Source organism: Branchiibius hedensis, assembly GCF_900108585.1.
Lineage (GTDB): Bacteria > Actinomycetota > Actinomycetes > Actinomycetales > Dermatophilaceae > Branchiibius > Branchiibius hedensis.
The window spans coordinates 2000409-2230334 of sequence record NZ_UESZ01000001.1 but is presented as its reverse complement, the minus strand read 5'-3'; the positions used below and the strand labels follow the sequence as shown (position 1 = coordinate 2230334).

The following is a 229926-nucleotide window of genomic DNA, read 5'->3' as shown; positions in this document are numbered from 1 at the left end:
GTACGCCCGCTCGACGCCGAACTCGCGCGCAAAACCGTCCGCCCGTTCCTGCGAACGGGAGGCGACCGCCACGACCCGTTGGCGGGAGTTCGCGTGCATGGTGGCGGCCATCGTGGCGGCGATGCCGCCGGGGGCACTGAAACCCCAACGCAGCGGCGGCGCGGTCGTCGGGTCCGGGGTGCGGCTGCGAGGCAACGTGATCACAATCCGATAGTTTCATCAACCGTGGCCACCCGCGTTCTTCTGCAGTCCCGACTGTCCTCGTCCCGCCTGCCCGGCAAGGCGTTACTCACGGTCGCCGGTCAGCCCGTCGTGGCGCTCGCGGCCCGACGGGCCGGCAACACCGGACTCGATGTCGTGGTGGCGACCAGCGATCAGCCCGAGGACGACGCCATCGCCGACGCCCTGGGTGAGATCGGGGTCGCGGTGTTCCGCGGTTCCCTGCACGACCCGCTCCGACGGTTCTACGACGCGACACGGGATCTGGCCGACGACGACCTGGTGGTCCGACTGACCGGCGACAACGTGGTCCCGGACGGGTCGTTCGTGCAACAGATGATCGACGACATGCACGCGGCGGGGGAGCGCTACATCCGCGTCGCGGTCACCGACATCACCGGCCTCGGCGCCGAGGTGTTCAGCGCCGGCCTCCTGCGCCAGGCCCACCGGATCGCCACCGATCCGTACGACCGAGAGCACGTCACGCCCTGGATCCGGCGGCACACCGCGGATCTGTCCGTGAACCCGCCCCTGACCGGACCGGTCAAGCGGCTGCGCTGCACCATCGACACGCTGCGCGACTTCACCGTCGCGGCCCGGGCCCTGCGCGGATTGCCCGATCCGCTCGCAGTTCCGTGGCGGGTCCTGCTGGATCGCTTCGTCGAGGCCGGTGGCGCGGTGCCCTCACCGCTGCCCGGCACCACGGCCAATCCGATCGGCCAAGGGCCGTGGGTGTTGGATGCAGCCGGGCTCGGCGGCGGGATCGACCTGGCCAAGGTCGCCCGGGTGTTGGATGCGGCCGCGATGGCGGGGGTCACGCACGTCTACACCGACGTGACGTACGGCGATGCCCCGGCCCGGATCGGCCAGAGCCTGGCGCACGGCCTGAGTGAGCGACTGTCGGTGGTGGCGCAGGTCGCCCCGCTGTCCGCGCTGCCGGACAGCGCGTCCGCCGGGTGGGCCGCCGCCGAGGTCGAAGCATCGGTCTACAACACGCTGCGTGAGTTGCAGAGCAAGTCGGTGGACGCGTTGCTGCTGCCGTGGACGGCGTGGACGTCGTGGTCCGGTGGTGGCGCCGCCGCACTGCTGGCGCTTCAAGAGCAGGGCCGTTGCCGGGTGGTCGGTGTCGCCCTCGACGACCCGTCGCAGCTGGCGGCGGCGTTCGCCGATCCGCGGATCGGGTACGTGCGGATCCCGGCGGCCTGGCGGAACTCGTTCTCCGACGCACCGGCAGAGCTGATCATCACCTGTGCGGACTCGGCGGCTCGGGGGTTCCCGCGCGTGACCTCGGTGTCCCTGCCTGCCGTCTCGGTGGAGCAGGTGGAGCAACAGGCGGCCTCGTTCGCCGTGAGCTGACTCAGATCAGGCTCAACAACGCGTCCGCGACCCGCTGGCGGCCGCGGCCGTCGACCAACTGCTGGCCGCGCGCGGCCAGCGCGGTCCGGCGGTCCGTCTGGTCCAGCAATGAGCGCAACGTCGTCGCTGCGGCCGCCCGGTCAAAGGAGTCCAGGTGGCCCAACCCGGCGACCACCTCCCGGCGCACCGCCTCGTCGTAGCCGGCTTGCTGGTTGTCCACGACGCAGACCAGCGCGGTCGGGATTCCGAGGCAGAGGAACTCCCAGACCGAGGAACCGGATGCGCTGACGACCAGGTCCGAGTCGGCTGCCAACGCCGCCAACTGGGGCGTTGACGGCACGACCCGCAGTTCCTGGCCGTCCCTGACCGGCAGCGATCGCAACGCACTGGCGATTTCTGCCCGGGCCGCGACAGCAGTGATCCGCAGCGGCAGGGCGGTGTCCATGAGCGCCGGAACGACGACGGGCGCTGCCGCATAGGGGTCGGTGCCGCCGAACACCGCCAGGACCCGGTGCGCAGCCGACGGCGCGGCGGGCGAGGCCGTGTTTCGGCGGAGGGCGAGGACGTCGTCGCGGAAGAGCGCGTACTGGATCCCGGCCAGGGCCCGGGGGGAGTGGGGTTGGGCGCCGAGGTTCTGATCGACGTACAGGTCGGCGTCCTGTTCGGTGCCGAAGGAGTAGTCGACCATGGCCAGCACCGGGAGGTCCGCGGCGCGCAGGGTGGCGCCCGTGGTGGGGTCCAGGTGATAGCCGTCGAGCACCAGCGCCGACGCGCCGGCGTCGAGCGCGGCGTCCCGCAGCGCCCGCGGGTCGGCGGGCACCGAACGCACGGCCAACTGCCGGTCAGCCAGCAGGTCCACCAGCCAGGGGGTGTCCGTGAGCGTGCCCCAGACCTGCACCGACACGCCACGGGCGCGCAGCTCGTCGGCGAGCGCCAGTTGCCGCATGACGTGACCCACGCCATACGTGCCGCCGCCGTCGCACCGCAACACGACAAGCGGGCGGTTCATGGGCGTCCTTCAGATGACGGGAACGGGGGCGGCCAAATGCTAGCCTCTACGGTGGTCTGGCTGCCGTGTCGGCCGCCTCTACCGAGCACCTCCAGCGAGTGAGAAGAGTACGTAAGCGTGAGCATCCTGCAGGGTTCGTCCATCCTGATCACCGGTGGTACCGGTTCCTTCGGCAAGGCCTTGATCACCCGGCTCCTCGACGATGTCGGGCCGAAGCGGATCGTCATCTACTCCCGCGACGAGCTCAAGCAGTGGGAGGTCCGTCAGCAGTTCGGCGACGACCCGCGTCTGCGGTGGTTCATCGGTGACGTGCGCGACCTGCCGCGGCTGGAGCGCGCCATGCACCAGGTCGACTACGTGGTGCACGCTGCGGCGTTGAAGCAGGTCGACACCGGCGAGTACAACCCGTTCGAGTTCGTCAAGACCAACGTGATGGGCAGCCAGAACGTCGTCGAGGCGTCCATCGACGCGGGCGTGAAGAAGGTCGTGGCGCTGTCCACCGACAAGGCGTCCAGCCCGATCAACCTGTACGGCGCGACCAAGCTGACCGCCGACAAGATCTTCATCCTGGGCAACCACTACGCCGCCGCGTACGAGACCCGGTTCGCCGTGGTCCGCTACGGCAACGTCACGGGCTCACGCGGATCGATCATCCCCAAGTTCCGGGCGCTGCACGCTGCGGGCGAGTCGCTGCCGATCACCGATCTGCGCTGCACCCGGTTCCTGATCACGCTGCCGCAGGCCGTCCAGATGGTGCTGGACACCTTCGAGATGATGCAGGGCGGCGAGCTGGTCGTGCCGCACATCCCCTCCCACAAGGTCACGGACCTGGCCCAAGCCATCGCACCGGGCGCCAAGATGCACGACATCGGCCTGCGCCCCGGGGAGAAGCTGCACGAGGAAATGATCTCCCCGGAGGAGGGCCGCCGGGCGGTCATCGTCCAGGACGGCAAGTACTACGTCCTCGAGCCGGAGCTGGCGACCTGGGGATACAAGCCCATCGAGAACGCCGTGCCGGTGCCCGAGGGATTCCACTGCTCCTCGGACAAGAACGACTTGTGGTACTCCGCTGAGGACATCCGCCGCGTCCTGGAGTCGGGAGTCTGATGCTCCCGTACGGGCGGCAATCGATCGACGAGAACGACATCGCCGCGGTCGCTGAAGTGCTGCGCGGAAACTGGTTGACCACCGGGCCGGCGGTCGCGCAGTTCGAGAAGGACGTCGCGGCCGTGGCCGGCGTGCCTGGCCCCGCGGTTGCGGTGACGTCCGGCACGGCAGCCCTGCACACGGCGTACGCCGCTTCAGGGGTCGGGCCCGGGGACGAAGTGATCACCACACCGTTGACCTTCTTCGCCACGGCGACCACCGCGATGTGGCAGGGCGCCCGGGTGGTCTTCGCGGACGTCAGCGAGGACACCGGCAACCTCGACCCCGACGCCGCCGCGGCCGCGGTCACCGATCGCACCAAGGTCATCGCCGGCGTCGATTACGGCGGCCACCCGATCGATGCGCCCGCGCTGGCCAAGGTGGCCCACGACGCAGGGGCGGTGCTGCTCGAGGACGCCGCGCACAGTGTTGGCGGATCGTTGGACGGTGTGCCGGTCGGAGCGCTGGCCGACCTGACCACCTTCTCGTTCTTCCCCACCAAGAACCTCACCACCGCCGAGGGCGGCGCGGTCGTCTCACCCAGTGACGAACTTCTCGCTGCGGCAAGGAATTTCAAAGGGATCGGGTACACCCGCGACGAGGCCAAGCTGCGGGTAACCGATGAAGGTCCGTGGTACTACGAGGTGCACAGTCTCGGCCTGAACTACCGGTTGCCGGATGTGCTGGCGGCCCTCGGGTCCTCGCAGCTAGGCCGGCTCGCCCAGTTCAAGGCGCGGCGGCAGGAGATCACCGACCGCTACAACGCCGCACTCGCAGACATCGACGTGCTGCGCACCCCCGCCCACCGGGCCGGGGCCGAGCCGGTGTGGCATCTGTATCCGCTGCGGATCCTCGATGGCCGTCGCCGGGAGCTGTTCGAGCATCTGCACGCGGACGGAATCGGGGTCCAGGTCAACTACATCCCGGTCCACACCCAACCGATCTTCGCCGACCTCGGCTGGCGCAAGGGTCAGTTCCCGATCGCCGAGGCGTACTCGGCCCAGGAGATCAGCCTGCCGATGTTCCCCGACCTCACCGACGCCGACGTGGACCGGGTGATCGACTCGGTGCGCACGTTCGTGGGGGCGTAATGCATCACGCGAACCACTTCTACGGGCATGCGCACATCATGGCCCGGTACGTCGGCCTGGAGGAACCGCCCCGGATGTGGGGTTACCTCCAGCACGGCTGGAACATGCACGACGGTTTCGCCGTCGGCACCGTGTTCGCGCCGCGCTACCCCAAGTTCGTGTGGTCGCAGGCGTGCGCCCGCCGCGGCTGGGCCGACGGGTTGCGTGACTACGTCACCGTCGGTGCGCCCTGGCTGTATCTGCTGGAGTTGGAGAAGCAGCAGGACTGGTTGGCCGGTCAGCCGGAGCGCGAGGGCACGATCGTCTATCCCTTCCACGGCTGGGAGGGGCAACAAGTCGTCGGCAGTCACACCGAATACGTCGAAGAGATCAAGGCGGCCGAGGGGGACGTGCCGATCACGGTCTGTTTGCACTGGAACGAGTACGACAACCCGGAAGTACGCCGCGAGTACGAAGAGGCCGGTGTGCGGGTGATCACGCACGGCCAGCGGGGCTATCTGTGGCAGGACACCGATGTTGCCTTCCTCTATCGGCAGCTACACGAGATGCGCCGACACAAGCGGGTGGTCTCCAATCGGATGAGTAGCGCGGTGCTCTACGGAGCGACCGCCGGCAACGAGGTCGGGGTCTACGGCGACCCGATGGAACTCGAGGCGGATCACGCGATCCTGGGTGGTGCGAGCAAGCCGCGTCGGATGTGGCCCCAGATGCACCAGTTCTCGATCCCCCGTGACTACGCATATGGCGTCGCCGCCGATGAGCTCGGACTGGACCACGTGCTGCCGGAGACCGAGATCATCGACGTCTTCGGCTGGGGCGATGTACTGACTCATCCGCTCCCGCCGCCGCCGGCGCCGCCGTTGGACGAGAAGCACATCAACCGCGCCAGTTCCCGCCGGGCCCGGGTCAATGCGCACCGCGCACCGGTCGACGCCGAGTCCTCCGACGGCCTCGTCAGTGACGTGGACGAGCCAGTGGTCGAGGTCGCGGCGGAGACGACCGAGCAACCGGAGCCGTCGACGGCCACGGAGCCGGTCCGCACCGATGCGGAACCGTCGACCCCGGGCGTCGTGTCCTGACCGGTCCTTAGTCGCCCAGCCGCTTGGCCAGGTTGCGTGCCTTGCTCATCGCGCCGGGCGGCAACACCTGGTCAGCGGTCGACTTGGCCATCGAAACGGCCCGGTTCGTGGCGATCCGCCGCGGCGCGCGCATCAGGTCGACGGCTCGATAGGTCAACGTCGTCTCGTAGTTCTCGATGGTCTTCTCCAGGCGCCGGATGTAGCGGTCGCGGTGTCGCAACGTGCCTTCGAGCCAGGCGATCTGGCCGTCCTTCTGCCGCATTTCGCTGGCCACGGCGCGCAGCCGGGTCAGCAATTCGCGATAACCGGCTTGGTCGGCAGCGGGTAGGTCGCGGGCGTGCCGACCGCTCTCCAGGTCCAGCTCCAACAGTTCGTCGGCCGCGTTGGGAGTGCCCATCAACGTGGCCCGGATGTGCGCCGAGGAGGCAGCGACCCGCCCGATGTCGGCGGGCGTCACCGAGAACCCGGCCATCGCGGCCAGCGTGACGGTCAACTCATCAGGGGTCACTCCCACGCGCCAGGGGTGCGCCCCTCCGGTGGCGAGCAAGCGGGTCGCGAAGGTGCGCAGACCCCGCACGAGGGTGTCTCCGGCGGACACCACCCCGGCCCGGCTCCAGGTCTGGTCCAGCAATCTCAGGCCGTCGTCGCTGACCAGGATGTTGTCCGGGGTGGCGAAGACTCGCTGCGCGGCGACATCGGTCGGCCAGGCCGACGCGTCCTCGAGCCACGCGGCGTACTGGCGGACCAGCGGCCGCACGGCGGACTGCTGGCGGGTGGCCGCCGCGGCCCGCAGGTGCGTCTCCAACGTGACGCCGACCGGGAACTCGGCCCGCAAGGTTCGCGTCAGGTCGACTTCACTGCGGTCGGCCTCATGATGACCATCGCTCCACGAGCGGGTGACCGAGTCGCCCTCCAGCACCAGGCGCTGGGTCCATCGCGCCGGCCCCGACTCGACGTACACGACGTCGGGCAGGGTGGCCTGGACCGGTGCGCCCTTGCCGGCGACCACCAGCCACGCGGGCGCCAGGTCATCCAGTTGGCCGGCCGCCGTGACCCGGTCGAGGGTGGCATGCACATCGCGCAGCACCGGCAGCTCGCTCAGTTCCTGGGTGGTGACCTGGGCGGCGACGGCCCGCACGGCCTCGACGCGATCGGGGTCAGTTGCAATGTCACGCGAGATCAACAGATTGTGCGCGTCCAGGTCCGGCAGGGCGGCGTACGTCGAGTGGCAGGTCAGCCCGGCGCCGGCCAGGAGCCCCTCCCGCTCGCGGGCATAGGTCGCCCGCTTGCTGAAGCCGTCCGCACCGATCCACCACGAGACGTTCTCCTGCGCCTGGGGGTCGGGTACGGCGCGGACCAGGTCGGTCAGGCCCAACTCGTTGGCGAGGTCGGTCACCAACCGGCCGTCCTCGCTCAACGCGTCGCCGAGCCGGTTGATCGTCTCGCCGATCGTCAGGCCGGTCCGATCCGGGCTGAGCAGACGCTGCGGACCACCCAACGCGACGATCAGGTCGTAGTGGCGGCTGGGCTGGAAGTCCAGCAGGCCGCCGCAGTAGTAGGACACCCGCGAGTGCATCCCGCCGAGGATCTCCAGGGCCCGAATGTCGTCCAGGGAGCGCGTCAGAACGTCGATCCGCGCTGTCGTGGGCAGGTGCGGCAGCAGCAACCCCGCACGCGGGCCGGCCAGCAACACCGTCTGCGGTGCGCTCGCGGCGACGAGTCGCTGGATGACCGTGGCGGTCGCGTCCGGTGCAATCATCTCCGCGAGGTCGGACCACGCGATCATGTCGCCGACGATCACGGTTGCGCCGGACACGGAGTCCTGTTGGATGCCGGTGTACTCAGCCTGTTCGGTCATGGGGGTCAGCTTAGTTGGGCCCCGATCAGATCAGATCCCAGGACAACGCCGTGCCGCGGCTGACGTCCGTGGCGAAGGTGCGACCCTCGACGACCCGGAACAGGTCGGGCGCCAGGCCGAGGGCGGGGCGGATGGAGCGCACGTTCTGCGCCGTGACGACATCGCCGGCCTTGACGTCCTCGACGACGTAGAGCGAGCGGCGGAACCGGAGTCCTTCGCGCTCACCGGCTTTCGCGCCGATGCGCGCCTGCCCGAGGCACTGCCAGGCCACCTCTGACTCGCGCACCAGGGCCCGCAACTCATCGGGCTCCAAGGAGAAGGAGGAGTCAACGCCGCCGCCTTCGCGCGCCAGCGTGACGTGCTTCTCGACGACGACGGCGCCGAGGGCGACGGCGGCCAGGGGAGCGCCGATGCCGGGGGTGTGATCCGACAGGCCGATGTGTGCGTCGAAGGCGTCCCGCAGGACGGGGATGCCGCGCAGGTTGGATTCTTCGGGGTTGGCCGGGTAGTCGGCGGTGCAGGACAGCACGATGATCTGCTCGTTACCGGTCTCGCGGGCCGCGGTGACGGCGGCATCAATCTCACTAATCGAGGCCATGCCGGTGGAGATGATGATCGGCTTGCCCTTGCCGGCCGCGAGGCGGATCAGCGGCAGGTCGACGATCTCGGAGCTGGCGATCTTGTAGGCCGGGGTGTCCAGCGACTCCAGCAGATCGATCGCCGTGGCGTCGAACGGGCTGGAGAAGCAGGTCAGACCCAGGTCGTTCGCGAGGGTGAAGATCGGCTCGTGCCACTCCCACGGCGTGTGCGCCTCGGTGTAGAGGTCCCACAGGGTGCGCCCGCCCCACAACTCGTGCCCGTCGGAGAGGCGGAAGTCGGGAGCGTCGGAGTCGATGGTGATCGTCTCCGGCTTGTAGGTCTGCAACTTGATCGCCTGCGCGCCGCTGTCGGCGACCATCCGCACGATGGCGAGCGCCTTGTCCAGCGAACCGTCGTGGTTACCGGAAACCTCGGCGATGATGTACGGCGCGTGGTCCGGGCCGATGGAGTGCTTGCCGATCGTGATGTCGGGGAGTTGCGTGCTCATGTACCTAGCCTTCGTCACGGGTGCGGCAGTGTCCAACTGTGGTTTTGGATCAGCCTATCCGCCGGGCCGATAGGCCCAGGTCAGCGCAGCGGCTTCCTGCCCACGGCGGCCAACCGCTCGGCATACTCCGGCGGGAAACCGGTCGGTTTCTCGGTGCCGTCATTCATCACGACCCGGACGACATCGGACCAGCGCGTCGGCGCCTGTACATGGGCGACGTCATTCCAGTACAAGTCGCGCATCGGTGTTGGCAGGTGGATGGCCCCGGTATCGGCTGTCAGTGCTGATCTCCGGCGGGTGGCAAAACGCGCGTACAACCAACAGGCGGTGGCGACGATGAGCACCACCAGTTGTCCCACGTCGAGACGGTGCTGACCTATCAGCCGACCCACGATGACCAGGATGCTGCCAAGAACTCCGATGGGCAGCACCCACAGGATCCATCGCTGAACCGCCGACCGCGCCAACTGATACTCGACAACGTCCTCGTCCCCCACGACGCAAGAGCATGGCGCTCCTGAGGGCCGGGTAGGCCACCCCGGCGGGTGGATGATGGCCGGGATGGACGTTGATTTCGATCTGCTCGCGGACTTCCTGGCGGTGGCCCAGGAGGGTACGACGATCGCGGCCGCCCGCGCCCGGCACGTCTCCCAGCCGGCCCTGTCCGCGCGGATCGTGCGTCTCGAAAAGGCCGTGGGCGCAGCGCTATTCGAGCGTGGTGCCAACGGTATGCGTCTCACCGCGGCCGGTCAGCGCTTCGAGCCGTTCGCCCGGCAGGCGCTCACTGCTCTCGAGCGGGGTGCGGCTGCCGCCCGCGACGGTGAGGTACTGCGCGTCGGTGTGGTCGACGACGAACTGGCCGTGGTGCAACACGTGTTGGCCCGGCTGCCGCCACCCGTGCAGGTGCAACGCGCCGGCGAACGCGAGCTGCGCGCAAAGCTGCAGTCCGGCGAGCTGGACGTCGTGGTCGCCGACCTCGGGCCCGGGCCGGGGCGGGTGGCGATGGAGCAGGAGGAGGTGGGGCTCGCCGTACCCGAAGGTCATCGGCTCGCCGATGGTGAATCGGTCGACCTGTCCGAGACGTCGCACGAGGTGCACTACCTACCACGACAGGACTTCGCGCCCTCCTGGGTTGCGCTGGTCCGCCGACTGTTCGACGAGGCGGGCATCGATCCGAAAACGTATGCCGTGCAGTCGGATTCGAGCCTCAACCCGCTGCGCTGGGTGGCGGCGGGGGAGTGCCTGGCGGTCAGCCTGATCAGCACACCGACCCCGCCGGGGGTCGTCATGGTCCCGATCCGGACAACGTTGCACTACGAGTGGTCGGCGTACGGCGAGCCGGACAATCCGCGCGCGACCGCGGCTCTGCAGCGGCTGGCGTAACCGATTCGTCGGCGCGAGACTGATCGGGTGGTGATCAGGGTGCGGTTCGCTCGCAGCGTCGCGTTGGCGGTCCTTGCGGCACTGGCCGCCGGTTGCTTCGCCCTCGTCGCGGCGTACGTCCTGAACCAGCGCATCCCGGTGCTCTGGGGCAGGTACACCGCATCGCAGACGGCGTGCTCGGGCACCGGCCGCTTCACCCAATGCATCCTGACCGGTGACTGGGTCAGCAATGACGGGTCGCGGGCCGTCACGAATCTCACCTTGGACCGGCGGTTCGTACCCTCGGGCACCGTTGCCGCGGGCTATCGGGACGGTGCCGTGCTCGACGGTGAAGGGCTGATCGTCACCCAGTCCGGGACGCAGATGACACCGGCGCCGTGGATCGTGCTCGCGGCCGGTGTCGGGTGCTCGGTGGCGTTCTACCGGACGCTGCGGCGGGACTGAATCAGCGGTCGCCGGGCTGCACGGTGCGCCGGATGCGGTGGACCACGGTGACCAGGCCGTCGATCTCGACGTCCTCGACCCCGACCTCTTCAAAGCCATTGCGCTTGTTCATCGAGCGAACCGCTTCGTTGGCCTCGAGGACCTCACCTTCGAGGACTTCCAACGCCAGGCCGCCCTGGTCGGTCGGGCCGAAGGCCAACTTCACAGCCTCCCGCTGGATCTTGATCCACGCCGGCAGGAGCTGCCCGCGGGCTTCCAGGCCGTCGTTGTCCAGGTAGTAGCCCCACATCGCGTAGCCGTCATCGATGTCGAAGAACGTGACGACGCCTGCCGGGGTGTCAGCCAACTCGTAGATGTAGACCTTGCGATGCCGGTTGTTCTTCAGCGAATCCCAGTACTGGGTGTGTTCGTCCTCGCTGATCGGCTGCTGCTGCAGCGAAACCGCCCGGACAACCGGGTGATTACGCCACTTCAGCGCCAGGTCTTTGTCATCGTCCGTAGCTGCTCGCAACACATCGCTAAACTACTCGGTGATTCCCGAATACAACCACGGAGGTTGAAGTGGCCACGCTCTCGCGCGACCAGGTACGCACCCTGATGGGGGAGGTGCTCTCGGCGCAGGGCAAACAGCTTCCCGCCGATGACTCGACCCGGCTGGACGAGATCGGCTTCCGCTCGCTGGACTTCTCCGAGCTGGCGCTGCGGGTCGAGGACGAGTTGGACGAGGAGCTCAACTTCGATGCCCCCGGCCTGCGCTCGATCGAGACGGTGTCCGACGTACTGGACTTCGTCGACCAGCTGCAAACCGCGTGACGCAACCGGCAGGAGCCGCCAACCGGGTCGTTGCCGGCGACACGGTCACCACCTGGGCCGATCTCGGGTCGGCGCCGGCGAGTTTCCCGCAAGCGGCTGCGTTCCTCACCGCCAACAACGAGCAGGCGGCGCACGCGGTCTGGGCGCACGTGCTCGACCCCGGTCGGGAGACGCTGATCGCGGCCCGCACCCGGATCGGCGCCGAGCAGGAGACCGAGCTGCGTGAGGCCGGTCTGAGCATCATCGAGGGGCACGACGTCACCCCCGCGCTCACCGAGCGCCCGGCTGAACCGGGCCGGATCTGGTTGCTCACCAGCGGTTCCACCGGTCGGCCCAAGCAGGTCGCGCACACGCTCGATTCACTGACGACCGTGAGCGGCCAGCAGCCGCCGCGCACCTGGCTGTGCCCCTACGCCACAGGTGCCTACGCCTGGTGGCAAGTGGTCACCCTCTCGCTGAGCCTGCCCGGGCAGGACATCGTCTTCGTCGAACCGTCCGAGTTGGACTCCTGGCCGGCGAAGGCCGAGATGTACGGCGTGAGCGCCGCTTCGGGGACCCCCACCTTCTGGCGGCAGGCGATCTTCCGCTCCGGCGAGACCATGGCCCGGCTGCCGCTGGAGCAGGTCACCCTGGGCGGCGAACCGGTCGACCAGGCGATCCTCGACCAGTTGCGTGAGCTGTACCCCGACGCCCGGATCTCCTGGATCTACGCCTCCTCCGAGGCCGGCGCCGCGATCGCGGTGCACGACGGGCAGGCCGGCTTCCCCCGCGCCTGGCTGGACCGCGACACCCCGGGCCGCCCACGCCTATCCGTGGACGGCGAGGAGTTGCTGATCGCCTCATCACACGCCGCCGACGGGATGGACGCCGTCATCCGCACCGGCGACCGCGTCGAACTCACCGACGACCGGGTGCTGATCACCGGGCGCCTGGCCTCCGATGAGATCAACGTCGGCGGTTCCAAAGCCTCGGCGGGCAAAGTACGCGACGTGTTGCTGAGCCACCCGGGCGTGGCGTGGGCCGCCGTCCGCGGACGCAAAGCGCCGCTGGTCGGCAATATGGTCGTTGCCGAGGTCGTGCTGGCCGACGGATCGCAGGTCAGCGACCAGGAGTTGGTCGCCTACTGTGCTGAGCGTCTACCTGACTATTCCGTGCCGCGGCGGATCCGCGTGCTGCCGCAGATCCCGATCAAGGAAAGCCTGAAGAGCGATGTCTGAATCCACTCCCATCCCGGCGGCGCGCGTCGTTCTGATCTCTGGCGGTTCGCGCGGACTGGGTCTTGACCTGGTGCGCGGCGCGCTGGACGGTGGCGCCAAGGTCGCGACCTTCGCCCGCACCATCACCCCCGAGCTGGAGCAACTGGCAGCGGAGCGTCCGGACGACGTACACATCGGCTCGGTCGACGCCACCGACGAGAAGGCGGTGCGCACCTTCATCAAGGAAGCCGCCGAGCATCTCGGTCCGATCGACTCGCTGATCAACAACGCTGCCATCGGGCAGGATTCGCTGCACGTGCACACCTCGCCGGAGCGGATCGCCGACATCATCGGCACCAACCTGACCGCGCCACTGCTGCTGACCCGCGCCTTCCTGCGGCACGCGATGGCCAAGGTCGGCCGGGGCCGGATCATCATGGTCACCTCGATCTGCGCGCAGCGCGGCTACTCCGGTCTGGTCGCCTACTCGGCCACCAAGGGTGGCCTCGATTCGGCGATGCGAGCCCTGGCCCGGGAGATGCACGGCCGCTTCCTGGTCAACTCGATCGCGCCGGGCTTCTTTGCCTCCGAGATGAGTTCGGTGTTGGGCACCGAGCAACTGTCGACCATCACCCGACGTACGCCGACCGGTCGCCTGGTCGAGCCGGCGAACGTCACGCCGTTGGTCAAGTCCCTGCTCTTCGACGACACCAACCTCAACGGTCAGGTCATCGTGGTCGACGGTGGCGGCGGCATCTGAGCCGCTGGTCGTCACGGCCCGCGAGGCGCGGACCCGGCGCGGTGGCGCAGCCAGCTACCTCGCCGACGGCCGCGCAGTCGTGTGGGACCTTCCTGCGCGAGACCATGCGGTCGACGCGGAGATCGCCGGTGCACCGGTCCCGCCCGCCCTGGCCCGGCGTACCGGCATCGACGACCCCGCGATCTTCTGGCCGGCCTGGACCCGAGCGGAGGTTGTCGCCAAGCTCACCGGTGAGCCGATCCTGCTGCTGGTCAAGCGCGCGGGGCTGCCGGTCGACGTACCCGATGGGATCGAGGTGCGCACGATCAAACGTGACGATCTGGTGATTAGCCTGGGCAGCATGACGAAGAAGCCCACGGTCGGTGTCGTCATGCTGCACATGGGCGACCGGCCGGTGGAGTTGGCCCGGGCACTGGAGACGTTGCAGGCGCAGGAAGGCGTCGATCTTGATGTCGTCCTGGTCGGAAACGGCTGGCAGCCAACGGGATTGCCCGACTGGGTGCGCACCGTCCACCTGTCGGAGAACGTCGGCATACCCGAGGGTCGCAACGTCGGCGCCGCTGAGGCACGCGGGGAGTTGATCTACTTCTACGACGACGACGCGAGCCTGCCCACGCCCGATGTTCTTGCCCGACTGGCCGCGGTGATCCTGGCCGAGCCCGACATCGCAGTTGCGCAGCCACGCGGCGAGGACCCGACCGGTAAACCCGCGCCCCGCCGCTGGGTGCCTCGCTTCGACGTGTCCGACGGGGGAGCAGCCGGCGAGGCGACGTGGTTCTGGGAGGCGGTCTTCATGATCCGTCGCAGCGCGTTCGAGCAGGTCGGCGGCTGGCCCGGGCAGTTCTTCTTCGCCCACGAGGGCATCGATCTGGCCTGGCGGCTGGTGGACGCCGGCTGGCGGATCATCTACGCGCCGGACATCGTCGTGAACCACCCGTCGACCGACGCCGCCCGGCACGCGGTCTACTACCGCACCAACGCCCGCAACCGGGTGTGGGTCGCGCGGCGCAACCTGCCGTGGCCGCTGGTGCCGATCTACCTGGGCAACTGGACGGCGATCACGTTGCTGCAGGTGCACGACAAGGAGTCGCTGAAGGTGTGGTTCCGCGGCTTCGCCGAAGGTGTGCGCACGCCGGCGGGGCAGCGCCGGCCGATGTCCTGGAAGACGGTGGCCCGGTTGACGCGCGCGGGCCGGCCGCCGGTCGTATGAGCGTCGTGGTGACCGGCGTCCGCAGCCGGACGCATCTGGTCTACGTTGCCTCCTATCTGCGCACCCTGCCGCCGGACACGCAGCTTCGTTACCTGGAGGGCGGCAGCTTCCTGTCCGCGACCGTCAGCCGGGACGATGTGACCAAGGCGCTGCCGTTGGATGTCGAATTCATCGACAGCACAACGGATTTGGCGCCCAAAGGACCCGTCACGTACGTCGCGGTCGGGGCTCCCGGGTTACGTCCCCTGGCCGCGTTGCGGCGATCCGACCCGCGGAGCCGGATCACCACCGTGGTCGTCGACGAGGGCCTCGGGACGTACGGCGACTGGCGGACCCGGCGCGCGGCGTACCTGCGTCAGGGTGGTTCACAGCTTCGCTCGACGCTGCGAGCGGCGGCGATCGCAACGGGCAACCGCACGCTGACGACCGTGCGATGGCCGCTCTACCGCAAGGCGGACGATTGGGCGGTCTTCGAACCGGTCGCGGCCGAGTTCCGGCGGGCTCTGGGGCCGATCGAGGTCGGCTCGTTCGCACCCGGACGCGCCATCCTGCTCACCCAACCCTGGGTCGACCTCGGGCTCGTGGACGCCGACAGCTACGCGGCGCACATTGCAGCGCTCGCCGCGCAGCAACAGGCGGCGGGTCGGCAGTTCCTGGTTCGCCCGCACCCGGCCGAGGCCCCGGACGCTACGCCGGCTACGCCACCTTGCCCATCGACGTACCGGCCGAATTGGACCCAGCGGTGGTCACCGCGGATCTGCTGATCGGCGCCTCCAGCACGGCACTGCTGAATCTGGCCGCTCTGCATCAGTGCCCGGTGCTGCGGGTGCTGCCGCCGGGGACCGAGGCTCTGGAACGCGCGCTGAGCGAGGATCAACGCAGTTTGCTGTCGCGTTATCTCCCGCCCCCTGTCAGTCCCGTCGTCTAGTGTCAGTTGCGTGAGGGCCAACCCCAAGACGGCCGCGCTGATCGCGTCCGCACCTGTCGTCCGCAACGCCTTCGATCGAGCCCGCACCGCCGCCCGGGATACGGCGGCCCGGCTACCGCGCAACAGCGGGCCGCTGGACAAATCCCATCTGGCCGGGGTGCGTCCCACCGCACTCCTGGTGGACGGGGGACAGGCCAAAGCCGCTCGCCGCGCCGGACGGCTGTTGCGGCTGCCGCGCACCATCGACGACACCGCCGCGTGGGCCGCCCTCGGGGCACTGGCGGCCCTGGTCCGCGTCGTCGACGACGGCCGACACCGCTCCGTCGTGGTCGACGCGGCCGGGCCCCGCTCGGTTTTCACCCGGTGGGCCTCGCGTGCGGGCTTCGCCCCGTTGTCGCTCAACGTGATGCGGCCGGACGTCGTGGGCACCGACCTCGACCCGGGCACGGTCGACATGGTGGTCCGCCTGCACCCACACTCCGCCACACCGGAGACGATTGACCTGGACCTGGCGCACGGCAGCGCGGCGCTGCGGCACGGCGGCGTCATCAGCCTCACCACCCGCCTGGGTCCCGCCGACGAGGGCTCGTTCTCCGTCGCCGATCTGCGCGGCGTGATAGCCCGGGCCGACGAGCAGGGGTTGGGTCTGATCGGTGACGTGGGTCTGGTGGAGGGCCAGTTGGCCCGTCGGGCAGCCGACTCCGGAGCGTCGTACGGGCTGGCGCTGCTCACCTTCCGGCGACGGTGACCGCACTCACCACCACCTTCCGGCCCGGGCGGCCGGTGCCGGTGCGCTCGATCCTGGGCAGCTTGCGTCGCGGTGCCGGTGACCCGACCTGGCGGGCCGATGCAACCGGGCTCTGGCGGGCTTCGCAGACTCCTGAAGGGCCGGTGACGACGCGCTTTCTGGTGCGGCCGGAGGGCGTTGAGGTCACCGCTTGGGGCCCGGGCGCCGGGTGGGCCATTGCCCAGTCGCCGCGACTGCTGGGCGAGGTGGACGATGTGTCCGGTTTCGAGATTCACCACGCAGTCCTGCGGGAGGCAGCCCGCCAGCACCGCGACTGGCGGATCGGACGCACCGATCGCGTCCTGGACGCGCTGATCCCGGCGATCATCGAGCAGCGGGTGACCGGCAAACAGGCCTTCGGTGCCTACCGGCGACTCGTCCAGCGGTACGGCGCTCGGGCACCCGGGCCGCGCACCGACCTCATGGTGCCGCCGCCGGTCAGCGGGTGGGCCCGGATCCCGTCGTGGGAGTGGTTGCGTGCCGGGGTGGATGCGGCCCGCTCGGACACGATCATGCGGGCGCTGCGGGTAGCAGAGCGGCTCGAGGAGGCCGTCTCGTTGCCGGTGCCCGACGCGTGGCGCCGGTTGCGCACGGTGCCGGGGATCGGCGTGTGGACGGCCGCGGAGACTCTGCAGCGCGCGATCGGGGACCCTGATGCCGTCAGTTTCGGCGACTATCACGTCGCCAAGGACGTCGGATTCGCGCTGACCGGCGCACCGGTCGACGACGCCGGGATGCAGGAGTTGCTGGCGCCGTACGCCGGGCATCGCTTCCGCGTGCAATATCTCGTGACCGCCGGCGGCCTGGGTGCTCCTCGTCGTGGCGCCCGGTTGACGTTGCCAACCCACCTACCCGCCTGGTGAGGTGACCGTAAGGCACCTCTCGACGCGTTGTGGTCCCAGTTAGGGTTGGGCGCATGTCCCAGGCGCACGACGTACTCGCAATGCTCGCCGACCGGACCGGGACGCGGGCCGCGGATTGGCACCTGGTCTTCAAAGCCCGGCACGGCATGCAGGTGGTCTTCGAGGAGATCGCGGTCGATGGTCCGGGCTCGGTGGCGACGCAGGTGCTGACCTGCGCGACGGCGGTCGACCCGATCCTGGTGGCCGGCCTGACCCCGGTGTACGGCGAGGTGCATCCCGACTCCCTGGCGCTCGACCCCGACACGTTGCCACCCGGCGCGCGTGCGGTCGTGCTGCAGCACACCTTCGGGATCATCGACGAGGAGCGGGCCCGGCAGGTGCGGCAGCGGGCCGAGGGGGTGCTGCTGGTCGAGGACTCCTGCCACTGCGTCACCCGGATGGCACGTGGCGAGGACGGGACGCCGCTGGCGGACATCTCGGTGCACTCCTTCGGGATCGAGAAGATGCTGCCGACCCGGTTCGGCGGGGCGATCTGGGTGAACCCCGCGCTGAGCGATCGCGACCTGCATGCCCGGATCAGCGGCCGCCTCGCGACGCTGCCGGTCGTTGATGGTCGCCTCGAGGTCGCCGTGCGTAGTTATCGGACCCAGAACGGTGTGCTCAACCGACTCCCTGCACCGCTGTCGGGCAGGGCGCGCAAGGCCTTGGTCGCCACCGGGATCCTCGAACCGGCGATCGCGCCCGTCGAGACGCGCGGCGGAGTCAGTCATCCGCCGATGGCTCCTAGCGCCTCGGTGATCGCCCAGATCGCGCAGGCGCTGCCCGGGCTGGACGCGACCGAGAAGCGCCGCGCAGCCGCGGTGGCGATCTACCGCGAGCAGTTGGCTGACCTCGTGCAGATCCCCGAATCAGCCACTGCGACAAGTCCGTTGGTGCGATTCCCGTTCTTCGTGGCGGATCCGACGGACGCCGAACCGACGGTGCGGAAGCTCACCGCGGCCGGGCACTACGCCGGTCGCTGGTACCGACCGGCACTCTTCCCAGGTGCTGCGAACCCCGCCGAATACCACTACACACCAGGGGATCCCGCGCTCGCGCGCACCGAGGATCTCATTGCACGGATCGTGAACCTGCCCACCGATGTCGCGCCCGACGCGGCGGTGGCCGCCGCAGGAGTGCTGCGCGAATCCCTTACTGCGAGCGCGTCTTCGCGTACTTGAAATAAGCCAACGTGTGCCGGGCGTCAATCCGCGCGATGTCGATGCGTCGCGCGGCGCTGAGGTCGGGTACGTAGTCCAACGTGTGGACCTTGCCGTTCTTGGCGGCCGACTTGTACTGCGCCCGAAGGGATTTCGGTGCGAACCGACGTACCACCGGGTAGGGCACGTTCAGCCAGAGCCGCTCCTGCGTCGCAACCGTGAACGGCACCGGCCGGTTGTAGACCAGGTCCTGGACGACCGGCCGGATCAGATTCCCCCCGCCGGCCATCGCGTAGTACGACGTGGCACCGGGCCGCAGGTTCACCTCGAGCAGTTTGCGCAACCCGGTCCGCCGGTCGTGCATGACGTCGAAGTTCGCCAGACCGACGTACCCGACGCCGTCCAGGAAGCGCTGCATCGACTCCACGAGCTCGTCGTCGCGCACCGAGATGATCGCGTTGTTGTTGCCCACCAGGGCCGGATCCCACTCGGTGAGCACGACCTGGCCGCAGGCCGCGAAGCGCATCGAACCGTGTTGGTCGGAGTAGGTGTTCGCCACGCGCATGACCGCTTCGTCCCCGGCCAGGTACTCCTGCACGACCAGGTCGTCGTCGTAGCCGGCCACGAAGATCCGGCCCGCAATGTCCCGCAGTTCCGTGGCGTTCTGCACCACGTAGACCTTCTGTTTGCCGGCAAAATCCAAGCGCGGGTAGATGTCGGTGTTCGACGGTTTGAGGATCACCGGATAGGGGAACGGCAGGTCCGTGCCGAACGTGTCGCCCAGCGGAGTGTCCGGTCCGACGATCACCGTCTCCGGGTGCGGCACACCCAACTCGGCGCAGGTGCGGTAGAAGTCGGTCTTGTTCATCAACCGGTCGGTGACCTCGCGACCAGGCAGTGGCACGACGTACCGCTCGTCCAGATCGCCACGGCGATCCAGCACGACGTTGGTGTAGAACTCGATCGTCGGGATCAGCAGCAGCTTCCGGCCGGGGAACTCGCGCGCGACGTCGTCCAGGACGGACACGATGACGTCGGCATCGGCGAAGTCGGCCCGGGCGCGCACCTCCACGATCGTGGAGTCCGCCGTCTCCCGCACTGCGAACCGGCCCAGGGCCAGCGAGCGCACGCCGTACGCCTCGTGGAGAGACCGGGAGATGTTGTACGCGTTGAGGTTGGTGCCCAGGATCACCGGGACGAAGTCGTCATTGCCGAGTTGCACGGGCCCGATTCTAGGTGCGGACGGTGATCCGCACCCGCTGCGGGCCGAGCTGCTGGGCGCTGCAGGTCAGGCGCTCACCGGCCAACGCCACCTCGATCCGGGCCCACACGCGGCCCAGTGCCACCGGGTCGTCCGCGGCGAGTTCGAGGCTCTGCTCATCGACCTGGACGGCGACCGGCGGCTGGCCGTGGGCTGCTGCCCGTACGGCGCGCTGCAGCCGCTCGGCGACCGGCTCCTCACCCACGGCGGGCAGGCCGACCGCCTCGGCGTCGGGGGAGCCAGGGGTGACCCCGAGCGCGGCGCGGACCGCCTCGTGCCGGCCCAGCGCGAACCAGTCCGTGGGTCCGGTGCGCACCAGCGACGGCTGGGGTTCATCGGTGAGCAACGAGGCGGATCCGCGTACGACGGCCACGGGCACCCGCTCGATCTTGCCCTTGACCAGGTCTGCGGCAGAGGCGATTTCGTCGGCCAGGTTGCGCACAGTGACGGCCAGATCGCGACCGTGGGTGTCGGCCAGTCCGCGCAGGTCGTCCAATCGCTGCAGGCCGCTGCTGCCGAGCGCGAAGTCCGACAGTCCGGCTCGCCACGGGCGCCCCGAGGTGTCCGACAGCACGACGGCCAGGTGGACCCCCGTCGCCGCCTGCAACGCCGTGCGCAGGTCGTCGGCGGCGGCATCCGGGTCGGGCGGCAGCACCAGCAACTCCTCGCTGTTGGACGCGTCGATGCCTGCGCCGGTCATCACCGGCCCCGACGATGACGCGACGATGCGGGTGACCCCGGTTGCCGTGGCTCGCTCGGCGACCACCGCGGTGGATTGCTCCAGCACCAGCGCCTGACGGTCGTGGGTGAGTACCCCCAGTCCGAGGGCTTTGGAGACCACCTTGCTGGTGATCACGACAATGTCGCCGTCCTGCAGGTGGATGGCCTGCGCGATCAGCGTGGCGAGGTCGTCACCCGCAGCGATCTCCGGCAGGCCGGTGACCGGCAGCAGGGTGATGGTCACGGCTGCGCGACAGGTGCGGCGTCGGCGAGATCGATCGCGGCCCGGGCGATATCCGCGGTCGCATCCAGATCACTCATCAACACCGGACGGGGCAGGACGCGCACACCCGGCAGATCGGCGTACGCCGAGAGGTCTTCAGCCTCATCGACCAGCCACCCGGACAGGAAGTCGGCGTACAGGCCCGCGACCGCGCGCGAGGTGGACTCGACGCCGATCGCGGACAGGCACGCATCGGCGTACCCGCGCACGGGTCGTCCGGAGATCAGCGGGCTCACGCCGACGACGGGTGCGCTGGTGCCGCGCAGAGCGTCGCGCACACCGGGCACCGACAGGACGATCCCGATCGACACCACGGGGTTACTCGGCGGCAGCAGGATCACGTCCGCCTGCCGGATCGCGTCCAGGACGCCGGGCGCCGGTGCCGCGCGATCCATCCCGGCCACCACGAAACGCTCGGCGGGCACTGCCGCGTGCTCCTTGACCCACCACTGCTGGAAGTGCACGGCCTGCGGGCCGGAGCCGTCGTCCCTGACGACGTGGGTTTCGACGGGGGTGTCCGTCATCGGCAGGAGGGTCACGCCGCGGGCGGGCAGGCCCCATCGATCGGCCAACCGGGCGGTGACCTGCGAGAGGCTCTGTCCCTGGCCCAGCCACTGGCTGCGCACGATGTGGGTCGCGAAGTCCTTGTCGCCCATCCCGAACCATTGGGGCGTGGCGCCGTACGCCGCCAGCTCACCTTGCACCGAGAAGGTCTCGTCCGCGCGGCCCCAGCCCTGTTCCTCGTGGATCCCGCCACCCAGCGTGTAGAGCACGGTGTCGAGGTCCGGGCACACCCGAAGGCCGAAGAGCGTGATGTCGTCACCGGTGTTGCCGATGATCGTCAGATCGACCGGCTCGGCAGAGCGCTCGAGAGCGCGCAGTACTCCGCGTAGGAAACGGGCGCCACCGACGCCACCGGACAGGGCCGTGATCCGCATGCCGACAGTGTTGCAAACGCCCTACACCATCGTGCGAGCGCGTATCTTCCGGCCTCCCGGGGTTGACCTTTGGGAATGACACGCGTGTAATTGCATTGCTGTCATTCGCTGAGGAGCCCGCCATGACCCAACAGGCAATGCACGAACAGACAATCACCGGATCTATTTCGACTGAGGCCACCGTCCTGACCCTGCCCGAACAGCACGCCATGTTGCGTGAGCTGACGATCGCTGCTTCGACCTCTGCCATCGAGGAGGACGAGCTGGCGTGGCAGCAGCGCGCCCTGTGTGCTCAGACCGACCCTGAAGCCTTCTTCCCCGAGAAGGGCGGCTCGACCCGCGACGCCAAGAAGGTGTGCGTGGGCTGCGAGGTGCGCTCGGAATGCCTGGAATACGCACTGTTGCATGACGAGCGCTTCGGCATCTGGGGTGGCCTGTCCGAACGCGAACGCCGCAAGTTGAAGAAGCGCGCGGTCTGACGCTCGCTCGCTGGCGGCCGCCGGCACTGCTCTGATGACCACCCTGACCACTGTGACCGACACCGACGACACCGACGACGCCGAGGCGACGGCCGTCCAGGTCACCGCAGTTCTCGTCGTCCACGACGACCGGCCCGAACTCCTCACGGGCACGTTCGCCGCATTGACAGCCCTCACCCGTCGGCCGGACCGCCTCGTCCTGGTGGACGCCACGCCCCACCGAAGCCTGCGGGCCGTGCTCGATGGTCCGATCGCCTCCGACGTGCGCGCGGTGTACGACGATCTGCCGGTCATCACCGCCGCGTCCGGTGCCGCGTTCGCCGACGTCATCGACGAGGCCGTCGAAGCCCTGCCCGACCCCGGCGAGGAGGTCGTCGTCGGCAAGCGGCGCCGCTCCCGGGCCCGGCGCCGGCCGGTGCGACCGCGGGACCGCCGTGAGTGGTTCTGGCTGTTGCACCAGGATGACTGCCCGGCACCGGACAGTCTGCAGATGCTGATGGCCGTGGTGTCCCGATCGACCCGGGTCGGTATCGCCGGCGGCAAGGTCGTGGCGGGCGATGACAGCCGCAGGCTGTTGCACGTCGGTCTGGACATCACCCGCAGTGGTCGGGTCGTTCCGGTGCTGGGTGCCGACGAGACCGATCAGGGCCAGCACGACACCCGCCGCGATGTGATCTCCGTGAGCACCTCAGGGATGCTGATCCGCCGCGACGTCTACACCAGCCTCGGGGGCTTCGATCCGGCCTTCGACGGTGACGGCGATGCGTTGGATCTGTGTTGGCGGGCGCATCTGACCGGTCATCAGGTGGTGATCGTGCCGCAGGCCACCGTCTTCACCGAGACCGCCGCCTCCGGCCGCGAAGACACCCGACCAGTGCGCATCCAGCGCCGGTTCCGCCAGATTGCGCTGGCCCGCTGCTCCTGGCTCGGTCTGCCGTTCCTGTGGCTGTGGGGGGTGTTGGGCGGGGTGCTGCTCGCCGCAGCACTGCTGATCGGCAAACGGCCCCGTGCAGCCGGTCACGAATTCGCCACGGCCACCGCCGGTTTCGGGCTGACCCGGATCCTGGGCGCCCGGCTGCGATTCCTTCGCCAGCGCAGCGTCAGCTACCGCTCCCTGCGGCAACTGTTCGTGCCCGCCGCCACCGCGATCGCCGCCGGCTGGGCCTCGATGGGTCAGCGCACCGGTGATGCCCTGTCGGTGACCGGTGGCCTGAACACGCAGGAGAGCGACGAGGCACAGGAACTCCCGCAGGACCTGAACCAGACGTCGTTCCTCGCCGGTCCCGCGCCGTGGGCCGGGCTGATCACCATCGCGGCCGCCCTCGCCTGGTGGCGGCACAGCCTGGGTGCCGGAGTGATCACCGGGACGGGGTGGGGGATGACCGGTGGCGAACTGCTGCCGTTCGCGACTGACGCCTCCGGTGTCTGGCACACGTACGTCGATGCCTGGCAGGGCGCGGGCCTTGGCCATGCCAATGTCCCGACCCCCGTGCTCGCGCTGCTGACCGTGCCGACCTGGTTGGTCCAGGCGCTGCCCTGGGTGACGACATCGGCTGCCTCGGCCGTCACGGTGTCCTGGCTGCTGATAGCGACCGTGCCGTTGTCCGGGCTGACCGCCTACCTGGCTGGTCGGGTCGCGACCCGCTCAGCCTGGGCGCGCAGCGCGGTGGCGCTGTTGTGGGCGTTCCTGCCGATCGCGACCGGGGCCTTGAGCGAGGGACGTCTCGGACCGGCGATCGCGCACATCCTGCTGCCGGTGACGCTCGCGGCCGTCCTGCGCATCGGATCGGCGCGGCGGCGAGTCGTCTGGACCGCCGCGGCGGTCCTGGCGCTGGCGGCACTGGGTGCGGTGTCACCGGTGTCGATGATCGCGCTGATGGTGTTGGCGCTCGGCATCGTGGTCATCGGGCCCGGCTCGGCCCGGGCGCATGCAGCGGCTGCGGTGATCGTTCCGTGGCTGTTGTTGGGTCGCTGGAGTTGGCAGGCCTGGACGACGGACTGGCGGATGCTGCTCGCCGGGCCGGGGCAACTGGCTGACCCGGCACAGGTCGCGCCGTGGCGGCTGGCCCTGCTGCAACCCGGCGGCGGTCTGCCCTGGCTGGGGGTGCCGGTCGTCGTACTCGGTGTGCTCGGTCTGCTGCGCGCCGGGTTCGCGCGCGGCCACGTTGCGCTCATCGTGCTCGGTCTCGGCGGCTTGGCGGCGGCGCTGTTCGCGCCGCACCTGTCGCTGGTCGACACCGCCGGTGGCGTGCGCACCCCGTGGGCGGGCACCCCGCTGGATCTCTACGCGGCAGCCCTGCTCGGGGCGGGTCTGCTCGGTGTCCGTGGTTGGTCTCGCGCCGACGGCCGGGTCGTGGCTCCCGCCTTACGTCGTTCGCTCGCCGTGGTCTGCGCGCTGGCGATCGTCGCCGGGTTGGGCGTCGCCGGCTACCAGATCTGGCGTACGCCGCAGCGCACCGTGGTGGCGGCCGCAGACACGGTGCCTGCCTATGTGCGTACGGCGATGGAGGGCCCCCGCGCGGAGCGCGCGCTCATCCTGCACGAGGGATCGTTCGAGCTGCTCGGGCGAGAAGTCGGCGGCCCGGCCACGGATCTGCACACCTCGCTGGCGGGTGGTGCACCGACAGCAGCGGTCGTCCGCTCGCTGCTCGCGGGCGGCACGCCGGGCGCCACGCTCACCCAGCAATTGCACGACCTCGGCGTCGGCTACGTCATGGTGGCTGATGACGGGTCCGCAGCAATCGCGTCGCTCAAGGTGTCAGGGGCGGTCACCCAGGCCGGTGACGGAGACAGCGTGTGGCGGGTGCTGCCCCTCGAGGATGGCTCGCGCAGTGTGGGGGTCAGCCGGGTGGTGTTGGCCTCCGGTGCCACGCCCGCCACGGCCGTGGACGTGGTGGACGTCACGGGCCTGCATTCGCGCACAACGGCTGAGGTGTCCAGCGAGTCAGGCGCGCGCACGGTGGTCCTCTCGGAGGGACGAGGCTGGTCAGACCAGGGCGCCGTGACCCTCGACGGTGTTCGACTGGCGCCGTTGTCCGGTGGTGAGTGGCCTGCCTACCGCTTGCCCGCGGATGCGACCGGCCGGTTGAGTATCGACCCGGGGCTGGCGGACGGTCGGTGGCTGGCCGGTCAAGGTCTGCTGTTGGCGCTCACGGTGTACTTCGCGATTCCCTTCGGCCGACGGCGGGATCGGTCATGAAGGTGACCGGTGTGGCGCGGGCGGTGGTTGCCGTCGCGGCGGCCAGCGGTCTGGTCCTGGCTGCCGGGGCGGCCAACGGCACGGTGCGGGCGACCCGGGCGAGCGACGTACCCACGCTTCCGGCGCCCTCTGCCGCACAGGTGCAGAGTCAGGTCATCTGCCCCGGGCCCGACCGGCCCGGTAGCGCAGCACCGGATCCGACGCAGCACGTGTCGGCTGCCGTTGCCGCGGCGCCCACGCAGCTGGTGCAGACCAGTACCTCTGGCGGCGCGGTCGTCGGCCAGCGGCTGCCCGCCTCCGCTGGTGCGGCGCCGGCGTCGCTGAGCTCGTCGGGAAAGATCGTGACCACGACCCTCAGCGGTGCCGGAGCGTTGCTCGAGACGGGTTCGGGCGCGCTGGCGGCGGGGCTCACCGGCACTCAGAGCAGTCTCGAGAAGACCGCGACGGTGCGTGGACTGACCACCTTGTCGTGTGCTTCTGCGCCGACGACCGAGGCGTGGTTGTTCGCGGGTGGATCCGACCCCGGGCGGGTCGTGCGGGTCGTCCTGACCAACCCCAACGACACGGCAGTGGTGGCCCGGCTGCAGGTGGTCGGCCGGTCGGGCGTCGACGCCACGGCGAGCGTGCCGGCGGTCTCGGTGCCCGCCAAGAGTCGCAGCGTGGTGACCCTTGGCGCGTTTCCCGCAGCTCTGGCGACTGCGGCGATCCGGGTGACGACGGCCGGTGGCCCACTTGCGGTTGCGGCCACCGACAGCTGGTCCAAAGGCGAGACGCCCGTCGGTCTTGAACTCACCGGCCCGGCTGCCGCACCCGCGACGGCGGTCGTGATCCCGGCTGTGGGGGTCGTGGGTTCGGCGCCGCAGGTGCGGGTGGCCGTGCCCGGCACGCAACCGGCGATCGTTCGGGTCCAGGCGATCGACGCGACCGGTGCCGTCGCCGCTGACCAAGTGGCGACGGTCGCAGCGCAGTCCAGTGACGAGATCAGCTTGAAGGGAGTGCCGGACGGGCTGTACGAACTGCGGGTCAGCGCAGATCAGCCGCTCACCGCGGCCGCCTTGACGGCGTCGAAGACCAGTGACTTCGCGTGGGCGCCAGCGACTTCCGCGATCGACGACAGCTCCGCGTTCGTGGTGCCCGCACTGTCCAACGGCTCGCAGGCCACCCTGGTGCTCGGCGGCAGCAAAGCCGCGAAGGTCGATCTGACCCTGGTGGATGCGGCCGGCGCAGTCACCACGCGCAGCGTGGCCGTCGCGGGTGATCGACCCACCTCGGTGCCGTTGCCACTCGGCGGCGGGGTGTGGTTGAAGGTGACGAACGGCGCAGTGAACGCCGGCGTCTTCCTGCGGTGTCCGGACAGTAGCGGTGATGTCATCGCGGCGACCGGGCTGGGACGCGTTGCTCTGCAGCCCACCGGTGTCGAGGTCACGGAGCAGCCCCGGTGACGTGACCGTCAGGCACTACTCAGCGGGCCTGCTTGGTGCCGCCTGATCGGGTCGCCAGCCACTCGGCGTACGTCGCGCCACCGCGTAGCGCGGTGGGCCCGGGCAGGTTGCTGCCGTCCCGGAACGCCCGCAGGGTGGCGCCGATCGCTGGCGCGGGCAGCCGGAACGGGGTACGGCGGCCCTCGACGTGCGCGGTCAGCGCCGCCAGTTCCTGGAAGGTGAATGTCTCCGGCCCGGCGTACTGGGACAACTCCGGCGGATCCTCGGCCAGGGCGAGATCGACCAGGCGGGCGGCGAACCAGGCCTGGTCGACGGGAGCGAAGCGCAGTCCGGACACACCCACGGTCACGCCGCCCCGTGGTCGCAGCAGGTCGTGGACGAACGAGTGGAACTGCGTCCCGCGAGCAACCACGTGCGGCACCCGTGCGTCGTAGACCAGGCGCTCGGCGTCCGCCTTGGCGCGATAGTAGGGGAACGGGTTGTCGAAGACACCGACGATGGATACGTAGACCAGGCGCGCGGCCGGATTGTGTTGCTCCAGGGCGGAGATGAGGTTCCGTGTGCCGTCAACATCGACCCGCTGTGCATCGGATGGGTCTGTCGCGCAATGGATTACCGCTGCAACATCTGCCAGCGCCTGCTCGAGGCCGGTCCCGGCAGCGAGGTCGGCCGCCAGCCAACCGTCGGCCTGCTGCTGGGCGTCCGGATGCCGGCTGATGGCGCGCACCGGGGTGTGGGAAGCGGCCAGTTCGGCGACCACCGCCCGCCCGAGCACACCCGATGCGCCGGTGACCAGGACCGGGCGACGACCGAGGCCGGGGACGTAGCTGACCAGCGACGGGGCTTGCGTGGGATCGGTCACTCGCGACCCAGATCCTCAGGAGGTACGCCGATCAGATCGGCGACCTGTTCGGTCACCACTTCATCGATCAGGTCCGCGAGTTCTTCCTCGCGGACCGCACGCGATTCGATCGGTCGGCGGTAGAGCACCACGCGCGCAGGATTGCCGTGTTCGGCCGGGAACGTGCGGGCCAGCGCGATCTGCGTCTCCCACGGCGCCGGGTCGCTCGGCGGGACGTCTTCGACGGCCAGTTCGATCAGACCCAGTGGTTTTCCCAAGCGCGCTTCAATGCGTTCGAGCGCGTCCAGCACGAGCTCGTCGAAGAGGGCCGCCCGCGGGCGCATCGCAGGCACCGGGGGCCAGGCAAGGGGGCCGCGGATACCCCGCCCGTGCCGGTTGTGCTGCATGAAACGACTCTAATGCAGTTGGGCGATCTGAATCGATGCGTGTGTGGTCGACGGCGCGGGTCAGGCGCGCCGCCACGGCCGGGTGCCATCCGTGACCTAGCATCGGGAAGCGCCCGGTCGCGGATCGGACTGTGGCGCGCAGGGACTCGGGTTCGGGAAAGGATGTGCGGTGCGGTTGAAGCGGCAGTGCGATCGGACGGCGTGCAACGCCGGGGCGGTCGCGACCCTGACCTTCGTGCAGTCCGAGGGAACCGCAGTCGTTGGCCCGCTCGCCACCCACGCCGAACCGCACACCTACGACCTGTGCGCTGTCCACGCAGCCCGGCTCACGGTGCCCCGCGGCTGGACGGTCGTGCGATTGGCCGTCGAGGAACAGCAGCCGCAGCCCAGCGACGACGATCTGTTGGCCCTGGCGGACGCCGTACGGGAAGCGGGCAGGGTCTCCTCACCGTCGGCCGTTGCCGACGTACGGCGAGTGGCGGGCGACGAGGGCCAGTCTGGTCCAGCACGGCCCGCGTTGCGCCTGGTTTAGGCGCTGCTACAGCGCAGGCCGAACTCGTGGTCTACCTCCCAGAACATGACGCGGCAGCCGATGCTGGCGCCGTTGTCGAGTTGCTACGAAACGCGCCGCTTGCTGCGCTCGTCACCAGCGATGGCCGGCAGTTGGCCGCCGATCACGTGCCCTTGTTGTTGGAGGGCGATGTGGAATCCGGTCGTCTCATCGGACACGTCGCACGGGCAAACCCGTTGTGGCACAACGGTCGCCATGAGGGGGAGTCCCTGGCGATCTTCAATGGGGCGCAGCACTACGTGTCACCTACCTGGTACCCGTCCAAGGAGCAGCACCATCGGGTCGTCCCTACCTGGAACTACCTGATCGCGCACGTCTACGGCGAGGTTGTCGTGCACGACGACGAACGCTGGGTGCGGGCCGCGGTCGCGAAGTTGACCAAGGCGATGGAGTCGCAGCGGCCGCAGCCGTGGCGCATGGCGGACGCCCCGGCGAACTATCTGACGGGACAACTCGGCAACGTGGTGGGTATCGAGATCGCCATCGCCCGGGTGGTCGCCAAATTCAAGGTGAGCGCCGCGCGGTCGGTGGACGACCGACTCGGCGCTGCCGAGGGCATCGCGGGTGAACCGGACGGGCTGGCCGCGACGGATTTGGTGACTGCAATGCGCGACGTGACTGGCGACGATTAGGCTCGCGCACTGTGGAACTCGCCTCCTTCGTCAAGGCCTACGACGTGCGCGGCGTCGTCCCCGAGCAACTCAACGAATCGGTCGCTGAGGCGTTCGGTGCCGCGTTCGCCATCGTTGTGGCCATCCCCGACGGCGCCGACGGCATCGTCGTCGGCCATGACATGCGACCGAGCTCGCCGGCGTTGAGTGCGGCGTTTGCGCGCGGGGCCGCCAGTCAGGGGGTCGACGTCACGGTGATCGGGCTGTGCTCCACCGATGGCCTGTACTACGCCAGCGGTGCCCTCGACCGGCCGGGGGCGATGTTCACCGCGAGCCACAATCCGGCGCAGTACAACGGCATCAAGATGTGCCGCGCCGGTGCGCGGCCGATCAGCCTGGAGACCGGACTGGCGCAGATCCGGGACCTGGCGCAGCAGCAGGTCGACGGCCAGCCATTGCCGGTGGTCGACACCGCGGGCACCGTGACGACCCAAGACCTCCTCGCCGACTACGCGGCCTACCTGCGCGGACTGGTCGACCTCAGCGGCATCCGTCCCCTCAAAGTCGTGGTCGACGCCGGCAACGGAATGGGCGGCTACACCGTGCCCGCCGTGCTCGGCACCGACGCAGGATTGCCACAGCTGCCGATCGAGATCGTGCCGCTCTACTTCGAACTCGACGGCACCTTCCCCAACCACGAGGCCAATCCGCTGGAGCCGGCGAATCTGGTCGACCTGCAAAAAGCGGTTGTCGAGCACGGAGCCGATGTGGGGCTGGCCTTCGATGGCGACGCGGATCGCTGTTTCGCCGTCGATGAGCGCGGTGAGCCGGTCAACCCGTCCGCCATCACGGCACTGGTCGCGACCCGGGAAATCGCCCGCGACGTCGCCGCCGGCGTCCCGGCTGACCAGATCAGCATCGTGCACAACCTGATCTCCTCGGCCGCCGTCCCGCAGATCGTCGCCGAAGCCGGCGCCACCCCGGTCCGCACCCGCGTCGGGCACTCCTTCATCAAGGCCGAGATGGCCAAGCACAACGCGATCTTCGGCGGTGAGCACTCGGCGCACTACTACTTCCGCGATTTCTGGTTCGCCGATACCGGCATGCTGGCCGCGATGCACCTGCTGGCTGCCCTCGGCGAGGCAGACCAGCCGCTGTCCGAGCTGGCCGGCCAGTTCCAGCGCTACGTCGCCTCCGGGGAGATCAATTCGACCGTCAGCGACGCGGCCACCGCCACCGAGCGGGTGCGACAGTGGGCCGTCGAGCAGACCGGGGGAGAGGTCGACGTCGACACGCTCGACGGCACGACCCTCACCTTCCACGGCGAACCCATGTGGTGGCTGAACCTGCGCGCGAGCAACACCGAGCCCTTGCTCCGGCTGAACGTCGAAGCGGCCGACGACGCGACGATGAGCGGCATCCGGGATGCCGTCCTGCCGCTGATCCGCGCCGCGGACTGATTAGGCTGGCTGGTTGTGAGCGACCTCATCGAACCCTGGCTGCGTGAGATCCTGCGCTGCCCCGTCGGCAAACACGAGTTGGCCGACGGCAGCGCACCCGACGGGAGCGCCGAACTGCAGTGCACCGAGGATTGCGAGGGTTCGGGCCAACGCCGCGGCTACCCGATCCAGGACGGCATCCCGGTGCTGCTGGCCGACCAAGCCCGCGTCTTCACCGTCTGAGGCGCGCTCGCTGATGCCCCGGTTGGAAGAGGCCTGGATCGACGATTCAGAACAGATCGCGGCCCGTGACTCCCGTGGCACCCTGCGGGCGCTGGCCACCGCCGGTGCCCAGGTCCGTGAGTCCATGGCGCTGGCGCACGAGGCCGGGATCGATCAGGTCGCGTACGGCGAGCGCCCGCGCAGTGTCCTGGTCAGCGCCCTCGGTGGCAGCGCGGTGGTGGCCGACATCCTTCAGGCGCTGGCCGAACAGGGCTCCCCGGTGCCCGTCACCGTCCGGCGCAACGTGCCGGTACCTGCCTGGGTCGGCCCGCTGGATCTGGTCGTGGCGGTGTCCCTGTCGGGAGCGGCCGACGGACCGGTTGCGGTGGCCGCCGAGGCCGCCCGGCGCGGCGCCTCCCTGCTCACCGTCGGCGCGCAGGATTCGGTGCTCGCCGACATCAGTCGTCAGGCCCGCGGCGTCCACGTGGACGTGGGCCGCGGCCGCACCTCGAGCCGTACCTCCCTGTGGTCGTTGCTGACGCCCGTTCTGATGGCCGGTGACCGGCTGGGCCTGGTCGACGTACCCGACGAAGCGCTCGCCGTCGCCGCCGACCGGCTCAACGAGTGGGCCGAGGCGTGCCGCCCGAGCTCCGAGTCGTTCGTGAACCCCGCGAAGTCCATGGCGTTGTCGGTCGCCGAAAGCGTGCCGGTCGTGCTCGGTGACGGACCGCTCACCGGGGTGGCGGCCCTGCGCGCGGTGTCCATGCTGGCCCGTACGGCGCGTATCCCGGCCACCTGGGGCGAGTTGCCGGACACTGCCTCACAGGTGGTCTCCCTGTTCGACGGTCCCTTCACGGCCGGTGGCGGCGCCGGAGTGACTCAGGCCAAGGACATCTTCGCCGACCCCTTCCTCGACGGCCCCGAGCAACCGGCGCTCGGTGTGGTCATGTTGCGCGACGCGCAGCCGGGTGAGGTCGCCGATGCGCTCACCGACTCGCTGCTGGAGACCGCGCGCGACGCGGGCGCCACCGTCATCGAGCACCGCAGCGCACCCGGACCGGCCATCGCCCGGCTGGCCGAGCACGTTGCCGTCACCGACTTCGCCGCGACGTACGTCGCCCTGGGCCTTGGCATCGACCCGGCCGTCTCCCCGCATCTGGCGGACTATCTCGAACGGGTGCGCGCGAAGGGGCTGTAGGCGCGCCTCTTACGCTGGCGGGGTGACTAGCGAGCACTTCGATCTGGCCGTTATCGGCTCCGGTTCCGGCAACTCGATCATCACCCCCGACTTCGACGGGAAACGGGTCGCGATCATCGAGCGCGGCGTCTTCGGCGGGACCTGCCTCAACGTGGGCTGCATCCCCACGAAGATGTTCGTCTACGCCGCGGAAGTGGCCGAGCAGATCAGGTCCGCCGCGACGTACGGGATCGATGCGCACATCGACGCGATCCGGTGGCGGGACATTCGCGACCGGGTCTTCGCCCGGATCGACCCGATCTCCGAGGGCGGCAAGGACTACCGCGTCAACGGGCCCAACACGACCGCCTACCTGGGTTCGGCCCGGTTCACCGGTTCGCGCGCGCTGACGGTCACCGTCGACGGGCAGGAGCAGCACCTGACCGCTGACCAGATCGTGATCGCGACGGGTTCGAGTCCGATCATCCCCGACCCGGTGCGGGATTCTGGTGTCACGTACTACACGAACGAAAACGTCATGCGGATCGACGAGTTGCCTTCTCGCATGGTGATTCTCGGCGGCGGCTACATTGCGGCGGAGTTCGCGCACGTGTTCTCAGCGCTCGGCGTCGATGTCAGCATCGTGACGCGCGGCCCGGCTCTGCTGCGCCAGACCGACGAGGAGGTTTCCACCGCGTTCACGGAACTGGCCGCGCAGCGATGGGATCTGCACCTGTCGGCCGAGGTCATTGCCGCCCGGCAGGACGCGGCCGGCGTCACCGCGGAACTCACCACGGGGGAGTCGGTGACCGGTGACATCCTGCTGGTCGCGACGGGGCGAGCCCCCAACACCCCGGATCTGGACCTGTCCGCAGCGGGTGTCGCTACCCACTCCGACGGTCGGGTCATTGTCGATGAATTTGGCCGGACCAGCGCGGAAGGGGTCTGGGCGCTGGGCGACGTCAGCTCGCCGTACCAGCTCAAACACGTCGCCAACCACGAGGCGCGAGTCGTCGCGCACAACCTGGCCCACCCGCGGGAACTGCGCAGCATCGACCACCGGTTCGTGCCGTCGGCCGTTTTCACCCACCCGCAGTTGGCAGGCGTGGGCCTCACCGAGCGCCAGGCCCGCGAGGCTGGTCATGACGTGGTCACCAAGAGCCAGAAGTACGGCGACGTTGCGTACGGCTGGGCGATGGAGGACACCACGGGCTTTGTGAAACTGGTTGCCGATCGGCGTACCGGCGAACTGCTCGGCGCCCACCTGATGGGCCCGGACGCCAGCAGCTTGATCCAGTTGCTGATCCAGGCCATGTCCTTCGGACTCGGGGTGCATCAGATGGCCCGTGGCCAGTACTGGATCCACCCGGCGCTGGCCGAGGTGATCGAGAACGCGCTCCTGGGTCTGGACTTCGGTAACTGACCGCCCGGCCACCGCTCTAGACTGCCGCTCATGTCCAGTAGCGGAGGCAACAAGGCCATCATCGCTGCGCTGTCGGCGAACCTGGGGATCGCGCTGACCAAACTGGTCGCCTACTTGCTGACCGGCATGTCCTCGATGCTGGCCGAGGCGGTGCACTCCTTCGCCGACTCGGGCAACCAGTTGCTGTTGCTGGTGGGCGGTAAGAAGGCCAAGCGCTCAGCCGACGTCGACCACCCGTTCGGCTACGGCCGTGAGCGGTACGTCTACGCCTTCATCGTCTCCATCGTGCTGTTCACCATCGGTGGTCTCTTTGCGCTCTACGAGGCGTATCACAAGTGGCACGAGGCGGTTTCGGGCCACGGTGAGCGACCCGGGACTGATCAGCGCTGGTGGTGGGTGCCGTTGTTGGTCCTGGTGGTGGCGATCTGTATGGAGGGTTTCTCCTTCCGTACGGCGATCGGCGAGGCCAACCACACCCGCGGCGCTGCGTCGTGGGTGCGTTATGTGCGCGGCGCCAAGGCGCCGGAGCTGCCGGTCGTGCTCCTGGAAGACTTCGCTGCGCTGATCGGTCTGCTGTTCGCGATGTTCGGTGTGGGCCTGGCCATCATCACCCAGGATGCGCGATGGGACGCTGCTGGCACGGCGATGATCGGCCTGCTGTTGGTGGCGGTGGCCGTGGTGCTGGCCGTCGAAATGAAGTCCCTGCTGATCGGGGAGGGAGCTGCCCCGGAGCGGGTGCGGTCTATCCGCGACGCCATCGAGTCGGTCGACGTGATCGATCGGGTGATCCACCTCAAGACGCTGCACCTGGGTCCAGATGAACTCCTGGTCGCCGCCAAGGTCGCGGTCGACACCGGCGACACCGGCGGGGAGATCTCCGCTGCGATCGATGCCGCAGAAACGGCGGCCAGATCAGCTCAGCCGGATATGGAGTTGCTGATCTACCTCGAACCCGCGCTCGACACGGGGGAGGCCGGCGCCGATTCGATCGGACACGTCAGGTCAGGAAGCGGAAGCTGACCGACCCCGGATCGAGTCGCTCGATCTCCAAGGGCGTACTCGCCATCCGGTCAAGAAGGTCGGAAATGTCTGCGGCACTGGCCAGTTCGATCCCGACCAGCGCCGGCCCGGTCTCGCGGTTGTTCCGCTTCACGTACTCGAACAGCACGATGTCCTCGTCCGGTCCGAGGACCTCGTCGAGGAAGCGGCGAAGGGCGCCCGGTTCCTGCGAGAAGTTGACCAGGAAGTAGTGCTTGAGGCCCTGATGGATCAGGGATCTCTCGACGACCTCGCCGTACCGCGACAGGTCGTTGTTGCCGCCGGAGACCACCACGACGACCGCATCGCCGGGGTGCACCGGCAGCGGCGACGCGTCCGGATCGGTCACCGCCGCCGCGGCCAGCGCTCCGGCCGGCTCGGTGATGATGCCTTCGTTCTGGTAGAGCTCGATCATCTCGGTGCAGATCTGCCCCTCGGCCACGGTGCGGACCTCGACACCGTGATCGCCCAGGATGGCGCTGGTGAGGCTGCCGACGGTGCGGACCGCGGCGCCGTCGACGAACGGGTCGATCCCGTCGATCGTGACCGGCTGGCCCGCGGCCAACGCCGCCGTCATGGAGGCAGCACCGGCGGGCTCGACACCGAGAACGCGGACGTCAGGCTGTCGTTCGGCCAGGTACTGGGTGACACCCGCGGCCAGGCCACCGCCACCGATCGGCACGACGACCAGTGCCGGTGGTTCGCCGAGTTGATCCAGGATTTCGCGGGCGATGGTGCCCTGACCGGCGATGACCAGGGGGTGGTCGAACGGCGGCACCAGGCTTCGGCCGCTGCTGGCAGCATCGGCGGCAGCGGCCTCGGCGGCTTCGTCGAAGGTACTTCCCACCAGGTGCAGTTCGATCCACGGACCGCCATGGTGCTCGATGCGGTTGCGTTTCTGGCGGGGAGTGTTGCGCGGCAGGTAGATCCGGCCGGGGATCTCCAAGGTGCGACACGCCAGCGCGACGCCCTGCGCGTGGTTGCCCGCACTCGCGCACACCACACCGGTACGCCGCGCCTCGTCATCGAGTCCGGTCATCAGGTTGAACGCACCGCGGACCTTGTAGGAGCGCACCGACTGCAGGTCCTCGCGTTTGAGATAGACCCGGGCACCGGTCAGCGCCGAAAGGCGGGGGCTGAACTCCAGGGCGGTCGGTCTGACCACCGAGTGCAGGCGGTCCGCGGCGGCGTCGATATCGGCGGCGGTGACCGGTGCGGTGGTATCGGGCGGGAACTGCATAGGCCCATTGTCGTGCCCCGCGAGGGTTGCGCTCTCGCCCGTTCAGATCGCGGGCGGCCTACGGGGTCTGGGTGACGGTGGACGGAGGCGGCGGGTACGTCGAGGCGTCGACGATCCGGGTGACCCCGAGCAGCATCAACAAGGCCAGGAGGTACACACCCAGGTGCAGTCCGGTGCGTTGTGCGACGGTCATGCGGAACAGGAGGCCGGCGCACCAGCGTAGATACCTCAGCGGCGTCGCTCCCGGGGGAACGACGCCGCTGAGGTGTGCGCGGTGGTGCTGGGGCCTACTTGACCGCGACCGTTGCGATCGTGACCGAACCGCCGACCGGGGTGCACTTGATCGACAGGGTGGTGCCCTTGTTGGTCTTGAACGTGCCGGCCACCGAGGTCACCGCGTAGGTGACGGTGCCAGCGGAGTTCGCTGCCGTGTCAGAGATCGGACCGCCGACCAGAGCGATGCCGAGCGCGTTGCCCGAGGGTGGGACGACTGCTAGCGGCGCGGCGACGTTCGTGCTGCGCGCCCCCGGGTTCTTGACGGCACCGGTAGCCGAGTACTTCACGGTGGTGGTGCCCTGCAGGACGCTGATGCCCTTGGCCTGCAACAGTGCCGTGGCCTGTGCCGGAGCGCTGATGACACCGGTGACCAGGGGAGTGGAGATGGTGGCGCCCTTGGCGACTGACGACGGGCTGAACGCGGCGACGGCTGCGGTCCAGGTGCCGACCGAGATGGTCGCGCCCTTCAGCGTCGAGGTGCAGTTGTACTGGCCGGTCCCAGTCCCGGCGGCGTGGGCCGCCGGCGTCACAAGCGCCGAGGCGGAAGCCACGAGGGCGCCCGCTCCAGCAAGAACGGCGGCGCGGCGTACGGCGGAATTCATGAAGCCTCCTGCGGTATCTGGACACCGTCCAGAACTGGTTACGGTTACGTAGGTGGATTAACCATGGCACGGTGTGTCGTAAATCACAAGAGGTGGTTTCCGGCCGGTTCGCACCCCGTCAGAAGGGCAGGAACCGGCCGGTGAGCGCGGCGGGATCTACTTGATCGCGACGTTGAGAACCACCAGCGATTGACCCGCGGACGGCGTGCAGACGATCGGCAGGCTCTTGCCGGTGTTGGTCTTCAGCGTGCTGACCAACGCACCGATGTTGAACGTGGCAGTGCCCGGCGAGGACGCCGCCGTTTCGCTGATCGGTCCGCCGCTCAGGCTGACCGGGAACGAGCCGGAGGAGGGGACCTTCACCGTCGGAACGGTGACCGTGGTGGTCCGGTTTCCGGGGCTCTTGACCGCACCCGTCGCCGAGTACCACACCGTTGCGCTTCCGGTCAGGGAACTGATCCCGAGCAGCCGGAGCGTTGACGTGGTGCCTGAGGGGACCGTGATCGCTGCGCCGACCGACGGTGCGGTCACGACGGAACCGACGGTGGCCGTCAGCGGTGCCGTCACGGTCACGGACGCGGGCCAGGTGCCCAGGCCGATCTTGATCCCGGCCTTGGTGGTGTAGCAGTCGTACTTCAGTGCTGTCGTCGTCGCGGCGACCGCAGTCGACGAGGCGGCAGTGGCCTCCGCGGCCAGCGGTTGGGCGGCGTGGGCAGCGTTTGGCGCCAAGGCGAAGGCCGAAACGGCCAGGGCCCCACCGCCCAGGCCGGTGGCGGTCCTTCGAAGAACGTGGTGCATGCGATCTCCCGGTGGTCACTCGTGCTTGTACCTACACCTACGTCATCGTAGGTTAGGCAGATAATGGCCCTTGTGTGACCCAGGTCACAAGAGTTTGTTGGAAAATATCTGCTCGGTTCGGCCGAGGGGTGGTCGTGCTGACGATGCCCGCCGGAGATCTCGCTAGAATCGGTGCGCCGGCGCGGGTGATGACCGCCGCAGTAGCGAAGCCCAGAAGGGCAGCGCCGGGTAGTCCACCGAACCATCACCAGGAGTTACCCATGCCTTCTTTCGACTTCAAAGTCGCTGACCTGTCCCTCGCCGAAGCCGGCCGACACCAGATCCGCCTCGCCGAGCACGAGATGCCCGGGCTGATGGCGCTGCGCGAGGAGTACGCCGCGGCGCAGCCGCTGCGGGGCGCCCGCATCGCCGGCTCGCTGCACATGACCGTGCAGACCGCCGTTCTGATCGAGACGCTCGTGGCGCTCGGCGCGCAGGTCCGCTGGGCCTCGTGCAACATCTTCTCCACTCAGGACGAGGCGGCGGCCGCCGTCGTCGTCGGCCCGAACGGGACTCCCGAGGACCCGCAGGGTGTCCCGGTCTTCGCCTGGAAGGGCGAGACCCTGCCGGAGTACTGGGACTGCACCGAGCAGATCCTGACCTGGCCCGGCGAGCAGGGCCCGAACATGATCCTGGACGACGGCGGTGACGCCACGATGCTGGTCCACAAGGGCCGCGACTGGGAGATCGCCGGAGCTGTGCCGGCCACCACCGAGGAGGACTCCGAGGAGTTCGGTGTCTTCAAGGAACTGGTCCGCCGCACGATCGCGCAGGACCCGAAGAAGTGGACCACGGTCGCCGAGGGCATCCGCGGTGTCACCGAGGAGACCACGACCGGCGTCCACCGGCTGTATGAACTGGCCAAGACCGGTGACCTGCTCTTCCCGGCGATCAACGTCAACGACTCGGTCACCAAGTCCAAGTTCGACAACAAGTACGGCTGCCGGCACAGCCTGATCGACGGTCTGAACCGGGCAACCGACGTGCTGATCGGCGGCAAGGTCGCCGTGGTGTGCGGCTACGGCGACGTCGGCAAGGGCTGCGCGCAGTCCCTCGCCGGTCAGGGCGCCCGCGTCATCGTCACCGAGGTCGACCCGATCTGCGCCCTGCAGGCCGCCATGGAAGGTTTCCAGGTCGCGCGCCTGGAGGACGTCCTGCCCATCGCCGACATCTACGTCACCACCACCGGGTGCTACGACGTGATCCGCGCCGAGCACATGACGCAGATGAAGAACAAGGCGATCGTTTCCAACATCGGCCATTTCGACAACGAGATCGACATGGCCGGTCTGGCGAAGGTTCCGGGTGTCACCAAGACCGAGATCAAGCCGCAGGTGCACGAGTGGACCTTCGAGAACGGCAACAGCATCATCGTGCTGTCCGAGGGCCGGCTGATGAACCTGGGCAACGCCACCGGTCACCCCAGCTTCGTGATGTCCAACAGCTTCTCCAACCAGACCATCGCGCAGATCGAGTTGTTCACCAAGAACGGTGACTACGACAAGCAGGTGTACGTGCTGCCCAAGCACCTGGACGAGAAGGTCGCCCGGCTGCACCTGGGTGCGCTCGGGGTCAACCTGACCGAACTGACCAAGGCCCAGGCCGAGTACCTGGGCGTGGACGTGGCGGGCCCGTACAAGCCGGAGCACTACCGGTACTGAGTCGACGACGAAGAGCGAGGCGGAGGTTGTCGGCGGAGCGCAGCGGAGCCGGCGGCCGGATGCCGAGGTTCGAGGAGTCGGCTCCAATGGGTATTCCTGAGTCGACGACGAAGAGCGAGGCGGAGGTTGTCGGCGGAGCGCAGCGGAGTCGGCGGCCGGATGCCGAGGTTCGAGGAGTCGGCTCCAATGGGTATTCCTGAGTCGACGACGAAGAGCGAGGCGGAGGTTGTCGGCGGAGCGCAGCGGAGTCGGCGGCCGGATGCCGAGGTTCGAGGAGTCGGCTCCAAAAGGGCGGTGACCCTGTTCAACACGTGGGGTACGCCGATCGCTGGCCGATCGGCGTACCCCACCTTCGTATGTGACACTTGAGCCGATATGAATGCACGGGTACTGGTGGTCGATGACGATCCGTCGCTGGCCGAGATGCTGGGCATCGTGCTGCGCGGTGAGGGCTGGGACGTGGGGCACTGCCCCGACGGCAGTGGTGCGCTCGAGGCGTTCCGGGCTTTCAAACCCGACGTCGTCCTTCTGGATGTGATGTTGCCCGGCCTGGACGGGGTGCAGGTCTGCCAGCAGTTGCGGGCCGAATCCGGGGTGCCGATCGTCATGCTGACCGCCCGCACGGACACCGTGGACGTGGTTGCCGGCCTCGACGCCGGAGCCGATGACTACATCACCAAACCGTTCAAACCGCAGGAACTCATTGCTCGCGTGCACGCCCGGTTGCGTCGCACGGACGAGCGTGAAGGGGTCGACGACACGTTGCGCATCGGCAACCTGGCGATCGACATCACCGGTCACTCGGTGCACCGCGGTGAGGAGGCGATCGCCCTGACGCCCCTGGAGTTCGACCTGGTCGTGACCCTCGCGCGCAAGCCGTGGAAGGTGTTCAGTCGCGAGGAGTTGTTGCAGAAGGTCTGGGGTTACCGCCATGCCGGGGACACCCGCTTGGTCAACGTGCACGTGCAACGGCTGCGGGCCAAGATCGAGCGCGATCCGGAGCATCCCGAGATCGTGCTGACCGTGCGGGGAGTCGGCTACAAGGCCGGCGCCCCCGCCTGAGCCTGCCGCTGGGCCCATGGGATCCCTCGGGCGGCTGATCAGCGCACCCATCGGCCGGTTGGCCAGATTCTGGCGCCGGTCGGTGCACTTCCGCGTCGTGGCCATCACCACCATCGTCGGCGCTTTGTTCACCGTCGCGATCGGCTCCTACATGTACCAACGCATCGCCGATGGTCTGGTCACCAACGCGATCAACTCCGCTCAGCAGGAAGCGCAATCGCAGCGGCAGATCGCCCAGAACACCTTCTCCAACGGTGACCGCACCGACCTCACCTCGTTGCGGGTCGCCGCCCGGCAGATCGCCCAGCAGGTCGCGTCGCCGGGCTCGGACACGTCACGACGGGTGGTCATCATCCAGGCGGAGGGCAACACGGCCGTGTCCCTGGGCGACGTCAGTACCCAGGGCGCCGACCCGGACATGATCCCCCCGGACATCCGCCTGGCGCTGAAGGAGGATCCCGACCACGAGCAGGTCAAGATCATCACCGTCCCGGACACCGACGCTCGCGGCTCGGTGCCGGCGGTCCTGATCGGAAGCCGGTTGGAGGTGCCGAATGCCGGCGCCTACGACCTGTACTTCATCTTCCCGATGGATGTCGAGGCGCAGACCCTGACCATCGTGCGCAACACCTTCGTCTTCGGTGGGATCGCGCTCGTGCTGGCGCTCGCCGCACTGGCGTATCTGGTCACCCGGATGGTTGTGGCGCCGGTGCGTTCGGCGGCCCACGTCGCCGAACGGCTCAGTGCCGGCGCCCTGAACGAACGGATGCCGGCCGGCGGTGAGGACGATCTGGCCCGGCTGGCCACCTCGTTCAACGCGATGGCGGACAGCCTGCAGCGGCAGATCCGACAGTTGGAGGACTTGTCGACCCTGCAGCAACGGTTCACCTCCGACGTCTCGCACGAGTTGCGCACCCCGTTGACGACGATCCGGATGGCCGTGGACATGATCCATGCCAGCCGTGACGACTTCACCGCTCCCGTCGCGCGCTCGGCGGAGTTGCTGAGCCGCGAGTTGGACCGGTTCGAGGGGTTGCTGACCGACCTGCTGGAGATTTCCCGGTTCGACGCCGGTGCAGCAGCGATGCAACTGGAACCGGCGGACCTGCGCGACATCGCGGCCAGTGCCGTGGACGCCTCCAGCGCGCTCGCAGCCAGAGCGCACACCAGTTTGCGGTTGCAGGCCCGCCGACCGGCAGTTGCACCGATGGACAAGCGCCGGATCGAACGCATCGTGCGCAACCTGGTCAGTAACGCCATCGAGCACGCTGAGGGACGCCCGATCGAGGTGGCGGTGGCCGCCAACGACACGGCGGTTGCGCTCACCGTCCGCGACCACGGCGTTGGCCTGGCGCCCGGGGATGCCGCCCGGGTGTTCAACCGGTTCTGGCGTGCCGATCCGGCGCGTGCCAGGACCACCGGTGGCACGGGGCTGGGGCTGGCGATCTCGTTGGAGGACGCCCGAATGCACGACGGTTGGTTGCAGGCGTGGGGCGAGTCCGGCAACGGCGCCTGCTTCCGGCTGACGCTGCCCACTCGCGCGGGTGTTCCGATCGCGCGGTCACCGCTCCCGCTGGCGCCGGATGACTCCGAGATCGGTCGCGTGATGCCGCCGGGCAACAGCCTCACCATCGGCAGCGCTGTCGTGAGCGCGCCTCGGGGTGGCCCGGACGGTCAGTCATGACCCGGCGTACCCGCGTCCTGCTCGCGTTCCTGACCATGCTGGTGGTCGGGGCTCTCAGCGCGTGCAGCGGCCTTCCGGCCAGCAGCCCGGTACAGGCTCGAGCGTCGATCGCGCCAGAGCCCGGTCCCGTGGTCAACGTCAAGCCGCCGGGTCCGGCGCCCGGCGCCTCCGCCCGTGACATCGTGCGCGGGTTCCTACGGGCCAACGCCTACGCGACGGATGACTACTCCGTGGCTCGGGAGTTCCTCACCGGCGGTGCCTCGGCCGTCTGGGACCCCAAGACGGAACTGTCCATCAACACCGGCGAGCGCGACTTCGTCGACTCCATGACCGACCCGCAGACCGTCTCGGTGACGGCCCGCCAGACGGCGCTGCTGGACAGTGACGGGCGGCTGCGTGACACCGCGGATCCCCAGACGCGGACCGGCTCCTTCACGATGCGCAAGATCGACGGGCAGTGGCGGATCAGTTCACTGCCCAAGGGATTCGGCGCGTGGGTCAGCGAGGACGACTTCGACGTCAGCTACACCGCGCAGCGGGTGTACTACGCGGTCCCGGCCACGAAGACGCTGGTCGCCGATGTGCGCTGGTTTCCCTTGGGCGGCCTGACCACCGCCCTCGCCCGCGCCGTTCTGCGCCCGCCGCCGGCGTATCTGGCCCCGATCGTGACCGCGCAGATGCCGCAGGGAACGCTGCTGCGGGTGGACGCGGTCCCGGTGGACACCTCGACCGGTGTTGCCACGGTCGACCTGACGTCCGCTGCGCTGGGCGCCACTCCGGCCCAGCGCACCGCGCTGTGGGCGCAGATGCTCGCGACGCTGTCGCTGACTCGGGGCGTGCGCTCGGTCGTCATCACGGTGGACGGGGCCGCGCGACTGGAGACCCCGGACCTGCCGCAGGATCCGACCACCCCGCAGGACATGGGGTACACCGTGGTTCAGGTGAACCGGCCCAACCTGATCGGCCGGTCCGGTGACCAGTTGCGCTGGTTCGACCCCGCGACATCCGGGACCCCCGCATCGGGAGCCGACATGGTCACCTTGCCGACCGTGCCGAAGACCTGGACCCAGGTGGCCGCGTCGGCCGACGGGCGGCAGATCGCCGCCGTCTCCGCCGACGGCACCACGATGTCGCGGTGGGTGGGCGCGCGGCAATTCACCCGGCCGGTCTTCGGCACCGAACTGACCAGACCCAGCTTCGCCAGTCACGGGCGGACCGAGATCTGGGTGGCCGGTACGCCGCTGACCCCCTCTGCGGGCCGGGCCGGGTCGACGGTGTGGTTCGTGTCTGCCTCCGACCCACCACAGTCGGCGGCGCCGCAGCCGGTCGACGTGCCCTGGCTCGGCTCTGCGACCATCACCGCGATCGCGGTCGCCGCAGACGGCAACCGGATCGCGATGGTCGTGCGCTCAGCATCCGGCGCCACCCATGTCGAGTTGTCCGCGATTGTGCGGGACCCCTCGGGGAACCCGAGCGCGTTGTCGACGCCGTTGGTCGTCGGTGACGGTTTGAGCGACGTCCGCGACGTCACCTGGTTGGACGACAGCACCGTCGGGGTGCTGGCCCGCAATGACGCCGGTGACGGCTCCGTGCACGCCATCCAGGTGCCGATCGGGGGCCTGCTGGCCGATCTTGGCCAGGATCCGAAACAGCCGCTGGCTGCCATCCGCGGAGTCGGCGACGGGCCGAGTGACGTCTACCTGGTCACGACCGGAGGGCGGGTGCTGATCCATGAAGGGGCGACCTGGTCCCCGGTGAACGGGTTGACCGGGCTCGTGGTTCCCGGCACCTGAGGTTTTCCACAACCGGCCCGGCCGATCCACGCTGCACGCGGCACGCTGGCCGGTGTGGGCTGGCTACTCGGTGTCCGGACCCTGGTCACCGAGGTGGCCGATCTGGCGATGCCCCGGCGGTGCGCAGGCTGCGGCGAGCCCGGCGTACTGCTGTGTGGGTTGTGTGCCCTGCAGGTGCGCGACGCAGCGGCGATCGCACCCTTCCGGTCCGTGCCCGATCCGTGTCCGGCGGGGTTCCCGCCCGCCTGGTCCGGGACGCCGTACCTCGGTGTTGTGCGCAACCTGTTGCCCGCGTACAAGGACCACGGCCGGACCGACCTGCGGGTGCTGCTGGGTGCATGGCTCGAGCGGGCTCTGGTGGCCGGCGTACGGGCGGATTCTCTTGTGGCTGAACGACTTTCAGGAGGACGACCGGTGTACGTCGTGCCCGCCCCGTCCAGTCCCGCCGCCCGGCGTGCGCGGGGCCGGGACCCGTTGCGTGACCTGGTGCTGACTGCGGTCGCGGGATACCCGGGCCTACCGGTGATCGACGCGCTCGGTTACGCGCGGCGGGTACGGGATCAGGCCGGTTTGTCCAGCACCGAGCGCGCCCGCAACCTGGGTGGTGCTCTGCGCGTCCGTCGTGGCGTCACGAACCTCCTGTCCGGCCAGGTGTGCGTGCTGGCCGATGACGTCGTGACCACGGGTGCCACGCTCGCGGAGTCGGCGCGGGCGCTGCGCGCGGCAGGGGTTGCGCGGGTGATCGCGGTGACCGTCGCGGCGACCCCACGCACCGGCAGCGACTCGCGCGCTCCGGCGCAGCGTGGTCCGCTGTCTGGGATGAACCCGTCCGAGGCCTGAGCAACCGGTGCGACGCGCCGCATAACGGTTCCGTCACGCGAGGATGCGAGATAACGTCAGGTCATGAAGAACCTCACCGTCGGCCGGGTGCCGACGGAGGGGTGCGACCGCTCCCGGACCGGGAGGTGATGAGGCGACCAGCGGCCCCGCCCGCCTGCGACGAATCACCGACACCACGGCCCTAGGAGGTCGCTATGGAGATCACCATCACCGGACGTCACGTCACGGTGCCCGAACGTTTCCGTCGCCACATCGCCGACAAGCTTGCGAAGGTTCCTCAACTCGACCCGCGCGTCACCCGCTGCGACGTCGTCGTCACTCATGAGGCCAATCCGCGACAGGCCAAGGAAGCCGAGCGCATCGAGATCACGTGCTACGCCAAGCGATCGGTCATCCGTGCCGAAGCGGCAGCCGGCGACGAATACGCCGCCCTGGATCTCGCGACGACCAAGCTCGGCGAGCGGTTGCGTCGGCGCCACGACAAGCGGGTCGTCCACCGCGGTCGCAAGAGCGGCGAGTCGCTGCGCGATGCGGCCGCTGTGTTGGACGAGATCGCTGCTGCGCCAGAACCCGTCGCAGACGAACTGCCCGAGCACATCCGCAAGGTCGGTGGCGACGAGGGTTGCCCGATCGAACTGCGCGAGAAGGTGCACGCTTCAGAGCCGATGACGGTGGATGCGGCACTTCGCGAGATGGAACTCGTCGGGCACGATTTCTACCTCTACCACGACGCCGACACGGACAAGCCGTCCGTGCTCTACCGGCGACGCGGTTGGTCCTACGGTGTCATCCACCTCGACATCGAGGGGGTCGCCGAGGCGCAGGACCAGGACGCCGACTCGCTGGTCGCCGGCTGACCTACCCGCGCACGCGCCCACCCCGGTTTGGGGGTGGGCGCGTGCACGTATGCGCGGTCATAGGGTGAGGAAGGTGACCACCAGCACCGAAACCCCCAAGGCAGCAGGTCAGGTTCGCGAACTTACCGTCCGCAGTGTGATTCTCGGCGGCATCATCACGCTGGTCTTCACCGCGGCCAACGTGTACCTGGGTCTGAAGGTCGGCCTGACCTTCGCCACCGCCATCCCCGCGGCCGTGATCTCCATGGCGGTCCTGCGCTATTTCGCCGATCACTCGATCGTCGAGAACAACATCGTGCAGACCATCGCCTCTGCAGCCGGAACCCTGTCAGCGATCATCTTCGTGCTACCCGGGCTGATCATGATCGGCTGGTGGACCGGCTTCCCGTACTGGATCACCGTGGCCGTCTGCGCGGTGGGCGGAACGCTCGGGGTGATGTACTCCATCCCGCTGCGGCGTGCGTTGGTGACCGGCTCCGACCTGCCCTACCCCGAGGGTGTCGCCGGCGCCGAAGTGCTCAAGGTCGGCGACAGCACCGGCGGCGCCGAGGAGAGCAGGGCCGGTCTACGGGTCATCGTTATGGGTGCGGTCTCCGCAGCGGCCTTCTCGCTGTTGGCATCGCTGAAGGTGGTGAGCAACTCGTTGGCCACGGCCTTCCGGGTCGGCTCGGGCGGCACGATGTTCGGCGCCATCCTCTCCCTGGCGCTGATCGGCGTCGGCCATCTGGTCGGCATCACCGTTGGGATCGCGATGCTCGTCGGCCTGATCATCTCCTTCTTCGTCCTGCTGCCGATCCGGACCAGCGGCAAGGTCCCCGCCACCGGCGACATCATGGACACCGTCAGCGGCGTCTTCTCCTCCGACGTGCGGTTCGTCGGTGCCGGTGCGATCGCCGTCGCTGCCGTGTGGACCTTGCTGAAACTGATCGGCCCGGTCGTGCGCGGGGTGGTGGAGGCGGTCGCCTCGTCCCGCGAGCGGCGTACGGGCCATGAGGTGGACATCACCGAACGGGACATCCCGATCCAGATCGTCGCCGCCGTCTCGGTGCTCTTCCTGATCCCGATCGGGCTGCTGCTGTGGGACTTCGTCAAGGACACCGCTCTCGCAGGCAGCGCGGGCGGCATCATCGCGGTGAGTGTCATCTTCGTTTTGGTGGCCGGGCTGCTGATCGCGGCGGTGTGTGGCTACATGGCCGGGTTGATCGGTTCGTCGAACAGCCCGATCTCCGGCGTCGGGATCCTGGTCGCGATCACCGCCGCGTTGCTGATCAAAGTGACCTACGGCGGAGCGAGCGGTAACGAGTTGGAGGCGCTGGTCGCCTACACCCTCTTCACGACCGCGGTGGTCTTCGGTGTGGCGACCATTTCGAACGACAACCTGCAGGACCTCAAGACCGGTCAGCTCGTCGGGGCTACGCCCTGGAAGCAGCAGGTGGCGTTGATCATCGGAGTGGCCTTCGGGTCGCTGATCATTCCGCCGGTGCTGGAGCTGATGCAGACCGCCTTCGGTTTCCAGGGCGCTCCCGGGGCCAAAGCAGATGCGCTGGCCGCGCCGCAGGCGGCGTTGATCTCCGCACTGGTCAAGGGCGTCTTCGGTGGGTCCCTGAACTGGTCGCTGATCGGGCTCGGCGTGCTGATCGGTGCGGCGGTGATCGTGGTCGATGAGGTGCTGGGTAAGACCACGAAGAACCTGCGCCTGCCACCGCTTGCCGTCGGGATGGGGATGTATCTGCCGATGGCGCTGACCCTGATCATCCCGATCGGTGCCTTCCTTGGCCGGATCTACGACAACTGGGCCGCGCGGGGACCGAACGCGGAGTTCCGCAAACGACTGGGCATCCTGATGGCGACCGGTCTGATCGTGGGGGAGAGCCTGTACGGCGTGGTCTTCGCCGGGATCGTGGCGGCCACCGGCAACGACGAACCGTTGGCGATCGTGGGCGATGGGTTCGCCACGGTCGCCAACTGGTTGGGGGTCATCGTCTTCGCCGGGTTGATCGCCTGGCTCTACGCCCGAACCCGCAAGACCGCAGCCGACGCGAGCTAGCCGACCGCGGGCTAATGCGGTCTGCCGAGGTGGCGAGACTCAGCTGTCGGCCGCACGGTCGAAGGCCAGCAGGTCCACCGTGCTGCCGTCGCCGAGCAGTTCGCGGCGGTGCCAGGCACCGACCGGTTGATAACCCGCGGCCCGGGCAACCCGGATCGACGCCTCGTTACCCTCCGCGATCTGCACCGCCAGGTGCCGGAAACCGCCCTCGGCGAATGCCCAGCGGGTGATCTCGCCCAACGCGGCGCTCATCAGGCCCTTGCCGCGCGCGTCGGGGTGCATCCAGTAACCGATCTCGGCCTCGTCGTTCTCGATGTTCTGGATCCCGATAGCGCCCTGGAGCAAGTCCTCCCCAGGCGCGCAGATCGCCCACCAGATACCCCAGCGAGCTCGATCGATCAGCGACCGACTGGCCATCCGCTCGCGGTATTCCTGCACGTCCGGCAAGGGCCCGGTCCGGTTGAACCAGAAGCGCGTCTGCGCGTCGTCGGCGGCCTCCCGGGCCCGCTGCGCGTCGCGGGCGGAGGTCGGCCGCAACAAGACCCGCTCGGTCCGCAAGGTTGGCGGCGGTACGGCGCGCTGGGCCTGCCGATCGTCGCTCGCCAGCAACTCGAAGAAGGTCCCGTCGGAGGCGGTGCCGTCCATCCGCGTCCAGTTCTGACGGTCGTTGCCCCACTGCACGAAGCCGGCGCGCCGCAGGACGTTCTGCGAAGCGATGTTGTCCGAATCGGTGCCGGCGTGCAGCCGGGTGAAGCCGCCCTCGGCGAACGCCCAGCGGACGACCTCTTCGACCGCTTCGTCGACGTAGCCGTGACCGCGGGCGTTCGTGTGCAGCCAGTAGCCCAGTTCGGCGTTGCCCTTGACGTTCTCGTCGAAGCCGAAGAGCAGGATGTCGCCGAGCGGTTCGTCGGTGCCGGCGTCGGCGATGCACCAGCAGACGATCTCGCCGCTGTCGGTGAAGCGCCGCCGCCGGGCGAACCACTGATCCCATGGCAGCGCCGGCCCGGGCTGGGCATTGGCGGGCATGAACCGCTCGCTGATCTCGTCCCGCTCCTGCCCCGGCCGCGGTGCGTCGTCGATCCGCCACGGCCGCAGCCGCAAGCGAGCCGTCTCCAACACCGGAGCGACCCGCGGCGAAACCCGTTGTGCCGCACGGTCGTCCGAAGCGGACAGCTCGAACTGGACGGCGCTGCTGACCCTCGTGCCGCCGTACGTCAGGGCGTCCTTCTCGGTGCCGATCTGCCGGAAACCGACGCGGCGCAGCACCCGCAACGAGGCGGCGTTGTCCTGGTCGGCACCCGCTTCGAGGCGCTGCAACCCCAGGTCGCCGAACGCGTGCGGGATGAGTAACTCCAGCGCCTTCCCGAGCACACCGCGACCGCGCGCCGAGGGATGCAGCCAGTAGGCGACGCGCGCGCCCCCGAGCCGGTCGCGGCGGGCGAGATTGAGCAGCCGGATGCCACCTAGGGGGCGATCATCGACGTCCGCGATACACCAGAAGATCGCGTCGCCGCCCGCCATCCGCTCCCGCTGGCTGGTCAGAAAGTCGTCGAACGAACCCGGGCCGGGCATCGGCTGGCCCATGAACCGCACCGTTTCTGCGTCGTCGGTCTGCACCGGAGCGTCCGACTCCCGCCAGGGCCGCAGCCGGATCCCGTCGCCCTCCAGCACCGCGGGCTCGTACCAGGGCAACCTCGGCTCGCCAGGATCCGTGGCGTGCCGGTGCCCGAGCCAGGTGCCCGCCACGTCCCCCTCGCCCACCGGGTGACTGGCCGGCCAGGTGCCGTCCACGGTGAACCCGTTGGCCCACGCGACCCGGCGCGAGGCCCAGTTGCCGACCGCGGCGCGCCACAGGACCGTGCCCAGCCCGAGGCCGTCGTACGCGTAATCGAGCACCGTGCGCACCGCCTGGGTCATCAGACCCTGCCCGCGGTACGCCGGGTGCAGGCTGAAGCCGATCTCTCGGGTCCCCGGGGCGACCAGTTTGAGATTCACCGACCCGGCGAACTGCCCGTCGACGTCGATCGCCCAGGCCAGGATCGAGTCGTCCCGCCAGCCCGCCGCCACGGAGTCCAGGAACGCGATGGCCTGCGGCTCGGCGTACGGGCTGGGTAACGGCACGAACCGGCGCATCCGCTCGTCGGTGCACATCGCCACGATTGCCGGTACGTCGCGCGAGGAGTGTGCGCGCAGCGTCACCCCCGCGCCGCGCAGGAGGGGGACGGTCGCGGCGAGATAGGCATCATCCACCCCTGAAGGCAACCACGCGACGTACCGCCAGCGCACCCGGTTATGTGCTGGGAACGGTGATCCGGCCCACGCCCGTTAGTCTTGGTAGGTCTGTCCACCCATTGCAGGAGAGCTTGTGCCCAAGGTTGTCGAGAAGGTGCTGCGTGCCGGCGAAGGCCGCACCCTCAAGAAGTTGCAGGCGATCGCGAACCAGGTGAACCTCCTCGAGGAGGACTTCGAGGCGCTGTCCGATGAGGAGTTGCGCGAGGAGACGGACAAGTTCAAGAAGCGGCTCGCCGACGGGGAGACCCTCGACGCGTTGCTGCCCGAGGCCTTCGCGGCGGTCCGCGAGGCCAGTAAGCGCACCATCGGCAAGCGGCACTTCGACGTGCAGATCATGGGTGGCGCGGCGCTGCACCTGGGCAACGTCGCTGAGATGCGCACCGGTGAGGGCAAGACCCTGGTGGCGACCCTGCCGAGCTACCTGAACGCCCTGGAAGGCAAGGGCGTGCACGTCGTCACCGTCAACGACTACCTGGCCGGGTACCAGTCGGAGTTGATGGGCCGCGTGCACCGCGCCCTCGGTCTGGAGACCGGCGTGATCCTGGCCAGCATGACCCCCGACCAGCGGCGGGTCGAATACGCCAAGGACATCACCTACGGCACCAACAACGAGTTCGGCTTCGACTACCTGCGCGACAACATGGCCTGGTCGACCGACGAGCTGGTCCAGCGTGGTCACCGTTACGCCATCGTGGATGAGGTCGACTCGATCCTGATCGACGAGGCGCGCACGCCGCTGATCATCAGCGGCCCGGCCGACGCGGCGACCAAGTGGTACGTCGAGTTCTCCAAGATCGTGCAGCGACTGGACCGTGCGGAGAAGGACAAGGACGGCAAGCCCGGTCGCGGCGACTACGAGGTCGATGAGAAGAAGAAGACCGTCGGCATCCTCGAACCCGGCATCGAAAAGGTTGAGGACCTGCTGGGCATCGACAACCTCTACGAGGCCGCGAACACCCAGTTGATCGGGTACCTCAACAACGCGATCAAGGCCAAGGAGCTGTTCAAGAAGGACAAGGACTACGTCGTCATGAACGGCGAGATCCTGATCGTCGATGAGCACACCGGCCGCATGCTCGCCGGTCGTCGCTACAACGAGGGCATGCACCAGGCGATCGAGGCCAAAGAGGGCGTCGAGATCAAGAACGAGAACCAGACGCTGGCGACCGTCACGCTGCAGAACTACTTCCGGATGTACGACAAGTTGTCCGGTATGACCGGTACCGCCCAGACCGAGGCGGCCGAGCTCTACCAGATCTACAAGTTGGGTGTCGTCACGATCCCGACCAACAAGCCGATGATCCGTAAGGACCAGGCGGACCTGATCTACCGCACCGAGGAAGCCAAGTTCGCGGCAGTCGTCGAGGACATCGTCGAACGGCACCACGAGGGCCAGCCGGTGCTGGTTGGTACGACCAGTGTCAACAAGAGCGAATACCTCTCAGAGCAGTTGCGCCGCAAGGGGATTCCGCACGAGGTGCTGAACGCCAAGCAGCACGAGCGGGAGGCGTCCATCGTCGCCGACGCCGGTCGCAAGGGTGCGGTGACCGTCGCCACCAACATGGCCGGTCGAGGCACCGACATCATGCTCGGCGGCAACCCGGAGTTCATCGCGGTCGCCGCGTTGAAGAAGCAGGGTCTGGACCCGGAAGACACCCCGGATGAGTACCAGGCGGCGTGGGACGAGGCGCTGAAGAAGGCCGAGAAGGCCGTGGAGAAAGCCAGCGAGGAAGTCACCGAGCTGGGCGGCCTGTACGTGCTGGGCACCGAGCGGCACGAGTCGCGCCGTATCGACAACCAGTTGCGCGGTCGCGCCGGCCGTCAGGGTGACCCGGGGGAGAGCCGGTTCTACCTGTCGCTGCAGGACGATCTGATGCGGCTGTTCAACGCCGGTCTGGTCGACCGGTTCATGGCCGGCGCCGGGATGGACGACGACGTCCCGCTGGAGTCCAAGATGGTGTCCCGCTCGATCCAGAGCGCACAGACCCAGGTCGAGAGCCAGAACTTCGAGATCCGCAAGAACGTCCTGAAGTACGACGACGTCCTGAACCGGCAGCGCGAGACGATCTACCGCGAGCGGCGTCAGGTGCTCGAGGGTGTCGAACTCGAGGAGTCCGTGCGCGGTTTCATCAACGACACCATCGACGCCTACGTGGAGGGCGCCACCGCCGAAGGCTTCTCCGACGACTGGGACCTGGACGCGTTGTGGAGTGCGTTGAAGGACCTCTACCCGGTCTCGATCACGCTGGCTGAGTTGGAAGAGGAAGTCGGTGGCCGCGCGGGGATCACCGCCGAGCATCTCGCCGAAGAACTGCGCTCCGACGCCCAGCACGCCTACGACGCGCGCGAGGCAGCGCTGGGGGAGAAGGTCACCCGGGAGGTCGAGCGTCGGGTCATCCTGACCGTCCTTGACCAGCAGTGGCGTGAGCATCTCTACGAGATGGACTACCTCAAGGAGGGCATCGGGCTGCGGCAGTTCGCCCAGCGCGACCCGCTGGTGGAGTACCAGCGTGAGGGCTTCCTGCTCTTCGATGCGATGAATGACGCCATCAAGGAAGAAACCGTCCGGCTGCTGTTCAACGCGCAGATCGACCCGGCTGAGGTCGAGGCCTCGTTGCCGGAGCCGAAGGAGGAGCACCTGACGATGGTGGCTCCGAACGAGGACGGCGAAGCGGAGTCGTACGCGATGGACGAGGAGGGCCGCGCGGTCGCGCAGGAGGGCAAGTTGTCCCGCCAGCAGCGCCGGGCCAAGGCTCGCTCGGACAAGAAGACGGACAAGAAAGCCCCCGCGAAGTCGAAGGCGTCGACCAAGTCCTGACGCGGCGTACGTCAGCCGATCTGCAGGGCGGTCACCAGCCAGCGCCCGTCCACCCCGGACAGGCGTGCGGCTACCGCACGTACCCGGCCCTCGTGCTGGACCACCAGGGAGACCTCGGCGACGCCGTCGGCCGGTTCGCACGCGCGGCTGCGCAGGACCGAGGACCGGCCCAGCGGCCGGGTGCCCCGGCGTTGGGCGAGGGTGTAGCGCCGCGCGACCATTTCCCGGGGCGCCGTGTCCAGCCACCGGGCGAGCTGGCTGACCGGGCGCAAGCCGGTGGTGCACTCCAGGACCGCGCCGATGATCTGCGTGGCCCAGACGCCCGGCTCGGGTAGCTCACTGCGGTGGGTTGCCTGCGGGCCGAAGAGTGGGTCCTCGCCGGACTCCCGGAAGTCGATCGCGAGCGACGATTGCACGTACGCCGATCCGCGGCGCCCGGTGCGCGCGGCCTGGTCGGCGAACAGCTGGGTGACCGTCGCCGTCTCCAACGGTTCTGGTTCGGCGCTGGGTGCCGGCACCACGCGCAGCGGCGGGAACTGGTCGTATGGCTGGGCGGCGTGCGGTGTCGTGCTCATCGTTCCCCCTGGGTGGTGTGCGCGGTCGGTGCGGTGTCTGGGATGTGCAGGCGTTGGCCGACCAGGAGCAGGTCGGGGTCGGGTCCGATGACGGCCCGGTTGGCGGCGTACCAGTGCGGCACGGCGGCTGCGATGACGGCTGGATCGTGGGTGTGCAGGTGCCGGGAGATCAGCGACCAAAGGCTGTCACCGCGGTGGACGACGACCTGATCTGAGTCCGTGCGGGTAGGGCAGCCGGCGATCAGCCGGGCGCCAGCGGCGCATCGTTGGCTGGCCGGTGACGGCGCCGGGGTGACCCACCCGGGCTGGGGGATGTCCGCAGCTGCTGGCGCGCTCGGTGGGCCGGCAGGAGCGGTCGCGACGGGCATCGGCACGTCCATCGCGCTGGGCTGCTCGGCGACGGCCAAGGGCGCGGACCGGGTGGTTCCGGGCGGTAGCGGGCTCGCCATGGCCGTCGTGGTCGGCACCGTGCCCAGCGCACCGGCTCCGGTCAACGCGAGCAGAACGGCGGCGACGTGGTGCCGACCCGCGCGCCGGCCGCCGGGGCGCGGGTCCGCAGCCGCCCGGCCGCCCCCACCGGCGCGGACGATCTCCCAGCTGGCCGCCGCGGACGCTGCCGCCAACCAGAGCAGGAGCGGCACCAGGCAGGTCAGCAGGACGTGCAGGAACAGCGTCATGGGAGCGGATACCTCGCGGACGTCGACTGCGAGTCCGCGCGCCGCAGCGGCACCCAACGGGAAGGCTCCGGCGATCGACGCGACGGCGATAACGCAGCCCAGGCCGCTGGCCAGCCAGGTGCGCTCTGCGTGCGGCCCTTCGTTCATAAAAGACATTCAAGCGCATTAAAAGGCATCAAACGACATTAAAAGTGACTGAATGTGGATAACCGCACTGCGGATCGTCGGGACCGTAGGTTGCTGGCATGCGGTGGGAGGACTTGTTCGACGACCTCGAGGCCCAGTGGCTGCGCGAGCAGCGGGCGGAGCAGGATGCGCTGCTTCCGCAGCTGGTGCGCGCCGAACGAGCCGCCGTCGCGTGGACCGACCGGGTCGCGACATCCATCGGCCGGTCGATGACCGTTGCCACCGCCGCTCAACGGGTCACCGGCGTCCTGCTGGACCTCGGCGCGGACTGGCTACTGATGGAGGAGCAGCGCCGCTCGGCGCTCATCCCGGCGGCCGCAGTGCTCGGGATCTCCGGCCTTGATTACCGCAACCGGTCGGAAGTCTCCCGCGGGCGACGGATCGGGATCGGGACCGCGCTGCGCGGAATCGCCCGTGATCGCAGCGCGGTGACCGTCCATGACACTGCAGGCGGTCTGACCACGGGGTCGATCGACTGGGTGGGCGCGGACCACTTCGACATCGCCGAACACCCCGCCGACGCGGTCCGACGACCGGATGCCATCACAGGTCGTCGGATGATCCCCGTCGCGGCGGTATCGGTCATCCGCCGCGCTGACTGACACCGCCGTTCGTGACCGGGAAGGGTCACACGGGTGTCGACGCGGTTCGCTGGGTCGGTCAGTTCTGCGACTCGTCGAACTCCGGGTCAGAGGCCAGGGTCCCGTCGGCGACCTGCTGGCGGGTCGCGGCGTACGCCCGTTTGATGTACGCCTCCAACTCCTCGGCCTCGATCCGCCAGGAGCGGCCCACTTTGATCGCTGGCAGCTCACCGGTCGTGACCAAGGAGTAGGCCTGGCGGACGGAGATGTTGAGGATCTCGGCAACATCGTTGATCTGGAGGAATCGGGCCGGCATGACCCCATTCTGGCCGAACCCCGTCTTTAACACTTCCTTACCTGTGGATAGCCCAGCGCGTCGGGCGCGGCGTGCCACGATCGGTCGCAAGCGGGCTGGGGAGGTCCGGCAGGTGCCCCCACACAAGAGGCCCTGCGGCTAATCGGCGAAGGGAGCGACCATGTCGCTGACACCAACACGGGCGCGCGCAGCGACGACCGAGGATCGGGACGCTGCTTTGCCGACGCCTCGCGCGGGACGGTTGCAACGGCCCTCGTGGCGGGACGGCCGGTTGATTGCGGGGATTCTGCTGGTTCTGCTGGCGATGATCACCGGTGCCCTGACGTTGCAGCACTTCAATCACTCCGTGACGGTGTTGCAGGCCAGCCACACGCTGGAGCCAGGTGATCAACTGGGCACGGGTGACGTGACCGCTGTCGACGTGCGATTGGACTCCCCGCAGACCTACCTCAGCGCCATCCCGACCGACGGAGCCGGCCGCGTGGTGCGGGAGGTGCGGGAGGGTGAGTTGATTCCCCGTACGGCGATCGGCGACGCTGCAGCACTGCAGGTGCGGGCCATCGCCGTGCCGGTCACCGGCGCCTCCGCGGCGACCCTGCAGCGCGGGTCGAGTGTTGATGTCTGGGTCTCCGAACGCCAGTCCGACGCGACCGGCACCACCTCGTACAAAGCACCACAGCGACTCTTGGAACGGGTCTCGGTGGCGTCGGTGCCCAGCAGCGGTGACGGTCTGAGCGGTGCCACCGGCGACCCTGCGGTCCAGGTGATGGTTCCGCAGGATCAAGTGGCGGCGCTGCTAGCGGCGATGAACAGCGGCGGCAAGGTCGACCTGGTCCCGGTGAGCGCCGGATCTGCGCCATGACCCACGACCTCACAGTCGTCACGGCGATCGGGCCGGCGCAGGAGGCCGCAGTCGCTGAGTACCTCTCGGCCGCGAGTGACATCACGCTGGTCCGACGCTGCGCCGACCTCGGCGACCTCCTGGCGGTGGCCGAGGCCGCGCGCGTGTCGGTGGCCGTGGTGTCGGCCGGGTTCCCGGGCCTTGATCGGTCCGCCATCGCCCGGCTACGCGAGTACGGCGTCATCGTGGTCGGGGTTGTCTCGCCCTGGGACGATCACGATGCGCTGGCAGCCTGGGCGGTGCCGAGCGCATCCTTGTCGGCCGGCCCGCAGGAGTTGCTGGCGCTGGTGCGGGCGGCCGAGGTGCCCGACGGCGCGCAGCCGGCGCTTGAGGCCGACGTGCCGGAAGACCCGCCGCCTGCCGGTTCCGGGGAGGACTGCGAGGACGGCATCGTCGTGGTCGTCTGGGGTCCGCCCGGCGCCCCCGGGCGAACGACGCTGGCGGTCAATCTGGCCGCCGAGCTGGCTGCGGGCGGGGTGTCCACCCTCTTGGTCGACGCCGACACCTATGCGGCCAGCGTCGCCCAGCACCTGGCCCTGCTCGACGAGGCGCCCGGGGTGGCAGCGGCGACCCGGCTGGCCGACGCGGGCCGGTTGGACGTGCGGTCGTTGGCCGCTGTCGCGCCCGTCGTCCTGCCCGATCTGCGCGTGCTCACCGGCTTGCCGCGGGCGGATCGCTGGCCAGAGGTACGCGACGAGAGCTTCACCCATGTCTTGCAGGTGGCTCGTGGCCTGGTCGCGGTCACCGTGGTCGATGTGGCCGCGCCGCTGGAAGAGGACGAGGACCTCAGCTACGACACCCGTGCGCCGCGACGCAACGCAGCGACCCTGGCCGCATTGCGAACCGCCGATCGGATCATCGCCGTCGGAGCCGGCGATCCGGTCGGTTTGCAACGGCTGGTCCGCGGCCTCGCCGACCTTGCTGCGATCGGTAAGAACGACGCCGAGGTGGTGGTCACCAAGGTGCGCACCAGCGCCGTCGGATCACACGCGGAGTCGGTGATCGCCGACTCCCTGGACCGGTTTGCAGCGGTCACGGCCACGGCGTTCGTGCCGGACGACCGGGCCGCTCTGGACGGTGGGTTGCTGGCCGGTCGGGTGCTTCGGGAGTGCGCCCCGACGTCACCGGCCCGACGTGCGATCGCCGATCTGGCAACCCGGTTCGGGGCCGTCGCGCCCCGCAGCCGACGCCGCCGGCTGGGTCGGCGCGGTTGACCGCCGTGGCACGATGACCGCGTGACCACGGGACGTGTCTATCTGCCGACGAGCCTCGACCGCCTGATCGCGTTGCGCGACGAGCGCCGCATCGAGGGACCGCTGATCGCGTACGCCCCTTCTCCCGCCCTCGCAGCGGCCGTCGGAGGCAACCCCGATGAGGAAGAGTTGGAGTACGCCGCGATCCAGGAAGCCGCGGTCGTCACCGCCGCGCTGGGGGACGATGTGGTTGCGGCAATAGACGTCCCCAGTGGCGAGCTCACGCAAGCGATCGAACAGAGCGGACCGGGGGATTCCCCGGCCGCAGTGCGCTTCACCGGCCCGATCCTGTTGCGGCAGGTCGCCAGCCTGCACCGCCTCGACCCGCCGGGCGAGCGCGACGCCGACACCGATCTTGATCTGTCCTGGTACGACGTGACGGAGCTGGCCGCGCTCGTGGCCGATCTGGCCGGCTAGCCAGCCAGGTAGGCGCGGCCCTGTTTCTCCTCGACCTTGAACCCGTGCAGCAGGGCGGGCGCGACGGCACCTTCGATGCGCCCGCCGACGAACGGCATCGAGCAGCGCACGTCGCCGGAGAGACTGAGCTCACTCCCGTCGCCGCCCGGCTTCAGAGAGCACGGCCCCTCGAAGCTGACCGGCTTGTCGCGGACCTCGATACGGGTGGTGCCGGTCCGTGAACCGTCGGCTGCGGCCGCACCCCACCGTTGCTGGATCACGACGTCCAACTGATCGCCGACCATTGCTTTGAACGCCGAGGGAGCACCGTCGGTCGACATGGTCCGCACGGTGTCGATCACCGTGTCGGATCCGTCCTGCGTGACGGCTGCCGTGACGGCCACAGCACCGGTCGCATCGCCGGTGGCGTGCTGGAACGACTCGTCGGTCAACATCGTGAAGACGGTCGCAGGGTCGGCCGGCAAGGTCCAGGAATGTTCGATGTGTTTGGCCACGGCACGCAGCCTACGCGGGGCGGGTGCGCCGCTGCGTGAGCTGGCGCCTATCGTTGATCGGGACCGACAACGAGGTCGGTCGCGATCGAGCGTGCGAAGGTGCGTGCTATGCCTGCGGTGAACTCCGCGACCGTGTCGGCTTCCGACCAGTCGGTTTCTGAACAACTGGTATCGAGCTACTTCGAGCACACCGCTGCCGAAGACTTCCAAACCCTCAGCCCACCGGACGTTTCCGGCATCGTGCGGTCACATCTGGCGCTCGCGCGCGAACGCCGACCCGGGACGACCAACGTCGAGGTCTTCACCCCGCACCCGGACTCCGACGGGTGGGGCCGGGGCCTGGTGGTCGCCCAGATCGTCACCGACGACATGCCGTTCATCGTCGACACGGTGCTCGCGGCGCTCAGCCGCGCCCAGCGCTCGGTGCGGTTGCTGGTCCACCCGCAGTTCGACGTACGTCGATCGGCCAGTGGCGAACTGGAATCGGTCACGGCCGCCGCCGACGACGGCGACGACGCGACGATCCGGGAGTCGTGGTTGCACGTCGAGTTCGCCCGGGGTCGCACGGTCGCCGACGACGAGGAACTCCAGCAGACGCTGGCCCAGGTCATGGCCGATCTGCACGCTGCCGTCGAGGACTGGCCGCAGATGCGAGAACGCTGCTGGGAGCTTGCCGGTTCCGTGGCCGAGGAGGTCGGAACACGGGTCGATGAGGACCAGATCCGGCAATGCGTGGAGATGCTGCGCTGGCTCGCCGACGACAACTTCACCTTCATCGGGTATCGCGATTACCGGTTGGCGCAGCGCGACGGCATGGATGGCCTGGCGCCGGTCGAGGGCAGTGGCCTCGGTGTCCTGCGGGATGACCACCCGGACAGCTTCCGACCGTTGACACCCGAGGCGGCGCGTACCGCGCACGACCCGCGGTTGCTGACGATCACCAAGGCGAACTCGCTGTCCACGGTGCACCGGTCGGCGCACCTCGACTACATCGGCGTGCGGGTCTTCGATGATGCAGGTGCAGTGATCGGCGAGCGACGATTCATCGGTTTGTTCGCGGCCCGCGCCTACAACGAGACCGTGCGTCGGGTGCCCGTCGCCCGCGACAAGGTCGAACAGGTCCTAGCGGCAACGGGTTACGCCGCGGACAGCCATGACGGACGAGACGTGCTGCAGACGCTGGAGACCTATCCGCGTGATGAGGTGCTGCAGGCAGACGTCCCGCACTTGGTGCACGTCGCGCAGGTCGTGTCCCGGTTGAAGGAGCGCCGCTGCGCCGGGGTCCTGCGCCGCGACGACGAGTTCGGTCGCTTCGTGTCGGTCGTGGTCTACGTGCCGCGTGACGCCTACGACACCACGTTGCGCTTGCGGATGACCAAGGTGCTGCAGGAAAGCTACCGTCCGCGGCACATCGAGCACGAGATTCGGCTCAACGACGCTGACCTTGCCTACGTGCACTTCGTGGTCTGGCTCGGGCAGGAGCGGCCCGCGCCGATCAGCGACCAGGACTTCGATGATCGGCTGCTGCGCAGCGTCCAGACTTGGGGCCAGCATTTCGCGGCCCTGGTGCGTGACCAGTACGGCGACGAGGCGGCGGCCCGGATCACCGCTGATTACGTGCACGCGTTCCCCGAGGCCTACAAGGAAGACTTCACAGCGGCGCAGGGGCTGGCTGACCTGCAACGGATCGAGGCGTTGGACGGGCCGGACCCCGCGCTCTTCGCGCTGTACCGCGAGAGCGGTAGCGATCCGCGCGAGCGCCGGTTCAAGATCTTTCGCCGGGACCGGCTGATCCTGACCGACGTCGTGGGTATGTTCACCGACTTCGGAGTCGAGGTCACTGACGAGCGGCCCTACTCGATGCGGCTGCCGGACGGTTCGGCGGTGTGGATCTACGACATCGGTCTGCGGTCACAGTCGCCGACGGCGTGGGGCGGCGAGGACGCCGACCAGGTCAAGGTCGTGCGGGGCCGGTTCGAGGATGCGTTTGCCGCGGTGTGGGACCGCCGCGCCGACAGCGACCGGCTCGGCGGACTGGTGCTATCCGCGGGCCTGACCTGGCGACAGGTCGCGGTGCTGCGCACGGTGGGCCGCTATCTGCGCCAGACGGCCTTCTCCCTCAGTTACGGCTACATCCAGGACGCGCTGCTGGCCAATCCCGACCTGGCGGTGCTGCTGAGCGAGCTGTTCGAGCAGCGGTTCGATCCGGCGCTGCGTCTGGAAGCCGATGAGCGGGCGAGCCACCAGCACCGCACCCTGCAGCGCATCGACGCCGCGTTGACCGATGTCGCCAGCCTCGACCATGACCGCATCGTGCGAGCGATCCGTGGCGTCGTGCGAGCGACCCTGCGCACCAACGCTTTCCGACCCGACTCGCGGGTGATCGCGCTGAAGCTGGATTGCCATGGGGTGCCGGATCTGCCTGAGCCGATCCCGATGTTCGAGATCTGGGTGCACGGTCCCGACGTGGAAGGTGTGCACCTGCGATTCGGCAAAGTGGCGCGGGGCGGGTTGCGCTGGAGCGACCGGCGCGACGACTTCCGCACCGAGATCCTGGGTCTGGTCAAGGCGCAGATGGTCAAGAACGCGCTGATCGTGCCCACGGGCGCCAAAGGCGGTTTCGTGGCGCGTCACCTGCCCGACCCCAGTGACCGTGACGCGTTCAACGCGGCGGGAGTGGCGGCGTACCAGCAGTTCATCGCCTCGCTCCTGGAGGTGACCGACAACCTGGTCAGCGGCGTCGTGGTCCCGCCTCGTGACGTCGTGCGCTACGACGACGACGATACCTACCTGGTGGTGGCGGCCGACAAGGGCACCGCGACCTTCTCGGACATCGCCAACGGCATCGCACGCGAGAACGGCTTCTGGCTCGATGACGCGTTCGCATCCGGTGGTTCGGCCGGCTACGACCACAAGGCGATGGGGATCACCGCGCGCGGCGCCTGGGAGTCGGTGAAGCGACACTTCCGTGAGATGGGAGTCGACACCCAGACCCAGGAGTTCACCGCCGCCGGTATCGGCGACATGAGCGGTGACGTCTTCGGCAACGGGATGCTGCTGTCGGAGCACCTGCGATTGGTCGCGGCCTTCGATCACCGCCATGTCTTCCTGGACCCCGACCCGGATGCCGCCTCCTCCTACGCCGAGCGTCGCCGGTTGTTCGAATTGCCCCGCTCCAGTTGGGATTCCTATGACCGGCAACTGATTTCAGCTGGTGGTGGGGTCTATCCGCGGACCGCCAAGTCGGTGCCGATCAGCGATCAGGTACGCCGCGCGCTCGGCCTGGGCGATGACATCACCGCCCTGACCCCGGCCGAGCTGATCCGGGCCATCCTGCGCGCACCGGTCGATCTGCTCTGGAACGGTGGGATCGGCACCTACGTCCGGTCCTCCCTAGAGACCGACGCGCAGATCGGCGACCGCACCAACGATGCTGTCCGGATCAGCGCAGATCAGTTGCGCTGCAAGGTGATCGGGGAGGGTGGCAACCTCGGGTTGAGCCAGCTCGCGCGGATCGAGGCGGCGCAGAACGGTGTCCGGGTGAACACCGACGCCATCGACAACTCCGCCGGTGTCGACACCTCCGACCACGAGGTCAACATCAAGATCGCGGCTGCCGGGCTGGTCCGCGACGGGTCGTTGGAACTGAGTCAGCGCGATGAGCTGCTCGCCTCGATGACCGACGAGATCGCCCACCAGGTACTGCGGGACAACTACGAGCAGAACGTCCTGCTGGGCAACGCCCGCGCGCAGGAGCACGCCATGCTGCCGGTGCACCGCCGGTTCATGGCCGCGGTACCGGGTTTGGACCGGGAGTTGGAGTTCCTACCCTCGGACGAGGCGCTGGACCAGCGGGACCGGGCCGGTCACGGCTTGTGTTCACCGGAGTTCTCGGTGCTGGTCGCCTACGCGAAGCTGGACGCGAAACGGCAACTGCTGCAAACGAATCTGCCGGACGACCCGTGGTTCGAAGCGACCTTGAGCGGCTACTTCCCAGCGGCGATGCGGCGCTACGACCAGGCCATCGCCGCTCACCCGCTGCGCCGGGAGATCGTGACGACCTGCGTGGTCAACGACTTGGTCAATCGCGGTGGCATCACGTTCGTCTTCCGCGCCCAGGAGGAAACGGGGGCGACGGCCGACCAGATCGCACGGGCTTTCGTGATTGTCCGCGAGGTCTTCGGGATGCGCGAACTGTTGGCCCGGATCGAGGCCACGGACAACGTGGTGTCGACGGACACACAAACGCGGATGTACCTGGAAGTGCGGCGCCTGCTGGATCGGGCCACTCGCTGGTTCATCCACAACCGCCCTGCTGATGGGTCCATCGCGCAGGAGATCGAACGATTCCGCCCGGTGGTGTCGGCGCTGCGGCCACGGGCGCAGGACTTCCTGCGCGGTAGCGAGCACGATCGCTGGGCGACCAACGCCGACCGGTTGCGCCAGGACGGAGTGCCGCAGGATCTGGCCGACGAGATCGCCGCCCTGCTGGACGCCTACTCGTTGCTCGACATCGCCCGGCGCTCGCAGATCACCGATACCGACCCGGCAGAGGTGGCCCGCACCTATTTCGCGTGTTCCGAGCGCCTGCAGATCGACCGGTTGCTGCACGCCGTATCGGCGTTGCCGCGTGACGATTTGTCCGATGCCTTGGCCCGTAGTGCGCTTCGCGAGGACCTCTACGGCGTCCTGGACTCGTTCGTCGACGTGGTGCTGCGATCGACCGACCAGACTCCGGATCGGGTCGACCAGTGGGCCACGACCCACCAGGCAGGAGTCGAGCGCGCGGCGCGGGCCGTGGCGGTGCTGCCGCCCCGCTCTGCGGAGCCGCCCACACTGGCACAGGTACTCGTCGCGCTGCGCGCGCTGCGTTCGGTGGCGACGGTAGGGGACTCGCACACCGGATAGGGCGCATAGGCTTTCGGTGTGCCGTCCCTGCATGAGGTCATCGACGAACAACAGACCGGGCTTGAACCCTCGCAGGCGGAGTGGCTGCACTCGTTGGTCGGCGACTGGCAGTTGCTGGCCGACCTGTCCTTCGCTGACTTGGTGCTGTGGTTACGCCGGGAGGACGGCATCTGGATCGCCGGAGCGCATGTGCGACCCACGACGGGCGTCGGCGTCTTCCTGGAAGACCTCGTGGGCGCGCAGCTGCCGGAGGTGCGGCGCGCGGCGGTCGATGAGGCGTTCGAGACCCGGACCATCATGCGTTCGCGCAGCACGACCTGGCGCGATGACGTCCCGGTCCGGGAGGAGATGATTCCGGTCGTCTGTCGGGGGAACCGATCGCCGTACTCTCCCGGCACACCAACATGGCCGCGATGCGCACCCCCAGCCGCCTCGAGGTCACCTATCTGGCGACGGCGGACGCTCTGGCTCGGATGGTCGCCGCCGGTGCGTTCCCGCACCCCCAGGACGCCCCGACCGCCTCCCGGGGCACGCCACGGGTCGGGGATGGCGTGCTGCGCCTGGACGCCGACGGCGTCGTGCGCTACGCCAGCCCGAACGCCGTGTCGGCGATGAACCGCTTGCGGTACGTCGGTCCGATCGTCGGCGTGCGCCTCACCGCCGCGCTGGGGGAGGTACTGCCCGACCGGGGTCCGGTGGACGAGGAACTCATGGTCACGTTGTCCGGGAAAGTCTTCTGGCAGACCGAGATCCAGTCCCGCTCGGCGTACGTCGCGGTGCGCTCGATCCCGTTGACCGAGAACGGCCGACGGATCGGTGCGGTCCTGTTGGTCCGCGACGTCAGCGAGTTGCGCCGGCGCGAGCGGGAGCTGCTCACCAAGGACGCAACCATCCGGGAGATCCATCACCGGGTGAAGAACAACCTGCAGACGGTCGCGGCCGTGCTGCGCCTGGAGGCCCGGCGCCTTCCGGATCCGAGTGCGCGCGCGGCGCTGGAGAACGCCGTACGCCGGGTGGGCACGATTGCGACGGTGCACGAGACGTTGAGCTTCGGGCTGCAGGAGACGGTGCCGTTCGATGATGTCGCCAGCCGCACGGTGCGTCAGGCGATCGACCTGGCCAACCGCACCGAGACCCGGGTGCGCGGGGAGGTCATCGGGCAGTTCGGCACGCTGACGCCCGAGGACGCGACGTCGCTGGCGATGGTGCTGGCCGAGTTGGTGCAGAACGCCGTCGAGCATGGGTTCAAGTACGACGGCGGCACCGTCACCGTACGGGTCGATCGTCGGCCCGGTCCGGACGAGGAGATCCTGACGATGGATGTGCAGGATGACGGCGCCGGGTTGCCCGACGGTTTCGAGCCCGGCCAGGGCGGCCTGGGCAACCAGATCGTGTTGTCGCTGGTGCAAGATCTGCGCGGCACGATCCGCTGGGAGCGGGTCGAGCCGCACGGCACGCGGGTGCGGCTCACCGCACGCCTACGGGCGATCCGGCGGTAGTGGCCGGTCAGCCGGCCCGGCGGGCCCGGGCGTTGCGCCGCTTGAGCGCGCGGCGCTCGTCCTCGGACATGCCACCCCACACGCCCGCATCCTGACCCGACTCCAGGGCCCACTTCAAACAGGTGTCGACGACAACGCATCGCCGACAGACTTTCTTCGCTTCTTCGATCTGGGCGATCGCTGGGCCGGTGTTCCCGATCGGGAAGAACAGCTCAGGATCCTCATCCAGACACGCAGCGCGGTCGCGCCAATCCATCAAGTAGCTCCTTGCACATAGTCGAACGTGCGCGAGCGCACGGAACGACGTCGGTCCGTTAGGTCTAGTGGTCCGTCGCGTGGACGATCCGGCGGGTGATGCTGCGCCGTGGATCGCTCTACGTTTCACAGCCGCGGGTGCGGCCTCCATCCGCAATAACGCGCGCTACGGCATACCTGTTCCAATCCTCACCGGTAGCCCCAGATGTCACAAGGGCTTTGGTGCAGAAATTCGTTATCGAACATGAGGTGTTGGTCACATGACCAAGTTCTGCGTACGCCGATCTCGCGGTTCTGGGGCGCGATGACCGGTGCATTAGGGTCAAGACATGTCCGAGCGCCAGCCGGTGAGTGCGACCCGGCCGGTCGCCGCCCTTCTGTTCTTCCAGGTCGCCTTGCTGGTGGCAGGTGCGGTCTGGGTGCTGATCGCCGACCTCGGCGATGGCCGTCAGCAAACGGGTCAGACGATCGGTGAGACCGTCATGATCCTCGTGCTCGCGGCGTGCGCCGCCGCGTTGGCTATCGCGGTGCGCCGCGGTTGGGATCTGGCCAAGACACCCGTCCTGTTGTGGGGCGGCATGGTCGCGTTGTGCGGCCTGACCCTCGCCACCGCTGGAGCGCCGGTGCTCGGAGTGGTGGTCGGCCTGCTGGGTCTGGCCACCATCGCCGCCGGGAGCCGGTTGCGACGGTACGTGGAGGAGCCCGCGGCCCCGGGTGAGCGGCGATGAGTGACGCCGTGCTCGCACTGCTGCTGGCGATCGGGCTGCCCGCGCTCAGCGCCGCGGCGATGTATCTGTATCTGCGTGCCGACGGCGGATCGCAGCAGTACGCAGGAGTCACTCCCGGGCTGATCCCGACCGATGTCGACACCGCGCAGATCACCCGCGCCGGTGGCACCCCGATCCCGGTGCAGTTCAACCCGCCGCCGGCGTCGGCTGGGCTGGTGGGCACGCTGCTCACTCAGCGGGCCCGACCGCGGGAAGTCAGTGCCACCGTCGTTGACCTGGCTGGACGTGGCTACCTGACGATGCGCCAGGTCCCGGCCGCGGATGGGGTGCCCGCCGACTGGTGGTTCACCCGCACCGAGCCGGCCGTCCCGTCTCCGCTGGCGGATTACGAGCAGACCATCCTTGACGGACTCTTCGAGCAGGGGTCGCCGGTGGCGATGTCGGCCCTGCGTACGACGTTCGGTCGCCTGTCCGCGAAGGCGATGGGTGAACTCGAGCGGGAGACACTGCACCGGGGCTGGTTCAGCCGGCCGCCGCAGGAGGCGCAGGCCGGAGTGCGCGGGTTGTCGACCATCCTGATCGTCCTTGGCTTTATCGCTCTCTTCCTGACTGGCAACCAGCACTTCGGCCCAGCCGGCATCGGTGCGGCCGTGGGGTTGCTGGGTTCGGGTGCCGTCATCGCGTACGGCGCTCGGCGGGTGGGTGCGCGCACGGCGCAGGGCACGGCGATCGCCGTACAGGCCCTGGGTTTCCGCCGGTACCTGGAAACAGCGGAGGCCAGTCAGATCCGGTTCGAGGAAGCCGCCGGCATCTTCAGCAAGTACCTGCCCTACGCGATCGTGTTCAACCTGGCCGATCACTGGGCCAAGGTCTTCGGCGATGTGGCGCGCGCTGCACAGGCGGAAGGTTTCGATGTTGCGACGCCGACCTGGTTCGTCGCGGACGATGTGTCGCTGTTGACCTTCAGCATGTTGGCGTTCTCGATGGACGACTTCATGGGCGACGCGATGTTCGGGGATGACGGTGGCGGCGACTTCGGCTCCGGCGACGGCGGTTGGGGTGATGGGGGTTCCGGCGACGGCGGGCCCGGTGGCGACGGTGGTTTCGGCGACAGTGGTTCGGGCGACGGTGGTGGCTGGTTCGGCGGCGATGGCGGCTCCGGCGACGGCGGTGGCTGGTTCGGCGGCGATGGTGGGGGCGGTTTCGGTGACTTCGGTGGTTTCGGCGACTGACGAAGTAGTCGATGAGGCGCTAGCCGAGTCGGCGATGAGGCGCGTCGGATTTGTTTCGCGAGTGAGTCTGGTTTGGGGATTGAACCGAGGTGACCGCGCACTAGGGTGAGGCCATGCGTGGGGTGCGAATACTGGCCGTCATCGGAATGCTTGCTGCGCTGGTGTTCGGACCAGCCTCGATGGCTTCCGCCGCGACGGGGGAGCGGATCATCAGTTGGGTCAGCACGTACGACGTGAAGGCCGACGGCACTGCGCGCGTCACCGAGCAACTGACCTGGCAGTTCGCGCCGGGCCAGGATGCCCACGGCATCAAACGCTGGATCATCACCCGGCAGGGTTACGACCCTCAGCCGGACAAGTACCGCACGTATGACCTGGACGACGTGTCGGTGAGTAGTTCCACCGGCGCTCCGACCGAGGTGCAGCGCACGGAGTCCGGGGCCAACACGGTGCTGCGGATCGGCGATCCGAACACCACGGTCTCCGGGACGCAGAAGTACACGATCTCCTACACGCTGCACGGTGTGGTGAACAGGCAGGACAACGGCACGACCGAGTTCTACTGGAACGTCACCGGAGCCCAGGTCGCGGTCCCGATCGATTCGGTGCGCGTGACGGTGGCCGGTCCGGCCGCCAGCACCAAGGCAGCCTGTTACTACGGCGCTTCGAAGAGCACCAATCAGTGCCAGGCCAGCGCCGGTGGTGACGCGACGTTCTCTGCATCGAACCTGTCTGCCTATCAAGAGGTTTCGGTGGTGAGCGCCATGCCGACCGCTGCCTTCACCAACACCAACCCGATCCTGCGGGACGGTTCGGCGGATCAGGATGACAGCAGCGGGCTGACCCCCGACCAGAAGGCTGCGCTGGCCAAAGTCGGCGTCGCTGGTGGTGTCGCGCTGCCGGTCCTGGCGGCGGGCGGCATGGGCGCGTTGTTCTGGAAGCGTGGTCGTGACGAGCGGTACGCCGGCCTGACCCCTGGTCTGACCCCGACCGACGGTGAGGGTGAAATCGTGCGCGGGGGCAAGCAGCCGATCGCCGTGCAGTTCAGCCCCCCGGCCGGCGTGCGGCCCGGTCTGATGGGCACGGTCATCGACGAATCCGCGGACACCGTCGATGTCAGCGCCACGGTTGTCGACCTGGCGGCCCGCGGCTACCTGCGGATGCGGGAGGTCGAGCAGAAGGGTCTGTTCTCAGCCGGCGACTGGGAGTTGACCGCAACCCAGACTCAGGAGACCGAGCCCCTGTTGCAGTACGAGCAGGTGGTCCTGCGTGGTCTATTCAGCCAGGGATCCCCGGTCAAACTCTCCGACTTGAAGAATCACTTCGCGAGCACCCTGTCCAGTGCCAAGAGCGAGATGTACGCCGAGACGATCCAGCGCGGCTGGTTCCGGCAGAACCCGGCGGCCGTGCGGGCACGTTGGCAGATGCTCGGCGCGCTGCTGATCGGAGCCGCGATCGCCTCCTTCGTCTTCCTTGCCAACCTCGCGCTGGCGGCCATCGGACTGCCGATCGGTTTGGTTCTTGCCGGATTGATCGTGATGTTCATGGGCCGACGGATGGCATCACGTACGGCGCTCGGCAGCGCGATCACTGCGCAGTCCATGGGCTTCAAGCAGTACCTGGAAACGGCCGAGGCCGGGCAGATCAAGTTCGAGGAAGCCTCCCAGATCTTCAGCAAGTACCTGCCGTACGCCGTGGTGTTCGGTATCGCGGAGCGGTGGGCGAAGGTCTTCGGCCAGGTGGCGGAAGCAGCTGCAGCGCAAGGGCGTCCGATCGTCATGCCGATGTGGTACATCCCGATCAACCCAGGCTTCAACGGGTTTGAGAGTATCGGTAGTGGCGTCGATGCCTTCGGCACCGTTTCGGCCGGGACCTTCGTCAGTACGCCCGGTTCGTCCGGAGGCAGCGGCTTTGGTGGCGGCGGCTTCTCCGGTGGCGGTATGGGTGGCGGCGGTGCCAGCAGCTGGTAGGTAGAGTAGCTATGCAATCGGCGTAGCGGTGGAGGAGATCGGTGTGATCGGACAACAGGCGCACCTGACGGCTGTGCAACGGGTACGCGATCAGTTGGCGGCGTTGCCCAAGGACCAGCCGGTCCGGCTGGCCAAGAAGACCTCGAACCTCTTTCGCAACCGGGAGCGCATCACCAGTCCGGGGCTGGATGTCACCGATCTCAACCACGTCATCTCCATCGACCCCCAGCAGCAGACCGCGGACGTCCAGGGGATGACCACCTACGAGGATCTCGTCGCCGAGACTCTCCCGTTCGGATTCATGCCGTACGTCGTCCCGCAGTTGCGCACGATCACTCTGGGCGGAGCGGTCACCGGACTGGGTATCGAGTCCTCTAGTTTCCGGATGGGCCTGCCCCACGAGTCCGTTGTCGAACTGGATGTCCTCACCGGTGCCGGTGAGATCCTGCACGTGACCCCCGATGGCGAGCACGCCGACCTCTTCCGTGCTTTTCCGAATTCCTACGGTTCGCTTGGCTATTCGGTCCGGCTGCGGATCAAGCTGATGCCGGTGAAGCCGTACGTGCGACTGCAGCACGTCCGCTTCGATGACCTGGAGTCGTGTGTCTCGACCATGGACCAGATCGTCCAGACCGGCGAACACGACGGCCGGGCCGTGGATTTTTTGGACGGAGTCGTCTTCTCTCAGCACGAGGCCTACCTGGTGGTCGCCAGCTTTGTCGACCACGCGCCGTACGTCAGCGATTACACCGGCCAGCAGATCTATTACCGCTCGATCCAGCAGCGCGCCGACGACTACCTCACCACCGAGGATTACATCTGGCGCTGGGACACCGACTGGTTCTGGTGCGACGGGGCGCTCGGCCTGGGGCGGCCCATGGTTCGTCGCCTCTGGCCGGACCGGTACAAACGCAGCGACGTCTACAGCAAGATCATCCGGTTCGAGACCACGCACGGGGTCAAGGCCCGGATTGACCAGTGGCGGGGCAAGCCGGCCCGAGAGCGCGTCATCCAGGACGTCGAGGTGCCGATCGCGCGTACCGCCGAGTTCCTGCGTTGGTTCACGCAGAACGTCCCGATCAGTCCGGTGTGGCTGTGCCCGATGCGTCTTGTAGATCACACCGTGGAAGGGCAGCCGTGGCCCCTCTACCCGATGCGTACGGGCGAGACCTATGTCAATGTTGGTTTTTGGGCGACGGTGCCCATTATTGACGGAGCGCAGGACGGCGATGTCAACCGGCGCATCGAGCAGGCAGTCGGACAGTTCGACGGGCACAAATCGCTGTACAGCGACGCGTACTACGACGAAGACACCTTCTGGCAACTCTACGGCGGCGAGACCTACCAAGCGATCAAGAAGCGTTACGACCCCTCCGGCCGACTGCCGGACCTCTACACGAAGGCGGTGTTGCGCAAGTGAGCATGACGCGAAGCAACGGAACGATGACGATCGGTGACGTCGTCACCAAGCTGATCGGTCAGGACGCACCGTTCAGAGTGACCGCGTATGACGGGTCCTCCGGTGGCAATCCGAATGCGCCGTACGCCGTGCACATCGAGAACGAGCGGGGCATCCGCTACTTGATCACTCACCCGGGCGAGCTGGGTCTTGCCCGGGCCTACGTGAGCGGCGACCTCACGTTGTCCGGGGTCGACCTTGGCGATCCGTACGACTTCCTGAACGTCTTCTGGAGCGGTTTCGAGCCGAAGACCCCGCCACTGCGGGAGATCCCGGCGATACTGTCGGCGGTCGGCCTGGGCGCGTTGAAGCCGCCGCCCCCGCCACCGCAGGAAGCGCCATCGCCATGGCGGCGGGCGGTCGAGGGGCTGCGGCACTCCCGCAAACGGGACTCCGAGGCGATCCACCACCACTACGACGTCAGCAACGAGTTCTACGAGATGGTGCTCGGGGACTCCATGACCTACACCTGCGCCTGCTATCCCGGCGAGGACTCGACGCTGGAGGAAGCGCAGTTCCACAAGTACGACCTGGTCTGCAAGAAGCTGGGTCTGGTTCCGGGGATGCGGCTGCTGGACATCGGCTGCGGCTGGGGCGGCATGGTGCGGCACGCCGTGGAGCATTACGGCGTGACCGCGCTGGGCGTGACGCTGTCGCGCGAACAGGCGACCTGGGGCCAGCAGAAGGTCAAGGAGCTCGGCCTCGATGACCGCGCTGAGATTCGCTACAGCGACTACCGAGATGTCGCCGAAACGGGTTTCGATGCGCTCAGCTCGATCGGGCTGACCGAGCACATCGGCGTGCGCAACTATCCGACGTACTTCCAGTTCGCGATGGAGCATCTGCGTGACGGGGGCCGAATGCTGAACCACAGCATCACCCGTCCTGACAACAAGGCGCCGTCCCTGACCAAGGGTGGATTCATCGATCGCTACGTGTTTCCCGATGGCGAGATCACCGGGGTCGGAACGATCATCACCGCCATGCAGGACCAGGGGTTGGAGATCAGGCACGTCGAGGACTTGCGCGAGCACTACGCCCGCACCTGCCGGGCCTGGTGCGTGAACCTCTCGGAGAACTGGGACGCGTGCGTCGCCGAGGCGGGTGAGCCCACGGCCAAGATCTGGGGGTTGTACCTGGCCGGCTCGTCGCTGTCCTTCGAGACCAACCGGATCCAGTTGCACCAGGTGCTGGGCGTGAAGGTGCCGCAGTCCGGGGATGCGTCGTATCCGCTGCGGCCGACGTTCGGCGTCTGAGGCGGCTGATCCCCGGGCGGGCGAAATATCCGGTTGCGGTCGGGCGTTAGGATCAACGAGCCAACTGAATAGTGTGACGCGCCTGCTTCATCATGGGGGTGATCGGTTTCGACGTTGATCGCCGTCGCAGGGGAAGCGGGTCGAGGATGCACGCTTATCTCGTTAACGATGCGTGCAAAACCAATAGGTGCCAACTCCAAGCGCACCGACTTCGCCCTCGCCGCCTGAGCGAGCCTCGAAGTCCGTCAGCCTGAGCTAGTTTCCGACTCAGTGCCTGGCGTCAGCTAGGAAACTTGCTGCATCGTCTCGTCGGGGGGCGGTGCGGGACTCTTACCCGACTGGGCCTGTCACAGAACGTGTGCGTGCGAGCTGCGGGGCCGAGAAAATCCATAGCGCACTGCACCCGGAGAAGTCCTGTCTCGCCGTTAGCGGACGCGGGTTCGATTCCCGCCACCTCCACTTCACGCAGGCGCGTCACACCAGTTGCTCAGCTCACAGGAGTTCGTAGACCACGACGATCGTCGCGGTCACCGTGAACTCCCCACCCTCAATCATCGGGCTGCCAGACTCTGCTGACATCATGCGCATCGCCTTGGGCTGCAACGGAATCGGGCCACTGGACGGTGAAGTGTCAATGGCCAGGACCGGACCCAGTTGACGCCCGGCCAGGCGTGCGAGTTCGGTTGCCTGGGTCCGCGCATCTTCGAACGCATCGCGCTGGGCGCGGGCGCGTAGGGGATCGGTGTCGCTGACGGCCAGGTTGACCGATTCAACCCGCAGGTCGTCGCCTGCCGCATCGGCGGCAGCGGCGATGATCGCAGCCGAGGCGTCCAGACCGGTGCGGACCGCGAAACGGTGCCGCGCGACGTACCCACTCGGGACGTTCTTGTTCGGATCCCAACCCCGGTCCAGGGACAGGCCAGCGGTCTGCAGGTCGTGGTCGGCGACGCCACGCTCCTTGATGGCGGCGACCAGGCGCTGCGCCGTGGCCGCCGCAGTGTTGAGCGCCTCCGGCGCGCTGGGCGCGGTGTGCTCCACCCCGAGCCGCAACTCGACCTGGTCGGGCGTGGCGCCACTGGTGGCGGTCCCGGTCACACGCAACGTTGCGGACACCTCAGTCGTCATGAGCGCAGCGTGGCACACGGATTCTGGTCTACGCATCAGTAGGGGTCACAATGAAGTACGTGACTGTGCAGCCGTCCGTGTCGAACTCGATCACCATTCGCCTCTCGTTGCCCGCGCGGCCGACCGCCGTCAGCGAACTGACCAGCACGGTGGATGAGGCGGGCGGACTGGTCACCGGTCTGGACGTCACCTCCTCCGAGACCAACCGCATGGCGGTGGACGTCACGATTGCGGCGCGGGATCCGCAGCACGCCGACCACGTTGTCGGGATGATCGCCGACATCGCCGGTGTCGAGATCGGCAAGGTCAGCGACCGCACGTTCCTGGCGCACCTGGGCGGAAAGCTCTCGATCGAGTCGAAGGTACCGATCCGCAATCGTGACGACTTGTCGTTGGTCTACACCCCGGGTGTCGCCCGGGTCTGCATGGACATTGCGGCTCACCCGGAGAACGCGCGCCGGCTGACCATCAAGCGCAACACCGTGGCCGTGGTGACTGACGGGACGGCGGTCCTGGGCCTGGGCGATATCGGCCCGTTGGCCGCGATGCCGGTCATGGAAGGAAAAGCCGCGCTGTTCAAGCGGTTCGCGGACATCGACGCGTTCCCGATCTGCCTGGACACCAAGGATCCCGATGAAATCGTGCGCACGGTGAAGGCGCTGGCGCCGGTGTTCGCGGGGATCAACCTCGAGGACATCTCGGCGCCGAGATGCTTCGAGATCGAGCACCGGCTGCGCAAGGAATTGGACATTCCGGTCTTCCACGACGATCAGCACGGCACAGCGGTCGTCGTCCTGGCCGCGCTGACCAATGCGCTGAAGGTCGTCGACAAGAAACTCGCCGACGTGCGCATCGTGCAATGCGGCGCTGGTGCCGCCGGAACGGCGATCACCCGGCTGCTCCTGCACGCCGGCGCGCGCGACGTGGTCGTCGCGGACATCCACGGTGTGGTGAGCAGGGACCGAGACGACATCGTCGCGGGGGAGAACCCGTCGCTGGCGGCTCTCGCGCGGGACACCAACCCCCGCGGAGTCAGCGGCACGCTGCAGGAGGCTCTGGTCGGAGCGGACGTCTTCGTCGGAGCCTCTGGGCCGAACATCCTTACCGGTCAAGACATTTCGACCATGGGTCATGACGCCATCGTCTTTGCGCTGGCCAATCCGGTCCCAGAAGTCGCTCCCGACGAGGCCGCGCAGTACGCCGCGGTGGTCGCGACCGGGCGCAGCGATTTCGCCAACCAGATCAACAATGTTCTGGTCTTCCCGGGCATCTTCCGGGGACTGCTCGATGCGGCAGCCAGCAAGGTCACCGAGAGCCTGCTCCAGGCCGCGGCGATCGCCCTCGCCGCGGTCGTTCCGGACGATCAGTTGAACCCGACGTACATCATTCCCAGCGTCTTCCACCCGGACCTGAGCAAGATCATCGCGGCGGCCGTGAGTCGCGCTGCACGGGAGTAGTGAGCGCGCTCACGTCGCTGGTGGTCATGAGCACCGCCGGTTACCCGCTACGATGGTGACATCCGATCTTGCGTTCTTGAGGTCAGTCTTCTTACGCCGGGCCACCTCCCGGTCGTTGTGTGAGCGCTGAGATCCGGCGGCCTGTCATCCGGACAGGACGAACCGCCCGCCAGTTGCCACCTGTGAAGGAACGCACCCATGTCACGTCATTCGACTACGCCTGCCGCCAAGACGGCTGGCAAGAAGCCGCGTTGGACCCGCGAGCAGAAGCTCGCTGCCCAGAAGGGCAAGAGCAGCAACGCATACGCCAAGGATTCCAAGAGCCGCCCGGAGCGCGAGAGCCGTCCGCGTCGCGAGGACAACCGTTCGTACGGTGACCGTCCGCAGCGCAGCGATGACCGTCGTTACGACAACCGCCGGGACGAGAACCGTTCGTACGGCGACCGTCGGGACAACCGCTCCTACGGTGACCGTCCGCAGCGCAGCGACGATCGTCGTTACGACAACCGCCGGGACGAGAACCGTTCGTACGGTGAGCGTCGCGACAACCGTTCGTACGGCGAGCGTCGGGACAACCGGTCCTACGGTGACCGTCCGCAGCGCAGCGATGACCGTCGTTACGACAACCGTCGGGACGAGAACCGTTCGTACGGTGAGCGTCGCGACAACCGTTCGTACGGTGAGCGTCGCGACAACCGGTCCTACGACAACCGTCGGGACAACCGCTCCTACGGTGACCGTCCGCAGCGCAGCGACGATCGTCGTTACGACAACCGCCGCGACGACACCCGCTCCTACGGCGAGCGTCCGGAGCGCCGTACCCACTCCCGCCCCCAGCAGACCACCACTACCCGCGCCGCCGCCGCAGCACGCATTCAGGAACCAATCGACATGTCAGACAACGGATTCGCCGCCCTCGGGCTACCCGAGGTGCTGGTTGAGCGCCTCGCTCGCGACGGCATCACCGAGCCCTTCCCGATCCAGCAGGCGGCCATCCCGGACGCACTCGCGGGCCGCGACGTCCTGGGCCGCGGTCGCACCGGTTCCGGTAAGACCCTGGCCTTCGGCCTGCCGACCCTGACCCGTCTGATGGGTTCCAAGGCGCGTCCGCACCAGCCGCGGGCGATCGTCCTGGTACCGACCCGCGAACTGGCCATGCAGGTCAGCGATGCGTTGCAGCCGCTGGTCCACGTGGCCGGCCTGCACCACAAGCTGGTAGCCGGCGGGATGCCCTACGAGCCGCAGCTGAGCGCGCTGGCCCGCGGTGTCGACCTGTTGATCGCCACGCCCGGCCGCCTGAGCGACCTGATCGCCCGCGGTGCCGCCGACCTGTCCGCGGTCCAGATCGCGATCCTGGACGAGGCCGACCACATGGCCGAGATGGGCTTCCTGGAGGCCATCACCGAGATCCTCGACCTGGTCCCCGAAGGCGGTCAGCGGTTGCTGTTCTCGGCGACTCTCGACCGCGGCATCGACACGGTCGTCGACCGCTACTTGACCGACCCGGTCACCCACTCCACCGACGACGGCACCGCATCGGTGACCACGATGGAGCACCACGCGTTGCTGATCGAGCCGCGCGACAAGAAGGTCGTCACCGCGGAGGTCGCCAACCGCACCGGTCGCACCGTCGTCTTCGTGCGCACCAAGCTCGGTGCCGACCGTGTCGCCACCGAACTGCGTGAGCAGGGCATCGTCGCCGCCGCCTTGCACGGCGGTCTGAACCAGGGTCAGCGCAACAAGGTGCTGGGTGCCTTCAAGGACGGCCGCATCCCGGTCCTGGTGGCCACGGACGTTGCCGCTCGCGGTATCCACGTGGACGACGTGAGCCTGGTCCTGCAGATCGACCCGCCGGCCGACCACAAGGACTACCTGCACCGCGCCGGTCGCACCGCTCGCGCCGGCGAGGCCGGCACCGTGGTCACCCTGGCCCTGCCGCACCAGCGCAAGGGCGTGCAGCGTCTGCTCGACGAAGCCGGGGTCGGCATCCAGCTGACCAAGGCTCGCCCCGGCGACGACATCATCGCTGCCGCCGGTGGCAGCCGCCCCTCGGGCGACTTCGTCAGCCAGTCCACCTTGGAAGACCTGTTGACCCCGCCCGGGCAGCGTGACCGCGGCCACCGGGGTGGTCCGCGCGGCTACCGTGGCGGCCCGCGCCGGCCCGGCCAGGGACGTGGCGAATACCGCGGCGATCGTCGCGGCGGGCGCTCCGAGCGCAGCTACAGCCGCGCCGGTCGCGACTGACCGAACGCAAAGCGTCGCAGAAGGGCGGCCGACCCGTAATCCGGGTCGGCCGCCCTTCTGCTGTTTCAGTTCAGGGCCGGATCGCCTGGGAAACTGGACACAAAGGCGACGGTGCTGCGCTGGCGCCGGGCCACACAGGCCCACAAGTCATGCGGACGAGTGGTGAAGGCGTCGTCGGTATGGGCGTCCACGACGTACCACGCACCGGCCTGGATCTCGTCCTCCAGTTGGTCAGGCTCCCACCCGGCGTACCCCGCAAAGATCCGCAACGCACCGACCTCCGGCATCACCACGGCGGGAGGGGCGTCCAGGTCAACCAGGGCAACATCGCCGAAAAGCCTCTTGATCCCGATGGATTCGTCGTCGCCGGGGATCGCCACCAAGCCCAGCGCAGTGTCCAGCGAGACCGGGCCACCCTGGAAGATCGTGTCCGGGGCCGTGACGTGGTCCTGCCAGCCGGGCAGCACCGCATCCACTTCGGCGGCCAGCGGGCGGTTCAGGATCAGCCCGTGGGCGCCCTCGTGGTCGTGGTGCAGGATCAGCACCACCGAGCGCTCGAAGACGTTGTCCTCGTCGACCTCGGTGATCTGGTCCACCTGCAGCAGCCCGTCGTCGCCCGCACCGACGGCTGGCAACTGCTCGTGCCGCACGCGCGGTACGGCGATCAACAGCCTGCCGGTCAACGGATCCACACCTCATTATGCGACGTCGCAGCCCTTACTCTTGAGCTATGAGCACTCCGCTTGACGAGCCCACCGCACCGGGCGCGCCGCAGCCCGCCCCGGACGGACCCCGCACCACCACCAGCGTGCTGGAGCGCGAGGAGGTCGAGGAGCAAACCTGGGAGCCCGGCGATCATGAGCGCTTCGCGCACTACGTGCGTAAAGAGAAGATCCTGGAGTCGGCGCTGTCGGGAGAAGCCGTGACGGCCCTGTGCGGCAAGAAGTGGATCCCGAACCGTGATCCGGAGAAGTTCCCGATCTGCCCGACCTGCAAAGAGATCTACGAAGGTCTGCGGGCGCCGCAGGACGGGGAAGACTAGCGCGCGGCGCGCTAAGGCGCTGACGGCTGGGGCGGCGCCACGAGTGCCGGACCGTCAGGAAGGCTGATCGAGCAGCGGGCACCGGGCGGGTACGACGAGGCGACCTCCGAGGGTACGTCCGCCGAGGCGGACTCCTCGCCGCGCCGAAGTTGCAGACGCGTCGTTGCGCCTCGGAACGTGGCCACGAAGACTTCCCACACACCCTCGACGTCCGGGCGGATCCGCAGTGCTTCCGGACGCACCAGCACTTCCACCGGCGTTCCTGCGCCGCCCGGCGAGGCTCCGCGGATGGGCAACGTCTGGTCACCGATCCGCACCGAAGACCCATCGACCATGATCGCCTCGAGACGGTTCATCGTGCCCACGAAGGTCGCCACAAAGGCCGTCGCCGGCTCGTCATAGAGCCGTTGCGGCGCGGCGATCTGCTCCAACCGGCCGGCGCGCATCACGCCCACCTGATCGGCCATCGACAACGCTTCCTCCTGGTCGTGCGTGACGAACAACGTCGTGACGCCCAACTCCACCTGCAACCGGCGGATCTCGTCCCGCAACTGCTCGCGGACCTTGGCATCCAGCGCCGATAGCGGCTCGTCCAGCAGCAGCACCCGCGGTCGGATGGCCAGGGCCCGCGCGAGGGCGACGCGTTGCTGCTGGCCGCCGGACAACTGATGCGGGTACTTGTCGACGTGATCGGAAAGCCCCACCAATTCGAGCAATTCGGTCGCTCGCGCCGAGCGTTTACCCGAGTCATGGCGGCGCATCCGTAGGCCGAAGCCGACGTTGTCGCGCGCTGTCATGGTCGGGAACAGGCTGTAGGCCTGGAAGACCATGCCCATATCGCGCTGGTTCGGGGGAAGACCCCGCACGTCGCGCCCCCCGACGGCGATCGTGCCGGCGTCAGGAGAGTCGAAGCCCGCCAACAGCCGCAGCGCAGTGGTCTTTCCACACCCGGACGGACCGAGGAGGGCCAGGAGCTGTCCACCGGGTATGTGCAGGTTCAGCCCGTCGAGAGCGACCGTGCCGGGGAACACCCGTCGTACGTCATGGAAGTCGACATCGACGCCGACCTGTTCATCCGCGATGGGCAGGGTACTCACGATGCGGCGCCTTTCTGCCGGCTGGACGTGACGACCGAGAAGCCGATCAGCAGGACCCACGTGAAGCCCAGACTGATCAGCGACAGAGCGGTCGTGAGCCGGCCGTCGGTGTTGTTGAACTGCAGCAACCAGACCGTGAACGGTTGGTACTGAAGGATGCTGGCGACGGTGAACTCGCCGAACGCCAAGGCGAAGACCAGGAGTGCCGCGGTCACGACGCTGCTGCGGAGCGTCGGCAGAGCGACCCGCCACAAGACCGCCCACCAACTCGCCCCCAGGCCTTGTGCGGCTTCGACGTACGTCGTGAGGGGGACCGCGCGGATCCCGGCGTCGAGAGCGCGAAAGGTGAAGGGCAGCGCGAGTACGACGTACAACAGCGGAAGGATCAACGGCGGGTGACTGTTGAGCAACTGGTTGGTCACCTGCCAGCGGGCGCTGCTGGTGTCGGTGGTGTTGCCCCAGGCGATGACTTTGCCGACGCCGACCACCAGGACGATCGGTGGCACGACCAGCGGCAGCAGACACAACACTTCGACGACAGGACGCAAACCGGGTAGTCGCAGGTGCAGGAGCAGCATCGTCGGGACCATGAGGATCAGCGTGACGAGGACCGCGACGGCCGAGATCTCCAACGAGAGGAGAACGGCGTCCAACAAGCCTGGGGCGGAGGGAATTTCGGTGTACGCCCCGAAGTCGACGCCGTGGGTGTTGCGGATGGAGAACCAGAAGGCCGCGGCGAGCGGCCCGATGAAGTAGACCGCCGCGACCAGCAGGACCAGCCAGCGACCCCAGGGCAGGGAGCGCGCGCGGCTCGCATCGACGGCGCTCATCGCAGCCACCGGGCGGTGCGCCGTTGCAGGAAGAGATACAGCGCGGTCAACGGAATGATCAACACCATCAGGTCCAGCGCCAGCGCCGCCCCGACGTTCGCCTGGTCGGCCAGCACGTTGCCGGACAGGACAGCGGCGATCTGCAGGGGCGTCAACGCGAGTGTGCCGTTCGTGAGTGCTGCTGCGGTCGCGTACGCAGAGATCGCACTGCAGAAGAGCAGCGCGAGCGCGCCGAGGAAGCTGGGCAGGAGGACCGGGGTGGCGACGTGCCGCCAGTACTGCCACCGGCTGGCCCCGAGATTCAGGGCTGCCTCACGCCACTGCGGACGCAGGCCTTCCAGGCTCGGGATGATCACCAGGACCATCAGCGGCACCAGGAAGTACAAATAGACCACGACGACACCGCTGATGCCGTAGAGGTCAAACCCCAGGTCGGACAGGGAAACTCCGAGGTGGTCGCTCAACAGTGTGGTGACGACGCCGGCGTTGCCGATGGCCGCGACGAACAGGAAGGCCAGGGGCAGCCCACCGAAGTTGGTGAGCACCGCTGCCGCAGTCGCCGTGAGTTCCTTCAGCAGGCGGCTGCGGCTGCTCACGATGGCCTGGGCCAGCAAGAGCCCCAGGACACCCGCGAGGACGGCATCGATCAGCGAGACCTTGACGGAGTTGATCAGGCCGGTGCGGTAGGCGCCCTGCAGCGAGGTGGACATGTTGTGCAGCGTGAAGCCGCTGCCGGACGCCGGCTGAAAGGCGGTGACGAGCAGGATCACGGTCGGCAGGATGAAGAAGACCGTGATCATCGCAAAGAACGGCAGCATGCCCCACAGCGCAGGCACCCGCATCCGGCGGCGCGAAGGTGGCGCGGCCGCGCCGGGCGCATCGGACGCCAGGTCCGGGACGCCCGGCGCGGCCACCGTCAGGTCGAAATCAGCCACGTCAGCTGACAGCCGCTGACCAGTTCTGGGTCAAGGTCGTCTTCGCCTTGGTGATCTGGTGCTGGCTCGGGAAGGTCGGCGTACCGTCGACGGCTGGCAGCTTGGCGGCCGCTGCCTTGTCGATCGACGCGTCCTGGGTCATCGCGGTCATCTCGGCCGGACGCGCGTACCCGGCCAGGAAGCCGTTCTGCCCCTCCGCGCTGTAGAGGTACTCCTCCCACAGACGCGCAGCCGCCGGGTGTGGTGCGTAGGCGCTGATCGCCTGCGCGTAGTAGCCCGGCAGCTTCGCATCGCTCGGGACAACCGTCTTGAACGTGCTGACCTTTTCTGCCTTGGCTGCGTTCAGGTAGTCCCAGTCCAGGACGATGGGTGTCTCACCGCTCTGGATCGTGGCTGCGGTTGCCTGGACCGGAACGTAGACGCCGTCCTTCTTGAGTTTGCCGAAGAAGTCGATGCCCGGCTGGATGTTGTCGAAGGAGCCACCGTTCGCCAGCGCCGCCGCCCACACCGCGTTGAAGGCGGCGTTGGCCTTGGTCGGGTCACCGTTGAGCGCGACCTTGTCCTTGTACTCCGGCTTGTCCAAGTCGGCCAGGCTGGTAGGACAGGACGTCACCCTCGCGGTGTCGCAGCCGATCGAGACGTAACCGCCGTAGTCGTTGAACCAGTTGCCATCGGCGTCCTTCAACGAGTCCGGGATCTTGTCCCACGTCGCCACCTTGTACGGCGCGTAGAGCTTCTCCTGGGTGCCGCTCAGGGCAAACGCCTGACCGACGTCGACAACATCGGGTGCGGTCGGTTGGCTCTTGAGGGTTTTGATCGCGGTGATCTCGTCCGCACTCGATCCGTCAGGGTTGGCGTCGGTGATCTTGATGCCGTACTTCTTGGCGAAGTCGTCCATCAGCGTGCCGTAGTTGGCCCAGTCGCGCGGCAGCGTGATCACGTTCAACTGACCTTCGGCCTTGGCCGCCTTCACGAGCGCGTCCATGCCGCCGAGGTCGGCAGCCGAGGTGGCCTTCGCGGCGGTGACGCCGGACGAGCCCGAGCCGGTGGCGGTGCCGCCGGAGCCGGACGCCGAGGTGCTGGCACAACCGCTGAGGGCCAGCGCGCACAAGCTGATGGTGGCCGGCGCGGCCACGATCCAAGAACGACGAGGGATGTTCATTGCGTACCTTCTGTAAGAGGGGTGCCGACAAGCGTCGGCGACAACTGGTCGACGACGTCCGCCGCCAGTCCGAACGAGGTGGTCATGCCGATGCCCGATGTGACACTCACAACGTGAACGCCCGGCGACGGTTCGGCGACCAGGAATGGATCTGTGGCTGACGCGTAGACGCCCTGCCAGCGATACCGCACATCAAAGTCGCCGATATCGAGCAGATCCCGAATCTTGTTTATTATCAGGGCATCCCACGATTCAACGGCGAACACGTCAGGCACCTGGTCGTAGGAGTGGGTGTCGCCGATGACCAGGTCGCCGTCCGGGCGTTGGGTGAACATCAGGTTCAGGCCCGCCGCCGCCGCTTCGGGTTCGTCGCGGCCGATGCGGGCGCGAACGTCGGCCAGGCGGGAGCTGACCGCGAAGCCCGCGTACCGCAGCATCGAGTGGCCGGTGAGTACGGCGGGGCGGATCGTGAGGTCGCGGTGCGGGCGGATCTGCAGCATGTGCAAGGAACACCGCTTGATCGGCGCCCCGAGGCCGGGGAAGAGCCGGTCGACGTCGTGGTTGACCGCTACCACGACATCGCGCGCCTCGAAGACTCCCCGGTTGGTGCGTAGGACGCCGTCGTCGACCCCGTGCACGGTGGTCGACCAGTGGAAGTCGACCCCCTGATCAGCCAAGTAACGGGCGATGGCAGGTACGGCGCCCCGAGGGTCCACGCGTAGGTCACCGGGCAACAGGGCGCCTCCGATGGATCCACGCACCGGCGCAAGTCGTTGCACGGCAGACGGATCCAGCAGTTGGACCAATTGCGCACCTCGTGCGGCCGCAAGATCGTGCAGCACCGCCCACTCGTCGTCATGGCGGGCCACCACCAAGGTGCTAGCCTCGCGCGCCCAGAAGCCAGCGGCGTCGGCTACGTCCAGCCAGTGCTGGCGGCCGCGGTGGGCATACCGCAGCGCATCGCCGTCCTGGACGGTGATGCAGCAGTGCCCGAAGTTGCGGATCGAGGCACCGACCGCGCGTGCGTCGCGGTCGACGACCACCACGCGTAAGCCCTTGCGGACCGCGTGGTAGGCGTGCGCCAGGCCGACGATGCCCGCGCCCACCACGACCAGATCGGCTGTCATCACGCTGCCAGTGCGCCACCTGCGCGGAGAGCCGTCAACCGGTTCAGAGATTTCCCAGCCAGCGTTCACTGGCTGGATGAATTGCGTTACGACAGTGCGCTATTCGTTCACTTGCCGGACATGTTGGGCTCGTGCGAAGCGGTGCGGGCACCGCAGTCCGGGCCGTAGGCTTGCCGACTGTGACTACCGCTCCCGCGATCGCTCTGGTCGCCTTCGACATCGCCGGCACCACCGTGCAGGAGGGCGGTCAGGTCTACGTCGCTCTGGAGGATGCCGTCCGGGCGCTGGGCGCTGATCCCACTGCCGAGCAGATCGAGAGTTGGATGGGCGCCGACAAGCGTGCGGCGATTCGTGGGCTCCTGACGGCCAGTGGTATCGAGGCCGACCCGGAGGTGATCGAGGCGGGGTTTGCCGATTTCCGCGCTCGGCTTGACTCGGCGTACGTCAAGCAGCCGCCCACCCCGATGCCGGGCGTCCTCGATCTCTTTGCTGCCCTCCGCGCGCGCGGCACCAAGGTCGCGCTGACCACGGGATTCGACCGGACCGTGGTCGAGCAGGTCCTCGCGGCCGTCGGCTGGGACGAGACCACGCTCGATGCGGTGGTCTGCGTCGACGATGTGGACGCAGGGCGGCCCTCGCCGGCGATGATCCAGCGGGCCATGCAGCTGACCGGTATCTCGGACCCGGCTGCGGTGGCGGCCGTCGGGGATACGGTGCGCGACATCGGCGCGGGACGGGCGGCGCAGGCCGGCCTGGTCGTGGGGGTGCGCAGCGGGGAAACCGATGGGCAGGCCCTGAGCGACGCCGGAGCGGACGTCGTGATCGACAGCGTTGCGGACCTGCTGGGCGTGCTCCCTTAAGCTGGACGGCCTATGAGCACCTGGGCCGCCTCGCATCTGCCGCCGGCCTTCCCGGACCGGGCGCCCTGGGGCACCGCCGCCAAACTGCGGGCCTGGCAGCACACCGCGCTGGAGGAGTACTTCGGCGAAAACCCGCGCGATTACCTGGCCGTGGCGACCCCGGGCGCGGGGAAGACGACCTTCGCGCTGACCCTGGCGGCACGCTTGCTGCGCGAGGGTGAGATCGAGCAGATCACGGTGGTGGCGCCCACCGAGCACCTCAAGACCCAGTGGGCCGATGCTGCCGCGCGCGCCGGGATTCACCTCGACCCGCGGTTCACCAACGCCCAGGAGGAGCACGCCAAGGGCTTCCACGGGGTGGCCGTGACCTACGCCGGAGTGTCGATGCGCCCGGCCCTGCACCGGATCCGCACCGCCCGCCGGCGCACCCTGGTCATCCTGGACGAGATCCATCACGGCGGGGAGAACAAGTCGTGGGGCGACGGTCTGCGCGAGGCGTTCGACCCGGCGTACCGGCGGATCGCCCTGACCGGCACCCCGTTTCGCTCCGACACCCACCCGATCCCGTTCGTGCGCTACGAGGAGGGCGCCGACGGCATCCGCCGCTCGGCCAGCGATTTCACCTATGGCTATGGCGATGCCCTGCGCGACGGCGTCGTGCGCCCCGTGCTGTTCATGGCGTACGGCGGGTCCATGCGCTGGCGGACCAAGGCCGGGGACGAGGTCAGCATCCGGCTCGGGGAGCCGGTCACCAAGGACGTGACCGCTGCCGCATGGCGGACCGCGCTGGACCCGACGGGGGAGTGGATCCCTGCCGTGCTGCGCGCGGCGGACAAGCGACTGACCGAGGTACGACGACACGTACCTGATGCAGGCGGGCTCGTCATTGCCTCGAATCAGACTGCGGCCCGGGCCTATTCGCGGATCTTGACCGACATCACCGGTGATCGGCCGACCGTGGTGCTCTCCGACGACGCGGGATCGTCGAGCCGCATCGAGCAGTTCGCGCAGTCCGAGGATCGCTGGATGGTCGCCGTACGCATGGTGTCGGAAGGGGTTGACGTCCCGCGTCTGTGCGTCGGGGTCTATGCCACCTCCGCGTCCACCCCGCTGTACTTCGCGCAGGCGGTCGGGCGCTTCGTGCGCGCCCGCCGCCGGGGTGAGGTCGCGTCGGTCTTCCTGCCCAGTGTCCCGCCCGTACTGCGGCTGGCGGCGTTGATGGAGGAGCAGCGTGACCACGCTCTGGACCGTCCGCGTGCGGCGGGGGAGGACGTGTGGGCGGAGTCCGAGGAGGAGATGGCCGAAGCCAATGTCGGCGAAAAGGCCTCGGACAGTGGAGAATTCGCCTTCGAGGCGTTGGAGTCTCAGGCGGAGTTCGATCACGTGCTCTTCGACGCCCAACAGTTCGGTCTCGCCGCTCACGCCGGAAGCGCTGAGGAGGAGGCCTACCTCGGCCTGCCCGGGCTGCTCGAACCGGACCAGGTGGCCCACCTGTTGCGCCAGCGCCAGTCCCGGCAGGAGGCAGCCAGCCGCAAACGTAACCACGACGGACCGGAGCCGCTGGCGGCGCACCGCGCCCTGGCCGCCAAACGCAAGGAACTGAACTCCCTGGTCGCGGCGTACGCCCGTAAGACCGGCACGGCACACGCGCTGATCCACGCCGAACTGCGGTCCACCGGTGGCGGACCCGCGTTGGATCGGGCTTCCACGCAGGACGTCGACAAGCGGATCGAGTTGATCCGACGCTGGTTCGTCGGACGCCGATGACCCGGCGGTAGAGTCGGGCCGTGGCCTCCCAACACGTCCTTGCTGAGCCCGCAACGGCCGCGATCTTCCTGGTCGCGACGGTCGACGACGGTGGGATCGACGGGATCCGAGACCTGCTGGCCGATCTGGCCGGGCTCACGCGCTCGGTGGCGTTCCGCTCCCCGGAGGACAAGCTGACCTGCGTTGCGGGCGTCGGTTCGCGCGTCTGGGATGGCCTGTACGGCGAGCCAAGACCTGCCGGGTTGCACCCGTTCCAGGAGGTGGCCGGGTCCAAACACACCGCGATCGCCACGCCCGGTGACCTGCTGTTCCACCTGCGGGCCCGGCGGATGGACCTGTGCTTCGAACTAGCCCGGCAGATCAGCCTGCGGTTGGCCGGTCTGGCGACGGTCGTCGATGAGGTGCACGGGTTCAAGTACTTCGACCAGCGCGACGTGCTCGGCTTCGTCGATGGGACCGAGAACCCGGATGACCAGGACGCCGTCGACGCGGTGACGGTCGGGGATGAGGATCCTGCCTTTGCTGGCAGCAGCTACGTGATCGTGCAGAAGTACGTCCACGACATGGCCGCCTGGCAGGCGATCAGTGTCGAGGAGCAGGAGCGGGTCATCGGCCGATCCAAGGTCGACGACATCGAAATGTCCGACGCCGTCAAGCCGAAGAACTCGCACATCGCGCTGAACGTCATCGAGGACGAGGACGGCAACGAACTCGACATCGTGCGCGACAACATGGTCTTCGGCAACATCGCCGACGGGTCGTTCGGCACCTACTTCATCGGGTACGCCAAGGATCCGGAGGTGATCGAGCGGATGTTGCAGAACATGTTCATCGGCGATCCGCCGGGCAACTACGACCGGATCCTGGACTTCTCCACGGTCCTCACCGGCAACCTGTATTTCGTGCCGACTGCGAATTTTCTCGAAGACCAGCCGTCGGCGCCGCCCGCCGCGGACAGTTCCCTGGGTATCGGCAGCCTCAAGTAACTTCGGCTTCAGTCACTACGGAAGGTCAGTCATGAACAACCTGCACCGCGAACTCGCCCCGATCTCCGCAGCTGCCTGGCAGGAGATCGATGACGAAGCCCGCCGCACGTTCACCGAACGCATCGCTGGGCGGCGCGTGGTCGACGTACCCGATGCTGCTGGTCTGGAGTACTCGGCGGCGGGCACCGGGCACATCCGCCCGGTCGAAGCTCCGGTGGCCGGCGTCAGCGCGCAGCAGCGGGTCGTGCTGCCGACCTTGGAGCTGCGGGTGCCGTTCTTCGTGGATCGCTCGGCGGTGGACGACGTGGATCGCGGCGCCCTGGACTCGGACTGGCAGCCGGTCAAGGACGCGGCGACGCTCATCGCCACGGCAGAGGATCACGCGATCTTCCACGGATCCGAAGCGGCGGGGATCGAGGGCATCGCCCCGGCGAGTTCGAACGCTGCGGTGGCGTTGCCGGCGAAGGTCGAGGACTTCCCGGCCGCGGTCGCCCACGCGCTCAACGCCCTGCGCCTGGCGGGTGTGGAGGGTGACTACTTCCTGGTCCTCAACGACGACCTCTACACCGAGGTCGCCGAAACAACCGACCACGGGTACCCGATCCGCGACCACATCGCCCGCATCCTCGGTGACGGCAAGATCATCTGGGCGCCGGGCGTCGAGGACGCGCTGCTGGTGACCGATCGTGGCGGCGACTTCACCTTGCAACTGGGTCAGGACCTGTCGATCGGCTACTTGTCGCACGACGCCGAGCGGATCCAGCTCTACCTGCAGGAGTCCTTCACCTTCCTGGTGCACACCTCGGAAGCCAGTGTCGTCCTGAAGCGCTGAGCGGCTCACATGTCGCTCCTGGAGATCCTGCTCATCGCGGTAGGGGTATCGGCTGACGCGTTCGCGGTGTCGCTGTCCCAGGGCGTGACCATGCGGCGCTTCCGGTGGCGCCACGCGCTGCTGATCGCCGGGCTGTTCGGCCTCTTCCAGGCGCTGATGCCGCTGCTCGGCTGGTTGCTGGGGAAGGGTTTCGCCGACGCGATCAGTGGAGTCGACCACTGGATCGCCTTCGGGTTGCTGGCGTTGATCGGCGGCAAGATGCTCTGGGAGGCCTTCCAGGACGACGAGGAAGAGGATGACGAGCCCTCGCTGGATCTGCGCGGCCTGCTGATCCTGGCCGTCGCCACCAGCATCGACGCGCTCGCGGTCGGCGTGAGTTTCGCGGTGCTGCCGGTGAACCTGCCGCTGGCGCTCACGGTGATCGGCGTGGTGACCTTCGTGATCTCGCTGATCGGGGTGCGTCTTGGTCGCTCGGTCGGCTCCTGGCTGGGCAAGCCTGCGGAGATCCTCGGCGGACTGATCCTGATCGGGATCGGTCTGCGGATCGTGCTCAGCCACACCGGCGTGATCTGAGTACGGCGGCCCGGGGTCGCTCAGGCAACCCCCTCTGGCTGTGCGTCCTCAGGCGGACCGTTCTTGATCCAACCGCTCCAGAATCCAGGAACGGACCAACGTCGAGGGCGGCAGGTGTTTGGCCGCCGCGACCCGCTGCACCTCGGCTTCCTCCTGTTCGCTCAACCGCACCGAGTACACCTTGTGGCGGTTCGGGCGAGTGCCTACGGCCCTTTCCGGGTAGGAGGCGTCCTTGGTCTCTTCCGACTCCTGTCGCAGGTCGGCTGCGAGATTGGGATCAATCGTCTGCGCCATCGTCATCTCCTTGCTCGTACAAGCGGCGGTCGGCACCGGTGGCCGGCCCATTCGGGCTCCACACCGGCCCCACCTGGATATCGCTGTGGTCGGGGCTGGATGTAGGCGGCTGACTCTGAATCCCACCGGAGCCGCTCCGTCACAGTCTCAAGACTAAGCCCGTCTTACGATGTAGTACAGGATGTTCTCTGATCGAGGTGGCAGCCTTAGCTGCGCGATAGTGAGCACCCGCCGGGTTGGATTCCGACGACGTATCGCCGCGCTTCGGCATTCACCAGGAGGTCCACGTTGTCCGACCGCTGTTCGGCGCTGCCAAGTCCGGGCGCAAGCCGTCGGACCGACGGGTCACGGACGGAACCCAGCAGATTGGGAACCATTGTCGGATTCACACAGACGAAGGGCCGATCCCAGAACGGAACACACGCCGGCGCAGCGGTTGGGAGGCCGCAGTCGTCCTGTTGATTGGCCAACACTTCAAGGGCGGCGGCGAAGTGCCGACCGCGGGACTGCCAGTCGCCGGCGGTCATCACAGCGTCCAGACTGGGACCGATCGTTGATGCGAATGGCAGTTCATCGAACAGGGTCCCTCGCCACTTTGAATACGGCGCCCATCTCCGGTTGAGTAGAAATCCCAAGTGCATTCCCACGTCGACCAAGCGGGCTGCGATCACCCGGGATCCGAGGTCATCACCGCGCTGGCCAGCACGTTGCATCAGCGGCAGCTCCTGGTCGATGCGCTGCCAGTCGCATGCGATGAGGTAGCGCCAGAGGTCGTCGGGGTACCACGTCAAGAAGTTCCGTAGTGAACTCAACTCACCGCTGGTGTCCTCGAAAACCTCGCCACCGGTGATTTCCAGCACGGCTTGGCCGCTCAGTGACAACCAGTCGGGCACAGTCGTTCCCTGCAGCGGGTTGAAGCCCAGCGTGCTCTGGGCAAATCGATGCACGCTCAACACGTCCAGCGCAAGAACAGGTTCGGACTGGCCGCTGAACGTCAGTCTCGTGGGGTGGTCGAGATAGTCGTCCGGGAGCTGCGCCAGCAGAACCTCGGCCACGCGTGTCCGCGATGGCTCCGGCACGAACAGCTGCAGCCGTAGGCCCCAGTCGTGGTCGCGGGACATCTCATCGTCCAACCCCAGCACGTCGGATCCCGACCCGACACGTGCAGCGGCCCGCGGCATTTCCGGCATGGCCCGATCAAGCAGTGGGCCCACAATGTCGAACCAATAGCTGCGTGCCAGGTCGATGCCGGAACCCCCGCTGTTCATGGTCGCGAGCCTAGGACAGCACTCGCGACGCGGCGGGTTGCAGACAGTGCCAGAGAATCACACGTTGCGGAAGATTGTGCGGTGCCAGTCGCGTTGGGCGGTGCCGGTGCGGTCGAACATCACGTGCTTGACGACCGTGTAGTCGTCGAAGGAGTACGTCGACATGTCTTTGCCGAAGCCGGATTGCTTCATCCCGCCGTGCGGCATCTCGCTGATGATCGAGATGTGGTCGTTGACCCACACACAGCCGGCCCGGATCTGCTCGGTGCCCCGCAGCGCCCGGTAGACGTCCTTGGTCCAGACCGACGCTGCCAGGCCGTAGACCGTGTCGTTGGCCAAGGCGATAGCTTCGTCGTCGGAGTCGAACGGCATTGCGGTCAGGACCGGTCCGAAGATCTCGTCCTTGACGATCTCGCTGGCCGGGTCGGCGTCGGCGATCAGCGTGGGGGAGTAGTAGTGCCCTGCTGAAAGTGCGCCGCCCGGGATCACGCCGCCGGTCACCACGCGGGCGTAACTGCGTGCGCGGTCGACCATGGCGGCGACCTTGTCCCGGTGCGCGGCCGAGATGAGCGGTCCCAGATCAGTCGCGTCGTCAGCGGTCGGCCCGAGTACGACCTTGCCCATCAGATCGGCGACGCCCGCGACGAAGTCGTCGTAGACGCTGCGGTGCACGATCGCCCGGGTGGCGGCCGTGCAGTCCTGGCCGCTGTTGATCAGCGAACCGGCGACCGCTCCGTGGATCGCTGCTTCCAGGTCGGCATCGTCGAGCACCACGAACGGTGCCTTGCCCCGAGCTCCAGATGCACCCGCTTGGCCGTGGTCGCGGCCGCCTCCAGGACGGTGCGACCCACCCGGGTCGAGCCGGTGAAGGACACCATATCGACGTCCGGGTGCCGCAACAGGGTCGCGCCGGCGTCCGGGCCGGTGCCGGTCACGACGTTGAAAACGCCTGCGGGTAGGCCGGATTCGTGGGCAACCTGAGCAAAGAGCACCGTGGTCAGCGGGGTGATCTCGGCCGGTTTGAGCACGATCGTGTTGCCCGCAGCCACCGCCGGCAGCATCTTCCAGGCCGCCATCTGCAGCGGGTAGTTCCACGGCGCGATGGAGCCGACCACACCGACGGCCTCACGGCGGATGGAGGAGGTGTGGGCACCGGAATACTCCCCGGTCGCCTTGCCCTCCAGGTTGCGTGCCGCACCGGCGAAGAAGGCCGTGTTGTCGATGGTTCCGGGGACGTCGAACTCCGTCGTCAGCCGGATCGGTTTACCGGCCTGCCGCGACTCCAGAGCCGCGAATTCACCGGACCGTTCCTCGAGAGCCCGGGCGAACGCCGCCAGCACACCCGATCGCTCGGCAGGGGTCGCGCGCGACCACTCGCCGAACGCCGTACGGGCCGCCTCGACGGCGCGCTCGACTTCAGGGGCGCCGGCGAGGGTGATGTCGGCGACCGGGGTGCCGTCCGAGGGGTCGAAGACGGTGGCCGGCGAGCCTGCGTTGACCAGCTGGCCGTCGATGAAGTGCGTCACGGGCGGTACGCGGCGAGGGTCTCGTCGATGATGTCCAGTCCGCGGTTCGCCTCGTCGGCGGTGATGATCGCCGGCGGGACCACGTGAATCCGGTTGTCGCTGATGAAGGGCAGCAGGCCGCGCTCCAGCAGGCCGGCCTTGATCTTGCCCATCTCCGGCGCTCCCAGCGGCTCCTTCGTCTCACGATCCGCCACCAACTCGATCGCCCAGAAGACGCCCTTGCCGCGGACTTCGCCCACGACCTCGCGCTGAGCGGCGATCTCCTGCAGCCGCGGGCCGATGACCTCGGCACCGATCTGGGCGGCGTTCTCGACGATCTTCTCCTCGCGCATCGCCTCGATCGTGGCGATCGCACTGGCGGTCGCCAGCGGGTGGCCGGAGTAGGTCAGGCCGCCGGGGAAGACCCGCTCGTCGAAGTGGTGCGCGATCGGGTCGGAGATGATCACGCCGCCCAGCGGCACGTAGCCGGAGTTGACGCCCTTGGCGAAGGTGATCAGATCCGGGCGTACGTCGTACGCGTCCAGCGCGAGCCACTCACCGGTGCGGCCGAACCCGGCCATCACCTCGTCCAGGATCAGCAGGATGCCGTAGCGGTCGGCGATCTGCCGGGCGCCGGACAGGTAACCCGGCGGCGGCGGCATGATGCCCGCAGTGCCGGGGATCGTCTCGAGCAGGATCGCAGCCACCGACTCCGGACCTTCGGCCTGGATGACCCGCTCGAGGTGGTGCAGCGCGCGCTCGCACTCCTCCTGCTCAGAGGTCGCCCAGAACTCCGAGCGGTACAGGTACGGGCCGAAGACGTGCACGTGACCGCGCGCGTATTCATTGGGGATGCGCCGCCAGTCCCCGGTGGCGACGATCGCCGCACCGGTGTTGCCGTGGTAGCTGCGATACCGCGAGATGATCTTGTCGCGGCCGGTGAACAGGCGCGCCATCCGGATGGCGTTCTCGATGGCATCGGCGCCGCCGTTGGTGAAGAACACCTTGTTGAAACCGTCGGGGGCGAGGTCGGTGATCAGCTCGGCCGCGTGCGCCCGGGTCTCATTGGCCTGCGCCGGCGCGATCGTCGTCAACTTGTCCGCCTGCCGCTGGATGGCGGCGACGACCTTGGGGTGCTGGTAGCCGATGGTGACGTTGACCAATTGGCTGGAGAAGTCGAGGTACTGCTTGCCGTCGAAATCCCAGAGCATGCAGCCGGAGCCGCCGGCGATCGGTAGCGGGTTCAACGCGCCCTGGGCGGACCAGGAGTGGAAGACGCGGCTGCGGTCGGCTTCGCTGACCTCGGCGTTGGTGGAACCGGCGATGAACTGATCGGCTGCGGCGGTGTAGGTCATGCTCCCCATTGTGCCGTGTCGGGCCGTCACCCCGTTCGACAGTTTGTCGAAGTGAGTGGCGAGCCCTGGACATATGCTCAATGGATGCCCACGACGTTGCGCGCTCTGGTGGCCACTCCCGACTTCGTCATGCGTGCCCGTACGCCGATCGAGGACTCCCAGTGGGACCAACCCCTGGCGTGGGCGCACAACTCCGACCTGCTCGATCCCACACCCTGGTTGGAGCCCGGTGGCCTGCTCCTGACCGACGGTGTTCAGTTCGGGGAGCGGGTCAGTGTGCGTCGGGCACAGGCCTACGTCACTCGGCTGGTCGATTGCGGAGTGGTCGCCCTGGGATTCGCGGTGCGCATCGTGCACGATCAGGTGCCGGCGGTGCTGGTCGCCGCATGTGAGCGAATCGGCCTGCCGTTGTTCGAGATTGGACCCCGCACGCCGTTCATGCAGATCATCCGGTCGGTGTCCGACGCGGTCGCTGCCGATCGGCAGGAGCGCCTGGAGAGATCCCTGGCCGCGCAGCGCGCGGTCGCCCGAGCAGCGCTGCGACCCGACGGGCTAGCGGCAGTGTTGCGCGAACTCGAACGCAACCTGGGGACCTGGGTGGCGCTGTTCGACGCCGGCGGCAGCCGCGTTCGGGTGCCCACACATCGCAGCGTGCCGGTGGAACTGGAACAGGTCGCGCTTCGAGCAGCTCGGGAATTGCTCGCCGGGGGACGGCCGGCGGGTGCGCGGCTGTCGGACGAAGGATCCGGGCCGATCACGCTGCAGACTCTCGGTCAACGGGGCCGGCCGCTCGGCGTACTTGCAGTCGGGGTCGGTGCGGGCCTTGATCGCGCGGGCACCGACCTGATCACCTCGGTTATCGCACTGGCCAGCATCGCCGTCGAACAGAGCCGGGCCCTGGACCGGTCGCGTCGCCAACTGCGTTCCGGGGCAATGGAATTGCTGCGCTCAGGGGCGATGGACGCCGCCCGCCGGACCGTAGCGCAGGTGTGGGGTGACCTCCCGGGGGAGCCGATCCGGGTAGCGACTGTCGTCGCGGCGGACGGCTCCACCGACGCGGTGTTGGCCGCCCTGGAACTCTTGGCCGACGAGCAGGAGGGCCAGGTGTTCTTCGCCGAAGCCGACGGTGCAATCACCGTGGTCATCGGCACCTCGGGCCAGCGTGATGTGCGTACGGCGCTGCGCACGTATGGTGCGCACGCCGGGTTCTCCGCACCCGCCCGATGGGCGGATTTCGAGGAAGCCGCCGCCCAAGCCCGCAGCGCACTGCGACGGTGTGATGCCAAGCACCCGTTCGTGGACTTCGAATCCGTCGCTGCGACAGGTCTGCTCGGCCACCTGGAAACCACCGGTGCCGATCAGGTGGCTCGCAGACTGCTGGAGCCGTTGGATGACGAGTTGCGCACGACGTTACGAATCTGGCTGGAACACAATGGATCCTGGGATCCGACGGCGAAGGCGCTCGGAGTCCACCGGCACACCGTGCGGTCGCGAGTTGACGCCGCCAGCACGCTCCTGGGGATGGACCTGAACACCTTCCCCGCGCGGGCCGAGATCTGGAACGCGCTGCAGCTGGTCGGCTGAGCGACCTCGGTAAGGCCTAGTGCGCCCGTGGGCAACGGTCACGGCCGTTGGGCTTGCCTGGCGTCAGACAGCCATGCGGTGACGTTCGCAGATGCTTCCTGCGCGGTCATCGTGGCGATGTCGAGCAACGTCTTGCCGGTAGACAACCAGTCTTGGGTCATTTGGTCTGCGAGCCAGTACCCGCATCGGGCGGGTAACCCGTCGTCGCGCTCATGCATCGTCAGCAGGCCGTTCACTGTCTCGTCGTCTTCGCCCGCGTCCGCGAGGCTGCAGATGGTCGAGCGGATCGCGGTGCGTTGGCGTTCGCAGTCGGAGATCCAATCCTCATGCCCCGTCGCGAACCACAGGTACTCGGAGTCGCTGAGTCGAGGGTGAAGGATTCGGCTGGCGGCGACGGCTAGTCCTTCCGCGGCGAAGTCGTAGATGAACTTTCCCGACCACTGCCGTTGCGGGCCAAGGAGCTCCAGTTGGACAGCGTGCATCGCCTCGTGGATCGCGACTACCTCATCACCGATGTCGTCGTTCATCATCTCTAGAGCCAGGAACAGCGTCGGGCGTCCATCCAGCACGGTTGCCCAGCCGTTCGACGTATCTACACCGACCATCAGAACGGTGTCGAACTCGGCGTGCCCAAATCCCTTGGCCTCCAACTGTTCGCGAGCCCGCTGGACGGCGGAACGAAGACGGTCCTCGCGGGCGGCGACGCGTAGCGCCCACTGCGGCGCACGGTCAGCGGCGTCGGCGCGGCGACTCGTGGAGCCCCAGCCCGCGTAATACGACGTGAACACGGCCGGGAATGACTGCTCGTATTGCTCAACCCACATCCTTCGCCGTACTTCCGGGTCGCTGATAGCCGCTACCCGAAGAAACTCCGGCACGGTCGAGATCACAGCGGACATGGCGCTGATTATCCACCCGCCCGACGCAGCTGGTCAGTTCTGCGGGAAGCCCAGGTTGAGGCCACCGTGGCTGGGGTCCAGCCAGCGCGAGGTGACGGCCTTGAGCTGGGTGTAGAACTTCACGCCCTCGGCGCCGTGTGCCTTCGTGTCGCCGAACATCGAGGCCTTCCAGCCGCCGAAGCTGAACGTGGCCACCGGCACCGGGATCGGCACGTTGATGCCGACCATGCCGACCTGGATCTCGTTCTGGAACCTCCGGGCCGCCCCGCCGTCGTTGGTGAAGATGGCGGTGCCGTTGCCGAAGGCACCGTTGTTGATCAGGTCAACACCTTCCTCGTAGGAGCCGACCCGAACCACCGACAGCACCGGACCGAAGATTTCCTCGGTGTAGACCCGTGAGGTGACCGGCACCTGGTCGATCAGGGTCGGGCCGAGCCAGAACCCTTCGGGCTCGCCGTCGACCTCGATGCCGCGGCCGTCGATCGCGATGACAGCACCGTCGGCCTCAGCGACCTCGATGTAGGAGGCGACCTTGTCGCGGTGCGCCTCGGTGACCAGCGGCCCCATGTCGCAACCGCGGCGACCGTCCCCGGTGCGCAGGGTGGCGACGCGCTCCTTGATCTTCTCGATCAGCGCATCGGCGACCGGCTCCACGGCGACCACGACCGAGATCGCCATGCAGCGCTCGCCGGCCGAGCCGAAGCCAGCGTTCACGGCGGCGTCTGCCGTCAGGTCCAGGTCGGCGTCCGGCAGCACCAGCATGTGGTTCTTTGCGCCACCCAGCGCCTGCACCCGCTTGCCGTACTTCGCGCCCTGCTCGTAGACGTACTGCGCGATCGGGGTGGAACCGACGAACGAAATCGCCTGCACGTCAGGGTGTTCCAGCAATCCATCGACGGCTTCCTTGTCGCCGTTCAGCACGGTGAAGACACCATCGGGCAGACCCGCTTCCTTCCACAGCTGACCCATCCAGATGGCAGCCGACGGGTCCTTCTCGCTCGGCTTCACGACAACCGTGTTGCCTGCGGCGATCGCGATCGGGAAGAACCACATCGGGACCATCGCCGGGAAGTTGAACGGCGAGATGATCCCGACGACACCCAGCGGCTGGCGGGTCGAGTAGACGTCGATGCCGGTCGAAACCCCCTCGGAGTACTCACCTTTGAGGTGGTGGGCCAGACCGGTCGCGAACTCCACGACCTCCAGCCCGCGGGTGATCTCACCCATCGCATCGGAGAGCACCTTGCCGTGCTCGCTGGTGATGATCTCGGCCAGTTCGCCCTTGCGGGCGTCCAGCAACTCGCGGAACTTGAACAACACCGTCTGCCGCTTGGCCAAGGAGGTGTCACGCCACGCCGGGAACGCGGCGCGGGCTGAGGCGACGGCGGCGTCGATCTCCGCGCGGTCGGCCATCGCGACCTGCTTGGTGACGACACCCAGGGCCGGGTCGTAGACCGGCGCGGTGCGCCCGGAGCGCGATGGGGACTGCGCGCCGTCGATCCAGTGGGGGACAACCGTTGCGGTGTTCGGGCTGGCGACGGACATGGGTGGCTCCTGACGGACGTACGGCGATCGCTGACCTGATCAGCCTAGGAGCCCACCGCAGGTGGTGGGCTGCCGTTTTGTCAGAGTGCGGCGGTGTGGATCGACAATTCGTCCATCAGGTCCGGATGGGCGTCCGTCAGTGCCCGCACCGTCCGCCCCCGGAACCCGGTCATCGTTTCCGCGGCCAGCAGCGACTTCAACACTGCGGCCTCAGTGGCCTCCATCGTTGCGGCGAACAGCGGGCTGAGGTCGGCGTCGGCGATCTGCGGTCCGGGGCCGGTGCTGAACGCGATCGCGTAATCACCGCTGCCGTGGGTGAATCCAGCGCCCACCCGGGCCAGACCGAAGACCGCTCGCCGCGCGACCCGGCACAGTTGCCGGGCGTCCAGTGCGGCATCCGTTGCCACGAGGATCATGCACGAGTTGCCCGCCCGGGCGACGGGCTCGGGCGCTGGTGGATCGACGTACCGCGGACCGAACCGCAATCGGCCGTCGAAATTGGACTGGACCAGCACGCCGACGGTGACGTCCCCAGCGCGGCGGGACGCAGTCCCGATCCCGCCCTTGAACCCGAGGGCGCACATCCCGGTGCCGGCACCGACGTTGCCCTGGGCGACCGGACCTGTGGAGGCGTCCGTCAGCGCGCCGTAGACATGCTCAGCGGTGACCGGCCGCGCCCGGATGTCCGATAGCCAGCCGTCGTTGCATTCACCCACGACCGGATTGACCGAGCGCAGCGAGGGGTCGTGCTCCATCAGCCAACTGACCAACGCGTCGGCGACCCGGAAGGTCGACAGAGTCCCGGTGAGCAGGATCGGCGTCTCGAGAGTGCCCAACTCGGTCAGTTGGGTGGCGCCCACCAACTTTCCGTGCCCGTTGCCGACGAAGAGTCCGGCCGGGGTCGGCAACGCCGGCGGCAGCACAGCGGTGACGCCGGTCTGCAGCGAGCCGGCGCTCACGGTGGTGTGTCCGACCCGCACGCCTGACACATCGGTGATCGCATCGAGAGCGCCGGGGGCGTGTTCGTGGTGAAGCACCTCATGCAACCGCATGAGCACCACCCTAAGAAGCGATCCCGTGGAAACCGGGGGTTCGCCCGGCGGTTACGCGCGGTGCAGTCCGTGGGCGCGGCAATGCCGGTTCCGGTGTCGTGCTGCTCGGCGAAGGCTGTCAGCAGGCCGGACCACCGGTCGAACCGATGCGAATCACCCCCAGAGGAGTCATCATGAGCACAGCCATCGCGACCCGGCTGAAGGTCGCAGTCGCCGTACCCGCTTTGGGTGCAGGCCTGTTCGCTGCCACCTTCGCCCCCTCCCAACCGGCCGCTGCCGCACCTACTCACGTGGCCGCCGTACGGGCCCAGGTCAGTTCGTCCGCCATCACCGACTACGTCAACTCCCACCTCGGGACCAAGGTCGGCACCGGCCAGTGCGTCAGTCTGGCCATCCACTTCGGGATCGACGTCTACGGACTGCCCAGCACGGGCTGGGGCGGTGACGCCTGGGCCTGGGCCCCCGGTGGCGGCGGCTCGGCGCAACTCCTTGCCTCGCACGGCTTCACCTGGCACACCGACGGCAACTACCAGAACGGCGACATCATGGTCTACGCCAAGGCGTCGAACATGCGCCTCGGCCACGTCGCGATCTGGTACAACGGCCAGGCGTTCGAGGAGAACTGGAACCACCAGCAGACTGCGCAGCTGCATTCCCTGGCCGGTCGGCAGGCGCCGGCGGGGTACTGGCGAGCCCCCGGTGGCAGCACGCCGCCTCCGCCGGCCAACCCGTGCAACCCGCTGCCGCCGACGTGGTCCTGGTGGGAGCCGTCCAAGGACGTCCAAGCGGCGATCCAGGCCGAACTGAAGCACGACGGCGTCTACGGTGGCCCGGTCGACGGGGTGTGGGGTCCCAACACCCGTAAGGGAATCCAGATCGAGATCCGGAAGGCCGGCTACCAGGGCCTGGTGAACGGCATTCCCGGGCCGAGAACGGCCTGCTACGTGCAGAAGTTCGCCGCGGAGCACGGTGGCTACACCGGCCGGATCAACGCCATCCCGAGGGTGAACTCCTGGAACGGTTTCCTGGCCGCGCTGCGCAACACGTGATCGCAGTGACCGAGCGCCGCTGGGCACCCTCAGTTTCCGGGGGTGTCCAGCGGCGTTGCCATGCAGCAGACTTCCGGTGTGCATCCGGTCCAGCGTCTGCGCTCAGTGATCCGCCATCTGCGTACGTCGACCGGCAGCGCAACCGCCGACGTAGAGCGCGCCATCGTGGGCCTGGCGCTGATCCTGCGGGTGTGTGTGCTGGTCACGATGCTGACAGCGGTGCCCGAAGGCGTCGCACTGGCCACCCACGTCGATCTCTACCTCATCGTCACCGCCACCGCCGTGGGATTCACCATCCCGCTGGCGTGGTCCCTGCTTCGGCGCGGCCGTCCCGACCTTCGGTTCTGGGGCATCGCCGACGTCACCATTGCCTTCATCGCGCTGCCGGTGATCGCGCACAGCTTTCCCGCCAACGTCCAAACGGGCACGTGGTCGGTCTGGGCGCCGGGCTACGCGCTGATGGTGGCCGTCACGACGGGTGCCTGGGCGCGGCCGCGTACGGTCGCCATCCTCGCCACCGCGATCGGGTTGTGCTATCTCGTGGTGACCGCCGCTAACTCCAGCCAGCCGGTGTGGTCGCTGCTGGCCAACGCGCTGAACTACCCGATGCTGGCCCTGGCTGCGGCGTGGATCGCCATGGTGCTGCGTCGTTTTGCCCGCCAGGCCGATCGCGACCGGGAAGCCGCTGCGCGTGCGGCAGCACAACTGGAGGCCGAGCGTTACCGGTTGCTCGTGCACGACACGACGGGCATTCTGCGACTGCTCGCCTCCGACGAATTGCCCGAGGAGACAAGGGAAGTCGTCCGGGAGCAGGCGCTCGCGGAGTCGGTCCGGCTTCGGTCCTATCTGGACGCGCCGCCCGGAGAAGGTACGGCGCCCCAGACCCTGGGGGTCGTCGTACGTGAGGTGATCGGCAGCTTCCGTGACCTGCCCATCGAGCCAGTCCTGACCCTTGGCCAACACGCGCAGCTAACCGATGAGGCAGCCACCGTGCTGCGCTCTGCTCTCGCGACGACGCTGCACAACGTGCGCCGGCACGCTCGTGCCCACCAGGTTGTGATCCATGCCGACCATCGCGCAGGCACGTGGGAGTTGACAGTGAGGGACGATGGAGTGGGCTTCGATCCCGACCCCGACGCGTTCGGATTCGGTTTGGCCACACAGGTTTTCGAGCAAGCAGGAGCCGCTGGCATCGAGGTTGTCCTTGACTCGGCGCCGGGACACGGGACCGCGTTGATCTACTCCGGTGCCTGTGCCGATGAGGAGCCGATGCGATTGCGACCACCGGCATGAAGATCTGCGTAGTGGATGACTCCGTCGCCATCCGGATGGGAATCCCGGTGATGTTGGACAGTGTCCAGGTCGTCGGGTCCTTTTCCTCGGTCGAGGCGCTGCTGGCCGAGAACCCCGATGCGGACGTCGTACTGCTGGATCTGCGCCTGAGCACCCCCACCGAGGGGCATCGGCTGCAGGGCGACGAAGCCATCCGACTGGTGGCCACCCGCGGGTACCCCGTCTGCATCTACACCGACGAACGGCGCCTGTTGGTCCTGGCCCAGTGCCTGCAGGCAGGGGCCAACGGCGTCGTGCACAAGAGCGACCGACCGGAGGCGCTGCTCGACGCGTTGACCCGGGTGGCCGCGGGGGACACCGTGATCACGCAATCCCTGACCGGTCTGGCCGAGGTGCTGGAACGGGCCGGGGAGATCAAGGAATTGACGGAGCGGCAGCGGCAGGTGCTGACCGCCCGAGCTCGGGGTGAGCAATGGGCCAGCATCGGGCGCCGCCTGCACATCACCGAGTCGGTCGCTCGCGAACACATGGCGGCGGTCAGTGCGAAGTTCGCCCGTCACCTGCAGGTCACGACCGCCGCCGATCTGGAACGTCAATTAGGCGTGGGCCCAGGGGATCTGCTCGAACGTCCTAGTTGACGGCTACTGGCGTCGAGCTCAAGCCGTGGCCGGTCGCACCATTGGCCAGACCGGGGGACCGCCGTCGGGCAGATCGATGCGCTCGGTCACCCGAAAGCCGAAGCGCTCATAGATCGCGAGGTTTTCTTCCTTGGAACTCTCCAGGTAGGCCGTCCCGGAGTAGTCCTCCAGGCCACTCCGGATGAGGGCGCTGCCGATCCCTTGCCCGCGGATCGCAGCACCCACGGTGCCCAGATAGAGGTACGGCCGGGGCGGATGAGCACGCGCGAACGCCGACATCAACCGGCTTCCACGACCGATCCGCGGGCCAAGGGCCCACAACCATCGGGGCAGTCCGGCGAGTTCGCGCCACGGTGACGGCGCGTTCCGCTGGTCGATCCACAGACAGGTCCCGCCAATCCGACCGTCCACGTCAGCGACCTGGACCCGGCCGGCCTCGGCGATCAGCGTTGCGTGCACGCGCGCATCCCGCTCCGGGGGGACCAGCCACCGCAGCACCGGATCGTCGGCGAACGCCAGGGTGAGTGCTGCGATCGCTTGTGCCCTGTCGGCTCGTTCTGCATCTCGCACGGTCAGCACCGCGCCAGTGTGGCACGGCAGGAGTGTCGTTGGCCGGGTGAGAAGATCGGCCCATGAACGATGTGCGGCCGTCTGGCTGGTACGACGACCCGAACGACCCCAATCTGCTGCATTACTGGGACGGAGTGTCCTGGTCCGGGCGCACGATGCCGAAGATCAAGCCCAACTTGGACCAATCCAGCATCGGCAGCCCGCCGCCGCAACCCGACCCGGCGCAGCTGCCGCCGGGCTACCCGCAGCAGCCCGGACAACCCCAGCAGGGCCAGTGGGCTCCGTACGCCCCACCGATCGCACAGGCCGGCACGCCGAAGCGGCTCACCCCCGATGGCGCCGTGCTCGCCGGCTGGTGGAAGCGTGCCCTTGGTTACATCATCGACAACCTGCTGGTGTCTGCCGTCGCGGTTGCGATCACCTGGTCCAGCTTCAACGCCTGGTTGAGCAAATACCAGACGTGGTTCCAGGACACCATGGACCAGGCGTCGTCCGGCAGTTCGGCGACGGTCGCCGATCCACCGGGGATCCCGTGGCAACCGTTCGCCGCCATCTTGATCATCAGCGCTGTCTACGAGATCTCTCTGGTGGCCTGGCGCGGCCAGACCCTCGGTCACATGGCCGCCGGGATCCGGGTACGCCGACTGGACAGTGACCGCGCGCCGGACGTTGCGTCGTCGGCGGTCCGGTGGGTCGTCAAACAGGCCGGCAGCCTGGTCGGAGCGCTACCGGTGCTCGCGTTCTTCGGCAGCCTGTTCCAGTTGCTCAACTACCTCTTCCCGCTGTGGGACAAGTTCTCCCAGGCGCTGCACGACAAGGCTGCGCGCACCTACATCGTGCGTCACGATTCCCACCCCGGCGAACACCAGGCAAAGACTTGGTAAAAGGTGCGATCGGGTGCCGCGCTGGGGCCCGACGGCACCCGCGAACGCCTACCGTCGGCGTACGTGACGAACTCACCAGAAACCCGCAAACTGCCGCACACCACGCGGCGCCAGATGCTCACCGCTGCCGTGGTCGGGGGTGCTGGCTTGGCCGGCATCACCGCCCCTGAGGCCGACGCCCACGGCTGGGGCCACAACAAGTCGTTCAGACTGACCGTGCTCGGCACCACCGACCTGCACGGGCACGTCTACAACTGGGACTACTTCAAGAACGCCGAGTACGACGACAAGGCGCACAACGACATCGGGGCGGCGAAGGCCGCGACTCTGATCAAGGCGGTCCGCGCCGAACGCGGCCGGCACACCTGTCTGACCCTCGATGCGGGCGACACGATCCAAGGCACCCCGCTGGCGTACTACTACGCCAAGATCACCCCGATCAGCCGCACCATCAAGCACCCGATGGCTGTCGCGATGAACGCGATCGGCTACGACGCGGCGGCGCTGGGTAACCACGAGTTCAACTACGGCCTGGACATCCTGCGCACCTTCCAGCGCCAGTTGAACCACCCGCTGTTGGGCGCCAACGCCCTCGACTGGAAGACCGGCCGGTCCGTGTTCCCGCCCTTCACGTTCAAGCGCATCTGGGCGGGCGGTCGCCTGCTGACCGTGGGCATCCTCGGTCTGGTGACCCCCGGCGTCGCGATCTGGGACAAGGCCAACGTCGACGGCAAGGTGAAGTTCAACGGCATCGTCGAGCAGGCGAAAATCGCTGTGCCGCGGATGAAACGGCTAGGCGCCGACATCGTTGTCGTGTCCTGCCACTCGGGCGCCGACACCTCATCGTCGTACGGCGATGCGTTGCCTTATCCGGAGAACGCCAGCACCCTGCTGGCCCAGCAGGTGCCCGACATCGACGCGATTCTCGTCGGCCACGCCCACGTGGAGATCCCGCAGCGGTACGTCACCAACGAGAAGACCGGCAAGCAGGTGCTGCTGTCCGAGCCCTACTACTGGGGCAACCGCGTGACGGTGATGGACCTGAACCTGACCTGGGCACGTGGCCGTTGGTCGGTCGCCTCGGCCACCTCGACTCTGCTGAACTCCAACACGGTCGATGAGGATCCGCAGGTTGCCCGCGTGGTGCGCTCGGCGCACGAGAAGGTGCTGGCCTACGTCAACTCCAAGATCGGCGTCTGCACCCAGGAGATGAGCGGTGCAACGGCGTGCTGGGAGGACTCCGCAGCGGTCGACTTCATCAACCTGGTGCAGGCCACGACGGTCAAGGCCGGCCTGGTCGGGACCGCCGACGCGAACACTCCCGTGCTGTCGATCGCGGCGCCGTTCAGCCGCGACGCCGACATCCCGGCGGGCGACGTCACCGTCCGCGATGTCGCGGGGTTGTACATCTACGACAACACTTTGCTGGGCATCAAGTTCACCGGCGCCCAGGTGAAGGCCTACCTGGAGCAGTCGGCGACCTACTTCAAGCAGGTGACCGGCACCGGACCGTTCCCGTCCTCGGCGGTGACCAACGCGGTGACGGCGACGGCTCCGAACGGCACACCGGACTACAACTACGACGTGATGGGCGGCCTCGACGCACGGCTCACCTACGACATCGACATCGCCCAGGCGCCGGGGTCGCGGATCAAGAACCTGCAGTACGGCGGTCAGGCGATCGGTGACGCCGATCCGTTCGTGATCGCGATCAACAACTATCGCCAGTCCGGCGGTGGCGGCTTCCCGGGCGTGACGACCGCTCCGGTGGTCTACAACCGGCAGGGCGAGATCCGCCAGGCGTTGATCGACTACGTGACCGCCAAGGGGCAGATCGACCCGCCGACCTTCCACACCATCGACTGGAAGTTGGTGTCGGGCGGCACCCCGATCACGGTGACCGCCTGATCAGGAGACCGTCACACCGGCCGCGCGGAGTTCCTCGACCGCGCGGTCGGTGCTGTCGGCGGCGACACCGGCGGTGAGATCGCGCAGCACCGTGGTGGCGAAACCTTCGCGCAGCGCGTCCAACGCGGTCGCCCGCACGCAGTAGTCCGTGGCGATCCCGACAACGTCGACCGCATCGATGCCGCGGTCGCGCAACCAGTCCGCGAGGCCGGCGCCGTCGTCGTTGTGTCCCTCGAATCCGCTGTAGGCAGCGTCGTGTTCACCTTTGCGGAAGGTCGTCACGCCAACCAGGGCGGGAGCGATGTTGGGGTGGAAGTCCGCACCCGGCGTACCCACTTGGCAGTGCACCGGCCAGGAGTCGACGAAGTCGGGGGAGTCCGACCAGTGGCTGCCCGGGTCGATGTGCCAGTCGGCGGTCGCGACCACCGCGTCCCAGTCCTCGGGCCGGTCGGCGAGCAGGCCGGCGATGTCCGCGGCCACCTGGGCGCCCCCGGTCACGGCGAGGGAACCGCCCTCGCAGAAGTCGTTCTGCACGTCGACAACGATCAGTGCGCGCGCCATCTCACTGCCCTTCGTAGATCGTGGGAATGCAGGGTTCGCCGCGGGACATCTGCAACGCGGTCGGCGGCAACTCGGCGCGGGAGGCTTCGTGGCGCTCGCGGGCGTCCTGCAAGGTGGCGTCGTAGACCCGCTCGCCTGCCGCGATCAGCGGGACGAGCAAGTCGCGGTCGTCACCGTCGTTGACCGGCGGCTCACCGATCCCGAGCACCTCGGCCTGGGCGACGCCGGAGGCGGACCGGCGACGCATCGCATACTTGCGGCCACCGACCGACTTCTTGTCCTTACTGGCTTTGGCGACCGACAACATCGAACCGTCGGCGCCCTCATGAGCCACCAGTTTGTAGACCAGTCCGACCGTGGGCGCGCCCGATCCGGTGACCAACGAGGTGCCCACTCCGTACGAGTCGACCGGACCGGCGGCCAGTGCTGCGATCGCGAATTCGTCCAGGTCGGAGGTCACCACGATCTTGGTGCCGGTGGCGCCCAGGGAATCCAACTGGGCGCGTACTTCGCGGGCTTGGACCAGCAGGTCACCGGAGTCGAGCCGGACTGCGCCGAGCCCTGGCCCGGCGACCTTGATCGCGGTCTCAACCGCCTTGGTCACGTCGTAGGTGTCCACCAGCAGCGTGGTGCCCGTGCCCAGCGCCGCGACCTGCGCCGCGAACGCTTCCTCCTCGGTGTCGTGCAGAAGGGTGAACGCATGGGCGGCGGTTCCCGTCGTGGGCACGCCCCACCGGCGGCCCGCCTCCAGGTTCGAGGTGGCCACGAAACCGGCGATGTACGCCGCGCGGGCGGCGGCCACCGCCGACCACTCCTGCGTACGGCGTGAGCCCATCTCGATGCACGGGCGGCCATCGGCGGCGGCCGTCATTCGCGATGCAGCACTGGCAATGGCACTGTCGTGGTTGAGGATCGACAGCAGCACGGTCTCCAGCAGCACGCCCTCGGCGAAGCTGGACTCGACCACCATCAGCGGCGAGCCAGGGAAGTACGCCTCACCCTCGGCGTACCCCCAGATGTTTCCGCTGAAGCGGTAGTCGGCCAGCCAGTCCAAGGTGGTGTCGTCGACCACAGAGCGGGCGCGGAGGTCGGTCAGTTCGGCGTCGCCGAACCGGAACGCGGCCACGGCGTCCAACGCCCGGCCGATTCCGGCGACCACTCCGTAGCGGCGACCGTCGGGCAGTCGGCGGCCGAAGAGTTCGAAGACGCAGCGCCGGTGGGCCGTGCCGGACTGCAGGGCCGCCTGCAGCATCGTCAACTCGTAGTGGTCGGTCAGCAAGGCGGTGGTGACAGGCTGCGTGGCGCTCACAGGCAACACTGTAGGCCGACCGGACCACGACCAGACCGCTCTAGGCTAGGTGGGTGCCCATGACCGAGACGGCCCCGATCGAGCAGACGGACATCGTCACCCAGATCGACGTGCCCTGGGTGACGATCGTCTGGAACGACCCGGTCAACCTGATGTCCTACGTGTCCTGGGTGTTCCAGACCTACTTCGGCTACTCCAAGGAGGAGGCCGAGAAGTTGATGATGCAGGTGCACACCGAGGGCCGGGCGGTGGTGTCTCGCGGGACCCGCGAGAAGATGGAGACCGACACCGAGGCGATGCACGGGTACTCCCTGTGGGCCACCTTCCGTAAGGACGACTGATGGCAACCGCCTTCCAGCGCAAGGGATCGCGCATCGTTGGCACCCTCGCGCCACAGGAGCGGGACGTCATCGTGGGGCTGCTGGGCCAGGTGCGCGAACTGCTCGGCGGGGACGAGGTCGCTCCGACGGGGGACCCCCTCACGGACCTCATCGGGGATCTCGAGTCCGCTGACCCGGCGCCCGAGGAGGACCGCGATCCGGCGCTGGATCGTTTGCTGCCCACCGGGCACGAGGACGCGGAGGCGGCGGCCGAGTTCCGGTCGATGACCGAACGCAGCCTGCGGCAACGCAAGGTCGCCCGGATCGACACCACGATCGGCACGCTGCGCGCCGTCTCCCGCGAGAAACTCGAACTGGACTTCGGTCAGGCCCAGGAATTCATGATCGCGCTGACCGATGCGCGGCTGGTCCTGGCCGACCGGTTGGGCCTGCACACCGAGGAGGACGCCGAACGGTTGCACCACCAGACGACGCGGTTCCTGGAGGGCGGTGCGGACTTCAGCGACATCGACGAGACCCTCGCGCTGTTCTACGACTTCCTGACCTGGTTGCAGGAAAGCCTGGCAAACGCGTTGCTGAGCACTGGTGGGCGGCGCAGATCTCGTTAGGATGGCGCCGCTATGACTACGTCATCTTCTGCCCCCACCGGGCCGCGGCTTCGGGTCGCTCCGTCACCCACCGGCGATCCGCACGTCGGCACCGCCTACATGGCCATGTTCGACCTCGCGTACGCCCGCCAGCAGGGTGGCCAGTTCATCCTGCGCATCGAGGACACCGACCGGGCCCGGCTCGTCGAGGGCAGTGAGCAGCAGGTCTACGACACGCTGCACTGGCTGGGGCTGACCTGGGATGAGGGCCCCGACGTCGGGGGCCCCTACGCGCCGTACCGCCAGTCCGAGCGGCTCGCGACCTATCGCCCGTACGTCGATCGCCTCCTGGCCGACGGACACGCCTACTACTGCTGGTGCTCGGCCGAGCGCCTGGCCAAGATGCGGGAGATCCAGCAGCGCACCAAGCAACCCACGGGCTACGACCGGCTGTGTTACGGCAAGACCCGTGAGGAGCGCGCCGAGCTTCCGGGCTTCAGCGAGACACCGGTCGTGCGGATGTATATCCCCGATGACGCGCCGCTGGAGTGGGACGACCTGATCATGGGCCACACCAGCGCGCCGCGCCCGGACGACCAGGTGATCCTGAAGGCGGACGGTTTCCCCACCTACCACCTGGCAGTCGTCGTGGACGATCACGAGATGGGTATCACGCACGTCGTGCGCGGGCAGGAATGGATCTCCAGCACCCCCAAGCAGCTGCTGCTGTATTCGTGGCTGGGTCTGGACACGCCCGCGTTCGCGCACATGCCGTTGTTGCGGGATGAGAAGAAGGCCAAGATCTCCAAGCGCAAGAGCCCCTGGGCCCGTCTGACCTGGTTCCAAGAGGAGGGCTATCTGCCGGAGGCGTTGCTCAATTTCCTTGCGCTGCAGGGATATCCGCCGATCATTGAAGCGGATGGTTCCGAGCGGGAGGTCTTCTCCTTCGAGGAGTTCGTGCAGCGTTTCGAGTGGTCCAAGGTCAATAAGGCGGGCTCGGTGTTCAATCTCGACAAGCTCAACTGGCTGAACGGGCACTACATCCGCACGCTGTCTCCCGAGGAGTTGTCGCAGCGGCTGCTGCCGGTCCTGCAGGACAATGGGGCGCTGCCGAAGCCGGCCACGATCGGTCAGTTGGCGCTGCTGAAGGACATCACCCCGCTGGTGCAGACGCGGATCACGACGTTGAAGGAAGCCATCCCGTTGGTGGCGCCGTTCTACGTGGCCAATGACGCCGTCCCGATCGCCGAGGACGCCCGGGCGACGCTGCCGGACAACGCCGGCGAGGTGCTCGACGCAGCGATCGCGGCGCTAGAGCCGATCAGCGGTGCGCTGCCGAAACCCGACGGCACTGGCCGCGAATGGCTGGCGCCGAAGATCGAGTCCTCGCTGCGTGAGGCGCTGATCGACGGACTCGGTCTGAAGCCCAAGGTGGCCTTCGGGCCGCTGCGCGTCGCGGTCTCGGGGCAGAAGGTCTCGCCGCCGCTGTTCGAGTCGATGGAGTTGCTCGGCAAGGAGCCGACGCTGACCCGGTTGCGGACCCTGCGCGCCAGTCTGTGAGCGCCGACCGAGGTGAGGAAACGAGCGAAGCGAGGCCCGGAGCCGAGGGCAGAGGCGCGACCGAAGGTGCTGTGACGGCGGTTGACGGCGTCCTGCTGGACGTCGACGACACCGTGCTGGACACCCGCTCAGCGATGATCACCGGCGCCGAGGCGGGGGTCTCGGCGGTCTGGCCGGCGTTGTCCGCAGCGCAGGCGCATGAGGTCGCGGTGGCGTTCTATCAGGACGGCGGGCGACACTTTCCCCGCTTCACCCGGGGCGAGATCGACTTCCGCACCATGCGGCACTCGCGGCTGCAGCATGCGGCGACATCGCTCGGGCTGCCCGCGGTGCCCCCGGACGCTCCGGAGGCCTTCGAGGACACCTTCCGGCCCGTCTTCCACGATGCGCAGCATGTCTTCGACGATGTGCGCCCCTTCCTGGACTTCTGCCGGGAGGCGGGGGTGCCGGTGGGCGCGCTGACCAACTCCTCGGCCGCGATGACCGCCGACAAGCTCGCAGTGGTGGGGTTGTCGTTCCCCGTGGTCGTCACCCGCGACACCCTGGGTTACGGCAAGCCCGCGGCGGATGTCTTCCATCATGCGTGCGCGCAGTTGGGGACCGCGCCGGAGCGGACGGTGTATGTCGGCGATGAGTATGAGGTCGACGTGGTCGGGTCCGCAGCGGCCGGGCTCATCGCCGTGTGGTTGAAGCGCGGCGACCAACCCGACGGATGGGGGAGTGGCCCCGCGGTGCATGCGGGCGTCGTACGTTCGCTGGAGGAGCTTCCCCGGCTGCTTTTGCAGCGCAACTCACCCTTCGCAGCACGCCATGCGTGAGTAGCGCTTCAAAAGTCCTGGGTGCCTGCCCGATTTGGGTCAGGGGCCGGTCAACAGGTAACGTTTCCCCTCGGTTCACCCCACTCCCAGAGCGGCGGTGATACCCCCATGGGGTATGGTGTAATTGGCAGCACGACTGATTCTGGTTCAGTTAGTCTAGGTTCGAGTCCTGGTACCCCAGCGCTGATCGCGCTCGTCCCACCGGACCAGTCGATTCGCCGGAAAGCCTGCCCCACAGGTAAGGTCTTCGGCAAGCCACGGCCCCGTTGTGTAGTGGCCTAGCACGCCGCCCTCTCAAGGCGGTAGCGCGGGTTCGAATCCCGTCGGGGCTACACCTGAGAAGGCCCTCTCGTCAGATGTCACATCTGGTGAGAGGGCCTTTTGTGTGTTCGGGAACAGCTCAGAGCGGCCACGATGTTGCAGTCGGTATGGGCTATCACCAGATGACCGATGACGAGGCGATGGCCTGGTTGGCGCAAGGGCGTGCGCGACCGGGCGTCCTGGCGACTACCCGTGCCGACGGGCGGCCGCACGCGGCTCCCATCTGGTACGACGTGCAGGATGGCGCGATCTACTTCAACACCGGGTCTGACACGGTGAAGGGGCGCAACCTGCGGCGCACAGGCCAGGCGGTGCTCACCGTCCAGGACGATGTCGCACCGTTCTCGTTCGTCACCGTGACCGGGAGCGTGGAGTTGATCGACGACCTGGAGCAGGTACGCCGATGGGCGGCTCGCATCGGCGGGCGCTGCATGGGTGCCGACCGGGCGCAGGAGTACGGCGATCGCAACGGGGTGCCCGGTGAGTTGCTCGTGCGTCTGACGCCGGAGCACATCGTGGCCGCGAAGGATGTCGCGAACTAGTTCTCGCTTCGCTCCTGCTCAACGCGCGGCGCGGCCCGGACCAGTCGGAGCGCCGTCACCAGGCCGATACCGCCCACCAGGTTGCCCAGGGCGGCCCAGGCCACGGCACCACCCCATTGACCCGGTGAGATGTCGCTGCCGGAGAAGACAGCGCCCAGCATCAGAATTCCGTCCAGGACGCAGTGGAAGAGTTGCGCGCCGACCAGGAGGGCTCCGAACAGTATCGCCGGCACCAGTTGGACGCCGACGCTCTCGGTGGCGTGCTGCATGCGGGTCATCAGCGTGATCACCACCCCCGCCAGGACGGCCAGCAAGAAGGTCCGCAGCGAAATACTTAGCTGCGCGTAGTGCTCCCCGGTCTCGCGTGCGATTGGCTTCAGATCCGGGCGGGCCGTGACGATGATCCAGATGATCAAGGCGCCGCCCGCCAGGTTGGTGACCAGGGTGACCACCCACAGACGGATCAACTGCCACCAGGAATCACGTTGTGCGGCAACGGCGGTCACCGGGACCAGGAAGTTCTCCGTGAACAACTCACTGCGGGCGAGAAGGAGCGCGACTAAGCCGATCGAGAAGGCCAGCGAGGCCAACAGCTTGTTGTCGGTCTCGTGCAGGACCACGAAGTAGGCCAGGACGCCCACCCCGACGTCGATACCCCCGAGAACACCCGTCGGGATCAACGAGCGCATCGGCCGCTCAAGGCGCTCCTGACCCTCATCGACCAGGCGGTCGAAGGCCTCGTCGATCTCCGGTTCCGGCCGTTGCTGCGCCTCGGCTGTCACCAGGAGCGCAGTTTCACCGGCGTGATGCGCAACAACTGGGAGTACTCCGCCTGGAACTTCTCCGGTGTTGAACCAAGGCTCGCGATTCCGTCGGCGTACTTGCGCAGATAGTCGGTCAACTCCTGCTCCGTTGCGCCCCCGGGATCAACCTGGGCCCGGGCCTTGAGCGTGACGACGTCACCCCCGGACGGAGATGAGTTGAGGTTCAACGCAACTCGTGGGTTGGCGGCAATGTGCCGCATCTTGCCGGTGTCGGGTTGGCTGAACACCAGGAAGTGCTCGTTCTGCCAGAGGAACCACACCGGTGTCGACACTGGTCCGCCGTCGGCGTCGACCGTGGTCAACCAGACAATCTGTTCGTCGGCGAGCCGCTGGGCTATCGGCTCGGGGATGTCGATGCTCATGGCAGCCACCCTCCTCCGAGCGCGAGCCCAAGACAATGTCCCTACTAGCGTGAGGTGCCCGACTCAGCGGCCGATTTCCAGACCCGCCCACGCGGCCAGCAGGGCGAGCACCAGGATGCCGAAGCCGTTGAGCAACGCCAGTCCGTACCGACGATCCTGGGCCAGTCGCACGGTCTCGAAACTCGCCGTACTGAACGTGGTGTAGCCGCCCATCGCCCCGGTGCCCAGCACCAGAACCCAGTTGTGTCCCAGGGCCATTCGCAGTCCGAGCCCGGTCAGCAGGCCGAGGATGAACGAGCCGCTCACGTTGATCACGCCGGTGCCGATCGGGAACGGCGACGACCAGCGGGAGCGGATGGCACCGTCGAGAACGAACCGCAAGACCGCGCCGACACCGCCGGCGACGATGAGGGCGATGAAGGTCCCCGGACTCATCGCACGCGCCTGCGCCCGAGGGCGGCGCCCAGGAGGATGCCCGCGGTGGTCGACAGTTCGCCAAGGATCACCGTCGCCAAGGCGTAGCTCCCACCCGCTGCGTGTTGGCCGCTCTGCAGGAGTTGCACGGCGCCCACCGCGAACGTGCTGTACGTCGTGTAGCCGCCGAGGAATCCGGTTCCCAGCAGCAGGCGGGCGGTACGCCGAGGGCCCTCGTCGCTGCCGAGCCGCACCAGCAGTTCGAGCAGGAACCCGAGCGCGAACGCGCCGGTGATGTTGATCAGGAAGATCGTCACCGGAAACCCGCCGTGGCCGGGGAAGGCCACGCTCAGTCCCTCACGGGCCGCCGTGCCCGCCACCCCGCCGACAAAGACCAGCGCAACGTACGGCGCTCGCAGATGGAGCGGGCGCCTGACCTGACCGCCACCGGAGTCGACGGCCGGATAGACCGGCTGGTCGTCGTACGTCACGGGTTGTCGCTCAAGCCGACTCGCTGCGCCGGGTCTGGATGCTCGCGTTCGCCGAGCGGGCGAGGACCTCGGTCAGCTTGTTGGCACCAGCGACGACGGTCGCGGCGTGCAGTCGGCCGGGCTGGCGTGAGACGCGCTCGATCGGACCGGAGATCGAGACGGCGGCAATCACGCGGCCACTGGGGGAGCGCACCGGCGCTGAGACCGACGCAACGCCGGCCTCCCGCTCGCCGACGCTCTGCGCCCAACCGCGGCGGCGCACCCCGGACAGCATGGTCGCGGTGAATTTGGCGCCGTGCAGGCCGCGGTGCAACCGGTCCGGCTCCTCCCAAGCGAGCAGCACCTGCGCAGCGGACCCCGCCTGCATCGACAGGGTCGCACCGACCGGGATCGAGTCGCGCAGACCCATCGGCCGGTCGGCGGCGGCCACGCAGATGCGTTGGTCGCCCTGACGGCGGAAGAGCTGGGCGCTTTCGTTGGTGTGATCCCGCAACGCGCCGAGCACCGGACCAGCAGCGGCCAGCAGCCGGTCCTCGCCCGCGGCGGAGGCGAGTTCGCCCAGTCGCGGTCCCAGGACAAACCGACCCTGCAGATCGCGGGCCACGAGGCGGTGGTGCTCCAGTGCGACCGCCAGTCGATGGGCGGTCGGGCGCGCCAAGCCGGTGTGCGCAACCAGCTGGGCCAACGTTGATGGCCCGGCCTCAAGAGCAGAGAGCACGATGGCGGCCTTGTCCAGAACGCCGACGCCGCTAGAATTGTCCATGCCTTGATATTGCCGTCTCATTGGGCGAGACGCAACTTCATCGGCGGAATGTGCGAGAGAACCTCGTCACAACAGTATTCCCGACGGGAGAGAAATTATGGGACGCACCCTGGCGGAGAAGGTCTGGGACGAGCACGTCGTACGACGCGCAGAGGGTGAGCCGGACCTGCTCTACATCGACCTACATCTCCTGCACGAGGTCACCAGCCCGCAGGCCTTCGACGGGCTGCGCCTGGCCGGACGCGGCGTTCGTCGCCTGGACCTGACGGTGGCGACCGAGGACCACAACGTCCCGACGACGCCCGGTCCGATCGTCGACCCGGTGAGCCTGACCCAGGTGCAAACCCTGCGCACGAACTGCGAGGAGTTCGGGGTCCGACTGTTCCCGATGGGGGACAAGGAGCAGGGCATCGTGCACATCATCGGCCCCCAGTTGGGACTGACCCAGCCGGGTATGACGATCGTCTGCGGCGACAGCCACACCTCCACCCACGGCGCCTTCGGTGCGTTGGCCTTCGGGATCGGCACCAGCGAGGTCGAGCACGTCCTGGCCACCCAGACGCTCCCGCTCAAGCCGTTCCGCACCATGGCGATCAACGTCGAGGGCACGCTGCCCGACGGGGTCACCGCCAAGGACATCATCCTGGCCGTGATCGCCAAGATCGGCACCGGAGGCGGTCAGGGCTACGTCCTGGAGTACCGCGGCTCGGCGATCCGGGACCTGTCGATGGAAGCGCGGATGACCATCTGCAACATGTCGATCGAGGCAGGTGCCCGCGCCGGAATGATCGCGCCGGACGACACCACCTTCGAATACCTCAAGGGTCGCCAGTACGCACCGAGCGGTGCTGATTGGGACGCCGCGGTCGCTGCGTGGCGCGATCTGGCCACCGATGACGACGCGGTGTTCGACACCGAGGTCGACCTGGTTGCCGACGACCTGACGCCGTTCGTCACCTGGGGCACCAACCCCGGCCAGGGCCTGCCGTTGGGCGAGTCCGTCCCGTACCCGGACGAGTTCGGCGACGAGAACGCACGTACGGCGGCCGAGCGGGCCATCGAGTACATGGGCCTGACGCCCGGGACTCCGTTGCGGGACATCGCCGTCGACACCGTCTTCCTCGGCTCGTGCACCAACGGCCGCATCGAAGACCTGCGTGCGGCCGCCGAGGTGATCAAGGGCCACAAGGTCGCCGACGGCGTGCGGATGCTGGTGGTCCCCGGCTCGGCCCGGGTCCGGTTGCAAGCCGAGGCCGAGGGTCTCGATGAAGTGTTCAAGGAAGCCGGCGCCGAGTGGCGACTGGCGGGGTGCTCGATGTGTCTGGGGATGAACCCCGATCAGTTGACCCCGGGTGAGCGCAGCGCCTCCACCTCGAACCGCAACTTCGAGGGCCGTCAGGGCAAGGGTGGTCGCACCCACCTGGTCAGCCCGTTGGTTGCGGCCGCGACGGCGATCCGCGGACGTCTGTCGGCGCCATCGGATCTGACTGCCGACCAACCGGATCCGGTTCGTCCGGTCCCGGCCGGCGCCCGCTGAGATAGGAGATCGACATGGAAGCTTTCACCACGCACACCGGTGTCGGAGTTCCGCTGCGACGCAGCAACGTCGACACCGACCAGATCATCCCGGCGGTCTACCTCAAGCGGGTGACCCGGACCGGTTTCGAGGACGGCCTGTTCGCGGCCTGGCGGGGCGATGACCAGTTCGTGCTGAACCAGCCTGCCTTCCGGGACGGTTCGGTGCTGGTTGCCGGTCCCGACTTCGGCACCGGCTCCTCCCGGGAGCACGCGGTGTGGGCGTTGATGGACTACGGCTTCCGGGTCGTGTTGTCCTCCCGCTTCGCCGACATCTTCCGGGGCAACTCCGGCAAGGCCGGACTGCTCACCGGGCAGATGCGCCAGGAAGACATCGAGTTGCTGTGGAAGCTGCTCGACAACGAACCGGGTCTGCAGGTGACGGTCGATCTGCGCGAACGCACCGTGACCGCAGGTGAGTATGTCTTCGCTTTCGAGGTCGATGACTACATCCGGTGGCGCCTTTTGGAGGGTTTGGACGACATCAGCCTCACCCTGCGGCACGAGGACGAAATCTCCTCGTTCGAAGCCTCTCGACCGTCCTGGAAGCCGGCGGTCGAACCGGTCTCCTGATTCGAGCGGGCCCCGAATGTGCTTGTGCTGAAAAGAGATTCGACTTAAAAGCGGCGATTCACAGGACACGATGAGTTGCCGGTGGACCGCTTTGGAGATAGTCCGCCGGAGCGGGAGTAGCCCGCCAAAGATGTTGTGCGACAGTCAGATTCCTGGCGCGTCGGGTTGCAGTCGTGCCATTTTCCGGAATACCGTCGGGGTGTCAGAGCCGACCTCGGCCTGGCGAAGTTGTCACCGGATCGGCGAGGTGCCGCATCCACAGAATTAAAGGGGCATCATCGTGAACAAGGCTGAACTCGTCGACGCGCTGGAATCGCGCCTCGGCAGCAAGAAGGCTGCCAGCGACGCCGTCGAAGCCGTTTTCGACGTCATCGTGCGAGAGGTCGCAAAGGGTACGAAGGTCGGGATCACCGGATTCGGCACCTTCGAGAAGGCCGCTCGGGCCGCTCGTACCGGTCGTAACCCGAAGACCGGTCAGGCGGTTCGGATCCGCAAGACGACCGTGCCGAAGTTCAAGCCGGGCACCTCGTTCAAGACCGTTGTCGCGGACCCCCGCAAGCTGCCCAAGACCGGCAACGCCAGCGGTCGGCAGAGCACCACCGCCGCTGCCCCGGCCAAGACGGCTGCGAAGAAGACCACCGCGGCGAAGAAGGCGACGCCGGCCAAGACGACTGCGGCCAAGAAGACCACCGCAGCGAAGAAGGCCACGCCGGCCAAGACGACTGCGGCCAAGAAGACCACCGCGGCCAAGAAGGCCACGCCGGCCAAGACGACTGCGGCCAAGAAGACCACAGCAGCCAAGAAGGCCACGCCGGCCAAGACGACTGCGGCCAAGAAGGCCACCGCGGCCAAGAAGGCCACGCCCGCGAAGAAGACCACGGCGAAGAAGACCACCGCCAAGCGCTGATCGCTCACCACCACGCAACGGCCCGGATACCTCAGGTATCTGGGCCGTTGCGTGCTTCCGGACTCAACGGATGGTCTGCCCGGGGCCGACGCCGCCCAGCCACAGCCGGCTGACGCCGTCGGGCCCGACCTCGATGTTGAGGCGCTGACCTACCCGCAGTAGGCGCAGCGACGATGCCTGGAACACTTCCGCGCTGAAGGGCAGCAGCCGACCGTTATCGGTCAGGACCGATCCGTGGCCGTTGCGGTCGTCGTACTCGTGCACCGTTGCTTGCATCAGGCCAGCTGCTCCGTTTCGAGGTCGGTGTCCTGCAGGAGGGCCGCGGTGTGGCGGCCCAGCCCGAGCGCCACCACCTGTCGCAGCGAGTCCAGATCATCGACATCCATACGCAACCGGGGTAGTTCAAGATCGAGCCGTCGTGCGGTCTGCCCGTGCCGCAACGCAGAACCATGTCCGAAGCGCGGCGCCAGGCGGCTGGCCTCCTGGTGGGTGAGCAGGACCGTCCCCTGACCGGACCAGTCGGGTACGACGGCTGCTTCGGTGGCCGCGCACGCCGCCAGCGCTGAGCGCAAGTCGCCAGGGGTCAGCGCCGGAAGGTCACCGAGCAGGATCCCGATCGGTGCGGTGGGGTTGCGATCGAGCGCTGCCCCGATGCCGGCTTCGATGGCGGGATTGAGCCCGCGGCCCGGATCGTCGACGACGTGTACTTCACGGGTCCGCAACTGCGCGCAGATCTGATCGTCGGAGGTTACGACGATCAGGTGGTCCGCAGAGATGACATCGGTGATCGCGCTCAGGGTGTCGAGGGCGAAGGCGAGCGCCAAATCGCTGCGTGAGATCCCGCGCGGCGGCACCAGGCGTGATTTGGCGGCGTGCCGGGACTTCACGGGCACGACAAGTTGCCAGGTTGAGAGGAGCTGCGCTCGCACAGGCATGATGGTGTCATGCACGGGCCGACGCCGTAGCATCCACCCCGTGGAAGGACACCGATGACCAAGGCCGCCGTAATGGGCAGTGGAAGTTGGGGCACCGCCTTCGCCGCGATCATGGCGGACGCGGGGACGCAAGTCTCGTTGTGGTGCCGGCGCTTCGAAGTTGCCGAAGAGATCGCGGCGACTCGCCGCAACAGCGCGTATCTGCCGGACCTGGTGCTGCCGGACCTGGTTGATGCGACCAACGACGCCCAGGAGGCGCTGGCGGGTGCGGAGATCGTCGTCGTGGCGATCCCGGCGCAGGAAGTGCGAACCGCGCTTGCCGCCTGGCTGCCGTTCCTCGAGGAGGGCGCACTGCTGGTTTCCCTGATGAAGGGCATCGAGCAGGACACGGGTTTGCGGATGTCCCAGGTGATCGGCCAGGTTGCCGGTGTCGAGGACGCCCGCCTGGTGGTCATCTCCGGACCCAACCTCGCCAAGGAGATCGCCGCCCGGCAACCGGCGGCCGCTGTGGTCGCCTCGACCAGCCCGCGGGCCCGGGCGCGGGTCGCGGAGGCCTGCGCCGCACCGTACTTCCGCCCCTATCTGGGTGCGGACGTCATCGGAATCGAGATCGCTGGGGCCACCAAGAACGTCATCGGTATCGCGGTGGGCATGGCGGCGGGGATGGGCATGGGCGAGAACACGGTCGCCAGCCTGCTGACCCGCGGCCTGGCCGAAACCGTCCGGCTCGGAGTGGCATTGGGTGCCGATTCGCAGACGTTCCTCGGGCTCGCCGGAGTCGGTGACCTGGTTGCGACGTGCACCAGCCCGCTCTCGCGCAACCGCAGCTTCGGTTTCGAGCTGGGCCGCGGTCGGTCGGTGCAGGACGTCCTGGCGACCAGTCATTCCACCGTCGAAGGCGTCAAATCGTGTCGGTCGATTCTGCAGTTGGCGCGCGAGGCGGACGTGGACGCACCGATCGTCGAGAACATCGTCTCGGTGCTCTACGAGGACCGTGATCCGCGAGAAGTGCTGGGCGCGTTCATGAGTCGCACCCGCAAGCACGAGATCTGAGCAGGCTCACAGCGCCTGCACCAGGTCGGCCCACAGGTCCTCGACGTGCTCGATGCCGACCGCCAGTCGCACCAGGTCCTCCGGGACGGTGTCGACCTCCAGCGGGTGCCGACGACGACGCTCCAGCAGGGACTCGACGCCGCCCAGGCTCGTGGCGTTGGTCCACACGCTGACCCCGTTCTCGAGGGCCAACGCCGCCGGCAGCCCTCCGGTGAGTTCGATCGACAGCATCGCGCCGACGCCCGGGTAGCGCACCCGGCTGACCGCAGGGTGCTCGCCCAACCGCTGCGCCAGGATCGCCGCGCTGTGCGCGCTGCGTTTCATCCGCACGGCCATGGTCCGCATCCCGCGTAGCGCCAACCAGGTCTCCATCGGCCCCGGGATCGCGCCGTGCAACGTACGCCGGGTCAGGAGTTTCGCGTGCAGGTCCGGGTTGGCGGTGACCACAGCGCCCATCACCACGTCAGAATGCCCGGCGAGGAACTTGGTCACCGAGTGGACGACCACGTCGGCGCCCATCGCCAAGGGTTGTTGAAGGATCGGGGTCATGAACGTGTTGTCGCAGACGGTCACGACGTTCGCGGTGCGCGCGGCGGCACACAATGCCGGCAGGTCGGCGATCTCCATCATCGGGTTGCTGGGGGACTCCAACCACAGCAGGTCCGCGCCGGGGAGGGCGTCAAGCACGGCTTGCGTGTCATCGATCGGCACCCGCACGACCTTGCTGCGACCTTCGGCCGCCAGTTCCTCCAACAGCCCGCCGGTGGCGTTGTAGACGTGCCGACCGGCCACGATGGTGCCGCCGGGCGGGCAGAGTGCCATGGCCGCTGCGATGGCGCCCATCCCGCTGCTGAACGCCAGGGCACGGCCTGCCTCGAGGCGGCCGAGGACGTCCTCGAACGCGGTCCACGTCGGGTTTCCCCCGCGGGCGTAGTTCGGATCAGCGCCCGCGACGTAGGTCGAGGTGAAGGTGACCGGCGGGCTGAGCGGAGCCCCCGGAACCTTGTCCGGCCGTCCACCAGCAACGAGAACGGTTTCGGGTCGTAGATCGTCGGGATGCTGTGGCATGCCGCCAGGATCCCAGACGCTGCACCGGTTACGCTCGGCGCGATGAATGCAAAGCGCACCGTAGCGATCATTTTCGGCGGCCGGTCCTCGGAGCACGCGGTGTCCTGCTCGACCGCGGCCAGTGTGCTGCGGGCCATCGACCGGGACCGGTACGACGTCGTACCCATCGGCATAACGCCGCAGGGGCAGTGGGTGCGGATGGCTGATGATCCGGCGCCGCTGGTGCTGACAACATCGCAGGTTCCGCAAGTGGACGGTCGCGAGCAGGTGCTGCTGCCGATTGCCCCGGACGGTGACGCGCGCGCGGAAGTGGTCGTCCGCGACGCCGGCGGACTGCCGGCTGAACTGGCCCGCGTGGACGTGGTGTTCCCGTTGTTGCACGGGCCGTTTGGCGAGGACGGCACCGTGCAGGGGATGTTGGAACTCATCGATGTGCGCTACGTCGGTTCCGGCGTTGCCGCCTCCGCGGTGATGATGGACAAGGCATTGATGAAGGTGGTTTTCGCCGCCGCCGGCCTTCCGGTGGGGCCCTACGTCGTGATCACCGACAAGGAGTGGCGCCGGGACCCGGAGGCGAGTCTGGACGCCGTATCGGCCCTGGACTACCCGGTCTTCGTCAAACCGGCCCGAGCCGGCTCCAGCCAGGGTGTGGTCAAGGTGGATGCGCCGCAGGACCTGCGTGCCGCGATCGAGATAGCTCGCCAGCATGACCCGAAAGTGCTTGTGGAGCAAGGGATCGTCGGCCGGGAGGTGGAGTGCGGCGTACTGGAGGGGCACGGCGCGGACCCGGCTCGGGCTTCGCAGATCGGTGAGATCGAGGTCGTCGGTGGCCAGCACGAGTTCTACGACTTCGAGGCCAAGTACCTCGGCGACGATGCCCGGCTGATCTGTCCGGCGGACCTGCCTGCGGGCATCACGCAACAGTTGCGGGAGTTGTCGGTCAAGGCGTTCGACGCGGCGGGTTGCGAAGGTCTGGCCCGCGTCGACTGGTTCTTCACCCCGCACGGTGATCTCTATCTGAACGAGATCAACACCCTTCCCGGCTTCACGCCCACCTCGATGTACCCGCGGGTCTGGCAGGAGTCCGGCATCGACTACACGGCGCTGATCACCGAACTGATCGAGTTGGCGGCACAGCGCAACACCGGTTTGCGCTGAGCCCGTTCAGCTGCAGCGGTGCGAGTTCTGCGGGACCTGCGCTGCCGCCTCGTCGAAGGCGGACAGCACCAGCGGTTCGGGGGAGTACGACGAGGGCACCAGCACCTCGATCGCCGGCACCCGACCGTAGGTGACGAAGCGTTTGCCGTCGGACAGTGAACTCATCACCCAGTCGATGTTGTCCGCCTCGATGCAATCGGTCGATGGACCGGGCGCGGCGACTCCGCACCGCGCGATGATCGCCGGATCACCCCACGCCGCAACCGTTTTTGCGACATCGGCCGAGGACTGATCGCCGCTGACGTCGATGCGCACCCGGTCCTTACCACCGACCGTGGTCGGCCAGTGGGCGGACACGGAGGCACACAACGGATCTGCGGCGTTGTCCGCCGGGCTCGCGCTGGGTGTGTCCGAACCGCATCCGGCCAGCAGCACCGACGCGGCCAGCGCAGGAGCCAGGCGTCGGATCAGCGCACGACGCTGCACGTCAGCGTCCGGGTGATCCCCGGCACCTGCTGGATCTGCGTGATGACCTCGGCGCCGAGCATTTCGACCGAGGCCGCCTCGACCTTGGCTATGAGGTCGTAGGGCCCGATGACTTCCTCGGCTGTCAGCACGCCGGGCAGGGCACGAAGCGCCGCGGTCACCGAGGTCGCCTTCCCCACATCGGTCTGGATCAGGATGTAGGCCTGCATAGGCTGAACGCTACTCTGCCCAGTGGTTCTTGCTGCCGCCGGCGTCGTACATCGGGAGAGGACACATGGCCCTAGATGAGGCTGTTCTGAGGGGTCACAGCGAGGCCCAGATCTTGTCGGTGATCAACGCCGGCCTCGCCCTCGGTGGTGCTCGGTCGACTGATGTCCTGGTCGGTCCGGGCGACGACACGGCCTGGTTGCGGGTGCGCTCGGGCGCGGCCCTGGTGACGACGGACGCCATGGTGCTCGGCCGCGATTGGCGGGACGACTGGTCCGCGCCGGACCACGTCGGACGAAAGTGCGTGGCGCAGAACGCCGCTGACATCGAAGCCATGGGCGGGACCACCACCGCATTGGTGGTCACGCTCGTCGCTGATCCCGCGACACCGTTGGCGTGGGTCCGGGAGCTTGCGGTGGGGCTGGGCCGCGAAGCCGCACGTGCCGGTGCGGTGATCGTCGGTGGCGACTTGTCCTCGGCCGGACCCGGTGTGTGTGTCATCAGTGCGACGGCCCTTGGCGAACTTCCCGACGGCGCCCGACCGGTGCTGCGCTGTGGGGCGCGTCCGGGTGACGTACTGGCCGTGTCCGGACCGTTGGGTCGAGCGGCGGCGGGATTGCTACTGCTGCAGGAGGATCGGGCTGCTGACGGCCCGGAACTGGTGGGTTACCAACAAAGCCCGCACCCGGCGTACGGCGATGGGCGGCGCGCGCTCGAGGCGGGGGCGAGCGCGATGCTGGACGTGAGCGACGGTCTGCTGCTCGACGCGGGACGGATCGCACAGGCCAGTGGGGTGCGGATCGACGTACACACCGCTGCGTTGGCGCCCGATATCGCAGCGCTGGGCGCGGTTGGTGACCGCGGCACCGACTGCGTGCTGCGCGGGGGAGAGGAGCACGTCCTGTTGGCTACGTTCGCTCCAGGCGACGAGCCGACCGGGTGGCGGGTGATCGGTGCGGTGGCCGACGGGACCGGGGTTGCCGTGGACGGTCGTGACACGCAGGGCGGTGGCTGGGAACACTTCACGGTCCAACAGGAGTAGTTTCTGAATGTTGGATTGAGCTGCAATGCAAAGGGGCTGAGCGTGATAGCGGATGCATCGTCTTCACTGCAACTGGATGCAGGGTTCATCGACTACCTGCTGATCGCGCTGTATTTCGTGTTCGTCCTGGGCATCGGTCTGATGGCTCGAAGGCAGGTCTCCAGTTCCATCGACTTCTTCCTGTCGGGCCGTTCGCTGCCCGCCTGGATCACCGGTCTGGCGTTCATCTCCGCCAACCTCGGTGCCGTCGAGATCATGGGTATGTCGGCGAACGGTGCGCAGATCGGCATGCCGACGATGCACTACTACTGGATCGGCGCGGTCCCGGCGATGCTGTTCCTCGCCGTGGTGATGATGCCGTTCTATTACGGCTCCGGCGTGCGCAGTGTGCCGGAGTTCATGCACCGCCGGTTCGGTTCGACCGCGCACCTGGTCAACGCGATCAGTTTCGCTGTCGCACAGGTGCTGATCGCCGGCGTCAACCTGTTCCTGCTGGCGACCATCGTGCACACGCTGCTCGGGTGGGACCTGACGGTGTCCACGATCGTCGCGGCGGCCATCGTGCTGGCCTACATCACCCTCGGTGGGCTTTCGGCGGCGATCTACAACGAGGTGCTGCAGTTCTTCGTGATCGTCGCGGCCCTGCTGCCGCTGACGTTGATCGCGCTGCACAAGGTTGGCGGCTGGTCAGGTCTGACCGACAAGATGGCGGCCGCGGGCACGAAGGGCGAACTCGCTTCGTGGCCGGGGCAATCGCTTACCGGCTTCACCAGTGCCTTCTGGTCGGTGATCGGCATCGTCTTCGGTCTGGGCTTCGTGTTGTCCTTCGGTTACTGGACGACGAACTTCGTCGAGGTCCAGCGGGCGATGGCCAGCAAGGACATGAACTCGGCACGGATGGCCCCGGTCATCGGGTCGTTCCCGAAGATGTTCATCCCGTTCATCATCATCATCCCGGGCATCATCGCCGGGGTGCTCGTGCCGGAGCTCTCCGGGCTGAAGGCGGGAAAGGATACCGGCGGTTCCTACAACGACGCGCTGCTGTACTTGATGCGCGACCTGCTGCCGAACGGCCTTCTTGGAGTGGCGATTGCGGGCATGTTGGCGGCGTTCATGGCGGGTATGGCTGCGAACATCTCGGCCTTCAACACGGTGTGGTCCTACGACATCTGGCAGACCTACATCAAGAAGGACCGGCCGGATGGTTACTACCTGAAGGTCGGCCGGTGGGCGACGGTGGCGGCAACGGCGATCGCCATCCTCACCTCGCTGTTCGCGCGAAACTACAGCAACGTCATGGACTATCTGCAGACGTTGTTCGGCTTCTTCAACGCACCGCTGTTCGCGACGTTCATCCTCGGTATGTTCTGGAAACGGATGACTCCGACCGCCGGTTGGGTTGGTCTGGTCTCCGGAACGGCTGCGGCCATCATTGTGGCGATTCTGTCCAAGGATGCGCTCGGGCCGCTCTCGACCGGAGTGCTGAACCTTTCCGGTCAGGGTGCGAGCTTCGTGGCTGCCGGTGCTGCCTTCGTCGTCGACATCCTGGTCAGCATCGTGGTCACGATGTTTACCCAGCCCAAACCGGAGTCCGAGTTGCGTGGACTGGTCTACAGCCTGACGCCGAAGGAGGACTTCGGTGATCAATCCGTGGCGCACTGGTGGCAGTCGCCGACCAAGATGGCCGGCATCTCCCTGGTCCTGGTCATCATTTTGAACATCATCTTCCGCTGAGAGGTTTGCGATCATGAGTGACAGCGACACCGACGCCCCGGCAACCACCGGCCGGAAGACATCTGCTGGTCTGTTCGACGTCCGCAACATCATCGGCGCTCTGCTGACGATCTACGGTGTCGTCCTGGCGGGGATGGGGCTTTTCAACTACACCGCGGAGGACAAATCCAAGACCGGTGGATTCAACATCAATCTGTGGTCCGGTCTGATCGTCCTGGTCTGCGGGTTGTTGATGATCGCGTGGGCGGTGACCCGGCCGATCCTGGTGCCGGTTGAAGAGGGCACGAAGGAAGACGCGTAGCGGAGGTTGTGGGCGAGCGTAGCGAGCACGCGGCCGTAGTGCAGCGGCGCCCGGGAGTGCCCCAGAAGGTAGGGCACGAAGGAAGACGCGTAGCGGAGGTTGTGGGCGAGCGTAGCGAGCACGCGGCCGTAGTGCAGCGGCGCCCGGGAGTGCCGCAGAAGGTAGGGCACGAAGGAAGACGCGTAGCGGAGGTTACGGGGCTGCGATCAGTTCGCCGCTGGGCACCATGAACCATCCGTCCGGGTCGGCTGCCCACTCGCGCCAGCCGTCGGCGATCCGTTCCAAGTCACTCTGGCTGGCCCAGCCGAGACTCGTCGCCTGATCCGCGATCGCCGAGCCGGTGATGCGGTCGGCCCACAGGCCACCCCACCACCGCCGGTCGGTGGGCGTCGCGTACGTCCAGTTGCTCGAAGTGACCTGCAGGATCTGCAGATCGGCAGCCCGCGCCCACGACAGCAGGCGGCGGCCGGCATCGGGTTCGGCGCCGTTGTGGCGGGCGATGCGGCGGTAGAGATCCAGCCACTCATCCAGGGCCGGGATGCGCGGCCACCAGGTGAACGCCGCGTAGTCCGCGTCCCGTACGGCGATCACCCCACCGGGTCGGGTGACGCGACCCATCTCGCGTAGCGCACCCACCGGATCGGGCAGATGCTGCAGAACCTGGTGGGCGTGGGTCACGTCGTACGTGCGGCTGGGCAGGTCCAGGGCGTGGACGTCACCGACAACGTACGTCGCGTCGACGCCTTGGCCGTCCAATTCGGCCTTGGTCAGGGCGATGGCTTCGTCGTTGGCCTCCAGCGCCGTCACCGGCCCGGGCGCGACGATGCGTGCGAGGTCGGCGGTGATGGTGCCCGGTCCGGAGCCGATGTCGAGCAGCGACTGGCCCTGGTGCAGCCGGGGCAGCAGGTAGCCCGCGGAGTTTCCGGCAGTGCGGGAGCGGTGGGAGCGCAACACGCTCTCGGCGTGGCCGTGGGTGTAGGTCGCCATGTCACCCAGTCCAGCACTTAGTCTCGCAATATGGATGGACTGCTCATATTTTGGGACGAGCGGTTCAACGTCACGCCGGTCGCCACGTCGCAGGGACGACAAGATTTGGGTTGTGTATATCTGTTTTCGGGGTTCGTACATCAGTACAATCGGGGTATGACGTTGACCGCCACAACTCCCACCCCGGTGACCTTGTCACCGGTGGGCCCGGACGCGTCGGTGGCGGAGCTTCTGCGGGCGGCGGCGGGGTTGTTGCAGGCCGCGTACGCCCGGGTCTCGGGTGATTATGCGGGGTTGTCCGAAGAGGACTTGATGGGCGACATTGTCGCGGCACAGCACGTGCAGAACAGTGCGTGGGCGATCCAGTCGCACCGGTTGACGCAGGCGGCGGCGATCGAGCACCGCGATGACCCGAACCCCATCCAGGGTGCGTATCCGTTGCTGATTCACCGGGTGATCCGCCACGACCCGGGCTCGTTCGTGGATGAATGGTTCGCTCTGGAAACCGGGACCCGGTTGGGCTGGTCGGATCGGCACAGCAACACCCGCCTCGGTGAAGCGTTGGACACGGTTCAGCGGTGTCCGCGGTTGGTGGACCGGGTCGGGTCCGGGACCTTGGACCCGGGTAAAGCCTGCGCCATCGCGCAGGTCAGCACCGAAGCCCCCGCCCACGTCGCCCGCCAGATCGAAGACACGATCCTGGCCGACGACCCCGAAGGGATGACGGCGGTGCGGTTGCGGGCGAAAGCGCGCCGGTTACGGGCCCGGCTGGACCCGGTCGGTGCTGACCGGGCCGCCCAGGCACGGCGCCGCTCACAGGTGGGGGTGTGGGTGTCCCCGCATCACGAACCCGGCCTATCCCAGCTGACCGCGGTCCTACCCACCCTGGAAGCCGCCAAGGTGATGGCGGCGGTCGATGACCTGGCCCGGGAACTGCACCAGGTCACCACCACGAACAAAACCCTGCCGGAGTGCCGGGTCGATGCCCTGACCGACCTGGTCCTGTCCGGGGTCGGGGTAGACACCCAGTTGACGTTCACCATCCCCATCACCACCGCCGAACCAGACACACCGTCAGAGAACTTGTCGTTGGAGGAACCGGACTGGGATGACCTGGTCGACGGGTTCGACGAAGCGTCACTGGACTACGAGTGGCACGAACCCGGCCTGACCCCGATCAACGGGTTGGATCAACTCGACCAGGAACTACGCGCCCTGATCGCCGAAGAACTCGAAGACCTCAACCGCGCAGACCTCAACGCCGAAGCACGCGCACGCAGCCAGTCGGTCGGTCAGGACCCGCCAGATACTGGACCGCCCGATGAGGTCCCGATCAACGGGGTCTGGGCCGAGTCGAGTGCAGTGAAGCCAGTAGTCACCGCTGGTGGGATCGGTGTTGCTGGTGGGATCGAGGATGTGTTGCTGCCCCGGGTCGGGGTCATCCCCGCCGCCGTGATCATCGAGTTGGCGCAAGTGTTGGGGGTGAAGCTGACCCGGGCGTTGACTGACGCGACCACCGGCACCGTGGTCGAAACCGCGGACCCGTCGTACCGTCCCGGTGCCCGCCTGGCCCGATTCGTCAAAACCCGCGACCAGCACTGCCGGTTCCCCGGCTGCACCCGACCCGCCACCCTGTCCGACATCGACCACGTCATCCGCTACCCCGACGGCGACACCGCCGCGCACAACCTGCAATGCCTATGCCGACACCACCACCGCGCCAAACACGAAGGCGGCTGGCACGTCACCATGACGCCCGAAGGCATCTGCACCTGGACCAGCCCCGCCGGCCACACCTACGTGACGAACCCCGGCGATTAGCCTGACCAACGAGAACGGCCGGCCCCATGAGGGAGCCGGCCGTTCGTCGTACGGGAAGAGGTCAGCGAGTGACCTTGCCCGCCTTGATGCACGAGGTGCACACGTTCAGTCGCTTCGGCGTCGCGCCATTCTCACCCACACGGGCGCGGATGCGCTGGATGTTGGGGTTCCAACGGCGCTTGGTGCGGCGGTGCGAGTGCGAGATGGAGTGACCGAAGCCCGGACCCTTGCCGCAGACGTCGCAAGTGGCAGCCACAGTTATCTCCTACGAATAGTTTGGTCGGTGTGCGGGATGATCCCGCGGAAGTCGCAACCAACATGGTGGCGAGCAACCCTGAAATGGTAGCCGAGGCGATGCCGGAGGACCAAAACGAGTCCGGGCAGCCCGACGATGTCGGTGCCGCGCACTATTGTGCGGGACGGGATTGACGAGGCAGCGAAGGGGCAGTCGATGGCGCGAGCAGAGCCGTTGCGTTCGCTTGATGCGACTGCGCTGCGTCGTTGGGCAGTGATCGCCCGTGCCGGTCTTGCCTCGGCCGCGAGCACCATCGACGCACTCAACGTCTTCCCGGTGCCGGACGCCGATACGGGCACGAATCTGTTACTGACATTCGAACAAGCTCTGTTGGCCGAGCGATTCGCGGTGTCGCCCGATGCGGGGATCGCCGAGCTCACCGATGCGTTCGCGCGCGCGGCGGTCCTGTCCGCGCGGGGCAACTCCGGGGTGATCCTCAGTCAACTCGCCCGAGGGGTGGCAGCCGGTGCCGCCGAACATCACGCGGCGTGGGGTCCCGTGGAGGTCTCTGCTGCATTGCGGTTGGCAGCCGAGCATGCGCGCAGTGCGGTCGCCGAACCGCAAGAGGGCACGATCCTGAGTGTCGCCGACGCCGCTGCGGGCGCCGCACAGCAGGCAGCCGACGGCTGTCTGGCCGACGTCGTCACGGCAGCGCTGCAGGCGGCTCGAGCAGCCCTGGAGCATTCCCCACAGGACTTGCCCGCACTGCAGCGCGCCGGAGTCGTCGATGCCGGTGGGGCGGGTTTCGTGGTGCTCCTCACGGCGCTGGTGGCCGTCGTCGAAGGCCGGGCAGGTCTTGCCGCCCCGAGTGACAACTGGGCCCCAGCCGCGAACGTCTCAGTGGCGGGCGCCTGCGACCTGCCGGTCGACGGCGGTCCCGGTTACGAAGTCATGCTGGTCCTGGAGGACAGCACCGCCGACTCCATCGCTGCCCTGCAAGCCGACCTGGTGGCGCTGGGTGACTCGGTGGTGATCGCGGGAGACGACTCGTTGCGCTCGGTGCATGTGCACACCGACGAGGTCGCGGCCGCCCTCGAACGCGCCGCGCGCGCTGGCACCGTCGGATACCCAGAAGTGACCCGATTCGCCGATCAGTCCGCTGACACGACAGACCGGCAGCGTCTGGTGTTGGTCACCGAGTCACCCGACCTGGCGACGTTTGCGGCTGCACTCGGCGCTGAGGTTGTCCGACACCAGCGCCTCGACCCGTCGGTCAGCGAGGTGGTCGATGCGCTGCGCGCGCTCGGCGGTGGCGTCGTCGTCGCCTCGACCGCAGGCGGCCTGGCCGCTGCCCGGGCAGCGAGCGATCTGGTCCCGGACTGCCATGTCGTCCCCGCCGCCAGTCCGGTGACTGCTGCGCTGGCGCTGCAGGCCTGGTCCGACTTCCCGCCGGGGACCACGCCCGCCGAGGCAGGTGCGGAGTGTGCCGAGTTGATCGCGGGCATCCAGGTGGTGGATGTGCGCACCGAAGACGGAGACCTGGCCGCCGCAACGCGAGACGCGCTGGGCCGGCTGGTCACCGCGACACCGAGATCGTGACGATCATCCGCGGCGCCGACGCCGACTGGCGGGTGCTGCAGGAGGCGCTGGCCGACGTACGTCGATCCGCACCGCACCTGCAGACCGAACTCCTGCTCGGCGGCAGTGCCGAGATCGCCGCCTCGGTGGGCGCAGAGTGAGGTCGACGCCGTGACCGGTTGGGACACCAAACTCGCCAACGTCCTCGGGAAGTCCGCGGGCAAGCTGACCAAGAGCGAAAAACTGGTCACGGTGAGGGACCTCCTGGATTTCCTGCCGCGGCGCTACCTGGACATCAACAAGGCGGGCCGGCTGTCGGAGTTCGAGGTCGGTGAGCAGGTGGTCCTGGTCGCGACCGTGGTCAGTGGCGGCGCCCGGCGGATGCGCAGTCAGCCGAAACGGCGCATGTACCAAGCGGTCATCGAGGACGCTGACGGTCAGCGCGCCGGCCTGGTGTTTTTCAACGCGCGCGGGCACGAGCAGGCACTGACCCCGGGCACCACGGCGGTCTTCTACGGCAAGCTGGACAGTTACCAGGGCGGCCTGCAGATCTCGCATCCGTCGTACTCCCGTGGTGACCTCGACGCACCCGATCTCTACCCCGGACCGCTCATGCCGGTGTACTCGCACGTTCCCAACGTCACCGACGCCGGGATCACCCGCGCTGTCAGCCATGTGCTGCAAGACCTGCGGGCACAGCGGATCCCGGATCCCGTACCCCAGGAGGTGCTGGACCGGCACCATCTGCTGAGCCAACTCGATGCGTACCAATCGCTGCATCTGCCGATCGATCATGCACACGCCGCGCGGGGCAGACGGCGGCTGCGCTACGACGAGGCGCTGATCGTGCAGGTGGCGTTGGCGCAGCGGCGCGCGCGGTACGACGCCCTACGAACCACGGCGCGACGTCCCCTGCCCGCCGGGCTGCTCGAGCGCTTCGACCAGCGGTTGCCGTTCGAACTCACCACCGGTCAGCGCGAGGTGTCCGCCACGATCCTGGCCGAGCTGTCCCGCGACCGCCCGATGCACCGGTTGCTGCAGGGCGAGGTCGGCTCGGGCAAGACGCTGGTCGCGCTGCGGGCGATGCTGGCGATGGTCGATGCCGGAGCGCAGGCCGCCCTGTTGGCACCCACGGAAGTCCTGGCCCAACAGCACGTGCGGTCCATCGAGGCGATGCTCGGCGACCTTGCGCAGGGCGGGATGCTGGGCGGTGCCGAGCACGCGACGCGGGTGGCGCTGTTGACCGGCAGCATGACCAAAGCCCAGAAGCAGAAGGCGCTGCTGGACATCGTGACCGGTGAGGTCGGCATCGTGGTCGGCACCCACGCCCTCATCCAGGACCAGGTCGAATTCGCCGACCTCGGACTGGTGGTCGTCGACGAGCAACACCGCTTCGGGGTGGAGCAGCGAGATGCGTTGCGGATGAAGGGAGCCGCACCGCCGCACGTCCTGGTGATGACCGCGACCCCGATCCCGCGCACCGTCGCGATGACGGTCTTCGGCGATATGGACACCAGTGAGTTGCGCGAGTTGCCGCCGGGCCGTCCGCCGATCACCAGTCACCTCGTGCCCGCCGCCAAGCCGGGGTGGCTGGAACGCACCTGGCAACGGGTCGCCGAGGAGGTGTCCGCCGGACACCAGGCGTACGTCGTGTGCCCGCGGATCGGTGAAGAGGACCAGGCGACCGACGATGAAAGCCCCGAATGGGCGCTGGCCGCCGACGCTCCCCAGGAGGCGGGGCGCCCGATCCGTGGCGTCGTCGAGACCCTCGCATCCCTGCGCCGGGAACCCGCACTGGCCGGACTGCGGATCGAGATGATGCACGGCCGGATGAGCGCTGCCGACAAGGACGCCGTGATGGCCGCGTTCAGCGCCGGCGACATCGACGTGCTGGTCTCCACCACGGTCATCGAGGTCGGTGTCGACGTACCCAACGCCACCGTGATGGTGATCCTGGACGCCGACCGCTTCGGCATCTCCCAGTTGCACCAGCTGCGCGGCCGCGTCGGGCGCGGTAGCGGCGGCGGCCTGGCGCTGCTCGTGACCGACTCCCATACTGAGGCCACGCTGGACCGGTTGGCCAAGGTCGCCGACACCACCGACGGATTCGCCCTGGCCGACCTCGACCTGGAGTTGCGCCGCGAGGGCGACGTCCTGGGCGCCGACCAGTCCGGCCGGGGGACCCACCTGCGACTGCTGCGACTGACCAACAGCAAGGACGTCGAGTTGATCGAGTTGGCCCGCGACGACGCCGCCCAGCTGATCGCCGAGGACCCCGACCTCGCACAGCACCCGCAGCTTGCCGCCCTCATCGCTGGTCAGGTCGACGAGGAACGCGCTGCCTTCCTGGAGCGTGGCTGATGACCCGCATCATCGCCGGCACCGCGGGCGGTCGACGCCTGCAGACCCCCGCTGGCGCCGGCACCCGGCCCACCAGCGACCGGGTCCGCGAAGCCCTGTTCGGTCGCCTCGAGCACCTGGATGCCCTCGATGGTGCGGCCCTCGATCTGTACGCCGGGTCGGGCGCCCTCGGGCTGGAAGCTGCTTCCCGTGGCGCGGCGCCGGTGCTGCTGGTCGAGTCCGACCGCCGGGCTGCGGCCGTCATCAAGGCCAACATCGCCGCCTTGGGCCTGACGAACGTCAGTGTCCGCGCGGCCACGGTCGAACGCGCACTGGCCGGTGGCGCGCCGTACGCCTCGGACCTGGTGCTGATCGACCCGCCGTACGCGGTGGGGGAGCCGGCGCTCGCCAGCGTCCTGCAGGCCCTGACCGACGGCTGGCTGGCCGATGACGCGCTCATCGTGGTGGAGCGGTCCAGCCGATCCCCAGAACCCACCTGGCCGGCGGGGCTGAGCGGGCAGGACGATCGCAAGTACGGCGAGACAACCCTCTGGTTCGCCCGTGCGGCGGCGCTAGGGTCGGGTTCGTGAACGATCTGCTGCCCGGAGATCCGCGCCGCTGCGTGTGCCCCGGGTCCTACGACCCGATCACGATGGGCCACCTGGATGTGATCACCCGTGCCGCCTCCATCTTCGAGGAGGTGATCGTCGCGGTGCTGTTCAACCCGGCCAAGCAGGGCACCTTCACCCCCGACGAGCGGGTGGCGCTGATCAGTGAGTCGACCGGGCACCTGCCCAACGTGCGGGCGCAGGCGTTCGAACCGCAACTGGTCGTCGACGTCTGCCGCAGCGTCGACGCGGGCATTCTGCTCAAGGGGCTACGCGGGGTTACCGACTTCGAGTACGAGTGGCCGATGGCACTGATGAACGCCGAGATGGCCGGCGTGGAGACCCTGTTCCTGCCCGGTGACCCGGCGATGCAGCACTACTCCAGCTCCTTGATCCGACTGATCGCAAGCAACGGGGCCGATGTCAGCGCCATGGTCCCGAGCCCCGTGCTGCGTCCCCTCCTGCACCGCCTCGGGCGATGAGTTTGGGGATTGCCCGCCCCCACCGGTAAAGTTGATCTTCGGTTTGTGTCGGCTTCAACGCCGTCCGACCGCGCCGAAAATCGCTCTACTTCTCGGACATGTGATGGCCTTCGAACCGCAACGCCCCCTGGTGCTGGACACCCGGGAGCTCGCGCGACGACCCGGTCAGATGGTGACCGAGCAGGTGAGCGTTCCGGCGCCGGATGCCCTGGGCAACGCCGTCATCGAGGTGCCCGCAGCTGAGCCCATGCGGCTCGATCTGCGCCTCGAGTCGGTGCTGGAAGGGGTGCTGGTGTCCGGCTCGGTGCAGGCCGAGGCCGTGGGTGCGTGTGTGCGGTGCCTGGATGACGTGACGTACGACGTCGATGTCACGTTCCAGGAGCTGTTCGCCTACCCCGACCGTGCTGCGCACCACCACGAGGTGGCGCCAGTGGACGACGAGGAAGAGATCTACGAGCTCGATGGCGACCTCGCCGATCTCGAACCGATGCTGCGCGACGCGGTAGTGCCCGCACTGCCGCTGCAACCGATGTGCCGGGAAGACTGTCTGGGTCTGTGCTCCGAATGCGGAGCGCGCCTGAACGACGACCCGAATCATCACCATGAAGTGTTAGACCCCAGATGGGCGGCGTTGAGCCAATTGGCCAGCACGCCCGACGATGAGAAGAGGAACTGACGTGGCTGTCCCCAAGCGGAAGATGTCGCGCTCCAACACCCGCTCGCGCCGAGCGAACTGGAAAGCCAGCGCCACCCCGGTGCAGGCGTGCCCGGTGTGCAGCTCGCCGAAGCAGGGCCACCAGGCCTGCCCGAGCTGCGGTGCTTACAACGGCCGGCAGTACTCGGCCGCGGTGCGCACCGAACACCAGGACTGATACGCCCACCAGGGCGTGAGCACCCAGCGAGCGCGGCGGGACCTGACCGCCCGACCGGTCGAGGAACTCGCCGGCACTCTGTACGAGCTCAGCGGTACGTCGATCGACGTACCGCTGCTCTTACGTGCCGTGACGCACCGCTCCTACGCCTACGAAAAGGGCCAGGGCAGCGCGGTGTTGCCGCACAACGAACGCCAGGAACTTCTGGGCGACTCCGTCCTCGGACTGGTGGTCACCGATGAGTTGTACCGGCGGCACCCCGACCTGACCGAGGGTCAACTGACGCCGATCAAGGCCTCGATCGTCAACGCCCGGGCGTGCGCCCAGGTGGCCCGCAGCATTGGTCTGGGGGCGTATGTCCTGCTCGGCAAGGGCGAGTTGGGCAGTGGCGGACGGGACAAGGATTCGATCCTGGCTGACGCCATGGAAGCCGTCATCGGGACGGTGTACCTGTGCGGCGGGTTGGTAGCGGCCCAACGGTTCATCCTGACGACCTTCGGCGACCTGTTCGAGGGTTCGCTCGAGCTCGGCCCCGGGCTGGACTGGAAGACCTCCCTGCAGGAATTGTGTGTGGCGTTCGACGTCGACGCCCCGCGGTACTCCGTCTCGGAGGAAGGGCCCGATCACGACAAGGTCTTCACCGCGACCGTGCTCGTGGGTGCGGAGACGTTCGGCTCCGGGGTGGGGCGCAACAAGAAGACCGCCGAGCAGAAGGTCGCGGAAATCGCCTGGCGGGAACTGTCGCAGCGACCGGTGCCTCAACTACCCGATGCCTGAACTACCCGAGGTCGAGGTCGTACGCCGTGGCGTCGCCGACCACGTGGTTGGCCGGCGGTTCACGCGGGCGCAGGTGAGCGGCGTACGCACGGCACGGCGGCACCTGGCCGGGGCGGCGGACCTATCCGCCCGGCTCACCGATCGCTACGTCGACTCGGCGCAGCGGCGCGGGAAGTATCTGTGGCTGACCCTCGACGAAGGGGATGAGGCCCTCGTCGTTCATCTCGGCATGAGCGGGCAGCTGCTCGTGGAAGCGCCGGACGCCCCCGTCGAGAAACATGCCCACGCGGTCTTCGACCTCTCCGACGGTCAGCAGTTGCGCTTCGTCGACCAGCGCACGTTCGGCGGGTTGCAACTGACGCCGGTCGTGTCCTCCGACGTCGACGGGCGGGCCGTACCCGAGCCCGTGGCGCATATCGCGGCCGATCCGTTGGAGAGCGGCTTCGACCGCGCGGCTACCGTCCGGGCGATCCGGCGCCGGCGCACCCAGCTCAAACGGGCGCTGTTGGACCAGTCCCTGGTGTCGGGCATCGGCAACATCTACGCCGATGAAGCGTTGTGGGCGGCGCGGCTGAACGGGCTGCGGGCCACCGACCGACTGCCGGCGGCGAAGGTGTCTGAGGTGCTGGACGCAGCGACCGGGGTGATGCATGCCGCGCTGGCGCAGGGCGGCACGAGTTTCGATGCGCTCTACGTCAACGTGAACGGCGCCAGCGGCTACTTCGACCGGTCCCTGCATGCCTACGGTCAGCAGGGTCGGGCCTGTGCGCGGTGCGGGACGTTGATCGTGCGGGAGCAGTTCATGAACCGTTCCTCCCATTTCTGCCCCACGTGCCAGCCCCGTCCGCGCTCGGTCCGGCCCGCCGGCCGCACTAGAGTCACCCCGTGACGTCTGCTCCTCCTGTGTTGTCCCCGCTTGCCCTGCCCGCACCGCAGGAGGCTCGCCGCTGGCTGGTGCAGCGCTGCGACGACAGCCTGGCCCGGGCCGCGCAGACCGTAGCGGAGCTCAAGTCCGCGCAGGACCCGTCGGCCGCGCAGGTCGTCGATGCGTGGAACGAGATCCAGATCGCGCTGGGCAATGCATCGGCCGCGGCCTCGGTGCACTCCGAGACCCACCCTGACGCGGCGGTCCGGGAAGCGGGTGACGACGCGATGCGTCGCATCGACGCCTTCTCCACGGATCTTGGCTTGGACCGCGAGTTGTCCGACATCGTCGGCGCAGTTTCCGACGAAGGTTTGGACCACGACTCCGCGCGACTGCTCAGCCGGATCCGGCGGGACTTCCACCGCTCCGGCGTCGACCGCGACGAAGCCACTCGCGCCCGGCTGAAGGAACTGGCCGAGTTGGAACTGGCCGCCAGCCAGGAGTTCAGCCGCAACATCCGAGACGGCGTGCGAACGATCCGCGTTCGCCCCGAAGACCTGGCGGGACTGCCCGAGGACTGGCTGAAGGATCATCCGGCCGACGACAACGGACTGGTCACCGTGACCACCGACTACCCGGACTCCGTGCCGTTGATGAGCTTCTGCACCAACCGGGCAACCCGCGAGGCGATGACCCTCGAGCGGCTCAACGTGGCTTGGCCGGTCAACGACGAGGTCTTGCTGCGGCTCATCGCGTTGCGCCAGGAGCGTGCGACCCTGCTTGGCTATGCCACCTGGGCGGACTTCGACGCCGAGGTCAAAATGATCAAGACGGGTACGGCGATCCGCGAGTTCATCGACAAGATCGCCGCCGCGGCGCAGGACAGCGCGCTGCGGGACAAGGGCGTCGTACTGCGCCGAATGCAGCAGGACGTGCCGGAGGCACAGGACATCACCTCGGTCGACTTGGCCTACTACGGCGAGCTGGTCCGCAAGGAGACCTACGACGTCGACGCCCAGTTGGTGCGCACCTACTTCGATTTCGCGGCGGTTCGCCAGGGCCTGCTCGACGTCACGGCGCGGTTGTTCGGGTTGTCCTGGGTCGCCGTACTCGATGCGCCGGTCTGGCACCCGGACGTCACGGCGTACGACGTCGTCCGGGACGACGAACGGATCGGACGTATCTACCTTGATCTGCACCCCCGGGACGGCAAGTTCAAGCACGCCGCGCAGTTCGACCTGGTCAGCGGCGTCACCGGCCGGCAACTGCCGGAGGGGGTGCTGGTCTGCAACCTCACCCGGGGCCTGATGGAACACGACGAGGTCGTGACGCTCTTCCACGAGTTCGGTCACCTGATCCACCACGTGGTCGGCGGCAACCAGCGCTACGTCCGCTTCTCCGGGGTCGCCACCGAGTGGGATTTCGTCGAAGCGCCCAGCCAGATGCTGGAGGAATGGGCCTGGGACCCAACGGTTCTGGCGTCGTTCGCCAAGAACGACGCCGGGCAGCCGATCCCGGCGGCGCTGGTGGAGCGGATGAAGAAGGGTGAAGACTTCGGCAAGGGGTATCAGGCGCGCACGCAGATGTTCTACGCCGGTCTGTCGCACGCCCTCTACACCGACCCGCAGACTGATGTGACCGCCACCCTGCGCGAGCAACAGCAGCGCTACTCGGTGTTCCCGTACATCCCGGGCACCCACTTCCATTGCGCCTTCGGGCATTTGGACGGATACAGCTCGGGCTACTACACCTACATGTGGTCGCTGGTGATCGCCAAGGACATGTTCAGCGCGTTCGACCCGCACGATCTGTTCGACGAGCACGTCGCGAGCCGGTATCGCGACACGGTGCTCGCACCCGGTGGCTCGCACGACGCAGCCGACCTGGTGGCCGACTTCCTGGGTCGGCCGTATTCCTTTGACGCCTACGCGGAATGGTTGGCCCGATGATCGAACTCAAGTCGCCCGCCCAGATCGAGCAGATGAAGCCGGCGGGACGTTTCGTCGCGTCGGTGATCACCGCACTGGGCGAGGCCGCCGGTGTCGGGGTGAACCTGCTGGAGTTGGACGCGCTCGCGCACGACATGATCCGGGAGGCGGGTGCGGAGTCGTGTTACATCGACTACCACCCCAGCTTCGGCGCGATGCCATTCGGCAAGGTTTTGTGCACGAGTGTGAATGACGCTGTCCTGCATGGCCTTCCGCACTCTTATCGGTTGCGCGACGGTGACTTGCTGTCCGTGGACTTCGCTGCGTCCGTCGATGGCTGGGTCGCCGACTCGGCACTGTCAGTCGTCGTGGGGACCGCGCGGCAGGACGACCTGAAGATCATCGACACCACCCAACGCGCTCTGGCCGCTGGCATCGAGGCTGCTCAGGCCGGGAATCGGTTGGGCGACGTATCGGCGGCTATCGCCGAGGTCAGCCGGTCCGCCGGCTACCGGATCAACACCCAGTTCGGCGGGCACGGCGTCGGCCGCACGATGCACGGCGACCCGCACGTGCCCAACGACGGGAAGGCCGGACGGGGCCTTAAACTCCAGCCCGGTCTGGTCATCGCGATCGAGCCCTGGCTGATGGCGGGCACCGACCAGATCTACACCGACAAGGACGGCTGGACGCTGCGCAGCAAGGACGGCTCGCGCGGTGCGCACAGCGAGCACACCATTGCGGTGACAGCTGACGGTCCGCTGATCCTGACGGCGAGGGACTGACGATGAGCACGCCCTTTGACCTGGCCGCGACCGATGAACTGCTGTCGACGACGCGCGCGGTCCGCAAGCGCCTCGACCTCGAGCGGCCGGTCGACGTCGAGGTGCTGCTGGAGTGCATCGACCTGGCCCAGCAAGCGCCGACAGGTGGCAACCGGCAGGGTTGGCGCTTCGTCGTGGTGACGGACGCGGAGCAGCGGCAACTGATCGCGGACACCTACCGGCGGGTGTCGCAGTCCTACTTCGCGTCGCGGGCCGCCACGCCGACCGATGACCAGACCGGTCGGGTCCGATCCAGTTCGGACTATCTGCGCGACAACCTCGAGCGTGTCCCGGCGATGGTGATTCCCTGCCAGCAGGGCCGTCCGGAGTCGCTGCCGCTCGCTGCGATGGCGTCCTACTTCGGTTCGATCATCCCGGCCACCTGGTCGATGATGCTGGCCTTACGCGCTCGCGGCCTCGGCTCGGTCTACACCACGCTGCACCTGGTGGACGACGGTGAGCAGGTCGTCGCCGAGGCACTCGGGATCCCGGACGGGTGGACCCAGACGGCGCTGATCCCAGTGGCCTACACCATCGGCACCGACTTCAAACCGGCCAAGCGGCCGCCCGTGACGCAGATCGTCGGCGTCGACGGCTGGTGACACCAACGCCCGCACCCGGAATACCGGGTGCGGGCGTTGTCGTTGGTCGCCGAGGGTCAGTGCACCATGACCGGCGGCACACCCTCGTCGTCCAGCAGGTGGCTCTCCTCGTGCTTCTTGGGCAGGAAGAGTGACACCACGAAGGTGAGCGCACACAGCGCGAACGCGACCATGAAGCTGACCGCGAAGGCGTGTGCCATGTCGTGGCGGACCAGGGCCATGAAGTTGGTCATGGCCTCCTGAGCGGTCTTGCCGAAGCTGGCGATGTACTGCTGGATCTCGCTCGGCACCGGCTTGCCCTGCTCCTGCGCCAACTGCGCCGCCTGACCCGCGGTGACAGCCTGACTGGCCTTGTACTGGTTGGTCAGGACCACCGAGATCACCGCGACACCCACCGAGCTGGCGATCTGCTGGGTGATGTTCAACAGCGTCGAACCGCGTGCCACCTCGTGCCCGCTGAGTGTCCGCAACGCCGAGGTCATCAGCGGCATCATCGTGGCGCCCATGCCCAGACCCATGATGAACAGCACCGCGATCAGATAGCCGTAGCTGGTGTCGGCCTGGATCCGGGTCAGTCCGAACATGCCCGCCACGATGATCGCCATCCCGACCGGCACGATCCGCCCGACGGGGAACTTGTCGGCCAGGGCGCCGGCGATCGGCATGGTCAGCATCGCTCCCAGGCCCTGCGGAGCAACCAGCAGACCAGACTGCAACGCGGATTCACCGCGCACCTGCTGGAAGTAGGTCGGCACGAGGAGAAGCCCACCGAAGAAGGCCGCCGCGAACAGGAACATCGTGATCACGGAGATCGACAGGTTGTAGTTCTGGAACAACCGCAGGTCCAGCAACGGATGCTTCGGCTTGAAGGAGTAGAAGACGAAGGCGATCACCAGTGCCAGGCCGATCAGGCCAGGGACCAGCACCTTCGCCGACGCAACGCTGCCGGCCTCGGGGATGGAGGACACGCCGTACAGGAACAGGGCCAACCCGGGGGACATCAGCAACATGCCGATGAAGTCGAAGGACTCACTCGGGGTCGGGTTGTCCTTGGGCAGGATGAACCAGGCGTAGATCAGGGCGATCAGGCCGAGGGGCACGTTGATCAGGAAGATCCAGTGCCAGCTGGCGTGCTCGATCAGGTAGCCACCGATGATCGGGCCCAGGATCGGGCCAAGCAGCATCGGGACACCGAGGATCGCCATCAGGCGGCCCATCCGCTGCGGTCCGGCGGCGCGGGTCATGATCGTCATACCCAGCGGCATCAGCATGCCGCCGCCCAGGCCCTGGACCACCCGGAACGCGATCAGCATGCCGATGCTGTTGGCGGCGGCGCACAGCACCGAGCCCAGGGTGAACAGCAGGATCGCCATCATGTAGAGGCGTTTGGTGCCGAACCGGTCAGCGGCCCACCCGGTCAGCGGGATGACCGTGGCCAGCGCGAGCGTGTAGGCGGTGACGGTCCACGCCACGGTGGAGTAGTCGGCGACCTGCAGGTCCTTCTGGAAGGTGGGCAGCGCGACGTTGACGACGGTGATGTCGAGGATCGACATGATGGCGCCAAGGACGACGACGCCGGCGATTTTCAGGACGGCGGCGTCGATCTTCTCGGGATACTCATGTGGTGCACCCGAGGTGACGGGGGAGGGGGCTTCAGACATGGCGACAACGGTACCGGTAACCGGTGACAGCCTCCGCATCGCTTTTGGCCGGTCGGTGCCTGCTAGAGCGCCCCGCCCGCATTAGGCTCACCCGAAGGAAGTGTCGCCACCGCACGAGACGGGCTGTCGTTGTACGTCAAGAACCTGACCCTGAAGGGTTTCAAGTCGTTCGCCTCGGCGACTTCGATGCGCCTCGAACCGGGCATCACCTGCATCGTGGGGCCGAACGGTTCGGGCAAGTCGAATGTCGTCGACGCCCTCGCGTGGGTCATGGGTGAGCAGGGCGCCAAGAGCCTGCGCGGTGGCAAGATGGAAGACGTCATCTTCGCCGGAACCCCCGGGCGTCCAGCCCTGGGTCGTGCCGAGGTGTCGCTGACCATCGACAACTCCGACGGCGCGCTGCCGATCGACTACACCGAGGTCACGATCACCCGGACCATGTTCAAGGGCGGCGGCTCGGACTACGCGATCAACGGCACCTCCTGCCGCTTGCTGGACATCCAGGAACTGCTGTCCGACTCCGGCATCGGTCGCGAGATGCACGTGATCGTGGGTCAGGGGCAGCTCGACGCGGTGTTGCGGGCCACCCCGGAACAACGCCGCGGTTTCATCGAGGAAGCCGCCGGTGTGCTCAAACACCGCAAGCGCAAAGAGCGGGCGCTGCGCAAACTCGATGCGATGGAAGCCAACCTGGCCCGCGCCACCGACCTGACCGCCGAGATCCGCCGACAACTGGGACCGCTGGGTCGTCAGGCGCAGACGGCCCGCCGAGCGGCGACGATCCAGGCGGAGGTCCGCGACGCGCGGCTGCGGCTGTTGGCCGATGACCTGGTGCAGCTGACCAACACGTTGCAGCAGGAGGTTGCCGACGAGCAAGCGGTTCTGCAACGTCAGCAGGCGGTTGAGCGGCAACTGGCCACGGCCAAGGAACGGCTCGATGCGTTGGAAGCAGAAGCAGCCGAGCAGGCGCCGGCCGTGGATCGAGCGGCGGCGCGTTGGTACGCCGCGAACGCCCTGGTCGAGCGGGTCGCCGCGACCGGTTCGTTGGCCGGTGAGCGGGTTCGCCTGCTGGCCGAGCACGAGGCCAGTGAGCAACAGTCGTCCGGTCGCGATCCCGAGAAGTTGCGCGAGCAGGCCGGCCGCCTGCGCGAGGACCACGAACGTCTCACGGGCGAGATCGACCGCGCCGCAGCCGCTTTGGAGACGGCGGTGCAGCGTCGCACCGATCTGGAGCAGGCGCATCAGGAGGAGCAGCAGCGGCTGCAGCGCGTTGCTCGCGCCATCGCCGACCGCCGCGAGGGCCTGGCCAAACTCGAAGGTCAGGTCGCGGCCCGACACAGCCGTATCGACGCCGCCCAGAGCGAATTGGACCGGTTTGATGCCACTGAGGCCGACATCGCGCAGCGGTTGGCCGACGCCGAACGTGAGTACGCCGAGCTCGAGGCGGGCATCGCCGCCGACGAGCAGGGTGAGGCCGATCTGGATACCGCCTACGAGGTAGCCGAAGCCAAGCGGGTCGAGTCCGCCGCCGCGCTGGAAGAAGCGCGCGATGCCGAGCGCACCGCCGACCGCGACCGGTCCAGCCTGCAGGCCCGGCTGGACGCGCTGTCGTTGAGTCTGCGCCGGACCGACGGAGCTGCTCACCTGCTCAGTGCCGACGAGGCCGACGGCATCGCGGGGCGGTTGTCGGAGCAGCTGACCATCGACTCCGGTTCGGAGGCCGCCATCGCCGCCGCGCTCGGCTGGGCGGCGGACGCAGTCGTCGTGGCTGATCTGGACACCGCCGACCGGGCCGTTGGTCTGTTGCGGCGTGAGGAGGCCGGCAGTGCCGGGCTGGTGGTTTCCGGTACGCCGACCCCCGCCGTGGCTGCCCCGACGCACCTTCCCGAGGGCGCGCGTGCCGCCCGTGCGGCCGTGAGTGCTGCTCCGCAGGTTGCGGCGGTCCTCGACCAGCTGCTGCATGACGTGGTGCTCGTGGACTCGGTGGATATGGCTAAGGCCGTTGTGCGGCAGGATGATTCGCTGATCGCCGTGACCCCCGATGGCGACGTCTTCGCCCGCAGATACGTCAGGGGCGGGTCGGCTGGTGCGCCCAGCCTCCTGGAGATCCAGGCTGCGGTCGACGAGACGAAGACGGCCCTGGACGAGGCCGTCGCCCGTGCCGAGCGGGCGCGATTCGCCAGCACTGGTCTGCGCTCGGCACTCGATGAGCACACCGAGGCCGCCGAGGCTGCGCTGGCCCGGTTGGGGGAGTCCGACGCCCGGATGGCAGCGATCGCCGAGCAACTGGGTCGTCTGGGTCAGGTCATTCGCGGTGTCACGGCCGAACGAGACCGGTTGGAGAAGTCGCGGGCGCAAGCGCAGGAGGCGTTGACCGCGCACCGCGGCGAGTTGGCCGATCTGGAGCAACGACTCGCCGACGCGCAGGCCGACGGGGACGACCTGGCCGAGCCCACCACCGACGAACGTGACCGGTTGGCGGTCGAGGCCGCTGCCGCTCGGTCCGCGGAGACCGACCAGCGGCTGAATCTGCGCACCCGTGAGGAGCAATCGCGCTCTCTCAAGGAGCGGATCGACGGACTCGAGGCCGCCGCGGAGTCCGAACTGCGCGCTCGCGAACGTGCTCGCCAGGCCCGGGTGCGACGTGAGGCGCAGGCCACCGTGGCCCGCGCCGTACAACACGGGTGCCGGCAGACCAAGGGATTGGTCGACACGGTCCTGGCCGTCGCGAAGATCCAGCGGGAGGAAGCCGAGGCGGCCCGCACGGTGCGCGACGCGGCGTTGCGGGAGCAGCGTGCAGCGGTGGCGGCGATCGGTGACCAGCTGCGCGAGCTCACCGACACGGTCCACCGCGACGAGGTGGCACGCGCCGAGCAGCGGTTGCGGATCGAAGCGATGCAGACCCGGGCGGTCGAGGAGCTCGGCATCGAACCCGACGTGCTGGTCGAGGAATTCGGGCCGCACCAGCTCATCCCGCACATCCCCGGCCCCGACGAGGACGCCGACGAACTGCCCGAGCCGATCCCGTTCGAGCGAGCGGCCCAGGAGCAGCGGTTGCGCTCGGCCGAGCGGCGACTGTCCCAGCTGGGTCGGGTGAACCCCTTGGCGCTGGAGGAGTTCGCGGCGCTGGAAGAGCGGCACAAGTTCCTGACCGAGCAGTTGGAGGACCTGAAGAAATCCAAGGCCGACCTGCTGGACATCGTCGCCGAGGTCGACGAACGCGTCCAGCAGGCGTTCGCGGATGCGTTCGCCGACACCGCCGAGCAGTTCGAGGGCGTCTTCTCCCGGCTGTTCCCCGGGGGTGACGGCCGGCTGGTGCTGACCGACCCGGACGACATGCTCACGACCGGCATCGAGGTCGAGGCACGCCCGCCGGGCAAGAAGATCAAGCGACTGTCACTGCTATCCGGTGGCGAACGCTCTTTGGTGGCAGTGGCTCTGCTGGTGTCGATCTTCAAGGCACGGCCCAGCCCTTTCTACATCATGGACGAGGTCGAAGCCGCGCTGGACGACGCGAACCTGGGCCGGTTGATCACGCTCTTCGAGGAGCTGCGGGATTCCAGCCAGTTGATCGTGATCACCCACCAGAAGCGCACGATGGAGGTCGCCGACGCGCTCTACGGTGTGTCGATGCGTGGCGATGGGGTGACCACCGTTGTGTCGCAACGAATCCGCGACGTTCAACCAGCCTGATCAGGCAACCGAAGCCGCTCGCTCCGCCAAGATCCGGTCGCGATACCAACCGAAGCTGGTCTTCGGGATCCGCCGTTGCGTCGGGTAGTCCACGTAGACCAGCCCGAACCGCATCTGGTAGCCCTCCGCCCACTCGAAGTTGTCCAGCAACGACCAGCAGAAGTAGCCGCGCACGTCGACCCCCTCACGGCTCGCAGCCGCAACCGCGTCCAGGTGCTCTTGCAGATAGCGCACCCGATCCGGATCGTCGACACTCCCATCCGGGGCGATCACGTCGTCGCACGCCCGACCGTTCTCGGTGATGTAGACGGGCGGGAGCGTGGGGTAGCTGTCCCGCAGCCACACCAGCAACCGGCGTAGTCCGTCGGCCTCGACGGGCCACCCCATCTGGGTGGTTTCGCCGCGCGGGTCGATGACATCGTGCGTGCCAAGGTCGGTAGCGGTACGTCGCGCAGGATCGGCCTCGTCGTATTCGACGGCCGCCACGCGGCTGGGGAAGTAGTTGTTGACGCCGAGGAAGTCCAGCGGAGCGCTGATGACCGCCAGGTCTTCCTCGCGCAGCCAGCTGAAATCGCTGATGGCTGAGTAGGTTTCGCGTGCCAACGTCGGGTAGCGACCGGCCAGGATCGGGTCGGTGAACAGCAGGTTGGAGTTCATCAGGGCCAGGTCCGCAGCGTGCACGTCCTGCGGGCTGTCGCTCGCCGGTTGGACGGGTTGGAGGTTGAGGGTGACGCCGACCCGGGCCGTCGGGTCCGCGCGCAGTACCTGTGTCGCCAGGCCGTGTCCCAGCGCGAGGTGATAGGCCGCCGCAAGCGCGCCGTCTCCCTCACACGCCCCCGGGGCATGCCGCCCGGTGCTGTAGCCCAGCATCGAGGAGCACCACGGCTCGTTCAGCGTGATCCAGTCCTTCACCCGGTCCCCGAGGCGGTCGTGGGCGATCTGCGTGTACTGCGCGAAACGTTCTGCGGTGGAACGAGTTCGCCAGCCGCCGGCGTCCTCGATGGCCTGCGGCAGATCCCAGTGATAGAGCGTCACGAACGGGGCGATGCCGCGGTCCAGTAGTTCGTCGACCAACTGGTCGTAGAAGTCCAGACCGGCGGCATTGCCGTCACCGGAGCCGTCGGGCTGGATCCGCGGCCAGGCCAGCGAGAACCGGTAGGCGTCCACACCCAGCTGATCCAGCAACGCCACATCCTCGCGCCAGCGGTGATAGTGGTCGCACGCGATATCGCCGGTGTCGCCGTGGAAGGTGCGTCCCGCAGTGTGACTGAATGTGTCCCAGATGGACGGAGTGCGTCCGTCTGCGGCGACGGCGCCTTCGATCTGGTAGGACGCGGTCGCTGCTCCGAAGATGAAGCGGTCCGGGAGAGGGTAGGTCACGAGGAGGCTCCTGCGGTTGATGGATTGATCAGGACGTCTACGCCGTACGGCGCGATGATGCGTTGCGGGGTCACCGAGTGGCCCTGCAGGGTGGTCAGATTCGGGTTCGGGTGGTAGGTGACGGCCTCATCCGAGGCGTTGACGAACCACTCGAACGTGCGACCGTCCTGATGGATCAGGCGGTCGGTCATCAACCGCGGTTCACTCACTGATTCGGCCGACAACACGCCCGTCTCGCGCCCCAACGCCTGATAGATGCGCCACGTCGGGTCGGGGTTGGCGTGCGGGCGGCTGGCGGCGAAGTACTCCAGTGGAAGGGTGCACAGCACCGCCCGCCCCGCGCCACGAGTGGCCCGCAGGAGCACCGGCCGACCGTGCTGATCGCGCGCAACCACGGTCGCCTCAGTGGACTCGACGGGCAGGATGGCTCGGCCGTCACGTGACCCGGCCACGGGAATGGTGATGGTCTCTCCGGCCTCGATGTCCCCGAAGTCCTCGTCGAAACGCACGAGGACTTCGTCGTCGACGATGGGCTCGACCAGTCCGTAGCGCAGCGTGTGCCGCGCGCCGAAGAGCGGCTCCATCCCGGTCCACCAGGGACCGCGTTGAGCCTGAGCGTCGCCCGTCCCGTACGACGCGAAAACCGTTGCGCCGGAAAGCGCCAGTTCGCGTAGGCGATGCCAGGTGGGCGTGGTGACGGCCTTGGTCGAGGGCAGGATCCACACGGCCGGCTCCGCAGGTAGACCGTCGGACTCACGGATGACGGCAGGAGCAAGACCGGCCTCGCGTAGGGCGATGTAGGCCTGCTCCGCGTTACGGAACACGTCGGTGCGGTGGACCGGGTCCACGAACCAGTTGTCCGGGGCATCCAGGTAGGCGCTGACCAACAGTGCGACCGGGCTCGGGGCTCGTCGGCATCGGGGCAGGTCGATCGCCTCGAGGACCTGCTCGAAGCGGTGCATTTCGAGCAACTGGGGTTTGGCCTGACCGGTGACGTCGGTCAGCCCGAAGTGTTGCTCGAACGGCTGGTGCCGATAGGGGTCGCGGTCGCCGAGGTTGTCGAAGTCGGTGTTGTTCCACGCCAACCAGCCCGTCGCTCCGGCCAGCAGCGACAGGTGCAGCACCTGCCGGTAGTAGTCCGCGGCGTGCTCATCGCTGGTGAAGTCACTGGTCACCCCGAACTCCTCGAGCACAACGGGGAGGCCTGCGACAGTGGTCAATTCGCAGATGAACGCAGCTTTCACGTGTTGGCGCACGGGATCGTCGCCCATCGGATAGACGTGCGGGCCGACGAAGTCACTCAACGCTGCGAGGTCGCGGACACTGAATCCGTTGTCAGCGCCGGTCACCTCCACGCCCCAGGCTCCGTCGCCGAAGGAGAGGGGCTGACGTCCACCTCCAGCACGTACGGCGTGCGCAACGATCCGCGCCCACGAGGAGACGGTCGCCCGGTCGCCCGAGCGGTCGTAGTTGGGCATCTCGTTGCTGATCAGCCACCCGCAGACGGCGGGGTGGTCGGCGAACCGCTGGGTCACCGCCTCGATGTACCAGGCCTGTTGGGCCACCATCCAGACATCGCCGTAGACGTCCCGGCCCGCGCGCCACGCGGGGTCCCAGTTCTCCCCGGACATGTGCCCGACCAGGAACGTCGGGATGGTCTGCATCCCCAGTTCGTGGTGGGCGTCGAGGAAGTCGGCGAACCGGTCCAGGACGTCCTCGTCGAGCACACCGGGCTCCGGCACCGCGTGCGGCCAGAACAGGAATGACCGGGTCACTCCCAGACCGTGTTCGTGCAGCGTCCGCAATTCGGTCCGCACCAGGTCAGCGTCGTAGGAGTGCCACATGAACGGTCCGCCGCTGCGGGACCAGAAGTTGGCTCCCAGCCAGACCTGGGGGTGACCGTCCAGCGAGCGGACGCAGCTCGAGGGGCGGGGTACGGATCGGTGGCTCGAAGTGCTCACTTCACCGCTCCAGAGGTCAACCCGGCCACCAGGTAGCGCTGCAGCAGCAGGAACACCACGACGATCGGCACACTGACCACCAGCGAGGCAGCCATCACCTGGTTCCAGTAGACGTTGATCGAGGTGGAGTAGCTCTGCAGGCCGATCGACAAGGTCTGCGTGTCGGTGTTGGTCATCTGCGAAGCGAACAGGATCTCACCCCAGGAGGTCATGAACGCATAGACGGCCACAGCGATCACGCCGGGGCGAGCGGCCGGCAGGATCACCTGCCACAGCGTCCGCATGGTGCCCGCGCCGTCGACCTTGGCGGCCTCGTCGAGCTCGCGGGGAATGCCGTCGAAGTAGCCGGCCAGCATCCAGATGGAGAACGGCAGTGTGAAGGTCAGATAGGTGACGATCAGGCCGAGCCGGGTCTGGTAGAACACCGTCGTCCCGAGCACCTTGTCGAGGTTGACGAAGATCAGGAACAACGGCAGCAGGAACAAGATCCCCGGGAACATCTGGGTGGACAGGATGGTGCCGGTGAACAGGCTGCGGCCACGGAACCGCCACCGAGAGACGGCGTACCCGGCGAGGATCGCGATCAACACACTGAACACCGTGGCGACGGTGCACACGATCAGGCTGTTGGTGAAGTATTTCGCCAGGGGCACCGTCTGCCAGATGTCCTTGAACGGCTGCAGGGTCGGGTGACTGGGCCACCACTCGAACTCGCCCTGCACATCGCCCAGTGGTTTGATCGCGCCGGTCACCATCACCCACAGCGGTACGAGGACGAACAGGGCCAGCAGGAACAGAACGACAACCCGAAAGACTCTGAAGGACAGGGGTTCACGCACGACGGGACCTCCGGTTCACGAAGAGCAGGTAACAGGCGGTGACCAGCAGGAGGAACAGCAGCAGGAGCACCGACATGGCCGAACCGAGCCCGAAGTTCCAGTTGATGAAGGACGCACCGTAGATGTGGATGGACACCAGGTCGGCGCTGCTCGGCGGTTGGGAACCGAACAACACGAACGGCGTGTTGAAGTCGTTGAAGGTCCACAGGAAGAGCATCAGGATCAGCACGACATTCACTGACCGCAGCGACGGCATCGTGATGTAGCGCACCTGCTGCCAGATCGAGGCGCCATCAACGGACGCGGCGTCGTACTGGTCCTCGGAGACGTTCTGAAGTCCGGCGAGCAGCATCAGGAAGGCAAACGGCCACGAGCGCCAGATGGCGACGACCACGGCTGACCAGAAGGCGTTCCCACCCAGCAGCCAGAACGTGTCGCCGTTGCCCAGGCCCACCGACTTCAGCACGTGGTTCACCAGGCCGTTGTCCCGCTGCAGCATGAAGCTCCAGGTGATGATGCCGGCGTAGATCGGCATGGCGTAGGGCACCAGGAACAACGTCCGGAAGAAGCCCCTGCCGCGGAAACTGCGATGGACGACCAGGGCAGCGGCCATTCCGAACGACCACGAAACCCCAAGCACGAGAAGCGTGTACGCCGCGGTGATCAGGAACGAGTGGGCCAACCCCTTGCCGACGGGGGACGACACGTCAAGGGCGATCCGGTACGCCGTCAGGCCGTGATACGGCGCCTCGGACCAGTTGGCGATGTAGAACTGCGTCAGATCCACGAAGGACATCCACACTCCGACGAGCATGGGAATGATGTGGATCAGCAGTTCGAGCAGGACCGCCGGAAGGATCAGCAGATAGGGGGCGAGCCGGCGGGCGGGGCGCCGCCCGCCGGCTCGCGGTGCGGAGACTGACATGTCAGCCGGCGGCCGCCATCGTGTCCTGGGCCTTCTGCAGCGCCGCCTTGATGTCATCGTCGGTCGGCGCCTTGCCGGTGGCTGCTTGTGCCGTCAGCTGGACCACCGCGTTACCGACGTTGGTCTCGTAGGCGGCTTCGTTGGGCACCAGCGGTAGCGGAACCGCGCGGGTGTTCAGGATCTCCTGGAAGGTCTTGGCCTCCTCCGCGTTGTCCGTGAAGTTCGGCGTCACACCCTTCAGGACCGGCAGGGCGGCGAACGGCTTGTCGAAGATCTTCTGCTCATCCTCGCTGGTCATGAAGTTCACGAACTTCAGGGCGGCGTCCTTGTTCTTGGTGTTCTTGAAGATGGACAGGTTGATGCCCGCCACGAAGCTGGCGGTGTCCTTGGGTGCGTTCGCCGGTGCGGGGATCGCCACGACGCCGTACTCATCGGACTTCATGCCGTCAGCGACCAGCGTGTTGTCGGCGTTGTTCTGGCTCATCAGCATCGCCGCCTTACCCTTGGCGAAGTCGCCGGGGGCTTCCGGACCGTTCTTGTACTGGGCGCTGCTCGGATTGACCACTCCGTCGGCCATCAGGTCGACGTACTGCTTGACGCCCTGGACCTGGCCGGCCGAGGTGAAGTCCGCCTTGCCGTCGGTGGTGAAGGGGTTGGAGTCCTGCTGCTGGCCGAAGATGAAGGCGAAGTGCACGCCCTCGGTGTAGCTACCGCCCTCCATCGCCATGCCGTAGACGCCCTTGCTCTTGTCGGTGAGCTTCTTGGCCGCGTCCTGCAACTCCTCCCAGGTCGTCGGCGGCTTCAGACCGGCGTCGGCGAACATCTTCTTGTTGTAGTAGAGGCCGTAGACCAGGGAGTACAACGGCACCGACGTCGGCTCCTTGCCGGCCATTCCGCCGGTGGCAAGGGACGCGGGCACGAACTTGTCCTTGCCGCCGATGGCCTTGAACTCTGCGTCACCGAACGGCAGGAACGCACCGGTCGCTTGCAGCGAAGGCGCCCAGGTGTTGCCGATGTTCAGCACGTCGGGCCCGTTACCGGAAGTGGTGGCGGCCAGGATCTTGTTCTGCAGGTCAGGCCAGCCGATGACTTGCAGGTTGACCTTGATGCCGGTCTGCTTCTGGAACTTGTCCAGCTCCGGTTGCAAGACCTTCTGGTCGTCCTGGAGCGATGCACCCTGGTTGCTCGCCCAGTAGGTCAGCGTGGTGCCGCTGCCGCCGCTGCCACCAGCTGAGCTGGATCCGCTTCCACAGCCGGCAATTCCGACGAGCGCCGCCGACACTGCGGCCGCCGTGATGAGACGTACTTTCACAAGAGTCCTCCTGCTGAGTCCACGGCCCCGTCGCCGCAGTGAGAGCTACATCACAGCACTTACCCGGTTAAGTTGCCAGTCCCAACAAATGGCCGTTATCGAATTGTTAACCGGGTAAGTGGAAGGAGTGCGAACTCAGCGACGCGAGCGCGCCGGGCCGGTGCTCTCGCGGATGACCATGCGCGAAGGCGTCACACGCACCCGGCCGTGGTCGACGCCGGCAATCCGATCCAGCAGGACGGTGGCCGCCTGCTCGCCGTAGGCCTCGGTCTCACGGGCGAGGGCGGTGATCGGTGTGGCGACCATCTCGGTCAACGGGGAGTCATCCCATGAAATAACCGAAACATCCTGTGGCACAGAGAATCCCGAGCCATCCAGGGCCCGTTCGCCGGCCACGGCATTCACGTCGTTGGCGTAGACGATGGCGGTCGGAGCGGTCGTCGGATCCGACATCACGGAGTGTGTCGCGGCGACGGCGGACGCGGCGTCGTAGGCGACCGCCATGCTGAGCAGTTGCACGTCGCAGCGCGCTGCTGCTCGCTGCATGCCCCGCTGCCGACTGCGTTCGTGGGCGAACTCCGCAGGGCCGGCGATGTGCGCGATGCGGCGGTGGCCCAGGCCGGCAAGGTACTCGACCAGCGTCGCAGCGTCCGCTGCCTGATCGGTCCACAAGCACGGCATGCTGGTGTCACGACGTGGGCCGCCGCACAGGACGGCGGGTAGCCCGATCGCGTCCACCGCGGCTATCCGCGGATCGCGATGACGTTCGTCGACCAGGATCACCCCATCGATACGGCCTTCGCCCCACCACTTGCGGTAGACCTCGACCTCCTGGTCGGGGTGGTCTCCGATGATCCGTAGCAGCAAGCTCCAGTCCCGTTTGGTGAGTGCGGTTTCCACGCCCACCAGGAACCGGATGAAGAAGGATTCGATGGCCACGGTCTGCACCGGGCGAGCCAGCGCCAGGCCGATCACCTTGGTGTGGAACCCGCCGAGAGCACGGGCGCTGGCACTGGGCTGCCAGCCGAGATCGCGCGCGACATCGAGCACTCGTTGGCGGGTCTGCTCCCCGACGCCCGGCTGCCCGTTCAACGCGTAGGAGACGGCCGCTTTGGAGATCTGTAGTTCGCGGGCGATGTCGGCGATGGTTGGCCTGCTGGCCATAGCGGGCCTCCTGTCGGTGCCTGGGGGATCCCAGGCATGGTGCACGGAGTCTACTTATCCGGATAAGCCGACGTCCGCGAATCCGGCAAGGAACCGGGCGCGGATCAGTCGACCAACGCGGCGTAGGTGATCTGCTTCAGCAACGGCCGGATGGGCAGGGCGGAGGACGGGATCAACTGGGTCATGAAGATCGCGGTGAGCTTCTCGATCGGGTCGATCCAGAAGTACGTCGATGCCAAACCGCCCCAGCCGTACTCACCCGGGGACGAGGCTATTCCAGTCGGTACCGGGTCCATCGTGACCGAGAACCCAAGCCCGAAACCCACTCCCGTGAAGGGTGTTTCGGCGTACAGCGGAATACCGAACTCCTCCAGGTCGGCATCGCCGGGCAGGTGGTTGGTCGTCATGAAGTCGATCGTCCGCGAGCTGAGCAACCGCACGCCGTTCAGTGCGCCGCCGCCCAACAGGAAATCGGCGAACCGCTGATAGTCGGCCATCGTCGAGTAGAGGCCGCCACCGCCCGACAGGAACGTCGGTGTCGTGGCGGGGTCCGGTCCGAACGTCTCGAGGATGCGTGCCCCGTCGGGCGTGTGCAGGTGCAGCGTCGCCAGTCGCGCCGGATCCACCGCATGGAACGCCGTGTCGGTCATCCCCAACGGCGTGAGGATCTCATCGGCGAGGAAAGCGTCCAGCGATCGTCCGGAGGCCACTTCGACCACCCGGCCCAGGACATCGGTCGCGACGCTGTAGAGCCAACTGGTGCCGGGCTCGAAGCGCAACGGCATCGCGGCGAATGCGTCGCACGCGGTCGCGAGGTCCTTGTCGGCCGGGTTGAACTCGTAACCGCCCAGCCGGTAGATCTCGTCGGTCACGTGGGTGCGATGGAAGCCGTAGGTCAGCCCCGAGGTGTGGGTCAGCAGGTGCTTGACCAGCATCGGCCGCGCGGCCGGATGGGTGACGGGCGCGGTGGCCGGCCCCCCGACGTACACCCGTACGTCGGCGAAGGAGGGGATGTACGCCGAGACCGGAGCGTTCAGATCCAGACTGCCCTGCTCGTAGAGCATCATCGCGGCCACCGAGGTGATCGGTTTGGTCATGGAGTAGATGCGGTAGATCGCGTTGTCGAGCGCGCGCGGCGCTCCGGTTTGCCCTCCGCCGCCGAGACTGGAGACCACCTGTCCGCCGCGGGAGACCTGGAAGGTCCAATCCGGCAGGGCACCACGGCGTCGATACGGCGCCAACGCCTCGGCGATACGACGGATTCGTTCGCGGTCCACGCCGGAAGTGTCGGTGTTCACGATCGCACCGTACGCCGCGCGGTGACTCAGGAGCGGCGGCGCACCGGCCGTCCGTGCTCAGTGACCTCGGGTTCGACCAGGTCGGCGTCAGTGCTCGAGCCGTCCCGGCGCAGCACCTTCTCGGTCTTCGCCGTCACGGAGGAGACGAGTTCCTCGGCCCGGTCGGTCAGGATCTCCCGACCTTCACGGCGAGCGGGAATGGCCACGACCGCGACCACCGCGGCCGCCAGCGCGACACAGAGCAGCAGGGCGAGAATCAACCAGACCATGGTCATATTCTGCCTGGTCATCCTGGTGTTTTCCGCGCAGGTCCGGGTCCTGGGTGTGCCGTCGGTCAGCGGGTGATCACGAGACCAGGTTTGGTGCGCCGATTTGTCATGATGGGCGGGTGGACAGTCTTTGGGTGATCCTCACCGTCATCACGCTCCTTGTTCTGCTCGGACTCACCGCCGGCGTGACGTTGCTGCGCCGCGGCAGCGGTCGCTCGACCGGGGCACCGACGCTGCCGCCCGCCCAGCAGACGGCAGAGCCGACCACGACATTGCCGTCCGCCAAGGACGCGCAACGCCGCGGCGCGAACACCTATCAAGCGGCACCCTCGAGCACGATCGACTTCAGCAAGGTCGCCGAACCCGAGCAGCACGCTGCGGTGGAGTCGGCGCCGACCGAGAGCGCTCCAGCCGACGCTGACGCCGTCATCGACGCTGACGCTGACGCTGACGTTGACTCCGAGTCCGGGGCACCGGCGCCCGTCGCGCAGGCTCCCGACCAGGCGGTCACCGATGACACAGCGCAGCCGGCCCCGGAGCAGCCCGTCACGGAGCAGCCCGTCGCTGACCTGCGCGCCGATCAGGCCGCACAGCCCCCGACGATCGAGAAGCCGGAGTCCGCGATCGGTCGGATGGGCCGGCTGCGGGGCCGTCTGGCCCGCTCCAACTCGGCGATCGGTAAGGCCCTGTTGGGTCTGCTGGCCAAGGGTGAGCTGTCCGACGCCGACTGGGAGGAGGTCGAGGATGTGCTCCTGGGCGCCGACCTGGGCGCCTCGGCGACCACGGAACTGGTCGACCGATTGCGCGCACGTGTAGCGGTGGAGGGCACCCCGACGGCCGAGCAACTGCACGATTGGCTGCACGCCGAACTGCTCACCCTGGTGGACCCGTCGATGGACCGCCGGATCGCCGCGACCCGGGTGGGCGATCGCCCCGCCGTGCTGATGGTCGTGGGCGTGAACGGCACCGGTAAGACCACCACCGTCGGCAAACTCGCCCGGGTGCTGGTCGCTCAGGACAAGAAACCGGTCCTCGGCGCGGCCGACACCTTCCGGGCCGCGGCCGCCGACCAGTTGCAGACCTGGGGTGCCCGGGTCGGCGTGCCGACCGTGCGTTCCGACAAGGAAGGCGCCGACCCTGCAGCGGTGGCGTTCGACGCGGTGAAGGCCGGCAGCGATCAGCACGCCGATGTCGTCCTGATCGACACCGCGGGCCGCCTGCACAACAAGGTCGGTCTGATGGACGAGTTGCGCAAGGTCAAGCGCGTGGTGGAAAAGCAAAGCCCCATCGACGAGTGCCTGTTGGTGCTGGACGCGACCACCGGCCAGAACGGCATGCAGCAAGCGCGCATCTTCAGCGAAGCCGTCGAGGTGACCGGCGTCGTACTCACCAAACTCGATGGCACCGCCAAGGGCGGCATCGTGGTCCTCGTGCAGCGCGAACTCGGCGTACCGGTCAAGCTGGTCGGCCTGGGGGAGGGCCCGGACGACCTGGCTCCCTTCGACCCGTCCGCCTTCGTCGACGCGGTCCTGAATTAAGAGGTCAGGCGCTCTGGCGCCGGTCAGTGCGTACTAGGGGATCCGAGAGCATCCAGCGGATCAACCCGACGCCCACCTGACCGGCGCCGCGCAACGGCACCGCGCCACCGGGCAGCAGGCGGACCCCCAGCATTCGGCGGGCATCGGCGGGCAGGGTGCCGAGGGCACCGGCGACCAGGGTGAGGTACCCGGGCCGGACCGCCAGGGGCATGGGTGGCTCGGTCGCGATGAAGCGCAACGTCTCCCGCGCCGCCGGGGTGCCGGCCAGTTCGCCGGTGAAGCGCTCCAGCGCCGTGGTCAGTTCGGTGACGGTCTGCGGCGGATCGATCACGCCGAGCCGGGCCGCCACCGAACCCGTCTGGGCCACATACCGATCCGCGTCGTACGCCGAGAGGCGGCTCACGCCGTACGTCTGATAACAGGTCAGGAAGCTCTCGGTCTCCGCCACGTGCACCCACGTCAACAGATGGGGGTCGCTCGCGGCGTACGGGCGCCCGTCGTCAGCGGTACCGCGCACCCGGCGATGCATACCCCGGATGCGGGCGATCAACCGCTCGGCGTCCTGGATGGTCCCGAACGTGGTCGTCGAGAGGTAGCCGCTGGTCTGCTGCAACCGGCCCCACGGGTCGTCCCGATAGCGCGAATGCTGGTCGACCCCGGCCATCGCCAGCGGGTGCAGCGACTGCAGCAGCAGAGCGCGGATGCCACCGAGGAACATCGACGCGTCCAGGTGCACCCGCCAGATCGGGTCCTCAGGAGTGAACCAACGCGCTCCTTCGGCGCCCCAGATCGCACTGGCTCGCTGCGTCGCGTGCTCCCCGGCGACCTTCGAGCGCAGGGCCAACGCGGCCCGGTGGCGGACCATGTCGTGCACCCGGCGAGCAGGCGCAAGAACTGGTCGGGTCATCGCAACGGGGCTGGTCAGACGCGGTGCGAGCACCCAACCAGTGTGCAACGGGGGCTTCGCAACACAGAGTTAACACACAACACGTTCGGGTGAAATGCGCCGTTGCGAGTGTTCTTCCCATGAGCGCACTATCACTGGTGGCGGCGGATACGCCGACACTCGATACCGGTAACACCGCGTGGATGCTGACGTCAGCCGCGTTGGTGCTGTTCATGACCATCCCCGGTCTGGCCCTGTTCTACGGCGGTCTGAACCGATCCAAGGGTGTCTTGAACATGATCATGATGTCGTTCGGCGCCTTCGGCGTCATCGGCATCGTCTACGTGCTGTGGGGCTACTCGATGTCCTTCGGCCCCAACAACGTTGGCGGCATCTTCGCCAACCCCTTCGACTTGTGGGCACTGAAGGATCTGCTGCCCGGCGCGCCGGGGGCGGACGCGTCGCTGGCCTACACCGCGACCGGCGTACCCACGCTGGTGTTCGTGGGCTTCCAGTTCACGTTCGCCGCGATCACCGTCGCACTGATCAGCGGTTCGCTTTCGGACCGGGTGAAGTACTCGACCTGGCTGGTCTTCTCGGTCCTGTGGGTCACGCTGGTCTACTTCCCGCTGGCCCACATGGTCTGGGGCGGTGGCCTGCTCAGCGGGTCCGCCGACGGCATCGCGGCCAAGCTGTTCGGCACGACCGATGGTGTCGCATCGGTGGCACCGATCGACTTCGCGGGTGGAACCGTCGTCCACATCAACGCCGGTATGGCCGGTCTGGTGCTCTGTCTCTTCCTGGGCAAGCGCCTCGGCTTCGGCAAGGTGGCAATGCGTCCGCACAACGTGCCGCTGGTCATGCTGGGCGCGGGCATCCTGTGGTTCGGCTGGTTCGGGTTCAACTCCGGTTCGGCCCTGGCGGCCAACGAGTCGGCCGGTCTGGTGTGGGTCAACACGACCACCGCGACCTGCGCCGCGATGATCGCCTGGCTGCTGGTGGAGAAGTTCCGTGACGGTCACGCCACCTCGGTAGGCGCCGCCTCGGGCATCGTGGCCGGACTGGTCGCGATCACCCCGGCCTGTGGCAACGTCACGCCGTGGGGCTCAATCGCCGTCGGCGCCATCGCCGGTGTGCTGTCCGCCTACGCCATCGGCTTGAAGTACAAGCTCGGGTACGACGACTCCCTGGACGTCGTCGGCGTCCACCTGGTCTCGGGCTTCTGGGGCACCATCTCGCTGGGCTTCCTGGCCCGTGGCACCGGCCTCTTCTACGGCCAGTGGAAGCAGTTGATCGTGCAGTTGATCATCGCCTGCTCGGCACTGGCCTTCACGGCGGTCATGACGGCGATCATCGCGGTCGTGCTGAAGTACGCCATGGGCTGGCGGATCTCCGAGGACGACGAAGCGCAAGGTATCGACCAGACTGAGCACGCAGAAACTGCGTACGACCTGGCGACCACCTCCTTCGGAACCGTCGCCACGTTCGCCCACGAGGAAGGAGCGAAGGCATGAAACTGGTCACCGCGATCATCAAGCCGTTCAAGCTGGACGAGGTCAAAGAGGCCCTGGAGGCCTACGGCATCGCCGGAATGACCGTGAGCGAGGCCAGCGGCTACGGCCGCCAGCGCGGTCACAGCGAGGTCTACCGAGGCGCCGAGTACAACGTCGACTTCGTCAGCAAGACTCGCCTGGAAGTGATCGTCGACGACGCTGACGCCTCGAACGTGGTCGACGTGATCGTGAAGGCCGCCCAGACCGGCCGGATCGGTGACGGCAAGGTGTGGATCGTCCCCGTCGAGGAGGTAGTCCGCGTCCGGACGGGTGAGAAGGGTCCCACCGCGCTCTGACGCGGGGCCCGCACCCACCTATCCGACAACCACCAAGAGAGGCTGTCATGAGTACCCACGCGGACCACATGACAGAGCGTCTCGACCTCGCCGGTACCCGGGACTTCACACGTCCGGGTGCCGGCGAGGCACGTCGGGCCCGGTTGGCCGCCTATGGCCGGCAGTGGCTCGGCGGTCTCTGGGACGAAGCGATCCGACCGTTGCACTCCGGTTCGCAGGACGGCGTCGCCCTCGCGGCCGTGGGCAGTTTCGCCCGGGGCGACGGCGGTCCACTGTCCGATTACGACCTGGTGCTGCTGCACGACGGTAGGTCGCTGCGCCCCGAGGTCATCACGGCGCTCGCGGACCGGATCTGGTACCCCGTCTGGGATGCCGGTGTCCGACTCGACCACAGCGTGCGCACCATGGCCGAATGTCGTGGCACGGCCAGCGGTGATCTCGCCGCCGCGGTCGGGATGCTCGACATCGACTGGGTCGCCGGTGACCCCGTGCTGGTCTCCGGGGTGCGGCAGATGATCGCCCACGACTGGCGGGCCAACGCCCGCAAGCGGCTACCGGAGTTGATCGAGGCCACCCGCCGTCGCCATGAGCGGCACGGCGACCTCAGCACCTCGATCGAACCCGACCTCAAGGAGGGCCGGGGCGGTCTGCGCGACATGACTGTGCTGAAGGCGCTGACGGCCGCGTGGCTCTCGGATCGTCCGCACGGGGAGGTGGACGCGGCGTACAACACGTTGTTGGACGTGCGCGACGCCCTGCACGTCGCCACCGGTCGTGGGCGCGATCGCCTCGGGCGCGAGGACCAGGACGCGGTCGCTGCCCTGCTCGGGCACCCGGACCCGGATGCCCTGCTGACCGAGGTGGTGCAGTCCGCCCGGGTGATCAGCTACTCGTTGGATGGCACCGCCCGCCGGGCCCAGCAATCCCAACGGGCCCGTACGCCGCGGATCGGCCCGCGTCGCCCCGTCCTGTCCCCGCTGGGTTACGGGCTCTACGAACACGACGGGGAGATCGTGCTGGGCCCCAACTTCACCACCCGGCCGACGCCGCTGCTGCTGCTGCGAGCGGCGCGCGCGGCGGCGCGGCGGGAGATCCCGTTGGCTCCGGCCACCTTGACCAACCTGACCGTCGGCCTGGAGCCACCGAGCGTTCCGTGGGAGCCGGAGATCCGCGATGCCTTCGTGGATCTGCTGGCAACCGGTCCCGGGTTGACCCAGGTGTGGGAGGCATTGGATCTCGGCGGGGTCATCGGAACGTGGATCCCGGAGTGGCGGGCGGTGCGGAGTCGACCGCAGCGCAACGCTATTCACCGCCATACCGTCGACCGGCACCTGATCGAGACGGTCGTCGAAGCGGCGGATCTGCGGGTGGACGTGGAGCGACCGGACCTGCTGTTGGTGGGTGCCTTGCTCCACGACATCGGCAAGATCTCTGGAGTCCACGATCACGCCATCGAAGGCGCGCCGGTCGCGGCCAACATCGCGCGCCGGATGGGTTTCTCCCGCGACGATGTCGACGTCATCGAACTGTTGGTGCGCGAGCACCTTTCCTTGGTGGATCTGGCGACCCGACGGGATCCGCACGACCCGCAGACCGTGAGTGCGCTGGTCGCCTCCGTCGAAGAGCGGCGCGACATCCTGGAGTTACTGCGCGCCCTCACCCAGGCCGACGCGATCGCAGCGGGTCCGCGCGCCTGGACCCAGTGGCGCGCCTCGTTGACCGAGCAGCTGACCGAGCACGCCCGGGTCGCGCTGGGGGACCGGCACGTCATCGCTGCCGAACCGGCGGACATCGATCAGGAACTCGATCCGCAGGTGCTGCGCGACCTCGCCAACGGCGTGCCGAGCGTGGACGTGGTGGCCACGGCGGCCGGTGCCCGGATCGAGATCGCCGATCGCGATCGGTTGGGGCTGTTTGCTGACTCCGCCGGGCTGTTGTCCGCGGCCGGTGTGCAGGTGCGGTCGGCGCGGGTTCGCACGATCGACGGCGTCGCGGTGAACACCTGGGAGATCGAGGCACCCGCCGGTGACCTTCCACAGGCGCAGAGTCTGCAGCGCGGTCTGACCGCGTTGGCCCGCGGCGACCGATCTCCTTTGCGGGCGCTGGAGCGGCGGCGACGGACCGCCGCGACGGCGACCGTTGGTACGCGCGCGACGGTGATCCCGGGCGCATCCGCCGAAGCGACGGTCGTCGAGGTTCGCTCGCAGGACCGGCCCGGACTGCTGCGCGACATCGGTATGACGTTCGCCCGGTTCGGGCTCGGTGTGCGCTCGGCCCATGTCGCGACGTACGCCGGGCAGACCCTGGACACCTTCTACGTCACCGCCGCAGGCGGCCAACCGGTCACCCCGCCGCAGGTCGCCCAGGTGATCGCGGCGCTGATCGACGCCTGCGACGGACCGCTACCCGGCTGAGGCCGGCGCCTTGCGATTCCTGACCGGCGGGGCCTGGAAGATACCCTGAACCTCGTGTTCAACACTCTGTCGGATCGTCTTACCTCGACGTTCAAGAACCTGCGCGGCAAGGGCCGGTTGTCCGAATCGGACATCAACGCCACCATCCGCGACATCCGTCTGGCGCTGATCGACGCCGACGTTGCCACTCCGGTCGTGCGTGAGTTCACCGGCCGGGTGCGCGAGCGGGCGTTGGGCGCTGAGGTCAGTGGTGCGCTGAACCCGGCGCAGCAGGTCGTCAAGATCGTCAACGAGGAACTCATCGCGATCCTCGGCGGGCAGACGCGCAATCTGCAGCTGGCCAAGTCCGGGCCGACCGTCATCATGCTGGCCGGTCTGCAGGGTTCGGGTAAGACGACGTTCGCCGGCAAGCTGGCGCGCTTCCTGCGCGACCAGGGGCACTTCCCGGTCCTGGTGGCCGCTGACCTGCAGCGACCGAACGCCGTCACCCAGTTGGAGGTCGTCGGTGACCGCGCCGGGGTGCCGGTCTTCGCGCCGGAGCGGGGCAACATCGGCGGACACGACGTCGTGGCGGACGACGTCGAGGGCACCCGCTCCTACGGCGATCCCGTGTGGGTCGCGCAGGCTGGTGTGGCCCAGGCCAAGGTCCGCCAGTACGACGTGGTGATCGTTGACACCGCCGGTCGCCTGGCCGTTGACGAGAACCTGATGCAGCAGGCCCGCGACATCCGCGATGCGATCCAGCCTGATGAGGTCCTCTTCGTGATCGACGCGATGATCGGTCAGGCGGCGATCGAGACCGCGCTGGCCTTCTCCGAAGGCGTCGACTTCACCGGGGTCGTGTTGTCCAAGCTGGACGGTGACGCGCGTGGTGGTGCGGCCCTGTCGGTGGCATCGGTCACCGGGCGACCGATCATGTTCAGCTCCACCGGTGAGCAGGTCAAGGACATCGAGGTCTTCCACCCCGACCGGATGGCCTCTCGCATCCTCGACATGGGCGACGTGCTGACGCTGATCGAGCAGGCCGAGAAGGCGTTCGACAAGCGCCAGGCCGCCGAGATGGCGCGCAAGTTCATGGAGGAGGAGGACTTCACCTTCGATGACTTCCTGCAGCAGATGGCCGCCATCAAGAAGATGGGCAACTTCAAGGCGCTGCTGGGAATGATGCCCGGCATGGCCGGGATGAAGGATCAGCTCAACTCTCTCGACGAGCGCGAATTCGACCGGGTCGAGGCGATGGTGCGCTCGATGACTCCGTTCGAGCGCACCCACCCCAAGCAGATCAACGGCTCACGCCGCGCCCGCATCGCGCGCGGTTCCGGTGTCTCGGTCTCCGAGGTCAACCAGTTGCTGGAGCGTTTCACCCAGGCGCAGAAGATGATGCGCCAGATGCGCCGCGGTGGCGGGATGCCCGGAATGCCAGGGATGCCCGGCCTCGGTGGGGGTGCTCCCAAGCGTGGCAAGCAGCAGGCCAAGAAGGGCAAGAGCGGCAACCCGGCCAAGCGGGCCCAGCAGGAGCAGGCGGCGGCGCAGAAGGCTGCCGACGCTCGCACCCGCGCGTTGGAGGGGGCCTTCGGGGAGCCGCAGGAGGAGCCCGACCTGGCCAATCTGAAGCTGCCGAAGGGGTTCGAAAAATACCTGGGGCAAAAGGATTAACTAGAACTCCGCAGACGGCCGCTCTAGCCCACCAACCCCGGGGTTGAGCGTATCTGAGTTGGGGCAGGGGGATGGAACCTGGGTCTCTGAAAGTCAGTTACGAAATGAAAGGGTCCTGAGTGACTGCACTGTTCACTGCAACACAGCAGACCGCCCCACTGCCTCAGTGGGCGCTCTGGATCGGATTCGGAATTGCGATTACAACTGCGATCATCGCGCTAGCAACATACGTGGCTAATTCGCGGGAACGCACGCGGGCGCAGGCGCGCTTGGTATACGCCGAGGTGAAGGAACAGACTACTTTCGGCGCCAACGTGGAGACCGACGTTTTTTCCTCTATCATTCCTCAGATCGAAGAAGGAGCCATCGAGGAGCAACATATCCTAGAGGAAACGTCTGGCCAGACTGTTAAGCGTTACCGCACTGCAACGGTATGCATTTGCGTAACAATTGAGTTGCACAACGACAGCGACGAATTGCTCCTGGAATGGCGTGCCATGTTGTTCGACCGATCGCTCAAAAGGTACTGCGACAATGCGCCTCTAGTGGCGCAGCCCACAGTGAAGCCACACAGCTCCGCGCAAATCGCTGTCATTTTCAAGGCTCCCGACCCCGCGAACTCAGCCGACCTCTCGGTGGACGTAACCTTCCGTGACTCCGTGGGCCGGACTTGGCAGCGTCGGCAAGGATCTCCTGTAGAGAGCCCTCGCAAGTGGTCGATACGCCTGCTCGGGCCGTTCCCCGCCACCCCGGTGAAACAGTGGCAAGCGGGCCAGAAGTGCTAAGTCACTGTGAGGTGCGGTTGACAATAGAGTGCACAAGCGGAGCTACATCGGGGTGCGAAAGATGAGCGCACTTGATGCAGCTGCCGCCCTGTGAGACCTCCTTGCGCACCCTCATGCAATACGCCTACCGAAGGCGTCCGGAACAAATTGGTTAAACCGCGTTCTGAGTGGGACCACGCCGGGTCAGGTAACCGGACGGCAAGAAACTGAAATCAAGAAGCGCAATAGGCGCGGAGTAACCACGGTCCCACCCAGAGGTCTCAGCTACCTCAACTTCTTCGACCCACGCACCATTGCCGACAGGCTTTGGGAACCACTCGCTCCAGCGTTCCCAATAAGAAGGAGACCATTGTTCTACTAGAGCGGCTGGAGTCTCTGCGTGACACCATCGCTCATAATCGCGCGTTACTTCCCTTCGAGACCGACCTTGCCTCCGGTATCGCTGGTCAAATTAGGAGTCAGGTAACCATCTTCATGTCTTCCGTTGAACCCACTGGCGAAATCTACCCGCGTATCGAGTCCGTCACGGACGCGTTTGGCCGGAACGGCCACCGAGATGGCTGGTTTCACCTCGTGTCTGTGGATCATGCAAGATCCCCAGATTTGGCTCATTCCAGGGACGTTGTCACTTTTGATTGTGTTGCGGTGGATGCGCAGGGTCGCTCATTCATGTGGTATCTGCGATTCCGACCAGATGACCTCACCACACATTGTTCACCCTACCGGCCTGCTGCGCGACGCCCTCGCCGAGGTCAGGCCAGATCTGATCCGCTCGTGGTTGCAGTCGATCGGGCCGCAATGGTCTGCCAGCCGCACGAGGCGCAGCTCGCGTGCCAGGGCGGCCACTCGAGGCATCCTGTGGCTGGGGTGACCGGCCGGCGAGTCGGTAGGGCGACCACCGCACAGAAGGGAGTGCAACCGCAGGGAGGGTACACGGCACCGACGCTAGGTCCCGGGTTGTCTGTTCACCGCCGGAGCCAACCTCTTGCTGAGGGTACTTTCGCCGTACAACGCCAACTTTCCGGAGTCGAGGAGTATCTGGGGGAAGAGGACTGATCAGGTCTCGACACGCCGGTAAATCCGACATTCGTCAGCGCTGTGGCCACTGATGCCATAGTTATTGTTGGGCCACAAGTGCCCATCTACGACTAAGTCCCGGTTTAATGGTGCCCATGCGCCGCCACGCTGCCCAGTTCGCAGTCGTCCTCGCTTCCGCCATCGGTATCACCAGCACTGCGGTTCCCACCGCAGACGCCTGGCGTCCACCACGCGTCAAAGCGTGTGGTGCAACCGCCGACGACAAGGCTTTCGCGGCGAAGCTGTCGCCCACCATCCACTCCGCGGGTTTGTCGGGGGTCAGTGCCGATCAGGTGGCGTGCGCCCGGCAGATTCTCGCCGAGGTGAAGGCCGAAGGCTTCAGTTCGCAGGCCGGCAAGATCGCCCTGATGACCGCGATCACGGAGACCGGCCTGCGCAACTACCTCGGTGGCGATCGGGACAGCCTCGGACTTTTCCAGCAACGTCCCTCAATGGGCTGGGGCACCCGGGCGCAGATCATCCGCCCGGCGTACAGCACCCACAAGTTCCTGTCCGCGATGGTCAAGCGGTACCCCCACGGGTCGTGGGCCACCGCAGACCCGGGTCGGGTCGCGCAGAGTGTCCAGCGATCGGCGTACCCGAGTCGGTACAACCGGGAGCGCACCTCGGCCGCCCGGTTGGTGGCGGTGTTGTGGGCAGGGACGCCCGCAACGCCCGCCCCCGCGGCGCCGAGCAAACCGGCCAAGCCCACCAAGCCCACACCCACGTCCGCCGCGCTGGCCCTGGTCGTCCCCGGCGGCGGGATTCGCGTGCGTTCGGGTGCGACCACCGCGGCGAAGCAGGTGCGCTTCCTCAAGGGCCACAGCAAGGTCACCGCTACCTGTCAGCGACTCGGCAAGTCCGTCAAGATCGGTAGCTACCGCAGCGCGTACTGGTCCTACCTGCCCGCGCAGAAGGGCTACGTCAGCAACGCGGCGATGCACCGCAACGGTGGGACGGCGCTGAAGGCCTGCTGAGGTCAGCCGACCAGTTCTTCCTCGGTCTCCTCATCGACCATCTCGGCCTCGCCCAGAGCGGTTGTGACCGCACCCGCCCGGTGTGCGGACCGCTCGCGTAGGGCGGCCAGTGTCAGCAGCAGGCCGCCCACGACGACCCAGCCGACGATCTTGAGTACGTCGGTGCCGATGCCCAGATCGGGGAAGTAAGTCAGATTCCGGCCGGCCTCATTGAGGCTGGCTCCGATCCAGATGTGGTGCAGTGCAGCAAAGAAGCCCGGTTGCAGCGCGGGTGGGAAGACGCCGCCGCTGGTGGTGAAGTTGAGCCCGACGAAGAGGGTCACCATGGCCAGGGTGGTGAAACGGCCGATCAGGGAGTGCAACGCGATCCCGAACGCCATTACCGCGAGGCAGTAGACGAACGCCAGCAGCCCGATCTGCCACTGGTGCGAGGGCAGGGCGTGGAAGACGAGCGTCGCGATGCCCGTCGCCAGGAGCGTGTTCACGGCGGCAGCGCCCACGCCAAGGCCGATCCGCGTGCGCATCGGCTTGCTCGCAGCAGCAACGCCGATCGCGATCGCCGTGCCGTATCCGCCGACCGTCAGGGCGACCAGGTAGAAGAACAGTGACTGTCCACTGGGATCGGCATCGGGATCCACCGGCACGACGTCGCGGATATCCAGCGGGAGTCCGGCTCCGGCCGCGACCGGCTGGAACATCCGTTCAACGGTGACGGCCTGGGTGTCGGAGGCTCCCGTGCTCACCAGCAGGGCCGGTTTGGTCGGGGACAGCACGAACGCGCCGGCGATGTCCCGGTGCTCGATGCTGGCGGTGGCGTCGCTCTCCGAGGAGACCAGCGTGAGATCGGCGGCATCACCGAAGGCGGTCTGCAGCTTCTGGGTCGTAGCGGTCGCGACCGGACCGGAGCCCACCACGTCGATCCGCAGATGATTCGGCGACGGGTGGTGGAACCCGCCGAGATAGGCAAAGGCCATGACCGCGCCCATGATCAGCGGAACAGCGATGTGCGACAGCACAGTTCGCATCGTGGGTGGGGTCTGGGCAGTCTGTGACACGGGCTTCCTCTGCAATGAGTTGTAAAGTGCAACTAATAGAGTTGTAATATACAACTTATGGGAACGTCACAACAAATCAGGTCACGTACGTCGCGACGGGACCGGGTGCATGACGAGGCTCGGGTCCTGGGCGAGTTGACCGTCTTTTCCCGACGGGTTCGCGCTGACGCACGCGAGGTGCATCCCGACCTCACCTACGTCGACTTCACCCTCCTGCGGATCGTGCAGGACAACCCCGGCGTGTTGGCAGGGGATCTGGCCGAGGTTGCGCGGATCGACAAGTCGACCGCCAGCAGGCAACTGACGGCGCTGGTCCGACGGGGATTGGTGCAACGGACCGGCGCCGGTGGCCGGGAGGGGAAGCCGCTCGAACTCACAACCGAAGGTCGGCAGGTGACCGCCCGGGCGCAACAGGCGCAGCAGGCCCTGGTCGCAGATCGGTTGGCCGAGTGGAGCGCGCAGGACGTCGCCACCTTTGCGGACCTCCTGGCGCGCTACAACGAGGGCGAGGTGCGCTCAGCGTGACAGGACCGTGTGACTAAGGTCGCGTTCATGGGTTCTGTCTTGCCGTCCCTACATCTCACCGGACCGGTCCTGCTCGGCCCCGAGGAAGAGCGCGATGGCCTGTGGGTGATCGATGGGCGGATCAGCTTCTCGGCGCCGACGGCAGGCGAAGTGGTCACGATCAACGGGTGGGTCCTACCCGGCCTCGTCGACGCGCACTGCCACGTCGGGCTGGAAGCCCAGGGTGGTGTCCCGCCCGAGCGCGCGGAGGAGCACGCCCTGGCCGAGCGCGCCGCAGGTGCGCTACTGCTACGTGACGCGGGTAGCCCCTACGACACCCACTGGATCGACGACCGCGAGGACCTGCCGCGGATCATCCGGGCCGGGCGGCACATCGCCCGCACCCACCGCTATATCCGCAACTTCGCGCACGAGATCGAGCCGGCGGACCTGGTCGATTACGTACGTCGTGAGGCCCGCCGCGGGGACGGCTGGGTCAAGCTCGTGGGGGACTGGATCGACCGTGATGCCGGCGATCTCGCGTCGTCTTTCCCCAAAGAGGTACTCCCGGCGGCGATCGCGGCGGCGCACGAGGAAGGTGCCCGGGTGACGGCGCACTGCTTCGGCGAGCAATCCTTGGTGGATCTGGCCGACGCGTGGATCGACTGTGTCGAGCACGCGACCGGTCTGACCGACGAGACGATCGCCCTCTTCGCTGAGCGGGAGATCGCGATCGTGCCGACGCTGGTCAACATCGCCAACTTCCCGAAGTTCGCTGACGCCGGCGAGGCGAAGTTCCCGGGCTACGCGGCGCACATGCGCGACCTTTACGAGCGGCGCTTCGACACGATCGCCGCCGCCCACGACGCCGGCCTGGACATCTACGTCGGCACCGACGCGGGCGGCCAGTTGCCCCACGGGCTGGTGGCCAAGGAAGTCGAAGCGTTGACCCAGGCCGGCCTGACCCCGCTCGAAGCGCTCGACGCTGCCACCTGGAAGGCGCGGGCGTGGCTGATGCGCCCGGCGATCGAGGAGGGTGCTAGTGCGGATCTGACCCTCTACCAGGAGGATCCGCGAGGCGACGTGCGGATATTGGCCGATCCGCAGCACGTGATCCTGCGGGGGCGGAGCTGGTGAGTTGGTGGTCCGGGCCGACGACACAGTTGGCCGCGCAGGGAAGTCGGGTGCGCGTTGCCCCGGCGACCACTGCGGATGTGCCCGCCTACCGAGAAGCGGTGCGGCTGTCGAAACAACGCATCGGGCAATGGAATCCGGTGAATGCGGCCGACCTGGAGTGGCATCTGACCCGTCAGTCGCCGGAGCACCGGACCTTCTTGATCCATGCGGTGGACCCCGCCGGGTCGCACGGCATCGTGGGCAAGGTCAACGTCACCAACGTCGTTCGCGGGCGGTTCGACTCGGGCACCTTGGGGTACGACGCCTATGACCCGTACGCCGGGCATGGTCTCTTCGGCGAAGGGCTGCGGTTGGTGGTCGGGCTGGCCCTGACGCCGATGCCCGACGGGATGGGCTTGCACCGGGTCGAGGCGAATGTCCGACCCGGCAACGAACGGTCGGCGGGACTGCTGCGCTCCTTGGGATTCCGGCGGGAGGGCACGGTCCGGCGGATGTTGCGGCTGGACGGACCGGACGGTCAGGCGTGGCGGGACCATGACATGCACGCCCTGACGATCGAGGAATGGCCCGGGTCGCCGTACGCACCTCATCAACCGCATCGTCTTGCGGTGTTGGTCGACGCCGGCCTCGAGGCAGAGTTCGCCTACCGGCTGGCCCAGGAACTCGGCGTACCGCTGCTCGACCAGCAGGTGATCCCGCAGGCGGCGGCCCTTCTCAGCGTCTTGGCGTCGTCCCCGGTGGGGGCGGTACTGTGGGGAGCGCAGCTGCCCTCGCTCGATGACCTGGGGGCTGCCGGTTTCGACCCGGCCTGCGTGACGTGGATCAGCGACCAGCCGGCGCCATCTCCTTCGGTTCTGGTCGACACTGATCGCCCGATCGATGCGCGACGTACCACGGCTATTGCGTTGCGCTGCAAGGCGATTGCGGTAGGAACGCAGGACCTGCACCCCGAACGTTTGTGACGCCGCACCGACACGGGAACTGGCGCTCCGTGCCGGTACGGCGTCAACGGTGAAGCAGGTGGATCAGGCGGGGACGGAGACCTTCTCCGACTGGCGCAGATCCTCCGGGGCCAGCGTTCCGCTCATCTGCAGCGGGCGCTCGGTGAGGTAGCGCACGTAGGCGTACGGCGTGAAGAAGCCCGGCAGGTAGCTACCGAAGGCCACTTCCTCCAGGACACCACGAGCGGCCTCGTAGGCGCCCTTCTCGGTCTGCGGGAGGCTGCGGGTCAACTTGTTGACCTCTTCGGTGACGATCCGGTCCAGCAACTGCCGGTTGACCTCCGGGCCCTCGGCCAGCTGCGAGTTGTGGAAGAGCCACTGCCACAACTGGGCTCGGGAGATCTCGACGGTCGCCGCGTCCTCGACGTGGTTGTCGATCGCGACGGCGCCCCGGCCACCGACCCACGCGGCGAGGTACTGCAGCGCCACCGAGATGTTGCTGCGCACACCCTCCAACGTGATGGTCTGCACCAGGCCGTCGAGGGAGACCAGGTCCTGCGCGGTGATGTTCACCGTCGGGATCTTGTCGCGCTGGTCGGGCTTGTCACCCAGCACCGCGTCGTACGCCTCCTGGCAGATCGCGACGAGCGCCGGGTGCGCAACCCAGGAGCCGTCGTACCCTTCCGCGGCCTCGCGCTCCTTCTCGGTCTGCACCTGGGCCAGGGCCCGCATCCGGCTGGTCTCGTCCTGTCGGGAGGGGTTGACGTTGGCCGGACCGCCGATGGCGTGCGCGCCGCGTTTGTGGCAGGTCGCGATCATCAGGTCGGTGCAGGCCCGCACGAACGGTGCACTGGCCGAGATGCGATCGCGGTCGGGGAGCACGAACTCCACACCACGGTGCGCGAAGGTGCGCACGTAGCTGAAGATGTAGTCCCAGCGGCCGGCGTTCAGACCGGCGCTGTGCTCACGCAGTTCGTAGAGGATCTCGTCCATCTGGAAGGCCGCGGTCATGGTCTCGATGTGCGCGGTCGCCCGGATGGTGCCGCGGGCGATCCCCAATTCGTCCTGGGCCAGGTTGAACACGTCGTTCCACAGCCGCGCCTCGTCGGCCGACTCGATCTTGGCCAGGTAGAAGTACGGTCCGAAGCCCTGGTCGATCAGCTTCTGGGCGTTGTGGAAGAAGTAGAGGCCGAAGTCCACCAACGCGGCGGACAGCGGACGCCCGTCAACGCTCAGGTGCTTCTCGCACAGGTGCCAGCCGCGGGGGCGCAGCACGATGGTCGGACGCTCGCCGGTGGGCTTGACGTCCCGGTCCTCGTAGTCGACGTAGGACAGCGTGCCGTCGATCGCGTCTTTCAGGTTGACCTGGCCGCCGATGATGTTGGCGAACGTCGGCGCGGTCGAGTCCTCCAGGTCGGCGACCCAGACGTTGGCGCCGGAGGACAGCGCGTGCACGGCCATCCGCCGGGTCACCTGGGACACCAACTCGCAGCGACGGTTGGTCAGGCCGGGAGCGGGCTCGGCAACCTTCCAGGACTCGTCGTCGCGGATCGCAGCGGTCAGTTCGGAGAAGTCGAGGTTGGCACCGGCGTTGATCGCCCGCGCCTTCTCGCGCCGCAACTGCAGCAGTTCGGCGCGGCGCCCGGCGAAGGCACCATCGAGTACGGCGAGGAACTCCAGCGCTTCAGGAGTGAGGATCTCCTCGAATCGGGGTTGCAGCGCGCCACGGATCGTGGCGGTCCGACGCTGACCGTTCATAGCTCTTCCTTGCTGGCTCAAGGGCCGTGTGCTGATGCCTGATGGCGATGGGTTGGGTTGGTTTCCTGGCTCGCGGGTCGAAAGGTGTGACCCGGGCCCCCGCGACCGGAGCCAGGTTGACCGCGGGGGACCGGGTGGTGCGTGTCGGGGCGGCGTCACCGCTGGGTGTACGCCGCCCCGAACCGTTGCGGCTTAGTGGAACTGGGCCGCTTCGGTCGAGTTGGCGAGCGCCGTGGTGGAGCTCTCCGGGTTCAGGGCGGTGGAGACCAGGTCGAAGTAGCCGGTGCCGACCTCGCGCTGGTGCTTGGTGGCGGTGTAGCCGCGCTCCTCGGAAGCGAACTCCGCCTCCTGCAGCTTGACGTAGGCGGCCATCTGCTCACGGGCGTAACCGTGGGCCAGGTCGAACATCGAGTAGTTCAGCGCGTGGAAGCCGGCCAGGGTGATGAACTGGAACTTGTAGCCCATCGCGCCGAGCTCACGCTGGAACTTGGCGATCGTGTCGTCGTCCAGGTGCTTCTTCCAGTTGAAGGACGGCGAGCAGTTGTAGGCCAGCAGCTGGTCGGGGAACTGCGCCTTGATGCTCTCGGCGAACTTCTTGGCCAGCTCCAGGTCCGGGGTGCCGGTCTCCATCCACAGCAGGTCGGCGTACTCCGCGTAGGCCAGACCACGGGCGATGCACGGCTCGATGCCGTTGCGGACCTCGTAGAAGCCTTCGTTGGTGCGCCCGCCGGTCAGGAACGGACGGTCACGCTCGTCCACGTCGGTGGTCAGCAGGGTCGCGGCCTCGGCGTCGGTGCGCGCGATGACAACCGACGGGACACCGGAGACGTCCGCGGCGAGGCGGGCGGCGTTCAGGGTACGCACGTGCTGCTGGGTCGGGATCAGCACCTTGCCACCAAGGTGACCGCACTTCTTCTCCGAGGCCAGCTGGTCCTCCCAGTGCACACCGGAGGCGCCGGCGGCGATCATGGCCTTCATCAGCTCGTAGGCGTTCAGCGGGCCACCGAAGCCGGCCTCGGCGTCGGCAACGATCGGCACGACCCACTCGTCGACGGTCTTGATGCCCTCGGAGAACTCGATCTGGTCGGCGCGCAGCAGCGCGTTGTTGATGCGGCGCACGACCTGCGGCACGGAGTTGGCCGGGTACAGCGACTGGTCGGGGTAGGTGTGACCGGACAGGTTCGCGTCACCGGCGACCTGCCAACCGGACAGGTAGATCGCCTTCAGGCCGGCCTTGACCTGCTGCACGGCCTGGTTGCCGGTGAGGGCGCCGAGAGCGTTGATGTAGTCCTCGGTGTGCAGCTTGTCCCACAGCTGCTCCGAACCGCGCTTGGCCAGGGTGAACTCCTCCTGGACCGTGCCGCGCAGCTTGATGACGTCGCCGGCGGTGTAGTCGCGGCGGACGCCGGACCAGCGGGGGTTGGTGTGCCAGTCGTTCTGCAGTGCAGCTTCCTGGTCGGCGATGCTCGGGGCGTTGGTGTTGCTCATGGCTCCCTGTCTTTCCCATCCTCGGTGGTGGTGCTTCGTTTCGTGAGTAACACTGTGCATGGCCGAACCGCCGATTCCGGCAGAGTTTTCGAGTAAAGATTCGCGTTTTTTACGCTATCGTCGTCGTATGGCGAGTATTTCTCGGGGCAAGGGCGGTTCATCAGCGGTCAAGAGTGGCAATTCTGTCCGTATGACGTCGACAGCATCCACCCCGACCGGGCGGTTGACCACGCCGGATGAGACGCCGGTGTCCAGCGCCGACAGTGGGGCGACCCCGGATCCGCTGACCCTCGGTCGGCGGCTGCGGCACGCGCGGCAGCAGTCCCAGCGCACGCTGACCGACGTCGCCGACGCCGTGGGCATGTCGCCGTCCGCGCTGTCCCTGATCGAGACCGGCAAGCGCGAGCCTCGGTTGTCGGTCCTGACCGCCCTGGCCCATGCTCTGGGGACCAGCGTGCCGGACCTGCTGGCGACCGCGCCGCCGACCCGGCGGGCCGCATTGGAGATCAAGTTGGAGCGGGCCCAGCGCAGCGAGGCGTACGAGTCGCTGGGTCTGCCCAAGGTAAAAATAGGTCCCCGGTTGCCCCAGGAGGCGTTGGAGGCGCTGGTCGGGATGCACGAGGCGATGACCGCCGCGCAGGCGGACCAGGCGGCGACGCCCGAGCACGCGCGGCGGGCCAACTTGGAACTGCGCGAACGGATGCGCGCCGCCGACAACTACTTCGGCGACATCGAGCAGGCCGCCGCGGACATGCTGCGCTCGATCAACCATGGCGGCGGGCCGATCAGTCGGGCGTCAGTCGATCGACTGGCTGCTCACATGGGCTTCACCCTCGTGCACACGTCGGACCTGCCGAGCTCGACACGCACCGTGACCGATCTGCAGAATCAGCGCATCTACTTGCCGCAACCCGAAGCAGGACAGCACGATTCGCGTTCGTTGGCGTTGCAGGCCCTGGCCCACCTGGTGCTTGGTCACCGGGTGCCCGCGGACTACGCAGAGTTCCTCAGCCAGCGGGTCGAGATCAACTACTTCGCGGCCGCGCTGTTGATGCCGGAGAAGGAGACCGTGCAATACCTGCGAACGGCAATGCAGGACAAGGACATTGCCATTGAGGACCTGCGGGACTTCTTCGCGGTGTCCTACGAAACGGCCGCCCACCGCTTCACCAACCTGGCGACCAAGCATCTCGGGTTGCCCGTGCACTTCATGCGGATCGCGCAGAACGGTGTGATCTTTAAGGCTTACGAGAACGACGGCATCCAGTTCCCCAGCGACCCCTCCGGTGCGATCGAGGGGCAGCGGGTATGTCGGTCCTGGACGGCGCGCCGGGTCTTCGAGCAGCCGGACCTGTCGCAGGCGTTCAAGGCCTACACCGACACCCGGTCGGGCACCTACTGGTGCACCGCCGTGGTCGATCGCACCCCGGATGGGCTGTTCTCGGTGAACGTCGGCGTGCCCTATCAGCACGTGAAATGGTTCCGCGGCAGGGAGACCCAGCACCGCTCGGTGTCTCGCTGCCCCGACCCGGCGTGCTGCACGCAACCGCCGGCCCAGTTGTCGGAGCGCTGGGATGGTCAGGCCTGGCCGTCTGCGCGGGTGCACTCCCACCTGCTGGCTGCGATGCCGCCGGGGGTCTTCCCGGGAGTTGACGACACCGAGGTCTATCGGTTCCTCGAGCGGCACGCTCCGCAGGCGAGTCCGATGGATTAGGCCGAAAACGCCCGGGTGAGTAGCCAACTCACCCGGGCGTTCGGCGTACGTCGATGATTCAGGTACGCCGATCGGTCACCGCAGCCGCAGCGCTCGACTGACTGTCCGGAACAGGTCGGTCTGGTTGGTCACGCCCAGGACGTTGGCTGCCTGCGGACCACCGGCGGCGATCCGCACCTGCGTCCCGGTGTGCTGCTGGGACTGGCCGTAGGGGGCGGTCGCGTAGCTGATCGTCATGTCGGCGTCGTCGTGTGTGCGCAGAGTTGCCGTGACTCCCGTTGTGGTGGAACCGGTTTCGACGATCTGGCTGGTGTGACCGTGATCGGCGGTGACCACGACGAGGGTGTCGGGGTGCTTGCGCTGGTAGGCCAGGGCGAGCTTGACCGAGGCGTCGAATTCGACCGTTTCGCCGATCTGCCCGCAGGGGTTGGCGGCGTGGTCCTGCTTGTCGATGGAGGCGCCCTCGATCTGCAGGAAGAAGCCCTTGCGCTGGCCCTGGCTCTGCCGGTCGAGGATGCTCAGGGCCTTACCGGCCATCTGCGAGAGGTGGGGCTGCGCCGACGAGCGAGCGGTGTTGGGCTGACAGGTGGTGCTCGGCGTACCGGCGGTGGTCGGGGTCGGGCCGGTCCACTCCAGATCCAGGTTGTTCGGGGCGAAGGCACCCAGGACGGGGGTCTTGACGGTGTTCGGCAGAGCGGCCAGCCCGGCGGCGTCGCTGATCAGCCGGTAGCCCTGGGTCTGCGCCTGCTGCCACACCGACAGGCCCTGGTAGTTGCCGGCCTGCACGGTCTGGTCGAAGTACTGCTTGCCACCGCCGAAGGTGACGTCAGCACGCGTGTTGACCAGTTGCTCGGCGATCGAACCGGTGCCGCCGTTCTTCAGGTCGTTGGCCGGGCACTTGGTCATCGACTGTGGACCCTTGCAGTCGCGCTGGACGACGTGCGAGGCCAGCACGGCCGGGGTGGCGTCCTGCAGCTCGGCGGTCGTGACGTTGCCGGTGCGGTAGCCGTTCTTCTTAGCCAGCTCCAGGATCGTCGGGACGGGCTTGCCGTCGGGCAGGACAGAGATGGCGCCGTTGTAGCTCTTGTGCCCGGTGGCCCAACCGGTTCCCGAAGCAGCCGAATCGGTCACGTAGTCAGGCTTGCTCGGGTCGGACTGCTGGACGGAGTACGTCGTGTATGCGCCGGTCAGCGGCAGCGTGTCCATCGCCAGTCGGCCGTTCGCGCCGACCTGGTAGTTGCGCGCGATGGTGATCTCGGAGTCACCCATCCCGTCGCCGATCAGCAGGATGACGTTGCGGGCGCTACCGCCGTTGATGGCGTGTCGGGCGGCACTGCTCTTGTCGCCGTTGGTGGAGGTGGCGACGCCGATCGACGTGGCGCCGATGGCAACGGCCAGCGCGCCGACGCAGGCGACGCGCGTGGTGGTGCGTAGGGACATGGGAACTCCTCGGGAGTGACGGATGAAGCACCGCCATTCCAGCCCGACGCACCACCTGGTTGGGCAAATCAGCAGCGTACGTTCAGCAAAGACTCAGTGAACGCTGATCGCTGGCGTCGACCAGGCTGGGTCGCGACCCATCCAACCGGCCAACCGGTCGAACACCGGCGCATCGTCGGCAACGGCAACGACGGCGCCGAACGGCAGGTCTTCGCGACCATCCGCTGGGATCCGCTGTTGAACCGTGGCCAGGGTGAGGGCTGCCAGATCCTCCCGCAGCAGATCGCGCCGGTGCAGCGTTGCGGCCAGATCCCAGGCGTGGGTAGTCAGCTCACCGACGTATGACCCCAGCGCCGCTGCGGCCGGGACCGTGCCGAAGGGTGCCGTCACGATGGCGCTCAGGTCGACGTCGGTCAGCGTCGTGCGCAGGGCAGCCAGCCCCTCGGCGTACGTCGAAGCGATCTGGTCATCGGGTACGACGGTCACGTGCGGTTGGTCGCGGAAGTCGCCACCGGTCACGACCGTCCGGATCCGGCGGACCACCGTGATCAGGTGACCGGTCAGGTCGCGCAGCGTGAAGTCCGCGCACGGGGTTGGCTGGTCGAGATCGGCCGTGGCGGCGAGCGTGATCAGTCCGTTGACGGTCTCTGCGGCGTCGAGAATCTGCGGACGAAGATCGGGCAGGGCGGTGGTGTTCACGGTGTGCTCCTTCATCGGTGTGTGGACGAGCAGAAGGATGCAGTGCGATACATGACATCTTGTGTCATGTATTTGTGACAGCCTGAATCCATGAGAGCGGACCGGCTGTTGTCGATCATGTTGCTGCTGCGGACCCGCGACCGGGTGACGGCGACGGAGTTGGCCGAGCGGCTCGAGGTTTCCGAGCGCACGATCCTTCGGGACATGGAGGCCCTCTCGGCTGCAGGGGTGCCGGTCTATGCCGATCGTGGCCGCTCCGGGGGCTTCTCGATGCTCGACGGTTTCCGCGCTGACGTCAGCGATCTCACCCCGATGGAGACGCAGGTGCTGTTCGCCTATTTGGGTCTGGATACGTTCGGCGACCTGGGGCTGAGTCGCCAATTGGGTTCGGCGCTGGACAAACTCGCGGTCAACGCGACGCTGGGCGACGTCAACCGGCTGCGGGAGGTGGTGCACGTTGACCGACGGCGCTGGTTCGCCGGGACGGATGACGTCACGCACTTGCCGGGCCTGAGGCGGGCTTGCGCGGACCGCCGACGCGTCCGGATCCGCTACCAGTCACCGCGCGACGACCGACCGGTCTCACGGGTGCTCGACCCGTTGGGGGTCGTGGAGAACGGCAACCGGTGGTACCTGGTGGCCTACCACCAGGGCGAGCCCCGCAGCTACCGCCTGGCGCGGGTGCGTGCGGTCACCGTGTTGGACGCTCCGGCGCGGCTGCCCGACGGAGCGTCGCTGGCGTCCGTCTGGGAGAGTCTGCGATCGGCGTTCGAAACCGGCCCTGAGCCGACGCACGCGGTGCTGCGGATTCCCGCGGAGCTGGAGGACGCCGTACGCACGGTGTTGCAGGGGCAGTTGGCCACCGGCCATGAACTGTCCGTGATCCGGCGCGACGCAGGCTCGGTCGACGTGAGCGGTGCGTACCGGTTCCGGCAGGCAGTGATCGGGATGTGCCTGGGCTACGCGGGGCAGGTGCAGATTGTCGCGCCCGCGGATCTGCGACACGAGGCCGCACGCGTGGCTATCGCCGCGGCGAACGCCCACACCACCTCAGTGGCTGGCTGACTCCGCGGCCTCGGCGGCCAAGCGGTCGCGGCGTGCCCAGATGTTGTTGCACTCCTCGCACACGTCGGCGGGAATGACGCCGATCTTCATCAGCTGGCCGAAGACGAAACAGCCGGCGCAGAAGCCGAACACCGACTCCAGAGTCGCGAAGACAGCCAGGATGCCCACCAGGACCAGCGCGAAGTCGGTCCACCCGAAACCGAGGCCCGTGATGGCCGCCACCGTGGTGAGGACGGCTCCGATGCCCTGGGCGAACCGCTTAGGTGGCCCGGGGGTGTAGACCGGCTCGCCCAAGCGCGGCGCGATGACCTTCATCGACAACGCACCGAGCGGGCTGAGCTTCGGGCCGGTCAGGACGCGGGCCCAGAAACCGTAGGCGAGCGGGATGAGCAGCCAGAGCCAGCCGGTGAAGAGGATGACGATGCTGGTGATCGCGACGACGGCGGCGACGGTGCGGGCCGCTTTCTCGTTCACGGGATTGGGGAAACCGATCAGACTCACCCGCCCAGCATAACGCCAGCAGTCCTTTCCGATAACCAGATGTAATGACATGAGGAGCGCGACGCCGCGGATTTCCGGGGACCCGGCTTCCTCTGGCAGACTGGTGCGCTGTACCCGCCCGGCGGCCGCCGGTGCGCCTACCCCCGACGTACGGTTCCCCGCACTCATCTGCGCGGTCTTGCCGTGCGCCACAAGATGAGGAAGCAGGAACCACGACAGTGGCTGTCAAGATTCGTTTGAAGCGGCTCGGCAAGATCCGTAACCCCCAGTACCGCGTCGTCGTCATGGACTCCCGCGCCAAGCGCGACGGTCGGGCGATCGAGGAACTGGGCAAGTACCACCCCAAGGAAGAGCCGAGCCTGATCGAGATCGACTCCGAGCGCGCGCAGTACTGGCTCGGCGTCGGCGCCCAGCCCACCGAGCAGGTCCAGACCCTGCTGAAGATCACCGGTGACTGGCAGAAGTTCAAGGGCGAGCCGGGTGCCGAGGGCACTCTGAAGGTCGCCGCTCCCCGCCCCGACAAGCGGGCCCTCTACGAAGCTGCGCTCGCCGCTTCGCAGAACGCCTCGGACGGTTCCGGTGCGACCACCGCCAAGAAGAAGGCTGCCAAGACCGAGGCCAAGGCTGAGGAGAAGGCCGAGAAGGCGGACGCCGCCGACGAGGTCGCCGTGCCGGTCGAGGAGCCCAAGGCTGCCGAGCGCGCCGAGGTCGAGGAAGAACTGGCCACCGACGCGCCTGAGACCACCGAGGCCTGACCTTGTTGGAAGAGGCTCTGGAGCACCTGGTCAAGGGCATCGTCGACCACGACGAGGACGTTGTCGTGCGGGCCAAGAACGGCCGGCGCGGGGAACTGCTCGAAGTGCGGGTGCACCCGGACGACATCGGCCGCGTGATCGGCCGTTCCGGTCGCACCGCTTCGGCGCTGCGTACAGTCGTCGGCGCTCTCGCCGGTGGTAAGAACGTCCGGGTCGACATCGTCGACACCGACCGCGTGCGCTGACCGACGTGGATCGCCTCGGTCCAATGCTGATCGCCCGGGTACGACGTGTTCGTGCCCGGGCGTCATGCTGCCCGGGGGTTGCTGGTGGCTGACGATGTCCTGATCGCCCGGATCGGCAAACCACACGGCCTGCGCGGTGAGGTGACCGTCCAGGTGCACACCGACCGACCCGAGGAACGCTTCCTGACGGGGCAGTCATTCACCACCGAACCAGCCAGTACTGGGCCGCTGGTGATCCGAACGGCCCGCGACCACAACGGGATTCAGTTGCTGTCCTTCGAGGGCCACCTCGACCGGACGGCCGCCGAAGCACTGCGTGGCGTCCGCTTGCTGGGTGCGCCCGACGAGGACGAGGACGACGCGTGGTACGCCGATGACCTGGTCGGTCTGTCCGTCCAGGACACCGCGGGCCGGGTCGTCGGGACTGTCGCGGACCTGCTTTCCCGCCCGGTCCAGGACCTGCTGGAGGTCACGCTGGCCGCTGGCGGCACGGCGTACGTTCCCTTCGTCGAGGAGATCGTCCCGGAGGTCGACACCGAGCGGGGCATCGTTGTGATTGACCCACCGGAGGGTCTGCTCGAACTCGGTGAGCAGTGACGTGCAGCTCGACGTCATCAGCATCTTCCCCGATTACCTTGCGCCGCTGGATCTTTCGCTGATCGGGAAGGCCCGCCGTGACGGGTTGATCGATCTGCGAGTGCACGATCTGCGCGACTTCACCCACGACCGGCACCGCACCGTGGACGACACTCCGTACGGTGGGGGAGCCGGTATGGTGATGAAGCCGCAGCCGTGGTCTGAGGCGCTGGATCACGTTGCGGCACAGTCGGACTCGCGGCCGGTCCTGATCGTCCCCGGGCCCGGTGGTCAACGCTTCGATCAGGCGACGGCCCGCGACCTTGCCGCCCAGTCCCATCTGGTCTTCGCCTGCGGTCGCTACGAAGGCATCGACGAACGGGTCTACGACTACGCCGCGCGCGACTTCGACGTGCGCATCCTGTCGTTGGGCGATTACGTACTCAATGGCGGCGACGTCGCGGTCCTGGCGATGGTCGAAGCGATCGCCCGGCTGATCCCCGGAGTCATCGGTAACGCCGACTCCTTGGTCGAGGAGTCGCACGAGGATGGCCTGCTGGAGTACCCGGTCTACACCAAACCGGCCGACTGGCACGGCCGACGCGTGCCCGAGGTGCTGCTGTCCGGTGACCACGCCAAGATCGCGGCCTGGCGCCACGCACAACGGCTGACCCGCACCGCGGCACGCCGGCCCGACCTGCTGCCGGCTGCCGCCGCGATGAGCGCCGGCGACCTGGAGATCCGGCTGGCCACTCCGGCGGACGTCGGTGAATTGCTGACCCTCACCCACGCCTGCTGGTTGCAGGTGGGAATCAACAACAACACCCTAAGCAATCCCGCTCAGCACGAGACGGTTTCGTCGCTGACGGAGTCGTTGGCCGACTGGCAGACCTATGTGGCGCGCAGTCCGGAGGGCCGGATGGTCGGATCGGTGCGGGTCCAGGAGCAGGGCGATACCTGGTTCATCGCCCGGCTGATGGTGGCTCCGGATCTGTCCGGCCGGGGGATCGGCCGCCGGTTGCTGGAGTACGCCGAAACGTCGGCCCCGGCCGCTACCCGGGCCGTCGCGTTGGCCACCGCGAGAGGCAACACTCGCAACCTGAAGATGTACCAGCGGGCGGGCTTCCGGCCGGTCAGCGCGCCGCCCGGGTTCGAGGAGGACCAGGTCTATTTGCGCAAGTCGCTACGAGGCTGAGGTCTGCTTGTCGGAAGCATCCAGGTGGCGTTGGACCGCAGGGGCGATCCGGGCGGCGAGCTCGTCCAGGTCGGCGCCGGCGATGTCCGGCAGCTGCACCACGTAGCGCATGATGGCGATGCCGAGCAGGTGGGACATCGCCAGGAAGAATCCGGTACGCCGACCCTCGAGTAACTGGTGGACGTCGGCCTGCGCGACCAAACCACTCAGAGTGCTCTGCAAAGCGCTGGACGCCTCGGGGTCGGCAACGGCGGCGCGGGTGATCGCCTGTATCTGTGGTCCGGTCTGCGGGTCCTCCCACAGGGACAGGTACGCCGCCGTCAATCGCTTCCCCTGCGTGCGCGGGGGACCGGCCAGGGACGACAGCAGCAAGGTGTGCGCCTTCTCGGGCAGTTGCAGGCTGGCTGCGAACAGGCCCAGCTTGCTGCCGAAGTGATGCGCGATGAGCGCAACGTCGACGCCTGCCTCGCTCGCAATCGACCGCAGCGTCGTCGCACGAAAACCCTTGGCCGCGAACTGGTTCCGCGCCGCGGCCACGATCCGTTCGCGTCCGTCGACCGCGTTGGCGGCGGGCCGGCCGCGGCGTCTCGACTCATGGCTCACCCCTGGAGGGTAACCCGGGCGGGCTTTTAATCAACAGGTGTTGAATAAATCGACAGACGCCCATACGGTGGTCAGCATGAACGCGATGATTCGCAAGGAGTTCCGGGAGCTGTTCCGCGACAAGCGGACCGTCGGACTGATCGTGGCCCTCCCGCTGTTACTGCTCGTCGTCTTCGGCTACGCGGCCAACTTCTACGTGTCGTCCGTGCAGACAGCGGTCCTTGGCTCGCAATCCCAGCAGGTAACCGGTTCGCTACCGGACTTCTTCGAGGTCAAGACAACCGAATCGTCCGGAGGCGCCGAGCAGGCACGAAACCTCCTGCGGGACAACTCGGTTGACGTGGCGTTCGTCGCCGACGGCGGCAAGCCGCAGGTGTACGTCGACGGCTCCAACCTCTTCGCCGCGCAGTCGGCCGTCGGTCGCCTCAACCTGCTGGGCGACAAGGTGTCCGTGCACGTGCTGTTCAACCCGGAGCTGAAAACCTCCTGGGTGATGATCCCGGCGATCATCGGTCTCATCCTGACCTTCATCGGCACCATCGTCACCAGCATCGGGCTGGTGCGCGAACGCGAAGCCGGCACCCTCGAACAGCTCGCGGTCATGCCGATCAAGCCCAGCACGATCATCCTGGGCAAGATCACGCCGTACTTCATCCTCGGTGCGCTGGACATGATCATCGTGACCGTCCTGGGCGTCTGGTTGTTCGGAGTTCCGTTCAACGGCAACGTGTTGTTGTTCGCGCTCGGCGCAGCGCTGTTCCTCTTCGTCGTCCTGGGGATCGGTGTCTTCATCTCGACCATCTCCCAGACCTCCGGGCAGGCGATCCAGACCGCGATCCTCGTCCTGATGCCGCAGATCCTGTTGTCCGGCATGATCTTTCCGCTGGACGCCATGGCGGCCGGTGTCCGATGGATCGGCTACCTGTTGCCGCTGACCTACTTCACGATGATCTCCCAGGGCATCATGCTGCGGGGTGCGTCGATCTCCTCGTTGTGGGTGCCGTTCCTGGTGCTCGCGGTCATGGCGGTCCTGGTCTTCAGCGCCGCGACCCTGCGCTTCCGCCGCGATCTGGCGCCGGAGCGCAAAGGGAACGACAAGACCGCAGAGGTGGTGCCCTCATGAGCGCCGAACTGGCCGATGTGACAGTGCAGTTCGGTGACACGCTCGCCCTGCAGGACGTCAGTGTCGAGGTGCCCGCAGGTACCGTCGTCGCGGTCGTCGGCGGGGACGGCGCCGGGAAGAGTACGTTGCTGCGCACCGTGGTCCGGGAAGTCACCCCGACGGCCGGGACCGTGTCCGCACCCGGCAAAGCCGAGATCGGCTATCTGCCGGCTTCGGCCGGTAGCTGGGCCAACCTGAGCGTGGCCGAGAATCTGGACTTCGCCGGCGGCGTCTACGGCATGGCGGGCAGCGAACTGGCCGATCGGCGTACCCGATTGCTCACCGACGCGGGCCTGGCCGACGTCCCAGGCCGGCTCGCCCGGCAACTGTCCGGCGGGATGCGCCGCAAACTCGGCTTCTGTATGGCGATCGTGCACGACCCTTCGCTGGTGGTGCTCGACGAGCCCAGCACCGGGGTGGATCCGGTGAGTCGGATCGACCTGTGGCGGATGATCTCCCGGTGCGCGGCCGACGGTGCTGCGGTGCTGATGTCGACGACCTATCTCGACGAAGCCGAGCGGGCCGGTCACCTAGTCATCCTGGACGCCGGTCAGGTGCTGGTGCAGGGCACGTACGACGACGTGCGGGCCGGGTTCGCCGGCACCGTCACGACGGGCACTCGCGCGGTCCGTCCGCAATGGTCGTGGCGGCGCGGCCGGCAGCGACACGAGTACTGGCCCGTCGGCGAGGCGCTGCCGACAGACTGCACGACGACCGAACCGGACCTCGAAGACATCGTCATCGCACTGTCCCTGCAACGCCAACTGACCCCGGTGCCGGCATGAGCGCCCCGATCGTGCTGTCCGCCGATCACGTCACGCGCCGGTTCGGTGACTTCACCGCGGTCGACGAGGTGTCCCTGCGGGTGCGGGGTGGGGAGGTCGTGGGCCTGCTGGGGGCCAACGGGGCCGGCAAGACCACGGTGATGCGGATGCTGCTGGGGCTGCTGCCGGTCAGTTCGGGCGTCGTGGGTCTGCTCGGCAGACCGCCCAACCGCGAGCGCCGCCGATCGATCGGCTACGTGCCGCAGAACCTCGGCCTGTACCGCGACCTCACCCTGCGCGAGAACCTCGCCTTCGTCGCGGACGCGTACGGCACCTCGGTGCCGCAGCTGCCCGACGACCTCGCGCCGTACGCCGATCGGCTGGTCGGGCAGGTACCCCTGGGTGCCCAGCGGCAGGCGGCGTTCGTCGCCGCGCTGTCGCACCACCCGGCGGCCGTGCTCCTGGATGAGCCCACCTCAGGGGTGGACGCGTTGGCCCGCGCGCGGCTGTGGGACACCATCCGGGACCAGTCCGACGCCGGAGTCGGGGTGCTGGTCACCACCCACTACATGCAGGAGGCGCAGCAATGTGACCGGTTGCTGCTGATGTCGCACGGCCGACTGGTTGCGCAAGGGACGGAGACCGACGTCATCGACGGTGCCACCGCAGTGGCGGTCCGTTGCGAGGACTGGACCAGTGCCTTCGCAGCGCTCAGCGACGCCGGGCTCGCCGCGACCTTGGACGGGCGGGCGGTGCGGGTCGTCGCCGCATCACCGGACCGGGTGCAGGCGGTTCTGGGCAATGCGCAGGTGACGGCCACCTTGACCGCGGTGCCGGCCACGATCGAGGAACGCATGCTGATGCTGGACCGCGATTTCACACATAGCGGCCCGGACTGGCAGACTTGACCGGTACGTCCGGCACATCTGACCCCCGCCGCAGGGGGAGTGAGCCAGTTCTTCGCGAACACCGGCTCATGTGGTCAGCGGACTACTCCGACATCGAATGATCGATCGCGCGCGACCTGTGGCGCCGCAAGGAAGTAGTACGTCATGCAGAAGTTCGACGAACTCGACGCCCAGAGCCTGCGCTCCGACATCCCGGCCTTCCGCGCCGGTGACACCGTCAAGGTGCACGTGAAGGTCATCGAAGGTACCCGCTCCCGTGTGCAGGCCTTCCAGGGTGTCGTCATCCGCCGTCACGGTGGTGGCATCGGGGAGACCTTCACCGTCCGCAAGGTCAGCTTCGGCGTCGGCGTGGAGCGCACCTTCCCGCTGCACACCCCGGTCATCGACAAGATCGAGGTCGTGACCCGCGGTGACGTCCGTCGCGCCAAGCTGTACTACCTGCGCGACCTGCGCGGCAAGGCCGCCAAGATCAAGGAGAAGCGCGAGACCCCGGCCGCCAAGGCCTGAGCCACTGCCAACTCCAGCTACGGGCAACGACGTGTCAACCAGCGCGTCGTTGCCCGTTTCGCGTCCCCGGCGCCGGTGGCCCTGGCTGGTCCTGATCGGGCTTCTGCTCCTGGTGGTGCTGCGCGGTCTGGTCGTGGAGACCTTCACGGTGCCGTCGGCCTCGATGAGCCCGACCCTGAGTGTCGGTAACCGCATCGTGGTGTGGAAACCGGGCGCCCACGACCTGCACCGGGGCGACGTTATCGTCTTCGACGGCGACGGTGTGTTCTCGCAGGCCCCCGCTGCGCCTGGCGGGCTGGCCGGCATGGTGCGGTCGGTGGGAACCGCGCTGGGCGTGCGGGTCGGCGAGACCGACTACGTCAAGCGCGTCATCGGGCTGCCCGGCGATCACCTCAAAGTCGGTGCCGACGGTGTGCTCACGGTCAACGGCGCAGCGGTCAACGAGAGTTATCTGCCGGCGGGGATGAGTTCCAGCGCCACCCCGTTCGACATCGTGGTGCCCGCCGGTCGGGTGTTCGTCATGGGTGACAATCGGATCGCCAGCGACGATTCCCGTGGCCACCTCGGCGATCCCGGCGGCGGAAGCGTCCCGGAGGACCAGGTGATCGGAACCGTGACCTGGCGGTACTGGCCCCTAGGTTCGTGGGGCACACTGCGCTAGGTGATCACGGGATGACAGTGGGGGAACAACGCCCGGCCGCGCGGCGGTCGGGGTGGCGTTGGCTGCGCGAGGTCTTCATCGTGGTCGCCTGCTCGGTGATCCTGTCGCTGCTGATCAAGACCTTCCTGGTGCAACCGTTCTGGATCCCGTCGGGATCGATGGAGAACACCCTCATCCCCGGGGACCGCATCCTGGTCAGCAAACTGACACCGCGCTTCCAGCAGATCAACCGCGGCGACGTGATTGTCTTCTCCGACCCCGGGGGATGGTTGCAGGGTCAGCAGGACGCCCCGCCGCGCGCCGGGCTGAGCGGGGTCGTGCAGAACGCCCTGGAGTTCGTCGGGCTCTACCCGGCCGGCGACAACCACCTGATCAAGCGGGTGATCGGCCTGCCGGGCGACCACGTCGTGTGTTGCAACGCGGCCGGTCAGATCACCGTCAACGGGGTGGCGTTGAAAGAGACCGAGCTCTATCCGGGCGAGGCGCCCAGCAGCAAGAAGTTCAACATCACCGTGCCCGCCGACTCGGTCTGGGTCATGGGCGACCACCGCGGTGACTCCGCCGACTCACGGTTCCACGACGACGGCACGGGTGCCACAGGATCGGTACCCATCTCGGACGTGACCGGCCGCGCCGTCGTGGTGATCTGGCCATGGGATCGCATCGGCGGTCTGTCGGATTACCCTGACATCTACGACATCCCATCGAAAGGGTCTGGTCAATGACGGACGCACCTCCGGACGAGCAGTTGCCGCCGGGCGCCGCACCGCCGGTCCAGACCGGCCGCAAGGAGAAGACCCGCGGCTCCTTCCTGCGTGAACTCGTCATCATCGTGGTCATCGCATTGGCCCTGTCGTTCCTGGTCAAGACCTTCTTGGTGCAGCCGTTCTCGATCCCGTCCGAGTCGATGGAGAACACCCTCGATGTGGGTGACCGGATCCTGGTCAGCAAACTGACGCCGCAGCACTCACCGCTGCATCGTGGGGACGTCATCGTCTTCGAGGCACCTGCGACCTGGGGCGAGATGGGCGCGGAGAGCACCGGTCTCAAAGCAGTGGTGAAGAACGGCCTGGAATGGGTGGGCATCCTGCCTGCGGGTGGGCACCACGTGGTGAAACGGTTGATCGGGTTGCCCGGTGACCATGTGGTCTGCGACGCGACCTGTGCTGACTCCGGCGGCCCGTTGAAGATCAACGGGGTCGCGATCAACGAGTCCTCCTACCTCAAGCCGGGGAATGCACCCAGCGGGCAGAAATTCGACATCACGGTGCCGGCGAACTCGGTGTGGGTGATGGGCGACAACCGTGGCGACTCGTGGGATTCACGCGGGCACGACAACGGCACCGGCAAGACCGGTTCGGTACCGATGAGCGACATCACCGGCGAGGTGGTCGCCATCGCGTGGCCGGTGAACCGCATCCAGTCGGTCAGTTCCCATCCCGAGGTGTTCGCGAAGGTCCCCTCGCCGTGACCGAGACCATGGCGAGTACGCCGTGACCCCCGCCCGCGCGGTGGGCACCTCGGTGCGCACGCGGCGTACGGGAACCTCCAAGGTGCCCACCCTGCGGACCGAGCGTGCCCTGCAACGCGAGGGATACCGGCTGCTGGCTGGCATGGACGAGGTGGGCCGCGGCGCCCTGGCGGGCCCCGTCAGTGTCGGCGTCGTGGTGATCGATGAGACCTGTCGTACGGCGCCCCAGGGCGTGCGTGACTCCAAACTGTTGACGCCGGCGGCGCGTGAGGCGATGGTGCCCCGGGTGCGTCGGTGGGCCTTCGCGTACGCCGTCGGTCACGCATCGGCGGCAGAGATCGACCAGATCGGGATCATCGCGGCGTTGCGGCTGGCGGGAACCCGGGCGCTCACCGCGCTGCCGGTGCGACCGGACCTGGTGATCCTGGACGGCAACCACGACTGGCTGACCGCACCGGAGCAGGTCGGACTCTTCGCGGAGTTGGCGCAACCGGCGGTCCCGCCGGTCCGCACGATGATCAAAGCCGACATGAAGTGTTCCTCGGTCGCCGCAGCCAGTGTGCTGGCCAAGGTCGAGCGGGACGCGATGCTCACGGCGTTGCACGAGCAGCATCCGCAGTACCAGTGGGCCGCCAACAAGGGTTACAGCGCGCCGGAGCATCTCTTGGCGTTGGACGAGCACGGGCCCTGCGAGCTGCACCGGCGATCGTGGCGCCGGTTCGTCACCGACGATGCGGTCGCGGGCCTGGAAGGAGTGAGTTGATGAGCGCCGAGGATCTGGAACGCTACGAGACCGAGCAGGAACTGGCCCTGTATCGCGAATACCGCGACGTGGTGGGGCTTTTCAGCCACGTGGTCGAAACCGAGCGACGGTTCTATCTGTGCAACGACGTCGACGTCCTGGTCCGTGGTGAGGGCGCTGAGGTGTTCTTCGACGTGCGGATGAACGACGCCTGGGTGTGGGATGTCTACCGTCCGGCCCGTTTCGTGAAGAAGGTGCGGGTGCTGACCTTCAAGGACGTCAACGTCGAGGAGTTGCCGGCGCGCGAGATGGAGATGCCCGAACCCTGAGCTCGGCGGCCGGTTAGAAGCCGGCCCCGAAGGCCAGGAACGGGGCGCGTTCGTCAGGATCGGCGGCCAGCAGGGCGTCCGACGGCGACAAGCCGCCGGCCAGGCCGGAGTGCACAGCGGCCAGGTAGTCGCTGGTGGCCGCATCGTTGACGGTGCACGGTGCCGCGATCACACAGCGCACGCCGGAGTGCAGCCAGGCGCGGGCCATCCCGATCGTCTCTTCGCCCCATCGGGCAGTTGACCGACCGAGCTCGCAGGCGGACAGGACGACCACCGAGGGCACCATCGTCAGTTCGGCGACGTCGTGACCGAACCACGGCCCGTCCAGCAACTCCAGACCAGAGAACATCGGGTTGCCCGGGGTGTGCCGTCCGTGCGCGGCGACGTGCAGGAGATCGGTGTTGCGGGTCAGCTCCCGCATGCTGGCGGTCGTTGCGCTCGCGGCATCGACGACGGTCGCGCCCGGCCACTGTTTAGCGGCATGGGCCACCTCGGTGCCGGCCCGCGGGACGCCCGGGCCGGTGATGAAGCCGACGCTACGGAGGGGTGCGTCGGTGGCGGTGTGCCGCAGCCACTGGGTGACACTCAACGGCACGGTGATGGAACGGTCCCGCAAGGGGGTCATGAGGCTCCAGGGGACCGCGGCGAGGGCCGCGGGGGCGGTGATCACCACTCGTCTGGTCCGCACCTCGGATTCGATCGGGGCCCACAACATGCTGGACAGGTGGTCCAGTCGCCGTCGCAGACCGTCCCGGACGAGGGCCGCCAGGGTCGGCCGCAGGTCCGCGGAGGACATATCGAGGTCTGCCTGCAGACCGGCGAGGTCGGCGCGGATCTCTGCCCGAGTGGCGATGGGGACGACGCGGTACCCGTCGGCGCTCGCCACGAGCACCGATACCTTGCGGGGATCGGACAGGAAGGACACCAAGGTTGCGTCCCGGTCCCGCAGCATCTGGCGGGTTTCGTCCAGGCTGGCGATGTCGACGCTGATCCGCGACGCGCGTTCGCGGGCCCATTGCCGGCGCCGGATCCGATCGCGGACCTGCGCGACCTGTGGTCCGTCGAGGTCCTCCCCGATCGCGAGCAGCCCCCGCAACGCCTCCAACTCCGCGTCCTTGGCGCTGTCCGCGGGCGGAGCGTCGATCAGCGGAGTCGACGCAGCGACGAATCCGCGGGATCGCTCGGACCATTCGAAGTGCAGGGCGGGATCCGCCGTGCGCATCGCAACGGCCGCGGCCTGCTCGACCATCCGGTAGCCGTGCATGGCCAGGCTGGAGCGCAGTTCGAGGCTGTCGGTGGAAGACTGCCACTCCCGCAGCAGGCGAATGCCGTCGCGGGCGCGGTCGAGAGCTTCGGCATCGTGACCGGTGCGAGCGGCAACCTCGACGCGCACCTCGGCTTCTGCCAACCGGCTGACGATCGAGGCGTCTTCGCGCAGCGCTGGCGTGCGCGGCCATGGTTTGCCCTTGCGTACGTGGTGCAACTCGAGGGCCAGGAGCAGTTCTTCACCGGCGCCTGCCACGTCGTCTCCGGTCAGGGAAGGCAACAGCTGCTGCGCTTCGCTGACGTGCCGGCTGGTTGCGCGACCGCTGGCCAGGGCAATGGTCAGGACCAGCACCCTGGCCCGCGTGGCCAAGGAGGTGCTCCCGATCCGGTCATAACTGCTTGCCGCGCGCCGCGCGATCACGATGGCCTCACGTGGGTCCTGGTCTGCGATGGTTCGGGCCAGGGACAATTCGGCGTCGGCTCGGTAGGACCCCACCCGGTGGGCCTTGAACACCGCTACGCAATTGCGTAAGAGAGCAGCTGCTTCCTCCGGGAGCCCGGCGGCCAGCAGCACTGCGGCTGTTTCCTGATCTGCCCGTGCCGCGTTGACGGCCGATTGTTCTGCGATCAGCGGCCGCGCGGCACCCATGAGCTGCAACGCCCGGACCAGGTCGCCTCTGGCCGCAAGCGCGGTGCCTTGGTTGTGCCGGGCCGCGGCAGCGTGCCATGGGCTACCACCACGGTCGGCGACTTCTGCGGCCCGTTCATAGTCAGCGGCAGCGGCGGCGTACTCGCCGCGATCCACCCACAACCCGGCGCGGTTGAAGAGCACGGCCATCAACCGGAGCGGATCATCGGCCAGCCCGGCGACGGCCAGGTCGAGGTGGCGCAGCGCCTCACCACCTTCCGCGAGTGAGGACAGCACGCCACCGAGTTGTGCGTGCAACGTGGCGACGGTCTCTTCCCGCAGGCCCTGTTCCTCGAGCAACTCGGTCAGGATGGCCACGCTGGCCTGCCCGTCGTCCTCCAGGGCGAGGATCCAGGCCTGGGTGGATCGGATCCGCGCAAGCAGGTCCCGGTCGTCGGTCCGGGTCAGCGCAGCCCGCAGGTCACGCTCGGCCGCTCGGTGACGGCCAGCGCGACAGTGTTCAACGGCACGCTCGTGCAGGACGAGCGCCGACAACCTGCGGATGTCGATCTCCTGGTGTTCCCGGTGGGTTTCCTGAGAACCACGGTATCGGCGCCTGGTGGGGGTGTCTTGGGTTTATGGCTCCAGGCCGGTGAGTTCGCTGACCACCCGCCAGGCGGTGGCGATGTCGGCTGCCTGCTCCGGCGAGTCGGGAGCTGGCAGTTCCGGCTCGAGGGTGCGCAAGATCCACCCCGCGACGTACGGCGCGGCAAATGACGTCCCACTCCAGATGGCGAACCCGCTGGTGCTGTCGTCGGAGTCGATCGTTTCGCGCTGGAGTCCGTAGGCCGTCACGCGCGACGTCGGCTGAGCGCCGGCGTTGGTGGCGGGTGTGGTGCTCAACACGGATGCTCCTGGCGCGTAACACGTGACCCAGGGGCCGCTGTTGGAGAACAGCGCAACGGTGTCGTTGGGATTCAGCGCTCCCACGCTGAGCAACGGCGCGGCATCGTCAGGCTCGGCCTGCGCCACCAAACTCGGTCCCACGTTCCAGCGGCACAGAGCCGCCGGGAGGAACGGCACGTCGGTGCTGTCGTTGCCCGCAGCGCAGACCACCGTCGTGCCGGCGCGCCGGATGCGTAGCAGGACCTCGGACAACAGATGGCCCTGGCTGAGCTCGGACAGATCCTCGTGGTAGTACCCCAGGGCCAGGACCAGGACGTCGAGGGCGACCTTGGTGCCCGCGGACGCGGAGTGTTCCAGGAGGTCGGCGATCTGGGACAGGGCGAGCAGCAGGTCCGATTCGGATACGGTGCCCTCGCTGCCGGACAGCCGCCACGACACGATGTCTGCGCTGGGGCAGCTTTGTCGGACGATGCCGGCCATGAACGTGCCGTGTCCGGAGATCTCGTCGGCTTTTCCATCGAGCGGACCGAACAGGTCGGCGCTGGATTCGGAGTCGCTGGCGGCGTCATCGTGTCCGATGGGTTGGCCAAGGGGGTCCAGCACGTGGCGACGCACGTTCGTCAGCCACGGGTGGTCTCCACACCCGCTGTCGAGTAGGCCGACCACTGGTCGGCGGGTGGTTCGCGATGAGGTGGGCCCGTATTCGGGGGCCGGGCCGACGTACCGGACCGGTTCCCTCCCGCCGCTGCCGGCGTACATGTACGACGACGACGGTGAATCGGCGGCGGCGGCCGAAACCGAGACCGGCCAACGCAGACCGGGTGGGGTCAGTCGGATCCCGTGGTCCAGGCCGACCGACCGCAGGCCCCGCTCGCCCCGGATCGCCCGGGCTCGTTGCAACAGCTTCCAGCCGTCAGGTTCGTTGACCGACTGGGTTGGGTCGGCGCTGATGATCACTCGCCGGATTGACAGCGGGCCGGTGGCGCGCGGCACGCGACGAGCTCGGTCCTGCGTGCGGTCCGCGGACTCCTCGACGTCGATCGCGTAGTCCGGATCGATGGCAACCTGCCAGCCGAAGACGTCCGCCGCCTGCGACAAGACCTCCATCGGGTCGTCTTCCTCGACCAACGTCGAGATCAGCAACGAGTGGGACGCGTAGGCGACAGCTGGGCTCGAGCGATCGGCGACATCGGCGGCATCCAGCACGTGCCACCGGTTCGGCCGCGCATCAGTTGTGCTTCGTCTGCCTACACGGGGCGCAGGAACGATGGTGTAGGGCTCCGCCGGGTCAGGCATGAGGGGGCATCCTTCGGTAGGGCTGTCGTGGACGGTCGAGCGGCGTTCAGACGTCGAAGTGCGGGGTGGATGAGCGATGACCGCCGGGGCGGTCGAACCACAGGCGGATGGCGCCGGCAGGGTGCTCGGCGACCTCGAAACGGCCGTGTTCGTCGATCGGCACGGTGATCTCGCCGTCCGCGGACGGGATGCGAACCGTGCCGGGGGTGGGCGGATCGGTCCAGCCGTCCAAGCGGCGTACGCCCGGCCCCACTGAACTGATCCGGATCACGACGCTGAAGTCGTCACCGGAGAACTCGACCACCGTCGGTGTTGCCGTCTGTTCGCCACGGGTACCCAGCAGTTCCCGATCGGCGAACGACATCGCAAGAAGCTCGAATTCCTCGGCCATTCCTTCGGATTCAATGGCAACGATGCTGCTTTCGACCAGATCGTCGGGTACCGGGTCGAGGCTCGACCACATGGTGCGCAAGCGGGCGTACAACTCGTGATCCGTCCAGGTGCTCATGATTCTTCGTCCTCCATTGTTTCCCCCAGCTGAGTGCGAAGCTTTTGCAGGCAGCGGGATCGGGTCGGTCCGATGCTGCCGACTTTCATATCCAGTTCCGTGGCGATGCTGCGATAGTCGGGCCGCTGCTCGAATGCCACGATCCGCAGCAACTTCTGGCAGCGTTCGTCGAGCTTGGCCACGGCCAACCACAGGTGCCGGTTGTCGTCGTCGATCGCCGCCGAGTCGGCCGGATCGACGCTGTGGGTGGCCAGGTCGCTGCGGTCCAGGTCGACGTCCTGCAGGATTTCCGGGTCGGTCGAGGTCTGAAGGCGACTGCGACGCGCGACGCGCCACGCCTCGCGGCGGGCGGAAATCGTCAGCCAGGACGCGATGGCCTGCGGATCGGCGATGTGGTCCCGGTTGCGGACCAGGGCCAGCCAGGTGCTCTGCACGACGTCCCGGGCATCATCCTCGTGCAGGCCACAGGCGCGCACGACGTGCCACAGGACGGGCGTCATGACCTGCACCAGTGGATCGACCTTGGCCGTTCCGTCGACCCACTCACGGAACGCCGTGGCGGCCAGATCCCATACCGGTAGTTCCGCATCGGAAGGTGAAGGCGCCATGGCATCACTGACGTGACCGTCATCCATGCTCCGCATTGTCCTCACGTTCGGTAATGAGGGATAGGGCGGCGGCGCTGATACCACATGCCGGTTGTGATTTGCATCACATCGTTGTCCACAGGCCATCATGCCCTCGCCCCGGTCAACGGGCACAGTGGTGGCGTGCCGACGCAGCGAGCGACCTTGGGCCAGTGGGGCGAGCGGGTGGCCGTGCGCTTCCTGACCGATGGCGGATGGCAGATCATCGAGCGCAACTGGCGCTGCCGGTACGGCGAGATCGACCTGATCGTGCACGATCCACGGGCCGGGGTGGTGGCGTTCGTCGAAGTCAAGACGCGCCGCTCCGATGCGTTTGGCGGTCCGTTGGCCGCTGTTGACCACCGCAAGGCCGCCCGGCTGCGACGGCTCGCCGGGCAATGGTTGCAGGAGCATCCCCATCAGGCAGCGGTGGTGCGGGTGGACGTTGTCGCCGTGTGGCACCGAGCGGGCCAGGCCCCGCTGGTGCAGCACGTGATCGACATCGCCTGAGCCGGTCCGCTCGGAAGGCACACGGAAGTACTTCGCTTGTCTATGGTCGAACGCATCGACCTGGCGAAGGAGACGCGATGCCACCGACCAAGCCGGCCACGCGACGTACTGCGGGCAGTTATGTCCGGTTCGCGCTCGGGGCGCTGCCGTTCATCGGGATCCTGGTGCTGGTCCCGTTCGCAAACCGTGACACGCCGATGATCCTGGGCATGCCGTTCCTGCTGGTGTGGATGGTCGCCTGGGTGATCCTCACCTCGGTGTGCATGACGATCGTCTACCTGATCGACCCGCAGAACCACGGCGACGAGGCGGACTCACGGTGAACGCGGCGATGGTCGTCCTGATCGCCTTCTTCCTGCTGGCGCTCGTCCTCGGTCTGTGGTCGCGCCGCGGCAAGGAGATGGACATCGAGCAGTGGAGCGTGGGTGGGCGCAACTTCGGCGCCATCTTCGTGTTCCTGCTGCTGGCGGGTGAGATCTATACGACCTTCACCTTCCTGGGCGCCAGCGGTTACGCCTACACCTATGGTGGCGCGGCGTTCTACATCCTGGGGTACGGCGCTCTGGCGTACGTGATCTCCTACTGGCTGGCCCCGGCGATCTGGCGCTACGCCAAGCGGGAGAAGTTGGTGTCGCAGCCGGACTGGTTCCGGCGCAAGTACGACAGCCGCAACCTGTCCCTGGTGGTCGCCGTGATCGGCATCGTGGCGATGGTGCCCTACCTGGAGTTGCAATTGACCGGTCTGGGCATCATCGTCCAAGAAACCTCCTACGGCTCCATCTCCCGCACGGCGGCCATCTGGATCGGTGCCATCGTCATGGCGGTGTACGTCGTGGCCGCCGGGATCCATGCCGCCGCCTGGAACGCCGTGGTCAAGGACATCCTGGTCCTGGTGGTGGTCGTCTTCATCGGGATCTACCTACCGATGCACTATTTCGGCGGTGTCGGCACGATGATGCAGACCCTTCACGAGCAGAAGCCGGGTTTCCTCAGCGCGAACCTGCCCAGCCACGACATGGGCTGGTTCATCACCTCGATTCTGCTGTCGGCCCTGGGCTTCTTCATGTGGCCGCACTACTTCGGCGCGATCTATGCCTCCCGGGACACCCGCACGTTCCGACGCAACGCGATGTTTTTGCCGCTGTACCAGTTGGTGTTGCTGTTCGTGTTCTTCACCGGACTGGCGGCGGTACTGGTCGTACCCGGGCTGAGCGACGGGGACTTGTCCCTGCTGGCGATCAGCCGGAAGACGTTCTCGCCGTTCGTGGTCGGGTTGATCGGTGCGGCCGGCATCTTCTGTGCTTTGGTGCCGGGCGCGATGCTGCTGTCGACCTCGGCCACGCTGCTGGCCAAGAACGTCGTGCAGGAGTTCCGGCCGGGTCTCAGCGGCCGGCACACGGCGATCGTCGCCAAGGCACTGGTGCCGGTGATCACGCTGATCGCGCTGTACCTGACGTTCGCCGGTGGCGATGCGATCGTGAACCTACTACTGCTCGGCTACGCGTTTGTGACGCAACTGTTCCCCTCGATGGTCGCGAGCCTGCATCCGCGCAACCCGATCACCAAGTGGGGTGCCGGTGCCGGGATGGTGGTGGGCGCCGTACTCGTGACGTGGTTGACGCTCGGGAAGCGCACGGCTGGCGAGGTGTTGCCGTTCCTGCCGGAGTCGTGGCATCACCTCAACGTGGGAATCGTCGCGTTGGTGGCCAATATCATTGTCTGCGTGGTGGTTTCGTTGGCAACCGGCGGCCTTCGGGTTGGCTCAATCCCAGCAGCCGCCGGAGCGGGTACGCCACCAGTCGGCGCTGGCACCGCTGAAGGCCGGTGAGTGCAGGAGGGGATGCTGGCTCAACCCGGCGTAGTAGACCGCCATCGACGCGGTTGCTGGTCGGCCGGCCGACTCCCGCAGACGATCGTCCCCGATGTCGTGCCGCAGGTGCGCGGTCGTGATCAGGCCGATCCTGGCCAACTCGGGCTCGGGTTGGTCGATCAGGGCGGTCACCTGGTCGATGTTGTCGGATGTCGCCAACCGGGAGATGAGATACGTCGCTAGTTGGTCGGTTTCTGCTGAAGTGTCGGGCTGGCCCAGCAGGTGCAGCGCGGCGTTGGTGAGGGCGGTTGCGTAGGGGCTGATCTGCAGTAGGTTCGTCGTATGGAACTGGACACCGGGGCTGGTTGCCGACAGCACGACGCGCAGCATCTCCCGCAGCACGCTGTCGGTGTGGCCCGGCCAACTCGCCGCAGCACTGAACTCGAGGTACACCTCGAGTTCAGCATCGATGCGGCGACTTACCCGGCCACCGGTCATCCGCGACATCGGATGAATGGCGTCGATCGCTGTCAGCACCCGGTCGCGATGGCGGACCGGGAGGGCTGAGGCGAGCACCGCGATCGGCTCCATCGACGCCAGGGTCCAGGTCGCCGTACGGTCGATCAGGGTGTCCGCCAACACGGTGGTGAGGTGACGGGGCAGCAGGCCCAGGTGGCTGTGTTGCCACAACGCGAAGCAGAATCCACCGAACTGCTCATCGCTGGAGGACGGGAGCCGGTCGACGATGCTGGTGATGGTCGCGAGGTCGTTGATGTCACCGAGCAGGCCCCAGGCGTCGTGGGTTCCTGAGGCACCTGGAGCAGCCGCAAGAGTTGTGACGGCGTCCAGCAGCAGCGGTGCCGTCACCGGATGGGCCGCGAGCATGGACGCCGCCTCCATGCGGCAGTAGTAGGCGTAGTTGATCGAGCGCATGAACTCATCGACCAGGCGGAAGATCCACTGCCGTAACAGTTCCCGAGGCACGTGGGTCGAGCGGGACTCGGTCAGGAGTTGGGCAAGTTGGATCCAGCGGTGACCGGGGAGTTTCCCGCCGGCTAGATACGTGTCGTAGCACTCGTCAATCACCGATGGGTCGTCCGGCAGTCTGCCCTGATCCAGGAGGGCGGCTGAATCGGCGGTGTCCGGTTGCAGCCGTGCAGCGGCTCGAAGCGGAGCGAGCAAGGTCGCGGGTGCCATTCCGAGGGTCACCTCGTAGCCGCGGATTGCTGTGGCCCAGCCCGGGCCGGTGCCTGACTCGGCGCGGGAGATCACGTACGTCGACAACGGCACCCCGAGCGACTCGGCGTGCCCGGCGAACGCCGATCCGGGTAACGCGCCGAACGGGGAGGCCATCCGGTGCGTCCACAGCAGCCAGCTGGTCGCGCTTCGCAGGTCGTCCAGCAGGAACCACTCACGCGCCGTGCTGGGGCCGGTAGCTACCCGCCCCGAGCGGGCCACGACGGGCCAGGTCATCGCGCCATCCTGGACCTGAAGTCCGCTGCTGTGCGTGGTGTTGCATGCTCAGTTCAGCCACGCAACAAGCTGGGCTGCCTGTGGACAGCGTCCCCAGGCAGCCGGGTTTTCCACACCGCGACGTGCCTTGCTTCCGTCGGCCTTTGTCACCGCCCAGGCTGTCCTGGAGGGGGTGAGGACGTGATGAGGGATTCGATTCACGCGCAATGACTTTGGGAAGAACCCGCGCGGTGGCGGTGGCGGGGATCGAGGGCATACCGATAGCGGTGGAGGCGGACTCGGCGCCCGGGCTTCCGGCGTTCTCCATCGTGGGGATGCCAGACACGGCCTGTCGGCAGGCGCCGGATCGAGTCCGATCTGCTGCGGCGAACAGTGAGTTGCAACTTCCTCGGCAACGGCTGACGGTCAACCTGTCCCCGGCGTCGCTGCCGAAGCAGGGCTCCGGTTTCGACGTGGCGATCGCGATCGCTGCGTTGGCGGCCGCCGGCGTCGTGGACAATGCCGAGGTCGCCGAGGTCGTCCACATCGGCGAGTTGGGTCTGGACGGGTCGGTGCGGGCAGTCCCGGGTGTGTTGCCAGCGGTACTTGCTGCTGCCGCAGCGGGATTCAGCAAGGTCGTCGTGCCCGCAGCCAACGCCGCGGAAGCGGCACTAGTGCCCGGTGTGGAGGTGCTGCCGGCCACCGATCTGAGGTCCTTGGTGAGCAGGTATCGGATGCAGCACAAAGGAAGACCGGTGCCGGAGGTAGTGCTGCCGAAGGTGCGCGAGATGGCCGCCGCGACGGTGCCTGACCTGGCGGATGTCGTGGGCCAGTTCGAAGCCCGGTTCGCGTTGGAGACGGCCGCTGCGGGTGGGCACCACATGGCGATGGTGGGTCCGCCCGGCGCGGGCAAGACGATGCTGGCCGAGCGGCTGCCGGGGCTACTGCCGCCGTTGAGCATCGACGATGCGCTTCAGGTCACCGCGGTGCACTCGGTCCTCGGGGCGTTGGGCTCAGGGGAGGACGGCCGGTCACCGCTGCTGACCCATCCGCCGTTCGTGGCACCTCATCACGGGGCGTCGATGGCCAGCGTGGTCGGTGGCGGGAGTGGTCGAGTGCGGCCGGGCGCCATCTCGCGAGCGCATCGCGGAGTGCTGTTCATGGATGAGGCTCCGGAGTTTCGGCGCGACGTTCTGGATGCGTTGCGGCAACCGCTGGAGTCAGGTGCGGTGACGATTGCTCGCGCTGATCGGTTGGTGCGGTTCCCTGCACGGTTCCAGCTGGTGCTGGCGGCGAACCTGTGTCCGTGCGGTGCAGCCAAGGACGGTGCGTGCACCTGCTCGGCACTCTTGCGCAGGACCTATCTGAATCGGCTCTCGGGGCCGTTGCTGGACCGGGTCGATGTGCGACTGAAGCTGCTACCGGTATCGCGGGCGTCCTTGGCGCAGGGCCGAGGGGAGTCGACAGCCGCCGTGGCGCAGCGCGTTCGGGCCGCTCGGTCTCGACAGTCGGCCCGGTGGTCGCAGTTCGGGTGGCGGCTCAACGCGGATGTGCCCGGCACAGTCCTGCGGTCGGTTCCGTGGCGCTTGCCCAAGGAAGTCTCCCGGCCGTTGGACGAACAACTGGAGAAAGGAACCCTGACGTTGCGTGGTTACGACCGCTGCTTGCGGGTGGCATGGACGCTGGCGGATCTCGCCGGTGAGAAGGCGCCGGGACCGGCGCAGGTGGGCGGCGCCTCGACGCTGCGGACCGAGCTGCGGGCGGCATGAGCAACGCCAAACTCGGTGTTGAAGCCGACCAGGTCAGGACGGATGCGGAGTTGTCGGCGCGGGTCGCGTTGTCCGTGGTGGTCGAGCCGATGGACACGAAGCTCGCCCCGGTGATCCGTGAATTGGGTGCGGCACGGGCGTGGGCAGCGATCAGCAGCAATGCAGGTGGCCACTTCGATCGGTGCCAGCCGCGGGTGCAAGCACTCGATCTGGAGCAGGTGTTGTGGAACACCCACCAAGCCGGCGCCCGGCTGCTGTTTGCGGGGCTGCCTGGGTGGCCGCCCGGGCTGGACGATCTGGAGTTTGCCCCGTTCACTCTGTGGGCCCGTGGCGCCATGGCGGATGTCGACTGGATGCGCAGTGTGGCGGTGGTGGGGTCTCGTGCTGCAACCTCTTACGGCCTGCACGTCGCGGGCGAGTTCGGTTACGACCTGGCCAGTTCCGGCTACCTGGTGGTGTCCGGTGCCGCGTTCGGGATCGACGCGGCCGCCCATCGCGGTGCCCTGGCCGCCGAAGTCCCGACCATCGCGATCCTGGCCGGCGGGGTCGATCGGCCCTACCCGCTGGCTCACAGTCAGTTGCTGGATCAGATCCGGGCCACGGGCCTGGTCCTGTCCGAAGCACCACCGGGCGCATCGCCACGGCGTGAGCGGTTTTTGGCCCGCAACCGCTTGATCGCCGCGGTGACCGCCGGGACGGTCGTGGTGGAGGCCGGGCTACGCTCCGGTGCTCTGAGTTCGGCGGGGCACGCCGAGCGGTTGGGTCGGGTGCTGGCGGCAGTCCCCGGACCGGTGACCAGCGCGGCGTCCGCCGGGACGAACGCCTGGATCCGCGACGGCCGTGCGGTCCTGGTCAGCAGTGCGGCGCAGTGTGTGGAGTTGGTCGCCCCCATCGGGGAGGGGCTCCTGGCTCCGGAGCGGGATGAGTTGACGTTGGTGTACGACGACCTCGCCGAGGTGCCGCGACGGGTGTTCGAGTCGTTGCCCAAGTTACGTGCGACCACGGTGGACCGACTGGCGGTGATCGCCGGCGTCAGCGGTCAGGAGGTCATGGCGGCGCTGGGGTCGTTGGAACTGACCGGACGCGTGGAGCGCAGCGCCGGTGGGTGGCGCCGCCGTCCGCAGGATGCACCCGGTTAACGACCACCGGGCTCGGTTGGCAGTTTCATTCCCTTGCAGCCCTGGAGGATTCGGATCATTGCCGACTTCTCCGCGGCGGTCACCCACGCACGGTACTTTGCTTTGACCGCAACCTGCAGGGCGACGTACCGGCATCGGAAACCCTTGTTCGGCGGCAGCCAGGTGGCGGCGTCTCCGGCACCCTTCTTCTGGTTGGTCGGGCCGTCGACGGCGAGCAGATTCAACGGGTCGTTGGCGAAGGCAACCCGGGTGGCGGTGCTCCACTGCTGCGCACCCTTCTGCCAGGCGTCGGCCAGCGGGACCACGTGATCGATCTGCACCTTGCTTGAGGTTCCCCGGCCACGGACGAAGTTGATGACCTTGCCGGTGTACGGGTCGGTGAGGCGCCCCGTGGTGACGACGCGGGTGCATCGGCCCGATTTCTTGAAACGGAGCTGGGACAGATCCCGTCGCAAGATGTCTTCGCGCGTCGAACACCCGTTGTGTCCCCACGGCGCGGGGTTGTTGTCGGTCCATGCGGTGCCGAACTTCGCCCGGTCGTACCCCGTCTTGGGGGCCCGGCCCTTCACCGTCAGGCGTTGCGCCACGCTGAGCGCGGTTGGGGTGGCGGCTTGGGCGGGCAGGTCAACGGGGAGGACGAGGGCCACACCGGTAAGGGCGGCCGCGGCGAACGTCATCGGTCGGCGGGTCACCGCAGAAAACTAACCCGGGACGGAGACCGCCAATGCCGGTTCCAGCAGATCCGAGCCGCACTAGAGTCGCGGCCATGACAGAGCCGTCCGTGCCACAGACCGTGATCGACCGGGAGCGTCTGGCGATGCTCTACCAGCGCGAGGTCGATCAGTTCGCCGCAGCTCATCCACGTTCCCAGGCCGCCTACTCGTCCGCCGACCACCTGTTCGGCCGAGTGCCGATGACGTGGATGAACAAGCTGGCCAGTGGGTTTCCGATCTATGTGGATCGGGCCGTCGGGAACCGGGTTTTCGACATCGACGGCCATGAGTACATCGACTTCGCACTCGGCGACACGGGCGCTATGGCGGGGCATTCTCCGGCGCCCACCGTCGCGGCGATCCAGCAACGGATCGTCACCCAGGGGGGTCTGACCACGATGCTGCCGACGCCGGACGCGGAGTGGGTGGGTGCCGAGCTGACCCGGCGGTTCGGCGCGGCCAAGTGGAGTTTCTCGCTGACCGCGACCGATGCGAACCGCTGGGCGATCCGGCTGGTCCGGGCGCTGACCGGTCGACCGAAGATCTTGTTCAACGCGTACTGCTATCACGGCTCGGTCGACGAATCGCTGATCGTCGTCGGCCCGGACGGAGACGGAATCGACCGCCCGGGCAACGTGGGTGCGCCGGTGGCTGTGACCCAGACCAGTCGGGTGGCCGAGTTCAATGACCTGGCCGGACTGGAACAGCAACTCGCGCACGGTGACGTGGCCGCCGTGCTGATGGAGCCCGCGCTGACCAACATCGGGATCGTGTTGCCCGAGCCGGGGTACCTCCAGGGCGTGCGCGACCTGACCCGGCGGTACGGCGCGTTGCTGATCAACGATGAAACCCACACCTTCTCGGCCGGTCCGGGAGGTGCGACCGCAGCGTGGGGGCTGGAGCCGGACATCGTGATCATCGGCAAGTCCATCGGCGGCGGAATACCCTGTGGTGCCTACGGATTGAGCGAGGAGCTCGCGGACCTGGCGCTGCGGCGTACCGACCTGGATCTGGTCGACATGGGCGGCGTCGGTGGCACCCTGGCCGGCAACCCGTTGTCGGTGGCCGCGATGCGAGCCACGCTCGAGCAGGTTCTGACCGCCTCTGCCTTCGAGCACATGATCGCTCTGGCGAGCCGGTTCACCGAGGACGTCCAGCAGGTCATCGACCGGTACCGGCTGCCGTGGTCGGTGAGCCAGTTGGGAGCCCGCACCGAGTACCGGTTCGCGGATCCCGCGCCGCGCAACGGCACCGAGTCCGCCGCCTGCGCGGACCCGTTGCTCGAGGACTACCTGCACGTTTATCTGGCTAATCGTGGCATCCTGCTGACGCCGTTCCACAACATGGCGCTGATGTGCCCCGTCACCAGCGAGCAGGATGTCGCGCGGCACCGAGAGGTGTTTGAGGCGGCGGTCGGATCGCTGGTCGGATGAGCCCCGCGGCGCGTCCCGAGTGACCCGCATCCGCACGGTTTGTAGCCTGCAGGGGTGACCTCACCGACCCGTTTGCTGCCTGCAGAACTGCTGGGGGAGTTCGAGCGGTATCTGCGCCTTGAGCGCGGACGGTCTGAGCACACCATTCGCGCCTACCTCACCGATCTGCGGCACCTCGAATCGCATCTGCTGGCCGGTGCGCTGGAACGGTGGTCCGACGTCGGGCTGGCGGACCTGCGCACCTGGCTGGCCGGTATCGACGCAGGCGGCGGCGCGCGGTCCACGGTGAGTCGCCGCGCCGCGTCCGCACGGGCGTTCTTCGGGTGGGCGGCGCGCACGCAGCGACTGGCAATGGACCCTGCTGTTCGGTTGGTCTCACCCAAACGTCACCACACACTGCCCGGGGTGCTGCGGCAGTCCGAGGCCGGTCACCTCTTGGACGTCGCCGCTGTCGCCGCCGATGACGCCGCGCCCACCCACTTGCGGGATCGGGCCATGCTCGAGTTGCTCTACGCCAGCGGAATCCGGGTGGGCGAGTTGTGCGGCCTGGACATCGACGACCTGGATCGCGGTGCTCGCGTGGTACGGGTGACCGGCAAGGGCGACAAACAACGCGTCGTGCCTTACGGTGTGCCCGCCGCCGAGGCGATCGATCATTGGTTGACCCGTGGGCGGCCCAGCGTCGTGACAGCGCAGAGCCCGCCAGCGCTTTTTCTCGGCGCTCGGGGTGGCCGGATCGATCCACGCACGGTCCGTCGGGTGCTCACGGCTCTGCTGGAGCACGTGCCCGATGCGCCGCACCTGGGACCGCACGGGTTGCGTCACTCGGCGGCAACGCACCTGCTGGAAGGCGGCGCCGACCTGCGCACGGTGCAGGAGTTGCTGGGGCATGCGAGCTTGTCGACGACCCAGATCTACACTCACGTGTCTGTGGAACGTTTGCGGTCGTCGTTTGCGAAGGCGCATCCTCGCGCATGAGTGATCCTGTGCCGCCGCGGGATTCGCCAGAACCTGGCCACCCTGACGTGATGCGCCGCCGACGGACTATCGCGGCGGCGGTGGTCGGAGTGGTCGGTGTCAGCGCACTCGCGGGATTCCTGCATGAGTCGGGTGGGGACGTGCCGAGTGCGCGTCCGACTGCGTCCGCCTCGTCCTCGACCGTCGCAGCAACGACAACGACAACGCCGGTCGCCAGCCCCAGCAGCACCCCGGTGGTGGTGCCCACCCGGGGCACGGGCACGTTCACCACGGTGACGGTGCCGCAGACCACCACAGCGACCAGCGGTCGCGAGATCACCTACATCCTGCAGATCGAGAACGGGTTGGGCGCCGACAACGCCACCATCGCGAAGACCGTGGGCGCCGACCTGCTGAACGCCCGCGGCTGGCAGGGCGTGGACCACGTGCGCTTCGTGCAGTTGACCGCCGCCGAACTCGCCAAGGGCCGGAAGCCGATACTGGCGATCACGCTGGCCAGCCCGGACACGGTCAACAAACTCTGTGCGCCCTTGGATACCCACGGCGAGTGGTCGTGCGGCAACAACGGGCGGGCGACTTTGAACTACGAGCGATGGATGCTCGGCGTCCCGTACTTCGGCAAGGACCTCGCGGCCTACCACGCGTACATGGTCAACCACGAGGTCGGCCACATCCTGGGTCACCCGCACCAGCACTGCGCCAAGGCGGGGGACTACGCGCCGGTCATGCAGCAGCAGTCTATGGGGCTGCAGGGTTGCAAGGCGTGGCCGTGGCCGCAGCGACCCGCCGCCGGCTGAGCCAGCGACGGGCGGCCACCGGGCTTACGGCAACTGCACTCCACACAGGTGTACCTGGATACCGAGGGCATCGAACATCGCTGCCTTGGCCGCCAGCGCCTTGTCCGCCGTCTCTTCATCGGGTGCGTAGGCGACGTTGAGATGGTTGGCGCGGTGCCGCGCCATGAACTGATCGCGGTTCACCCCGTGCAAGACCGCGTGCATGATCGGCCACTGCGGGTTCGTCTCCGACAGCCGACGATCAGTCTCCTCCTTCGGCAAGGTCACGGACGTCGCGCGTCCGAGGTCGGCGTGCAGTACGCCGTCCATGATGAAAACCCGTGACCACACGACGGATCCGGGCTTGGACACGCCACTGAGGGTGCCCCCGCCAAGGGGAAAGAACATGGGCGGTTGACGCATACTCCACGACTTGTCGTAGCCGCCGTTGTGCGATGCAGGCACCGACCCGGAGATCTCCCACACCCACACGAATTCGCCGTCGTAGTCCTCGCCCCAGCGGATGTCGTGCAGCGTGGTGGCGGGGTCCAGACCCATCGCCGACCAGATGCGGTTGGTGGCGAGGGAGTCGACCGCGACGCCCCAGTCGACCTCGTTGAAGTGCGGCAAAGCTTTACCGGCGTACAACTCGCGGGATCCGTCCCGGCTGAAGACGGGGGGTCGTTCCACGTTGTTGAGCAGACCTTCGGCCAGGTCGCTGGCTGGGACGGTGTCCTTCAACCCCTGCTGGTACTGAATACCGACCGCGTCCAGGCCGAAGTCGTCGGCGATCCGCAGGGCGGCGATGTACATCCGGAACTGGCTGAGCAATTGGGCCTCGGTCAATTCCGTCTTCTCATCGGATCCGAGGTGGAAGGTCATTCCGCGGTCTTTGAGCCAGGTGTAGATCCCCTCGGCTTCCTCGTCGGTCACCCGACTCATTTCGTAGACCAGCGCGCTCTGTGACAGGCGCTCCTTGTAGAGCCCGAAGGCGTTGATGAGTTCGTCGTCGAAGATGGCGTTGTACATCCCCATGCAGCCCTCGTCGAAGACACCGGCGATCGCCTTCTGCTCCTTCAACTGGGTGGCCAGGGCCTGCCCCAACTTGGTTTCGTCGCTGGCGGGCAACGGGCCGAGGTCATGGACGTGGGTGACGTCGTGGTCGATGCGGCCGGTGTCCAGCCATTCCTTGAGGCGGTCGCGGCTCCACTGGTCGGCGAAGTCCGGGCTCCACAGCACGGAGTAGTCGATGCCCGCTTTGGTCATACTGCCGGCGAGGTTGAGCAGTCCCACCAGCCCTGGGAACTCACCGGCCCAGTTCGCGACGACCAGGATTGGCCCGCGGTGGCTGCGCAACCCGGCCAGCACATGGTGGCTGTACTCCCAGACGGCTTCGACGACCACCAGCGGTGCGTCGCGCGGAATGCTACGGAAGGCTTCGATGCCAGCGCGCTGACTGTCCAGGAAGCCGTGACCCTTCACCGGGTCGGGTTCGTGGCCCCGAATCACCTGGTACCCCAGGGATTGCACAGCTGCGGTGAAATCCGCTTCGAGCTTCTGCTGGACCGGCCAGCAGGTCTCGTTCGCGGCCGGTCGCAGGTCTCCGCTGGCGACGGTGTAGACCGCGCCCTCCTGTGCGGTGGGTGCTTGTTCGATCGTCGGAACTGCGTACGCAGTCATCAATCCTCCTGGTGTGATGCATCGGATGCGTCGTGTTGGAACCGGGTCAGGGCGTGGACTACGTCCCGTGACGCGAGATAGAGATCCCGGTAGAGCGGGTAGAGACGGTCATACGTCGTCTGCGGGGCGGACTGAGGACGACATGTCCCGGCTGGCGGGTTCCACTGGTCGATGTCCGCGGAGCCCAGCGCTCGCGCGGCCAGGTAGGCATCGCCGTACGCCGCGCCGATGGTGACCGACGGAATGACCTGTTCGCGGCCGGTTACGTCGGTGACGATCTGCGGCCACACGTCCTGCTGGGCGCCACCGCCGACGGCGACGATCCGGTCGATCCGGCCACCGGCAGCCTCGAAGGCCTCGAGGTTGTGCCGCACCCCGAACGCCGTTGCCTCCAAGGCGGATCGGTACAAGTCGCCACGGGTATGGCCCAGTGTGAGTCCGGCGACGACCCCACGGGCGTCCGGATCCATGATCGGCGTGCGCTCGCCGGCGAAGTACGGCAAGGTCAGCAAACCTGTTGAGCCGGGGGCGGATTGGCTGGCCTCGGCCATGAGGGTGGCGTGATCGGCACCCGTCAGATCGGCAAGCCACCCGGTGATGGCTCCGCTGGTGGCCATTCCGCCGGCGAGGCAATGCGTGCCGGCGAATACTCCAGCAGTGCCCCACAGCGAGACGTCGTGCAACGGCTGGTCGACGGTGAGGACCAGGAACATCGTCGTTCCGTACATCAGCATCAGATCACCGGGCCGTACGGCACCGACACTGACTTGCTCGGCCCAGGCATCGATGGTGCCGGTGAGAACCGGAACTCCCTCAGGGAGACCGGTTTGCGCTGCTGCGTTGGCCGTAATCGTCCCCGCGACGGCATCGGACCACTTCAGCGCCGGCAGTTCGATACCGCCGGCCAGCTCGTCCGCCCACGGCTGCAACCACGTGCCGGCCGCGGCGTCGTACATCGGAGTGCATTGGCTGGCTGAGTGCTGGTCCAGGACGTACTCGCCGGTGAGGTGACGCACCAACCACGAACTCGGCATGTAGAGACGCCGGGCTCGCGTGAACACCTCCGGTTCTTCCTGGGCCACCCAGGCCAGTTTGGGTCCCACCGCCTGGCTGGTCAGCGCGGATCCGCACCGTTGCAGAATGACGTCCTGGCCGTATCGCTTCGTCAATTGGGCGATCTGGTCGGTCGCGCGGGTGTCGACACCATAGAGGATGGCCGGGCGCAACGGTCGATCGTGCTCATCGGTCAGCAGAACGCACGGCCCCATGCCGCTGACCCCGACGGCAGCGATGGCACAGTCCGGGTTCGTCGATACCAGTTCCTTCGCGATATCGACGAATTCGCCCCACCAGAGTTCAGCGTCCATCTCGACATGACCGGGTCTGGGGCGCTGCGGACGGTGCGACCGGGTGGTGGCAGCGACCAGAGTGCCCGTCGGGTCGACCAGGACACCTTTGGTGCTCGAGGTGCCGATGTCGACACCGAGAGTGACCGTCGTGGTTGTCATGAACGCACCTCCACAGTGGGGAATTCAGGTCCGAGAACGGGGGAGTACGTCGCGTGCCAGGCAGCGCCGTCGGGTCTGACCTCGACGACCCCGACACGGTCACCGGCGATCACCGGCCACCGACCGGTGCGCGGTGCGACGCTCAGCTCATCCCCTCGGACTGCTGCTCCCGACCAGGCATGAGTCAGTCCGAAGGAGGCCATGGATCGCACGTAGTGGTTACCGCACTCGATTTCGTTGAAGGGATTGCGACGCTCGCCGTCGTACCGATCACGCACGTCCGCGGTGACTTCCTCTGCCGCAGTGAGGGATCCGTCGATCGCCAAGCCGACCGCCGCGGAGTACTCCAGACCAGTCCACACCTCGTAGCAGTACGGGAACGGACGTTCGGGGCGGTCACCGCGCGGAAATGAGCAGTTGATCAGGCCGCGTTCCTCCGCGGTAGCGAACGTCCGCAGATGATTCAGCTGGTCGGTGAACCCGTTGCGATGATTGTGCTGCACGACCATCTGGAGCGCGTGCGTGACGTTCTGGGGATCTAACCCCGTGTCCAGTCCGCTCAGGGCGACCATGCTGTGGCCGACCACTTGGTCTGTTGTGCAGCCGGATCCGATTTGCAGGTCAGGGTGCACGAGATCGTCGGAGCCGACTGCGGGATTCTCACCGGCGTAGCGGATCCGTAACCCGTCAGCGATGTTGTCAACACTCATCGCCGGGCGAACATCCTGTTCGTAGTAGCCGGCGACGTACAGCAGTTCGTCGGTGTTCTTGGCTCCGGTCGACGCGAGTTGTGCACAGCGGGCTGCGAAGTCGGCGTCTGCGCAGACGATGGCCATGTCGGCGCAGGCAACCAGGGCCGCGAGGTACCAGGACTGGTCAACTCCGTTGGGGCCGTAATACTCCACGTCCATCGTGTTGTGCTGGCAGCCTTCCATCAGGCCGTCCTGGTCGGCATCCCAACCGTGCTCGATCCAGGCGAACTCCAGGGCCTTGCGCGCCTGCGGCCACAGGTCGCGGAGCCTCTCGTCGTCGCCGGAGAGCAGCCAGGTGCGGTGCAGCCGCACCAGCGCACCCATCTGCCCGTCCGCTGCGCCAACCCGCCAACGGTTCCCGTTCGTTGCCAGGGGGAGACCAGCTCGGAAGCTCATCATCCCGCGATCGTCCAAACTCCAACGGAATTCGACCTCGCGCATGGACCAGGCAAGCTCGGGGAACAGCTGCTCAAGGGCGTACTGGTAGTTCCACACATGGGTGCAGCTGCCGTGACAGCTTCCCGTCGTCGGATTGCAACCCTCCCACGCCAGGAAGGTCCCGTCGGCGATCCGGAAACAGGTCGGCGACTTCAGGACCGCGACGTTGGACAGGATCGCGTCCTGCACGCTCACGGGAAGGTCGCTACCGGCGATGCTGCGTACATAACGCAGGGTGGCCGCCTCTAAGTCAGCCAGCTGGGGTGCTACCTGATCTACGACGTCCGCTGCATCGGTGAATCGCTGGGTGTAGTGGTTTCCTACCCAATCGCAGGAGTGACTGCCCTGCGGTAACCCTGCCCAATCATGTTGCCAACCAAACCGATTCGGCGCGTGCCAGGCGATCAGGAAGGTGACCTCCGCTTCCTGGCCGGGTGCGAGATCGACGGAAGTTGCCAGCGACGCCGTGGGTACGGCGGCCCCCGGCTTCTCCGGCTCATTGACCTGGCCGTCGGCTGCGAAGTCGTCCCAGAAGTCCAGGAGGGAGTCGCCCCAGGACCGGCGTGCCCACGTCGTACGTCGACTGGTGACCTGACGGCCGAGGACGGCGAAGGCCAGCGTGCCCCATGTCTCGTCCTTGTCGTCAAGGGTCGTGCTGTAGCCGCGCACTCCGTCGAAACCGTTACCGGAGAATGCTTCGAAGACATTGCCCTCGGGAATGCGGTCTTCTCCATAAGGGGTCTTGCGCCACCCGACGATGTGCTGGACATTGCCGCACACGTCGGCGCGCACCGGCTGCTGGGTGAGGTTGGTCAGCCGCACCCGGTAGACAAGCAGCGGCAGTCCGCTCGCGTCCGCGTCGCCGGGCACCACCGGATTGAACGCCGACACCATCGCAGCGACAGGCAGTGCCGGGTCGGTCAGTCGTACCCTGCCGAACGGGTAGGCGGCCTCGAACACAGCGTCGGTGAAGCGGGGCAGACCGGCACCCGGTACGGCGCTGCCGAGGTGGCCGTCACGGTCGCGTGCAGAGAGCGCGCCTTCGAGGACCCGGGTGGCGATCGCGCCGTCGGCATCCTGCGTACGAACGACGAAGAACGACAACGGATTGAAGCCTTTGGCCGGCCGGTTGAACAGTTCCCAGTCGATCAGTTGGCCACGACCGCCCAGGCTGATACAACCGGTCCCGATCCCGCCGACTGGCATCGCGATCTGCTCCAGACGTCGCCCGGAGTAGTTGCTGACCACCGGCCAATCTGCCGGTCCGGCCTCGGGGTAGGTCACGTCAACGGGTCCATCGGCTCGCCCAGGATCTCCAGGTCGTCGGCGCTCGGGAACGTCGGCCGGTGCGCGGTCGGACGATCGAGGTAGAAGAAGGCCGTCGATGCGATGTCGTCGTGCAGCGGGTTGTATCGGTGCCCGCTGCGCCAGCCCAGCGCCTGGATGTCGACGGTCAGATCCTCGGCGAAGTGGATCGGGTCAAGGATGTGCCAGCGGTACATGCCGAACCGCTGTTGGGAGTAGTACAGCCCGTCTGGTCGCAGCACTTGGGGCATGCCGAGGTAGGGCGTCGAGAACGAGGTGTACCCCTGGCCGGGCACATCGAAGTTCCAGGCGCCGCCGAAGTAGTCTTCGGTGCCGGTGCCACAGATCGTGGGGAATGCACCATCGGGCTGGACCCGGTCCCCATCGAGATAGAACTTGATCTCACCTTCACCCCACCACCCAGGGGAGTTCACACCCCACGCGAGGTAGGTCCCGACGTACTGACCTTGTCCCTCGATGTTGTCGAGGATCGGGTGAGTTTCCAGGTGCGGCAAGGGATTTGAACGGCGGAACTGGGCGTGCAGGTAGCCGTCGGCTTGGTGGTCGCTGCCGATCTCATAGGTGATCTGGTAGTAGACCGTGGCGGTGTGGGGTGCGAGGTTTTCGATCGTCAGCCGCGCCCCGGTGCGGAACGGCATGGGCCAGTAGCAGTTGAAGCCGCCGTTGGGGTTCGCGGCAACCATGCTGGACGAGACCTGGGCGAACCGTCCCCAGCCGTTGGCGAAGAAGTCGCCCAGGGGGACCTCGATCGCGGGCGCGTCGCTGTCGTCCCAGTAGGCGCGCATCACCAGGGAGCGCCAGTTGGAGCGATGGGTGGTCAACCAGATGTGCGTGATCTTGGCTGGTCCCTCGATGTTGGCCAGCTCGAAGGTGTCGTTGGCGGCGACGTCGACGCTGGGCGAGATCTTCCAGCCGACGCCGAGGTCGCGCGCACAGTCCGCGCCGGTGCCCTCGGTGGCCCGTCCGCCCTGCCCCTTGCGGCCGGAGAAGTTCTCCGGGGAGATCGACCGGGTTTGCACGGCACGCAGTGCTGCGAGATTGATGATGGCGCTGTCGGTCACGATGTCGTGATCCTTTCGGCGGGAGTGAGATCGTGGGGGGAACTGAGATCGGTGGCGCCGAGCTCGATAGCACTGGACCAGAACGCAGCTGCGGCGAGCAGGAGGACCGGACCGGGCACGAGCGGCAGCAACGTGCCGGTGATCGCCAGTCCAGCCCACAGGCCGAGGCCGAGCACCGTGAGCGGTGCGGCGAAGCGCACCGGCCACCGACCCACCAGGTGCAATGCGGTGGCCCAGAGGGCGACACCGCGCAGGTCTGGCCGTGCGATGGCGGCGGGTACGGCGGCCAGCAGGGTGAATACAGCCAAGAGTGTCGCGCTGGAACTGATCGCCATCGGGGCCAGCCAGACCGGTGAGGCGGTGCGTTCGTGCACGACGACGGCGACCATCAGCAGGACCGCAGGTGTGGCGGGTATGACGAGCAGGCCGATCCCGAGCCGCGCGGTACGGCGGGTAGCGCGAGCCCAGTTGCGGATCGTCGCGTCGTCCTCGACCACGATGTCGTGACAGACGCCCGCGAGGCCGGTGAGCGGTGGCCCGACCACCAGCGGACTCAGCAGCAGGGACCACGGAGTCAGTCCACCGCCAAGGATCGCGGTCAGGGCGATCGCCAGGGTGAGCACGACGCTGCCGGTGAGCAGTGCGGGCAGGCCCGCCCACACGCCGCGGACGGTCCGCTGCAGCACAACGCGTTGGGTGGCGTCGCGCTGGGTCGAGTCGACGACGTGCGCGCTCATCCGCGGATCCCGGCGGCAGCGACGCTGGCGATGAATGCTCGCTGGGCGAACAGGAACACGACCAGGACAGGTACGACGACCGCGGTGATCGCGGCGAACACCACCACGCTTGAACCACCTTGTCCGGCTTGCAAAGTCACCAAACCGATGGGCAAGGTCATATTCTCCGGGGAGCTGAGGAAGATCAACGGACCGAAGTAGTTGTTCCACGATGCTTCGAAGGTCAGGATGCCCATCGCGGCGATCGCTGGCCCCGACAGCGGCACCAGCATCCGGAAGAGAATCCAGAAGTGGCCCGCCCCGTCCATCATCGCGGCCTCGTCGAGTTCGCGGGGGATGGAGTTGAAGTACTGCCGGAAGAAGAAGATCGAGAAGACGTTGATCAGCGCCGGCAGCCACAACGCGGCGAGGTGATCGATCAGACCCAGGTTCCGCATGAGGATGAACACCGGGATGATCGTCATCTGCGCCGGCACCATGAGCGCTGCGAGCATCAGGCCGAAGACCTTGTCCTTGCCGCGGAAACTGCAGCGGGAGAACGCATACGCCGCGAGCAGGCTCACGACAATCGATCCGACCGTGGTGATGACCGCCACGATCACGCTGTTCAGCGCCATTCGCCAGAACGGGATCAGATCACCGATAGCGCTGAAGTTCTCCGTCGTGAGCGGGTGCGGGATCCAGTTGGGCGGCAGTTCGAAGGCCGCGGACTCCTGAGTGAAACTCTCACTGATCAACCAGACCAGCGGTGCCAGCATCAGCACGCCGAGGAGCACGAGGACCACGGTGAGTACGGTCCGTCCGGGATGGAAACGATTCACGACTGCACCACCCACCGTCGGCTCGCCCAGAACTGGAAGGCCGTCACCACCGCCATCACCGCGAACACCAGGATGGACACAGCAGAGGCGTAGCCGACCTCGAAAGCCTGGAACCCCTTCTGGTACAGGTACATCACGATCGTCGTCGTTGAGTTCTCCGGTCCGCCGTCAGGGGTGATGATCTGGACGGGGTCGAAGATCTGGAAGGCGCCGATGAAGGTGATGATCGTCGCGAAGAAGATCGTCGGCGACATCATCGGGATGATCACGTGCCACAGCCGTTGCCAGGCGTTGCAACCGTCGATCTTGGCTGCCTCGATCAGCTGGGCGGGGACGGTTTGCAGTCCGGCCAGCAGGATGACGAACGTGTAGCCGATGGTGTGCCACCAGTCGATGCCGATGATCGCGGGCAACGCCCAGTGCGGATCGGTGAACCAGTCCGGCGGGTTGATGCCGATCTTCTTCAGGTAGTAGGTCCCCATCCCGAAGGTGGGATCCAGCACGTACTTCCACAGCAGAGCCACCGCAGCCCAGGAGATGACGAACGGGAAGAACAAGGACGTGCGCACGAAGTAGGACGCGACGCGGCTGGTGATGGCGTTGACCCCGAGGGCCAGTAGCAGTCCGCCGATCAGGTGCGTGACGACCGAGGCAATCGCGAAGATGAAGGTGTTACCCAAAGCCTTGTACAGCAACGGATCCTGGAACATCTGGGTGAAGTTGCCGAACCCGTTGAAGGTGGCCGGCGTCAGCATGTCCCAGCTGAAGAAGCTCAGGATGATGGCCGCGATGAACGGCCCGAGCACAAAGATCAGGAACAGCAGCACCGCAGGACTGACGAAGAACCACCCTGCCAGGCCGGCAGACCGCCCGGTGCCCCTGTCTTTGGACGGGGTCCGGGCGGCCGTCTCGACAAGAGCGGTCGTCACAGCAGGGCTTGGATCGCTGTGTTCGCCTGGTCGAGAGCGTCCTGCGGCGACTTCTGGCCAAGAATGGCGGCCTGCCAACCCTTCGTGACCTCGGTCTGGATCTGGGCTCCCTTGGCTGGGCTGGGGATCGGCGTCGCGTAGTCGATGGCACTGGCGATGAGTTCGGTCCCCTTGGGCGCGTCTTTGAGGAATACCTCGCTCTGGGCGACGGAGGTCAAGGCGGGCACGTTCGTGCCGCCGACGCTGGCGTAGAACTCCGAGGCCTCCTTGGACATCATCCACTTCAAGAAGGTCCAGGCCTTGTCCTTCCGTTGGGAGGCCTTGAAGATCGGCCAGGCGTCCCAGCCGGCTGCCGAACCGTTGCTCTTCTTGATCGGCCACTTCACGATCTGGGTCTTGTCGACCATGTTGAGTCGGCGGATGTCCAGGGTCGGCCATCGTCCGCCACCCAACGTGGCGAGCTTGCCCTTCTGGAACTGCGCGGCAGCATCGAAGGTTCCACCTGGCTTGGGGGAGTAGCCGGCGTCGAGCAGGCTCTTGACGTACGTGACCGCTTCGACGGCCTCCGGCGAGTTGAAGGTCGCCTTCTTCCAGTCCGCGTCAGTCGTGCTCGCCCCGTTGGTCAGGAGCCACGGCATGATGTCCACGAACGGGAAGCCGTAACCCACGCCCAATAGGTAGGCACCCGTCTTGGACTTGATCTGCTCACCGGCGTTCTTGTAGTCATCCCACGTCCAGTCGCCGCTCGGCAGGTCGACACCGGCCTTCTCGAACACCTCGGTGTTGCAGTACTGCACGGTGGTGTTGTACCCACCCGGGATGTAATACGTCTTGCCATCCGGCGAGCCGTACTTCGCACTCCATGCCTTGAGGTTCGGGGCAATCCCGTTGAAGAAGGCGTCGGTTTCGGCCTTGTCCTTGGCGATCAGGTCATCGAGGGGTTCAAGGAGCCCTTTGGATGCCATCAGCTGCTGACCCTCGGTAGCGACATCGACGATGTCGGGCACCTTGCCACCGGCGATCTGGGTGGAGACGGTGTTCACGAAGGTGGCCCAGTCCCCAGCGGCGATGCCGGTTGCCTTGATCTCGATATCGGGGTGCTTCTTGTGGAAGGCGTCGAACAACTGCTGGAAAGCCTTCTGCTGGGTCGCATCGCCCATGTACAGCAGCGTGAGGGGACCGCTTGCCCCGCCACCACCGCTGCTGCCACCGGACGATCCGCCACAGGCGGCGAGAGAACCGAGTGCGGGAAGTGCCAGCGCGGCAGCGCCGGCTTTGAGGATGGTCCGCCGCTCAATGCGGGGCCGACCGGTTGCGGACATGCGATACACCTCTTTGTGAAGTCCTGAGCCCTGCGAGGAATCGATTACTCATCCCCGCGGCCGACACTATGTGCCCTGGGTCACTGTCGTCAAGGTCTGCGGATATGCGGTCAGAGCCGGCGCAGGGAACTACCTCGCACGATCAAGGAGGTGCGCAGAAGCACCGTCCGCGCGAGGTCGGAGGTTTGGTTCGATGAGTCGGTGGATGCCCGGTTGACGCGTTGGAGAAGCATCCGGGTCGCCTCCGCCCCGATGTCGTAGGCGGGCTGGTCGATTACGGTGAGCGGTGGATCTACGAAGGGGGCCCAGGGCGTGTCATCGAAACCGACCAGTCCGATGTCATGGCCGATTCTCATTCCGCGAGAACGGATTTCCTCGATTGCTCCGATCACCATCTCGGAGTTGGCGACGAAGAACGCATCTGGCGGTGTTGGGCTGTCAAGCAATTCGGCGGTCGCAGCCCGTCCGCCAGCCACGCGGTAGTCGGCGTAGCGGATCAGGCTGTCTGACGGGTGAGTGCCTGACTGTGTCAGGGCCTCGCGGAAGCCACGGGCTCGCCGCTCAGCCGTGTCGGCTTCGCGTGGTCCCGTGATGCAGCCAGGGCGTCGCCAGCCCTGTTCGAGCAGGTGCTCGGTCGCGCTGCGGGCCCCCTCCGACGAGTCGACGAACACGCTGTCGATCGATTCGTCGAGCGCGCGGTCGATCGCGACAACCGGAATATTGGCCCGTTGTAGCGCGGTCACATCAGAGCCACCAGCGTTGGGCGACAACAGAACTCCGGCCACCATGCTTCGTCGCGCGATGTCGAGGTAGCGCGACTCCTTCTGTGAGTCTTCATCCGAATTACACAAGAGCACCGAGTAGCCGGCCGTCTGGGCGACGTCCTCGACTCCGCGGGCGACAGCGGTGAAGAACGGGTTGCCGATGTCCGAAATGATCAACGCCAGCAGATCTGACTTCTGCGTGCGCAGACTGCGCGCGACTGGATTCCCCTCGTAACCCAACGCTTTGGCGGCCGCGCGGACCCGCCGTGCCATCGCCGGGTCGACTGAGGCGACCCCGTTGAGTACCCGGGAGACGGTGGCAACCGACACATCCGCTCGGGCGGCGACGTCTTTGATAGTGGTCGGCATGATCGGCCTCCAGGGGATGGAAGGAGCTGGCTGCGATGACCCTATCGACATTCTAGGGAAATCGTTATCAGCACTCCGGCTGTGTGTTTCCCGGTGTTTCCGACGACGGCCAGCCTCACGTCAGCGGCAGCAGGACGATCTCGGGACGGGCCAGCAACGTGAGCGGATCTCGATACTCGTCCTCTCCGACGAGTAGCCCCAGTGCAGACAAGACCGCGGGGCGCAATGGCTGCCCGTCTCCGATAGCCGGCCGATCGGCGTACCGGCCGCCACCGGGCTGCTTCGCGGGAGACGTGCGTCCAACGGCTCGTACGTCGTGCGCCGACCATCCGGATGCCGCACCGTGATCACGCCGCGCCCGGCGACGACGCCGCTGAAGACGACGATGCCTGGGCCGGCCGCCGTGACGACGGTGCCCGGGGTGGCCGCCAGGTCCACCCCGCGATGACCCGCCGACCAGGGGTGTGGCGGGGCCTCGAACGGACGAACCACGCTGTGCGGCAGCAGTATCGGCCAATCGTAGGGGGACAGGGGAGTGCTCACGGAACTGGCGATCACAGCGTTGGCGATGGCGACCACGATCGTGAGCAGGATGGGCATGATGTCAGCCTGTGATGTCCCCGAACTCGGCGCCACGGCGAACCAGCGGAGTGTGGACAACCAACGGGCCTGCGATCAGTATCCACATCTGGGGCGGCGACAATTTCGTCATGGAACAGCCCGCACCCGGAGCCCCGATCGACCTCCCGACCCTTGCCAACCTGCGTGACCTCGGCGGTTGGACCGGAGCAGACGGTGCCCCGGTCATCTCGGGCGCGTTGTACCGATCGACCAAACTTGCCGGGATCGACGAAGCCGACACCGACCAACTCGTCGATCGCAAGGTCCAGACGGTCATCGACCTGCGGACCAAGGTGGAGCGAGATGCCGAGCCGGACCCAGAGGTTCCCGGGGCGGCCAACGTGTTCCTCGACGTGCTGCAAGGCAGCGCGATGGCGGCCTCCGCTGACCTGCGCGACCTGCTCAAGCACCCGCGCGAGGTCACCAGTGCCTTGGGCGACGGCAAGGCGGTCGAGTTCATGTCGGTCGCCTATCGCGAGATCGTCGTGCTGCCCAGCGCGCTGAAGGCCTACCGCGGCTTCTTCGACGTCATCGACCAAGCCTCGGAGCCGGTGCTGTTCCACTGCACGACAGGCAAGGACCGCACCGGCTGGGGTGCAGCGCTCATCTTCACGGTGCTCGGTGTGTCACGCGATCAGATCGTGCACGAGTACCTGTTGACCAATGACCAGTTGCTGCCGCGGTTCAAGAAGTCGTTCGAGGCCTTCGAACTCGCCGGCGGTGACCCGGCGGTCCTCAGGCCGGTGCTCGGCGTGGATCGGGCGTACCTGCAGAACTCGTTCGACACCGTCGACAAGGAGTTCGGCTCGATGGACCGCTACCTCCATGAGGGCCTGGGCATGACTGCAGAACGGCAGCAGCGGTTCCGGGAACGTTTCCTGGCCTGAGCTGGTCAGGCACGGGTCAAGCGGGCCACGGCCTCGGCCAGCACCTCGTCCTTCTTGCAGAACGCAAACCGCACCAGCGTGCGTGCGGCGTCCTTGTCGTCGCAGAAGGCGGACACCGGGATCGCCGCGACACCGTGCGTACGCGGCAACTGCCAGCAGAAGTCCATTGCGTCGGTCACCCCGAGTGGCGCGGCGTCGGCGATGACGAAGTAGGTGCCGTTGGACCGCGCCACCTCGAATCCGGCGGCGGTCAGTCCCGCCGACAGCAGGTCCCGCTTACGACCCAGATCCTGCGCGAACCGTGTGACGTAGTCGTCCTGGGTGTCCAACCCGAGGGCGATGGCCGGCTGGAACGGGCCGCTACCGACGTACGTCAGGAATTGTTTGACCGTCCGGCACGCGCTGACCAACTCGGCTGGCCCGGTCAGCCACCCCACCTTCCAGCCGGTCGTGGAGAAGGTCTTGCCCGCCGACGAGATGGTGATCGTGCGCTGCCCGGTACCGGGCAGGGCGGCAAAGGGTAGGTGCCGGGCGCCATCGAAGGTGAGGTGCTCGTACACCTCGTCGGTCACGACGTACGCGTCGTATTCGGCGGCGAGTGCGGCGATCAGGGTCAGTTCGTCGCGGCTGAAGACCTTGCCCGTCGGGTTGTGCGGGGTGTTGAGCAGGACCAGGCGGGTGCGCCCGGTGAACGCCGCGCGCAAGGCGTCTTCATCGACCGCGAAGTCCGGGAAGCGCAGCGGCACCGTGCGGCGGGTGGCGCCCGCCAGGGCTATGCACGCGGCGTACGAGTCGTAGTACGGCTCGAAGGTGACCACCTCATCGCCCGGCTCGCACAATGCGAGTACGGCGCTCGCGATCGCTTCCGTCGCACCCACCGTGACCAGGACCTGGGTTTGCGGGTCGATATCGAGGTCGTAATGGCGCTGCTGGTGGCTGGCGATCGCTTCGCGTAGGACGGGGTAGCCCAGGGCCGGCGGGTACTGGTTGTAGCCATCGGCGATGGCGTCCTGCGCGGCCTGCAGCACCTCGGCGGGTCCGTCGGTGTCCGGGAAGCCCTGTCCGAGGTTGACGGCTCCGACCTGTGCGGCGAGCGCGGACATCTCGCCGAAGATCGTCGAGCCGAAAACGGCCAGAGTCGGAGCGATGGGCGGCCGGCGGTTTGTCACGAGCGTCAGCCTAGGCCGCGCCCGGGGCGCCGATTCGTCGCAGAGCCCGCTGTCGCCGTACGATAGATGCACGGTCAGTGTCGGAATTTCGGCATCGGCCGAATTCGCGTGTCCTTCTCCGGGTCTCGATCCGGGCCGCGGTAGCACCAGTCTGACCTACGGGTCAGCGCGAAACGGCAGGACGCCAGGGCGGCTCCACCGGTCTTTACGGACTGAGCGGGTCGCAGCCAACTGAAACGACTAACGGAAGGACTTCGGCATGGCCGTCGTCACAATGCGCCAGCTCCTGGAGAGCGGCGTCCACTTCGGGCACCAGACCCGTCGCTGGAACCCCAAGATGAAGCGCTTCATCATGACCGAGCGCAATGGCATCTACATCATTGACCTGCAGCAGTCGCTGACCTACCTCAACGACGCGTACGAATTCATCCGCCAGACCGTCCAGCACGGCGGCACGGTGCTGTTCGTTGGCACCAAGAAGCAGGCGCAGGAGTCGATCGCCGAGCAGGCCACCCGCGTCGGCATGCCGTACGTGAACCACCGCTGGTTGGGCGGCATGCTCACCAACTTCGGCACCGTCTCCAAGCGCCTGGCGCGTTTGAAGGAGCTGGAGAACATCGATTACGACGATGTCGCTGGTTCCGGTCGCACCAAGAAGGAACTTCTCGTGATGAAGCGCGAGAAGGACAAGTTGCAGCGCACCCTCGGCGGTATCCGCGACATGACCAAGGTGCCGTCGGCGATCTGGGTCGTCGACACCAAGAAGGAGCACCTGGCCGTCACCGAGGCCCGCAAGCTCAACATCCCGGTCATCGCGATCCTGGACACCAACTGCGACCCCGACGAGGTCGACTACAAGATTCCGGGCAACGACGACGCGATCCGCTCCGTCACCTTGCTGACCCGCGTGGTTGCCGACGCCGTCGCCGCTGGTCTGATCGACCGCTCCAAGGGCCGTTCGGGTGAGGGCGACGAGGCCGAGCCGATGGCCGAGTGGGAGCGCGAGCTGCTGGAGTCCGAGCAGGCCGCTGCCGACACGGACACGGCCGCTGGCCCGAGCCAGATCGACAAGGCGGCCGCTGAGACCGCCGCTGTCGACGGTGGCAACGAGGGTGTCGCCGCGGCGACCGTCGAGGCCGCCGAAGAAACCACCGAGGCCGCCGAAGAAACCACCGAGGCCTGATAACGCCTCGCCACGGTCCGCACCTCGGTGCGGGCCGTGGTCATGCGGGGGTGCCCCCGCATCTGATTCCACATTGCTGACGAAGGAGTCACTGAACTCATGGCGAACTACACCGCCGCTGACATCAAGGCGCTGCGTGAGCGCACCGGTGCCGGCATGCTCGATGTCAAGAAGGCGCTCGACGAGGCCGATGGCGACCAGGCCAAGGCCGTTGAGATCCTGCGTATCAAGGGCCTGAAGGGCGTCACCAAGCGCGAAGGCCGCTCGGCCACCAACGGTTTGGTCACGGCGCACACCGCCGGCGAGTCCGGCACGCTGGTCGAGGTTGCCTGCGAGACCGACTTCGTGGCCAAGAGCGAACCGTTCATCGCCCTGGCCGACAAGGTTCTGGCGATCGCGGTTGCGACCGAGGCCAACACCGTCGACGCGCTGCTGAAGGCCGACCTGGACGGTCGCTCCGTGCAGGAGATCGTCGACGAGGCCAACGCCACCATCGGCGAGAAGATCGAGGTCCGCCGGGTGGCGCGCGTGCACGGTGAGACCGTCGTGTCCTACCTGCACAAGACCAGCCCCGACCTGCCTGCGCAGATCGGTGTGCTGCTGGCCGTTACCGGTGACCACGAGCAGGCTGCCCGCGACATCGCGATGCACATCGCCGCGTTCAGCCCGACCGCGCTGACCCGCGCCGAGATCCCCGAGGCCGTCATCGCCAAGGAGCGCGAGTTGGCTGAGGCGACCGCGCGCGAGGAAGGCAAGCCGGAGCGGGCGCTGCCCAAGATCATCGAGGGCCGGGTGAACGGCTTCCTGAAGGACAACGTCCTGTTGGAGCAGCCGCACGCCAAGGAGCCGAAGAAGACCGTCGGCAAGGTCGCCGAAGAGGCTGGCATTTCTGTGACGGGCTTCGCCCGCTTCAAGGTCGGCGTTTGACCAAGCGCGAGCCCGGAGTTGTCGACGAGGCGCTAGCCGAGTCGGCGGCGGAGGGGGAGTGCGCAGGGAAGGCGCCGAGAGGGTACAGCGTCTGACCTAGCTGTACTGCCCCGGGACGTTAGGAACGGTTCTCGGCCTGTCGGCGTGACTTGAGGAAGACCTCCGGGTGAGGTGTGAAGCGACGAAGCAAACACATCCCCAAACCCGGAGGTCCTCATGGTCCACGCTAATGCCCCGCTTTCTGCGACTGGTCGCCTGCGCCTGGCGCGGTGCGTGGTGGACGATGGGTGGCCGTTGCGGCGGGCCGCAGACCGGTTCGGGGTCTCGGTCACCACCGCGCACCGCTGGGCGGCCCGGTACCGCCAGCATGGTGCGGCGGGGATGTGCGATCGTCCCAGCCGGCCCCAGTCATGTCCGCACCGCACCAGTAGGCGCCGGGAACGGCGAGTCCTGGGGTTACGGGTTTCGCGGCGGTGGGGGCCGGCCCGGATCGCCTACCACCTGGGGATGAATCCGGCCACGGTGCACCGCATCCTGACCCGGTACCGGTGTCTTCGGTTGTCCTGGACGGACCCGGCCACTGGTGCCCCGGTACGGGCCGGTCGTCGAAAGGTGGTGCGCTACGAACGCGACGCCCCGGGTGATTTGGTCCACGTGGACATCAAGAAGCTGGGCCGCATCCCCGATGGGGGTGGACACCGGGTCCATGGCCGCGCTGCGGGGAAAGCTAACTCCCGTGCTACCTCCAGCAGTGGGCGGGGGTATGCCTACCTGCACCACGCGGTCGATGACCACTCCCGGTACGCCTACTCAGAGATCCTGGCCGATGAGAAGAAGGAGACCGCGACCGCGTTCATGCAACGGGCGGTGGCGCACTTCGCGCAGGTCGGGATCACCACGGACCGGGTGATGACCGACAACGGGTCCTGTTACCGCTCCCACCTATTCCGGAACATGCTGCAGGACCATGGGATCACCCATAAACGCACCCGCCCCTACACCCCGAAAACCAACGGGAAAGTCGAGCGGTTCAACCGGACCCTGACCGAGGAGTGGGCCTACGCCCGCCCCTACACCAGCGAGACCGAACGCGCCGCCGCGTACGAGGACTTCCTGCACATCTACAATCACCACCGCGCACACACCGCGCTCAAAGGTGGCTCACCCGCAGACCGCGTACCCAACCTGGCGGGGCACTACACCTAGCGAGACGAGAATGTACGCCGCCCGCTCACCTGAGCGGGCGGCGTACGTGTGTCTCGGGTCGGTGTTGTCGACGAACGTCAGGTCAGGGTGGCGCTCTCGAGGGCGCGCAGCAGTTCCTTGTCGAAGTCGGGCAGGTCGTCGGGTTTGCGGCTGGTGATCAGGTTGCCGTCGATCACCACCGATTGGTCGAGCCATTCACCGCCGGCGTTGGAGAGGTCGCTTTGCAGGCTCGGCCACGAGGTGACCTGCCGGCCGCTGACCACGTCGGCCTCGATCAGCACCCACGGTGCGTGGCAGATCGCAGCGACGGGCTTACCGGATGTCACGAACTGACGCACGAATCGCACGGCATCCTCGTCCTGGCGCAGCGCGTCGGGGTTGGCGACACCGCCTGGCAGGACGAGGGCGGCAAAGTCGTCGAGGTTCGCGGCGGATACCTTCGCGTCAGCCTGCTGCGTCGACGCCTTGTCCAAATGGTCGAAAAGTTGCACCTCCCCACCGTCCGGGCTCAGCAGCACCGGGGTGTATCCGGCGTCGGTCACCGCCTGCCACGGATCGGTCAGCTCGACCCGCTCGACACCTTCGGCGGCGGTCAGGAAGGCGATCTTGCCGTTCGTCATCGAATGAACTCCTCGTGTGTGTAGCCGCGACCTGCGGCGATGGCAGGCTCTCTGCCCGCTCAACTCGACGCTAGGCCGAGCATCGCAGCGGCGGTTCACCCGCAAGGACCGCGGGTGCTTGTGACCTACGTTATGTAATCGTTATTACAAAATGTGCGTTGGCCCGCGACACGGGTGTGTAAGCGGTTTTACAGTTCCGTGAGGCCCGACACACAGGGTCGCATCCTCAAAGAAGAGGGCTGGTCGTCTCGGCCACCCACATTCATGTGAAAGGGAGAGACGCATGGCTCTCAGTTCCAAACGGACCGTCGCGGCGCTCGCCGGACTGGTTGCGGTGTCGTTCGGCACGGTCGCTTGTGGCGGCTCGTCAGACGACGGCAGTGGCGCGGGTGGTGGCGGTACGTCCGTCGGCGCATCCCAGATCGACAAGACCGACTACTCCAAGTGGTGCGACATGAAGTCGCAGCTGCAGGGCAAGACGGTGACCGTCTACACCTCGATCATCGGACCCGAGGGAGCCGCCCAGCAGGCGTCGTACAAGAAGTTCGAGGAGTGCACCGGCGTCACCATCAAGTACCAGGGTGACAACGACTTCGAGAAGAACCTTCCCCAGCGCGCGCAGACCGGCAACCTGCCGGACATCGCCTTCATCCCGCAGCCGGGTCTGCTCAAGACCATGGTCTCCACCGGTAAGGCGATCCCCGCACCGCAGACCGTCATTGATGAGATCGACAAGGGCTGGCAGCCGATCTGGAAGACCTACGGCACCGTCAACGGCACCGTGTACGCCGCGCCGCTGGGTGCGAACGTGAAGTCGTTCGTCTGGTACTCCCCGAAGTTCTTCAAGGAGAAGGGTTACACCGTCCCCACCACCTGGGACGAGATGATGACCCTCACCAAGAAGATCGCCGCCGACGGTGGCAGCACGACCAAGCCGTGGTGTGGTGGCATCAGTTCGGGTACGGCGACCGGCTGGCCGGCGACCGACTGGCTCGAGGAGTCGATGCTGCGCTTCAACTCCCCGGAGGACTATGACAACTGGATCACCAACAAGCTGAAGTTCAACGACCCGAAGGTCCTGAACGCCCTCAACAAGATCAGCGACATCTTCAAGAACCCGGCCTACGTCAACGGTGGCCACGGTGACGTGAAGTCCATCAAGTCCACGACCTTCCAGGACGCGGGTCTGCCGATCCTGAAGGACCAGTGCGCCATGCTGCAGCAGGCCTCGTTCTACGCCGCCAACTGGCCGACCGGCACCAAGGTCGGCCCGGATGGTGACGTGTGGGCGTTCTTCGAGCCCGGCCAGGCTGCTTCCGACAAGCCCGTCGAGGGTGGCGGCGAGTTCACCGTCGCCTTCCGCAAGGCGCCCGAGGTGCAGGCGTTCCAGGCGTTCCTGGCGTCGGCCGACTGGGCCAACGACAAGGCCAAGGCAACCCCGGCCGGTGGTTGGGTCAGCGCCAACAAGGGCCTGGACATCAACAACCTGACCTCGCCGCTGGACCAGGAGAGCTACAAGCTGCTGCAGAGCGCGACGGCCTTCCGGTTCGACGCCTCGGACCTCATGCCGAGCTCGGTGGGCGCTGGCAGTTTCTGGACTGAAATGACCAACTGGATCATGGGCCAGAGCAACGAGCAGACGCTGGACAACATCCAGAAGTCCTGGCCGTCCAACTGATCCCTGCGCACAGCGCACCGGATCACTGATCAAGACCGGGTGGGCGAAGACCATCGTCTTCGCCCACCCGGTTCACATCGGAAGGAACGACGTGAACCCCGTATCCCTTGTTGCGGCCGGCCCCACCACCACCGGCGGCAAACTCACCCTGATGGTCGTCGGCATCCTCGTGTTCGCCGCCGTCTTCGTCGGGATCCTTTTGATCGCAGCCTTGTTCAAGGGTCGCCTCGGTGAGAAGGTCCAGGCCGCAGCTTTCGTCGGACCGACCATCGTCCTGCTGGTCGTCGGTCTGATCTACCCGGCGATCCTCACGGTGCGCCGGGCGTTCTACGGCGGTCAGTTCATCGACACGAGCATCGGCTACGCGCCGTACGTCGGCCTGCGTAACTTCCAGAAGCTCTTCACCACCCCAGGTCTTGGTGAGGTGTTCCGCAACACCGCGCTGTGGGTCATCCTCGTGCCCACCATCGCAACCGGACTCGGCCTGCTGTACGCAGTGCTGATCGACCGGGCCCGCGGCGAGGCTTTCGCGAAGTCACTGATCTTCCTGCCGATGGCGATCTCCATGGTCGGTGCCACGCTGATCTGGAAGTTCGTTTACGCCTTCAACGGTGATCCCGGTGGCACCCAGATCGGTGTACTCAATGCCATCCTGACCGGTGTCGGCCTGAACCCGTTCGACTTCTTGAACGCCGTCCCCTGGAACACGCTCTTCCTGATCGTCATCATGATCTGGATCCAGGCGGGCTTCGCGATGACCGTGCTGTCGGCCGCGATCAAGGCGATTCCCGACGAGATCGTCGAAGCGGCGAAACTCGACGGCGTCGGTGGCTTCAAGATGTTCCGCTACGTGACGCTGCCGAGCATCCGCTCCGCCGTCATCCTGGTCACCACCACGATCGCCATCGCGACGTTGAAAGCCTTCGACATCGTGCAGGCCAACGACGGTGGCACCGGCGGGGACTCAGTGCTGGCCAACGAGTTCTACCGCCGCACCTTCGTCACCCAGCAACCCGGGCTCGGCGCCGTCCTGGCCATCCTGATCTTCGTCCTGGTGTTGCCGATCATCATCTTCAACGTCCGTCAGATGCGGAAGGACGCCTGATGACCAACGTCACCCCCATCCCCGCCCAGCTTCCCGAGGGCTCGAAAGGCTCCCGGTTCGGGCGCAAGTCCGCGGTCGGCGATGCGGCCAAAGCGGTCAGTTCGCCGTGGGCATCGGTCGTCGCGATCGTCATGGCGATCCTGTGGACGATCCCGACCATCGGCCTGTTCGTCACCTCCTTCCGCAACCAGAGCGACATCAACAACACCGGTTGGTGGCACGGTCTGTTCGGGCCGTTCACGCTGGACAACTACAAGCAGGCGCTGAACGGTGCCGGCAACCCGACGAATGCGTTGTCGAACTTCTTCATCAACTCGATCGTCATCGTCATCCCCTCGGTGCTCCTACCCCTGTTGCTGGCATCGCTGGCCGCGTACGCGTTCGCCTGGATCAAGTTCCCGTTCCGGGACTGGCTGTTCGTGGGCGTCTTTGCGCTGCAGATCGTTCCGCTGCAGATCGCCCTGGTGCCGCTGACCCTGATGTTCCAGGACGTTGGCCTGGGCGGTACCTACTGGTCGCTGTGGCTCTCGCACACGGCGTTCGCGCTACCGCTTGCGGTCTACCTGCTGCACAACTTCATGAAGGAGATCCCCGGTTCGCTCCTGGAGGCGGCCCGCGTCGATGGTGCGGGGCACGTGCGGATCTTCTTCCAGGTCGTGCTACCGCTGATCGTGCCGGCTCTCGCAGCGTTCGGCATCTTCCAGTTCCTGTGGGTCTGGAACGACCTGCTGGTGGCATTGACGATGCTGGGCGGTGCGCCGGAGAACGCACCGTTGACCATGGCCCTGAACCAGTTGCAGGGCAACTGGGGTAGTCAGTGGTACTTGGTGAGCGCAGGTGCCTTCATCTCGATCATCATCCCGGTTGTCGTCTTCCTCGCACTGCAGCGCTACTTCGTCCGCGGTCTGCTCGCCGGTGGTACCAAGGGCTGATGGATCCCAACGCCAGTCGCAGCAGCGCCGGCCGGTCTCGAGGCCACGCGACCATCCACGACGTCGCAGCCGCGGCGGGGGTGTCGGTGGCCACGGTCTCGCGGGCGCTGCGCGGTCTGGACCGGGTCAACGAGACCACCCGGGAGCGGGTTTTCGCCGCCGCGGACGAACTGCACTACGTGGCCTCGCCCTCGGCCAGTTCGCTCGCCTCCGGCCGGACCGGCGTCATCGGGGTCGCGGTGCCCTTCGGGGATCGGTGGTTCTTTGCGACCGTGCTCTCGTCGATTGCGCGGCGGGTGCGCGCCGAGGGCTACCAGGTGATGCTCCTGGACCTCGAGCAACAGGGTCAGCACGAGAAGCGTCTGCCGCTGACCTCGGACATGTTGGCCAAGCGCCTGGACGGCATCATCACGGTCAACATCGCGGTCACCGGCGCCGAGACGGCACTGATCGATCGACTCGGAATCCCTCTGGTATCCGTCGGGACCCGGGTGCCCGGGCGACCGTTGGTCCGCATCGACGATGCCGCTGCCGCCCGCCTGGCGACCGAACACGTGGTTGCCCTGGGGCACACACGGATCGGGTACGTCGGTCGAGTACCTCCGCAATCGGCCGGACTGACGACCCCCGCCCATCGGTTCGAGGCATTCTCCGAGGTGCTGACCGAGCACGGGATCTCTGTGCGTTCCGCGTGGGTCCTTGGCTCGGACTGGACCATGGACGACGCCTTCCGTGATGCGACGACCCTGCTCACCCGAGCGCAGCGGCCGACCGCGCTGGTGGTCGGTTCGGACGAGATGGCCTTCGGGGTGATGAACGCTGCGCGCCGCCTAGGCGTGCAGGTGCCCTCGGATCTGTCGGTCGTCGGAATCGATGACCATCCGTTCTCGGACGTGCTGGACGTCAGCACCGTCCGGCAGGATGTCGTGGGTCAGGGACTGGCCGCGGCGGAGATCCTGTTGCCCGCTCTGCGCGGGCGACGTCAGGATCCCTCGCTGATCCACACCAGCGAGATCCGGTTGATCGAGCGGGGGAGTACGGCGAGACCGGGCTGAGTGCCCCGAGGAAGCCACCGCGGGCCGACCTATGGAAAGATTGCGCGACCGCGCATCACCCCGCTGGGAGGCACCGTGACCGAGCAGACCGTTTCAACGCCGTACAACCGGGTTCTTCTCAAACTCTCCGGCGAGGTGTTCGGCGGTGGCACGGTCGGCTTGGACCCGGAGGTGGTCCGACAGATCGCCGCGCAGATCGCCGAAGCCGTCCGCAGCGGCGTGCAGGTGGGCATCGTGATCGGCGGCGGCAACTTCTTTCGAGGTGCCGAACTGCAGACCAAGGGGATGGACCGGGCTCGGGCCGACTACATGGGCATGTTGGGCACCGTCATGAACTGTCTTGCGCTGCAGGACTTTCTGGAAAAAGAAGGCGTCGACACCCGGGTGCAGACTGCGATCACGATGGGGCAGGTCGCCGAGCCGTATATTCCGCGCCGGGCGATCCGGCACATGGAGAAGGGCCGCGTCGTGATCTTCGGTGCCGGCGCCGGGATGCCGTTCTTCTCCACCGACACCGTCAGCGCCCAACGGGCCCTGGAAATCAAGTGCGACGCGGTGCTCTACGCCAAAAACGGGGTCGACGGCATCTACACCGCCGACCCGAAGCTCGACCCGGCCGCGACCAAACTGGACACCCTGACCTACGACGAGGCGCTCACTCGCAACCTGCGAGTGGTCGACGCCGCCGCGTTCAGCCTGTGCATGGACAACAAGCTGACGATGCGGGTGTTCAGCATGGACGGCGAGGGCAACATCACCCGCGCCCTGCGGGGTGAGAAGATCGGAACGTTGGTCACCGCGGACTGAGTCCGCCAACGATCCGGCCGCCGGTGGCACCAGAACGTATAACCAAGGAGTATCAGTCCCATGAGCGACAGCGTCGACGAGAGCCTGCTTGAGGCCGAAGAGAAGATGGACAAGGCGGTCGAGGTCGCCAAGGAGGACTTCTCGGCCATCCGGACCGGGCGGGCGAGCGCCGCAATGTTCAACAAGCTGACTGTCGACTACTACGGTGCGCCGACCCCGTTGCAGCAGCTGGCCTCCTTCCAGACGCCCGAAGCGCGCACCGTGCTGATCCAGCCGTTCGACAAGTCGGCCATGGCGGCGATCGAGAAGTCGCTGCGTGAGTCCGACCTCGGCGTCAACCCGAGCAACGACGGCAACATCATCCGGGTGATCCTGCCCAGCCTGACCGAGGACCGTCGGCGCGACTACATCAAGTTGGCCCGGGCCAAGGGTGAGGACGCCAAGATCGCGATCCGCAACATTCGTCGCAAGGCCAAGGAAGAGATCGACAAGCTGGTCAAGGACGGCGACATCGGCGAGGACGAAGGCACTCGCGGCGAGAAGGAGCTGGAGTCGACCACCAAGAAGTACGTGGACGTCGTCGATGACCTGCTCAAGGGCAAGGAATCCGAACTCCTCGAGGTCTGACCCGCGGCCATGAACCAACCGCATCGCGATCCGGCGACGCGTCGTCGGCGTCGCGAGCAGACCGAGGCGTCACCAGCTGCACCGACCGCGCCCAATCCCACGCCACGGGCCGGTCGCAACCTCTACGCCGCGGTCGGGGTCGGCATCGGGCTGGGATTGCTGGTGCTGATCTCGCTGTTCACCCGCAAGGAGATCTTCCTCGCGGTGGCCTGCGCGGCCTCCGCGGTGGCTGTCTGGGAACTGCACCGGGCGATGGCGCACCGGGACTTCCAGCCGCCGGTGATCAGCACGTACGCCGGGAGTGTGCTGATCCCGGTCGTCGCCTACGTGTGGGGCAAGGACGCGTTCGCCAGCGCGATCGTTCTGGTGTTGGTCGCCGTGATCGTCGAGGCGTCGATCGTCCCGCACGCGAATGCGCAGCGGAACGCGGCCGTTGGTGCGCTGATCACGTTGTACGTGCCGGCGTTGGTGGGCTTCGCGGCACTGCTGCTGAAGCCGGAGGACGGCGACCTGCGGATCGCCACCTTCATCCTGGTGGTCATCTGCAGCGATATCGGCGGCTACGCCGTCGGTGTGGTCTTCGGAAAGCATCCGATGGCACCGTCGGTGTCACCCAAGAAGTCGTGGGAGGGCTTCGCCGGCTCCGCGACCGCCTGTCTGATCGGTGGCGTCTTCACGGTGACCCTCTTGTTGCACGGCCGTTGGTGGGTCGGCCTCCTGCTCGGAGCGTGTGTCGTGGTCACCGCCACCATCGGTGATCTGTGTGAGTCGGTCATCAAGCGCGACCTCGGCGTCAAGGACATGAGCAACCTGATCCCGGGGCACGGTGGGCTGATGGACCGCCTGGACTCCCTGCTGGTCTCGGTGCCGGTGGTGTGGGCGATCCTCACGGTCCTGGTCCCCAGCTGACAGTCCGTAGACTCAAGGGGTGTCCGAGACTCCTTTGCCGACGCCCACGGTCGGTCGACCCATCCCCGGGCAGCTGACGTTCAACGCGCCGCGCCGGGGAAAACCGCCGGTGCATCTGGCCGATCTGGAGATGGCCGGGCGCGTGGACGCGATGAAGGAGTTGGGCTACCCCGGCTTTCGGGCCAAGCAATTGTCGACGCACTACTTCGAGCATTGCACCGTCGACCCCGCGCAGATGACCGACCTGCCGGCGGACACCCGCCAGCAGATGGTCGACCAGATGCTGCCGCCGCTGCTGACCAGCATCCGAACCCTGGAGGCCGACCAGGGTCAGACGGTCAAGCAGGTCTTCCGGCTCTTCGACGGCGCTTTGGTGGAGTCGGTGCTGATGCGCTACCCCGGCCGGGTCACGATGTGTATCTCCAGCCAGGCCGGGTGCGGGATGAACTGCCCGTTCTGCGCTACCGGCCAGGAGGGTCTGACCCGCAACCTGACCACGGCGGAGATCGTCGAGCAGGTCGTTTACGGCGTCCGGATGCTGCGGTCGGGGCAGATCGCCGGCGTCGACGCGCAGGACCAGGCCAGCGCCGTACGCGTATCGAATGTCGTTTTCATGGGCATGGGGGAGGCGCTGGCCAACTACCGCCAGGCGATCAACGCGATCAAGCGCTTGGTCGCACCGCCTCCGGAGGGTCTGGGGATGAGCGCTCGCGGCATCACGATGTCGACGGTTGGTCTGGTGCCGGCGATCGACAAACTGGCTGCCGAGGGCATTCCGGTCACCTTGGCGCTGTCGCTGCATGCTCCCGATGACGAACTGCGTGACGAACTCGTCCCGATCAACACCCGCTGGAAGGTCGATGAGGCGCTCGACGCGGCGCACCGGTACTTCGAGACGACCGGCCGGCGAGTGTCGATCGAGTACGCCCTGATCAAGGACATCAACGACCAGGCGTGGCGGGCAGGCCTGTTGGGGGAGAAGCTGGCCGCGCGCGGCAAGGGCTGGGTGCACGTCAACCCGATCCCGCTGAACCCCACGCCCGGCTCGAAGTGGACCGCGTCGCGCAAGGGTGTGGAGCAGCAGTTCGTGGAACGCCTACGCGCACATGGGATTCCGACGACGATCCGGGACACCCGAGGCTCCGAGATCGATGGTGCCTGTGGCCAGTTGGCGGCCGCCACCGCGTGAGCCTGACATTCGTCACGGGTGGGCCGGACAACCGGCTGATTGACTGTCCGGCATGGGAGCCCAGATCGAGGTCGATCATCTCACTGTCACGTACGGCGACCTGCGGGCCGTAGACGACGTCACCTTCGGTGTCGGTGCCGGAGAGTTCTTCGGCCTCCTGGGACCCAACGGCGCCGGCAAGACCACGATGCTGGAGACCATCGAGGGGTTGCGCAGGCCCGACGCGGGGAGTGTTCGCATCGACGGGTACGACCCCTATCGTCGCGATCCGCAGCTGTGCGCGCGGATCGGGGTTCAGATGCAGTCTTCGGCGTTCTTCGAACGCCTTACAGCCCGTGAGCAATTGGCGACGTTCGCCGCGCTGTACGGGGTGGGTCGGGACCGGGTGGACCTGTTGCTGGAGCAGGTTGGGCTGGTCGACAAGGCAGACGCGCCGGTCGAGAAGCTCTCCGGTGGTCAGGCCCAGCGACTGTCGATCGCCTGCGCCTTGGTGCACGACCCGCAGGTGGTCTTCCTGGACGAGCCGACGTCGGCGCTGGATCCGCAGGCCCGACGCAATCTGTGGGACTTCCTTCTCGGGTTGCACGCCGAAGGACGCACGGTGATGCTGACCACCCACTCCATGGAAGAGGCCGAGCAGTTGTGCGACCGGGTGGCGATCGTGGACCACGGCCGGTTGCTGGCCCTGGATGCGCCGGCGCGGTTGGTGGCCGGCCTGGACGCACCGACCCGCATCATCCTGCGGCCGGACGCGATCAGTGCGGCCGATGCGCAGGCGTTGCCGGGAGTCGATGCCGTGCAGCCGGATGAGGCGACACTGACGTTGATCACCCGCCAAGCACCGACCGTGCTGGGTGCCCTCGGACAGCGCGAGGCGCTCGACGGCCTTCGGGTGCGCGGAGCGACACTCGAGGACGTCTTCTTGGACCTCACCGGCCGGGAGTACCGAGCATGAGCGCGCTGCGCTCGCTGTCCGCGGCGATGTTCAAGGGCTTCTACCGCGACCGGATGACGCTGTTTTGGACCATCCTGTTCCCGTTGATCTTCCTGGTGCTCTTCGGCGGTGTGTTCACCGGGAACGGGGTGAGCAAGGTCTCGGTGGTGCAGGTCGGCCCGGTGAGTCTGTTCGATCACGCCACCGGTCAGACGCGGGCTGCGCTGAAGGACACCCTGGAGGTCACTCAAGCCACGGACCGAACCGCGGCACAGCAGCAGGTGCGCACAGGAGACAAGGACGCCGCCGTTTGGCAGGACGGCGACACTCTGGTCCTGACCTACTCGGCGGCGAGTCAGACGAAGGCCGCTCAGGTGCAGGGTCTGATGTCATCCTTCGTGAACGCCAGCAACCTCGCGGCGACTGGTAAACCGCCAGCGACCCGGCTGGAAACCATGACCGTGGAGGACAGTTCGCTCAAACCGATCCAGTACGTCACGCCCGGCATTCTGGGCTGGGCGATCGCCATGGGCGCCACATTCGGTGCCGCGATCAATCTGGTGGCCTGGCGCAAGAGCGGTATGTTGCGCCGATTGCGGCTGGCGCCGATTCCCACCTGGGCAGTGGTGCTGGCCCGGGTGGGGGTGGCGATCGTGGTGGCGCTGGGTCAGGCAGCCATCTTCATCGGGCTTGCGGTGGCGGTCTTCGGACTGAGGCTGACCGGGTGGTGGCCCCTGATCATCCCGCTGATCATGGTCGGCACCCTCGCCTTCCTCGCGATCGGGCTGCTGGTCGGGTCGTTCGCGAAAACCGAGGAGTCCGCTTCCGGGCTGGCCAACCTGATCGTGCTGCCGATGGCGTTCCTGTCCGGCACCTTCATCCCGTTGGATCAGGCACCGCAGTGGATCCGCACGATCAGCCACGCCTTCCCGTTGCGGTATCTCAACGAGGGCATGCTCGATGTGATGGTGCGGGGGCAGGGTCCGTCCGCGATCGTCGTACCCATCCTGGTCATGCTGGCGTTCGCGGTGGTGCTGGCCCTCGTCGCGTCCCGAGTCTTTCGCTGGGACGTGCGTTGAGCGGGTTCAGTCCGTCGGCAACGGTTCGAGGATGACGGCGGTGCCGTAGGCGAGGATCTCGGCCAGTCCGTCGGCCACCTCGCTGGATTCGAAACGTACGCCGACAATCGCGTTCGCGCCCATCGACCGGGCATGCTCGGTGAGCCGCTCGACGGCGTGGCCGCGCGCGGTGTTGACCACGTCGGTGTATTCGGTGACTTCGCCGGCCCGCAGTGACTTGAAACCACCGGTCAGGCCCTTGGCGAACCCGACCGACCGCACCAGCGTGCCCCAGACCAAACCCAACGGGCGGGCTATGCGATAACCAGGGACATCGAAGGTCGTGGACAGGTACAGCGGGGGCTGCTGCGGCGCAGGGGGAGTGGTCATGGTCCCAACCTACTGCTGCTGTGGTCGCAGTCCGCGCAGGTACACCTCGGTCAACCAGTCGCCCAGGCCATCCGTCGGCAGATCCGGAAGCGGCGGCTCGGGCAGCGGACGGGTCAGGGTCGCCAGGCCGAGTTGGAAGCGAGCGGCGGACAGGTCGCGCTCGACCAGGCCGGCTGCCTTCGCGCTGCGCAGCACCTCTTCGAACGCACTCAGGATGTCGCCACGGATCCGGGTCAGATCCTCTCGCAGGGACTCGTCGGCCGCGATGTCCAGTAGCCCCG

Annotated in this window: 218 protein-coding genes, 2 tRNA genes, 1 other RNA gene and 2 pseudogenes (2 of these 223 running past the window's edge); 136 read left to right on the top strand and 87 right to left on the bottom strand. The window is 67.4% G+C overall.

The genetic code is table 11. The features are described 5' to 3' along the window. On the bottom strand, window positions 1–204 hold the 5' end (the start) of the coding sequence (locus DR843_RS10855) for a Gfo/Idh/MocA family protein (RefSeq protein WP_245934088.1). The gene continues 801 nt to the left of window position 1, outside the view; 204 of the gene's 1005 nt are visible here — the first part of the coding sequence; the start codon lies at window positions 202–204; its stop codon lies beyond the left edge, outside the window. A gap of 21 nt (window positions 205–225) precedes the next feature. Here DR843_RS10855 and DR843_RS10850 point away from each other — a divergent pair, with 21 nt between their 5' ends. Next, window positions 226–1575 carry an aldo/keto reductase gene (locus tag DR843_RS10850; RefSeq protein WP_170119838.1) on the top strand — a complete coding sequence of 450 codons (1350 nt, stop codon included), beginning with the start codon at window positions 226–228 and terminating at the stop codon, window positions 1573–1575. Between the two features lies 1 nt (window position 1576). Here the strand turns inward: DR843_RS10850 and DR843_RS10845 are convergent, their stop codons facing one another. Beyond that, entirely contained in the window at window positions 1577–2584 is a 1008-nt protein-coding gene (locus tag DR843_RS10845; protein ID WP_109685752.1) for a PseG/SpsG family protein, read from the bottom strand. A gap of 117 nt (window positions 2585–2701) precedes the next feature. Here DR843_RS10845 and pseB point away from each other — a divergent pair, with 117 nt between their 5' ends. Genes pseB through DR843_RS10830 form a run of 3 tightly spaced genes read left to right on the top strand, consistent with a single transcriptional unit; the run spans window position 2702 to window position 5900 of the window. Next, complete coding sequence (pseB, locus tag DR843_RS10840) at window positions 2702–3691, top strand: UDP-N-acetylglucosamine 4,6-dehydratase (inverting) (RefSeq protein WP_109685750.1); 990 nt, start codon at window positions 2702–2704, stop codon at window positions 3689–3691. Beyond that, window positions 3691–4821: a DegT/DnrJ/EryC1/StrS family aminotransferase gene (locus DR843_RS10835; RefSeq protein WP_109685748.1), complete on the top strand. Its 1131-nt coding sequence runs from the start codon at window positions 3691–3693 to the stop codon at window positions 4819–4821. Before pseB ends, DR843_RS10835 begins: the two co-directional genes overlap by 1 nt. Continuing rightward, a complete protein-coding gene (locus DR843_RS10830; protein ID WP_174888828.1) occupies window positions 4821–5900 on the top strand; it encodes a hypothetical protein in 1080 nt (359 codons plus the stop codon). Before DR843_RS10835 ends, DR843_RS10830 begins: the two co-directional genes overlap by 1 nt. 7 nt (window positions 5901–5907) lie before the next feature. Here DR843_RS10830 and DR843_RS10825 read toward each other — a convergent pair whose 3' ends face one another. The 3 genes from DR843_RS10825 to DR843_RS10815 form a co-directional block, all read right to left on the bottom strand. Next, window positions 5908–7758, bottom strand: a complete 1851-nt coding sequence (locus DR843_RS10825) for a hypothetical protein (RefSeq protein ID WP_109685746.1) — start codon at window positions 7756–7758, stop codon at window positions 5908–5910. Between the two features lie 25 nt (window positions 7759–7783). Further along, the gene (pseI, locus tag DR843_RS10820) at window positions 7784–8845 is read right to left on the bottom strand and encodes a pseudaminic acid synthase (protein WP_109685744.1); all 1062 of its coding nucleotides are present in this window, start codon (window positions 8843–8845) and stop codon (window positions 7784–7786) included. An 80-nt stretch (window positions 8846–8925) separates the two neighbouring features. Then, window positions 8926–9276, bottom strand: coding sequence for a hypothetical protein (locus tag DR843_RS10815; RefSeq protein ID WP_146202552.1), 351 nt, complete (start codon window positions 9274–9276; stop codon window positions 8926–8928). Between the two features lie 130 nt (window positions 9277–9406). Here DR843_RS10815 and DR843_RS10810 point away from each other — a divergent pair, with 130 nt between their 5' ends. Next, on the top strand, window positions 9407–10228 hold the full coding sequence (locus tag DR843_RS10810) for a LysR family transcriptional regulator (RefSeq protein ID WP_170119837.1): 822 nt from the start codon (window positions 9407–9409) through the stop codon (window positions 10226–10228). Between the two features lie 27 nt (window positions 10229–10255). Continuing rightward, window positions 10256–10672, top strand: coding sequence for a hypothetical protein (locus DR843_RS10805; protein WP_109685739.1), 417 nt, complete (start codon window positions 10256–10258; stop codon window positions 10670–10672). A gap of 1 nt (window position 10673) precedes the next feature. Here DR843_RS10805 and DR843_RS10800 read toward each other — a convergent pair whose 3' ends face one another. Further along, window positions 10674–11186 carry a GNAT family N-acetyltransferase gene (locus tag DR843_RS10800; protein ID WP_109685737.1) on the bottom strand — a complete coding sequence of 171 codons (513 nt, stop codon included), beginning with the start codon at window positions 11184–11186 and terminating at the stop codon, window positions 10674–10676. 47 nt (window positions 11187–11233) lie between these two features. Between DR843_RS10800 and DR843_RS10795 the strand changes: the two genes are divergently transcribed. Genes DR843_RS10795 through DR843_RS10750 form a run of 9 tightly spaced genes read left to right on the top strand, consistent with a single transcriptional unit; the run spans window position 11234 to window position 18449 of the window. Beyond that, window positions 11234–11485 carry an acyl carrier protein gene (locus tag DR843_RS10795; RefSeq protein ID WP_109685735.1) on the top strand — a complete coding sequence of 84 codons (252 nt, stop codon included), beginning with the start codon at window positions 11234–11236 and terminating at the stop codon, window positions 11483–11485. Beyond that, window positions 11482–12702: an AMP-binding protein gene (locus DR843_RS10790; RefSeq protein WP_109685734.1), complete on the top strand. Its 1221-nt coding sequence runs from the start codon at window positions 11482–11484 to the stop codon at window positions 12700–12702. The genes DR843_RS10795 and DR843_RS10790 overlap by 4 nt, the downstream gene beginning before the upstream one ends. Continuing rightward, window positions 12695–13441, top strand: coding sequence for an SDR family NAD(P)-dependent oxidoreductase (locus tag DR843_RS10785; protein WP_109685732.1), 747 nt, complete (start codon window positions 12695–12697; stop codon window positions 13439–13441). The genes DR843_RS10790 and DR843_RS10785 overlap by 8 nt, the downstream gene beginning before the upstream one ends. Then, window positions 13425–14651: a glycosyltransferase family 2 protein gene (locus DR843_RS10780; RefSeq protein WP_342767178.1), complete on the top strand. Its 1227-nt coding sequence runs from the start codon at window positions 13425–13427 to the stop codon at window positions 14649–14651. The genes DR843_RS10785 and DR843_RS10780 overlap by 17 nt, the downstream gene beginning before the upstream one ends. Beyond that, a complete protein-coding gene (locus DR843_RS10775) occupies window positions 14648–15415 on the top strand; it encodes a hypothetical protein (protein WP_109685730.1) in 768 nt (255 codons plus the stop codon). Before DR843_RS10780 ends, DR843_RS10775 begins: the two co-directional genes overlap by 4 nt. Next, window positions 15394–15579, top strand: a complete 186-nt coding sequence (locus DR843_RS10770; protein ID WP_109685729.1) for a hypothetical protein — start codon at window positions 15394–15396, stop codon at window positions 15577–15579. Before DR843_RS10775 ends, DR843_RS10770 begins: the two co-directional genes overlap by 22 nt. Before the next feature lie 10 nt (window positions 15580–15589). Continuing rightward, the gene (locus DR843_RS19805) at window positions 15590–16327 is read left to right on the top strand and encodes a hypothetical protein (RefSeq protein ID WP_146202551.1); all 738 of its coding nucleotides are present in this window, start codon (window positions 15590–15592) and stop codon (window positions 16325–16327) included. After that, window positions 16324–17229 carry a DNA-3-methyladenine glycosylase family protein gene (locus DR843_RS10755; protein ID WP_109685724.1) on the top strand — a complete coding sequence of 302 codons (906 nt, stop codon included), beginning with the start codon at window positions 16324–16326 and terminating at the stop codon, window positions 17227–17229. The genes DR843_RS19805 and DR843_RS10755 overlap by 4 nt, the downstream gene beginning before the upstream one ends. Before the next feature lie 53 nt (window positions 17230–17282). After that, the gene (locus DR843_RS10750; RefSeq protein ID WP_109685722.1) at window positions 17283–18449 is read left to right on the top strand and encodes a DegT/DnrJ/EryC1/StrS family aminotransferase; all 1167 of its coding nucleotides are present in this window, start codon (window positions 17283–17285) and stop codon (window positions 18447–18449) included. Here DR843_RS10750 and DR843_RS10745 read toward each other — a convergent pair. Genes DR843_RS10745 through cofD form a run of 3 tightly spaced genes read right to left on the bottom strand, consistent with a single transcriptional unit; the run spans window position 18421 to window position 21630 of the window. Next, a complete protein-coding gene (locus DR843_RS10745) occupies window positions 18421–19650 on the bottom strand; it encodes a carboxylate--amine ligase (protein WP_109685721.1) in 1230 nt (409 codons plus the stop codon). The two genes, DR843_RS10750 and DR843_RS10745, sit on opposite strands and share 29 nt — an antisense overlap. Window positions 19651–19660: 10 nt before the next feature. Continuing rightward, window positions 19661–20653 carry a coenzyme F420-0:L-glutamate ligase gene (cofE, locus tag DR843_RS10740; RefSeq protein WP_109685719.1) on the bottom strand — a complete coding sequence of 331 codons (993 nt, stop codon included), beginning with the start codon at window positions 20651–20653 and terminating at the stop codon, window positions 19661–19663. Continuing rightward, a complete protein-coding gene (cofD, locus tag DR843_RS10735) occupies window positions 20650–21630 on the bottom strand; it encodes a 2-phospho-L-lactate transferase (protein WP_109685717.1) in 981 nt (326 codons plus the stop codon). Before cofD ends, cofE begins: the two co-directional genes overlap by 4 nt. Before the next feature lie 209 nt (window positions 21631–21839). Between cofD and DR843_RS10730 the strand changes: the two genes are divergently transcribed. From DR843_RS10730 to DR843_RS10720, 3 genes are read left to right on the top strand one after another with little or no spacing between them, the layout of a single operon-like run. Next, entirely contained in the window at window positions 21840–22109 is a 270-nt protein-coding gene (locus tag DR843_RS10730) for a WhiB family transcriptional regulator (protein WP_109688840.1), read from the top strand. Between the two features lie 34 nt (window positions 22110–22143). Then, window positions 22144–25308, top strand: a complete 3165-nt coding sequence (locus DR843_RS10725; protein ID WP_109685715.1) for a glycosyltransferase — start codon at window positions 22144–22146, stop codon at window positions 25306–25308. Beyond that, window positions 25305–26750 carry a DUF5719 family protein gene (locus DR843_RS10720; protein ID WP_109685713.1) on the top strand — a complete coding sequence of 482 codons (1446 nt, stop codon included), beginning with the start codon at window positions 25305–25307 and terminating at the stop codon, window positions 26748–26750. The genes DR843_RS10725 and DR843_RS10720 overlap by 4 nt, the downstream gene beginning before the upstream one ends. A 19-nt stretch (window positions 26751–26769) precedes the next feature. On the opposite strand, the gene DR843_RS10715 is transcribed toward DR843_RS10720, so the two are convergent. Both DR843_RS10715 and DR843_RS10710 read right to left on the bottom strand, forming a co-directional pair. Next, window positions 26770–27612 carry an SDR family oxidoreductase gene (locus tag DR843_RS10715; RefSeq protein WP_109685711.1) on the bottom strand — a complete coding sequence of 281 codons (843 nt, stop codon included), beginning with the start codon at window positions 27610–27612 and terminating at the stop codon, window positions 26770–26772. Next, window positions 27609–27998 (bottom strand): metallopeptidase family protein, encoded by a 390-nt coding sequence (locus DR843_RS10710; protein WP_109685709.1) that lies wholly within the window; start codon window positions 27996–27998, stop codon window positions 27609–27611. The genes DR843_RS10715 and DR843_RS10710 overlap by 4 nt, the downstream gene beginning before the upstream one ends. A 169-nt stretch (window positions 27999–28167) precedes the next feature. On the opposite strand from DR843_RS10710, the gene DR843_RS10705 reads away from it, so the two are divergent. From DR843_RS10705 to DR843_RS10675, 7 genes are read left to right on the top strand one after another with little or no spacing between them, the layout of a single operon-like run. Further along, window positions 28168–28530 carry a DUF3499 domain-containing protein gene (locus DR843_RS10705; RefSeq protein WP_109685707.1) on the top strand — a complete coding sequence of 121 codons (363 nt, stop codon included), beginning with the start codon at window positions 28168–28170 and terminating at the stop codon, window positions 28528–28530. A gap of 26 nt (window positions 28531–28556) precedes the next feature. Further along, entirely contained in the window at window positions 28557–29201 is a 645-nt protein-coding gene (locus DR843_RS10700) for an FMN-binding negative transcriptional regulator (protein WP_109685705.1), read from the top strand. 11 nt (window positions 29202–29212) lie between these two features. After that, window positions 29213–30640 (top strand): phosphomannomutase/phosphoglucomutase, encoded by a 1428-nt coding sequence (locus tag DR843_RS10695; protein WP_109685703.1) that lies wholly within the window; start codon window positions 29213–29215, stop codon window positions 30638–30640. 15 nt (window positions 30641–30655) lie between these two features. Then, entirely contained in the window at window positions 30656–30862 is a 207-nt protein-coding gene (locus DR843_RS10690; RefSeq protein ID WP_170119836.1) for a Trm112 family protein, read from the top strand. 13 nt (window positions 30863–30875) lie between these two features. Beyond that, on the top strand, window positions 30876–32039 hold the full coding sequence (locus tag DR843_RS10685; RefSeq protein WP_109685699.1) for an SIS domain-containing protein: 1164 nt from the start codon (window positions 30876–30878) through the stop codon (window positions 32037–32039). Window positions 32040–32061: 22 nt separating this feature from the next. Then, complete coding sequence (gene mtr, locus DR843_RS10680; RefSeq protein WP_109685697.1) at window positions 32062–33441, top strand: mycothione reductase; 1380 nt, start codon at window positions 32062–32064, stop codon at window positions 33439–33441. 30 nt (window positions 33442–33471) lie between these two features. Continuing rightward, complete coding sequence (locus DR843_RS10675) at window positions 33472–34461, top strand: cation diffusion facilitator family transporter (protein WP_109685695.1); 990 nt, start codon at window positions 33472–33474, stop codon at window positions 34459–34461. Here DR843_RS10675 and ilvA read toward each other — a convergent pair. From ilvA to DR843_RS10660, 4 genes are all read right to left on the bottom strand, one after another. Then, window positions 34439–35719, bottom strand: coding sequence for a threonine ammonia-lyase IlvA (gene ilvA, locus DR843_RS10670; protein ID WP_109685693.1), 1281 nt, complete (start codon window positions 35717–35719; stop codon window positions 34439–34441). The two genes, DR843_RS10675 and ilvA, sit on opposite strands and share 23 nt — an antisense overlap. 58 nt (window positions 35720–35777) lie before the next feature. Next, a complete protein-coding gene (locus tag DR843_RS20790) occupies window positions 35778–35912 on the bottom strand; it encodes a hypothetical protein (RefSeq protein ID WP_281268827.1) in 135 nt (44 codons plus the stop codon). Between the two features lie 94 nt (window positions 35913–36006). After that, window positions 36007–36597 carry a DUF6801 domain-containing protein gene (locus DR843_RS10665; protein ID WP_109685692.1) on the bottom strand — a complete coding sequence of 197 codons (591 nt, stop codon included), beginning with the start codon at window positions 36595–36597 and terminating at the stop codon, window positions 36007–36009. A gap of 156 nt (window positions 36598–36753) precedes the next feature. Continuing rightward, a complete protein-coding gene (locus DR843_RS10660; RefSeq protein ID WP_109685690.1) occupies window positions 36754–37395 on the bottom strand; it encodes a DUF6801 domain-containing protein in 642 nt (213 codons plus the stop codon). 260 nt (window positions 37396–37655) lie between these two features. Here DR843_RS10660 and ahcY point away from each other — a divergent pair, with 260 nt between their 5' ends. From ahcY to DR843_RS10625, 7 genes are all read left to right on the top strand, one after another. Beyond that, the gene (ahcY, locus tag DR843_RS10655) at window positions 37656–39095 is read left to right on the top strand and encodes an adenosylhomocysteinase (protein ID WP_109685688.1); all 1440 of its coding nucleotides are present in this window, start codon (window positions 37656–37658) and stop codon (window positions 39093–39095) included. Between the two features lie 375 nt (window positions 39096–39470). Further along, on the top strand, window positions 39471–40157 hold the full coding sequence (gene mtrA / locus DR843_RS10650) for an MtrAB system response regulator MtrA (RefSeq protein ID WP_109685687.1): 687 nt from the start codon (window positions 39471–39473) through the stop codon (window positions 40155–40157). Window positions 40158–40173: 16 nt separating this feature from the next. Next, window positions 40174–41841 carry an MtrAB system histidine kinase MtrB gene (mtrB, locus tag DR843_RS10645; protein ID WP_109685685.1) on the top strand — a complete coding sequence of 556 codons (1668 nt, stop codon included), beginning with the start codon at window positions 40174–40176 and terminating at the stop codon, window positions 41839–41841. Further along, window positions 41838–43634: an LpqB family beta-propeller domain-containing protein gene (locus DR843_RS10640; RefSeq protein WP_109685683.1), complete on the top strand. Its 1797-nt coding sequence runs from the start codon at window positions 41838–41840 to the stop codon at window positions 43632–43634. The genes mtrB and DR843_RS10640 overlap by 4 nt, the downstream gene beginning before the upstream one ends. Window positions 43635–43688: 54 nt before the next feature. Continuing rightward, window positions 43689–44474, top strand: a complete 786-nt coding sequence (locus DR843_RS10635) for a ComF family protein (RefSeq protein WP_109685681.1) — start codon at window positions 43689–43691, stop codon at window positions 44472–44474. A gap of 194 nt (window positions 44475–44668) precedes the next feature. Next, window positions 44669–45331, top strand: coding sequence for a ribosome hibernation-promoting factor, HPF/YfiA family (gene hpf / locus DR843_RS10630; protein WP_109685679.1), 663 nt, complete (start codon window positions 44669–44671; stop codon window positions 45329–45331). A gap of 73 nt (window positions 45332–45404) precedes the next feature. Continuing rightward, a complete protein-coding gene (locus DR843_RS10625; RefSeq protein WP_245934087.1) occupies window positions 45405–47378 on the top strand; it encodes an OPT family oligopeptide transporter in 1974 nt (657 codons plus the stop codon). A gap of 39 nt (window positions 47379–47417) precedes the next feature. On the opposite strand, the gene DR843_RS10620 is transcribed toward DR843_RS10625, so the two are convergent. Next, the gene (locus DR843_RS10620; protein ID WP_170119834.1) at window positions 47418–49628 is read right to left on the bottom strand and encodes a GNAT family N-acetyltransferase; all 2211 of its coding nucleotides are present in this window, start codon (window positions 49626–49628) and stop codon (window positions 47418–47420) included. A 115-nt stretch (window positions 49629–49743) separates the two neighbouring features. Between DR843_RS10620 and secA the strand changes: the two genes are divergently transcribed. Further along, the gene (secA, locus tag DR843_RS10615; RefSeq protein WP_109685673.1) at window positions 49744–52488 is read left to right on the top strand and encodes a preprotein translocase subunit SecA; all 2745 of its coding nucleotides are present in this window, start codon (window positions 49744–49746) and stop codon (window positions 52486–52488) included. A gap of 11 nt (window positions 52489–52499) precedes the next feature. On the opposite strand, the gene DR843_RS10610 is transcribed toward secA, so the two are convergent. Both DR843_RS10610 and DR843_RS10605 read right to left on the bottom strand, forming a co-directional pair. After that, entirely contained in the window at window positions 52500–53063 is a 564-nt protein-coding gene (locus tag DR843_RS10610) for an Rv3235 family protein (RefSeq protein WP_109685671.1), read from the bottom strand. Continuing rightward, window positions 53060–53887 (bottom strand): LysM peptidoglycan-binding domain-containing protein, encoded by an 828-nt coding sequence (locus DR843_RS10605; protein WP_109685669.1) that lies wholly within the window; start codon window positions 53885–53887, stop codon window positions 53060–53062. Before DR843_RS10605 ends, DR843_RS10610 begins: the two co-directional genes overlap by 4 nt. A gap of 98 nt (window positions 53888–53985) precedes the next feature. Here DR843_RS10605 and DR843_RS10600 point away from each other — a divergent pair, with 98 nt between their 5' ends. Beyond that, window positions 53986–54528 (top strand): hypothetical protein, encoded by a 543-nt coding sequence (locus DR843_RS10600; RefSeq protein WP_109685667.1) that lies wholly within the window; start codon window positions 53986–53988, stop codon window positions 54526–54528. 58 nt (window positions 54529–54586) lie between these two features. Here the strand turns inward: DR843_RS10600 and DR843_RS10595 are convergent, their stop codons facing one another. Next, entirely contained in the window at window positions 54587–54823 is a 237-nt protein-coding gene (locus tag DR843_RS10595; protein WP_109685665.1) for a helix-turn-helix domain-containing protein, read from the bottom strand. A 160-nt stretch (window positions 54824–54983) separates the two neighbouring features. Between DR843_RS10595 and DR843_RS10590 the strand changes: the two genes are divergently transcribed. From DR843_RS10590 to DR843_RS10580, 3 genes are read left to right on the top strand one after another with little or no spacing between them, the layout of a single operon-like run. Then, window positions 54984–55685 carry a CpaB family protein gene (locus tag DR843_RS10590; RefSeq protein ID WP_109685663.1) on the top strand — a complete coding sequence of 234 codons (702 nt, stop codon included), beginning with the start codon at window positions 54984–54986 and terminating at the stop codon, window positions 55683–55685. Next, a complete protein-coding gene (locus DR843_RS10585) occupies window positions 55682–56938 on the top strand; it encodes a CpaE/TadZ family protein (RefSeq protein WP_109685661.1) in 1257 nt (418 codons plus the stop codon). The genes DR843_RS10590 and DR843_RS10585 overlap by 4 nt, the downstream gene beginning before the upstream one ends. A gap of 21 nt (window positions 56939–56959) precedes the next feature. Next, window positions 56960–57394, top strand: coding sequence for a DUF6912 family protein (locus DR843_RS10580; protein WP_109685659.1), 435 nt, complete (start codon window positions 56960–56962; stop codon window positions 57392–57394). Here the strand turns inward: DR843_RS10580 and DR843_RS10575 are convergent. Beyond that, a complete protein-coding gene (locus DR843_RS10575; RefSeq protein ID WP_109685658.1) occupies window positions 57391–57888 on the bottom strand; it encodes a DUF2505 domain-containing protein in 498 nt (165 codons plus the stop codon). The genes DR843_RS10580 and DR843_RS10575 overlap by 4 nt on opposite strands. A 108-nt stretch (window positions 57889–57996) precedes the next feature. Between DR843_RS10575 and DR843_RS10570 the strand changes: the two genes are divergently transcribed. The 3 genes and pseudogenes from DR843_RS10570 to DR843_RS10565 all read left to right on the top strand — a co-directional run bounded on the left by DR843_RS10570 (window position 57997) and on the right by DR843_RS10565 (window position 64295). Further along, window positions 57997–62796, top strand: coding sequence for an NAD-glutamate dehydrogenase (locus DR843_RS10570; RefSeq protein WP_109685656.1), 4800 nt, complete (start codon window positions 57997–57999; stop codon window positions 62794–62796). 18 nt (window positions 62797–62814) lie between these two features. Continuing rightward, a pseudogene (locus tag DR843_RS20850) lies at window positions 62815–63105 on the top strand (histidine kinase N-terminal domain-containing protein); the annotation flags it as partial. Between the two features lie 104 nt (window positions 63106–63209). After that, window positions 63210–64295 carry a sensor histidine kinase gene (locus DR843_RS10565; RefSeq protein ID WP_342767177.1) on the top strand — a complete coding sequence of 362 codons (1086 nt, stop codon included), beginning with the start codon at window positions 63210–63212 and terminating at the stop codon, window positions 64293–64295. Window positions 64296–64302: 7 nt separating this feature from the next. Here the strand turns inward: DR843_RS10565 and DR843_RS10560 are convergent, their stop codons facing one another. Then, entirely contained in the window at window positions 64303–64551 is a 249-nt protein-coding gene (locus DR843_RS10560; RefSeq protein ID WP_109685654.1) for a WhiB family transcriptional regulator, read from the bottom strand. 328 nt (window positions 64552–64879) lie between these two features. On the opposite strand from DR843_RS10560, the gene DR843_RS10555 reads away from it, so the two are divergent. The 6 genes from DR843_RS10555 to ssrA all read left to right on the top strand — a co-directional run bounded on the left by DR843_RS10555 (window position 64880) and on the right by ssrA (window position 71657). Further along, window positions 64880–65278 carry a hypothetical protein gene (locus DR843_RS10555; RefSeq protein ID WP_109685652.1) on the top strand — a complete coding sequence of 133 codons (399 nt, stop codon included), beginning with the start codon at window positions 64880–64882 and terminating at the stop codon, window positions 65276–65278. Then, complete coding sequence (locus DR843_RS10550; RefSeq protein WP_109685650.1) at window positions 65275–66510, top strand: DUF2207 domain-containing protein; 1236 nt, start codon at window positions 65275–65277, stop codon at window positions 66508–66510. The genes DR843_RS10555 and DR843_RS10550 overlap by 4 nt, the downstream gene beginning before the upstream one ends. Before the next feature lie 113 nt (window positions 66511–66623). Then, window positions 66624–68480, top strand: a complete 1857-nt coding sequence (locus DR843_RS10545; RefSeq protein WP_109685648.1) for a DUF2207 domain-containing protein — start codon at window positions 66624–66626, stop codon at window positions 68478–68480. Between the two features lie 43 nt (window positions 68481–68523). Next, window positions 68524–69900: an FAD-binding oxidoreductase gene (locus DR843_RS10540; RefSeq protein WP_245934086.1), complete on the top strand. Its 1377-nt coding sequence runs from the start codon at window positions 68524–68526 to the stop codon at window positions 69898–69900. Window positions 69901–69902: 2 nt separating this feature from the next. Further along, window positions 69903–71195: an SAM-dependent methyltransferase gene (locus DR843_RS10535; protein ID WP_109685646.1), complete on the top strand. Its 1293-nt coding sequence runs from the start codon at window positions 69903–69905 to the stop codon at window positions 71193–71195. 94 nt (window positions 71196–71289) lie between these two features. Further along, window positions 71290–71657, top strand: a transfer-messenger RNA (tmRNA) gene (gene ssrA, locus DR843_RS10530). Between the two features lie 30 nt (window positions 71658–71687). Here ssrA and DR843_RS10525 read toward each other — a convergent pair. After that, window positions 71688–72320 (bottom strand): SIMPL domain-containing protein, encoded by a 633-nt coding sequence (locus DR843_RS10525; RefSeq protein ID WP_170119833.1) that lies wholly within the window; start codon window positions 72318–72320, stop codon window positions 71688–71690. Window positions 72321–72370: 50 nt separating this feature from the next. Here DR843_RS10525 and DR843_RS10520 point away from each other — a divergent pair, with 50 nt between their 5' ends. Next, window positions 72371–73777 carry an NAD-dependent malic enzyme gene (locus DR843_RS10520; protein ID WP_109685642.1) on the top strand — a complete coding sequence of 469 codons (1407 nt, stop codon included), beginning with the start codon at window positions 72371–72373 and terminating at the stop codon, window positions 73775–73777. Window positions 73778–73975: 198 nt separating this feature from the next. Continuing rightward, entirely contained in the window at window positions 73976–76021 is a 2046-nt protein-coding gene (locus DR843_RS10515) for a DEAD/DEAH box helicase (RefSeq protein WP_109685640.1), read from the top strand. 65 nt (window positions 76022–76086) lie between these two features. Here the strand turns inward: DR843_RS10515 and DR843_RS10510 are convergent, their stop codons facing one another. Continuing rightward, window positions 76087–76713, bottom strand: coding sequence for a YqgE/AlgH family protein (locus DR843_RS10510; protein WP_109685638.1), 627 nt, complete (start codon window positions 76711–76713; stop codon window positions 76087–76089). 38 nt (window positions 76714–76751) lie between these two features. On the opposite strand from DR843_RS10510, the gene DR843_RS10505 reads away from it, so the two are divergent. Further along, window positions 76752–77063 carry a DUF3039 domain-containing protein gene (locus DR843_RS10505; RefSeq protein ID WP_109685636.1) on the top strand — a complete coding sequence of 104 codons (312 nt, stop codon included), beginning with the start codon at window positions 76752–76754 and terminating at the stop codon, window positions 77061–77063. A gap of 11 nt (window positions 77064–77074) precedes the next feature. On the opposite strand, the gene DR843_RS10500 is transcribed toward DR843_RS10505, so the two are convergent. From DR843_RS10500 to DR843_RS10480, 5 genes are read right to left on the bottom strand one after another with little or no spacing between them, the layout of a single operon-like run. After that, complete coding sequence (locus tag DR843_RS10500; RefSeq protein ID WP_109685634.1) at window positions 77075–78160, bottom strand: ABC transporter ATP-binding protein; 1086 nt, start codon at window positions 78158–78160, stop codon at window positions 77075–77077. After that, a complete protein-coding gene (locus tag DR843_RS10495) occupies window positions 78157–78990 on the bottom strand; it encodes an ABC transporter permease (protein ID WP_109685632.1) in 834 nt (277 codons plus the stop codon). Before DR843_RS10495 ends, DR843_RS10500 begins: the two co-directional genes overlap by 4 nt. Beyond that, complete coding sequence (locus tag DR843_RS10490; protein ID WP_211310221.1) at window positions 78987–79925, bottom strand: ABC transporter permease; 939 nt, start codon at window positions 79923–79925, stop codon at window positions 78987–78989. Before DR843_RS10490 ends, DR843_RS10495 begins: the two co-directional genes overlap by 4 nt. Before the next feature lies 1 nt (window position 79926). Beyond that, window positions 79927–81087 (bottom strand): ABC transporter substrate-binding protein, encoded by a 1161-nt coding sequence (locus DR843_RS10485; protein ID WP_109685630.1) that lies wholly within the window; start codon window positions 81085–81087, stop codon window positions 79927–79929. Beyond that, entirely contained in the window at window positions 81084–82214 is a 1131-nt protein-coding gene (locus tag DR843_RS10480) for a TIGR03364 family FAD-dependent oxidoreductase (RefSeq protein WP_109685629.1), read from the bottom strand. Before DR843_RS10480 ends, DR843_RS10485 begins: the two co-directional genes overlap by 4 nt. Window positions 82215–82393: 179 nt before the next feature. On the opposite strand from DR843_RS10480, the gene DR843_RS10475 reads away from it, so the two are divergent. Genes DR843_RS10475 through DR843_RS10455 form a run of 5 tightly spaced genes read left to right on the top strand, consistent with a single transcriptional unit; the run spans window position 82394 to window position 87232 of the window. Continuing rightward, the gene (locus tag DR843_RS10475) at window positions 82394–83074 is read left to right on the top strand and encodes a phosphonatase-like hydrolase (protein ID WP_109688835.1); all 681 of its coding nucleotides are present in this window, start codon (window positions 82394–82396) and stop codon (window positions 83072–83074) included. Between the two features lie 12 nt (window positions 83075–83086). After that, complete coding sequence (locus tag DR843_RS10470) at window positions 83087–84841, top strand: DEAD/DEAH box helicase (RefSeq protein ID WP_109685627.1); 1755 nt, start codon at window positions 83087–83089, stop codon at window positions 84839–84841. 20 nt (window positions 84842–84861) lie between these two features. After that, a complete protein-coding gene (locus DR843_RS10465; RefSeq protein WP_109685625.1) occupies window positions 84862–85827 on the top strand; it encodes a Dyp-type peroxidase in 966 nt (321 codons plus the stop codon). A 31-nt stretch (window positions 85828–85858) separates the two neighbouring features. Beyond that, entirely contained in the window at window positions 85859–86659 is an 801-nt protein-coding gene (locus DR843_RS10460; protein WP_109685623.1) for a family 1 encapsulin nanocompartment shell protein, read from the top strand. A gap of 9 nt (window positions 86660–86668) precedes the next feature. Continuing rightward, window positions 86669–87232 (top strand): manganese efflux pump MntP, encoded by a 564-nt coding sequence (locus DR843_RS10455; protein ID WP_109685621.1) that lies wholly within the window; start codon window positions 86669–86671, stop codon window positions 87230–87232. 48 nt (window positions 87233–87280) lie between these two features. Here DR843_RS10455 and DR843_RS10450 read toward each other — a convergent pair whose 3' ends face one another. The 4 genes and pseudogenes from DR843_RS10450 to DR843_RS10435 all read right to left on the bottom strand — a co-directional run bounded on the left by DR843_RS10450 (window position 87281) and on the right by DR843_RS10435 (window position 91654). Further along, complete coding sequence (locus DR843_RS10450) at window positions 87281–87526, bottom strand: DUF6290 family protein (RefSeq protein WP_146202550.1); 246 nt, start codon at window positions 87524–87526, stop codon at window positions 87281–87283. Between the two features lie 206 nt (window positions 87527–87732). Beyond that, a complete protein-coding gene (locus tag DR843_RS10445; protein ID WP_109685617.1) occupies window positions 87733–88794 on the bottom strand; it encodes a DUF4037 domain-containing protein in 1062 nt (353 codons plus the stop codon). A gap of 57 nt (window positions 88795–88851) precedes the next feature. Further along, window positions 88852–90320 (bottom strand): annotated as a pseudogene (locus tag DR843_RS10440) (gamma-aminobutyraldehyde dehydrogenase). Next, a complete protein-coding gene (locus tag DR843_RS10435) occupies window positions 90317–91654 on the bottom strand; it encodes an aspartate aminotransferase family protein (RefSeq protein ID WP_109685615.1) in 1338 nt (445 codons plus the stop codon). The pseudogene DR843_RS10440 and the gene DR843_RS10435 overlap by 4 nt, the downstream one beginning before the upstream one ends. Window positions 91655–91738: 84 nt before the next feature. Here DR843_RS10435 and DR843_RS10430 point away from each other — a divergent pair, with 84 nt between their 5' ends. Continuing rightward, window positions 91739–93238 (top strand): PucR family transcriptional regulator, encoded by a 1500-nt coding sequence (locus DR843_RS10430; protein WP_109685613.1) that lies wholly within the window; start codon window positions 91739–91741, stop codon window positions 93236–93238. Between the two features lie 38 nt (window positions 93239–93276). On the opposite strand, the gene DR843_RS10425 is transcribed toward DR843_RS10430, so the two are convergent. From DR843_RS10425 to DR843_RS10415, 3 genes are all read right to left on the bottom strand, one after another. After that, window positions 93277–94137 (bottom strand): hypothetical protein, encoded by an 861-nt coding sequence (locus DR843_RS10425; protein ID WP_109685611.1) that lies wholly within the window; start codon window positions 94135–94137, stop codon window positions 93277–93279. A 33-nt stretch (window positions 94138–94170) separates the two neighbouring features. Next, on the bottom strand, window positions 94171–95682 hold the full coding sequence (locus tag DR843_RS10420; protein WP_109685609.1) for a CoA-acylating methylmalonate-semialdehyde dehydrogenase: 1512 nt from the start codon (window positions 95680–95682) through the stop codon (window positions 94171–94173). Window positions 95683–95762: 80 nt separating this feature from the next. After that, window positions 95763–96734, bottom strand: a complete 972-nt coding sequence (locus DR843_RS10415; RefSeq protein WP_109685607.1) for a P1 family peptidase — start codon at window positions 96732–96734, stop codon at window positions 95763–95765. 173 nt (window positions 96735–96907) lie between these two features. On the opposite strand from DR843_RS10415, the gene DR843_RS10410 reads away from it, so the two are divergent. The 3 genes from DR843_RS10410 to DR843_RS10400 are packed head-to-tail and all read left to right on the top strand — an operon-like array spanning window position 96908 to window position 99714. Continuing rightward, window positions 96908–97783 carry a peptidoglycan-binding protein gene (locus tag DR843_RS10410; RefSeq protein ID WP_109685605.1) on the top strand — a complete coding sequence of 292 codons (876 nt, stop codon included), beginning with the start codon at window positions 96908–96910 and terminating at the stop codon, window positions 97781–97783. A gap of 42 nt (window positions 97784–97825) precedes the next feature. Next, window positions 97826–99076, top strand: a complete 1251-nt coding sequence (locus DR843_RS10405) for a sensor histidine kinase (RefSeq protein ID WP_109685603.1) — start codon at window positions 97826–97828, stop codon at window positions 99074–99076. Window positions 99077–99087: 11 nt separating this feature from the next. Then, the gene (locus DR843_RS10400) at window positions 99088–99714 is read left to right on the top strand and encodes a response regulator (protein WP_109688833.1); all 627 of its coding nucleotides are present in this window, start codon (window positions 99088–99090) and stop codon (window positions 99712–99714) included. Between the two features lie 18 nt (window positions 99715–99732). Here the strand turns inward: DR843_RS10400 and DR843_RS10395 are convergent, their stop codons facing one another. Next, window positions 99733–100293 (bottom strand): GNAT family protein, encoded by a 561-nt coding sequence (locus DR843_RS10395; protein WP_109685601.1) that lies wholly within the window; start codon window positions 100291–100293, stop codon window positions 99733–99735. A 53-nt stretch (window positions 100294–100346) separates the two neighbouring features. Here DR843_RS10395 and DR843_RS10390 point away from each other — a divergent pair, with 53 nt between their 5' ends. After that, entirely contained in the window at window positions 100347–101168 is an 822-nt protein-coding gene (locus DR843_RS10390; protein ID WP_109685599.1) for an RDD family protein, read from the top strand. A gap of 114 nt (window positions 101169–101282) precedes the next feature. Next, complete coding sequence (locus DR843_RS10385; protein ID WP_109688831.1) at window positions 101283–103076, top strand: 5'-nucleotidase C-terminal domain-containing protein; 1794 nt, start codon at window positions 101283–101285, stop codon at window positions 103074–103076. Here the strand turns inward: DR843_RS10385 and DR843_RS10380 are convergent, their stop codons facing one another. Next, a complete protein-coding gene (locus tag DR843_RS10380) occupies window positions 103077–103637 on the bottom strand; it encodes an isochorismatase family protein (RefSeq protein WP_109685598.1) in 561 nt (186 codons plus the stop codon). It lies immediately after the preceding gene. Window position 103638: 1 nt separating this feature from the next. Further along, entirely contained in the window at window positions 103639–104946 is a 1308-nt protein-coding gene (locus DR843_RS10375; protein WP_109685596.1) for a nicotinate phosphoribosyltransferase, read from the bottom strand. A 59-nt stretch (window positions 104947–105005) separates the two neighbouring features. Between DR843_RS10375 and clpS the strand changes: the two genes are divergently transcribed. The 7 genes from clpS (at window position 105006) to DR843_RS10340 (ending at window position 109115) form a co-directional block, all read left to right on the top strand. Then, window positions 105006–105287 (top strand): ATP-dependent Clp protease adapter ClpS, encoded by a 282-nt coding sequence (gene clpS / locus DR843_RS10370; RefSeq protein ID WP_109685594.1) that lies wholly within the window; start codon window positions 105006–105008, stop codon window positions 105285–105287. Further along, window positions 105287–105895: a DUF2017 domain-containing protein gene (locus DR843_RS10365; protein ID WP_109685592.1), complete on the top strand. Its 609-nt coding sequence runs from the start codon at window positions 105287–105289 to the stop codon at window positions 105893–105895. Before clpS ends, DR843_RS10365 begins: the two co-directional genes overlap by 1 nt. 12 nt (window positions 105896–105907) lie before the next feature. Continuing rightward, window positions 105908–107434, top strand: a complete 1527-nt coding sequence (gene gltX, locus DR843_RS10360; RefSeq protein WP_109685590.1) for a glutamate--tRNA ligase — start codon at window positions 105908–105910, stop codon at window positions 107432–107434. A gap of 71 nt (window positions 107435–107505) precedes the next feature. Beyond that, the gene (locus tag DR843_RS10355; protein WP_170119832.1) at window positions 107506–108252 is read left to right on the top strand and encodes an HAD family hydrolase; all 747 of its coding nucleotides are present in this window, start codon (window positions 107506–107508) and stop codon (window positions 108250–108252) included. 109 nt (window positions 108253–108361) lie between these two features. Beyond that, window positions 108362–108433: transfer RNA gene (locus tag DR843_RS10350), tRNA-Gln, on the top strand. Between the two features lie 78 nt (window positions 108434–108511). Next, window positions 108512–108584 (top strand) — tRNA-Glu (locus tag DR843_RS10345). A 111-nt stretch (window positions 108585–108695) separates the two neighbouring features. Further along, a complete protein-coding gene (locus DR843_RS10340; protein ID WP_109688829.1) occupies window positions 108696–109115 on the top strand; it encodes a PPOX class F420-dependent oxidoreductase in 420 nt (139 codons plus the stop codon). Here DR843_RS10340 and DR843_RS10335 read toward each other — a convergent pair. From DR843_RS10335 to DR843_RS10315, 5 genes are all read right to left on the bottom strand, one after another. Beyond that, complete coding sequence (locus DR843_RS10335; protein ID WP_211310219.1) at window positions 109112–109897, bottom strand: formate/nitrite transporter family protein; 786 nt, start codon at window positions 109895–109897, stop codon at window positions 109112–109114. The genes DR843_RS10340 and DR843_RS10335 overlap by 4 nt on opposite strands. Continuing rightward, the gene (locus DR843_RS10330; protein ID WP_109685584.1) at window positions 109894–110301 is read right to left on the bottom strand and encodes a TIGR03667 family PPOX class F420-dependent oxidoreductase; all 408 of its coding nucleotides are present in this window, start codon (window positions 110299–110301) and stop codon (window positions 109894–109896) included. Before DR843_RS10330 ends, DR843_RS10335 begins: the two co-directional genes overlap by 4 nt. 63 nt (window positions 110302–110364) lie before the next feature. After that, window positions 110365–110736 carry a fluoride efflux transporter CrcB gene (crcB, locus tag DR843_RS10325; RefSeq protein ID WP_109685582.1) on the bottom strand — a complete coding sequence of 124 codons (372 nt, stop codon included), beginning with the start codon at window positions 110734–110736 and terminating at the stop codon, window positions 110365–110367. Beyond that, window positions 110733–111206, bottom strand: coding sequence for a fluoride efflux transporter FluC (locus DR843_RS10320; protein ID WP_172461492.1), 474 nt, complete (start codon window positions 111204–111206; stop codon window positions 110733–110735). Before DR843_RS10320 ends, crcB begins: the two co-directional genes overlap by 4 nt. Window positions 111207–111216: 10 nt before the next feature. Beyond that, the gene (locus DR843_RS10315; RefSeq protein ID WP_109685580.1) at window positions 111217–111969 is read right to left on the bottom strand and encodes an IclR family transcriptional regulator; all 753 of its coding nucleotides are present in this window, start codon (window positions 111967–111969) and stop codon (window positions 111217–111219) included. A gap of 97 nt (window positions 111970–112066) precedes the next feature. On the opposite strand from DR843_RS10315, the gene leuC reads away from it, so the two are divergent. From leuC to DR843_RS10300, 3 genes are all read left to right on the top strand, one after another. Then, entirely contained in the window at window positions 112067–113506 is a 1440-nt protein-coding gene (leuC, locus tag DR843_RS10310; RefSeq protein ID WP_109685577.1) for a 3-isopropylmalate dehydratase large subunit, read from the top strand. 14 nt (window positions 113507–113520) lie between these two features. Next, a complete protein-coding gene (gene leuD / locus DR843_RS10305; RefSeq protein WP_109685576.1) occupies window positions 113521–114117 on the top strand; it encodes a 3-isopropylmalate dehydratase small subunit in 597 nt (198 codons plus the stop codon). Between the two features lie 280 nt (window positions 114118–114397). Further along, window positions 114398–115024, top strand: coding sequence for an HU family DNA-binding protein (locus DR843_RS10300; protein ID WP_109685574.1), 627 nt, complete (start codon window positions 114398–114400; stop codon window positions 115022–115024). 63 nt (window positions 115025–115087) lie between these two features. On the opposite strand, the gene DR843_RS10295 is transcribed toward DR843_RS10300, so the two are convergent. Next, a complete protein-coding gene (locus DR843_RS10295) occupies window positions 115088–115300 on the bottom strand; it encodes a hypothetical protein (protein ID WP_109685571.1) in 213 nt (70 codons plus the stop codon). Continuing rightward, complete coding sequence (cofC, locus tag DR843_RS10290; RefSeq protein WP_170119831.1) at window positions 115300–115953, bottom strand: 2-phospho-L-lactate guanylyltransferase; 654 nt, start codon at window positions 115951–115953, stop codon at window positions 115300–115302. The genes DR843_RS10295 and cofC overlap by 1 nt, the downstream gene beginning before the upstream one ends. 60 nt (window positions 115954–116013) lie before the next feature. On the opposite strand from cofC, the gene DR843_RS10285 reads away from it, so the two are divergent. Then, a complete protein-coding gene (locus DR843_RS10285) occupies window positions 116014–117012 on the top strand; it encodes an NAD(P)H-dependent glycerol-3-phosphate dehydrogenase (RefSeq protein ID WP_109685567.1) in 999 nt (332 codons plus the stop codon). Window positions 117013–117018: 6 nt separating this feature from the next. Here DR843_RS10285 and DR843_RS10280 read toward each other — a convergent pair whose 3' ends face one another. Beyond that, window positions 117019–118080 (bottom strand): trans-sulfuration enzyme family protein, encoded by a 1062-nt coding sequence (locus tag DR843_RS10280; protein ID WP_109685565.1) that lies wholly within the window; start codon window positions 118078–118080, stop codon window positions 117019–117021. A gap of 42 nt (window positions 118081–118122) precedes the next feature. Here DR843_RS10280 and DR843_RS10275 point away from each other — a divergent pair, with 42 nt between their 5' ends. Further along, window positions 118123–119238 carry a D-alanine--D-alanine ligase family protein gene (locus DR843_RS10275; protein ID WP_109685563.1) on the top strand — a complete coding sequence of 372 codons (1116 nt, stop codon included), beginning with the start codon at window positions 118123–118125 and terminating at the stop codon, window positions 119236–119238. 6 nt (window positions 119239–119244) lie between these two features. Here the strand turns inward: DR843_RS10275 and DR843_RS10270 are convergent, their stop codons facing one another. Both DR843_RS10270 and DR843_RS10265 read right to left on the bottom strand, forming a co-directional pair. After that, the gene (locus DR843_RS10270) at window positions 119245–119724 is read right to left on the bottom strand and encodes a DUF3515 family protein (protein WP_245934083.1); all 480 of its coding nucleotides are present in this window, start codon (window positions 119722–119724) and stop codon (window positions 119245–119247) included. After that, window positions 119706–119933, bottom strand: coding sequence for an Lrp/AsnC family transcriptional regulator (locus tag DR843_RS10265; RefSeq protein WP_109685561.1), 228 nt, complete (start codon window positions 119931–119933; stop codon window positions 119706–119708). The genes DR843_RS10270 and DR843_RS10265 overlap by 19 nt, the downstream gene beginning before the upstream one ends. A gap of 65 nt (window positions 119934–119998) precedes the next feature. On the opposite strand from DR843_RS10265, the gene thiL reads away from it, so the two are divergent. From thiL to DR843_RS10250, 3 genes are read left to right on the top strand one after another with little or no spacing between them, the layout of a single operon-like run. Further along, window positions 119999–120973 carry a thiamine-phosphate kinase gene (thiL, locus tag DR843_RS10260; RefSeq protein ID WP_109685559.1) on the top strand — a complete coding sequence of 325 codons (975 nt, stop codon included), beginning with the start codon at window positions 119999–120001 and terminating at the stop codon, window positions 120971–120973. 42 nt (window positions 120974–121015) lie between these two features. Further along, a complete protein-coding gene (locus DR843_RS10255) occupies window positions 121016–122707 on the top strand; it encodes a sodium:solute symporter family protein (RefSeq protein WP_245934082.1) in 1692 nt (563 codons plus the stop codon). 13 nt (window positions 122708–122720) lie between these two features. Then, complete coding sequence (locus DR843_RS10250) at window positions 122721–123008, top strand: hypothetical protein (protein WP_109685555.1); 288 nt, start codon at window positions 122721–122723, stop codon at window positions 123006–123008. Between the two features lie 192 nt (window positions 123009–123200). Here the strand turns inward: DR843_RS10250 and DR843_RS10245 are convergent, their stop codons facing one another. Next, on the bottom strand, window positions 123201–123995 hold the full coding sequence (locus DR843_RS10245) for a class I SAM-dependent methyltransferase (protein ID WP_109685553.1): 795 nt from the start codon (window positions 123993–123995) through the stop codon (window positions 123201–123203). Between the two features lie 156 nt (window positions 123996–124151). On the opposite strand from DR843_RS10245, the gene DR843_RS10240 reads away from it, so the two are divergent. After that, on the top strand, window positions 124152–125816 hold the full coding sequence (locus DR843_RS10240; protein WP_170119829.1) for an HNH endonuclease signature motif containing protein: 1665 nt from the start codon (window positions 124152–124154) through the stop codon (window positions 125814–125816). 61 nt (window positions 125817–125877) lie between these two features. Here DR843_RS10240 and rpmB read toward each other — a convergent pair whose 3' ends face one another. Next, window positions 125878–126072: a 50S ribosomal protein L28 gene (gene rpmB / locus DR843_RS10235; protein ID WP_109685549.1), complete on the bottom strand. Its 195-nt coding sequence runs from the start codon at window positions 126070–126072 to the stop codon at window positions 125878–125880. 141 nt (window positions 126073–126213) lie between these two features. Between rpmB and DR843_RS10230 the strand changes: the two genes are divergently transcribed. From DR843_RS10230 to DR843_RS10180, 12 genes are all read left to right on the top strand, one after another. Then, window positions 126214–127650 (top strand): DAK2 domain-containing protein, encoded by a 1437-nt coding sequence (locus tag DR843_RS10230; protein WP_170119828.1) that lies wholly within the window; start codon window positions 126214–126216, stop codon window positions 127648–127650. Continuing rightward, window positions 127647–127790 carry a hypothetical protein gene (locus tag DR843_RS20090; RefSeq protein ID WP_170119827.1) on the top strand — a complete coding sequence of 48 codons (144 nt, stop codon included), beginning with the start codon at window positions 127647–127649 and terminating at the stop codon, window positions 127788–127790. Before DR843_RS10230 ends, DR843_RS20090 begins: the two co-directional genes overlap by 4 nt. A 10-nt stretch (window positions 127791–127800) precedes the next feature. Continuing rightward, window positions 127801–129990: an ATP-dependent DNA helicase RecG gene (gene recG, locus DR843_RS10225; RefSeq protein ID WP_109685544.1), complete on the top strand. Its 2190-nt coding sequence runs from the start codon at window positions 127801–127803 to the stop codon at window positions 129988–129990. Continuing rightward, window positions 129990–130559: a 16S rRNA (guanine(966)-N(2))-methyltransferase RsmD gene (rsmD, locus tag DR843_RS10220; RefSeq protein WP_109685542.1), complete on the top strand. Its 570-nt coding sequence runs from the start codon at window positions 129990–129992 to the stop codon at window positions 130557–130559. The genes recG and rsmD overlap by 1 nt, the downstream gene beginning before the upstream one ends. Continuing rightward, window positions 130556–131059, top strand: a complete 504-nt coding sequence (coaD, locus tag DR843_RS10215) for a pantetheine-phosphate adenylyltransferase (protein WP_281268825.1) — start codon at window positions 130556–130558, stop codon at window positions 131057–131059. Before rsmD ends, coaD begins: the two co-directional genes overlap by 4 nt. A 103-nt stretch (window positions 131060–131162) precedes the next feature. Continuing rightward, the gene (locus DR843_RS10210) at window positions 131163–131735 is read left to right on the top strand and encodes a YceD family protein (RefSeq protein ID WP_245934081.1); all 573 of its coding nucleotides are present in this window, start codon (window positions 131163–131165) and stop codon (window positions 131733–131735) included. Between the two features lies 1 nt (window position 131736). Next, a complete protein-coding gene (gene rpmF, locus DR843_RS10205; protein WP_109685540.1) occupies window positions 131737–131931 on the top strand; it encodes a 50S ribosomal protein L32 in 195 nt (64 codons plus the stop codon). Window positions 131932–131946: 15 nt separating this feature from the next. Then, window positions 131947–132708, top strand: coding sequence for a ribonuclease III (gene rnc / locus DR843_RS10200; RefSeq protein ID WP_211310218.1), 762 nt, complete (start codon window positions 131947–131949; stop codon window positions 132706–132708). Beyond that, window positions 132701–133597 carry a bifunctional DNA-formamidopyrimidine glycosylase/DNA-(apurinic or apyrimidinic site) lyase gene (mutM, locus tag DR843_RS10195; protein WP_109685538.1) on the top strand — a complete coding sequence of 299 codons (897 nt, stop codon included), beginning with the start codon at window positions 132701–132703 and terminating at the stop codon, window positions 133595–133597. Before rnc ends, mutM begins: the two co-directional genes overlap by 8 nt. Beyond that, window positions 133594–135522: a M3 family metallopeptidase gene (locus DR843_RS10190; protein WP_245934080.1), complete on the top strand. Its 1929-nt coding sequence runs from the start codon at window positions 133594–133596 to the stop codon at window positions 135520–135522. Before mutM ends, DR843_RS10190 begins: the two co-directional genes overlap by 4 nt. Continuing rightward, complete coding sequence (gene map, locus DR843_RS10185) at window positions 135519–136286, top strand: type I methionyl aminopeptidase (RefSeq protein ID WP_109685534.1); 768 nt, start codon at window positions 135519–135521, stop codon at window positions 136284–136286. The genes DR843_RS10190 and map overlap by 4 nt, the downstream gene beginning before the upstream one ends. A gap of 2 nt (window positions 136287–136288) precedes the next feature. Then, complete coding sequence (locus DR843_RS10180; RefSeq protein ID WP_109685532.1) at window positions 136289–136927, top strand: nitroreductase family protein; 639 nt, start codon at window positions 136289–136291, stop codon at window positions 136925–136927. A 56-nt stretch (window positions 136928–136983) separates the two neighbouring features. Here DR843_RS10180 and DR843_RS10175 read toward each other — a convergent pair whose 3' ends face one another. Continuing rightward, the gene (locus DR843_RS10175) at window positions 136984–138588 is read right to left on the bottom strand and encodes a DHA2 family efflux MFS transporter permease subunit (protein ID WP_109685530.1); all 1605 of its coding nucleotides are present in this window, start codon (window positions 138586–138588) and stop codon (window positions 136984–136986) included. A gap of 129 nt (window positions 138589–138717) precedes the next feature. On the opposite strand from DR843_RS10175, the gene smc reads away from it, so the two are divergent. Continuing rightward, a complete protein-coding gene (gene smc / locus DR843_RS10170) occupies window positions 138718–142281 on the top strand; it encodes a chromosome segregation protein SMC (protein WP_109685528.1) in 3564 nt (1187 codons plus the stop codon). On the opposite strand, the gene DR843_RS10165 is transcribed toward smc, so the two are convergent. From DR843_RS10165 to DR843_RS10130, 8 genes are all read right to left on the bottom strand, one after another. Continuing rightward, window positions 142282–143661: a GH1 family beta-glucosidase gene (locus DR843_RS10165; protein WP_170119826.1), complete on the bottom strand. Its 1380-nt coding sequence runs from the start codon at window positions 143659–143661 to the stop codon at window positions 142282–142284. Then, window positions 143658–145622 carry a cellulase family glycosylhydrolase gene (locus DR843_RS10160; protein WP_109685524.1) on the bottom strand — a complete coding sequence of 655 codons (1965 nt, stop codon included), beginning with the start codon at window positions 145620–145622 and terminating at the stop codon, window positions 143658–143660. The genes DR843_RS10165 and DR843_RS10160 overlap by 4 nt, the downstream gene beginning before the upstream one ends. Next, window positions 145619–146461, bottom strand: a complete 843-nt coding sequence (locus tag DR843_RS10155; RefSeq protein ID WP_109685522.1) for a carbohydrate ABC transporter permease — start codon at window positions 146459–146461, stop codon at window positions 145619–145621. The genes DR843_RS10160 and DR843_RS10155 overlap by 4 nt, the downstream gene beginning before the upstream one ends. Beyond that, window positions 146454–147386: a carbohydrate ABC transporter permease gene (locus DR843_RS10150; RefSeq protein ID WP_211310217.1), complete on the bottom strand. Its 933-nt coding sequence runs from the start codon at window positions 147384–147386 to the stop codon at window positions 146454–146456. The genes DR843_RS10155 and DR843_RS10150 overlap by 8 nt, the downstream gene beginning before the upstream one ends. A 1-nt stretch (window position 147387) precedes the next feature. Continuing rightward, window positions 147388–148698: an ABC transporter substrate-binding protein gene (locus DR843_RS10145; protein WP_109685518.1), complete on the bottom strand. Its 1311-nt coding sequence runs from the start codon at window positions 148696–148698 to the stop codon at window positions 147388–147390. 135 nt (window positions 148699–148833) lie between these two features. Continuing rightward, window positions 148834–149862: a LacI family DNA-binding transcriptional regulator gene (locus DR843_RS10140; RefSeq protein WP_109685516.1), complete on the bottom strand. Its 1029-nt coding sequence runs from the start codon at window positions 149860–149862 to the stop codon at window positions 148834–148836. Between the two features lie 104 nt (window positions 149863–149966). Next, on the bottom strand, window positions 149967–151160 hold the full coding sequence (locus DR843_RS10135; RefSeq protein ID WP_211310216.1) for a serine hydrolase domain-containing protein: 1194 nt from the start codon (window positions 151158–151160) through the stop codon (window positions 149967–149969). A 26-nt stretch (window positions 151161–151186) separates the two neighbouring features. Next, window positions 151187–151429 carry a hypothetical protein gene (locus tag DR843_RS10130; RefSeq protein ID WP_109688817.1) on the bottom strand — a complete coding sequence of 81 codons (243 nt, stop codon included), beginning with the start codon at window positions 151427–151429 and terminating at the stop codon, window positions 151187–151189. Between the two features lie 119 nt (window positions 151430–151548). Between DR843_RS10130 and ftsY the strand changes: the two genes are divergently transcribed. Beyond that, complete coding sequence (ftsY, locus tag DR843_RS20555) at window positions 151549–152967, top strand: signal recognition particle-docking protein FtsY (protein WP_109685512.1); 1419 nt, start codon at window positions 151549–151551, stop codon at window positions 152965–152967. A 4-nt stretch (window positions 152968–152971) separates the two neighbouring features. On the opposite strand, the gene DR843_RS10120 is transcribed toward ftsY, so the two are convergent. After that, the gene (locus DR843_RS10120) at window positions 152972–153907 is read right to left on the bottom strand and encodes an oxygenase MpaB family protein (protein ID WP_245934079.1); all 936 of its coding nucleotides are present in this window, start codon (window positions 153905–153907) and stop codon (window positions 152972–152974) included. Between the two features lie 86 nt (window positions 153908–153993). Here DR843_RS10120 and DR843_RS10115 point away from each other — a divergent pair, with 86 nt between their 5' ends. The 6 genes from DR843_RS10115 (at window position 153994) to DR843_RS20785 (ending at window position 162611) form a co-directional block, all read left to right on the top strand. Beyond that, a complete protein-coding gene (locus tag DR843_RS10115; protein ID WP_109685509.1) occupies window positions 153994–155367 on the top strand; it encodes an ammonium transporter in 1374 nt (457 codons plus the stop codon). Then, on the top strand, window positions 155364–155702 hold the full coding sequence (locus DR843_RS10110) for a P-II family nitrogen regulator (RefSeq protein ID WP_109685507.1): 339 nt from the start codon (window positions 155364–155366) through the stop codon (window positions 155700–155702). The genes DR843_RS10115 and DR843_RS10110 overlap by 4 nt, the downstream gene beginning before the upstream one ends. Before the next feature lie 47 nt (window positions 155703–155749). Beyond that, window positions 155750–158116, top strand: a complete 2367-nt coding sequence (locus tag DR843_RS10105; protein WP_245934078.1) for a [protein-PII] uridylyltransferase — start codon at window positions 155750–155752, stop codon at window positions 158114–158116. Between the two features lie 54 nt (window positions 158117–158170). Continuing rightward, on the top strand, window positions 158171–159772 hold the full coding sequence (gene ffh, locus DR843_RS10100; RefSeq protein WP_109685504.1) for a signal recognition particle protein: 1602 nt from the start codon (window positions 158171–158173) through the stop codon (window positions 159770–159772). Window positions 159773–159891: 119 nt separating this feature from the next. Beyond that, the gene (locus tag DR843_RS10095) at window positions 159892–160557 is read left to right on the top strand and encodes a hypothetical protein (protein WP_109685502.1); all 666 of its coding nucleotides are present in this window, start codon (window positions 159892–159894) and stop codon (window positions 160555–160557) included. Window positions 160558–161729: 1172 nt separating this feature from the next. Continuing rightward, window positions 161730–162611 (top strand): hypothetical protein, encoded by an 882-nt coding sequence (locus DR843_RS20785; RefSeq protein WP_109685498.1) that lies wholly within the window; start codon window positions 161730–161732, stop codon window positions 162609–162611. A gap of 2 nt (window positions 162612–162613) precedes the next feature. On the opposite strand, the gene DR843_RS10080 is transcribed toward DR843_RS20785, so the two are convergent. Continuing rightward, complete coding sequence (locus tag DR843_RS10080) at window positions 162614–163666, bottom strand: ABC-2 transporter permease (RefSeq protein ID WP_211310215.1); 1053 nt, start codon at window positions 163664–163666, stop codon at window positions 162614–162616. A gap of 57 nt (window positions 163667–163723) precedes the next feature. Between DR843_RS10080 and DR843_RS10075 the strand changes: the two genes are divergently transcribed. The 3 genes from DR843_RS10075 to DR843_RS10065 are packed head-to-tail and all read left to right on the top strand — an operon-like array spanning window position 163724 to window position 166269. Beyond that, window positions 163724–164191 (top strand): MarR family winged helix-turn-helix transcriptional regulator, encoded by a 468-nt coding sequence (locus DR843_RS10075; protein WP_109685493.1) that lies wholly within the window; start codon window positions 163724–163726, stop codon window positions 164189–164191. A gap of 27 nt (window positions 164192–164218) precedes the next feature. Then, entirely contained in the window at window positions 164219–165307 is a 1089-nt protein-coding gene (locus tag DR843_RS10070; protein ID WP_109688815.1) for an amidohydrolase family protein, read from the top strand. 47 nt (window positions 165308–165354) lie between these two features. Further along, window positions 165355–166269: a GNAT family N-acetyltransferase gene (locus DR843_RS10065; RefSeq protein WP_245934077.1), complete on the top strand. Its 915-nt coding sequence runs from the start codon at window positions 165355–165357 to the stop codon at window positions 166267–166269. Window positions 166270–166332: 63 nt separating this feature from the next. On the opposite strand, the gene aceB is transcribed toward DR843_RS10065, so the two are convergent. Both aceB and aceA read right to left on the bottom strand, forming a co-directional pair. After that, window positions 166333–168006 (bottom strand): malate synthase A, encoded by a 1674-nt coding sequence (gene aceB, locus DR843_RS10060; RefSeq protein WP_109685491.1) that lies wholly within the window; start codon window positions 168004–168006, stop codon window positions 166333–166335. A gap of 192 nt (window positions 168007–168198) precedes the next feature. After that, window positions 168199–169494 (bottom strand): isocitrate lyase, encoded by a 1296-nt coding sequence (aceA, locus tag DR843_RS10055; RefSeq protein ID WP_109685489.1) that lies wholly within the window; start codon window positions 169492–169494, stop codon window positions 168199–168201. A gap of 190 nt (window positions 169495–169684) precedes the next feature. Between aceA and DR843_RS10050 the strand changes: the two genes are divergently transcribed. Next, window positions 169685–171208: a helix-turn-helix domain-containing protein gene (locus tag DR843_RS10050; RefSeq protein ID WP_109685487.1), complete on the top strand. Its 1524-nt coding sequence runs from the start codon at window positions 169685–169687 to the stop codon at window positions 171206–171208. Window positions 171209–171283: 75 nt separating this feature from the next. On the opposite strand, the gene phoA is transcribed toward DR843_RS10050, so the two are convergent. After that, the gene (gene phoA / locus DR843_RS10045) at window positions 171284–172648 is read right to left on the bottom strand and encodes an alkaline phosphatase (RefSeq protein ID WP_109685485.1); all 1365 of its coding nucleotides are present in this window, start codon (window positions 172646–172648) and stop codon (window positions 171284–171286) included. 93 nt (window positions 172649–172741) lie between these two features. Next, entirely contained in the window at window positions 172742–173347 is a 606-nt protein-coding gene (locus DR843_RS10040; RefSeq protein ID WP_170119825.1) for a TIGR03086 family metal-binding protein, read from the bottom strand. A 90-nt stretch (window positions 173348–173437) separates the two neighbouring features. Here DR843_RS10040 and DR843_RS10035 point away from each other — a divergent pair, with 90 nt between their 5' ends. Then, on the top strand, window positions 173438–174412 hold the full coding sequence (locus DR843_RS10035; RefSeq protein WP_109685481.1) for a helix-turn-helix transcriptional regulator: 975 nt from the start codon (window positions 173438–173440) through the stop codon (window positions 174410–174412). Here DR843_RS10035 and DR843_RS10030 read toward each other — a convergent pair. Next, window positions 174398–174913: a DUF4395 domain-containing protein gene (locus DR843_RS10030; protein WP_245934076.1), complete on the bottom strand. Its 516-nt coding sequence runs from the start codon at window positions 174911–174913 to the stop codon at window positions 174398–174400. The two genes, DR843_RS10035 and DR843_RS10030, sit on opposite strands and share 15 nt — an antisense overlap. A 218-nt stretch (window positions 174914–175131) precedes the next feature. On the opposite strand from DR843_RS10030, the gene rpsP reads away from it, so the two are divergent. The 4 genes from rpsP to trmD are packed head-to-tail and all read left to right on the top strand — an operon-like array spanning window position 175132 to window position 177684. Next, entirely contained in the window at window positions 175132–175668 is a 537-nt protein-coding gene (gene rpsP / locus DR843_RS10025; protein WP_109685478.1) for a 30S ribosomal protein S16, read from the top strand. Between the two features lie 2 nt (window positions 175669–175670). Next, a complete protein-coding gene (locus tag DR843_RS10020; RefSeq protein WP_109685476.1) occupies window positions 175671–175913 on the top strand; it encodes an RNA-binding protein in 243 nt (80 codons plus the stop codon). Window positions 175914–175964: 51 nt separating this feature from the next. Next, window positions 175965–176510, top strand: a complete 546-nt coding sequence (gene rimM / locus DR843_RS10015; RefSeq protein WP_245934075.1) for a ribosome maturation factor RimM — start codon at window positions 175965–175967, stop codon at window positions 176508–176510. Window position 176511: 1 nt separating this feature from the next. Next, entirely contained in the window at window positions 176512–177684 is a 1173-nt protein-coding gene (gene trmD, locus DR843_RS10010; RefSeq protein WP_109688809.1) for a tRNA (guanosine(37)-N1)-methyltransferase TrmD, read from the top strand. On the opposite strand, the gene DR843_RS10005 is transcribed toward trmD, so the two are convergent. Continuing rightward, window positions 177673–178287, bottom strand: a complete 615-nt coding sequence (locus DR843_RS10005) for a TetR/AcrR family transcriptional regulator (protein ID WP_109685474.1) — start codon at window positions 178285–178287, stop codon at window positions 177673–177675. The two genes, trmD and DR843_RS10005, sit on opposite strands and share 12 nt — an antisense overlap. A gap of 76 nt (window positions 178288–178363) precedes the next feature. Between DR843_RS10005 and DR843_RS10000 the strand changes: the two genes are divergently transcribed. The 9 genes from DR843_RS10000 (at window position 178364) to DR843_RS09960 (ending at window position 184831) form a co-directional block, all read left to right on the top strand. Continuing rightward, the gene (locus DR843_RS10000; RefSeq protein ID WP_109685472.1) at window positions 178364–179410 is read left to right on the top strand and encodes an ABC transporter permease; all 1047 of its coding nucleotides are present in this window, start codon (window positions 178364–178366) and stop codon (window positions 179408–179410) included. After that, on the top strand, window positions 179407–180234 hold the full coding sequence (locus DR843_RS09995) for an ABC transporter ATP-binding protein (protein WP_109685471.1): 828 nt from the start codon (window positions 179407–179409) through the stop codon (window positions 180232–180234). Before DR843_RS10000 ends, DR843_RS09995 begins: the two co-directional genes overlap by 4 nt. Continuing rightward, window positions 180231–181121 carry an ABC transporter ATP-binding protein gene (locus DR843_RS09990; protein ID WP_109685469.1) on the top strand — a complete coding sequence of 297 codons (891 nt, stop codon included), beginning with the start codon at window positions 180231–180233 and terminating at the stop codon, window positions 181119–181121. Before DR843_RS09995 ends, DR843_RS09990 begins: the two co-directional genes overlap by 4 nt. A 144-nt stretch (window positions 181122–181265) precedes the next feature. Continuing rightward, window positions 181266–181628, top strand: a complete 363-nt coding sequence (gene rplS / locus DR843_RS09985) for a 50S ribosomal protein L19 (RefSeq protein WP_109685467.1) — start codon at window positions 181266–181268, stop codon at window positions 181626–181628. A gap of 31 nt (window positions 181629–181659) precedes the next feature. Then, window positions 181660–182289, top strand: a complete 630-nt coding sequence (gene lepB, locus DR843_RS09980; RefSeq protein WP_170119824.1) for a signal peptidase I — start codon at window positions 181660–181662, stop codon at window positions 182287–182289. 11 nt (window positions 182290–182300) lie between these two features. After that, window positions 182301–183014 (top strand): signal peptidase I, encoded by a 714-nt coding sequence (gene lepB, locus DR843_RS09975; RefSeq protein ID WP_109685464.1) that lies wholly within the window; start codon window positions 182301–182303, stop codon window positions 183012–183014. Continuing rightward, window positions 183011–183760, top strand: a complete 750-nt coding sequence (gene lepB / locus DR843_RS09970) for a signal peptidase I (protein ID WP_109685462.1) — start codon at window positions 183011–183013, stop codon at window positions 183758–183760. The genes lepB (DR843_RS09975) and lepB (DR843_RS09970) overlap by 4 nt, the downstream gene beginning before the upstream one ends. Before the next feature lie 22 nt (window positions 183761–183782). Then, window positions 183783–184523: a ribonuclease HII gene (locus DR843_RS09965; RefSeq protein ID WP_245934074.1), complete on the top strand. Its 741-nt coding sequence runs from the start codon at window positions 183783–183785 to the stop codon at window positions 184521–184523. Beyond that, window positions 184523–184831 (top strand): DUF2469 domain-containing protein, encoded by a 309-nt coding sequence (locus DR843_RS09960; protein ID WP_109685460.1) that lies wholly within the window; start codon window positions 184523–184525, stop codon window positions 184829–184831. Before DR843_RS09965 ends, DR843_RS09960 begins: the two co-directional genes overlap by 1 nt. A gap of 13 nt (window positions 184832–184844) precedes the next feature. On the opposite strand, the gene DR843_RS09955 is transcribed toward DR843_RS09960, so the two are convergent. The 4 genes from DR843_RS09955 to DR843_RS09940 form a co-directional block, all read right to left on the bottom strand. Further along, window positions 184845–187280: a CHAT domain-containing protein gene (locus DR843_RS09955; RefSeq protein WP_109685459.1), complete on the bottom strand. Its 2436-nt coding sequence runs from the start codon at window positions 187278–187280 to the stop codon at window positions 184845–184847. Between the two features lie 81 nt (window positions 187281–187361). After that, window positions 187362–188927, bottom strand: a complete 1566-nt coding sequence (locus DR843_RS09950) for a S8 family peptidase (RefSeq protein ID WP_109685457.1) — start codon at window positions 188925–188927, stop codon at window positions 187362–187364. A 46-nt stretch (window positions 188928–188973) separates the two neighbouring features. Continuing rightward, window positions 188974–189435 carry a hypothetical protein gene (locus DR843_RS09945; protein ID WP_109685455.1) on the bottom strand — a complete coding sequence of 154 codons (462 nt, stop codon included), beginning with the start codon at window positions 189433–189435 and terminating at the stop codon, window positions 188974–188976. Next, window positions 189432–190070, bottom strand: a complete 639-nt coding sequence (locus tag DR843_RS09940; protein WP_245934073.1) for an RNA polymerase sigma factor — start codon at window positions 190068–190070, stop codon at window positions 189432–189434. Before DR843_RS09940 ends, DR843_RS09945 begins: the two co-directional genes overlap by 4 nt. 135 nt (window positions 190071–190205) lie before the next feature. On the opposite strand from DR843_RS09940, the gene DR843_RS09935 reads away from it, so the two are divergent. The 3 genes from DR843_RS09935 (at window position 190206) to DR843_RS09925 (ending at window position 192399) form a co-directional block, all read left to right on the top strand. After that, the gene (locus tag DR843_RS09935; RefSeq protein ID WP_245934072.1) at window positions 190206–190571 is read left to right on the top strand and encodes a YraN family protein; all 366 of its coding nucleotides are present in this window, start codon (window positions 190206–190208) and stop codon (window positions 190569–190571) included. A gap of 77 nt (window positions 190572–190648) precedes the next feature. Beyond that, window positions 190649–190894, top strand: a complete 246-nt coding sequence (locus DR843_RS09930) for a DUF3311 domain-containing protein (RefSeq protein WP_109685451.1) — start codon at window positions 190649–190651, stop codon at window positions 190892–190894. Then, a complete protein-coding gene (locus DR843_RS09925; RefSeq protein ID WP_109685449.1) occupies window positions 190891–192399 on the top strand; it encodes a sodium:solute symporter family protein in 1509 nt (502 codons plus the stop codon). Before DR843_RS09930 ends, DR843_RS09925 begins: the two co-directional genes overlap by 4 nt. On the opposite strand, the gene DR843_RS09920 is transcribed toward DR843_RS09925, so the two are convergent. Continuing rightward, window positions 192334–193854, bottom strand: a complete 1521-nt coding sequence (locus DR843_RS09920) for a hypothetical protein (RefSeq protein WP_109685448.1) — start codon at window positions 193852–193854, stop codon at window positions 192334–192336. The genes DR843_RS09925 and DR843_RS09920 overlap by 66 nt on opposite strands. Before the next feature lie 206 nt (window positions 193855–194060). Between DR843_RS09920 and DR843_RS09915 the strand changes: the two genes are divergently transcribed. Next, window positions 194061–195602, top strand: a complete 1542-nt coding sequence (locus DR843_RS09915) for a YifB family Mg chelatase-like AAA ATPase (protein ID WP_109685446.1) — start codon at window positions 194061–194063, stop codon at window positions 195600–195602. Then, window positions 195599–196741 carry a DNA-processing protein DprA gene (gene dprA, locus DR843_RS09910; protein ID WP_109685444.1) on the top strand — a complete coding sequence of 381 codons (1143 nt, stop codon included), beginning with the start codon at window positions 195599–195601 and terminating at the stop codon, window positions 196739–196741. The genes DR843_RS09915 and dprA overlap by 4 nt, the downstream gene beginning before the upstream one ends. On the opposite strand, the gene DR843_RS09905 is transcribed toward dprA, so the two are convergent. Then, on the bottom strand, window positions 196738–197433 hold the full coding sequence (locus DR843_RS09905) for an HNH endonuclease family protein (RefSeq protein ID WP_342767176.1): 696 nt from the start codon (window positions 197431–197433) through the stop codon (window positions 196738–196740). The two genes, dprA and DR843_RS09905, sit on opposite strands and share 4 nt — an antisense overlap. Before the next feature lie 74 nt (window positions 197434–197507). Here DR843_RS09905 and DR843_RS09900 point away from each other — a divergent pair, with 74 nt between their 5' ends. Genes DR843_RS09900 through DR843_RS09890 form a run of 3 tightly spaced genes read left to right on the top strand, consistent with a single transcriptional unit; the run spans window position 197508 to window position 200662 of the window. Beyond that, on the top strand, window positions 197508–198887 hold the full coding sequence (locus DR843_RS09900) for a transaminase (RefSeq protein WP_109685440.1): 1380 nt from the start codon (window positions 197508–197510) through the stop codon (window positions 198885–198887). 54 nt (window positions 198888–198941) lie between these two features. Continuing rightward, window positions 198942–199865 (top strand): tyrosine recombinase XerC, encoded by a 924-nt coding sequence (locus DR843_RS09895; RefSeq protein WP_109685438.1) that lies wholly within the window; start codon window positions 198942–198944, stop codon window positions 199863–199865. Window positions 199866–199915: 50 nt separating this feature from the next. Beyond that, the gene (locus DR843_RS09890) at window positions 199916–200662 is read left to right on the top strand and encodes a DUF3152 domain-containing protein (RefSeq protein WP_170119823.1); all 747 of its coding nucleotides are present in this window, start codon (window positions 199916–199918) and stop codon (window positions 200660–200662) included. Window positions 200663–200686: 24 nt separating this feature from the next. On the opposite strand, the gene DR843_RS09885 is transcribed toward DR843_RS09890, so the two are convergent. The 10 genes from DR843_RS09885 to DR843_RS09840 form a co-directional block, all read right to left on the bottom strand. After that, entirely contained in the window at window positions 200687–202321 is a 1635-nt protein-coding gene (locus DR843_RS09885; RefSeq protein WP_109685435.1) for a fucose isomerase, read from the bottom strand. After that, window positions 202321–203829: an FGGY-family carbohydrate kinase gene (locus DR843_RS09880; RefSeq protein ID WP_109685432.1), complete on the bottom strand. Its 1509-nt coding sequence runs from the start codon at window positions 203827–203829 to the stop codon at window positions 202321–202323. Before DR843_RS09880 ends, DR843_RS09885 begins: the two co-directional genes overlap by 1 nt. Then, complete coding sequence (locus tag DR843_RS09875; RefSeq protein ID WP_211310214.1) at window positions 203826–206303, bottom strand: GH116 family glycosyl-hydrolase; 2478 nt, start codon at window positions 206301–206303, stop codon at window positions 203826–203828. Before DR843_RS09875 ends, DR843_RS09880 begins: the two co-directional genes overlap by 4 nt. Next, a complete protein-coding gene (locus DR843_RS09870; RefSeq protein ID WP_245934071.1) occupies window positions 206300–207406 on the bottom strand; it encodes a glycoside hydrolase family 172 protein in 1107 nt (368 codons plus the stop codon). Before DR843_RS09870 ends, DR843_RS09875 begins: the two co-directional genes overlap by 4 nt. Continuing rightward, window positions 207403–208143: a hypothetical protein gene (locus tag DR843_RS09865; protein ID WP_109685430.1), complete on the bottom strand. Its 741-nt coding sequence runs from the start codon at window positions 208141–208143 to the stop codon at window positions 207403–207405. Before DR843_RS09865 ends, DR843_RS09870 begins: the two co-directional genes overlap by 4 nt. Further along, window positions 208140–208964 (bottom strand): carbohydrate ABC transporter permease, encoded by an 825-nt coding sequence (locus DR843_RS09860; RefSeq protein WP_211310213.1) that lies wholly within the window; start codon window positions 208962–208964, stop codon window positions 208140–208142. The genes DR843_RS09865 and DR843_RS09860 overlap by 4 nt, the downstream gene beginning before the upstream one ends. After that, window positions 208961–209893, bottom strand: a complete 933-nt coding sequence (locus DR843_RS09855) for a carbohydrate ABC transporter permease (protein ID WP_109685428.1) — start codon at window positions 209891–209893, stop codon at window positions 208961–208963. Before DR843_RS09855 ends, DR843_RS09860 begins: the two co-directional genes overlap by 4 nt. Then, the gene (locus tag DR843_RS09850) at window positions 209890–211215 is read right to left on the bottom strand and encodes an ABC transporter substrate-binding protein (protein WP_109685427.1); all 1326 of its coding nucleotides are present in this window, start codon (window positions 211213–211215) and stop codon (window positions 209890–209892) included. The genes DR843_RS09855 and DR843_RS09850 overlap by 4 nt, the downstream gene beginning before the upstream one ends. A 110-nt stretch (window positions 211216–211325) precedes the next feature. Next, a complete protein-coding gene (locus DR843_RS09845; protein ID WP_170119822.1) occupies window positions 211326–212348 on the bottom strand; it encodes a LacI family DNA-binding transcriptional regulator in 1023 nt (340 codons plus the stop codon). Window positions 212349–212468: 120 nt separating this feature from the next. Further along, the gene (locus DR843_RS09840; RefSeq protein WP_109685423.1) at window positions 212469–212948 is read right to left on the bottom strand and encodes a M23 family metallopeptidase; all 480 of its coding nucleotides are present in this window, start codon (window positions 212946–212948) and stop codon (window positions 212469–212471) included. 110 nt (window positions 212949–213058) lie between these two features. On the opposite strand from DR843_RS09840, the gene DR843_RS09835 reads away from it, so the two are divergent. Next, on the top strand, window positions 213059–213856 hold the full coding sequence (locus tag DR843_RS09835; RefSeq protein WP_109688798.1) for a tyrosine-protein phosphatase: 798 nt from the start codon (window positions 213059–213061) through the stop codon (window positions 213854–213856). A gap of 5 nt (window positions 213857–213861) precedes the next feature. Here DR843_RS09835 and DR843_RS09830 read toward each other — a convergent pair whose 3' ends face one another. Then, window positions 213862–215025 carry a pyridoxal phosphate-dependent aminotransferase gene (locus DR843_RS09830; protein ID WP_281268823.1) on the bottom strand — a complete coding sequence of 388 codons (1164 nt, stop codon included), beginning with the start codon at window positions 215023–215025 and terminating at the stop codon, window positions 213862–213864. A 259-nt stretch (window positions 215026–215284) separates the two neighbouring features. On the opposite strand from DR843_RS09830, the gene rpsB reads away from it, so the two are divergent. From rpsB to DR843_RS09815, 3 genes are all read left to right on the top strand, one after another. Next, a complete protein-coding gene (rpsB, locus tag DR843_RS09825; RefSeq protein ID WP_109685421.1) occupies window positions 215285–216208 on the top strand; it encodes a 30S ribosomal protein S2 in 924 nt (307 codons plus the stop codon). A gap of 99 nt (window positions 216209–216307) precedes the next feature. Further along, entirely contained in the window at window positions 216308–217135 is an 828-nt protein-coding gene (gene tsf, locus DR843_RS09820) for a translation elongation factor Ts (RefSeq protein WP_109685419.1), read from the top strand. A 216-nt stretch (window positions 217136–217351) separates the two neighbouring features. Next, window positions 217352–218341 carry an IS481 family transposase gene (locus DR843_RS09815; RefSeq protein ID WP_109683852.1) on the top strand — a complete coding sequence of 330 codons (990 nt, stop codon included), beginning with the start codon at window positions 217352–217354 and terminating at the stop codon, window positions 218339–218341. A gap of 77 nt (window positions 218342–218418) precedes the next feature. On the opposite strand, the gene DR843_RS09810 is transcribed toward DR843_RS09815, so the two are convergent. Next, entirely contained in the window at window positions 218419–218961 is a 543-nt protein-coding gene (locus tag DR843_RS09810; protein ID WP_109685417.1) for a type 1 glutamine amidotransferase domain-containing protein, read from the bottom strand. A gap of 283 nt (window positions 218962–219244) precedes the next feature. Here DR843_RS09810 and DR843_RS09805 point away from each other — a divergent pair, with 283 nt between their 5' ends. The 10 genes from DR843_RS09805 to DR843_RS09760 all read left to right on the top strand — a co-directional run bounded on the left by DR843_RS09805 (window position 219245) and on the right by DR843_RS09760 (window position 229276). Next, a complete protein-coding gene (locus DR843_RS09805) occupies window positions 219245–220639 on the top strand; it encodes an ABC transporter substrate-binding protein (protein ID WP_109685415.1) in 1395 nt (464 codons plus the stop codon). A 91-nt stretch (window positions 220640–220730) separates the two neighbouring features. Further along, the gene (locus tag DR843_RS09800) at window positions 220731–221744 is read left to right on the top strand and encodes a carbohydrate ABC transporter permease (RefSeq protein ID WP_342767175.1); all 1014 of its coding nucleotides are present in this window, start codon (window positions 220731–220733) and stop codon (window positions 221742–221744) included. Next, window positions 221744–222676 carry a carbohydrate ABC transporter permease gene (locus tag DR843_RS09795; RefSeq protein ID WP_109685413.1) on the top strand — a complete coding sequence of 311 codons (933 nt, stop codon included), beginning with the start codon at window positions 221744–221746 and terminating at the stop codon, window positions 222674–222676. The genes DR843_RS09800 and DR843_RS09795 overlap by 1 nt, the downstream gene beginning before the upstream one ends. Then, window positions 222676–223731 (top strand): LacI family DNA-binding transcriptional regulator, encoded by a 1056-nt coding sequence (locus DR843_RS09790; RefSeq protein ID WP_109685411.1) that lies wholly within the window; start codon window positions 222676–222678, stop codon window positions 223729–223731. Before DR843_RS09795 ends, DR843_RS09790 begins: the two co-directional genes overlap by 1 nt. A gap of 75 nt (window positions 223732–223806) precedes the next feature. After that, entirely contained in the window at window positions 223807–224538 is a 732-nt protein-coding gene (gene pyrH / locus DR843_RS09785; RefSeq protein ID WP_146202549.1) for a UMP kinase, read from the top strand. A 60-nt stretch (window positions 224539–224598) separates the two neighbouring features. Beyond that, window positions 224599–225165 (top strand): ribosome recycling factor, encoded by a 567-nt coding sequence (gene frr / locus DR843_RS09780; RefSeq protein ID WP_109685409.1) that lies wholly within the window; start codon window positions 224599–224601, stop codon window positions 225163–225165. A 9-nt stretch (window positions 225166–225174) separates the two neighbouring features. Continuing rightward, a complete protein-coding gene (locus DR843_RS09775; protein ID WP_109685407.1) occupies window positions 225175–226074 on the top strand; it encodes a phosphatidate cytidylyltransferase in 900 nt (299 codons plus the stop codon). Between the two features lie 19 nt (window positions 226075–226093). Continuing rightward, entirely contained in the window at window positions 226094–227263 is a 1170-nt protein-coding gene (rlmN, locus tag DR843_RS09770) for a dual-specificity RNA methyltransferase RlmN (protein WP_109685405.1), read from the top strand. A gap of 52 nt (window positions 227264–227315) precedes the next feature. After that, window positions 227316–228218, top strand: coding sequence for an ABC transporter ATP-binding protein (locus DR843_RS09765; RefSeq protein WP_109685403.1), 903 nt, complete (start codon window positions 227316–227318; stop codon window positions 228216–228218). After that, complete coding sequence (locus tag DR843_RS09760; protein ID WP_109685401.1) at window positions 228215–229276, top strand: ABC transporter permease; 1062 nt, start codon at window positions 228215–228217, stop codon at window positions 229274–229276. Before DR843_RS09765 ends, DR843_RS09760 begins: the two co-directional genes overlap by 4 nt. A gap of 6 nt (window positions 229277–229282) precedes the next feature. Here DR843_RS09760 and DR843_RS09755 read toward each other — a convergent pair whose 3' ends face one another. Next, window positions 229283–229645 (bottom strand): YbjQ family protein, encoded by a 363-nt coding sequence (locus tag DR843_RS09755; RefSeq protein ID WP_109685399.1) that lies wholly within the window; start codon window positions 229643–229645, stop codon window positions 229283–229285. Between the two features lie 9 nt (window positions 229646–229654). Further along, a protein-coding gene (locus DR843_RS09750) for a TetR/AcrR family transcriptional regulator (RefSeq protein WP_109685397.1) crosses the window boundary here: on the bottom strand, window positions 229655–229926 show its end. Its footprint extends 301 nt past the window's final position; 272 of the gene's 573 nt are visible here — the last part of the coding sequence; its start codon lies beyond the right edge, outside the window; the stop codon is at window positions 229655–229657.

Bases quoted from the DNA above. Each gene is read 5' to 3' on its own strand.
- DR843_RS10845 (WP_109685752.1), bottom strand. From the start codon at position 2,584: ATGAACCGCCCGCTTGTCGTGTTGCGGTGCGACGGCGGCGGCACGTAT.
- DR843_RS10835 (WP_109685748.1), top strand. From the start codon at position 3,691: ATGCTCCCGTACGGGCGGCAATCGATCGACGAGAACGACATCGCCGCG.
- DR843_RS10830 (WP_174888828.1), top strand. From the start codon at position 4,821: ATGCATCACGCGAACCACTTCTACGGGCATGCGCACATCATGGCCCGG.
- DR843_RS10825 (WP_109685746.1), bottom strand. From the start codon at position 7,758: ATGACCGAACAGGCTGAGTACACCGGCATCCAACAGGACTCCGTGTCC.
- pseI (WP_109685744.1), bottom strand. From the start codon at position 8,845: ATGAGCACGCAACTCCCCGACATCACGATCGGCAAGCACTCCATCGGC.
- DR843_RS10810 (WP_170119837.1), top strand. From the start codon at position 9,407: ATGGACGTTGATTTCGATCTGCTCGCGGACTTCCTGGCGGTGGCCCAG.
- DR843_RS10785 (WP_109685732.1), top strand. From the start codon at position 12,695: ATGTCTGAATCCACTCCCATCCCGGCGGCGCGCGTCGTTCTGATCTCT.
- DR843_RS10775 (WP_109685730.1), top strand. From the start codon at position 14,648: ATGAGCGTCGTGGTGACCGGCGTCCGCAGCCGGACGCATCTGGTCTAC.
- DR843_RS10750 (WP_109685722.1), top strand. From the start codon at position 17,283: ATGTCCCAGGCGCACGACGTACTCGCAATGCTCGCCGACCGGACCGGG.
- cofD (WP_109685717.1), bottom strand. From the start codon at position 21,630: ATGCGGATCACGGCCCTGTCCGGTGGCGTCGGTGGCGCCCGTTTCCTA.
- DR843_RS10730 (WP_109688840.1), top strand. From the start codon at position 21,840: ATGTTGCGTGAGCTGACGATCGCTGCTTCGACCTCTGCCATCGAGGAG.
- DR843_RS10725 (WP_109685715.1), top strand. From the start codon at position 22,144: ATGACCACCCTGACCACTGTGACCGACACCGACGACACCGACGACGCC.
- DR843_RS10720 (WP_109685713.1), top strand. From the start codon at position 25,305: ATGAAGGTGACCGGTGTGGCGCGGGCGGTGGTTGCCGTCGCGGCGGCC.
- DR843_RS10710 (WP_109685709.1), bottom strand. From the start codon at position 27,998: ATGCAGCACAACCGGCACGGGCGGGGTATCCGCGGCCCCCTTGCCTGG.
- DR843_RS10685 (WP_109685699.1), top strand. From the start codon at position 30,876: ATGCCCCGGTTGGAAGAGGCCTGGATCGACGATTCAGAACAGATCGCG.
- DR843_RS10675 (WP_109685695.1), top strand. From the start codon at position 33,472: ATGTCCAGTAGCGGAGGCAACAAGGCCATCATCGCTGCGCTGTCGGCG.
- ilvA (WP_109685693.1), bottom strand. From the start codon at position 35,719: ATGCAGTTCCCGCCCGATACCACCGCACCGGTCACCGCCGCCGATATC.
- DR843_RS20790 (WP_281268827.1), bottom strand. From the start codon at position 35,912: ATGACCGTCGCACAACGCACCGGACTGCACCTGGGTGTGTACCTCCTG.
- DR843_RS10665 (WP_109685692.1), bottom strand. From the start codon at position 36,597: ATGAATTCCGCCGTACGCCGCGCCGCCGTTCTTGCTGGAGCGGGCGCC.
- DR843_RS10660 (WP_109685690.1), bottom strand. From the start codon at position 37,395: ATGCACCACGTTCTTCGAAGGACCGCCACCGGCCTGGGCGGTGGGGCC.
- ahcY (WP_109685688.1), top strand. From the start codon at position 37,656: ATGCCTTCTTTCGACTTCAAAGTCGCTGACCTGTCCCTCGCCGAAGCC.
- mtrA (WP_109685687.1), top strand. From the start codon at position 39,471: ATGAATGCACGGGTACTGGTGGTCGATGACGATCCGTCGCTGGCCGAG.
- mtrB (WP_109685685.1), top strand. From the start codon at position 40,174: ATGGGATCCCTCGGGCGGCTGATCAGCGCACCCATCGGCCGGTTGGCC.
- DR843_RS10640 (WP_109685683.1), top strand. From the start codon at position 41,838: ATGACCCGGCGTACCCGCGTCCTGCTCGCGTTCCTGACCATGCTGGTG.
- hpf (WP_109685679.1), top strand. From the start codon at position 44,669: ATGGAGATCACCATCACCGGACGTCACGTCACGGTGCCCGAACGTTTC.
- DR843_RS10610 (WP_109685671.1), bottom strand. From the start codon at position 53,063: ATGAGCACGACACCGCACGCCGCCCAGCCATACGACCAGTTCCCGCCG.
- DR843_RS10605 (WP_109685669.1), bottom strand. From the start codon at position 53,887: ATGAACGAAGGGCCGCACGCAGAGCGCACCTGGCTGGCCAGCGGCCTG.
- DR843_RS10600 (WP_109685667.1), top strand. From the start codon at position 53,986: ATGCGGTGGGAGGACTTGTTCGACGACCTCGAGGCCCAGTGGCTGCGC.
- DR843_RS10595 (WP_109685665.1), bottom strand. From the start codon at position 54,823: ATGCCGGCCCGATTCCTCCAGATCAACGATGTTGCCGAGATCCTCAAC.
- DR843_RS10590 (WP_109685663.1), top strand. From the start codon at position 54,984: ATGTCGCTGACACCAACACGGGCGCGCGCAGCGACGACCGAGGATCGG.
- DR843_RS10585 (WP_109685661.1), top strand. From the start codon at position 55,682: ATGACCCACGACCTCACAGTCGTCACGGCGATCGGGCCGGCGCAGGAG.
- DR843_RS10570 (WP_109685656.1), top strand. From the start codon at position 57,997: ATGCCTGCGGTGAACTCCGCGACCGTGTCGGCTTCCGACCAGTCGGTT.
- DR843_RS10565 (WP_342767177.1), top strand. From the start codon at position 63,210: ATGCGCACCCCCAGCCGCCTCGAGGTCACCTATCTGGCGACGGCGGAC.
- DR843_RS10560 (WP_109685654.1), bottom strand. From the start codon at position 64,551: ATGGATTGGCGCGACCGCGCTGCGTGTCTGGATGAGGATCCTGAGCTG.
- DR843_RS10555 (WP_109685652.1), top strand. From the start codon at position 64,880: ATGTCCGAGCGCCAGCCGGTGAGTGCGACCCGGCCGGTCGCCGCCCTT.
- DR843_RS10550 (WP_109685650.1), top strand. From the start codon at position 65,275: ATGAGTGACGCCGTGCTCGCACTGCTGCTGGCGATCGGGCTGCCCGCG.
- DR843_RS10545 (WP_109685648.1), top strand. From the start codon at position 66,624: ATGCGTGGGGTGCGAATACTGGCCGTCATCGGAATGCTTGCTGCGCTG.
- DR843_RS10535 (WP_109685646.1), top strand. From the start codon at position 69,903: ATGACGCGAAGCAACGGAACGATGACGATCGGTGACGTCGTCACCAAG.
- DR843_RS10525 (WP_170119833.1), bottom strand. From the start codon at position 72,320: ATGACGACTGAGGTGTCCGCAACGTTGCGTGTGACCGGGACCGCCACC.
- DR843_RS10520 (WP_109685642.1), top strand. From the start codon at position 72,371: ATGAAGTACGTGACTGTGCAGCCGTCCGTGTCGAACTCGATCACCATT.
- DR843_RS10515 (WP_109685640.1), top strand. From the start codon at position 73,976: ATGTCACGTCATTCGACTACGCCTGCCGCCAAGACGGCTGGCAAGAAG.
- DR843_RS10505 (WP_109685636.1), top strand. From the start codon at position 76,752: ATGAGCACTCCGCTTGACGAGCCCACCGCACCGGGCGCGCCGCAGCCC.
- DR843_RS10495 (WP_109685632.1), bottom strand. From the start codon at position 78,990: ATGAGCGCCGTCGATGCGAGCCGCGCGCGCTCCCTGCCCTGGGGTCGC.
- DR843_RS10485 (WP_109685630.1), bottom strand. From the start codon at position 81,087: ATGAACATCCCTCGTCGTTCTTGGATCGTGGCCGCGCCGGCCACCATC.
- DR843_RS10480 (WP_109685629.1), bottom strand. From the start codon at position 82,214: ATGACAGCCGATCTGGTCGTGGTGGGCGCGGGCATCGTCGGCCTGGCG.
- DR843_RS10470 (WP_109685627.1), top strand. From the start codon at position 83,087: ATGAGCACCTGGGCCGCCTCGCATCTGCCGCCGGCCTTCCCGGACCGG.
- DR843_RS10460 (WP_109685623.1), top strand. From the start codon at position 85,859: ATGAACAACCTGCACCGCGAACTCGCCCCGATCTCCGCAGCTGCCTGG.
- DR843_RS10455 (WP_109685621.1), top strand. From the start codon at position 86,669: ATGTCGCTCCTGGAGATCCTGCTCATCGCGGTAGGGGTATCGGCTGAC.
- DR843_RS10450 (WP_146202550.1), bottom strand. From the start codon at position 87,526: ATGGCGCAGACGATTGATCCCAATCTCGCAGCCGACCTGCGACAGGAG.
- DR843_RS10445 (WP_109685617.1), bottom strand. From the start codon at position 88,794: ATGAACAGCGGGGGTTCCGGCATCGACCTGGCACGCAGCTATTGGTTC.
- DR843_RS10435 (WP_109685615.1), bottom strand. From the start codon at position 91,654: ATGACCTACACCGCCGCAGCCGATCAGTTCATCGCCGGTTCCACCAAC.
- DR843_RS10430 (WP_109685613.1), top strand. From the start codon at position 91,739: ATGCCCACGACGTTGCGCGCTCTGGTGGCCACTCCCGACTTCGTCATG.
- DR843_RS10425 (WP_109685611.1), bottom strand. From the start codon at position 94,137: ATGTCCGCTGTGATCTCGACCGTGCCGGAGTTTCTTCGGGTAGCGGCT.
- DR843_RS10420 (WP_109685609.1), bottom strand. From the start codon at position 95,682: ATGTCCGTCGCCAGCCCGAACACCGCAACGGTTGTCCCCCACTGGATC.
- DR843_RS10415 (WP_109685607.1), bottom strand. From the start codon at position 96,734: ATGCGGTTGCATGAGGTGCTTCACCACGAACACGCCCCCGGCGCTCTC.
- DR843_RS10410 (WP_109685605.1), top strand. From the start codon at position 96,908: ATGAGCACAGCCATCGCGACCCGGCTGAAGGTCGCAGTCGCCGTACCC.
- DR843_RS10390 (WP_109685599.1), top strand. From the start codon at position 100,347: ATGAACGATGTGCGGCCGTCTGGCTGGTACGACGACCCGAACGACCCC.
- DR843_RS10385 (WP_109688831.1), top strand. From the start codon at position 101,283: ATGCTCACCGCTGCCGTGGTCGGGGGTGCTGGCTTGGCCGGCATCACC.
- DR843_RS10380 (WP_109685598.1), bottom strand. From the start codon at position 103,637: ATGGCGCGCGCACTGATCGTTGTCGACGTGCAGAACGACTTCTGCGAG.
- clpS (WP_109685594.1), top strand. From the start codon at position 105,006: ATGACCGAGACGGCCCCGATCGAGCAGACGGACATCGTCACCCAGATC.
- DR843_RS10365 (WP_109685592.1), top strand. From the start codon at position 105,287: ATGGCAACCGCCTTCCAGCGCAAGGGATCGCGCATCGTTGGCACCCTC.
- gltX (WP_109685590.1), top strand. From the start codon at position 105,908: ATGACTACGTCATCTTCTGCCCCCACCGGGCCGCGGCTTCGGGTCGCT.
- DR843_RS10340 (WP_109688829.1), top strand. From the start codon at position 108,696: ATGACCGATGACGAGGCGATGGCCTGGTTGGCGCAAGGGCGTGCGCGA.
- DR843_RS10330 (WP_109685584.1), bottom strand. From the start codon at position 110,301: ATGAGCATCGACATCCCCGAGCCGATAGCCCAGCGGCTCGCCGACGAA.
- crcB (WP_109685582.1), bottom strand. From the start codon at position 110,736: ATGAGTCCGGGGACCTTCATCGCCCTCATCGTCGCCGGCGGTGTCGGC.
- DR843_RS10315 (WP_109685580.1), bottom strand. From the start codon at position 111,969: ATGGACAATTCTAGCGGCGTCGGCGTTCTGGACAAGGCCGCCATCGTG.
- leuC (WP_109685577.1), top strand. From the start codon at position 112,067: ATGGGACGCACCCTGGCGGAGAAGGTCTGGGACGAGCACGTCGTACGA.
- leuD (WP_109685576.1), top strand. From the start codon at position 113,521: ATGGAAGCTTTCACCACGCACACCGGTGTCGGAGTTCCGCTGCGACGC.
- DR843_RS10295 (WP_109685571.1), bottom strand. From the start codon at position 115,300: ATGCAAGCAACGGTGCACGAGTACGACGACCGCAACGGCCACGGATCG.
- DR843_RS10285 (WP_109685567.1), top strand. From the start codon at position 116,014: ATGACCAAGGCCGCCGTAATGGGCAGTGGAAGTTGGGGCACCGCCTTC.
- DR843_RS10280 (WP_109685565.1), bottom strand. From the start codon at position 118,080: ATGCCACAGCATCCCGACGATCTACGACCCGAAACCGTTCTCGTTGCT.
- DR843_RS10275 (WP_109685563.1), top strand. From the start codon at position 118,123: ATGAATGCAAAGCGCACCGTAGCGATCATTTTCGGCGGCCGGTCCTCG.
- DR843_RS10265 (WP_109685561.1), bottom strand. From the start codon at position 119,933: ATGCAGGCCTACATCCTGATCCAGACCGATGTGGGGAAGGCGACCTCG.
- thiL (WP_109685559.1), top strand. From the start codon at position 119,999: ATGGCCCTAGATGAGGCTGTTCTGAGGGGTCACAGCGAGGCCCAGATC.
- DR843_RS10250 (WP_109685555.1), top strand. From the start codon at position 122,721: ATGAGTGACAGCGACACCGACGCCCCGGCAACCACCGGCCGGAAGACA.
- DR843_RS10245 (WP_109685553.1), bottom strand. From the start codon at position 123,995: ATGGCGACCTACACCCACGGCCACGCCGAGAGCGTGTTGCGCTCCCAC.
- DR843_RS10240 (WP_170119829.1), top strand. From the start codon at position 124,152: ATGACGTTGACCGCCACAACTCCCACCCCGGTGACCTTGTCACCGGTG.
- rsmD (WP_109685542.1), top strand. From the start codon at position 129,990: ATGACCCGCATCATCGCCGGCACCGCGGGCGGTCGACGCCTGCAGACC.
- DR843_RS10210 (WP_245934081.1), top strand. From the start codon at position 131,163: ATGGCCTTCGAACCGCAACGCCCCCTGGTGCTGGACACCCGGGAGCTC.
- mutM (WP_109685538.1), top strand. From the start codon at position 132,701: ATGCCTGAACTACCCGAGGTCGAGGTCGTACGCCGTGGCGTCGCCGAC.
- map (WP_109685534.1), top strand. From the start codon at position 135,519: ATGATCGAACTCAAGTCGCCCGCCCAGATCGAGCAGATGAAGCCGGCG.
- DR843_RS10180 (WP_109685532.1), top strand. From the start codon at position 136,289: ATGAGCACGCCCTTTGACCTGGCCGCGACCGATGAACTGCTGTCGACG.
- DR843_RS10175 (WP_109685530.1), bottom strand. From the start codon at position 138,588: ATGTCTGAAGCCCCCTCCCCCGTCACCTCGGGTGCACCACATGAGTAT.
- DR843_RS10150 (WP_211310217.1), bottom strand. From the start codon at position 147,386: ATGTCAGTCTCCGCACCGCGAGCCGGCGGGCGGCGCCCCGCCCGCCGG.
- DR843_RS10140 (WP_109685516.1), bottom strand. From the start codon at position 149,862: ATGGCCAGCAGGCCAACCATCGCCGACATCGCCCGCGAACTACAGATC.
- DR843_RS10130 (WP_109688817.1), bottom strand. From the start codon at position 151,429: ATGGTCTGGTTGATTCTCGCCCTGCTGCTCTGTGTCGCGCTGGCGGCC.
- DR843_RS10115 (WP_109685509.1), top strand. From the start codon at position 153,994: ATGAGCGCACTATCACTGGTGGCGGCGGATACGCCGACACTCGATACC.
- DR843_RS10110 (WP_109685507.1), top strand. From the start codon at position 155,364: ATGAAACTGGTCACCGCGATCATCAAGCCGTTCAAGCTGGACGAGGTC.
- DR843_RS10105 (WP_245934078.1), top strand. From the start codon at position 155,750: ATGAGTACCCACGCGGACCACATGACAGAGCGTCTCGACCTCGCCGGT.
- DR843_RS20785 (WP_109685498.1), top strand. From the start codon at position 161,730: ATGCGCCGCCACGCTGCCCAGTTCGCAGTCGTCCTCGCTTCCGCCATC.
- DR843_RS10075 (WP_109685493.1), top strand. From the start codon at position 163,724: ATGGGAACGTCACAACAAATCAGGTCACGTACGTCGCGACGGGACCGG.
- DR843_RS10070 (WP_109688815.1), top strand. From the start codon at position 164,219: ATGGGTTCTGTCTTGCCGTCCCTACATCTCACCGGACCGGTCCTGCTC.
- aceB (WP_109685491.1), bottom strand. From the start codon at position 168,006: ATGAACGGTCAGCGTCGGACCGCCACGATCCGTGGCGCGCTGCAACCC.
- aceA (WP_109685489.1), bottom strand. From the start codon at position 169,494: ATGAGCAACACCAACGCCCCGAGCATCGCCGACCAGGAAGCTGCACTG.
- DR843_RS10050 (WP_109685487.1), top strand. From the start codon at position 169,685: ATGACGTCGACAGCATCCACCCCGACCGGGCGGTTGACCACGCCGGAT.
- phoA (WP_109685485.1), bottom strand. From the start codon at position 172,648: ATGTCCCTACGCACCACCACGCGCGTCGCCTGCGTCGGCGCGCTGGCC.
- DR843_RS10035 (WP_109685481.1), top strand. From the start codon at position 173,438: ATGAGAGCGGACCGGCTGTTGTCGATCATGTTGCTGCTGCGGACCCGC.
- DR843_RS10000 (WP_109685472.1), top strand. From the start codon at position 178,364: ATGAACGCGATGATTCGCAAGGAGTTCCGGGAGCTGTTCCGCGACAAG.
- DR843_RS09995 (WP_109685471.1), top strand. From the start codon at position 179,407: ATGAGCGCCGAACTGGCCGATGTGACAGTGCAGTTCGGTGACACGCTC.
- DR843_RS09990 (WP_109685469.1), top strand. From the start codon at position 180,231: ATGAGCGCCCCGATCGTGCTGTCCGCCGATCACGTCACGCGCCGGTTC.
- rplS (WP_109685467.1), top strand. From the start codon at position 181,266: ATGCAGAAGTTCGACGAACTCGACGCCCAGAGCCTGCGCTCCGACATC.
- lepB (WP_109685464.1), top strand. From the start codon at position 182,301: ATGACAGTGGGGGAACAACGCCCGGCCGCGCGGCGGTCGGGGTGGCGT.
- lepB (WP_109685462.1), top strand. From the start codon at position 183,011: ATGACGGACGCACCTCCGGACGAGCAGTTGCCGCCGGGCGCCGCACCG.
- DR843_RS09960 (WP_109685460.1), top strand. From the start codon at position 184,523: ATGAGCGCCGAGGATCTGGAACGCTACGAGACCGAGCAGGAACTGGCC.
- DR843_RS09950 (WP_109685457.1), bottom strand. From the start codon at position 188,927: ATGCCTGACCCGGCGGAGCCCTACACCATCGTTCCTGCGCCCCGTGTA.
- DR843_RS09945 (WP_109685455.1), bottom strand. From the start codon at position 189,435: ATGAGCACCTGGACGGATCACGAGTTGTACGCCCGCTTGCGCACCATG.
- DR843_RS09940 (WP_245934073.1), bottom strand. From the start codon at position 190,070: ATGGATGACGGTCACGTCAGTGATGCCATGGCGCCTTCACCTTCCGAT.
- DR843_RS09930 (WP_109685451.1), top strand. From the start codon at position 190,649: ATGCCACCGACCAAGCCGGCCACGCGACGTACTGCGGGCAGTTATGTC.
- DR843_RS09920 (WP_109685448.1), bottom strand. From the start codon at position 193,854: ATGACCTGGCCCGTCGTGGCCCGCTCGGGGCGGGTAGCTACCGGCCCC.
- DR843_RS09915 (WP_109685446.1), top strand. From the start codon at position 194,061: ATGACTTTGGGAAGAACCCGCGCGGTGGCGGTGGCGGGGATCGAGGGC.
- dprA (WP_109685444.1), top strand. From the start codon at position 195,599: ATGAGCAACGCCAAACTCGGTGTTGAAGCCGACCAGGTCAGGACGGAT.
- DR843_RS09900 (WP_109685440.1), top strand. From the start codon at position 197,508: ATGACAGAGCCGTCCGTGCCACAGACCGTGATCGACCGGGAGCGTCTG.
- DR843_RS09890 (WP_170119823.1), top strand. From the start codon at position 199,916: ATGCGCCGCCGACGGACTATCGCGGCGGCGGTGGTCGGAGTGGTCGGT.
- DR843_RS09885 (WP_109685435.1), bottom strand. From the start codon at position 202,321: ATGACTGCGTACGCAGTTCCGACGATCGAACAAGCACCCACCGCACAG.
- DR843_RS09880 (WP_109685432.1), bottom strand. From the start codon at position 203,829: ATGACAACCACGACGGTCACTCTCGGTGTCGACATCGGCACCTCGAGC.
- DR843_RS09865 (WP_109685430.1), bottom strand. From the start codon at position 208,143: ATGAGCGCGCACGTCGTCGACTCGACCCAGCGCGACGCCACCCAACGC.
- DR843_RS09850 (WP_109685427.1), bottom strand. From the start codon at position 211,215: ATGTCCGCAACCGGTCGGCCCCGCATTGAGCGGCGGACCATCCTCAAA.
- DR843_RS09845 (WP_170119822.1), bottom strand. From the start codon at position 212,348: ATGCCGACCACTATCAAAGACGTCGCCGCCCGAGCGGATGTGTCGGTT.
- DR843_RS09840 (WP_109685423.1), bottom strand. From the start codon at position 212,948: ATGCCCATCCTGCTCACGATCGTGGTCGCCATCGCCAACGCTGTGATC.
- DR843_RS09835 (WP_109688798.1), top strand. From the start codon at position 213,059: ATGGAACAGCCCGCACCCGGAGCCCCGATCGACCTCCCGACCCTTGCC.
- rpsB (WP_109685421.1), top strand. From the start codon at position 215,285: ATGGCCGTCGTCACAATGCGCCAGCTCCTGGAGAGCGGCGTCCACTTC.
- tsf (WP_109685419.1), top strand. From the start codon at position 216,308: ATGGCGAACTACACCGCCGCTGACATCAAGGCGCTGCGTGAGCGCACC.
- DR843_RS09815 (WP_109683852.1), top strand. From the start codon at position 217,352: ATGGTCCACGCTAATGCCCCGCTTTCTGCGACTGGTCGCCTGCGCCTG.
- DR843_RS09810 (WP_109685417.1), bottom strand. From the start codon at position 218,961: ATGACGAACGGCAAGATCGCCTTCCTGACCGCCGCCGAAGGTGTCGAG.
- DR843_RS09805 (WP_109685415.1), top strand. From the start codon at position 219,245: ATGGCTCTCAGTTCCAAACGGACCGTCGCGGCGCTCGCCGGACTGGTT.
- DR843_RS09795 (WP_109685413.1), top strand. From the start codon at position 221,744: ATGACCAACGTCACCCCCATCCCCGCCCAGCTTCCCGAGGGCTCGAAA.
- DR843_RS09790 (WP_109685411.1), top strand. From the start codon at position 222,676: ATGGATCCCAACGCCAGTCGCAGCAGCGCCGGCCGGTCTCGAGGCCAC.
- frr (WP_109685409.1), top strand. From the start codon at position 224,599: ATGAGCGACAGCGTCGACGAGAGCCTGCTTGAGGCCGAAGAGAAGATG.
- DR843_RS09775 (WP_109685407.1), top strand. From the start codon at position 225,175: ATGAACCAACCGCATCGCGATCCGGCGACGCGTCGTCGGCGTCGCGAG.
- DR843_RS09765 (WP_109685403.1), top strand. From the start codon at position 227,316: ATGGGAGCCCAGATCGAGGTCGATCATCTCACTGTCACGTACGGCGAC.
- DR843_RS09760 (WP_109685401.1), top strand. From the start codon at position 228,215: ATGAGCGCGCTGCGCTCGCTGTCCGCGGCGATGTTCAAGGGCTTCTAC.
- DR843_RS09755 (WP_109685399.1), bottom strand. From the start codon at position 229,645: ATGACCACTCCCCCTGCGCCGCAGCAGCCCCCGCTGTACCTGTCCACG.